This is a genomic window from Vibrio sp. 10N.239.312.D08 (genome assembly GCF_041466145.1).
Classification (GTDB): domain Bacteria; phylum Pseudomonadota; class Gammaproteobacteria; order Enterobacterales; family Vibrionaceae; genus Vibrio; species Vibrio crassostreae_C.
In genome coordinates this window covers 1-180,128 of record NZ_JBFSSD010000004.1, presented here as the reverse complement: position 1 = coordinate 180,128, position 180,128 = coordinate 1, and the positions used below count along the sequence as shown (strand labels likewise).

The window sequence follows — 180,128 nt, the reverse complement described above, 5'->3', positions numbered from 1 at the left end:
ACTGAGCCCGTAGAGGACTTTCACCTCCTAGATCAACGCCATGCTCGGCGCACCATAAAAAAGCCCACTCCGAGGAGTGGGCTTTGAGCATTTATATCCGCATATCAGCGATACACTTTAGGCGATTAAGCTTGAGAAGCTTTAACCTGAGCGTGTAGCTCTTGAACTGAAGTTACTGACGTTTTCGCGTCTGCAGTGTGCGCCATACAAGTCGCGAATGCAGCATTTAGCGTAGTCGTGTAGTTAACTTTCTCAGCAAGTGCACCACGACGAAGAACTTTAGAATCTTCAATCGCTTGACGGCCAGCTGCAGTGTTCACGATGTACGTATACTCGTTGTTCTTGATACGGTCAAGAATGTGAGGACGACCTTCGTGTACCTTGTTTACTAGACGTGGGTTGATGCCCGCTTCGCCAAGGATAACCGCAGTACCGTGAGTTGCGTCTAGCTGGTAACCAAGCTTAGATAGTTTAGATGCTAGGTCAACAACACGCTCTTTGTCGCCTTCGCGAACAGAAAGAAGTGCACGACCGCCTTCTGGGTAGATGTTACCACAACCCAATTCAGCTTTAGAGTATGCTTCTGCGAACGTCGCACCAACACCCATAACTTCACCAGTAGAGCGCATTTCTGGGCCTAACAGTGGGTCAACACCAGGGAACTTGTTGAATGGAAGTACAACTTCTTTCACTGAGTAGTAAGGTGGGATGATTTCTTTCGTAAAGCCTTGAGACTCTAGAGATTGACCCGCCATTACACGAGCGGCAATCTTAGCGATTGGCGCACCAGTTGCTTTAGATACGAATGGAACCGTACGTGCTGCACGAGGGTTAACCTCGATTAGGTACACTTCATTGTTCTTAACAGCAAACTGCGTGTTCATCAGACCACGAACACCCAACTCGAACGCTAGCTTTTCAACTTGCTCGCGCATTACGTCTTGGATTTCTTGGCTTAGCGTGTATGCAGGAAGAGAACATGCTGAGTCACCAGAGTGAACACCCGCTTGCTCGATGTGCTCCATAATACCGCCGATTACAACGCGCTCACCGTCACAAATCGCATCTACGTCTACTTCAACAGCGTCATCTAGGAAGCTATCAAGTAGTACTGGAGATTCGTTTGATACGCTAACTGCTTCGTTGAAGTAGCGACGTAGGTCTTGCTCGTCGTATACGATTTCCATCGCACGACCACCAAGTACGTAAGAAGGACGTACAACAAGTGGGAAGCCGATTTCACGAGATTTCTCTACCGCTTGCTCCATTGTTGTTACTGTCGCGTTTTCTGGTTGAAGTAGGCCTAGACGGTCTACAGCAACTTGGAAACGCTCACGGTCTTCTGCACGGTCGATTGCGTCTGGGCTAGTACCGATGATTGGTACGCCAGCAGCTTCAAGAGCACGAGCCAGTTTAAGTGGTGTTTGACCACCGTACTGAACGATAACGCCTTTTGGTTTCTCAACGCGAGCGATTGCTAGTACGTCTTCCAGAGTTACTGGTTCGAAGTACAGACGGTCAGACGTATCGTAGTCTGTAGAAACAGTCTCAGGGTTACAGTTAACCATGATAGTTTCGTAGCCATCTTCGCGCAGCGCTAGTGATGCGTGTACACAACAGTAGTCAAATTCAATACCTTGGCCGATACGGTTTGGACCGCCGCCTAGAATCATGATTTTTTCTTTGTCTGTTGGGTTTGCTTCACACTCGTCATCGTAAGATGAGTACATGTAAGCCGTATCTGAAGAGAACTCAGCCGCACACGTATCTACACGCTTGTATACCGGGTGGATATCGTATTGGTCACGTAGACGACGGATTTCGCTTTCCGCTACACCTAGAATCTTAGATAGGCGCGCATCAGCAAAACCTTTACGCTTAAGCTTGTTTAGCTCGTCTTTATTTAGACCAGCAAAGCCTTTCGCTTTAAGTTCTTGCTCTAGCTTAACGATGTCTTCGATTTGAACTAGGAACCAACGGTCGATTTGCGTTAGGTTGAATACACCATCTACCGACATACCAGCACGGAATGCGTCAGCGATGTACCAAATACGCTCTGCGCCAGCTTCTTTAAGTTCGTGACGGATAGTCGTTAGAGCATCTGGTGCGTCTAGGTCTACCATTTCGTCAAAACCAGTCGCGCCAACTTCTAGGCCGCGAAGTGCTTTTTGTAGAGATTCTTGTTGGTTACGGCCGATAGCCATAACTTCACCAACCGACTTCATTTGCGTCGTTAGGCGGTCGTTAGCACCTGCAAACTTCTCGAAGTTAAAACGAGGAATCTTAGTTACTACGTAGTCGATTGTTGGTTCGAATGATGCTGGAGTTGCGCCGCCAGTGATGTCATTCATTAGCTCGTCTAGCGTGAAACCAACAGCCAGTTTCGCTGCAATCTTAGCGATTGGGAAACCTGTTGCTTTAGAAGCTAGTGCAGAAGAGCGAGATACACGTGGGTTCATCTCGATGATAACCATACGGCCATCTTTCGGGTTGATACCAAACTGTACGTTTGAACCACCTGTTTCAACACCAATCTCACGCAGTACTGCTAGAGATGCGTTACGCATTAGTTGGTATTCTTTATCTGTCAGCGTTTGAGCTGGAGCCACAGTGATTGAGTCACCTGTGTGAATACCCATTGGGTCGAAGTTTTCAATCGCACATACGATAATGCAGTTGTCGTTTTTGTCACGAACCACTTCCATCTCGTACTCTTTCCAACCGATAAGTGATTCATCGATAAGAAGTTCATTAGTTGGAGATAGATCCAAACCACGACGACAGATTTCTTCAAATTCTTCTTTGTTGTAAGCGATACCGCCACCAGTACCACCCATCGTGAACGATGGACGAATGATACAAGGGAAGCCAACCATGTCTAAAACTTTGTAAGCTTCTTCCATCGTTTTCGCTGTATCAGCAGTTGGACACTCAAGGCCAATTGCTTTCATTGCTTTATCGAAGCGTGAACGGTCTTCTGCTTTATCGATAGCGTCAGCCGTTGCACCAATCATTTCAACACCGAACTCTTCAAGAACGCCGTGCTTTTCTAGGTCTAGAGCACAGTTCAATGCAGTTTGGCCACCCATAGTAGGTAGAACTGCATCAGGCTTCTCTTTAGCGATGATGTTACGCACAACTTCCCATTGGATAGGCTCGATGTAAGTTGCATCTGCCATGTCTGGGTCAGTCATGATTGTCGCTGGGTTCGAGTTCACAAGAATAACTCGGTAACCTTCTTCGCGAAGCGCTTTACAAGCTTGAGCACCAGAGTAATCGAACTCACATGCTTGGCCGATAACGATCGGGCCAGCACCTAGAATAAGAATACTTTTAATGTCAGTACGTTTTGGCATTGTCTACTACTCCGAATTACGCTGTGTGCTGTTTGATTAGTTCAATAAAGTGGTCGAATAACGGCGCTGCGTCTTCTGGACCTGGGCTCGCTTCAGGGTGACCTTGGAAGCTGAATGCTGGTTTGTCTGTACGGTGAATACCTTGTAGAGAACCATCAAATAGTGATTTGTGCGTTGCACGTAGTGTCTCTGGAAGGGTTTCTTCGTCAGCAGCAAAGCCGTGGTTTTGCGAAGTAATCATCACAACATCACGATCTAAATCTTTAACCGGGTGGTTTGCGCCGTGGTGACCAAACTTCATCTTCACTGTCTTAGCGCCTGACGCAAGAGCAAGAATCTGGTGACCTAGACAGATACCGAAGATTGGTAAGCCTTTTTCTAGGAACACTTTTGTCGCTTCAATTGCGTAAGTACATGGTTCTGGGTCACCAGGGCCATTTGAAAGGAAAACACCGTCTGGGTTCAGAGCAAGTACTTCTTCAGCTGAAGTCTCAGCAGGAACAACCGTTAGGCGGCAGCCGCGGTCAACAAGCATTCGTAGGATGTTTCGTTTTGCACCGAAGTCATAAGCAACAACGTGGTATGGCAATTCTGAGTCTGCTTTCGCTTCAGGAAGTCCACCCGTAAGCGTCCACGAACCTTGTTTCCATTGATACGCTTCTTTTGTTGTAACTTCTTTCGCAAGGTCCATACCTTTCAGGCCAGGGAATTCTTTTGCTTTAGCTAGAGCCAAAGCTTCGTCTAGGTTTCCGTCGTTTACTGAAGAGCCAGCTACAATACAACCGTTCTGTGCGCCTTTTTCACGAAGAATACGCGTCAACTTACGAGTATCAATATCAGCGATACCAACAACGTTTTGCGACTTAAGGTAATCAGAAAGGGATTGTTCATTACGGAAGTTAGAAGCGATTAGAGGGAGATCGCGAATCACAAGGCCTTGAGCGTGGATTGAAGAAGATTCTTCGTCTTCGGAATTGGTTCCGGTATTGCCAATGTGAGGGTAAGTAAGGGTAACGATTTGTTGAGAATAGGAAGGATCAGTGAGGATTTCTTGGTACCCCGTCATCGAGGTATTAAAAACGACTTCACCAACTGCAGAACCTACAGCGCCAATGGCTTCACCGTGAAATACTGTCCCATCTTCTAGGACGAGTAGTGCTGACTTCTTCAAGACAACCTCCAGAAATAAAAATGCATTAAAATTGATTTAATTTGCAAATCTACCTTCCTGCAACACCAAAAACTGCGTGTTTATGGAAATTAGACAAATTGGCGGTATTTTAGTGATCTGCGTGATACGTGTCAACATTTAACTCAAAAGAAATTAAACATTTGTAAGGACTAATTCAATTTACCCCCTCAAAGCTCCAAAAGTTCAACTTTCATGCGCATTTAGCTCGAATATTACGATTTTCTAATTTTCACTCCTCATTTTAGCCAACCATAGAGTGATAAAAATATCAGCAACAAAACGCAATCGATAAATACCAAGAGAAAACATGACAATTTAAAGATCTAAAACAAAAAACACACCAAAGACCACATAAACAGCATAGAAATGGAGTCAAAAAGGCGATAAGAAGAAAGTAGAAGGAAGATCGGAGAAGTGAGATTACTAAGGAAAAGGCACCAAATAAAGAAAGCGCCGGCAATTGCCAGCGCATAAATATCTATTTATAGGTCATTCAAACCAAGCACATCCGTCATGGTATAAAAGCCTGCTGGTTTATCATTTAACCAAACCGCGGCCTTGATTGCGCCATTAGCAAAGGTCATTCGATCAGTGGCTTTATGGGTAATTTCCACTCGTTCACCGATATCAGCAAACATAGCGGTGTGTTCACCAATAATGTCACCGGCACGAATCGTCGCGAAACCAATCTCATCTTTAGTGCGCTCGCCAGTAATACCCTCGCGTGACCAGACAGCTACATCGTTCAGCTCGTTGCCCATAGCACCCGCAATAGCTTCGCCCATACCAATCGCAGTACCTGACGGTGCATCGACTTTATGACGGTGATGAGCCTCAACGATCTCGACATCACAGTAATCGCCCATCACTTTAGCGGCCTTCTCTAGCAGCTTAAAGACCAGGTTCACACCAACGCTGTAGTTAGGTGCCATTACGATAGCCATCTCTTTTGAAGCAGCATCAATCACCTGCTTCTCTTCTTCAGAGAAGCCCGTTGTACCGATGATCAGTTTTTTACCGTGACGTTTACAAAGTTCAATATTCGCTAATGTGCTAACAGGGGCAGTAAAATCGACAATCACATCAAACTCTTCGATGGCTTTAGACAAATCATCGACTAAAGCAACATCAAAACGACCTTCACCGCATAACTCGCCGACATCTACGCCGACCAAAGATGACTCTGGACGCTCTGAACCAGCTCCAACACTTGCTTCTGAATTATGATGAGCGGCTTTCACCAAGTTGCGGCCCATGCGGCCCGCTGCTCCTGCAATTGCAATTCTTACCACTGCGAATATCTCCATTGTTTTGGTTACCGTTGCCACTTATCTCTTGCAGCAACGTTCAATCGATTAATCTCTTTAAACTAACAACAATCTCAAACTCAGGCTAGCAATTACGAAAACTCTTTTATTACTCGCTCTAAAATTGGCACATTTGCCTCTGGGAAGGCGTATTGATTCAATGATTCTAGGCTTACCCATTCACCTTGCTGACCTTCTTTACCATAAGGCTGCTCTTCAAAATCAGTCACGAGAATGAAATCGAACTTAAGTGACTTATCCGTGTAATCAAATTCAAGATGCTCAAACAGAGACTGCTCGGTCACCTTGATACCGACCTCTTCATCAAGCTCGCGAGTCATCGCTTGCTCAATAGTTTCGCCCTCTTCAACCTTGCCACCTGGAAATTCCCAGAAGCCACCTTTGTGCTTGTCATCTGGACGCTTAGTGATAAAGACCTGTGACTTATCTTGATTGAAGATAATACCCGCTACGATATGGATTCTTTTCATTGATGGTGTTCCTTAATAAAACGCTGAACTCACATAGTCCCTAAATACGTCATCCTCAAGAAAGAGGAACGACTGAGTTGGGGATCTAAAACTACGCGAGCCTAACTAAACAAGATCCCCTACTACGCTCACTCCTCGCTATAGGGAATGACAACTTCCTTGCGTAACAAAGTAAGCCATGAAATTTACATACAAAAAGAGCCGCCTAAGCGACTCTTTATATTCTATTTGTCAGTTTTATGAAGCTAAGTTGTAGTGTATGAGAGCAAGGCGGTGGCACGGAGCTTACGACTGTAAGTGAGTACCACCAACGCAGCTATCATGCGCTACAGCAACGATTCATTAAACTTACGCGATTTTACCGTGACACTGCTTGTACTTCTTACCGCTACCACATGGGCATGGCTCGTTACGGCCAACTTTACGCTCGTCACGCACTACCGTTTGTGGAGATGCCGCTTCAGCTTCATCGTCAGCTAGCTGGTTTTCAGCTGTTGCATGTTGCGCTTGTGCACGACGCGCCGCTTCTTCAGCTTGAGCTTGACGTTGAGCTTCCATCTTTTCAACTTCTTCTTGTTGCTGAACGCGCACTTTAGAAAGGATGGTAACAACGTCTGTTTTCAGTACATCTAGTAGGCCTTCAAACAGTTCAAACGACTCGCGCTTGTACTCTTGTTTCGGGTTCTTCTGAGCATAACCACGTAAGTGGATACCTTGACGAAGGTGATCCATCGCAGCCAAGTGCTCTTTCCAAAGGCCGTCTAGCGTTTGTAGCATCACAGATTTCTCGAAGTTACGCAGTACTTGAGCACCAACCACTTCTTCTTTCTGTTTGTACGAATCAACCGCCATAGCAAGAATACGCTCACGCAATGCTTCTTCATAAAGCTTGTCGTCTTCGTCTAACCAACCTTGAATATCAAAGTCTAGATCGAAGTCATTCTTCAGACGATCTTGCAGACCCGCGATATCCCACATATCTTCAAGAGACTGAGGTGCGATGTATTCATCAATCACTGATGCCAATACATCTTCACGGTTGTGTTCGATCATCTCGCTGATATCGTCAGAGCTCATCAGTTCATCACGAAGCTCATAAACCACTTTACGTTGGTCATTGGCTACATCATCGTACTCAAGAAGCTGCTTACGAATATCGAAGTTACGACCTTCAACTTTACGTTGTGCTTTTTCAATTGAGCGAGAAAGCATCTTAGATTCGATCGCTTCGCCTTCGTCCATACCACTTTGGATAAGACCAGCCATACGATCCGATGTGAAGATACGTAGCAGAGAATCTTCCATTGATAGGTAGAAACGAGAAGAACCCGCATCACCTTGACGACCAGAACGACCACGTAGCTGGTTGTCGATACGGCGAGATTCATGACGCTCAGTACCAATGATGTGCAGACCACCTGACTCAAGCACTTTATCGTGGATTACTCTCCAGTCAGCTTTGATCTTCTCGATCTGCTCTTTGGTTGGATTCTCTAGCTTCTCAACTTGTGCCTGCCAGCTACCACCTAATACGATATCGGTACCACGACCAGCCATGTTAGTTGCGATAGTTACCGCACTCGGCATACCAGCTTGTGCAACGATCTCTGCTTCCATTTCGTGGAATTTAGCATTTAGAACGCTGTGCTTAATTTTTGCTTTTTTCAGTGCGTTAGACAGTAGTTCAGACTTCTCGATAGAAACCGTACCAACCAATGATGGCTGACCAGCAGCTACACGGTCTTTGATGTCTTCAATGATCGCATTGAACTTGTCTTCTTCGGTACGATAAACCACATCTGGCATATCGTTACGAACCATAGGCTTGTTGGTTGGGATAACCACTGTTTCTAGGCCGTAGATAGACTGAAATTCGAAAGCTTCTGTATCGGCTGTACCTGTCATACCTGACAGTTTTTCGTATAGACGGAAGAAGTTCTGGAATGTAATCGATGCTAGCGTCTGGTTTTCATTCTGAATCTTCACACCTTCTTTAGCTTCAACAGCTTGGTGTAAACCTTCAGACCAACGACGACCTGGCATAGTACGACCAGTATGTTCATCAACGATAACCACTTCGCCTTCTTCAGTAACGATGTAGTCGACGTCTTTCTCAAACAGTACGTGTGCACGCAGCGCTGCATTAACATGGTGCAATAGGCTGATATTAGTTGGAGAGTAAAGCGTGTCACCCTCTTCCATCAGGCCGTTTTTGACCATTAGCTCTTCTACAAATTCTTGACCGTTTTCAGTCAGGTGAACCTGTTTCGATTTCTCGTCCATGGTGTAGTGACCTTCACCACGGTACTCTTCAGAATCTTCTTTATCTTGGCGCTCAAGGTTAGGGATCAACGTGTTAATACGCGTGTAAAGATCTGAACTATCTTCAGCTGGGCCAGAGATAATAAGTGGAGTACGAGCTTCATCGATTAAGATTGAGTCAACCTCATCGACAACAGCAAAGAAGCGCTCACGTTGAACACGATCTTCAGCACGGAAAGCCATGTTGTCACGTAGGTAATCGAAGCCAAACTCGTTGTTTGTTCCGTATAGGATATCCGCTTGGTACGCTTCTTTCTTCTCTGGTGGAGCCATGTTTGGCACGTTTACGCCAACAGTCATACCAAGGAATTCAAATAATGGGCGGTTTGTTTCCGCATCACGCTTCGCTAGGTAGTCGTTCACCGTTACTACGTGAACACCTTTGCTAGGTAGGGCGTTAAGATAAGCTGGTAGGGTTGCTGTAAGAGTCTTACCTTCACCAGTACGCATTTCTGCAATTTGGCCAGCATTTAGAACCATGCCACCAATCATTTGCACGTCAAAGTGACGCATGCCGTAAACACGCTTAGACGCTTCACGTACCGTAGCAAATGCTTCAGGTAGAAGTTGGTCTAGCGATTCACCTTTATCTAAGCGCTCACGAAATTCAACCGTTTTTGCTTTTAGTTCTTCGTCTGAAAGTGCTTCAAACGTTGGTTCGAAGTTATTAATTTCTTTTACAATTTTTCTAAGGCGGCGCAGTGTTCTGTCATTGCGACTGCCAATTACCTTTGTCAGCAGCTTAGTAATCATGTGCTTGGAATCTCTTCGTTCTCAGATCGTCCGCGATCTATTTTAAATGCCGTCAGTGTCTCTACTAGCTATGAACTAGTCTTCAGTTACTAACCAAGGATACTGAGATAAATCTAGTATCTTTGATATTGTACTTGAGAGTAGAGTTTTCAAGGCTTGAGTTAAAATTAATGCCCTTTAGTGTAAGTAATTTTCACACCAACAACCATTTATAACCCCATTTGTTTGATGTGCTTGGAACTTTTCTTTCTAATTGCTGATGGATTAGCCAGACTGCAGCTCATTGGGAGACAACTTTCGGATGTTGACGACACTGTATCTGGAAAATAGATACAAAAAAACCAGGTCAATGACCTGGTTTTCGAAATCTTATATTGCTGTAAACAACAATTACGCTAGAACCATTCCTGGCTCAGCAAATGCAACAGGAGAGCCTACTTCTTCTTCGAATGTTGCCCACTCCCAAGCTTCTGCGTCAGCAAGTACTGCACGTAGTAGTTGGTTGTTTAGGCCGTGACCTGATTTGTATGCACGGAACTCACCAATAATAGCGTGTCCACACATGTACAAGTCACCAATCGCGTCTAGTACTTTATGAGTTACGAACTCATTGTCAAAACGTAGACCTTCTTCATTAAGAATTCGGTATTCGTCCAGTACGATAGCATTATCAAAGCTACCGCCAAGTACTAGGTTTTGAGATTGTAGATACTCAATGTCGCGCATGAAGCCGAAAGTACGAGCGCGAGAAATTTCTTTCACAAAACCTTGTGAAGAGAAATCAAACAACAAACGTTGCTCATCAGATTCAATAGCTGGGTGGTTAAAATCGATCTCAAAGTCCATACGGAAGCCGTTAAATGGAACAAATTCTGCCCACTTATCGCCATCTTCAAAACGGATAGGCTTTTTGATACGAATAAAACGCTTCGCTGCATTCAGTGTTTCTACACCCGCTTGCTGTAGCAAGTATACGAATGGGCTTGCGCTACCATCCATAATTGGGATCTCAGGTGCATCTACTTCAACAATAATGTTGTCGATGCCCATACCCGCTAAAGCTGCGTTAAGGTGTTCCACTGTAGAGATACGTACGCCTTCGTCATTAACAAGAGCTGTACATAGCATAGTGTCACGAACTGACGCTGGATCAGCTGGGAAATCTACAGGTGGATTTACATCTGTACGACGATAAACAATACCTGTATTTGCAGCTGCCGGGCGAAGAGTAAGTGTGACTTTACGACCAGAGTGGAGACCCACACCAGTTGTTTTCACAATTTCTTTCAGAGTACGTTGTCTGATCATCTGCTTGCCTCGTTATCAGTGCTACAAATCACGGTCAGTATTTACCGACCGCGAATTTTACCATTAATTCGACAATAGTCAAATTTTGGGTATTTGTTAATCAGCCTGACGTCGTAAGAATGCTGGAATATCTAAGTATCCACTCTCTTTCTCAGCCTTAGGTGCTGCACTTTGGCTAGCGCCTGTACCTGAAGAAACAGGTGACGTTGTTGGCTGCGGCTTAACTTGAGGTTTAACCTCAGTTTTTTCTTGCAATGGTTGTGCCACTTTCTCTTCCACTTTTGGTGCAGTTTGAGCCGCTACCTGTGGTTGAGGAGTTGGTGCAACCTTAGCTTTACCACCAGCAACTAATGTAATGTCTGGTTTTTTCTCTGTGCCGATACCTGTTGCTACAACAGTTACACGGATTTCATCCGTCATATCAGGGTCTAGAGAAGTACCAATCACAACTGTTGCGTTATCAGATGCGAATGCCTTAACTGTATTACCTACTGTTTCGAATTCATCTAGACGCATATCTAGGCCAGCTGTGATGTTCACAAGAACGCCACGTGCGCCAGCTAGGTCGATGTCTTCTAGTAGTGGGCTAGAAATTGCCGTTTCAGCAGCTTCTTCAGCACGGTCTTCACCTTTTGCGATACCGCTACCCATCATTGCATGACCCATCTCAGACATTACGGTGCGAACATCCGCGAAATCGACGTTAATCATACCAGGGCGAGTAATTAGCTCAGCGATACCTTGTACAGCGTTTTTAAGTACATCATTGGCACTTGCGAAAGCTTCTAGCAGAGTTACGCCGCGGCCAAGTACTTTAAGTAGCTTCTCATTTGGAATCGTAATTAAAGAATCCACATGTTTAGAAAGCTCTTCAATACCTTGCTCAGCAAACGCTAAACGTTTTTTGCCTTCAAAGCTAAATGGCTTAGTTACAACAGCAACCGTTAGCACACCCAACTCTTTCGCAACTTCAGCAATAACTGGAGCAGCACCTGTACCAGTACCACCGCCCATACCAGCTGCGATAAATACCATATCGGCGCCAGTTAGAACTTCTTTAATTCTTTCTCGATCTTCGAGAGCTGCATCACGGCCTACTTGTGGGTTTGCACCAGCGCCCAAACCTTTAGTGATATCACCACCAATTTGGATCACGCTGCTCACGCTTGTTTTACGAAGTGCTTGTGCATCAGTGTTAACACTGATGAATTCTACGCCTTCGATTGATTCACGTACCATGTGCTCAACAGCGTTACCGCCACCGCCACCAACTCCAACGACTTTAATTACTGCATCGTCAGACATTTCCATCATCGGTTCAAACATGTGTTATCTCCGTTTTTTCCTGCAACTCAGGTTAAAACTCTTTTTGTATCCAATTACGCAATTTGCCAAATAAACCAGACATAGAAGGTGCTGAACGCTTAGGTTCGCTGTAATCACCTTCATCACTGATCTGACAATCTCTTGCGTAATGAAGTAAACCAACCGCCGTAGAATGATACGGCTCTTTAACATAGTCAGTTAAGCCACTAACTTCTAACGGCTTACCAACTCGAACTTGATTGCGGAAAACACGTTCCGCACACTCTACCAATCCGTCAATTTGTGCCGCTCCACCAGTGAGAACGACGCCAGCTGCAAGGTGGTGTTTAATACCTTCATCTCGTAGCTGTAATTGAACCGTATCAATAGTTTGGTTAACGAGACCCATAAGTTCAGTGTAACGTGGTTCAATCACTTCCGACAAAGTTTGTCGTTGCAAACTTCTCGATGGGCGACCACCAACACTTGGGACGTTAACAGAGTCATCCTTGCTTACGAGTTCACTCAGAGCGCAACCATGGTTTACTTTTATCTCTTCAGCATCGCTCACTGGCGTGCCGAAAGCGAAGGCAATATCACTGGTTACTGCATTTCCTGCGTAGGAAAAGACTTCTGTGTGTCGAAGTGCGCCGCCAGTCCAAATGGAAATATCCATTGTACCCGCACCGATATCGACAACACATACTCCAAGCTCTCTCTCGTCTTCAGTAATTACCGCATTGCTTGAGGCAAGTCCTGAAAACACGATTTGTTCTACTGTGAGACCACATCGTTCAACAGCTTTAATAATGTTTCTCGCCATGTCGCTATGGCAAGAAATTAGGTGAACACTGACTTCCATTCGAACACCAGATAAGCCAAGTGGGTTCTTAATCCCTTCTTGATAATCAATGGTAAATTCTTGTGGGATCACGTGCAGAATTCTCTGCTCATCACCTATTTTAATTGATTTCGCGGTATGGATCGCTCGATCCATATCGTCTTGAGACACCTCTTCATCAGAGATAGTGCCCATGCCTTTTTCAATTCGGCTTGCGATATGTTTACCCGATAGCGAGATAAATACATTGCTGATTTGGCATTCCGCCATCAACTCTGCTTGATCAATAGCTCGCTGAACCGACTTAACTACCGACTCTAGGTCGTTTACACCACCTTTATCCATACCTCTGGATGGGCTTTGCCCAGAACCAATGATATTGATTTGACCATCAGGCAATATTTCACCAACCAGAGCTGATATGGTCGCAGTGCCTATATCAAGACCAACGATTATGTTGTCATCTGCGGTCTTAGTCATCTGTGCTCTCTTCTAACTCTTGCTCTGGAAACCAGCCTACAGCGGCTCCCGTATCATACCTGAGGTCGATGTAGCTCACTTGATTCGCTTTACTACCAAGTTCGTTGTAAAGCGAAATGAAGCGTTCAACACGCTCATCTAAAGAATCTTTACCTAGTTCTAAACGGATACCGTTATCTAGGATTATTTGCCAAGCGCGACGCTCATTGAGAACGAGAGAGGTAACGGTTAACCCTAGACTGTTAATCAAAGGGGTTATCTGTCGCCACTTTTCTATCACTTCTTGGCTGGTGCCGTCTGGGCCGTAAAGCTTAACTCTATCGCCCTTCAACAGGCCGATATCACCATTAAACACCTGACCATCGTCATTCAGCAGCATGTTACCGTTCCAGATTGCTGCCGCATGGTACTCAGTCAAAAATACTTTTATTGTGTCTGGCCACTGCTTACGAATGGAGACCACTGAAACCCAAGGTAACGCTTCTAAACTGTCTTGCAACACACCGATGTCTTGCGACATGAAGGTTCCAATGTGCTCTAGCTCGCTAAAGGCATGTTGAACATCACCAGCGGTTACGTAAGTTAAGTCGCCTTGAAGTACTATTTTGGAGAGAGGCAATCGCTGATCGTCCCACATCCAAGTTAGTGTGGTATAGAAAAGAAACCCAATGAATAGCAATACCATGACAAAAAAAGACCCGCCTAAGGCGTGTTTCTTGAGCGACGGTAAACTGAATAGGTGGCGGTTTTCGCTAAAAGTACTTTCTACCAAAGCCCGCATTCCCTGTCGTTGGTTCGCAATTCTATTCCCTATCTTCGTAATAGAGGTAAAAGCACTTACTTTAACCTATGAATTATACTGAGCAAAATCAAACTATCAAACGTTGATAATAAGATTTTTGGTCAATTTTAGGTCAATCGCAAGAAGTGAGCGATTGACCACAGTCTGTAGACAGTATTCTGTTACGCGTTCTGCATTTTATTAATGTCTAACTGTAACGATTCCAACTGCTTCGCTACTCGACCAACATCGCCTGCACCCTGCGTTAAAACAAGGTCACCGCCTTGAATTACGTTGGCTAAAGCCGATGGCAGTGCGTTGATATCGGCAACAAAGATTGGGTCTATCTTACCACGCCCACGAATAGTTCGACTTAATGAACGTCCGTCAGCCCCTGCAATAGGTTTCTCACCTGCAGAATAAACATCTAACAGAATTAGGACATCAACCTGCTCAAGAACGTTCGCGAAATCATCATACAGATCGCGAGTACGGCTATAACGGTGCGGTTGGAAGATCATAACAAGACGTTTATCAGTCCAGCCACTACGAGCAGCTTGAATCGTCACATCAACTTCGGTTGGGTGATGACCGTAATCATCGACCAGCATTGCAACGCCTTTACCTGTTTCATACTCACCTAGGTGATCGAAACGGCGACCCGTGCCTTCCGTTCCCGCCATCGCTTTGAGAATCGCTTCATCGCTGATGTCATCTTCTGTTGCAACAGCAATCGCCGCGGATGCATTCAATGCATTGTGACGACCTGGAATGTTTAACGTGATATCAAGGTTAGCTTTACCTTCACGTACCACTGTGAATTTGCCTTGCTGGCCTTCTTGTACGTAGTTCTCAATACGAATATCCGCATCTTCAGAGAAACCGTAAGTAATCACCTGGCGACTTACCTGAGGAATAAGCTCACGCACTACTGGATCATCAACACACATCACAGCCTGACCGTAGAATGGTAGGTTGTGTAAAAAATCAATAAACGTCTGCTTTAGCGTTTCAAAATCGCCGCCGTAGGTATCCATATGATCCGCTTCAATGTTAGTTACGATACTAACCATAGGTTGCAGATGTAAAAATGAAGCATCACTCTCATCGGCTTCAGCGATAAGAATACGGCTTGAACCTAAACGTGCGTTAGTGCCAGCACTTTTAACCAAACCACCGTTTACGAAGGTTGGATCTAGGCCGGCTTCCGAGTAAATCTGTGTCACTAGCGCAGTCGTGGTTGTTTTACCGTGCGTACCTGCCACAGCAATACCGTGACGAAAACGCATCAGCTCAGCCAGCATTTCTGCACGACGAACGATCGGTGTGCGCGCTTCACGAGCTGCAATAATTTCTGGGTTTTCTTCGTTGATAGCGGTTGATACCACCACCACACTTGCGTCGGCAACGTTACTCGCTTGGTGACCGATATAAACGGTCGCACCCTTGCTAACTAAACGATCAGTCACTGGGTTTTGAGCAATATCAGAACCCGTGATCTGGTAGCCTTCATTTAGCAAGACTTCAGCAATCCCGCTCATTCCGGCACCACCAATACCAATGAAGTGGATAGATTTAACACGGCGCATCTCTGGCACCATTGCACGGATTTGCGCTAAGTCTTGGGTATGTTCAATCGTCATCAATTCAATCTCATTATTTTGCTAAAGCTTTAATCGCTTCAGCGACGGTCACATCAGCATCAAGCTTGGCGGCTTGACGAGCTTTTGTTGCCATCATTTTTAATTCATTTCTATCAAGCTGCGTGATAGTGTTCGCTAGCTTATCAGCCGTTAGTTGAGGCTGTTCAATCATTAACGCTGCGCCACATTCAACTAAATGGTCGGCATTCAACGCTTGTTGTCTGTCTTTGTGCATAAACGGAACGAAGATAGAACCGACACCTGCCGCAGACACTTCTGATACGGTTAATGCACCTGAGCGACACACTAATAGATCTGCCCACTCATAAGCTTGCGCCACATCATCAATAAATTCAGTCACTTGAACATTACCAACAGAATGTGATTTGTATTGCTCAATAACTTGTTGTTGATTGTTCTTACCCGCTTGGTGCATCACAGTGAAGCCTTCACCAAGCTGCGCCATCGTTACTGGCAAGGTATCGTTTAGGATTTTTGCGCCCTGACTGCCGCCCATAACCAAGATGCGGATGTCACCATCACGCTCAGCCATGCGTTGCTCGGGTTCAGCTAAGGCAACCACATCTTCGCGTACTGGGTTACCCACCACTTCTGCGGTAGGGAAAGCACCAGGGAAAGCTTGGAAAACCTTTTTAGCAATCTTAGACAGCCATTGGTTGGTTAAACCTGCCACTGCATTTTGTTCATGGAGAACCACTGGAATGCCAGACAACCATGCCGCGATACCACCCGGGCCACTCACGTAGCCACCCATACCAAGTACCACATCAGGCTGCCATGCTTTGATGTGTTGCCTTGCTTGAAGTATGGCATTAATAATCTGGAACGGCGCTTTAATTAACTTGCTAATGCCTTGACCACGCAGGCCTTTCACTTTGATGAAGTCGATTTCAATGCCATGCTTTGGCACTAAATCCGCTTCCATTCTGTCTGCTGTGCCTAACCAGCGAATTTCCCAACCTTGTTGCTGAAGCTTTTTCGCTACTGCTAACCCTGGGAAAACGTGACCGCCAGTACCACCAGCCATCACTAAAAGTTTTTTGTTTTGTTTCATCACGTTAGATTCTTATTCTACTAATTCGTTTTGACTATCAGCTTGTTCTTTTTGTTGCATTCGGCATTCGTGGTCAATGCGCAGCAGCATTGATACCGCCACAGACATAACAATTAAACTCGAACCACCATAACTGATTAGCGGTAGGGTTAGACCTTTGGTCGGAACGATGCCAGATGCAGCACCTACGTTAACAAGCGTCTGAAACGCAAACCAAATACCAATACCAAAAGCCAGATAGCCGCTGAACACTTGATCGTGTTCAAAGGCTTTTTTACCTATCAGAATGGCTTTTAACACCAAGCTGAAGATCAACATTAATACTAAGGTAACACCGACAAAGCCAAGCTCTTCAGCCAACACAGCAAATACAAAATCGGTATGCGCTTCTGGTAAGTATTCGAGTTTTTGAATCGAGTTACCAAGCCCTTGCCCCATCCAATCACCACGGCCAAACGCCATCAATGACTGAGTTAACTGGTAACCACTGCCGAACGGGTCGTTCCAAGGTTCCCAGAATGAGGTAACACGTCGAACACGATAAGGTTCTATAACAATCAAACCGACGACCGCGGCAATACCTGCCACCATCAAGGCGATAAACTGTGAAAGCTTGGCACCAGCAATGAATAGCATGCCGAACAGGGTCACTAGCATTACGACCACAGTACCTAAATCGGGCTGGCCTAGCAGCAGCACGGCAAAAGCGCCGAATACCATGATCGGTTTACCAAAACCACCGAAGAAGGTTTTTCTCACTTCATCTTGCTTCCGAACCAAGTAGCCCGCCATAAAGATAAACAGCGATAACTTGGCGACTTCAGCGGGTTGTAAGTTAAATAGCCCCAATGGGATCCAACGCGATGCGCCGTTAACCGACTTACCGACGGCTAATACCACAATCAGCAAGAAGAAGGACAAGCCCAGTAGATACATACTGTATTGAAACCAGCGTTGCATCGGGATTTGCAATATGACGCTAGAGACACCTAACGCCAATACAAGGAAGATGGCATGACGGAACATAAAGTGAAACGGCTGATCGGTTAAACGAGCACTGATGGGGAACGAAGCAGACGTCACCATCACCAAACCTGTCAGCATTAGCCCAAGAGCAATCCACACCAATTGACGATCGTAAAGCGCCTCGGGAGTAGCACGGTTTAGCCACTGCCAGATGGATTGATTAATCTCTTTGACTCTTTGCACTGAATGTTAGTCCTTCAACACGTTAAGCATACTCATGAGCAAGCTCAGTGAACGCATCACCTCTTGCCATGAAATTATTAAATTGATCGAAGCTTGCGCACGCCGGAGACAGCATCACCATATCTCCAGCCACCAGCTGTGGCGAGATAGATTCGATTATCTGCTGCATGGTATCGAACTTTTGTGCCGATGGGTGCAGAGGCATGAATTGATCTGCATCTTCACCGAAACAACACAGCTGAACACGCTCAAGTTGCGCCAATACTGGTTCAAGCTCACTAAAGTCAGCACCTTTACCAACGCCGCCAACCAAAAGATATAACGTACCTTGATACTCCAACCCAGACAGGGCTGCCAATGTGCTGGCTACATTCGTTGCTTTGGAGTCATTAACCCATTTGATTTCGCGCTTGTCAGCCACGACTTGGCAACGATGCGTCAAACCGTTATAGGCCTTCAAAGCATCAAGACTTTTGCTGTAGTCGATACCAACTTGCTTCAATAGTGCAAGTGAGACTAACGCATTCGCCACATTGTGACGTCCAACCAATGTTAAATCTTGGGTAGCAAGGACAGGTTTACCGTGATCGACCAACCACTCAGTACTATCAATCGTTGATACACCAAACTCTTGGTTATCTAGGCCAAAAGTCAACAATGGCATTGTCTGGTCAGGGTAAGTCTCTTTGTCTTCACGATTAACAGTCGCACACTGCGCGTTATTAAAGATTCTTAACTTGGCCTCACGGTAATCAGCCATGCCTTGATAGCGATCCATATGATCTTCAGACAGATTTAAGAATGCCGCAGCGGCAAGTTTTAAATTCGATGTAGTTTCTAACTGAAAACTTGAAAGTTCAAGGACATATAACTCCGCATCAAGTTCTAGAAGGTCTAGGGCAGGAATGCCAATATTGCCGCCAACGCCAACATTAAGCCCAGCAGCCTTAGCAAGCACACCAGTCAGATCAGTCACGGTACTCTTACCGTTTGAACCAGTAATCGCCACAACAGGCTTATCTACAGCCCAACCAAACAGCTCGATGTCGCCAACGACAGGCGTACCCGCTTGAAGCACATCTTGAATTTCAGGTGTCGCTAAAGCAATGCCTGGGTTAGCAACCACCAGATCAGCCTCAGCTAGCCATTGGCTATTCCAGCTTCCAGAATGCAGCTCAACCGACTCAGGCAAAGATTCCTTTCCTGGTGGTAGCTCTCGCGTATCAATTACCTTTACGCAAGTATGGGGCTGATATTTTACGAGATGTTTAACGACAGAGAGCCCGGTAATACCGAGCCCCACAACCACTACATTTTGAATATTTTGCCAACGTTCCATTTAAACAAGATGCTCTTAATAGTTTTAAAGAGCCCCTATTCAGAGGCTCATACAGGATTAACGAACTTTCAGTGTCGCTAGGCCAACCAGTACTAATACCATTGAGATTATCCAAAAACGCACGATAACACGCGGCTCTGGCCAACCTTTAAGTTCATAGTGGTGGTGAATCGGTGCCATGCGGAAAATACGCTGACCACGCAATTTGTAAGAGCCCACCTGCAGAATCACTGACAGAGTCTCCATTACAAACACACCACCCATGATCACTAGTACCAACTCTTGACGAACGAGTACCGCAATCACACCTAACGCACCACCCAATGCTAGAGAGCCAACATCGCCCATGAATACTTGTGCTGGGTAAGTGTTAAACCATAGGAAGCCAAGGCCTGCACCAACGATAGCAGTACATACCACCACCAGTTCAGAGGTGTATGGGATGTATGGAATGTGTAGGTATGCTGCAAAGTTAACGTTACCTGTCGCCCAAGCGATAACAGCAAAACCCGCAGCAACCATAACCGTTGGCATAATCGCCAAGCCATCTAGGCCATCAGTTAGGTTTACCGCGTTACTGGTACCCACAATAACAAAGTAAGTTAGAACAATGTACAGTAAACCAAGTTGTGGCATCACATCTTTAAAGAAAGGCACCACTAATTGTGTCGCAGCAGTGTCTTGCCCATGAGCATACAGAGCAAACGCCACAACCAATGCAATAGCCGATTGCCAGAAGTACTTCCAACGCGCAATCAAGCCATCAGTGTTCTTACGAACGACTTTACGATAATCATCAACAAAACCAACTGCACCGTAACCGCCTAGCACGACAAGTACGGCCCAAACGTAAGGGTTTGATAAGTCAGCCCAAAGTAAGACCGTAATGATGATCGCAGCAAGGATCATCACACCACCCATGGTTGGTGTACCACGCTTACTGAAGTGAGATTCTGGGCCGTCATTACGAACAACTTGGCCAATTTGCAGCATTTGCAGACGCTCAATTAAACGAGGTCCCATCCACAGCGACAGACATAAAGCCGTCAAAATGCTCGCGATTGCACGAAACGATAAGTATTCGAACAAACGGAAAAAAGAAAAGTGTGGCTGTAGTAGCTCTGCAAGCCAAATTATCATGAAAAGTTCTCCTTTAAAGCAGCGGCTATTTTACTCATTCCTGCACTATTGGCGCCTTTTACCAACAAGGTATGTGGCGCGTTTTCTGGCAAGCTCAAGTGCTGCTCTATGTGCGCGATCATCGCTTCATGCGTTGCAAAGTGAGTGCCGTTACACACTTCACTAATCACCTTGGTATCATCACCGTAAGTGAGTACATGCTCAAAAGCGAATGGGGCAGCATATTCACCGACTTGACGGTGAAGTGCAAGGCTTTCATCGCCTAACTCAGCCATATTGCCTAAAATCAACCAACGCTGACCTTTGAAGCTCGACAACAATTTAGCTGCAGCCTTCATTGCCGGTACACTGGCGTTGTAACTGTCATCTATCAGCTTGATATTCTGACTTAATTGTTGAACCTCAACTCGGCCTTTAACTGAGATAAGATTCGCTAAACCGCTTTTAATTTCTGCAAGCGTGGCACCGAATTGAATGCTCAGTGCTGCTGCGGCTAATGCGTTGGCTACATTGTGCTGACCAATAATGCCAAGTTCGACATCGATAGCGCCTTGCGGGGTCTGCATATCAAAGCAAGCTTCACCCTGCTCGTTGATGCGAATATTCGTCGAAAAGTAATCCGCCGTGTCATCACTTTCAGAAAAGGTCAGTACGTTTTTGTCTGCAAGCACATCTTTCCAGAAGTCACCACCATTGCTCTCTAGGTTAACAATAGCAGTATCACCAGCAGCAAGCCCCTGAAAAATTTCGCCTTTCGCTTGTTTAACACCATCAATTGAGCCAAAGCCCTCTAGATGCGCGGCAGCAACGTTATTCACTAAGGCCACCTGTGGTTTCACAAGCTGCGTGGTATAGGCAATTTCACCAATGTGGTTCGCGCCCAGTTCTATCACGGCATAGTCGTCATTGGGTTCACTGCGCAGCAAGGTTAGTGGTACTCCAATATCATTATTGAAGTTACCCGCTGTAAACAGCACTTTGCCACGTTGTTGTAGAATACTCGCGACCATCTCTTTGACGGTCGTTTTGCCACAGCTTCCTGTTATCGCCATGGTTGGCACGTTACATTGTTTGTGGATCCAAGCACTTAGCTGACCTAAAGCAAGTTTAGTGTCTTCAACAACAACTTGAGTAATATTTAGGTCAAGTTTTCGTTGAACTAATAACGCACTCGCATTGGCCTCAACAGCCTGACCACAAAAATCATGCGCATCAAAACGTTCACCTACGAGAGCAACAAACAGTGCACCTTCTTCAACGGTGCGAGTATCGGTAGAAACCGCATTGATCAAACTATTGCTCGATTTGCCAGCCTCTATCAGCTGACCACTGACCACGGAGCAGATCTGCTCGAGTGATACATCAATCATTATGAAATACCTAAAAGTTGTAGTGCTGACTCTCGATCCGAATAGTGGATCGTTTTGTCTTTTAATACTTGGTAATCCTCATGGCCTTTACCAGCCAGAAGAATAATGTCGTTATTACCCGCCTGCTCTAGAGCAAACTTAACCGCCTGAAAGCGATCGTGTTCAACAAAGGCGACTTCAGGCTCACTTAAACCTGCCAGCATGTCTTTAACAATCAATGCCGGGTCTTCACTGCGAGGGTTGTCATCTGAAATAATAATGTTATCGGCGAACTGCTCTGCGGTAACCGCCATCATAGGGCGCTTGCCTGTATCTCGATCACCACCGCAGCCAAAGATTGCCCATAGCTTTCCAGAGCAATGTACACGTAGTGCTGCCAATGCTTTCTCTAATGCGTCAGGTGTATGCGCGTAGTCGACAACCACTTTCGCTTTGTTTGGTACTTGGAACAATTCCATGCGACCAATAACAGGTTGCAATTGAGGTGCTGTGTCGATCAAGGTTTGCTTGTCGATGCCTAGTACAAGTAGGGTCGCGAAAGCAACCAATACATTTGATGCGTTGAACTGGCCAATTAAAGGAACAGACAGTTGTCCCTGCCCCCAGCTACCATCAAAAGCGAGTTTGATACCCGTCTCTGCATAAGCAACATCCGATGCCCATACTGACTGCTGGTAGCCCGATAACGGAAGCAATGACACAGCTACTGCATTGGACAGATCAGCCATCCAAGCTTTACCGACTTCATCATCAACATTAATCACAGCGTGCTTACACTTATGCTGAGTAAACAAGCTCTTCTTAGCCAGAGCGTACTCTTGCATCGTGCCGTGGTAATCCAAGTGGTCACGGCTCAAGTTAGTAAATACACCAGCCTCAAAATCCAATGCCTTAACTCGGCCTTGAACCAAACCATGAGACGAGATTTCCATCGCGGTATAAACAGCGTTTTCTTCAGCCAACTCACTCAGCGTACGTTGTATTTCAATCGCACTACCGGTCGTATTCGCCGCCGTTTTAAGGTTGTCTAGAAAACCGTTACCCGTGGTGCCCATTACCGCAGAGCGTTGGCCGACTAAATCTAGCCACTGAGCAATCAATTGGGTGATAGTGGTTTTGCCATTGGTGCCGGTAACACCAATCAGCTTAGTCGCCTGAGACGAGTAAACACGACCGGCCAACTCAGATAACACCAAGTTAAGGTCTTTAATGTAAACAACCGGAACAGCATCCAACCACTCAATCAGACCATGGGCCTTTTCAGCATCAGCTTGTGCGATAACGGCATTGGCTCCCTGTGAGACCGCTTTGTCAATGAAACGACGGCCATCAACAGCATGCCCAACTACAGCAACAAAAATATCGCCGTCTTTGATGGCACGACTATCCAACTCCAACTGTTCAACGGCAATCGCATCCAGCTCAGGTGAACTAAAGTCACTCCAAGGAGAAAGTAAAGATGACAGCGTGAGGCTATTACTCATATTGAATCCTGATTGGCTCTATTCTTGAAACTTGTTTTCATCAGCAGGGACATTCAGAATTTGCAGTGCGCCCTTCATGATTTCAGAAAAAACAGGGGCTGCGACCGAGCCACCATAGTAGAGGTCACCTTGAGGTTCATTGATCATCACAACCAAAGAGACTCTTGGGTCACTCACTGGAGCAACACCTGCGGTATAGGCGAAGTACTCGTCTCCATAACCACCGGAAATCGCTTTTCTAGATGTACCTGTTTTTGCTGCTACTCGGTAACCCGGCACGGCAGCTCTTGTCGCTGTACCGCCCTTTTGGGTTACGCCTTCTAGCATGTTCAAAACCAACTCAGCATTTTCGCGCTTGATGATCTGTTTTGAGAAATCTTGGTCGTTGCTTTTAACGATATGGATAGGTTCGTAAACACCGTGATTCGCTAACGTCGCATAGGCATGAGCCAATTGCAGCGGAGTAATCGCTAGACCATAACCAAAGGATAAGGTAGCGATTTCAAACTTAGACCAGCGTCGACGGTTCGGGAAAATACCCGCGGTCTCACCGACTAGATTCAGCCCAGACATCTCGCCAAGACCAACAGAACTGTACATGCCCAGTAGCGCTTCAAGTGGCATATCCAGTGCTAACTTCGCCACACCGATGTTACTCGACTTCTTAAGGATTAACGCCAAGTCTGCCTTACCAACTTTGGAAGTATCACGTACACGGCTACCACCGATTTGCATGATGCCGTTACCCGTATCAATTACAGTATCAGCATCCGCGGTACCATTTTCGAGAGCGGCAAGAACAACAAACGGCTTAACCGTCGAACCTGGCTCAAAAGCATCGGTGATCACGCGGTTACGCATCTTAAAGCTTTGTAAATCAGCACGATTGTTTGGGTTGTAAGACGGTGCGTTAACCATGGCCAAAACCGCACCCGTTTTTACGTCTAATAAGATGGCAGATCCAGACGTCGCCTTGTGATCGGCTACCGCCTGTTTAATCGCTCGGTAGGCGATCGCTTGTAATCGTTGATCGATCGTTAGCTCGAGTGGTTTACCTTCTTCACGCTCTTCTAGTGCAATGTTTTCAACTACTCGCCCGTAACGGTCTTTACGGATTGTACGTTTACCTGCTTCACCCGTGAGCCACTTATCGTAGCTGCGCTCGACACCTTCTAGGCCGTGTCCATCAATTCCGGTCACACCAATAAGATGCGCGCTGACTTCACCGGCTGGGTAATAACGACGTGATTCTGCTTTAAGACCAATACCCACCAGCTTTAAGTCGCGGATGTATTTCGCCATTGCTGGGCTAACTTGTCTTTGCAGGTAAATAAATCGACGGGATTTGTTGCTAGAGATCTTGTTGATCATCGATTGTCGATCTAAGCCAAGTACATCAGCTAGCGCATACCAACGATCAATTTGGGCCATGCCATTTTTATCGAAGATGGTTTTCGGGTCAGCCCATACCGCCTCAACAGGCACACTGACGGCAAGTGGTTCGCCATTGCGGTCTGAAATAATACCGCGGGCAGAAGGAATAGCCTTAACACGTACAGAACGAAGGTCGCCCTGACGAATTAAGTTATCTGGTTCAATGACTTGGATGTAAGCCACACGACCTACTAGTACAGAAAAGGCAACCAACACAAAAGCAATAACGACGTTGAAACGCCATTTAATCAGAATTGGATCCGAGTCCTTTTCGCTCTTCACTCGCTCTTTCGTTGGTTTCTTAACGGCTTTCGCGGGGGCTTTTTCCTTTTTTCCGGTCATTTCAGTGTGATCACAACTTCTTTGTCGGAGTCTGGACGTTTCATGTCTAGCTCTCGTTTTGCCGATGCTTGAACGCGGCTATGTTCAGCCAGAGCCGTCTCTTCAAGCATTAAATTTCGCCATTCATTATCAAGCTGTTCACGCTCACTCAATGCCATGTCTTTTTGCGTGATTGCCTGACGTGACATGTGTGTCGTGAGAACGACCCCCATCGCGCTCGCGAAGATACAGATAAGCAGCACCAATGGGACTTTACCCACGGAGATCAAATCAAAAAATATTATCTTGGCTAAGTTCGGCTTGGAGGTCTTCATTGACTATAGCTTTTCTGCGATTCGTAATACTGAGCTACGTGAACGAGTGTTCTCATCCACTTCGCCTTTCGATGGTTTGATCGCTTTACCGACAGGCTTAAGATCAGCACTGCCTAGTGCTTTGATCTGCTCTTCCGTTAAAGGAAGGCCGTGAGGTACTTGCGGGCCTTGGCTCTCTTTACGAATAAAACGCTTCACCATACGGTCTTCAAGTGAGTGGAAGCTAATAACAGACAGGCGACCTTCTGGAGCAAGAATGCTTGCTGCGCCTTTTAGTGCCGTGTCGATCTCTTCCAGTTCACTGTTAATGTAGATACGGAATGCTTGGAAAGCACGCGTTGCTGGGTGCTTTTTCTCTTTGAAGCTTTTTGGTGCTACATCAGAGATAAGCTTAGCTAACTGACCAGTGCGAGTTAGCGGCTCATTCTCTTCGTTTTCTTGATAAGCAATGATGCCTTTCGCGATACGACGAGCGTGCTTGTCTTCACCGAACTCACGAATCACCCAAGTGATATCATCAAGATCCGCTTCTAGTAACCACTGAGATACAGGGATGCCCGAAGTTGGGTCCATACGCATATCCAACGGGCCATCTTTCATGAAACTAAAGCCGCGTTCAGCGTCATCAAGTTGCGGAGAAGAAACACCTAAATCCAGCAGAACGCCGTCTACTTTACCCACTAAGTCATAACGCTCTGCATATTCAGCCATACCTGAGAACGGGCCGTGAATAATCGTAAAACGAGGGTCATCAATCTTTTGCGCTTCTGCAATCGCTTGTGGATCGCGGTCAATACTAAAGAGTCGTCCATTCTCGCCCAGTTTAGACAGGATTGTACGGCTGTGACCACCACGGCCAAAAGTACCATCGATGTAGGTACCGTCAGGTTTGATCGCAAGTCCGTCAATAGATTCGTTAAGCAATACTGAAATATGTTTGAATGCTTCTGTCATAGTCTTCTCAGTGAGTGGATTGAGCCATTAGTTCGGCAATAATTTGTTCTATTAACGTTTTAGTGTACTGATTTCACGCCGTATCTCCACCATATTGTGTATAGGCTTTGGGAATTTTTGACCCAAGCTCATATCAGGGTGAAGGATTCTAAGGAAATCTAAATAATTTACGTCAATATAAAGCAAAAAACCCATCACTACCGTTAAGTAATGATGGGTTCTTTATATAGGTGGAGTCGACACATACGCCGGGTTCTGTTCCGCTTGCGCGGCGGTAACCATTCGTCTAGGCCTGCAATCGCTCACAGGCTCAAGCAATCTACCCGCCCCCATACGCGAGCAACGCAATGTGAGGGCCTATTTGATCTTGCTCCGGGTGGAGTTTACCTTGCTACGAACTGTTGCCAGTCGCACGGTGCGCTCTTACCGCACCCTTTCAGCCTTACCTGTGCCCCTTCCGAAGAAATGAGGCCATCGGCGGTCTTCTCTCTGCTGCACTTGTCGTGGGCTCGCGCCCCCCAGACGTTATCTGGCACCCTGCTCTATGGAGCCCGGACGTTCCTCCCCTCTACCAGTCTCCCGAAGGACTTCAACGTCAGTTTCCCGAAGGACCTCAACGTCAGTCTCCCGAAGGACATCAGCAAAGCAGCGATTACCCGTTCAACTCCGAGGGCGGATTGTATAGAGATTAGGGTGCAGTGTCTAGCGAGATCACAAATATGGTGCAAACCTCTAAGCAACTGCGTGAATTTTACACAATTCAGACAAAAAAAGAGGAATAACGGCAATACCATCACTCCTCACAAGCTTTTCAATACAGGTTAGCTACTCTATAAAGAGGTTTCTAGTGGTCTAGATGCTCTAGGCCCCATTTGTATAACGCGTTCTTTTTCAGATTGTAGATTTCTGCCGTCATCGCCGCCGCTTTTTTAAGAGGCAGCTCTTTGGTTAGAATGCCTAGTGTGCGAGTCGCTTCGTCTGGCAGTTCTGTGCTCGCTTCTTCACGATGACCATGAATCAGTAACACCATCTCACCGCGCTTACGGTTCGAATCTTCTTCAATCCACTCAATCAACTCACCCAGTGGCAATCCTTGAATTGTTTCGAATGTCTTAGTCAGCTCACGTGCCAAGACAACTTCACGGTCTGGGCCTAAGATCTCAAGCATATCTTGTAGAGAATCTGAGATTCGATGTGGTGATTCGTAGAAGATACACGTGCGCTCTGCTTTCGCGATCTCTAGGAACTTATCTTTACGACCTTTGCTCTTTGGCGGCAAAAAGCCTTCAAAGCTGAAACGATCAGACGGTAAACCAGACGCACTCAATGCCGTAATCACTGCACAAGCACCAGGAAGTGGCACAACTCTCACACCCGCTTGACGACATTGTGAGACAAGATGGTAACCTGGGTCACTGATTAAAGGTGTACCCGCATCAGAGACTAATGCGATAGACTGACCTTCTAATAACCTTTCGACTAGAACTTGCGCTTTAGTTTGTTCATTATGATCATGTAAAGCGAACGTTCTGGTTGATATATTGAAGTGAGCAAGCAGCTTACCCGTGTGGCGTGTGTCTTCGGCTGCAATAACATCGACACTTGATAAAATTTCAATTGCTCTTTGAGTGATATCTCCCAAATTTCCGATTGGGGTTGGCACAATGTAGAGAGTTGGGCTCTCTGTGAGCAAGGTTTTGTTATCTGTCATTTGTTTACCATCACTTCAACGATTAATATAGATACAAATTTATACGGAATTTAAAGAACTCATGGCAACGATGAACCATAAGAGACTCAGTGTACCACGCTTACTAACTCCAATTGCATTAGCAATTACATTGGCGGCTTGTTCTTCAGGTCCTCAAGCACCAACGAGCGTTGATATTACACTAGATCCAGCGCAATCAACTGAAAGTTACATGATGCAGGCGGATAGTAGCAAAGGAAGTCTACAAAACGACTGGTTAATCATGGCACTTAAGGCTTCTGTGCAAGCTGGAAAAACCGATCAAGCAACTCTGTTGATCAAACGCTTAGCAAAACAAGAGCTGAGCGAAACGCAACAAGCGGAATGGCAATTAGCTCGCGCTCAACTGTTGGTGAATAACTCGCAGCCTGAACAAGCTTATAGCCAACTGAACTTCCAGCCTTGGTGGAAACTTCCGAACGAGCAGTGGAAAGATTATCACGAGCTACGCGCGAACATTTCTGAAATGCAAAGCGAGTATTTTGAAGCAAGCCGTGAGTTAGTTCTTTATTCAGAGTATCTAGACGCTGATGACGAGCTCCAACAACAAGCTGCTGACCGTATTTGGCAAAACCTAAATAGCTACTCTCAATATGAGATTCTAGAGCTTAAAACGTCGCCTACAGAAGACGTTCTAGCAGGTTGGTTACAGCTGGCGATTTATATGAAGACGCTGAACTCGAACCTTCCAAACCTACAGGAAACCCTGTTTGATTGGCTAGCAGAGAACCCTCAGCACCTAGCAGCGACATACACACCTCAAGCGATCACTGACATCTTAGCGCTAGAGATCAGCAAGCCAACCAGCACTGCACTATTACTGCCTCTAACCGGTAAGTACAGCAAGCAGGCACAACTTGTGCGTGACGGTTTCATCTTTGCGATGATGAATGACAAAGAGCGCGAAGAAGATGCAACGCTGACGGTAATGGATACCAACGTGCAAAGTGCCGCTGAGATTAAAGCGACACTGGAAGAGAACAATGTTGATTTCATCGTTGGCCCGCTGATCAAGAGTAACATCACTAAACTTCAGCAAGCACAGAAAAACCACGAAAACTCGATTCCAGCATTAGCTCTGAACATTCCAACACAACTAGAACCTGATACTAACATTTGTTATCTCGCTCTATCGCCAGAGCAAGAAGTCGCTCAGGCAGCGAAGCACCTATTTGCTCAAGGCTACAAGTACCCGCTTATCCTTGCGCCAAGAGGACGTTTAGGTGAGCGAGTTGAGCAAGCGTTTAAAGAAGAGTGGAAAAAATACAGCAGCAACGATGTTGCTATCAGCTTGTTCTCTGACAAACGCCAACTGCAACGTAATGTGAATCAGGTATTCGGCTTGCAAGAGAGCCAACAGCGTATCGCTCAAATGGACGGATTACTGAACCTAGACCTAGAAACCGAGCCACGCAGCCGTCGTGATATCGATTCTGTCTACATTGTGGCTAAGAACTCAGAGCTAACACTAATCAAACCCTTCATTGAAGTTGCAATTAACCCAGATGCGAGCCAACCCGCTCTGTTCTCAAACTCACGCAGCAACAGCGGTGATAAGCAGTATGAAGACCTAACCGGTGTGTTCTACAGCGATATCCCACTATTAGTTGAGAATAAAAACGAGCTTAATAAAGAGCTCAACGACCTATGGCCTGCGCACTCAAACGGCCAAAAACGTCTGCAAGCACTAGGAATGGATGCATACTATCTAATGGATGCACTGCCACAGATGAAAGCCGTGCAAGGTTACAGCATTCCAGGTGAAACGGGTGTGCTAACCATCGATAACAACTGTGTGGTTCAACGTGAAATCAGCTGGGCAGAGCATGGGGCTTTTTAGCCGAAAGTTCCTATCCAAACCAACCATCACCCACAAACAAGTGGGTGATAAATACGAGGCCGTGGCAAAATCTTATCTGATTAACCACGGTTTATCGTTAATAGAAGAAAACTTCATAGCAAAATGTGGCGAGATTGATCTTATAATGCGCCATAACAATACGGTTGTGTTTGCTGAGGTAAAATACCGCAAGCAAACCCGCTACGGACATGCCGCTGAAATGGTGACTGCCAAGAAGTCACAGAAACTGCTCAAAACAGCCAATGTTTGGCTTATGCAGCAAGGCTTGTCGGTGCACTCTACAGATTTCAGGTTTGATATTGTTGCCATTGAAGGGCCGAATGACACTATCGACTGGATTCAAAACGCGATTACCCAAGGATAAACATGCTAGACAGCATTAAAGAAAGTTTCACAGAAAGTATTCAAATCCAAATTGCGGCTGCAGAAGCTCTGCCTGACGCAATCACGCATGCCGCTCAAGCAATGGTTGCGACCTTGCTTAACGGAAACAAAATTCTTTGTTGTGGTAATGGTGGTTCGGCGTCGAATGCTCAGCAATTTGTATCGTGCCTACTCAACCGATTTGAAACAGAGCGCCCTAGCCTTCCAGCGATGGCACTCACAGCAGATAACACCACGCTAACGGCTGTGGCTAACGACTACCACTATGAAGAGATCTTCTCTAAGCAGGTACGTGCGTTTGGTCAAACTGGCGATATCCTGTTGGCTATCTCGACTAGTGGTAACAGCAAGAACATCATCAAGGCAATGGAAGCGGCGGTAACTCGCGACATGACAATTATCGCCTTTACCGGTAAAGATGGTGGTGAGATGGCAGGTTTGCTTGGTGAACACGATGTAGAGATTCGTATCCCTTCACACCGTACAGCGCGCATTCATGAAGTACACATGGTGACACTACACTGCCTATGTGACCTAATCGATCAAGTACTCTTCCCTGCTCACGAAGAGTGATATACGGAGCATCACAATGAAATCATTAACCTCTATGAGGCTGTTTAAGCTGATTAGTGTTTCGCTACTTACACTGTCTCTGTCTGGTTGTGCTGGCATTTTCATTGCTGGTGCTGCAACCACTGCAAACCTAGTCACGGATACGCGAACAACCAAAGAGATTTGGAACGACAACAACATCGAATTTGAAGTCGCAGCGATTACCAATAAACAACCATTCCGTGGCAACGTACGTGTCACCGCAAGCTCGTACCGAGGTTCGGTGGTATTGATGGGACAAGCAACCACAGATTCAGAACGTCGCGCTTTTGAAAACCAAGCCAAAGAAGTGGCTGGCGTTGAGAGCATCCACAATCAGGTTCGAGTGAAAGAACCTTTGTCTGTAAGTGCTATTAGTAAAGACAGCTGGATTACCACTAAAGTGAAATCAGCTCTGCTTGCGAATGCTGAGCTTAACGGCATCAAAGTAAAAGTGATTACTGAGGATTCAGAAGTATTCCTGCTTGGACTCGTGACTCGAGAGCATGCCGATATCGCAACAGAAGTTGCTCGTAACATCTCTGGCGTAAAACAGGTCATTCGAGCGTTTGAATATGGTGAAGAAGAGACGGCTGTTAACTAGCCTTAAGCCAGTCAATTGAATGCTATATAGCAGAAAAGAAAAAGCAGCGACGAGTCGCTGCTTTTTTATTTGGTTCATTATTTAACTAACGTTATTTGATAACACGAAGGCTTGGGCGACCTTTAGCTGGACGAGGTGGCTCAGGCTCAGGGCCTGAATCTTCCGCATCAACGTCAACTTCTGCCGTTGCAACACTTAATGAAGGACCTTGTTCCGGAGCTTCAAATGGTCCCTCTTCAATCCCTTCTTCAAACGCTTCCATGTAAGCCTCTTCAGGTTCAAACATGGTACCAGCACCATTTTCACGAGCATAAATCGCTTGTACTGCGTAAAGCGGAACGATCACAGAGTGTGGACGACCACTAAAGCGAGCACTAAACGTCACAGCTTCGTTACCCAGTTCAAGTTGTCCAACCGCACGAGGCGCGATGTTCAGAATGATCTGACCATCTTGAACAAACTCTTCTGGAACTCGCACACCCGGTAATGTTGCTTCAACAACAAGGTGCGGAGTTAGTTCGTTATCAACCAGCCATTCATAAAATGCACGAAGCATGTATGGTCGGCGTGGAGTCATATTAGAAATATCCATAAACGCTTAGCGAACGAGTCGCATCTCACGCTCAGCTTCAGTTAGAGAAGCTAGGAATGAATCACGTTCGAATACGCGGTTCATGTAAATCTTAAGCTCTTTAGAACCAGGACCAATTAGTTCGATACCAAGCTCAGGTAAACGCCATAATAGCGGAGCTAGGTAACAATCAATTAGGCTAAACTCTTCGCTCATGAAGTATTCATACTCAGCGAAGATAGGAGCAAGAGTCAGTAGGTCGTTGCGCAGTTTAACGCGAGCTGCTTCAGATTCTTCAGCGTTGCCTTTAACGATCTTCTCTGCAACTGAATACCAGTTACGCTCAATGCGGTACATCATTAGACGGCTGTTACCACGAGCAACCGGGTATACAGGCATCAACGGTGGATGAGGGAAACGCTCATCTAGGTATTCCATGATGATCTTCGAGTCATATAGAGCAAGCTCACGATCAACAAGAGTAGGTACTGATTTGTACGGGTTCAGTTCAACAAGCTCTGCTGGTAGATTTTTTTCATCAACCAACTCAACTTCAACACTTACGCCTTTTTCAGCAAGAACGATGCGCACCTGATGGCTATACATATCAGAAGCACTTGAGAAAAGAGTCATTACAGAACGTTTATTGGCAGCTACAGCCATGGAGCCCTCCAGTACACTTTAAATAAAAACAATGGAGGCCTAAAGCCTCCATTGAACATTAACATAATTTGGGAATTAGCACGGTATTATAGCACAATTAGTGCACATCACGCCAATACTCTTTCTTCAGCAAAATCACGATGATAGTGAAGATTACTAAGAAGGCCATTACCCACCAACCCATAGCGTGACGCTCAAGTTGAACTGGGTCGCCCGAGTAAACCAAAAAGTTAACAAGGTCACGAACTGCTTCGTCGTATTCACCAGCACTTAATTCGCCAGAGCCGTCAGTCTCAGTGCCAACAACAACCGTCACTTCCTCGCCATCTACCATATGAGTATCGTAGATTGGTGTTGGGATACCTTGCAGTTCTTCAAGAACGTGCGGCATACCAACGCTTGGGAAAACAATGTTGTTCACGCCAAATGGACGAGACGGATCTTCATAGAAAGTACGAAGGTAAGTGTACAGCCAGTCTGCGCCACGAACACGAGCAACCAATGTTAGGTCTGGTGGCGGAGCACCAAACCAACTTGCCGCTTGATCAGAAGGCATAGCATTAACCATCAAGTCACCGATTTTCGCTTCAGGGTCGAAAATCAGATTTTCCTTCATAAGATCAACGGGGATCTCTAAATCATTCGCAACACGTTCATAGCGCTGGTACTGCGTTGAGTGACAAGCGAAACAGTAGTTCATGAACATCTTAGCGCCATTTTGCAATGAAGCTTTGTCTGTTAAATCATTGTTCGCTTTGTCTAATGGTACGTTTGCACCCGCTGCCATCACCAGTGACGGCAACATAGCAAATAAAATTACAATCCACTTTTTCATTTGAATGTCACCCTTTCTGGTAATGGTTTCGTCGCTTCATTTTTACTGTAGAACCACAGTAGAACGAAGAACATGAAGTAACCTAAGCTAAAGATTTGAGCCAGTAGCGTGTATGTTGGCGTTGCTGGAAGCGCACCAAGTACACCAAGCGCAATAAAGCTTATTGTGAATTGGATGATGTTAATCAAATGCAGTTTGCTACGGTAACGGTAAGAACGCACTTTACAACGGTCGAACCATGGTAGTAGGAATAGCACAACAATAGATGCGCCCATTGCTACAACACCTAGCAACTTATCAGGAACAGCACGCAGAATTGCGTAAAACGGCGTGAAGTACCATACCGGAGCGATGTGCTCTGGTGTTTTCAGTGGGTTAGCAGCTTCAAAGTTTGGCGGCTCAAGGAAGAATCCACCCATCTCTGGGTTAAAGAACAGCACATAACAGAAGAAGAATAGGAAACCGGCCACACCAACCATATCTTTCACGGTCCCGTATGGGTGGAAAGGAATAGAGTCAATGATGTCGTATTTCTTAGTGTAATCCTTGTGGAATGGGAACTGCGTTTTGTAGTCGTCGCCCATTGTGCCTTTAGGAAGTTTCGTCTCAATACCGTCTGGGTTGTTCGAACCCACTTCGTGCAGTGCTAGTACGTGAAGTACGATAAGCAGCAGAAGTACAATTGGTAGAGCGATAACGTGCAGTGCGAAGAAACGGTTCAGCGTTGCACCAGAGATGATGTAGTCACCACGGATCCAAAGCGTTAGGTCATCACCGATAACAGGGATCGCACCAAACAGAGAAATGATTACCTGAGCACCCCAGTAAGACATTTGACCCCATGGTAGTAGGTAACCCATGAAAGCCTCAGCCATAAGCACTAAGAAGATCAACATACCGAAGATCCAAAGTAGCTCACGAGGCTTTTGGTAAGAACCATAGATTAGGCCACGGAACATGTGCAGGTAGATAACAACGAAGAATGCCGAAGCACCTGTTGAGTGCATGTAACGTAGTAGCCAACCGTATTCCACATCACGCATGATGTATTCAACAGAAGCAAATGCACCCTCACCTGACGGTACGTAGTTCATTGTTAGCCAAATACCCGTAAGGATTTGGTTAACCAATACCAACATTGCCAAAGAACCGAAAAGGTACCAAAAGTTAAAGTTCTTAGGCATTGGGTATTCAGATAAATGCTTTTTATACGCATTCATCGCGGGTAGACGTTTCTCTACCCAATCAAGCAATCCTTGCATTACGCGTCTCCCTCGTCCACACCGATCATGATCTTAGTGTCACTCAAATACATATGCTTTGGTACAACAAGATTCAATGGAGCTGGTACGCCTTGGAATACTCGACCTGCCATATCAAACTTTGAACCATGACAAGGACAGAAGAAACCAGACTTAACACCCTGAACTTGTTCTGCAAAAGAATCCGGCAGGTAAGTTGGAGAACAACCTAAGTGCGTACAGAAACCAACAGCAACGAAGAATTCCGGCTTAATTGAACGGAACTCGTTCTGTGCGTATTCTGGTTGTTGTTCAGCTTCAGATTGAGGGTCACGAAGTTGACCACCGATCGATTTTAGGTTTTCTAGTACCGACTCAGCACGGCGTACAACCCATACAGGTTTACCTTGCCACTCGACACGAACCATTTGTCCCGGTTCTAACTTACTGACTTCCACTTCCACCGGCGCGCCCGCAGCTTTCGCCTTGGCACTCGGATTCCATGATTTAATAAAAGGCACGGCTACAGCAGCTGCTCCTAAACCACCAACAACGGCTGTTGTTGCGGTTAAGAAACGCCTGCGACCGTTATTTAAAGGCGCGTTGCTCATCCAAACATTCTCCCATTTGCTCCTTGTGGATTGAAATAATTCCGATTAAAGAGCATGGCTAACAAAATATGTATTTAGTTCTATTTATTGACGGCAAATGATAAATAAAACCCTACTTTTTGACAAGATAAAGCTACCTTTTTGTAACAATCATGAGGCAAAGCGCACATTGGGTTACAAAAGCTTTCAAAATATAAGAATTTGGAAATAAAACGAGGAAGGGAAAGCGTTTAGAGGGGGTATAAAAACAAAAAGCCCGGCATATAGCCGAGCTTTGAACCACAATTCCAGTCGTAAAACTGGGGGCGTGTACTTTTTCGTAAAGAAAAATTAACGCTTAGAGAATTGAGGTTTACGACGTGCTTTACGTAGACCAACTTTCTTACGTTCAACGCAACGAGCGTCACGAGTAACGTAGCCAGCTGCACGTAGAGCAGGACGTAGAGTTTCATCGTACTCCATAAGAGCGCGAGTGATACCGTGGCGGATTGCGCCAGCTTGACCAGAAATACCACCACCAGAAACAGTGATGTAAAGGTCAAGTTTCTCAGTTAGTTCAACTAGCTCAAGAGGTTGCTTAACAACCATACGAGAAGTTGGACGACCGAAGTAAACATCAAGGCTACGCTTGTTGATTACGATCTCACCAGAGCCTGGTTTGATGAAAACACGAGCTGCTGAGCTTTTGCGACGACCAGTGCCGTAGTATTGATTCTCTGCCATTTTCATAATCCCCTTAGATGTCTAGTACTTGTGGCTGTTGAGCAACATGGTTGTGCTCAGTACCAGCGTACACTTTAAGCTTACGGTACATCGCGCGGCCTAGAGGACCACGTGGAAGCATACCTTTAACTGCTAGTTCTAGAACCATTTCTGGTTTCTTAGCAATTAGCTTTTCAAAAGTGATAGTTTTAAGACCACCTGGGAACTCTGAGTGACGGTAGTAAACCTTACCCTTAGCTTTGTTACCAGTTACAGCAACTTTCTCAGCGTTAACAACGATGATGTAATCACCAGTGTCTACGTGAGGAGTGTATTCTGCTTTGTGCTTGCCGCGTAGGCGAGAAGCGATTTCACTTGCTAGACGGCCAAGAGTTTTGCCTTCAGCGTCTACAACATACCAGTCGCGTTTTACAGTTTCTGGTTTAGCAACGAAAGTTTTCATGCTAATAATTACCTATTTAAAAAATTTACACTTAAGGAATACTCGCGTATTCCCACTGTCTAAGAGTTACCATTCATCACCCCTTCGAGTGTTGGAAAACTCTTGGCATAACGTGATTTTACTCATCGCTAGAGGCCCGCAGTAACGGTAGGTCGCAGGATTATAGAGAAGAGCGAAGAAAAAATCACCTCTTTTTGAACAAAATCACGATTTTTTTAATTCTATTTCTTATTCGAGATAATCAAAGCTAACTTAAGTGTTCTTTTGCCAAATATTCATGGCTCTGCATTTCAATTAAACGCGACTGACAACGTTTAAATTCAAACTCTAGCTGACCATGGGTGTATAGCTTTTCTAGCTCCACTTCCGCTGAAATAATCAGCTTCACATTGCGCTCGTAGAACTCATCAACTAATGCAATGAAGCGCCTCGCAGCGTCATCTGAAGTCGCGCCCATTTGCAATACATCCGCCAATAGAACTGTGTGATAAACCCGAGACAACTCAATATAGTCGTTCTGGCTACGAGCCGACTGACAAAGCTGAGCAAAGGTACCATGCAGTACGCCATCACTCGCTTCGACTACATCTAATTGACGGTGGTTAACCTCTATCTGCTTAAGCTTCTCTTTATCTTCACCAACGAGCTGAGCGTAATACTTTTCGAGATTAATATTCGCTTGGCTATCTAGCGGGTAATGGTAAATCTCAGCCTGTTCTAAGGTACGTAGACGATAGTCAATACCACTATCGACATTAAGGATATGACAGTTGTCTTGAATGAGCTTGATGGCAGGTAAGAAACGCGCTCGCTGTAACCCGTTGCGATACAGATCCGCAGGTGGAATATTAGAGGTCGCAACCAAGATAGCGTTTCGAGCGAATAACTCTTGGAACAAGGTTCCTAGGATCATCGCATCGGTGATGTCTGAAACAAAGAATTCGTCGAAACAGATAATGTCCGCTTCTTCCTTCAACTTGTCTGCGACTAAAGGCAATGGATCACTCACATTACCTAGCGCCTTTAGCTCATCATGAACTCGATATATAAAGCGGTGAAAGTGAACACGCATTTTTTTAGTGGTCGGTAAGGCATCATAGAACGTATCCATTAGGTACGTTTTCCCTCGCCCTACGCCACCCCAAAAATAGAGACCTTTCGGTGGTTGTGGCAGTTCTGGCTTTTTGCCTAGTAATTTCTGGAAGCGAGTCAGTTGAGGAATGGGCGTATTCATGTAATCTTGAAATTGATGAAAGAGTTCATCTAAAGATTTTACGGCTTGCTCTTGTGCTGGATCTCTTTGAAATCCATGTTCTTTTATATCTTGTTCGTATTTTTTAATGGGATTCATGACGACATTTCCACAATGAAAGCAATATCAGACAACAACTAAAAATGAGCCCAAACAGTACGAGGAATAACGTGATGTGGTGAATAATGCAGCATCAAACTGCTAACTAGCGCACACGCATTTCTCTTTATACTGCGGCTTTCTCATAGTACCATGGAGCCGTATCACGTGTAACTAAGTAGTAACAAACATGTTAAAAAACAATAATAAGGAGCTGTTATGCCTTGGATGTATGCCGTTGCCGGTTTACTAGTCGGAGTTATTTTAGGGGTCGCTATTTCTCGTCTCATGACACCTGAATACAAAAAACAAAAGAACGTACAGAAAGAATTGGATAGCGCAAAGTTTGCCCTTGAGCAGCAGCGACAAGAGCTGGCTGATCACTTTGCGAAATCAGCAGAAATGTTGGACACATTAGGTAAAGACTACACAAAACTGTACCAACACATGGAAAAAACAAGCTCAGAGCTGATTCCTAACCTGCCAGAGCAAGATAACCCGTTTGTGAAAACAGCCGCTGCCCATTCGGACAAGCCACAAGAGAAGCCTTCAGTAAAAGAGGCGACACTTGAGGAACAACCGAAAGATTACGCTAATGGCGCAACCGGTTTATTTACAGAGCAGAAGAAAGAAATCATGAATGCTCCCGATGTTGTTACAGCAAAAGCATCGTAAACATTTAACACTTCTGTGAACTTTACAAAGGTTTTTGAGTCATAACTTTCACTCAGGTCATTTGAAACTTATCATACTTATTAAACGTATAAGAGGGTTAAGACCTTAACTAGAGAGGAGTTTATGATGAAAAAACCTTTGCTTGCTTTATCAGTGCTAACTTTAAGCTTAAGTTCAATCATCACCCCCATTAAAGCAACAGCCGCACTGCCATTAAGTGTGGGTAATGAACAATTACCGAGCCTTGCTCCTATGCTTGAACAAGTGACCCCCGCTGTGGTTAGTATTGCCGTAGAAGGCAAACAGGTACAACGTCAGCAAATCCCTGAACAATTTCAATTCTTTTTTGGTCCAGAACAAACACGAGAGCGTCCCTTCCGCGGATTAGGCTCTGGTGTCATCATTGACGCCGAGAAAGGTCATATCGTGACCAATTACCATGTCATTAATGGTGCGGACGATATCAAAGTAAAACTGCATGATGGTCGAGAGTACGATGCTGAGCTAATCGGCGGCGACCAGATGTCTGATATCGCACTGCTAAAATTAGAAGAAGCCAAAAACCTGACCCAGATAAAAGTCGCAGACTCAGACAAATTAAGAGTTGGTGATTTTAGTGTCGCGATCGGTAACCCATTCGGACTTGGGCAAACCGTGACATCCGGTATTGTTTCTGCACTCGGCCGTAGCGGCCTGAATCTAGAAAACTTTGAAAACTTCATTCAAACCGATGCAGCAATCAACAGCGGCAACTCTGGTGGTGCGCTAGTGAACCTTAACGGTGAGCTAATTGGTATCAACACCGCCATTCTTGGCCCTAACGGAGGTAATGTCGGTATCGGCTTTGCAATCCCTTCTAATATGATGACAAACCTGACAGAACAAATTCTCGACTTCGGTGAAGTAAAACGCGGCATGCTTGGCGTTCAAGGCGGAGAAGTGACCTCTGAATTGGCAGAAGCACTCGGTTATGAATCAAGCAAGGGCGCCTTTGTTAGCCAAATCGTCCCTGACAGCGCAGCCGATAAAGCAGGACTGAAAGCGGGCGATATTATTGTCTCTATTAATGGCAAACGCATTGATACCTTCAGCGAGTTAAGAGCTAAGGTCGCAACACTCGGCGCTGGTAAGCAGATTGAACTGGGTGTAGTTCGTGACGGTAAGAGCAAAACCTTTGATGTGACGCTTGGTGAATCCACCAATAATAAAACACAAGCTGAGAAGCTCCATGAAGGACTAGCTGGTGCTGAGTTAACCAACACAACAGAGAGTGACTCTGCAACGGGCGTCAAGGTATCGAATGTTGCTCAAGGTTCACCAGCCGAAGCCTATCAACTCCTGAAAGATGACATCATCATCGGAGTAAACCGCCAGCCCGTTAAGAACCTTGCTGAGTTTAGAGAGATTCTTGAAAAACAACCTGGTGTACTGGCGCTTAATATCCAGCGAGGCGACCGAACTATCTATCTTGTGATTCGATAGTCTTACGTCAGCGCAATTACAGGGAGGCTCAGTAAGTTTGCTTTAAACTTACTCAGTCTCCCTTTTCTTTAGATCAATCAAAATGCTATGCTTCACTTGTAATCAAATCAGTCATCCATTGATGGAGGCTTCACACCTTACTTGTTGAAGAGGGAAACATGCTGTCCTTTCTATTTCGTTCTATTTCCCTTGGACTCGTTTCAGCGGCGCTTATTCTTCTCGCCTTCCCGAGCTTAAGACCAGCGATTGTCGCTGACGTCACTAGCCCTAAAGTCGATAATATTGGCTCTCTTCAGATTTCATTTAACCAAGCAGTTCGCCGCGCGGCGCCTGCAGTGGTTAACATTTATAGCCGTAAATACGCTGAAAGCGATCGAAACAAACTGCTCACACAAGGTTTGGGCTCTGGGGTGATTGTTAGCGAGAAAGGCTACATCATTACCAACTTCCATGTGGTGGCTCAAGCAGACCAAATAGTTGTGGCACTTCAAGATGGCCGAGTAGCAGCTGCGCAACTTGTCGGTTCAGACAAACGCACCGATATCGCGATACTTAGAGTCAGCGGTGATAATCTACCGGTGATCCCACTCAATCCTAATTACAAAGCCAATGTCGGTGATGTTGTACTGGCTATCGGTAACCCATACAACCTAGGTCAAACAACAACCTTTGGTATCATCTCTGCAACCGGCCGTTCTTCGATCAGTGCCGATGGCCATCAAGCCTTTATCCAGACCGATGCGGCAATCAATGAAGGTAACTCAGGTGGCGCACTGGTGAACTCACAAGGTGAGCTAGTCGGTATCAATACCGCCTCTTTCCAGCAAGCTACCGACATGGAAACCTATGGGATCTCATTCGCTATCCCCTATCCGCTTGCTAATAAAATCATGGAAAAGATCATCGCCGATGGTCGTGTGATTCGTGGCTATATTGGTATCGATGGACAAGACATCAACTCAGTCACCTCACGCATGTTGGGTACTAAGAATATCGGCGGGATCGTTGTGTTGGGGGTAGACCCTAATGGTCCGGCTGCCGATGCGGGGTTTGAAGCTCAAGACATTATTGTCAGTATCAACGATAACCAAGTAAATGGTCGCCAGAGTGTAATGGACATCGTTACCGACCTGCGACCTGGTACAGTTATCGATGTGGGTATATTGCGCCAAGGTGAAAGCAAAACCTTAAAGGTGACCATCGCCGAAGATACTCGCCTGTAGAGCAAACTCTGTAAGCAATGATTCAAGCTGCTAATACACAAGTACAAAAAACCCAGCTCATAGGCTGGGTTTTCTTTTATCTAAAGATTGTTTCAAGTATCTCTACGATTCACTTTGCTCTTCGATATCGATGCGAGTCACTCGCTGTAGTCCTCTAGGCAGTAGACCACCACGACGACCACGTTCACCACGGAAGTTTTCAAGATCCGCAGGTTTCAAACCAAGCTTACGTTTACCGGCGTAGATAGTCAGCGTCGCATTCTCTGGGATAGCCATAAGATGTGAGACAAACTCTTCACGCTCTTTTGCTTTCGCAGAAGGGATGTTGATGATCTTGTTGCCTTTACCTTTGCTCAGCTGAGGGAGATCTTTAATCGGGAACAACAACATACGACCTTGGTTAGTAATCGCCAGAATCTGATTACTGTCCAAGTCAGCAATAGGGCTTGGCATCATCACTTCAGAAGCTTGTGGCAAGTTAACCAAGGCTTTACCGCTCTTGTTCTTGGACAGCAGATCGCTACCCTTACAAACAAAACCATAACCTGCATCAGAACCGACTAACCATAATTGTTCATTCTCTCCCATCACCACTTGGCGAATAGAAGTACCTGGGCTGACGTTCAAGCGGCCTGTAATTGGCTCACCTTGGCTTCGCGCCGACGGTAATGAATGTGACTCAAGGGAGTAGCTTCGACCATCACTGCCGAGGAACACCGCTTGCTGGTTACTCTTACCCTTAGCACTCGCTAAGAATTTATCACCCGATTTGTAGTTCAAACCTTCAGCGTCAACTTCATGCCCCTTGGCATGACGAATCCAACCTTTCTCAGACAACACAACCGTGATTGGTTCGCTTGGTACTAAGTCGCGCTCTGTTAGCGCTTTCGCTTCAGCGCGCTCAATCAGAGGTGAACGACGATCATCGCCATATTTATCCGCATCTGCTTGGATTTCTTTCTTGATCAGCGTATTCAAGCGACGCTCTGAACCGAGTAGCTTTTCAAGCTTTTCACGTTCAGCTTCAAGCTCTTCTTGTTCCGCTCGGATTTTAAACTCTTCTAACTTAGCTAAGTTACGAAGTTTAATATCAAGAATCGCATTGGCTTGAATTTCAGAAATGTTGAAACGGCTCATTAGGACAGGACATGGTTCGTCTTCTGTACGAATGATCTCAATCACTTCATCGATATTAAGATAAGCAGCAAGCAAACCTTCTAAGATGTGCAAGCGTGCCAGTACTTTATCTAAACGGTACTGCAAACGACGGCGAACCGTTGTGCGACGGAACTCGATCCACTCTTTCAGGATTTGAACTAAGCCTTTAACTTGAGGACGATTATCTAAACCAATCATGTTCAAGTTAACGCGGAAGTTTTTCTCTAGATCCGTCGACGCGAACAGGTGACTCATCAATTGGTCACAGTCGATACGATTCGAACGAGGAACGACAACGATACGCGTTGGGTTCTCGTGATCCGATTCATCTCGCAAGTCGTCAACCATTGGCAGCTTCTTAGCGCGCATCTGATTAGCGATTTGCTCAAGTAACTTCGCACCTGACACTTGATGAGGTAAAGCCGTGATAACAATATCAGAGCCTTCCTTGTGCCAAACCGCGCGCATCTTGATGCTGCCACGTCCAGTACGGTAGATCTTTTCGATGTCCGATTTCGGGGAGATAATCTCAGCTTCAGTCGGGTAATCTGGACCTTGAATGAAACCCATCACGTCTGAAAGCTCAGACTTAGGCGTATCAATTAGGTGAATGGCTGCATTAGCGACTTCACGCACGTTGTGTGGTGGAATATCGGTCGCCATACCTACCGCGATACCTGTAATACCGTTAAGTAGGATGTGAGGTAGGCGAGCAGGCAACATTTGAGGCTCTTTCATCGTGCCATCAAAGTTTGGTTGCCAGTCAACAGTGCCTTGACCTAGTTCACCTAGAAGAACCTCAGCAAACTTAGATAATTTGGCTTCGGTATAACGCATCGCAGCGAACGATTTCGGATCATCAGGAGCACCCCAGTTACCTTGACCATCTACCAATGGGTAGCGGTAAGAGAAAGGCTGCGCCATCAATACCATCGCTTCGTAACAAGCAGAGTCACCATGTGGGTGATACTTACCTAATACGTCACCAACGGTACGTGCTGATTTTTTGTATTTCGATGCAGCCGATAAGCCTAGCTCAGACATCGCGTAGATAATACGACGCTGTACTGGCTTCAAGCCATCACCGATATACGGCAATGCACGATCCATGATCACGTACATTGAGTAATTTAAGTAGGCATCTTCGGTGAACTTGCGCATTGGCAGCTGTTCAACGCCATCATATGTAATTTCGTTAGACATCCATTATACCTCGGCCATATCACCGTTAGTCTGTAGCCATGTACGGCGATCATCTGCACGTTTCTTACCAAGCAGCATGTCCATCATCTCGTTGGTTGCTTCGCTGTCATCAATCGTTAACTGCACAAGGCGACGAGTGTTTGGATCCATGGTGGTTTCACGCAACTGAAGTGGGTTCATTTCACCCAGACCTTTGAATCGTTGCACGTTGATCTTGGCTTTCTTCTGCGATAGTCGCTCAAGCACACCGTCTTTCTCTGCGTCATCAAGTGCGTAGAACACTTCTTTACCGCAATCGATACGATACAGAGGAGGCATTGCCACATAGATATGACCCGCTTCAACTAATGCATGGAAATGGCGAGTAAACAAAGCACACAGCAGTGTCGCGATATGAAGACCATCCGAGTCCGCATCGGCAAGGATACAGATCTTACCGTAACGCAGGCCGGATAAATCATCGTTGTCCGGGTCGATGCCTAGAGCCACCGAGATGTCGTGCACTTCTTGCGAAGCCAATACTTGGTCTGCTGACACTTCCCATGTATTTAGGATCTTACCGCGAAGTGGCATAACTGCTTGGAACTCACGATCACGTGCTTGTTTAGCAGAACCACCCGCCGAGTCCCCTTCCACGAAGAAGATTTCGGTACGGCTTAAGTCTTGAACTGAACAGTCAGTTAGCTTACCCGGCAGTGCTGGGCCTGAAGCGATTTTCTTACGCACAACCTTTTTGCTTGCGCGCATACGGCGGTGGGCATTCGCAATACAAGCTTCTGCTAGCTGTTCTGCCAGTTGTGGCTTTTCGTTCAACCACAGGCTAAACGCATCTTTTACCACACCAGACACAAACGCAGCAGTTTGACGTGAAGACAAGCGCTCTTTTGTTTGACCAGCAAACTGCGGATCTTGCATCTTCACCGACAGTACGTACGAACAGCGATCGAAGATATCGTCGCCCGTTAGCTTAACGCCACGCGGCAGCAAATTACGGAATTCACAGAACTCACGCATTGCATCAAGAAGACCTTGGCGAAGACCGTTTACGTGTGTACCACCTTGTTTAGTCGGTACTAAGTTCACGTAACTTTCGGTGATCATGTCGCCGCCTTCTGGCTGCCAGATGATCGCCCAGTTTGCCATTTCTGTTTCAGCAACGAATTCGCCAACATACGGTTCTTCAGGCAGCAAGGTGTAACCTTTCACGCCTTCGGCAAGGTAGTCTTTTAGACCATCTTCATAGAACCATTTATGCTCTTCACCACCGACTTTGTCGATAAAGGTAATTTCTAAACCTGGGCAAAGCACTGCTTTTGCACGTAGGTTGTTAATCAGACGAAGTGTCGAGAATTTAGGGCTATCGAAGTACTTAGGATCAGGCCAGAAATGTACTGATGTACCACTGTTACGATGACCACAAGTGCCCGTCACAGTAAGCTCTGTTACTGCATGACCGCCTTCAAGTGCGATCTCGTGAACCTGACCTTCTCGGCGTACGGTCACTTCAACACGTTTTGACAGCGCGTTTACAACCGAGATACCTACACCGTGCAGACCACCAGAGAACTTATAGTTGTTATTCGAGAATTTACCGCCAGAGTGGAGCTTAGTTAAAATCAGCTCAACACCTGAGATCCCTTTTTCAGGGTGGATATCGACAGGCATACCACGCCCGTCATCGGTAACTTCTAACGATTGGTCTGCATGAAGTACCACTTTGATCTTCTTAGCGTGTCCCGCTAGTGCTTCATCGACCGAGTTATCAATGACTTCTTGGGCAAGGTGGTTAGGTCTTTCTGTCTCGGTATACATTCCCGGGCGGTGTCGCACAGGGTCGAGACCTTCAAGTACCTCGAGGTCTTTTGCATTATATTGTTCAGTCATAATACGGAGTTTACTCAAAAAGTTTGCGTCAGTTCGCTGGCTCCAGTTTCACTAAAGCAGAATCATTACTATGAACCGTCATAGTAGAGCGAACGAGCGAAGTATTGGGGAATATAGTCTGGAAGCTGAGTAATGATGTCAAGCTAGTTCAAAAACTAAGACATCAAACTATGATATTTCACCATTGATAGATGAAATAACAGGCAAACAAGAGAAAATCACTTGGTTGGTGGAACAGATTAAAGATTTAGAAAGGTGATGATTTGTTGTGGGTAGCGTTCAAAATCAACAAAGCTATGATCCCCGCCCTCTTCTACTGTCTGTGTTGCACCTTGGTACTTCTCTACCGCTTGTCGGTAATCCAGAACTTCGTCTTCCGTTTGCTGAAGTAACCAGAAGTCGCTCGGCTTAGCGATAGCCGAAACCTCTAACGCCTTCAGTTCATCAATATGTTTTGTTTCCAGTACATATCGTTCATCTGTGTATGGGTTTACTTGTTCACCTAAATAGTCAGCAAGAAGCTCATACGGCTTCACTGCTGGGTTTACAACCACCGCTTTAAAACCATAGTGGCTATTCAGCCATGTTGAAAGATAGCCACCCAGCGAGCTACCGACCAACGCTATTTGATATTGCTCTTTGTATTGCTCCACCAGCTGCTGTAAATGAAGTGCCGCTTGTTGAGGGAAACTCGGCAGTTGAGGGGTTACGACTTTAATATCAGCGCGATGCTCCGCACAGTAATCTGCCATCACATTCGCTTTATGAGAACGTGATGAGCTGTTAAATCCGTGAATATAGAGAAGCAGCGATGGCTTATTAGCTTGTTGATTAGAGCCTGGCATCAATAACCGCCTTCATTAGTAACCAACAGCCTTAAAATCAGGCAAGAACTGCCCATGAGGCAGACGACGAACTTGCGTGCTAACGGTACCGTCTTGATGTAATTCAATCTCTCTCCAGCCCGGAGACAAAGTATCAACCGCGAAGTCATCTGAGTTAGGTTTGAATTGCACACAAGTCGACGGTGTTGCCATGACTTGTACACCATGATGATCTCGATTCATGTCTTGATGAACGTGACCACACAGTACGGCTTTAACATTGGTGTGCTGTTGAACCACATCCCAAAATTGATCGGCGTCTTTTAGGTTATGTTGATCTAACCATGCGCTGCCAACCAACAATGGATGGTGGTGCAATAGAACCAAGGTATTACGTTCAGGGAACTCCGTCAGCTTCTGTTCTAATAGGTCAAGCTGTTGATCGCTGAGGCGACCATGAGGCACACCAACCACCTGCGAGTCTAGCATCACCATCTGCCAGTTATCGCCTAGCAAGACATGCTCAACACACTGTATTTGTGGTGATGGTAAAACACTGCCCATATTAGGCTTAAAGTCATGGTTCCCTGGCAGCCAATAGCATGGCTTTTCCAAAGGCTGAATCCCTGACTCAAATTTCTGGTACGACTCAGCACTGTGATCTTGAGATATATCACCGGTTGCTAAAATCGCTTGATAGTCAAAGCCCTGACTAACAATGCCATCGACTACAGCACGAAAGCTATCTTGAGTGTTGATGCTTAATAAGCTGCCATTGCTCGGCGCAAATAAATGCGTGTCCGTTAGCTGCACAAGCTTAATAGTGCTCTCATCAAATTTTGAAGTGTGTGATAATTCCAAAATAACAAATCCAGATACGTTACTGTTTAGACTTTAAAAGTGTTGATAAATAGGCTCAATTAAAAGGCAATTGGGGTTCGGCTGATACCCGTTTTTAAACAAAACGTTAACCATTCCCCAAGAAATTTATTCAATTGAAATTTCTCGTCCTTTTGCAGAAGCTTAGTGTTGGGGTAGTCATATTTCGCTTTGACTCGCGAAAAATCCCCGCTAGCGCACACTTCTGCAACTCGAGCGTCGTGATATAGCCTGACAGACATTTTTGGCAAAGGAAACACTGGCATCGCATCACTCTGACATATATCTATTAATGTGGTGTATTTTGTGACCTCATTCACTGTCAATTGATACACCATATTAACGGCTTGGTAACAGCGAACGTCACCAACCTCATGCCCAACCGGTAACAAAGCGTTCAGTTTGGCATAGTTAGTCTCGTAAACTCGCATCAATTCAGCAAGATCAACATGATACGGTTTTTTGACCGCGATATTTGGCATGACGTTAATCTATCCACTCTGACTGTAATTCTTGGTAGTTCAATTGTAGCCACTGTAGCGCAATGATCGTGGCTCCATTTTCAAATACACCATCTTTTACCAACTGATAAGCAGCTTCGCGACTCATCACTTGTACACGAATGTCTTCACCTTCGTAGTCCAATCCGTGTACCCCTTTGGCTGTCGTTGCATCAACACAGCCAACAAAGACGTCGAGCTTTTCAGAGCAACCACCAGATGAAGGATAATACGAAGTAATAGGCAATACAGATCCGACTTCGACTCCGGCTTCTTCCATTGCTTCACGACGAGCGACGTCTTGTGGCGATTCGTCCGTATCAATGATCCCAGCAACAATTTCGTATTGCCATGGGTTCTCATGCTCTAGGGCTCCGACACGGATCTGTTCGACGATCACCACTTCATCACGCACAGGATCATAAGGTAGCAAAGCGGCAGCATGTCCACGCTCAAACATCTCACGCTCTATTGGTTGGCTCCAGCCGCCCTCAAATAGTCTATGTTTAAATGTGTACTTGACCATTTTGAAAAAACCACGAAACAGCGTCTCTTTTGAGACTATTTCCACATCTTGCGGAGTAAACTCATGTCGTTGATTGTCATACTGTTGCATTTGGTACCTCACTAAGTGATCTTTATAGTTTACTCATTGTCCGAGTTAACTACCAAGGATAAGGTTCAACTTTTTATATAAAATTTATAATTAAAGTTAAGCTTTAAAAAATAAATATTGCACAAGTGGACAGTTAACTGTAAAAAAGTGCAAAGTTTCGAGTAAATTACCACCAAACTGGGTTAAACTCTTCTAAAGAAAATTCCATAAAAGGCAGGAATAGGAAAATGAAAAAACTGCTTCCACTATTTATCAGTGCAGCAATTGGCAGCCTGAGTTCGTCAGCTTTTGCTGATACGCTAGCTGAAGTTTACGACCAAGCAAAACAGAACGATCCACAACTTCTTCGTTCAGCAGCGCAGCGCGATGCCGCTTTTGAAGCAGTAACGTCAAGTCGTAGCTCTTTGTTACCGCAAATCAACCTAACAGCAAACTACGACATTAATCGTGGTGATCGAGATACATCAGGTGTTGGTAATTCAAGCATTGATAACAACACTTGGGGAGCTGCTATCGGCTTCAGCCAAGAGCTTTACCAGCGTTCTTCATGGATCACACTAGATACGGCAGAGAAAACCGCTCGTCAATCTGATTCAGCTTACGCGGCAGAACAACAAGCCTTGATCCTTCGTGTTGCGACAGCATACTTCGAAGTGCTTCGCGCTCAAGATAACCTAGAATTTGTTCGTGCAGAGAAAGCAGCGGTTGCTCGTCAACTAGAACAAACTAAGCAACGTTTTGAAGTAGGTCTTTCAGCAATCACCGATGTACATGATGCGCAAGCTCAGTACGATGGTGTTTTGGCTGATGAAGTTCTTGCAGAGAACGACCTAACGAATAGCTACGAAGGTCTTCGTGAGATTACAGGTCAGGAACACTCTAACCTAAGCATCCTAGATACTGATCGTTTCTCAGCAAGCAAATCTTCTGAGTCTGCAGTTGCACTTGTTGAACAAGCAGAACAAAAGAACCTTAGCTTATTGGCTGCACGTATCTCTCAAGACGTAGCAAAAGACAACATCTCTCTAGCAAGCTCTGGTCACCTACCAAGCTTAACCCTAGATGGTAGCTACGCTGTTTCAGATCAATCAAACAGCACCCAAGATTACGACCAAGACAACCTAAACATTGGTTTGAACTTAGTTGTACCTCTATACACGGGTGGTAACACAACTTCATTGACTAAACAGGCTGAATACAACTACGTTGCAGCAAGTGAAGATCTAGAAGCAACTTACCGTAGCGTTGTAAAAGACGTACGTGCATTCAACAACAACATCAGCGCTTCGATCGGTGCTCTACGCGCTTACGAACAGTCTGTAGTTTCTGCTCAGTCTGCTCTAGAAGCAACAGAAGCTGGTTTTGATGTAGGTACTCGTACTATCGTTGACGTACTAGATTCGACTCGTCGTCTATATGATGCGAACAAAAACCTTTCAGATGCTCGTTACAACTACATCCTAAGTGTACTTCAGCTTCGTCAAGCGGTTGGTACGCTAAGCGAACAAGACATTGTTGATGTAAACGCAGGTCTAAAAGTAGCAAGTAAGTAATTATTAATTACTTAAGTTACCCCTACAAAAATGCCGCTCATTGAGCGGCATTTTTATTATCTATTGAAAGCTAATTCTCAACCTAGCTCAAAGTTAAGCCTTGAGACTAGAAAACGGGAAGGCTAAGAGTTAGCCTCGACCACCTTTAATCGCTTTAATGATTTCAGTCGTAGAGCAACCATCTTCAAAGTTAAGTACTTTAACTTCACCACCAGCAGCAATCACTTCCGCACCACCAGCGATATCTTCAGGTTTGTAATCACCACCTTTCACAAGAATACTTGGCAATACCTCAGAGATTAAACGTTGAGGTGTATCTTCAGAGAATGGGACAACCCAATCAACTGCACCTAAGCCAGCCAATACCGCCATACGACGATCAGTTGGGTTCACAGGGCGACCTGGACCTTTCAAGCGTTTCACTGATTCGTCAGTATTCACCGCAACGATCAAACGATCACCCAGCTCAGCCGCGTGATTCATGTAAGAAACATGACCAGCATGCAAAATATCAAAGCAGCCATTGGTCATCACCACCTTCTCGCCTTTCGCACGAGCACGCTTCACCGCTTCAACCAGTGCCGCTTCAGAGATAACACCGTAGTCTGTGTCTTGACTACCGTGAATCGCTTCCGCTAGCTCAATCGTAGATAGAGTAGATGTACCAAGCTTACCCACTACCACACCTGCAGCAGCGTTCGCCAGTGCACACGCCTCGTCCAGTGGCTTGCCAGCAGCAACAGAAGCCGCCAGTACCGAGATAACCGTATCGCCTGCACCCGTCACGTCATACACTTCTTTCGCTTGAGTCGGCAAGTGGAATGGCTCCAAACCTTTGCGAAGCAAAGTCATACCATGTTCGCTGCGCGTTACCAACAAAGCCTCGAAATCAAACTCTTCGATTAACGCGAGTCCTTTTTCGATCATTTCTTCTTCAGATTTTACTTTGCCCGCAACCAGCTCGAACTCAGCCATATTTGGCGTAAGCAAAGTCGCACCACGGTAACGTTCAAAGTCTGCGCCTTTCGGGTCAATGAATACAGGAACCTTTGCCGCACGTGCTTTTTGAATGAAGCTCTGCACATGCTCCAAGGCACCTTTTGCGTAATCAGATAGGATGACCGAACGTACATTAGGAAGCGCTTGCTCCATGCGAGACAAAACAAGCTCGGGATCCGTGTTCTCAAATTTGTCTTCAAAATCAAGGCGGATTAGCTGTTGTCCTCGGCTCATCACTCGCAGTTTAGTAATGGTTGGGTAGTCTTCCAACTCAACGAAATCACATTTAACCTTTAGTGCGCCTAAGGTATTTTTTAACACCTCAGCAGGCTCATCTTTACCGGTCAAACCAACGATATGAGCATGGCCACCAAGAGAAGCAATATTCATTGCTACGTTGGCTGCACCACCAGGACGCTCTTCGTTATTTTCTACTTTTACAACGGGTACAGGCGCTTCTGGTGAAATACGGCCAGTTGGGCCATACCAGTAACGGTCAAGCATTACGTCACCGACAACAAGAACGCCTGATTGGCTGTAGTCAGGTAGAATTGGTTTCATTATGGATCTCCAAAAATCGAATCTGGCTAGAGTCTAGCACACTGATTACAGAGGCTAAACTATAGATAAATGAGTAAAAGCCTATCAAGATAGGTACATCCGTCATTACTGTATGACTGGGTTATGCTTCCATCCACTGCTTCCATGCTTGAACAACATGTTCTCTTTCCATTTCAAACTTTTCAATCGCCACATCCGCATCAAGATTAAGTAGATTACGGTGGTGGATTTCATCTCTTAATGTTGTATAAGCATGGGTTAATGCCATGCCTTGCTGCTCGTCCATAATCCCTTGTGACAACAAGCTTTCGAAGATTCGTACATTGTCACACCAACGAGTAAGCTTTGGCTTCTCATTACTGTATCTAAGCACTAAATATTGCGCTAAGAATTCAATATCGGTAATACCACCCGCATCTTGTTTAAGCATGAATCTATCGACTTTTTTACCGCCTAAATGGCCGCGCATTTTTTCACGCATATCCACAACGGACTTTTTGAGTGTTGCTTCATCACGCGCCAAGCACAAAACCTCATGACGCGTTTTGTTAAATGCCAAAGCCAATAACTCATCGCCATAAATCATACGAGCGCGAGTCAAGGCTTGGTGCTCCCATGTCCACGCGTCATTGTGCTGATACTCGTCAAAGGCATCGGTTGGACTCACTAACAGGCCAGATGCACCTGAGGGGCGTAGACGAGTATCGACTTCGTACAGAATGCCAGAAGCGGTTCTGGTCGAGAAAATATGAATAATACGTTGCGCCAATCTTAAGTAAAATTGACGTCCATCGATCTCTTTCTTACCATCAGTATAGATGTGTACCGGGCAGTCGTGCATGAACACGATATCGAGATCGGAGTTATAGCCAAGCTCCCAACCGCCGACTTTGCCATAACCAACGACAGCAAAACCGCGACCTTCGCGATCTTTGACATGGGTCGGTTCACCAAACTTGGCCGATACTTGTAACCAAGCCTGATTGACCCCAGCTTCAACTATCGCTTCGGCTAAGTAGGTTAAATGATCACTGACCTTCATGACAGGTAGAGCACCCGCTATATCCGCGGCTGCAATTCTCAAAATACAGGTCTGCTTAAACTGACGCAGGCCTTCCATCTGTTGCTCCATATCATCTTCAGGGATACGGGCTAGGTAATCACGCAGCTCGGTCTTGTAAGACTCAAGTGGCACCGGATTGTAGAGTTGTTGAGGGTCGATAAGCTCATCTAACAGAATTGGGTAACGACCTAGCTGCTCTGAGATCATCGGGCTTGCTGTACATAAGCGAACTAACTGAGTCAACGCAGCAGGATGTTCATCGAGCAACTCAAGGTAAGTGGTACGCGTAACGATTTTATGCAGCAGATGCAGTACTCGCGACAAACCAAACTCGGCATCCTTAGCGGTGTACAGCGCTTGAAACACTTTCGGCATCAGTCGATTGAGGACTTCCCGCCCACGAGGGCCAAGAGTCTTTTTAGCCAAATCGACTTTAAACTGAATGATCGTTTTCGCCGCATCAGGCGGGCTCGCGACCGCAATGTCGTGTTCCAACACGTGCTCAATTACATCGGGTTTATGGGCCATATCCCACAACTCGCTAAAGTGGCTCGCGATCGGATTAGCGTCATCTTCATCAACGCCAATTAGGTCTTCGAACACGGTATGTACATTCGCCATATGGGCGCGAGTTGCCACAATCAAGCTATCCCAATCGGAAAATTGCATGGCAACCGCAAGCTGCAGTTGTTCGAATTCACCGTCAGGTAAGGTTTGAGTTTGCTTATCAGCCATGGCTTGTAACAGGTTCTCAAGGCGACGCAAAAACAGATAAGCTTCACGTAGGTGCCCCACCTCTTCAGACTCTAGCAGATGAAGGGATTCAATCGCACTTAAGGTTTCGAGTAACCCTCGACCGCGTAAGCTAGGCTCGCGTCCACCACGAATCAATTGGAAGACTTGTGCGATAAACTCAACTTCACGAATACCACCAGAGCCAAGCTTGATGTTGTTCGAGAGACCACGACGACGCACTTCGCTGCTGATCATAGACTTCATTCGGCGCAGAGATTGAATCGCACTAAAATCAATATAACGGCGGAACACAAACGGGCGTAGCATTTGGCGAAGCTCTTGATACTCAGGGTACATCTCACTGCCCATCACACGCGCTTTGACCATAGCGTAGCGTTCCCAATCGCGACCTTGTTCTTGATAGTAATCTTCTAGCGCAGCGTAACTCATGACCAGTGGACCACTCTCACCGAATGGACGCAGGCGCATGTCTACTCGATAACAGAATCCATCGAAGGTTTGCTGATCAAGCGCCTTAATAATACGTTGCCCGAGACGTGTAAAGAACTGCGCATTGGCAATGCTGCGTCTTGCACCTTGGGTTTCACCATTCTCTGGGTAGGTGAAGATCAGATCGATATCGGAAGAGAAGTTAAGCTCACCGCCCCCTAGCTTGCCCATACCAATGATCAACATCGGCTGTGCTTCGCCTTGTTCATTACAAGGTGTGCCCCACTCTTTACAACAAATATCGTACTGCCATTGGTAGGTTTCGAAGATCATCGCCTCAGCCAACATCGATAGATGATTTAGGCTCTGCTCTAGCTCCCACGAACCCATGAAATCACGCCAAGCAATGTAGGTCATTTCTCGATTGCGGAATTGACGCAGCACGCGCTGACCGCTCATTTCATCGGTGCAACCAGAAAGTAATTCAGCCAAGCGTTCTCGGTATCCTTCAGCACGTTCTTCGTATGCCAACATATCAGGTAAGTCACCGCATAAAACCGTATCACGCTGTAGGCAATCTCCAACAAAACAGCTTAAACCGAGTACACGTTTAAGATCTTCAGTCAGTGGCTCAGACCAAGTATTGATGGCTTCACTTTGATGCTCTAATAATTGCTCAAAAGCAGACTGGGAGTGAGTGATGAGTTGAGAAGGCAATGGCATGTTTCTTCCTTGTATAAGCTGCGCGCCGAACAATCGGTTTATCGATTCAGTTCTTCAATAACGAGTTTTCATAACTAAAGGTAAGTTATACCAAAGTTACGCCAATAAAAAACGCCCACATTAGCAATGTGGGCGTTTTATCGATTAACTTATCTGGTAGACCTTACAACCGAGAAACCGTCTCTGGAAATAAGCCTTTACCGATGAAGATTCGGTGCTGAGGACTAAACCTTAAATTGCTTAATCTTACCGTCGAGTTCTTGTGCGTTGCTTTCCATAAGCTGAGAGGTCTCTAGCAGTTCACCAACCACCACTACTGAAGCTTCAACAAGCTCGCGTACATTAGTCAGGTTGACGCTCATCTCTTCAGCAACACTGCTCTGTTGACCTGCAGCGGTCGCGATCTGGAAGTTCATATCATTGATTTGATTGACTTGGCTTACGATGCCGTCAAGCTCACTTCCCGCGTTAGTCACCAGATCAACACCTTCAGCCGCTTCTACAACACTTTTCTCCATCAGCTCTACCGCAGAGTTAGCGCTGCTTTGTAGATGACTGATCATGTCTTGAATCTCTACCGTTGCTTGCTGGGTGCGCTGTGCAAGGTTGCGAACCTCGTCGGCAACAACCGCAAAACCACGACCCGCTTCACCGGCACGTGCCGCTTCAATCGCAGCGTTCAATGCTAATAGGTTTGTCTGTTCTGAAATGCCTTGGATAGTACCAACCACACTGCCAATTGAGTCAACGCGTTCTTCTACTTGGTTTACCGCTGCTGCAGATGCTGCGATATCTGAAGATAGCTCACTCATCTTAGACACTGATCCTTGAACGAACTTCTGACCAGTAAGAGCTTGGCCTGATGCCTGTTCAGTCAATGACGAAGCGCTTTGTGCATGCTCAGCGACAGTTTGCACCGTCGACGTCATCTCACTCATTGCTGTTGCCAGTTGATCGATCTCGTTGAACTCTTCTTGAGCTGACTCTTTGGTTTCAGACATGCTGATGGTCATCACTTCCGTCAGAGCAAACAGCTCATCAGAAGAGGCCACCTGAGTTTTGATCATATCGTTCAGTTGAACGCGAGTTTTTTCGAGTTCACGTGCCACATCGCCGTATTCATCTTTACAGTCCATTTGAATCGGCACTGATAAGTTCTTGTCGGCCATGGTTTTAATGGCGTCATTAAGGTATTGAGTCTGACGCAGCATAACGCGCGCCGCTGCTAATAGAAGAACCACAAACACAATGATCATCAAGGCTGTTTGCCAAGCCACTTGAACTAGGTAAGTCTCGTAATGCTGTTGTGCGACTTGCGCATTGTTCGTTACAGCAAGCAATGAATCGTAAAACGTACTTGCGTCCCATAGCTGCTTCGAAATGATCAAGATAGTGCTGAATATCATCAACATGACCATTTTTGGAACGAGACGAACGTCAGAGATTACCCTTTCCCACGGCTTGAATGACAGTTTAGTCATTGTCAGTTCTCCATTAATTCTTATATATTGATGGCTTCTATATCCGCGAGGTGGCTATGTCAGTCAAAGTTCGCGATTTATTTTGAGCCTCGTATGAATGTTGAATAATACCAAAGACGCCACCAAGCCGATGAGCTTATTGTCACTGATTCTCTCTTTCTTAGCGTTATTTGTGATCTCAGGCTTATTGTTCGTACCGATCGATAAAGAATCGAAACAAGTCCTTATCGGCCTCGATTTTATAATCTGTAGTGTTTTTCTTTTTCAGCTCACAATTGATCTATTTAGATCACAAAACAAAAAAGAATTTCTAAAAGTACACTGGATCGATTTCTTAGCAAGTATCCCAATGATCGAGCCTCTTCGTTTCGCCCGTATTTTTCAAATTCTGCGAGTCATCTTAGTTCTGCGTTCAAGTAAACGTATTTTCAGAGAGTTATTTCGTAATAGGAAAGAGACCACTTTCGCTTCCATCATTCTGCTTTTGGTTATCTTACTGACTATCGGTGCTGGCACGATCCTGCTATTGGAACACAAAGATCCGAACGCCAACATCACTACAGGTCATGATGCTTTATGGTGGGCGTTTGTGACCATCAGTACTGTGGGTTATGGCGACCATTACCCAGTGACAACTTCCGGTCAGTTAGTGGCTTCAATGGTGATCATCTGTGGTGTCGGTGTGTTTGGTATGATTTCAGGCTTGATTACTTCTTTGATCACCTCCCCAACTCATCATGAGAATCAACGAGCGGAAAACAAAGAGAAACACCTTGAGAAGATCATCGAGCAGCAACAGAAAATCTTAGAGCGACTCGAAAAACTTGAGCAACAAACAAAAAAATAGGGCCGGAGCCCTATTTTCAAATTCATACTTCTATTGATACAGGTATCGAGTTTAGTCTTGCCAGTATGGCTCAACCTCAACACTGATTTGGCGTGTCTGTTCCATCGCATGCAGAATGGACACTTCTTGACGAGCTAACCAACGCTCTAGCTGAAGCTTCTCATCGCCTTCCAGCTTCTCAGTCAAAGGCTCTAATGTTTTAAGTGCCAGCAAGTCATCAATGCCTTGCACCATATCGGCCCATGGCAAGCGGAAGCTGTTTCGTTCATCGTCATCATACAAACTCGCGAAACCAACGCCAGAATACAGATTACGCATCAAACGGTATTGCTGATCAATATACGCTTGGCTAGTCATCACTCGCTCTGGCGGGAAAGCTTCCATCAAATCGGCCCATGTGCGATCGAGTTGCTGCACGGAAAACCATTCGATACCACGAGCCATTTGCTCACGTGCTTTTTCATCTAAGAAAGGTTGCCAGCCACGAGACAAGATCCAACGGCTCAGATCTAATAATAACCCAGTGTATCGAGCAGAACTCAGCAAGGTAAGCAGATCTTCACGATCTGGCAGTTGCTCTTGCATCTCTTTAAGCTCAGCGACTAAGAACTTACGCGCATCGAGTTTACGTAGTACATGGCCTTTATCTTCCAGCAAGTCTTCGAAGTGATCATAGCTTTTCAGCCAGTCGAGCTCTTGCTCAAGCCACTTCAACTCTTGACGTAAAATCGCACTTGCTCGTCTAGGGACAATGCCGCCATAGATAGTGAAAGTTTGGCGAATAAAACTCAGCGAGTGACTGATCTCATGCAAAGCTTCAATCGATTGACGCTCTGTGAAAATCTGCTCGTGATAATGCCAATGAGCGAGAGCATGCTCTAAAGATTGAATAAAACACGATTCAACGGTATCACTTTTGTCAGTATCAACTAAGGTCAAAGGAGTAACTTCATCTCCTTGATAACCTTGAGCAAGACGGTAACCCTTAGCTGCTTTACTTAGGTTACCCAAACGCATGCCACCTTGTTCGCAGAATTGGCGAGACAATGTAAATAGCGCATCCGTTTGACCGGATTTAAGTTCCAATTCGACTTCGCAAATCGGTTCTTGCAGGTCGCCTGATTCAACAAAGCCTTGATCGAATGCGACCTCGACTTGGCTACCATCAGGCATACCAATCAACCACTGCTCACGCGTGAAGTTGGTAGAGAACAGAGGAGTCAGCTCAGCTTGCAACGTTTCGATGTCTTTACCTGTTGGCCAGATATCCTCTGGGTGCAGGGCTAGCTTAGGTTCGTTGCTGTCGTGTTCTGCATTGTATTCAGGCCTTTGATGCAGGCCAGCAACCACACGACCAGCAGTCTTTACGGTTTGTACAAATACGTCATCAAAGCGTCGAATGCGTAAGCCTGTATCGTGCTTACGTAGCCAGTTGTCAGCGGTGTCAAAGTAGATGTTACCTAGCTCACGACAACTGTGCTGAAGTACTTTAGTTTCAGCAATTTTATTGCGTAAAGTCTCTGAAAATTCAGGAGAAACAAAAAACTTCAGTTCTATCTCGGTTTCCATAGTTATACCTTTCTGTGAAGATAGGGACAGGATATTGCCAATTTGAAAAGTCGGCAAGTCAGAAATATCGCCCTTATGATGATCTAAAACAGTTTTAATGAGAGATTGATTAGGTTAACATGCGCGACTTTGTAGCCATCGCTTAACATTTCACCATGAATATGGTGTATGTTGTTTTAAGGTTATTATTTATTAGGTTGGATGACCATGCCAGTAAATACAATTATGGGGTTATTTGCAAAGTCCCCAATTAAACCTTTGCAGCGTCACGTAGTATGCGTGAACGAATGTTGTTCTCACCTAGTTAATTTCTTTGAAGTTTCTTCAAAAGGTGACTGGGAAAAAGCATCAGAAATTCGAGCTCAAATTTCTCACCTTGAGAAAGAAGCTGACGTACTAAAACGTGAAATTCGCCTTAAACTTCCTCGTGGTTTGTTTATGCCAGTTGATCGCACCGATATGTTGGAGCTATTAACGCAACAAGACAAACTCGCAAACCTAGCGAAAGACATTGCTGGCCGTGTATATGGTCGTCAACTTGTCATTCCTGCTCCTATGCAAGAAAACTTCATCGCTTACGTTAAACGTTGTCTAGATGCAGCGAACCAAGCACAAAACGTAATCAATGAATTAGACGAATTACTTGAGACTGGCTTTAAAGGCCGTGAAGTAACACTCGTTGCCGAAATGATTCATCAATTAGATGTAATTGAAGATGACACGGATGCGATGCAGATCGAACTACGCCAACAACTAATGGCAATTGAAGGCGATCTGAATCCAGTTGATATCATGTTCTTATACAAAATTCTTGAATGGGTTGGTGGTATTGCAGATCAAGCACAGCGTGTAGGCGCTCGTCTTGAAGTAATGCTTTCTCGATCTTAAATCATACGTTAACCATATAACAAAGAGCATTTTTTGAACAAACCACTTATGCGCTGAGTATTCCTCTCGCTGAGCGGTTTTTTGCGTCTAAATTTGTTCCGCTTGTTATCAAACAACTAGGTATTACGATGGATATCCTTGCTAACTACGGCACTGTCCTGATTATTGTTGCAGCAGCTTTCGGTTTCTTGATGGCTATTGGTATTGGTGCAAATGACGTTGCGAACGCAATGGGCACCTCAGTAGGCTCTAAAGCTTTAACCGTTAAACAAGCGATCATTATCGCAATGATCTTTGAATTCGCAGGTGCTTACCTTGCGGGCGGCGAAGTAACAGACACGATCCGTAAAGGTGTTATCGAAACGTCTCTATTCGCTCATCAACCAGATGTACTTGTGTACGGCATGATGTCAGCACTTCTTGCTGCTGGTACATGGCTACTTCTCGCTTCTTACATGGGCTGGCCGGTTTCTACGACTCACTCAATCATCGGTGCAATCATCGGTTTTGCGTGTATTTCTGTAGGGACTGAAGCTGTAGACTGGAACAGTGTTCAAGGTATTGTGGGTAGTTGGATTATCACACCCGTTATTTCCGGCTTCTTCGCTTACGTCATATTTGTAAGTGCTCAACGACTGATTTTTGATACAGAGAACCCGCTATTTAACGCGAAACGCTTTGTACCGGTATACATGTTCATTACAACAATGGTAATTGCACTTGTAACCATCAAGAAAGGCCTTAAGCACGTTGGTCTTCACCTAAGCAACACTGAAGCATGGGTTTGGGCTGCTGGCGTTTCTGCGCTTGTAATGATCGGCGGTTACCTATACATCCAGAAGAAATTCGCTAACCGCGAAGAAGACCACGGCTTTGCAGGTGTTGAAGGCATCTTCTCTGTACTCATGGTTATCACAGCTTGTGCGATGGCATTTGCACACGGTTCAAACGACGTTGCGAACGCGATTGGTCCACTGTCTGCTGTTGTATCAACCGTTGAGCACATGGGTGAAATCACAGGTAAGAGTACTATCGCATGGTGGATTCTTCCTCTAGGTGGATTCGGTATCGTTGTTGGTCTTGCAACAATGGGTCATAAAGTAATGGCAACCGTTGGTACTGGTATTACAGAACTAACACCAAGCCGTGGCTTTGCTGCACAACTTGCAACTGCATGTACGGTTGTACTAGCTTCAGGTACTGGCCTTCCAATCTCTACTACACAAACACTCGTTGGTGCTGTTTTAGGTGTTGGTTTTGCTCGTGGTATCGCAGCACTAAACTTAGGCGTTGTACGTAATATCGTGGCTTCTTGGATTGTGACACTACCTGCAGGTGCTCTACTTGCTGTTGTGTTCTTCTACGGAATTCAAGCTGCGTTTACTATGTAATCGCGACTGCGTTAGTGAATACTAGCGTCAGAACAGTGTGAGCTTCAGTAACGATATGTAAATGCCATGTCATTATTGACTCAAACGCACAGAAAGGGAGGCTTTGCCTCCCTTCTTTGTTGCACCGCATAAAGAAACTAAATATTATTTGCTGATTGAGGCTGACTCATACGCCTACCCAATTTGAATCGTTAAGGGATTTACTGTGAAAAAACTGATTAGCTTAGTTTTGTTCGCAATGCTTGCGGCTCCAGCTGCCTTTGCACAAGACCGTTATATTGCTGACAAACTATTTACTTATATGCATTCTGGCCCAAACAACACATTCCGTATCATCGGTAGTGTTGATGCTGGTGAAAAGATTACATTCCTACAAACTAACAAGAGTACGGGTTACACCCAAATTCAAGACAACCGTGGCCGTAAAGGTTGGGTTGAAAGCAAGTTTGTAAGCACTCAAGAAAGCATGGCACTGCGTATGCCTAAGCTAGAGAAAGAGCTGACGGAAGTTAAAGGCAAGCTAGCGAATGCTCGTCAGAGTGCTGACAGCGAAAAAGCTGGCCTAGCAAGCTCTCTAGATTCTCGTAACAAGCAGATTGCTGAACTAGAACAGAACTACAGTGAAATTAGCCAACAGCTAACGAGTTCTCAAACAGAGAACCGTGAACTGCGCGCTAAGCTAGACACTCAAAAAGACGACCTACTATTGAAGTACTTCATGTACGGTGGTGGTGTTGCGGGTATTGGTCTACTTCTAGGCCTTGTTCTGCCACACATCATGCCTCGTCGCAGAAAATCACCAAACGGTTGGGCGTAGACTTAACGCTTGTATCAGGTACAGTAAATTCAGTATCGAATATCAAAAAGGAGCACCGAGGTGCTCCTTTTTATTTGTCTGTTATCTAAATACGTATAGAAATCGCTAACCTTTCCACTCGTACAGAGCCGGGATTTCTATCTTCTGTTGATTGAACTCTATGATCACTGATTGTGGCTTAATCTCCAGCAATTGAATGTCTTGTCCAATCCAATCTCCTTGCGCCACTTCTTGACCGTTCACTTTTACCCAACGCTTGGTTTCGCTGCTCGAGTACATATGGGTTTGTAGGTCTAACTTAGGAAGGACGCCTGATAAGCTATTGGTGTGCGTTTCCAACTCAATGACCTGAGAACCCCTTTGCCCTGAGGGTCTAGAATCCATCGGCTCAGGAGCGCTTTGTTGCTCCCCCATAATGGATTCAAGCTTCAATGCCAAATCAGGTGGCAACTCACTGAGGTCTAGCCCTTGCAGCAGATCACTGTCCGATTGTAAGTCACTATTTGATTGCTGATCAGTGCTTGATTGCAGAGCAGTCGTTTCATCACTCGCGCCTGGCTGAACGGATGACGATTCAGAACTGGCTGTCATTTGAGTGTTGTTATCAGCATTAGCGAAGATCACTGCTGAGCCACCAGCGGTGTTTGCACGATTAGCGCCAGAATCAATCTGTGCATACATCTCTTGGCGTGGCAATGCTTTCAACGGTTGGCTCGCCGGTGCAGGGCGAACGGTGAACAAGGCATCTTCTTCCTCAGACACGGCATCCATGCTTGCTATATCAGCATCCGCAATTTCAGGCTCAATGTCTGATTCAGTTTTAAATTCTGGCAGAGCGACATTGGCAGCTTGGTTCACGGCTTCTTGTTGTTGGATATACGATTGATAAGCCAAGACGCCACCCACCAACAAAGAAGGAACCAAGATTAAGAGTAGCCCCATAGCTAACGATGAACCTCGCTTGTTGCTCATCCCTTTTGCAGAATTAGGAACATGATGATTCTGGTAGCCTTTGAAGCTTGGTTTGCTAAGAGAGTGCTGATTAATAGAAGATGGCTTGTGAGACGGCTGTTTAAGTTCGTGCATAATACGTGACATTAGCTTTCGCCCCCTTCTAGTGACATCAGCTTAGGCGAATCGAGTTGAGCTAATCTCTGCAATCTTGCTAAGGTGCGCTTACCTGCAATGCCATCAACAGACATACCTTGCCACGTTTGAAATGCTTCGATTTTCATTTTTAACTCATAATCAAATACATCATTACCGGAAACAACCTCTCCTAATACTTCAGAAAGCAGTAGATCAAGCAAAGCAACCGCTTCACCTTGATAGCCCTCTTTAAGGGTCTCTCGCAGCGGCTGCTTCCAAATAGCGACGTAATCGCCTTGCCAGATTTGCTCTAAGGATTGCTTCGGCATCACCAACAGCTTTTCATTAACCAGCAACTCGACAGAATCCTTAGACACGCCATACAGCACAGCAAACACTGGTTTTTGGTCTATGTCGAGATTAAGTACCACAGGAACACCAAGTTCTAACAAGGTATCCAAACTGGCCTGCTGCTGCTCACACACAAAAACACTTTGTGGCTCACTTAAGCACAATCCATCACGCAGTGAAGATTGATATCCCCACATCGTATACAAGTCTTTGATAGCGAGAGAACGATTGGTCCCCTGCATCAAATGTTGTTGAATGTGTTGTGGCAATTCAAACTTGGCAGGTTTTGGCTCAGCAACCAACTTAGGAACATCTGATACCAAAGAACGCTGAGTACGTGCTAACACTTCCGTCTTTGCTTCATTTGATGCATCCGTAGGCAACCAAGCATTGATATAGCTTGGAGCGAAGTTAAAGGTCGCTATTGCAAGACCAACGCTTAACGTCGCAATCCCTGCGTATTGGAATAACTTAGGCGCGACACGAGAAGTTAGAGCTTTCTCGACGTGATACACATCGGCCTGAAAGGACATAACCTGCTGACACGCTCGGTTAACCGTTTCATTGCTCGGTAGCTGCTCACCGTCATGAAAAGCCAACTGCAGTGCTTTATCACACACCAAGTTAATGAGCCTTGGAATACCATGCGTATATTGAGCAATCAGCTTGATAGAACGGTTCGAAAACAACATCTGCTCGCCACCCGCCGTCTCCAAACGAAACGCGATGTACTTGCCCGTTTCTTCGGTATTAAGAGGCAGTAAGTGATAACGACCAGTAATGCGCTGTGCTAGCTGACGTAGCTGCGTGGTTTGTAAGTGCTGTTGTAATTCCGGCTGGCCGACCAACAGTACTTTTAACAGCTTACGATTGTCGGTTTCCAAGTTTGTTAGAAGGCGTAACTGCTCCAACACATCGGCAGCGAGGTGTTGGGCTTCATCGATCACCAATAGGGTTTGAATGCCTTCGGCATGGCTATCAAGTAGAAAATAATGAATAGCCTGACTGAGCTGTTTCAACGATGCTTGTTCTGGGTACTCGACCTCAAACTCATCGCAGATAGCTTCTAGTAAATCCGTATTTGAAAACGTAGGGTTAAGTATAAGGCCAGCCTGAGTATGACTATCCAATGAAGACAACATCGCCTTAGCGACCGTTGTTTTCCCTGTACCAACCTCACCAGTAAGCATCGCAAAGCCCCCACCCTCGCCTAAACCGGCTTGTAGGTTCTGCATCGCTTCTTGATGGCGCTGACTCAAAAACAAGTAGCGAGAATTTGGTACAATCGAAAATGGCATCTCAACGAAGCCAAAATATTCCTTATACATGTGCTGCCCTATAATTACGATTAATGGAAAGTACCATTGCTTGCAGTAAAGTCCAGCAGTGATAAAACATTTCGAGGTGATAAGTTGCAAATTTACGATAGCCTACCAAAAGACAACGGGCTACAACGCTATCTAGTCGGTGGAGCAGTGCGCGATAAGCTGCTCAATATTGATAGTTATGATAGAGATTGGGTCGTGGTAGGGAGTACCCCTCAAGAGATGGAAAACCTTGGCTTTACTGCTGTGGGAAAAGATTTCCCGGTATTCTTGCACCCAAAAACCAAAGAAGAGCACGCACTGGCTCGCACTGAGAGAAAATCAGGCTCTGGTTACACAGGCTTCGAATGTTACTTCGCGCCAGACGTGAGTTTGGAAGAAGACCTGATGCGTCGAGATCTGACCATCAACGCTATAGCTCAAGATGATAAAGGCCAACTTCACGATCCTTATCATGGCCAGAAAGATCTCTCGGATCGTATCTTAAGACACGTTTCAGACGCTTTTGTTGAAGACCCTCTTCGTGTACTGCGTGTGGCTCGCTTCGCCGCCAAGCTTCACCATCTTAACTTCACGGTTGCACCTGAAACCATGGATATGATGAGTGAGATCGTCCAATCTGGTGAGCTGGCACACCTTACTGCAGAGCGAGTTTGGCAAGAGTGGCATAAGTCTCTTAGTACACCGCACCCTGAAGTGTTCCTCTCTGTATTGAAAGAGTGTGGTGCATTGGCAGTCGTATTACCTGAGATTGACGCTCTATTTGGCGTCCCTCAACCTGAAAAATGGCACCCTGAAATCGACACGGGTATTCACACTCTGATGGTTGCTCAGCAAGCCGCACTATTAAGCCCATCGCTACCGGTACGCTTTGCAGCTCAAGTGCATGACTTAGGTAAAGGCGTCACACCACAAGCTGAATGGCCAAGCCATAAAATGCACTGCCACACAGGTGTTAAGATAATCAAGAAACTGTGTGAGCGAGTGAGAGTGCCCAATGAGTTCAGAGACCTTGCGTTGTTAGTGTGCGAGCAACATTCTAATATCCACCGCGCAGGCGAGCTCAAACCAACCACCTTTCTCAAGGTTCTCAACAAGTTCGATGTTTGGCGTAAGCCAGATAGGCTCGACGATATACTACTTTGCTGCCAGGCCGACCACGCAGGCCGAAAAGGATTAGAAGATCAGCCTTATCCTCAAAAAGCGCGCTTTGAAGTCGCCTACCAAGCGGCGCTTCAAGTCGAAGTAAAAGCGATCATTACCGATGGTTTTAAAGGCAAAGATATTCGAGAAGAACAAGAGAAACGCAGAGCCATCGCAATTGAAAACGCCCTATCAGAACTCGCTAGCAGTTAATCGTCGCCGCTCTACCTAGAACGTATAAAAAGCCCGCAGTTAAGCGGGCCTTTTGTTTCAATTCTTACAGCGAGACCGTTGCCTCTGTCTGTTACTGCATCATTAAGAAAGCAAACAGACCACAACCTAGAATCAGGCGGTAGATAACGAACGGTGTCATGCCCATACGAGAGATAAGCTTCAAGAAGAAGTGGATACAGATGTAAGCACTGATGAAAGACACCGCAACGCCCGTTAGCAAAGTGCCAACATGGATTGGATCACCGCTTGTCACCAACTTAAGACCTAAATAACCACCAGCCAGAGTGATGATTGGGATAGACATCAAGAAAGAGAATCGAGCCGCCGCTTCACGTGTGAAACCAAGGTAAAGCGCCGCGGTAATGGTTGCGCCAGAACGAGACGTGCCCGGAATGATCGCCATTGCTTGAGCAAGACCAATAAACAGCGCCTTTTTCCAACCCGCTTGGTATTCGTCATCGCGCAGGCTTGAGTTCTTGTCCACCCACCATAGCAATAGACCAAAGATAATCGTTGTCGTCGCGATCACCCACGCACTGCGTAAGTAAAGCTCAACAATATCTTTCATCAACAAGCCAAAGATACACGCAGGAATCGTCGCGAGAATGATCATCCACGCTAACTTCGCTTCTTTACTACGATCACCTTTAAACACTGAACCAAAGAATGCGCTCAACAGAGAGACCACTTCTTTACGGAAATAGATAACAACAGCTGCCAAAGTACCAACGTGGACAGCGACATCAAAAGCCAAACCTTGATCTTCCCAGCCTAAAACAGCTGAAGGAAGGATTAGGTGTGCAGAACTGGAAATAGGTAAAAACTCTGTAAAGCCTTGCACCAACGCCAATATAAACGCTTCAAAATAACTCATTACTTACCTTAAAAATTATAGTTTTATATCTACGACAGAGAGCGAGTCTAATTGCTGCATCTTCTGCCATATTTCACTGACGGTTCTTCCGTCTTGCGGGATCACTCGCGCAGGACAAAGATCATAAAGCGGCTGTGTTACAAAAGGATATTTGTAGATATCACTGCGTGGTAATTCTGGTTCACACTCAGAAACCTCCTCTCCAAACAGCACAATATCAAGATCGAGTTTTCGATCTTGTAGTTTGTGCGCATCTTGAGAGCGACCCCATTTAAACTCAATTTTACGCAGCTGCTGTGAAAATTCAGTCAATGAGAGTGACGTGTCGAGCTCTATCACAAAGTTATAAAACGGATGGCTATTAAAACCCACGGGCTCACAGTGATAGATTTTAGAGCATTTAAGGTTAGTCCCTAACGATTGAAGCTCTGTCCATGCCACCCTTGCATGCTTGTCGCGGTCTATGTTCGTGCCAACACCAACATAGGCTACTGTCATGCTTGACCTCGTTCGATGATCACACCAACGGCTTTTGCTTGTGGCACTGCGCCAGGTTTAGCCAATCGGATTTTAATCCACGGCACAGAGAACTGAGTCATAATAAGCTCTGCGACTTCTTCAGCAACACGTTCTACGAGTAGAAAACGGCCATTTGCAATGTGCTCAAGTACTGCAGTGCTCACTTTCGAATAATCCAAAGCATCAACCACATCATCACTCTTGCCTGCTGGGCGGTTGTCATGAGCCATTTCAATATCAAGCACAAGTTTTTGTTTAATCTCTTGTTCCCAATCGTAAACACCGATCGTTGTAATTACTTCTAGCTGTTCAATGAAAACTTTATCCAGTGCCATGACTTGTCCTTTTAGAGGTCGGATACCCATATGGGGGAAAAAAACGTATTATTTGCGTAATTCGAGATATGATATCAATTACTCTTGGATTGAGCATTATTTTCCCATCGTTAGGCGTATAACCGTTAAAGGACAGACATGACCCCATTGGCACTTATCATGATCATTGCTGCCTACTTACTAGGTTCAATCTCTAGTGCGGTCTTGATATGCCGAGTTTTGAGGCTCCCAGATCCTCGAACAGTAGGTTCTAACAACCCAGGAGCAACCAATGTCCTGCGTGTTGGCGGTAAAGGCGCAGCAGCTGCCGTCCTTTTGTGTGACATGCTGAAAGGCACTATCCCTGTCTGGCTTGGCTACTACCTCAAGATCGACCCAATCATTCTTGGGGTTGTGGCAATTGCGGCGTGTCTTGGCCATATGTATCCGATCTTCTTCCACTTCAAAGGTGGTAAAGGCGTGGCAACCGCACTTGGCGCTATCGCCCCAATAGGATTCGATCTAACCGGAATGATCATGGCGACTTGGTTAGTGGTCGCGTTTTTGTTTCGTTACTCTTCTTTAGCGGCACTGGTTACTGTGCTACTTGCCCCTTTCTACGCTTGGTTAGTCAAACCTCAATACACATTGCCAGTAGCCATGCTGTGCTGTTTGATCGTGTTACGTCACCACCAGAATATCCGCCGCCTACTCGATGGCAGCGAACCAAAACTCGGACAAAAAAAATCGGCTTAAACTGTCACGTCTAAGCCGAACCATAATATTCAGTATTTAAAGCTTATAGCAGATGTTTATCTAAAAACGTCTTCAGCATTGTGTTCACAAACTCTGGTTGCTCTAACGAGCTAATATGACCTGCGCCAGGAATCACCACTAATTCACTGCCCGTAATGCAATCGTGCATTAGGTATGACTCAAGTACCGGACGTGGTTTATCTTCTTGTCCTACAGCAATCAAAACAGGCAGAGCAAAGTTCTCTACCGATTCAATCATATCGCGACGTCCAAACACCATTCGACCAATTCGTGCCACTTCTTCAGCGTTGTCGCCCTCAAGAGCTGATAACTGCTGAGTAAAACCTTCAACTAAAGCTGGCGTGTTGGTTTGCGTATCATTAGCGAAGAACAGTGGAACAACCGCTTCAACAATTGGCTGAGGAACCGTCTTGGTTTGAGTGATGGTATCTAACATGCTGAAGTACTTTGCGTGAGCAACTTCTGGTTCTAAACCCACAAAAGTATCCATTAGAACCAAAGACTTAATACGTGCAGGTGCAAGTTCCGCTAACTCAGTCCCCCACATACCGCCAACCGATAAGCCAACCACTGAGAATTCTTCGATCTCTAAATGATCAAGCAGAGCCAAAACGTGCTGAGCGTAATCTTTCAAGTTACGCATCGAAGCGGGTGCAGCTTGAGACTCACCGTGAGACCAAAGCTCTGGAACAATACAGCGATACTGAGTTTTTAATGCTTCGATCTGCGGCTTCCACATTGCACTATCCCAAAGGTAGCTGTGGCCGAGTACAACAACAGGGCCTTGACCTTCATCTAGGTACGCCATCGATTGATTGTCTACTGTGAACTTGTTCATTTTCTTCCCTAATCTCTATCAGCAATTATTTATCGACATACGGTCGGTAAGCTAGGATATAAAAACGGCCGCACAAGGCGACCGTTTATCGAAACACTATAGTCAATTACGCAATTGGCTCTAGCTGGTCAATAGGCCAACGCGGTGTGGCATGAACAGACAAATCAGCCGTTTCGCCATTCTTCAGGCGCTGCATGCCCGCATAAGCGATCATCGCACCATTATCTGTACAGAACTCAGTGCGTGGGTAGTACACCTCACCACCGACTTTCTTAGCAAGCGCCTCAAGCTCAACGCGCAGTTGTTTGTTGGCACTTACACCGCCGGCAATCACTATACGTTTCATGCCCGTTTCAACCAAGGCTCGCTTACACTTGATTACTAAGGTTGCACAAACAGCTTCTTGGAATGCATAAGCGATATCAGCGCGAGTTTGGTCATCATTATCGTTATCGCGAATGGTATTCGCTGCGAACGTCTTCAAACCAGAAAAGCTCATATCTAGACCCGGACGATCGGTCATTGGACGCGGGAACTTAAAACGACCCGGAGTGCCTTTTTCCGCCAAACGAGATAACAGTGGACCACCAGGGTAATCTAAGCCCATCAGTTTCGCGGTTTTATCAAACGCTTCACCCGCTGCATCATCAATCGATTCACCAAGGATTCGGTATTCACCAATACCTTTCACTTCTACCATCATGGTATGGCCGCCAGAAACCAGCAGAGCCACAAATGGGAATGGTGGTGGGTTATCTTCTAGCATTGGCGCAAGAAGGTGACCTTCCATATGGTGAACAGGCACTGCAGGCACTCCCCACGCATAAGCAATACTGCGACCAATCGTTGCACCAACCAGCAGTGCACCCACTAAACCAGGGCCAGCCGTGTAAGCCACACCATCAATGTCTTTCGACGTTAGGTTCGCTTCAGCTAATGCCGCTTTAATAAGAGGAATTGTTTTTTTCACGTGGTCACGTGAAGCTAGCTCAGGTACCACACCACCGTAATCGGCGTGCAGCTTTACTTGGCTATATAATTGATGAGAAAGCAGCCCTTGCTCATCATCATAAATCGCGATTCCTGTTTCATCACAAGAGGTTTCAATACCAATAATGCGCATAATTTTCTCGGCACGCTTTCGTCTAAAATGGGAAATTAGCGCAATATTACCCTGCCTAAGCTCTTCAAACAAATATTGTACAGACTATAATCGACAAAGTGCTTTACAAAGCCACTGTGATCGGATTAAAATTCCGCACCATTTTTGATCAAGCTGGTTAATGGCCAAACGCGAATAGAGAGTTAGCTCGATGGGTAACTTCTCTGATTTGGTACTGAGTAGCCAGCGATAATGAATAACCCCTGAGGTGAAAGGCATATGCCAATAGTTAAAGTACGTGAAAACGAACCGTTCGACGTTGCACTACGTCGTTTCAAGCGCTCTTGTGAAAAAGCAGGTATCCTTTCTGAAGTTCGCCGTCGCGAGCACTACGAAAAGCCAACTACAGTTCGCAAACGCGCTAAAGCAGCAGCTCAAAAGCGTCACGCTAAGAAGCTAGCTCGCGAAAACGCACGTCGCGTTCGCCTGTACTAATAACTTAATCCATAAGGACTGAGTTATGGCTCTTATTGAACAACTCAAAGAAGAGCAAAAATTAGCGATGAAAGCCAAGGACAAACCGCGCCTTGGCACTATCCGCTTAGCTCTTTCAGCAATTAAGCAACGTGAAGTTGACGAACGGATCACTCTGAACGACGACGACATTCTTGCTGTATTAGTTAAAATGGTTAAGCAACGTCGCGATTCTGTTGCTCAATATGAATCAGCAAATCGTCAAGATCTTGCTGACGTGGAAAAAGCAGAAATTACGGTACTTGAAGGCTTTATGCCTCAACCGCTAAGTGATGAAGAAGTTATTGCACTACTTGATAGCGCAATCGCCGAAGCTCAACCTGCGGGCATGCAAGACATGGGTAAAGTAATGGCTATCTTGAAACCACAAATTCAAGGGCGTGCAGATATGGGTAAAGTTAGTGGTTTAGTTCGTTCTAAACTCGCTTAATCCCAAATCAAATTGCAACAAGCCGTGCAATCCTTCGGAACGCACGGCTTGTTTGTATCTGTAACCTATTCAAACTATTATTATCCACACTCTCAGTTAGTGCATTTTTCTAAGGTTTTATGGCAGGACACATCCCGCGTAGTTTCATTGATGATCTCCTAGCGCGTCTCGACATTGTCGACATTGTGGACGCACGCGTGAAACTTAAGAAAAAAGGCAAAAACTATGGTGCTTGTTGCCCATTCCACAACGAAAAGACCCCTTCTTTTAGCGTAAGCCAAGAAAAACAGTTTTATCACTGCTTTGGTTGTGGCGTACACGGTAATGCTATCGACTTCATTATGGAGTTCGAACGCCTCGATTTTGTTGAAGCTATTGAAGAGCTAGCCTCTTTCTTAGGCCTCGACGTTCCTAGAGAACAGCGCAGCGGCGAGATATCAACAGCACCAAGAGCCAACAGCGAACAAAAACGTAACCTCTACGATTTGATGGGCGGCATCAGTAATTTTTACCGCTCTCAACTGAAAATATCAGCCAACAAACCTGCGATTGATTACCTAAAGAATCGTGGCCTTTCGGGCGAGATCGTCCAGAAGTTTGGCATTGGTTATGTGGCCGATGAGTGGGACTTAGTTCGTAAGAACTTTGGCCAACAGAAAGAAGCCCAAGACATGCTCGTAACTGGCGGCATGTTAATTGAGAACGATAAAGGTAAACGATACGACCGATTCCGTGGACGCGTAATGTTCCCAATTCGTGATCGTCGTGGCCGTGTGATTGGTTTTGGTGGTCGTGTATTAGAAGACGGCACACCAAAATACCTCAACTCACCAGAAACGCCTATCTTCCATAAAGGTAAAGAGCTTTACGGCCTTTATGAAGTGCTGCAAGCCTACCGTGAACCGCCGCAAATACTTGTGGTTGAAGGTTACATGGATGTCGTGGCACTCGCGCAATATGGTGTCGATTACTCAGTAGCATCACTGGGCACCTCGACAACCGGCGACCATGTTCAAATGTTGTTCCGTCAAACCAGCACTGTGGTTTGTTGTTACGATGGTGACCGAGCAGGTAAAGAGGCCGCATGGCGCGCACTAGAAAACGCACTTGAGTACCTGAAAACCGGTAACACGCTTAAGTTTCTGTTCTTGCCCGACGGTGAAGACCCAGACAGCTATATTAGAGAGCATGGCAAAGCCGCTTTTGAACAACTGGTCCACAATGCGACGCCGCTTTCGACCTATTTGTTCGATAACCTGATTGAAATACACAAGTTAAACTTGGGAACAACCGAAGGAAAATCGGCACTGCGTGCACACGCCAGCGCCTTGATTAACAAAATCCCTGACAGTTACTTCCAAGAATTACTCGAAAAACTGCTCGATGAGCGAACTGGATTTGATAATCAATTGCGACGTGCGCGTGTTCATACACAGAACCCGACACCTCAACCGCATAAAGAGCTGAAACGCACTCCAATGCGTGAAGTTATCGCTTTGCTTATCCAAAATCCGAGCTATGCTGATATGGTACCGGATTTATCAAGTGTCAAAGGCTTACAGCTGCCTGGACTAAGTTTATTCGTCGAAGTACTTGATAAATGCCACGAGCATCCCCATATCAACACAGGCCAATTATTAGAGCATTGGCGACACAATAAACATGAGGCTCTTCTGTCTCGTCTCGCGAGCTGGGAAATCCCCCTCGACGAAGACAATCAAGAAGACATATTTTTAGACTCATTGGACAACATACTTGCCCAGTGCGTTGAAAAACAAATTGAAAACCTGCAGGCCAAAGCAAGAAGCGTCGGTTTATCAGCCGAAGAAAAAAGGGAGCTACTAGCTTTAATGCTAGATCTAAAAGCGTAACCCTGTTTGATTAGTCAGCATTTAATAAATTTGTTAACATAATTGGTTTGCATTTGAGAATGCAACGTCCTTCACCAGACCTGAAGTTGGATATCATCTATGGATCAAAATCCGCAGTCACAGCTTAAATTACTTGTTATTAAAGGCAAGGAACAAGGCTATCTGACCTACGCCGAAGTAAACGACCACCTACCTGCAGAAATCGTGGATTCTGAACAGGTAGAAGACATCATTCAAATGATCAACGACATGGGTATCAAGGTAGTTGAAACTGCACCTGATGCTGATGATCTAGCACTTAATGATGACGATGCCAATATAGATGAAGATGCAGCCGAAGCTGCAGCTGCTGCGCTTTCAAGCGTAGAAAGCGAGATTGGCCGTACTACTGACCCAGTTCGTATGTACATGCGTGAAATGGGTACGGTTGAACTACTGACTCGTGAAGGCGAAATCGACATTGCGAAACGTATTGAAGATGGTATCAATACAGTTCAACTATCGGTTGCTGAGTACCCAGGCACTATTCCATACATCTTGGAACAGTTTGACCGCGTACAAGCAGAAGAGATTCGCTTAACAGACCTAATCAATGGCTTTGTTGACCCTGACGACGATGGCACAGCTGCGCCAACGGCGACTCACATCGGTTCAGAACTTGCTGAAACTGATCTGGAAGACGAAGACAAAGAAGACGCTGAAGACGACGAGGAAGAGGAAGAAGAAGATACAGGTATCGATCCTGAGCTTGCTCTTGAGAAGTTCACAGCGCTTCGTACTAGCTACCAGAACCGTCAGCTAGCGATCAACGAGTACGGCCATGAAAGCCCGAAAGCAACGCTTGCAACGACAATGATGCAAGACGTATTCAAAGAGTTCCGTCTAACACCAAAACAGTTTGATTACCTAGTAAACGAACTGCGTAACTCTATGGATCGCGTACGTACTCAAGAACGCCTAATCATGCGTCAAACGGTTGAGTACGGCAAAATGCCGAAGAAATCTTTCATTGCTCTATTTACTGGTAACGAATCTAGCGAAGCATGGTTGGATGAAGTTCTTGCTTCAGACAAGCCATACGCAGAAAAGATCAAACGTAACGAGCACGACATCCGTCGCTCTATCCAAAAACTGGATATGATCGAACGTGAAACGTCTCTTACTGTTCAAAGCATCAAAGATATCAGCCGTCGTATGTCTATCGGTGAAGCGAAAGCTCGTCGTGCGAAGAAAGAGATGGTTGAAGCGAACTTACGTCTAGTAATCTCGATTGCTAAGAAGTACACAAACCGTGGTCTACAATTCCTGGATCTAATCCAAGAAGGTAACATCGGTCTGATGAAAGCGGTAGATAAGTTTGAATACCGTCGTGGTTATAAGTTCTCTACTTACGCTACTTGGTGGATCCGTCAAGCAATCACTCGTTCGATTGCCGACCAAGCTCGTACTATCCGTATTCCGGTTCACATGATCGAAACGATCAACAAACTAAACCGTATCTCTCGTCAAATGCTACAAGAGATGGGTCGTGAACCACTTCCGGAAGAGCTAGCTGAACGCATGCAAATGCCTGAAGACAAGATCCGTAAAGTACTGAAAATCGCTAAAGAGCCAATCTCAATGGAGACACCAATCGGTGACGACGAAGATTCGCACCTAGGTGATTTCATCGAAGATACAACGCTAGAACTACCTCTAGACTCTGCAACGGCAACCAGCCTACGCGGTGCAACTAAAGACGTTCTTGCAGGCCTAACACCTCGTGAAGCTAAAGTACTGCGTATGCGTTTCGGTATCGACATGAACACTGACCACACTCTTGAAGAGGTTGGTAAACAGTTCGACGTAACTCGTGAACGTATCCGTCAGATCGAAGCAAAAGCACTGCGTAAACTTCGTCACCCAAGCCGCTCAGAAACTCTGCGTAGCTTCCTAGACGAGTAATCACACACTTTAGTGCGGTTAGCTTTTAAGCATAAATAAGAAAAGGTGAGCGTTGGCTCACCTTTTTTTTATCCGTGTGATTTAAGTGGCTAAGATGTAAGCGGAATTGCCCCTTATAGTGTCTAGACACCACTGAATGCTTCCCCTATAATCTATGCCCTACGGCCCCTTAGCTCAGTGGTTAGAGCGCACGACTCATAATCGTTCGGTCCCCAGTTCAAATCTGGGAGGGGCCACCAAATTAGAAAAGCCAGAACAGTTCACGCTGCTCTGGCTTTTTGCTTTTCTGATTCAGTACCAATCACACCCTGCACTTCCGAACCAAAAACGAATCGTCCCGCACACAATTCCAATTGCCTCTCTGTGACTAAACATACTTTTCTTTTATAAAAAAATCGGCAATATGAGTGTACACAAATCATTCAATAGTTCAGGGAAGAAACATGAAAGACGAAACACTCTCGATTCACTTCGGCTACGAAACTGATCCAACAACCAAATCGGTTGCCACACCTATTTACCAAACCGTCGCTTACGAATTCGATGACGCACAACATGGCGCCGACCTGTTTAACCTTGCGGTGCCAGGTAATATCTACACACGGATAATGAATCCAACCAATGATGTGTTAGAAAAACGCATGGCAGCCTTAGAAGGGGGGATTGCAGGCTTAGTGGTAAGTGCGGGCAGTGCTGCGATCAACTACGCGATTCAGACGTTGGCGCAAATCGGTGACAACATTGTCTCAACGCCTCAGCTTTACGGTGGTACTTACACCCTATTTGCTCACATGTTGCCAAACCAAGGAATTGAAGTTCGTTTTGCTAAAGACGACAAACCAGAAAGCTTAGCGGCACTGATCGATGAAAAAACCAAGGCGGTTTACTGTGAAAGTATTGGTAACCCTGCTGGTAATATCATCGACTTAGAACGTGTTGCAGAACTTGCCCACGCACAAGGAGTGCCTGTGATTGTTGATAACACAGTCGCGACGCCTGTGCTGTGTAAACCTATCGATTTTGGTGCTGACATCGTGGTGCACTCACTAACCAAATACGTGGGTGGTCACGGTACAACGTTAGGTGGCGTGATTGTCGATTCAGGAAAATTCCCATGGGCAGAGCACAAAGAGCGCTTCCCTGTTTTTAATCAGCCAGAGCCTTCTTATCATGGCGTGGTTTATACCGAGGCATTTGGTGAGGCTGCGTTTATTGGTCGAGCTAGAACGGTTCCCCTACGTAATACAGGTGCAGCACTGTCGCCAATGAATGCTTTCATGTTGATGCAAGGCTTGGAGACATTGTCGTTACGTATGGAGCGACACACAGAGAATGCCTTGAAAGTGGCAGAATACCTCAGCCAACACGAAAAAGTCAGTTGGGTAAGCTACGCTGGTCTGCCTAGCTCAGAATTCTACCCGCTTGCTGAAAAATACATGCAGGGTAAGCCATCGGCTATTCTATCTTTTGGTTTAAAAGACGGTTATGAAGCCGGTGTTCGCTTCTATGATGCACTGCAAATCTTCAAGCGCTTAGTTAACATTGGCGATGCGAAATCTCTCGCTTGTCACCCAGCTTCGACGACACACCGTCAACTAAGCGAAGCTGAACAGAAACAAGCCGGTGTATCACCGGAGATGATTCGCCTATCAGTAGGTATCGAGCACATTGACGATATCTTGGCTGACCTAGAGCAAGCACTGAGCGCTTAATGACGCTACAGCTAGCTCTAACACTGATCGTTAACTAACAGACATAAAAAAGCCCATCACAGGATGGGCTTCTTATTATCTATATCTTAGGTAAGCTGTCGATTACTCAACTGTTACCGCTTTCGCTAGGTTACGAGGTTGGTCAACGTCGGTACCTTTTATTAGTGCGACATGGTAAGACAGCAGCTGCATCGGTACTGTGTAGTAGATAGGCGCTGTTACTTCACTTACGTGAGGCATCTTGATGATCTTCATGTTCTCATCGCTTTCAAAGCCCGCATCTTCATCAGCGAATACGTAAAGTAGACCGCCACGAGCACGCACTTCTTCAACGTTCGATTTCAGCTTCTCTAGCAAGTCGTTGCTTGGTGCAATAACGACTACAGGCATATCTGCATCGATAAGAGCCAAAGGACCGTGCTTAAGCTCACCAGCTGCGTATGCTTCTGCGTGGATGTAAGAGATCTCTTTCAGTTTAAGAGACGCTTCCATCGCGATTGGGTAGAACTCACCACGACCCAAGAACAGTGTGTGATGCTTATCAGCAAAATCAGGTGCCAGTGCTTCAATTTCTTTATCGAACGCTAATGCTTTCTCGATATCAGCAGGCAGTTGGTGAAGTGCTTGAACGATTTCCGCTTCTTTTTCTTCATTGATACGACCTTGTAGACGACCAATTGACGTTACCATCATCAGCATCGCTGCTAGTTGAGTTGTGAAAGCTTTAGTAGAAGCAACACCGATCTCTGTTCCTGCGCGAGTCATGAAGGCAAAATCAGATTCACGAACCAGTGAAGAACCCGCAACGTTACAGATAGTCATTGCAGACATATAACCCTTCTCTTTTGCAAGACGAAGTGCAGCAAGCGTATCCGCCGTTTCACCAGATTGAGACAGAGTCACCAATAGGCTGTTCGGACGAACAACGAAATCACGGTAACGGAATTCAGAAGCAATCTCTACGTCACAGCTTACGCCAGCTAGAGATTCAAACCAGTAACGCGCTGCCATGCCTGAGTTGTAAGACGTACCACATGCGATGATCTGCACGTGTTCAACCTTGCTTAGGATCTCTTCAGCTTTAACGCCGATCGCGTTAGTGATAACCGAAGTGTCAGAGATACGGCCTTCCATTGTATTGATCAGCGCTGTTGGCTGCTCGAAGATCTCTTTCTGCATGAAGTGGCGGTATTGACCTTTGTCACCTGCGTCGTGTTCAGCGTTTGACTCAACGATTTCACGCTCAACACGCTCACCCGCTACATCAAATACCGTAACATCACGACGAGTTACCTCAGCAACATCACCTTCTTCTAGGTACATGAAGCGACGAGTTACGCTCAGTAGCGCCAGTTGATCAGAAGCAAGGAAGTTCTCGCCGACACCAAAACCGATAACGATCGGGCTACCAGAACGAGCTACAACGATACGGCTAGGATCTTTACGATCAACCGCAACCGTGCCGTACGCACCGTCTAATTGTTTTGCTGTTTTCTGTAGCGCTTCAACCAAAGAAGCTGAAGTGCGAAGTTCCCACTCAACTAAGTGAGCAATAACTTCTGTATCCGTTTGTGAAGTAAATACGTAACCACGCTCTTGCAGCATAGCGCGCAGTGCTTCGTGGTTTTCGATAATGCCATTGTGTACAACGGCAATATCACCAGACATGTGTGGGTGTGCGTTCGCTTCAGACGGCTCACCGTGTGTCGCCCAACGTGTATGAGCGATACCTGTACCACCAATCACTTGTTGCTCTTCTACTGCGTCAGCTAGCTCTTGTACTTTACCTAGGCGGCGTACACGAGTTAGGTTAGATTCAGTATCGACTACAGCGACACCAGCTGAATCGTAGCCACGGTATTCTAGACGACGAAGGCCTTCTACTAAAATTTCAGCTACATCACGCTGTGCTACTGCACCAACAATTCCACACATAGTTTCACTCCATCAATTTTGTTTTATTCCTATTGGCAGCAAGCAAAGGCCAAATCTTCATTAAGATCAATTATAGGAAGGTAAATGCATAATACTTAAATTTGTTTTTACGCTGGATCGGTCAGGATCACTCGAACATCATGTGATTCGATACTTGCTTTGGATTCTTCGCCTAAGTCTGTATCGGTAATTAAGATGTCAATGTGTTCCCATGCCAGCTCTAAGTTCGGGATCTTTCGTCCCACCTTTTCCGACTCAACCATCACGATCACTTCTCGTGACACTTCAGCCATTACTTTGCTCAGGCCAACCAGTTCGTTAAACGTGGTTGTGCCTCTATCGAGGTCGATACCATCAGCCCCAATAAATAGTTGGTCAAAATCGTAAGCACGAAGTACCGACTCTGCAACTTTGCCTTGGAAAGAGTCCGAATGGGTATCCCAAGTGCCGCCAGTCATTAATAACGTCGGCTCGCTTTCAAGCTCATTAAGCGCATTAGCAACGTGCAATGAGTTGGTCATAACAACCAAGCCACGCTTAGCATTAAGCTGCTGAATTAGAGCACCGGTCGTACTGCCACTATCGATCACGATGCGGTTATGGTCGCGAATTAAATCTGCAGCGGCTTTTGCCAATGAAATCTTTCGAGTCGAAACTTGTTGACCCAGCTCTTCGTTGACAACCTCTTTCGGTAACGAAATCGCACCACCATAACGGCGTAAAAGCTGACCGTTTTTCTCTAAAGACGCCAAGTCCTTTCTAATAGTGACTTCTGAGGTTTCGAACTTAGCGGATAATTCATCAACACTAACCTCCCCTTTTTCATTCACTAGGTTAGAAATTGCATGTCTTCTGAGCTGGGTGTTTCGTTTCGACATTTAAAAAAGGCCATTAAGTTTCGATGTGAAACATATTATAGTTACAACGAAACTATTTAGTCCATTTATTTTGATCCAAAAAATTAATAAATAGCGATAAAACCTTGTCCTAAGACAATTGTTAAACAGTGATATTGAACTCATTAGGTGGTAGAATCCGCACCCGAAAAGAAAAAAAATTACAAAACTGACTGTTATTTTTTTGCAACTTACCCCCTATATAGTGGGGTAAGTCACAGAAAACCGATATTGAATCAAAATCTTTTAGTCATAAAATGACTAAAATTGATGAAAGACTTACAACTCTGAAGGACATATTGGAAGTCCCGCGCTTTTACACAACAGGCACAAAATGTTGATGTAGCGGACCAATCTTCAGAACTTAAATAAATTTCAAATTGTAACAATACTTACCGGAGAGTACCTTCCATGAAAAAGACCAAAATCGTATGTACGATTGGCCCTAAAACTGAATCTGTAGAGAAGCTAACTGAACTAGTAGATGCTGGCATGAACGTTATGCGTCTTAACTTCTCTCACGGTGATTTCGCAGAGCACGGCACTCGTATCGCGAACTTCCGTAAAGTAATGGAAAACAAAGGTGAGCAACTTGCTATCCTTCTAGATACTAAAGGTCCAGAAATCCGTACTATCAAACTTGAAGATGGTAACGACGTAGATCTAGTAGCTGGTCAAGAGTTCACTTTCACAACTGACGCAACAGTTGTTGGTAACAAAGACGTAGTAGCAGTAACTTACCTAGGTTTCGCTAAAGACCTAACAGCAGGTAACACTATCCTTGTTGATGACGGCCTAATCGAAATGGAAGTTATCGCAACAACAGAAACTGAAGTTAAGTGTAAAGTTCTTAACAACGGTGCTCTAGGCGAAAACAAAGGTGTTAACCTTCCTGGCGTTTCTGTTCAACTTCCTGCTCTTTCTGAGAAAGACAAAGCTGACCTTAAGTTTGGTTGTGAGCAAGGCGTAGATTTCGTTGCTGCTTCTTTCATCCGTAAAGAAGAAGACGTTAAAGAAATCCGTGAGCTTCTAAACGCTAACGGCGGCGAGAACATCCACATCATTTCTAAGATTGAAAACCAAGAAGGTGTAGATAACTTCGATTCAATCCTTGAAGCTTCTGACGGCATCATGGTTGCTCGTGGTGACCTAGGTGTTGAAATCCCAGCTGAAGAAGTAATCTTCGCTCAGAAGATGATGATCGAGAAGTGTAACCGTGCACGTAAGATGGTTATCACTGCAACTCAAATGCTTGACTCTATGATCAGCAACCCACGTCCAACTCGTGCTGAAGCGGGTGACGTTGCGAACGCAATCATGGATGGTACTGATGCAGTAATGCTTTCTGGTGAAACTGCTAAAGGTAAGTACCCAGTTGAAGCTGTTACTATCATGGCTCAAATCGCGAACCGTACTGATTCAGCTCTTAAAGCTGAGCTAGGTTCTCGTCTAGACAGCCCACGTCTACGCATCACTGAAGCAGTATGTAAAGGCGCTGTAGACACAGCAGAGAAGCTAGCTGCTCCTCTAATCGTTGTTGCAACTGAAGGCGGTAAGTCTGCACGTTCAGTACGTAAGTACTTCCCAACAGCAAACATCCTTGCTCTAACAACTAACGAAAAGACAGCTGCACAGCTAGTTCTTACTAAAGGTGTTAAACCAGTTCTTGTTGACTCTATCGAGAACACAGACACGTTCTACATCAACGGTAAAGAAATCGCTCTACAATCTGGCCTAGGTAACAAAGGCGATATCGTAGTAATGGTTTCTGGCGCTCTAGTGGCTTCTGGTACTACAAACACGGCATCTGTTCACGTTCTATAAGAATGAACCGATTCGCATAAAAATATAAAAGAGGGCTTCGGCCCTCTTTTTTTATGAAACAAATCTTGCCTAACTTTTCAGTACGCTATATTATCAAACAAGATAGAACTACGTACTGTTAATATCCAATGGCTCTTTCCAAGAGATGGATTAGCAGACTAGAAATCAAATATACATGAGGTTTGTAATGTCTAGTCCTACTCTCACTGACAAAGTATCAAAGATGATTCGCCAAGATATTCTCAACGGTGAATTAACCCCAGGTCAAAAGCTCGTTGTTGCTGATCTAAAAAATAGATACAACGTTGGTGCATCTCCAATTCGTGAAGCCCTAGTGCAATTGTCTTGGAGTAAATACGTAAAGCTAGAGCCACAAAAAGGCTGCTGGGTATCTCCTGTATCAAAGAAAGAACTGAATGACCTATACGAAAGCCTTCGTGTTGTATCATCGGTTCTGCTTAAAAAAGCGATTGCAGCAGGTGATGAGAGCTGGGAACTGGATGTACTAACGTCTTACCATAAACTATCGCGAGTACAGTACGTATCTGAAGAGTTTGACTGTGTAGAATGGGAAGAGCGCCACCAGCAATTCCATGTCGCACTGCTTGAAGGTGCAGATTCAGAGAACATGTTTAAGTTCTTTGATGACCTAATTAACCAAGTGAAACGTTACCGCTTCCTCGCTATGTCTGCAGAAAGCGCATCTGATGATCTGTTCAATATTGATGAGCACGAAATGATCATGAAACTAGTACTCTCTAAGAATGTAGAACAAGCAACAGAACTGCTTGATCAACACTTACTAGGTTCAATGAAACGAATTGAAGAAGTTATCGAAGCGGCATGATGCCAAGATAGATTCTAACCAAATAAAAACGGAGCCCAGCGGCTCCGTTTTTTTGTTTCCAGTACCACGACTGAACTACCACCCAAAAAACTCTTTGTGATGAGTATTGAGCAGCACAACCATAGGTAAAAAATACAATGCACTAAGTTGAAAGCCAAGAATGGCTAATGTGCCTATGGTTAACCTAACTAAAAAATCGACAAACATACCACGCCTCTTTTAACCAGACTGTATGATCCCCAAACTCTTGCTCCAGCTAACCTAATTCTACTGCTGCCTTTCAAGTTATTGATAAGGCTAGCTAACCAGCTGAATTAAGTTAACGGTGTCATCCTTTTACATCTGGTAAACACTCTATTTATTACATCGTTTAACACGATGTAATCTGAAGCAAAGTAGTTTACTTACTGTTCATTTTAGCTCAAATTTCCACCAACATTAGACTTTAGTCTAACTGTATAGATTTTGTGACACAGGTCGCTCAAAAGTGAGATTCCTAATAAAAAGAGGGAAAGGAGTCGGGGCGCGACTTGAAGAGGTGAAGCAAATAGAAGACAGGACTAGATAGAAGCGAACCTAAGCGACATCATCGTAGCTAGGACACATAGAGACCGTATTACGACCAGACGATTTAGATTCGTAAAGCGCAACATCGGCACACTTGTATGAGCGAGTACTGTTACTTGTTAAATCAGTAAAGCCAACACTCACCGTTACCTTAGTTCCGGCTGCCAGTTCAATCTCTATTCGCAAGCGATCCAATACGCGCTTTGCTTCTGGCAGTGAGGTGTGTGGCATCAAGAGTGCAAACTCTTCCCCTCCGACACGTGCAACAAAATCCGTCCCACGAAGACTGTCTTGCAGAAGCTTAGCAACACCAGCAATCACACGGTCACCTTCGTCGTGGCCAAGTTCATCATTGATTCGCTTGAAGTTATCGATGTCGACTAAGGCTAAGCAAGTGGTCGCTTCGTTCGGGTAACGCTCAACCAAGCGAGAATAGTAGGCCAACTGCTCTTCGAACTTTCGTCTGTTCCAGAGGTTACTCAAAGAGTCACGTTCACTTAAGATCCTCAAACGCACCTCAAGCTCCTTCCTTACGGAAATATCAACCAACGAAGTGATGTAGTAACTGACTTTGCCTGAATTGTTTTTGACCGCATGCACTCGCATGATCGCAGTAAAAGGAATACGCAGCTTGTTCTTACACTGAACCTCCCCTTCCCATACTTCTTCTTGCTCTAAATGACTCCAAATAGCCGAGCTTGAGAGCACTTGGTCGGCATTCTCAAGCAGCAACTGCAATGCATTTTGACCGATCACCTGTTTTTTGCAGTACCCAGTCATGTTCTCAAATTCGTTGTTGATCATCATTGTGCGGTGCTGCTTGTCAGAGATCATCACTGCCGACATACCATTCAATGCGGCGCGTGCCAATTTACTCTCTAGGCTTCGGCGTCGGCAGTGCGTCACCAGGTAAGCAAACGGGAAAGCGAATATCAGCACCGTAATCAGAACAATGATCTCTTCATGGGCCAAATCATCTAGATCACGCTCAGCCCGATCCATCAGTTGCTTTTGATTAAGTTGAATCAGTAAATGGACCTTTTGACTGTTCGCGAGCATAACCGTGTTAAAGGCAAACAAATTACCATCTTCAAAAACGTATCCCACCTGATCATTGGAGATCGCATCCCACGTCTTCGGCGCGATATTTTTCAGGTTATAGCCTTTTCTTTCAGGAATAGAGTCTCCGAACAACTTACCGCTGTTGTTACTCGCGATGTAATAACCCGCTTCATTAAGAACTTCTGCTCTAAGATCGTTATCTGGTGAAAAGCTCAGACGCGACGATAAGCCCCATACATCAAGATTGATGACGAGGTAGCCTACTCTTTCGTCAGGGGTTTCTACTGGGGTAAAGACACGGATTACCGGCGAATAAGGGAAGGTGACTTCACCATGCTCAGTTTCAAGCTCAATACCCCAACCGCCAATCTGTTCGGCTTCTAGTTTTTGAGCGTATTGGAAGTAGTTAGAATCCGACCTATCTTGCAGCTGTTGAGGAAACGTCACTCTACCGGTATCAGAGGAATAGTTAACACGCACCAATTCTTTGCCAGTGACATCTAACAGATGGATTTGTGTATACCACTTCTGGTTCACGAGAACAGATTGCCAGACCTCTTCAAGTAGATGTTTGGTTTGGTCTGAGGGAGAGGAAGCAAAGTTAACCAAGCTCTGGCTATGACTGAGTAGCTCCATGACCGAGACTAACTGAGTCTTGAGAAGATCATAATCTCGCTTGGCATACACTAACTGATGAACGGCTTGCTTAGCTGAGTAGTCAAAGCTCTGCTGTTTTACTTCTTTGTAGCGCTGCAAATAATACAGACATACTGCAGAAGACAATATGATAGAGATAATCAGCAATGTAATTATTGATTTTTTATTTCGCATTGCTAACTCAGATGAATGGAAGTGCAGCGCGGGATTATAGCACTCTAAAAAATTAACAAAATAAAAGCCGCTTAAAAAAGCGGCTTTAAAGTTATTTTTTAAAGACTTATCGTCTAGGCTTTCAACGCACGTTCGCCTCGTGCGATGCCAACAACACCACTTCGAGCTACTTCAAGCACTTCCGTCACTTCAGACAGCGCCTGAATGAAGGCATCCAGTTTCTCGCTAGTACCCGCCATTTGAACCGTATATTGAGAAGCCGTAACATCAACGATCTGACCACGGAAGATATCCGCTGTGCGCTTCACTTCCGCACGAGCAAAGCCGCTCGCACGTACTTTTACCATCAACAGCTCACGTTCAATGTGTTCAAGTTCAGACACTTCTTGTACTTTAAGTACGTCGATTAGCTTATGCAGTTGTTTCTGAATCTGCTCAAGCTGCATTTCGCTCGAGTTAGTAGTGACGTTCAAACGAGACAGCGTAGGATCATCGGTTGGAGATACGTTCAAAGACTCGATGTTGTAGCCACGCTGAGAAAACAAGCCAACCACACGAGAAAGCGCACCAGGTTGGTTTTCCATTAGTAGTGAAATAATGTGTCTCATATTATGTTCTCTCCGTTTTGCTTAGCCACATGTTATCCATACCCTCGCCTTTGATCTGCATTGGGTATACGTGCTCGGTGTCATCCACACTAATATCGACAAATACCAAACGGTCTTTCATCGCCAGTGCTTTTTCCAAACCTGATTCCAATTCATCCGGAGATGAAATGCGCATACCAACGTGGCCATAAGCCTCAGCGATAGCAGCAAAATCAGGAACAGAGTCCATATATGAGTTAGAGTAACGGCCTTGATAAACAATGTCTTGCCACTGTTTTACCATGCCTAGGAAACGGTTGTTAAGGTTAATAATCTTAACCGGGATATTGTATTGCAGCGCAGTCGACAGCTCTTGGATATTCATTTGAATGCTGCCGTCACCGGTTACCACAACCACCTCTTCATCTGGTTTAGCAAACTTAACGCCCATACCTGCAGGTAGACCAAAACCCATCGTGCCTAGACCACCGGAGTTAATCCAACGGCGTGGCTTGTTAAACGGGTAATACAAAGCAGCAAACATTTGGTGTTGGCCTACATCAGAAGCAACATAAGCATCGCCATTGGTTACTTTATGCAGTGTTTCAATAACTTGTTGTGGCTTAATTCTCTCAGATGATTTCTCATAAGCTAAACAGTCGCGTTCTTGCCACTGTTTAATTTCACTCCACCAGCTTTCCATCGCTTGCGCATCGTTACTTCCACCTTGTTCAACAAGCAGGTTGACCATGCTCTCTAGAACTTTCTCCGCTGAGCCTACAATCGGTAGGTCCACTTTCACGTTCTTAGAGATAGAAGATGGATCGATATCAATGTGCATGATCTTCGCATCAGGGCAGTACTTATCCAGGTTATTGGTCGTTCGATCATCGAAACGCACGCCAATACCAAAGATCAAATCTGCGTTGTGCATTGCCATGTTGGCTTCATACAAACCGTGCATGCCCAACATACCCAAAGAGTTTCTATGGGTGCCCGGAAAAGCGCCAAGCCCCATTAGGGTGCTAACCACGGGTAAATTCAATGCCTCTGCTAATGTTAACAGTGGCTTATCAGCCTCAGAAATAACCGCACCACCACCGACATAAAGTACTGGCTTCTTCGCTTCAAGGAGTGCTTTTAATGCTTTCTTGATTTGACCTTTATGACCCGTAACCGTTGGGTTATACGAACGCATCTTCAGCGTTTCTGGGTATTCATAAGGAAGCTTGATTTGTGGGTTTAAAATGTCTTTAGGCAGATCAATAACCACAGGACCAGGACGTCCTGTCGTTGAAATATAGAATGCTTTTTTAACGACTTCAGGGATATCTTCCGCTTTCTTCACGAGGAAGCTGTGCTTAACGATCGGACGGGATACGCCCACGATGTCACACTCTTGAAAGGCGTCGTTACCAATAAGGTTATTTGGTACGTTACCAGAAATAACAATCATTGGGATTGAGTCCATGTAGGCTGTTGCGATACCAGTAACGGTATTGGTTGCGCCTGGACCAGAACATACCAGTACTACACCAGGTTTACCGGTAGAACGAGTATAGCCATCGGCCATATGGGTCGCGGCTTGTTCGTGTCTTACTAATACGTGTTTAATTTCAGCAGTTTTAGCATGCAGTGCATCATAGATATCAAGTACAGAACCACCTGGGTAACCAAAGATTTGTTCTACACCCTCTTCAATTAGAGACTGCACCACCATCTCAGCGCCGGATAACATTTCAGCGCCGGATGACATGGCTGTTTCAGGTTTTGTTGTCATATTGCTCTCCTCACCAGTTTCCAATCATATTTGGTGAACATGTTGGGCTGGTTTTTCATAGTCTAGGGCTTATTCGTAGCCTAATTCGAAATACTTCCACTTTTTCGGCTATGGCTGTCTGTCGTGATAACAACAAACAGTAATACGAAACAACTTTAACGCTTTATTATCATCTGGTCTAACACCTGTTATTCGGCAACTGTGCCAAAAAACCAACTATTAGCTCAAAGCATTAAATAAAACCCAACTCAGCCCCCCACGCCAGGTTTAAACACTAGTTAGCGAACAAAAAAAAGCACTTAATATTTTAATAGATCGCTATTTATCGATAAACCGCGAGCTTGCTGGTGTGCGCTTTCGCACATTGTGCTGTGTCATTAGATACAAAAAATCCCCCTAAAAATGCAATCACATTCGTAGGGGGATTTTTAAACAACTGAAAATTTATCTAAGCAGAAAACTACTTATCTTTAGGCTTTTCGTTGTACATTTCTTCGATTTCGTCTTGATACTTATCGTTGATAACTTTACGACGCAATTTTTGAGTTGGTGTCAGTTCACCATCATCCATAGAAAATGCTTTTGGTAGCAGTTTGAATTTCTTCACTTGCTCAAACTTAGCCAGTTCTTGCTGTAGGTCATTCACACGCTTTTCTAGCATCTCGACGATTTGGTGGTGCTTAACAAGTTCAACGCGATCGTGATACTTGATATTAAGCTCTTTGGCGTACTCTTCTAGCGAGTCATAACAAGGAACAATCAGCGCAGAAACGAATTTGCGTGTGTCAGCGATAACAGCAATCTGTTCGATAAAGTGATCTTTACCAATCGCACCTTCAACCACTTGCGGGGCAATATACTTACCACCAGAAGTTTTCATCAGCTCTTTGATACGATCAGTAATGAACAGGTTACCATTTTCATCAAAATGACCCGCATCACCGGTTTTCAAGAAACCGTGCTCATCGAATGTCTTAGCTGTCTCTTCTGGCATCTTGTAGTAGCCACGCATCACCATTGGACCGCGAACAAGAATCTCGTCCTTAGCACCAATTTTTACTTCTGCGCCCGGCATCGACATACCAATCGAATCAGGGTTAAAACAGCGATCATCCCAACAAGATACTGTTGCCGTGGTTTCTGTCATGCCGTAGCCAAGTTTTACGTTAATGCCGATAGCATGGAAGAAACGACCAATCGTCTCATCAAGCTTCGCGCCACCACATGGCATGAAGTTGATGTTACCGCCGAGTAGAGCGCGCAGTTTAGATAGCACAAGCTTATCAGCTAGCGCATGGCTCTTCTTCAGCATCAACGATGGAGTACGACCTTCTTGGTGACAAACAGAGAGTTTCGCTCCCATGTTCACCGCCCAAGTAAATAGAACCTTGCGGATAAACGGCGCTTTCGAAACCTTCTCGTGAATCGCAGAGAAAATCTTCTCGTAGAAACGTGGAACCGCACACATTACGGTTGGCTTCACGTCGCTCAGCGCGTCACGCACCTGCATGGTATCTTGCAAGTAACAGTTGGTTGCGCCTTTATAGAGAACGTAGAACGTCCACGCACGCTCAAATACGTGAGATAGAGGTAAGAAACACAATGAGACATCGTCTTTGCTTAAACTTAGACGCTCGTCATGGCCTTCTAATTGATAGCCAATATTGGTGTAATCAAGCATTACGCCTTTCGGCTGGCCAGTAGTACCAGAGGTATAGATAAGAGTCAGTAAGTCGTCCATGCTTGCATCTGCAAGACGAGCATCAAGTTCAGCTTGCTGAGCTTCAACACCGCGCGCCATGAAATCAGCCCAAGATACCGCAAAGCTATGGCCTTGAAGATCGATATCATCAGACATCGCGACAACCACTTCTAGCTGTTCACACTCTTCGAATAGGCTCACCGCCGCGTCAAATTGAACTTGCTCACCAACGAATAAGATCTTCACATCCGCATTTTGGATGATGTAAGACGACTGTGCTGCTGTGTTGGTTGGATAAATCGGCACAGTCACAAGACGAGCTTGTAAAGATGCAAAATCTGCCACGGTCCATTGAGGCATATTATTTGAATAGATACCGATCTTATCTTGAACTCTCAGTCCCTGAGCCAATAGTGCTAATGAAAGCGTATCGATTTGTTGTCCAAACTGTTCCCAGCTAATGCCTTGCCATACATTGTCTACTTTGTGCTTCAAAGCTGTACGGTTGCCGCCTTGGGCAATTTGGTCACGAAGTCTTTTTACGATATGAAAATCTAAATTGGCCATCTCTTTACCTTTAGGCTTACACCTGTAAGCTTTTTTGAGCGCACAAGTGTACCTCTGATCATGGAAAAGGCAACTGATGAAGCTCAAAGTTATAAGTAATAGTACGTCTCACGCTAAGTTTTCTACCTACTAAAATAGCGCGCATAAAAAAGCCCTAAGCCAGTCTCCTAGCTTAGGGCTTATAAATCATAGGGATTAGTGTCTAGTTAAGTGCCACTACTTCGCCACAGATCATCATTAACTGATCTCGTAACCAAATGTGTCCTTTATCCTTTTCACTTGATTCGTGCCAGCTTAGGAAGCCAGAAATCGCCGCATTATCGAATGGGAAATCTAGAATCTGAAGCTGCTCTTTGTTTGCTGCATGTTCTACCATCCAACGAGGAGCAATTGTTACTAGTTCAGATTGGCCTACAACGTAAAGAACGTTGCTCAAGCTCGTACCTTCGTAGAAAGGCGTGCAATCTAGGTCACGGTAAGCTTGCTCAGAGAAGCTACGTTGACCATGGATGCGAGACAGTTTTGCGTGCTTTTCGTTAAGCAGCTCTGCCGCAGAAACTTCACCGTTGATACGTGGGTGAGAAGCAGAAGCAACCACAACTAATTCGTCTTGGAAGATTTCAGTGCTTGAGAAGCCTTGCTCATCAAAACGAGCGTAATCAATAACGAAGTCGATTTCTTGGTAGCGCATACGCTCAGAAAGTTGACGATCGAATTCAGCATCCATGTGCAGTTTCACGCTAGGTGCTTGCTCGTTGATTGTCGACATAATCTTAGGAGCAAAACGCATATCACAAGGGCTGCAAATCGCTAGTTTGAACAGGCGAGAAGACGACTCTGGAGAGAACACAGAACTTGGTAGTTCGTTGCGTACTAACTGTAGCGCTTGGCGGATTGGACCAAACAACTGACGAGCACGTTGAGTCGGTTGAATACCACGACCTTGACGCATGAATAGTTCGTCGTTAAACATCACTTTTAGACGAGCAACAGCGTTACTTACAGCAGGCTGAGACATACCCAGATTGTGAGCTGCACGTGTAATGTTTTGCTCTTGCATAACTGCATCAAATACAGTCAAAAGATTTAAGTCGACTCCACGAAGTGTGCTTTCCATTCTGTAGCTTGCAATAGCACTCATTGCGTCTTTCTTATCTAACATTCAAGTTGCCTCTTGTCGGTTCGACAGCGTTAAATTGGTAATGGTATGAGAATAGATAACCACTAATTCTTATATTTATCAGACCGATGTTTTTCGGATTGACATTACTATTAACCAATGCATCTCGAGCTACCAACAAGATTGATAAAGAATAATTTTATTTTACCTTAATGATTAAACAACATCTAAAAATCAATTATTTATAGAGTTATAAAAAAACATAAAATGCGTCACTTATGAGTTTAATTTCGACTTATTTAGCTGTTCTATCGTTTGGTTACATTTGTTACAATTTATTGAGCTCGTGAATTGTTCAACCGGCCAATTCAGAAATAGCACTTATGAGTTAGGTGAGCGATGCATAACTTGGAAAGTCGACCTTGTCCCAAAGTTGCTTTCTTAAATCATCTTGATTAGACCAATTCCCTGCTAATACCCACTCAACGAGTGCACTTGCCACGTCTGGATAGGTGACCACTTCGGCCTGTTTTTCACTGAGCCAAGCGCGCAAGATAGCCGCATCTAAAAACGTCATGGTTTGAGCTAACCCAAGGGCCTCTAGCGTCGCCACATTGCTCTGTTGTTCGAACTGTCCTTCGAGTGGTTTGAGAAGCAATTTCTTCCCCAAAGTTAGGGCTTCAGATGGCAATTCAAAGCCGCCATTTGCGACCACACCAGAGCACTGATTGAGGTCGAATTGAAAGCCCGCATGACTCAGTGGTTTGAACTCAATATTTTCAACTCGGCTATGCTCAATCACATCCGGGTGGTAACAGACAAAGTTTTGCGAAATGAACTTCATCAGCAGCTCTGAGATCGACTCAAGATCCTCAAATGGCAAATAGACCAACGTAAAGTCTTGTGCTGTTTTGGTTTGTTGCTCACCAACCAGCGTGTGAACGATAGGCGGCAAAATCGGCTGTTCAAAGTGATACCAGTGCAAGCCAATAGAGTGCTCGGTTGGGGCGAAATGTTGAATCACTGAATGTTCAATCCAGTTGCCCCCTTCTTTGGGTACATCATAACGAAACGCATTCTGGTGGCTTATCCCAATGCATGGCACACCTTGTCTCTTAGCCGCCCATGCAGTGACAGGCTCAAAATCATTAATCACTAAGTCATAAGGCGTAAGATCGATCTGGTTAATCTCACGGAGAAATCGCCAGATGTTGTTCTTCATGAATGTTTTGCCGTATTTAACCTGCCCCTGCTCGCTGTAAAAAGTTAAGCCGCTGCGGGTCTGATAGTTGCCAAACGCTTCCATCGAAAAGTATTTGCTCTCATCTCGCCCAGAGAACAGAAAATCGACATCAATATTTTTCTGACGAAAAGCGACGGCCATTGCTCTCGCTCGAGCGATGTGCCCATTTCCTGTGCCTTGTACGCCATATAAAATTTTCATGCATGTTCCTTTAAGTTTGCCACTTAAACTCGGCAGTGGTTGCCAACAAAATAATTACAGGATGAAGCTGATAGCAAGGCTAGTACAAGCGATGCCCAAAGCTGCGCCAATCAGTACGTCCGTTAAAAAGTGCACACCGAGCAGGATTCGAGAGCCTGCAATCGCAGTTGCCCACACCAAGCTAAAGAGGTACAAGCTCGGATAGAAATGCCCGATTAGGGTCGCCATAACAAAAGCAGCAGCGGAATGCCCTGAAGGCAGACTGTATTTATCGGATGGCACAATATGAGAGTGAAGTAGTGAAGAGAATTCAGCTGGTCGACGGCGCTTGAGGGTATTTTTAGCAAACCAGTAAATAGGCAGTTCGATTACGAAGGCGGTTAAGCCCACCAAAAGAAAGTCTCGACCGGTGTTGCTATCGACCAGCAGTGCAATCAAGGCAATCAAAACATAAAGGTGTCCATCTCCAGTATGAGACACCGCCTTACTGAGTGTCGCCTGTTGTCCGCTATAACGGCTCTTTAAACAGAAAACAGAAAATGCCACATCCCAGCGGACAATAGGTTCGATAGTACGCATACAATCTCCTTAACAATCCTTATTCAGTTAAGGCTCAAGTTATGCTCCTGAAATGACAGTTAAGTGACGTTTTGAATGAACTAAAATGAATTTTGAGGCGAATTGACCGCTTTCGCTAAGCAAACTGATGAGGCCTAGAAACTGTCGATAAAAATAAAGCGACCCAAGGCCGCTTTATTCTTCTATGTTTTTACTTCTTTATATAAGCAAGCAAACGCTACTTCTATCGTGTTAATGGTTATAGCGTTCGCTAATGATAATAGTGCTCGCTAATGATAATAGCGCTAAAGGCTATAGCACTAAAAGTTATAGCGCTAATGGCTCGTGCTTTTTCACCAAACCGAAATCCGCCAATATCGCGTAGGCCGCTGGGATCATAAACAGCACCAATAAGGTTGAAGCAAATATGCCAAACACAATCGAAATAACCAATGGCTGGATAACCTGAGCCTGCAAGCTGGTTTCCGTCAACAGCGGTAGCAAACCAGCTGCGGTCGTCATTGAGGTCAAAAATACCGCTCGGAAACGCTCGCGACTGGCTTTCACCACCGAGTCATGCACGCTATCTCCCTCATCGACATGGTGACGAATGTACTGCACCAACAAGATGGAATCATTAACCACAATCCCGGCAAGCGACACGAAGCCCATCATGCTTGGCATACTCAAAGAGTGCCCAAGTATCCAGTGCCCAACCACCACCCCAATAAAGGCGAGTGGAATGGCTAGCATTACGACCACAGGCTCTAAGTAGCTTCGGAATTGATAGCTAAGAATCGCAAACACGCCGAATAAGCCGAGCAAGAAGCCTTTGCCCATCGAGGCTCCAGTCTTAGCCGCATCTTTGGCTTCCCCTTCGAAATCAAAGCGTAGACCCGGGTACTTCTGAATAAGTTTGGCGGCTTCATCTTTTTGGAACTGAGCCAAGATCGCGGATGAACTCGCTTTCTTGTTATCAATATCACCAAAGATACTGATGGTTCTCAGCCCATCAATACGCTGAATTCGCACGTAATTACGTTGGAAATCTAACGTCGCCAACGTTGCTAGCGGGATCTGACTGCCATCTGCGGTGATGATCGGGAAGTTGGCCAGCTGCTGTATGTCGCCCGCTTGCTCTTTATCAAGACGCACTTCAATCGAGATATTCTCAACACCGATTTGAATCTCATCCGCTGTCTGACCAAAGAAAGCCGCACGCAATTGGGAAGCAATCATCTGCCCATTCACATTGTAGGTTTCGGCTCCAGGGCGCAGCTTAACCAAAATCTCTTCTTTACCCATGCGCATATCATCAAGCACGCCGTGCACCCCATCGAACTGATTAAGGTACTCCTGAATATCCAAAGAAGCGGATTTCAATGCGCTCAGGTCATCGTGTTTGGCGCGGATTTCAATAGCACGACCGCCCGGCCCCATAGTCGGTTGCTTGAACACCAATGAAATAGGATCCGCTAAATCGCCAATATCCTCTCGCCACGCATCAATGAAATCATCGATAACCGTATTACGACTCTCTGCTCCGCGTAAATCTAAGCGCACTGTGGCTAAGTGCGGGCCGGATTCATTGGCATCGGCGTTAGCATTGAATTGGCTAGTTATGTGCTCGACCAGTGTATTGCCTTCTTCGACCTCTTCGCTCCACTGCGCATTTAAACGCTCGGCTGATGCAACAATTTTGTCGACCACTATCTCGGTTTGAGACAGTGACGCCCCCGGCGGAAGAATGATACGCGCCTCGGCAATATCGCCATCCAACTCAGGGAACGGTTGGAATTTGACAACACCACCAGCAATCAAGGCGACCGAAAGTAACAACAGCGTAATCACTCCGCCCATAAAGGCATAACGGAAGGTCACGACTTTCTCAACCATGTTCATCAAAGTGGTATTACGAAAGTTCTCGAATTTCTCAAGTAACACAACCTTAAAACGCAGCGCTGGCTTGTCATTCTTTTCTTTATGTAATGAATGAGATAGGTGATTAGGTAGAATCAAGAAGGCTTCAATCAAGCTCAACGACAGCACCAAAATCAAGACTTGAGGAACGGCCTTAAGCACCGCGCCCATCTCACCATCAAGAAACAGTAAACTACCGAAAATACACACCGTGGTTAGGAAAGAAGACAACACTCCGGGAAGCACCTTCTTAACACCGTTGTACACCGCATCGTCAACGTTTTGCCCCCGATCTAAATGGGAGGCTATCGATTCGGCGATCACGATGGCGTCATCCATCATAATACCGATTGCCATCAACAACCCGACCAGCGACATAATGTTAATCGACAAACCAAGGTTGGCCATTAAGAACAAGCCACCAAGGAAGGCAACTGGCAACCCTGCCGCCACCCAAAATGAATAACGTAAGCTGAAGAACAGCCACATGGTGGCGAACACCAGCACAATACCTTGCCAGCCATTGCTCACCATCATGGTTAGACGATCCCAAAGCACAGATGAGAGATCGTTGGTCATTTGTAGTGTCACGCCATCAGGAGCAATCGCGCTTTGATCTTCAACGAATCGTGTTACGTTCTCTTTGATTCGCAGCGCATCGTCTTCTTTGTTCTTACTGATCTTAAGCAGCGCTGAAGGCTTGCCATCAAATAGCACCTTTTGCTCATCAAGCTCAAAGCGGTCGGTTATTTTGGCTATGTCTCTCAAACGAATCACCGAGCCATTAGGCGCAGATCCAACCACGATGCTTTCCAGCTCAACAGGCGTAACTCGTCTCTCGTCGAAACGAATCAGAAAGTTTTTGTCTGGTGTTTCAACGTTACCACTCGGCAGTTTTACATTCTGTCGACCAATTTGATCCGCGATATCACCGACACTCAAACCCAACTGACGAATAGCTTGGGTATCCAGTTCCACTCGATATTGATGATCCGAGAAGCCGCTAACCTCGACCAAAGAGACATCGTAATCAAGCTTCATGGTGCGCTTAAGATCTTCCGCGTAGGCCTTAAGTTCTGGCCACGACGTTTCGGCTGTTATAGCGATATCGACAACCGGTTCATTCCAATCTAGCTCTTGAACAACAGGCGATTCAATCTCAGTTGGGAAATCATTGATCGAGTTGATCTGGGTTTGCACATCCACCAGCATTCGGCCGATGTCCGCTTTTTCATTTAACTTTAGAATTAAACGAGCGCTGCCTTCGATGGCTTCACACTGAGTTTCTTCAATGTTGGCTAAGCCGTCTACTGCATCTTCCATTCGCACACACAAGCTCTCTTCCACTTCTTGTGGAGAGGCGCCGGGATAAACAATCGCAGCCATAATGTAAGGCGGATCGTAAGCGGGGAAGGTTTCACGTTTGATGGTTGATAGTGAGCTTATACCCAAGATCAACAACCCAAGCATCAACAAGTTTGCTGCTGTTGGGTGCCGAGAGAAAAACTTGATCATGACGCACTCTCCTGAGTATCTGATTCAAGCTCAGCCTCTTCAGAGTTGGACTCTCTCAGTAACATGCCTTCTATTGCTGGCAGGACATCATTGAGAACCAGTTTATCTCCAGTTTGTAGCTCTCCACTCACAACCACTTGATTGTCTCTGCGATAAAGCACTTCAACATTGACCACTTGCAAACGCTGGTTGTCATCCATCAGGTAAACCTTATCACCATGCAGTGCTCGCTCTGGAACCACCCAACTTAGATTGGCGACACCCTCAATCTCAGCTTTGACAAACATACCGTTAACCAAAGGCGTCGCGCTGTCTGGTTGCAATTGTGAGTAATCTTGAGCGATCTCGAGAATAATCCCCGCCGTCGCTTGGTTTTCATCAACTGTTTCGCTGATTCTTGCCACCTTCGCTGGCCAACTGAGGTTCAGGTTGCCGCTGTTAAGTTGAATGCTTGCTTTGATTGGCGCTTCATAAGGATTAGGGATTCCTGCAGCATCGCGAGGAAATTGGTTAAAGCTGGAGGCTAAAGTTTGCATATCGTGAATAGAAAGTTGCGCCTCTACTTCCATGACATTAATCCCGTGAGCAATAAACATCTCCTGCTGAAGGTTAACTACTTGATTTTGTTCGATATCAACCTGAGCAATTCGCATCGCTCTTGGCAAAGTGATCGTGGTCTTATCGAGAGAGCGCTGCGCCTCTTTTACCTTAGACACGTTGACCTTAATCACCGCTTCCGCAACACGCTTTTCATCTGGCATCAACGCGATTTGGTTCGCGATATCTAATACCAACTTCTGCTGAGACAATGCGCTTTGTTGTTGCAGGTCGACATCCGATTGAGAGGTGAGCCCTTTCTTACGCAGATCCTGTTTACGTTGTAGCTCTTTATTGCTGATCACCAAACGATTCTTTTCGATCTTAAGAGTCTGATTAAGGTTGTCTTCTTCTTGATTCAATTTCGCTAATGAGGTTTGGCTTGATTTTAGATCCGCCTCTGCTTGTATCAGTTTCAATTCGTAATCCAATGGATCAACCTTGAGCACGACCGTTCCTGCAGGGATCACCTGGCCTTTTTCAAGATCTGGATGTCGATACACGATCTGTCCTGTCACCTCAGCAATCGCTTTCCATTCAACTTTAGGCACTACTTTGCCAAAGCCGACCGCTAACGGCGCTATCAGTTGTTGTTCTAGGCTCACAGTATCAACTAAGCGAGCCCTATCACCCGCAGGTTTGGTTGGAAGATCCGGCTTCAAGTTAATCGCGGCGACAAGGCCAATAACACCAACCGCAAGTGCTGGAAAGAAGAGTAGTTTTTTATTTATTTTCATTATCTTTGGTCCTGCACGGAAGAAGGGCTCGGTGCGTTAATAAAGCCTTCAGTCATCAATTGAATGTTGTGTTCGATTAAACGATTAAGAAATTCTTCATTAATCTCAATCCCATGAATTGCCAATAAAGGCGGCGGAGCGATGAAAGGAAACACCATCAAGCTTACATACGAAATACGGCACAATTTTGGATCCATGTTCTGTTTTAAGATGCCTTGTTCAACCAACTTTTCAAAAATGACATCTTGGGCTGGCTTTGCAACATCGAGGAAAACCTTTTCGAGCAACTCTCTTTGCACTTCAGAGGGAGGCATATTCATCACTTGGGCTATCAAGCGAGGAAACTTCGGCACTTTGACCATCTCTTTGTAGTAAGTCCGCATTAAATCAAGAAAGTTCTCATGACTGCTTTCATCAACGAGTCTCTGCATTTGTAATTGCATAGGGCGTAATGTTTCACGCAGCATCGCCTCAAACAATCCGGCTTTACTGCCAAAGTAATAGCGAATCATCGCAATATTCACACCCGCTCGCTCAGCAACTAAGCGAGTCGATACCTTGTCGTACGGTTGAACCACGAACAGATCTCGAGCGTGCTCAATGAGTAACTGCCGTACATCTAGATTCTGTTGAGGTCGCCCTGCTTTACGCGCTGCCATCACTGAGACCTATCCCTATAATTAATCACACGATTAATTATAGGGATAAATCGACATGGTTGTAGAAGATTAATTACTCACTATTTAATCAAATGATTAATTAATTTAGCCACCCTTTTAATTTTATTGGTGAATCGTTCCATCAAAAAGATTTACTACAAAGTTTTAACCTACACATCAGCCAAACGATAAACTAACCGCCCAGTACAAAACACTCAATCAGCTGATAACACCAGCAAACAACACGCAAGCAGCACAAACCAAAAAAAAACACCGCCAAAGCACGCTGATATTGGATTTTCTTGTTTGACGCTCAGAATAAATTGCGGTAAATATGGTGTTAACAGTTTATTTACGGATATTTGTGTAATGATTTTTTCTTCTTCTCGACTGCTGAAACTTCTCCTTATCGTGAACCAATCGCGCGGGTAAGTTGTGGGTCAAGAACTACACAAATATTAAAACCCGCGCTGAGCGGGTTTTTTTGTAACTGGCACTTTTAAAAGAACATCATTCTCAATAATAATTTGGATAGCAATCGATACAATATCGATATAAGGAAGCACCCATGAACGATCAAGTGATAATTTTTGATACGACTTTACGTGACGGCGAGCAAGCGTTGGCAGCAAGCCTTACGGTAAAAGAGAAATTACAGATCGCTTATGCACTTGAACGACTGGGGGTAGATGTTATTGAAGCGGGTTTCCCTGTGTCATCGCCAGGCGATTTCGAATCAGTACAAACCATCGCAAAAAATATTAAAGATAGCCGTATCTGTGCGCTTTCTCGTGCAGTTGCAAAAGATATCGATGCCGCTGCAGAAGCGCTAAAAGTGGCTGAGCAGTTCCGTATTCATACCTTCATTTCTACATCGACGGTTCACGTGCAAGATAAATTACGCCGCAGCTACGACGATGTTGTCGAGATGGCAGTGAAAGCGGTAAAGCATGCGCGCAACTACACTGACGATGTTGAGTTCTCTTGTGAAGATGCCGGTCGTACACCTATCGACAACCTATGTCGTATGGTTGAAGCCGCGATTAACGCGGGCGCAAAAACCATCAACATTCCAGACACCGTAGGCTACACAGTACCGAATGAGTTTGGTGGCATTATCCAAACGCTATTTGATCGCGTACCCAACATCGACCAAGCGATCATCTCTGTTCACTGTCACGATGACTTAGGCATGTCGGTTGCTAACTCAATTGCTGCCGTTCAAGCAGGTGCTCGACAAATTGAAGGCACAATCAATGGTATTGGTGAGCGTGCGGGTAACTGTTCTTTAGAAGAAATCGCAATGATCATCAAAACTCGTCAAGAGCTATTAGGTGTTCATACCGGTTTGGACCACAAAGAGATTCACCGTACCAGTAAATTGGTTAGCCAGCTTTGCCATATGCCAATTCAAGACAACAAAGCTATCGTCGGTGCAAACGCGTTCAGCCACTCTTCAGGTATTCACCAAGATGGCATGCTAAAGAACAAGAACACTTACGAGATCATGACTCCTGAGTCTATTGGCTTGAAAAACAAGGCATTGAACCTAACAAGTCGCAGTGGTCGTGCAGCCGTTAAGAGCCACATGGACGCAATGGGCTACAAAGACAATGAGTACAACCTAGATTCATTGTACGAAGACTTTTTGAAACTGGCTGACCGTAAAGGCCAAGTATTCGATTACGACCTAGAAGCACTAATGCACTTCGCAAATCTACGTGACGAAGATGACTTCTATAAACTTAACTACCTAAGCGTACAATCTGGTAGTGTTATGTCTACCACCAGCATCAAGCTGCAATGTGGTGATGAAGAGAAATGCGAAGCGGCTGTCGGTAACGGCCCGGTTGATGCTTTATACCAATGTATCTACCGCTTAACGGGTTACGAAATTGCATTGGATAAATTCGACCTTACCGCGAAAGGTGAAGGCGAAGATGGCTTAGGCCAAGCTGATATTATTGCGAACTACAAAGGCCGCAAGTACCACGGTACAGGCGTTTCAACGGATATCGTTGAGGCCTCTGGTCAGGCGCTACTGCACGTTATTAATAGCATTCAACGCGCAGACACCATTGCTGAAATGAAACAGCAAAGAATCGCAACAGTTTAAACACCCAATAACAGAGCCCTAGAGCCGATGTTATTGGCTTTAGGGACAAAATTTAAAACGAGCTAAATAGCTCAGTAACAAAGAATTAAAGGATTAACATGACTGATAAATCATACAAAATTGCCGTACTACCTGGTGATGGCATTGGCCCAGAAGTAATGCAACAAGCGCATAAAGTGCTAGACGCGATCGAAAAGAAGCACGCGATTAGCTTTTCTCGCGAAGAGTATGATGTTGGTGGTATTGCAATTGATAACCACGGCTGTCCACTTCCAGAAGCAACAGTCACTGGCTGTGAAGAATCTGACGCAGTACTTTTTGGTTCTGTTGGCGGTCCTAAATGGGAACACCTTCCACCGAACGACCAACCAGAGCGTGGTGCCCTACTTCCTCTACGTAAACACTTCCAACTGTTCTGTAACCTACGTCCAGCTCAAATCCATAAAGGTCTAGAGTCTTTCTCTCCTTTACGTGCTGACATCTCAGGTAACGGTTTCGACATCGTGGTAGTCCGTGAGCTAACAGGCGGTATCTACTTCGGCCAACCTAAAGGCCGTGAAGGCGAAGGCGCAACTGAAAAAGCTTTTGATACAGAGGTTTACCACCGCTACGAAATCGAACGTATTGCAAAGATTGCGTTTGAATCGGCACGCCTACGTAACAAAAACGTTTACTCAATCGATAAAGCGAACGTTCTACAGAGCTCTATCCTATGGCGTGAAGTCGTTGAAGAGATCGCAAAAGATTACCCAGATGTAACGCTAAACCACATGTACATCGACAACGCGACCATGCAGCTAATCAAAGACCCATCTCAGTTTGACGTAATGCTATGTTCAAACATCTTTGGTGACATCATCTCTGATGAATGCGCAATGATCACTGGCTCTATGGGTATGCTTCCTTCTGCAAGTTTAAATGAAAGCAACTTCGGCCTATACGAACCAGCAGGTGGCAGCGCACCAGACATCGCAGGTAAGAACATTGCAAACCCAGTCGCGCAAATCCTTTCTGCAGCCCTAATGCTTCGTTACAGCCTAGGCGAAGAAGCGGCAGCACAAGACATCGAAGCAGCGGTTTCTAAAGCACTTTCTGCAGGCGAGCTAACGGCAGACCTTGCTGGCAAAAACCAAGCGCTGACTACCTCTGAAATGGGTGACAAGATCGCTGAGTACATCTTAGCTTCATAAGCTAAAGGCTCCGATTAGAAGCAAGTACATAAGAATAATATCAAGCCAAGTCAGCGTAAACCGCATGACTTGGCTCGAAACAAACACTGGGACTGATGCTCCCAAGGAAGAAAAGCTATGTCGACAAACCAGCACGCAAAAACCTTATACGAAAAAGTTTATGACGCTCACGTTGCGGTTGCAGCGAAGGGCGAAACACCAATTCTTTATATCGATCGTCACTTAGTTCACGAAGTAACGTCACCTCAAGCATTTGATGGCTTGCGTGAGAAAGGCCGCAAAGTTCGCCAAGTTGGCAAGACTTTCGCGACCATGGATCACAACGTATCGACACAAACTAAAGACATCAACGCTTCTGGTGAGATGGCTCGTATCCAAATGGAAACGCTATCGAAGAACTGTGAAGAGTTTGGTGTCACGCTTTACGACCTAAACCACAAATACCAAGGTATTGTGCACGTAATGGGCCCTGAGCTAGGTATTACTCTGCCGGGCATGACCATCGTATGTGGTGACTCGCACACGGCTACACACGGTGCATTTGGTTCACTAGCATTCGGTATCGGCACTTCAGAAGTGGAGCACGTTCTAGCTACGCAAACGCTAAAACAAGCTCGCGCTAAAACCATGAAGATCGAAGTAAAAGGCAAGGTTACTCCTGGCATCACTGCAAAAGACATCGTGCTAGCGATCATCGGTAAAACAACGGCTGCTGGCGGTACTGGCTACGTAGTTGAATTCTGTGGTGAGGCAATTACCGACCTTACGATGGAAGGTCGTATGACAGTATGTAACATGGCAATCGAGCTTGGCGCTAAAGCAGGCTTAATCGCTCCAGATGCAACGACATACGAGTACATCAAAGGTCGTAAGTTCTCTCCAGAAGGCGAAGACCTAGAAGCAGCAATCGAATACTGGGATACGTTAAAAACCGATGCTGATGCAGAATTCGATGCAGTTGTTACATTAGAAGCGGCAGACATCAAACCACAAGTCACTTGGGGTACCAACCCAGGTCAGGTTATCTCAGTAGACACACCAATCCCTGCACCAGAGAGCTTCGCAGACCCTGTTGAAAAAGCATCAGCTGAAAAAGCATTGGCATACATGGGCCTAGAAGCGGGTAAATCTCTATCAGATTACAACGTAGATAAAGTGTTTGTTGGCTCTTGTACTAACTCTCGCATCGAAGACATGCGTGCAGCAGCAGCGGTAGCGAAAGGTCGCCAAGTGGCTAAACATGTACAAGCGCTTATCGTTCCGGGCTCTGAGCAAGTAAAAGCGCAAGCTGAAGCTGAAGGTTTGGATGTTATCTTCAAAGAAGCAGGTTTTGAGTGGCGCCTACCAGGTTGTTCTATGTGTCTTGCAATGAACAACGACCGCCTTGGTCCACAAGAGCGCTGCGCTTCTACATCAAACCGTAACTTTGAAGGTCGCCAAGGCCGTGATGGTCGTACGCACCTAGTTAGCCCTGCAATGGCAGCCGCAGCCGCTATCGCAGGTCACTTCGTCGATATTCGTGAACTTTAATTAGAGGATTTAACATGTCAGGTTTTCAACAACACACCGGATTAGTCGTTCCTCTAGATACGGCCAACATTGATACTGATGCGATCATTCCAAAGCAGTTCCTACAGAAAGTGAACCGCATTGGTTTTGGTAAGCACTTATTCCATGACTGGCGCTTCCTAGACGATGCAGGCCAACAGCCAAACCCTGAGTTTGTAATGAACGAAGCTCGCTACCAAGGCGCTTCAATTCTTTTAGCTCGTGAAAACTTTGGTTGTGGTTCATCTCGTGAACACGCACCGTGGGCGCTTGCCGATTACGGTATTCAAGTGATGATCGCGCCAAGCTTTGCCGACATTTTCTACGGCAACTCGATCAACAACCAAATGGTGCCAGTTCGATTGACTGAGCAAGAAGTGGATGAGCTATTCCAATTCGTTGAAGCGAATGAAGGTGCAGAAATTACGGTTGATCTAGAAGCAATGAAAGTCAGCGCTAACGGCAAAGAGTACTCGTTTGAAATTGATGAGTTCCGTCGCCACTGCTTACTGAATGGCTTAGACAACATCGGCCTTACACTTCAACACGCCGATAAGATCTCAGAGTTTGAAGCTAAGATTCCTAGCTTCCTAAAATAATCAGACGTTTCTGAATGAATCCAAAGGTTGGCCTAGTGCCAACCTTTTTTATTTAGCTAAGCTTTTAACTTAACTTCATATGTTTATTTAAATGAAGAGCAATGAAAGAAAATGGTAAGCCTTAAGGTCTTAGTAGTCAGTCATCAGGAGAATGCCATGAAACAACTACTTTTTATTGTCAGCCTACTTTTCTCAACCTTAGCTTGGTCTGCGCCTAAATCCGATCTTTGGCCATACTGGAACCAAAGCAATGAAACCAACCTAGAACAAGTATCTCATCAAGATTGGCAACAATTCCTCGATAGCTACTTGGTTAAACAGGGGCAAAATACGTTAGTTCGCTACAAAGCAGTGAACACCGCAGATAAGAAAAAGCTCAAGCAATATATCAAGCAACTCGAACAGGTTAATCCGCTCGACTATTCAAAAGCGGAGCAGTATGCCTATTGGGTTAACCTATACAACGCCGTGACTGTCGATTTGATTCTTGATGCCTACCCGATCAAATCCATCACTAAACTTGGCGGACTATTTAGTTTCGGTCCGTGGGGAGATGATGTGGTAGTCGTTAACGGGAAATCACTGACACTCAATGACATTGAACATCGAATCCTAAGACCGATTTGGCAAGATCCTCGTACGCATTATGCAGTGAACTGTGCCAGCCTAGGTTGCCCTAACTTACAACCTGACGCTTTTACCTCTGACAATACTGAAGCCTTGCTAGAGCAAGCTGCAACTGAGTTTGTAAGCAGTGACAAAGGCGTGATGGTTACAAATAATAAGCTTCAACTATCATCGATTTACGAATGGTTTGCTGTGGATTTTGGTACGAAGAAACAGCTTATTCAACACTTAGACCAATATCGAACTGAAGCAGTAACCAATACTCAAAACATCAGTTATGAATACGATTGGTCGCTCAACCAAGCAAACTAGCTCTAACGCTAACGTTAACGTTCACCACTAAAACAAAAAAATAGGCTAGAAGTTCTCTAGCCTATTTTTTATCTATTGGACTACATATCTACAATTAAAAGCTTGAGCCCGGTTGCTGCAAGAATTCAATTTCTTCGGGAGTCGAAGCTCGCCCTAACACCTCATTACGGTGCGGATAGCGACCAAATCGCTCAATGATAACCTTGTGCTTAAACTCAAAATCCAGATTATGCTCTAATCCCGTTTGAGAAAAGAGTTCCACGGCTTGTTCATGGACTAACAAAGACTCACTGTGCATATAAGGCATATACAGGAAGCTTTTTTGTTGCTCGTTAAGCTGGTGGTCAAAACCACCCGATACCGCTTCTTGGGCTAGAGCCAACGCCATCGGATCAGCAGAAAATGCTGTCGGACTGTTTCTACCTATATTTCGAGAAAACTGATCAAGCACAATAATCTCTGCCAATCGCCCTTGTGCGTTTTGTCGCCATTCAAATAGCTCGCCTTGAATGGCTGCTTTATGCAATTCAGAAAATCGAGACTCTATCAAAGTGTCAATCTCGGCGCCGCCAGTAAACCAATCTTTAGGCGTCAACTCATCGAACCAAAACTCTAGAACATCCTGATACGTTACCGTCATATAATTCCCTTTAATAAAAAACCGAGTAACTTTGTTATTACTCGGTTTAGTGTTCAATTACTTAAAACCTTTTACTTTCTTTATCAGGTCATAAGCATTCTGAATTTCTTGCGATTTCTCTTTCGCAACATTCATCATCTCAGGCGGTAAGCCCTTCGCCATCAGTTTATCTGGGTGATGTTCATTCATCAGCTTGCGGTAGGCTTTCTTCACCTCTTTACCGTCAGCACTTTCACTCACACCAAGAACCTTATATGCGTCGCCAAGTTGGTTCTGTTGCGAAGCCTGTTGCCAACCTGATGATTGCCCATGACCCTGATGGCCACCAAAGCTTCCACCTTGCTGTTGGAAACGGAACGCAGCTTCTTGCATCTGCAAGCGGCGTTCTAGTTGTGCTGCCGAAAACCCAAGCCCTTGCGCTATTTTATGCAGAACTTGACGTTCACTCGGGTGCAAACTTCCATCCGCAAATGCGGCAGATACCTGAAGCTCTAGAAAGAACTGCAGAAGATCAAAACGACCACCCGATGAGATTTTAACTCGATCAAGTACGTCGTTCAGAGGGAAGTCGCTCTCTTTGCCGTCACGGAATGCATCTTGCGCTGCTTTACGCTGTTCGCCATGTAGGTTCATACGCTCCATCATGGTAGAAGCGAGTTGAATCTCTTCTGGCGTTACCTGCCCTTTCGCTTTAGCAACGTGCCCCATAACCGCAAAAGCGGATTTAAAAAACTCGTTCTGTCTTTCTGCTTGGCTTGGACCTCGACCAAAACCAGAGCTATTGAAGCCTGATTGGTTCAATCCGCGAGCTTTATCGAATTGGTGTCCTAAAAACAGACCAAAAACTAAACCGAGTGGCCCTCCAAATAAAAAGCCAAAAAACGCGCCCAAAATTTTGCCAAATATTTGCATTATGTGTTCTCTATCTATGAATTTTATCTGAGTAATGCTGTCTGATGATGCTGAATGCTATTATTTCCTTTATCATAAGGAAAATGCTTTATTAATTGGATTGATACTAGATCAACCCTTCATCTAGTGACACAGGATAGTTCAACTTCATGCAATCTTTTTCCCGCACCTTGTTAGCCGCGTCTATAAGTACGGCGTTATACGTGTCGACAACTCAAGCTGAAACAATCACCGATAGTAGTGTGCAGGAAATGCCCTCTATAGATCAATGCTTGATCGAGCCCGCTGCAGAAAACGAGACACAGCTACCCGCTCACGTTGAGTCAGATCGCCTAGAAGCTATCAATGGTGACAAAGCAATATATTCAGGTGACGTAGTCGTTACGCAAGGGAACAAGACCATCCTTGCCGATAACGTAACCCTGCACCAACAAGAAAATATCGTTGTAGCTGAAGGCAACGTAAACTTTAGTGATGGTCAAATCAAATCTATCTCAGACAGAGCGACCAATAATCTGACTACAGATGAAATGACGCTTGAGAACACCGATTACGAATTCCTTTGCGAGCCCGGTCGCGGAGATGCTGTTTATATAGCAAAAACAGGTAAAGCGGTTTATGAGATTGAAGATGGCTCCATTACCTCTTGCCCTATCGGCGATAATGCTTGGCGTCTAAGAGCATCGAGCATCAGTGTCGACCAAGACGAAGAACAAGCCACTTTTTATAATCCACGTTTTGAAATCCAAAGTGTTCCCGTCTTTTACTTACCTTACTTAACAGTACCGGTGGGTGATACACGTAAAACCGGTTTCTTGTACCCAACAGTTTCGTATGGTTCAAGCGATGGTTTTGAAGCTGAAATTCCTGTTTATTGGAACTTAGCACCAGACTACGATTTGGAAACTACCTTCAAGTACATGCAAGAGCGTGGCACTCAACTCAACAGTAAATTCAGATATTTAAGCGATTTTGGTTCCGGTAGTATCGAGTCTGAATATTTACCAGACGATCAAAAGTACACTGATCTAGGCGATCGTTGGGGTTTCCAACTAGAACATTCAGGAATATTCCAACAATCTTGGTTATTCGAAATTGATTACTCTAAAGTCAGTGATATTGACTACTTTTCGGACATGAGCTCAAATATCGGTAACCGTGAAGATGGACAACTGCTTCAAGAAGGGCAAGCAACATACCGTTCTCAAAATTGGGATGCGTCTGTACTTGTTCGAGACTTCCAAGTTCTTACCACCAGCAATAACTTGCCTTATCGTCTAATGCCACAACTCGAGTATAACTACTATGCTCCAGAGGTAATGGATTACCTAGATTTTGACTTAATCAGTCATATATCAATGTTCGATACCGACGCATCAGGCAAACCATCAGCCACTCGTGTTCACGTTGAACCTGGTATTACAATCCCAGTAGGTAACACTTGGGGCACTTGGACAACCGAAGCACGATTACTTGGTACATACTACCAACAGGATCTTGATGGCGTTGATACAACAAGTGACGAGTACAAAGATTTAGAAGAATCGGTAAGTCGAGTTATCCCTGAATTTAGAAGCCACGCTGGTATTGTTCTGGAGCGAGATACCACGATTGTAGGTAACTATACTCAAACCTTGGAGCCTCAAGTCCAGTACCTGTATGTTCCTGAAGAGGATCAAAGCGATATTGGTCTTTATGATACTACGCTGTTACAAACCGATTACTACGGCCTATTTAGAAGCCGTAAATACAGTGGTGTAGACCGCATTGCGTCAGCAAATCAAATTAGCTATGGCGCATCATCTCGCTTTTTTGATGATGAGTACCGAGAGCGCTTAAACATATCTTTTGGTCAAATTTTCTATTTTGATAAAGATACAAAACAGACTTTAGACAACGACGACTCTAATAAGAAAACTAATTATTCGTCTTGGGCTATTGAAATGGATTTCAACTACGATGATTACCTTTTCTACCATGGCGGTGTGCAATACGACATTGATTCATCTTCGATGCAACTTGCTAACAGTACCATTGAGTACCGTTTTGCCGGCGGCTATATACAAACCAACTACCGCTATGTAACAGAAGAGTACATAAATGAAACTGTAGATTTTGACGTATCATCCATAACTAGAGATGGTATCTCACAAGCAGGCTTACTTGGTGCTTACCAGATTTCGCGGAAGTGGAATGCCAGTGCTCAATATTTCTATGATTTAACCACACAAGAAAATCTAGAATGGTTGGCTCGCTTGAACTATAAATCGGATTGTTGGTATATCGGATTTACGTATAGTAACCAGCTGACAAATAACATTAGTGATCCAAATGTCACGCCTGAATATGAAAATAACTTTGGTGTGAATTTCGGCATTATCGGCTTTGGTACTAACTTAGGCTCTGATTCAGGCGCTGTTGGGGATAGCAGTTCTGATAACTCATTGAGCTACGGTCGCCCATTCTTCTTAAACAACTAATTTTCTTTACTGATAAGAAATCAGTAAATTTAAAGGATTACACATGACATTGTGGAAACGCACATTAATTGCTATTGCAGCGACTTGTACTTTATCAACAAGCTTTGCAGCACCGGTTGAGCTAGACAGCGTAAAAGTTATCGTTAACGAAGGCGTTATCTTACAAAGCGACATCGATGCTTCGATGAAGACACTGCGTGCCAACGCAAAAAAAAGCGGTCAAACACTGCCATCGCAAGATGTGCTCAATGAGCAAGTACTAGAAAAACTGATCATCGATACTATTCAAACTCAAGAAGCAGAACGTATCGGTGTTCGTATTGATGATGCTCGACTTGATCAAGCAATTGAAGGTATCGCTAAAGACAACAACCAAACGGTAGAACAACTTACCGCATCGGTTGCTAAAGAAGGCCTTAGCTACAATGCATTTCGAGAGCAAGTAAGAAAAGAAATTGCGGCAAGTGAGGCTCGCAATGCTCTAGTTCGCCGTCGTATTAACATCCTTCCTGCAGAGGTCGATAACCTAGCGGATATCTTAGCGCAAGAGACTAACGCAACCGTTCAATACAAGATTGGACACATTCAACTTCGCTTCAATGATGACCAAACCAAAGAAGAGCTAGAAGCCCAAGCTAAAGAACTTGTCGAAGAACTGAACTCAGGCAAAGATTTCAGCACCATGGCATATACTTACTCTAAGGGTCCTAAAGCGCTGCAAGGTGGTGATTGGGGTTGGATGCGTAAAGAAGAGATGCCAACCATTTTTGCGGACCAGATCAAAATGCAAAATAAAGGCAGCATCATCGGTCCTTTCCGTAGCGGTGTAGGTTTCCACATTCTAAAAATTGAAGATGTGAAAGGCTTAGAAACCGTAGCAGTAACGGAAGTGAATGCTCGTCATATCTTGATTAAGCCAACCGTAATCTTGAGTGACGATGGCGCGAAAGAACAACTTGAAAAGATCACGCGCCGCGTAAACGCAGGCGAAGCGAGCTTTGGCGACCTTGCACAGCAATACAGCCAAGATCCAGGTTCTGCAGTACAAGATGGTGAGCTAGGCTACCAAACACCAGATTTGTATGTACCAGAATTCAAACACCAAGTAGAAACGCTACCAGAAGGCAAAATCAGTGCGCCATTCAAAACCGTACACGGTTGGCACATTGTTGAAGTACTAGACCGTCGCGAAGTCGACCGTACCGATTCAGCTTTGAAAAACAAAGCTTACCAAATTCTATTTAACCGTAAATTCAACGAAGAAGCTGGTGCTTGGCTACAAGAAGTAAGAGCAAGTGCCTTTGTTGAGATGGTTGAGGACGACCAAGATGACAACAACTAAACGTATTGTCATAACCGCAGGTGAACCAGCAGGGATAGGCCCAGATTTAACTTTGGCTCTATCTCAAGAAAGTTGGCCTCATCAACTCGTGGTTTGTGCTGATAAAACACTGCTATCCGAGCGAGCTAAAATTCTTGGTATCGAAGTCGATCTTCTGGACTACGATGCAAATGCAGCTAAGCAACCGCAACGCGCTGGCACACTGGTAGTGAAACACGTTCCACTTGCTGAAACGGCAGTTGCAGGTCAACTCAATGAGGCTAATGGTCATTACGTATTAAATACTTTAGAAACCGCAGCAATTGGCTGTATGAATGATGAATTTGATGCTATTGTCACCGGCCCCGTTCACAAGGGTGTAATTAACCGAGCTGGCGTTGCTTTTAGCGGCCATACCGAGTTCTTTGCAGAGAAGTCCAATACACCACTGGTGGTGATGATGTTGGCAACTGAAGGGCTGCGTGTTGCGCTAGTAACAACGCACATCCCACTAGCTTATGTATCTCAAGCTGTGACCGAAGACAGATTAGAGCAAATTATTGCTATTCTAAATAAAGACTTGGTTGAAAAATTTGCTATTGAGAAACCAACTATCTATGTGTGTGGCTTGAATCCACATGCTGGTGAAGATGGTTGTTTAGGGCGTGAAGAGATTGAAACTATCACCCCGACGCTAGAAAAAATTCGCCAAAAAGATGGCATCAATTTAGTTGGCCCATTGCCAGCAGACACCATCTTTAATGAAAAATATTTGCAAGATGCAGATGCTGTTTTAGGTATGTATCACGACCAAGTACTCCCGGTATTGAAATACAAAGGGTTTGGTCGCTCAGTGAACATCACGCTTGGCTTACCGTTTATTCGCACATCAGTCGACCACGGTACCGCCTTAGACTTGGCAGGGAAAGGCCAAGCCGATACAGGGAGCTTTAGAACAGCGCTCACGCACGCCATTGAATTAGTAGAGAAAAAGCAATGAGAAATGATGTCCACTTAGGGCACAAAGCGCGTAAACGTTTTGGTCAAAACTTCCTTAACGATCCATACATTATTGATGGCATCGTATCGAGTATTAACCCACTACCAGGTCAAAACTTGGTAGAGATCGGTCCTGGTCTAGGCGCAATTACTGAGCCTGTGGGTAAGCTTGTCGATAAATTTACTGTTATCGAATTGGATAGAGACCTTGCAGAACGTCTTCGTAACCATCCAGATCTTGCGGACAAGCTAACGATCCGTGAAGGCGATGCGATGAAGTTCGATTTCCAAGAACTGGTTAAGCCAAACAATAAGCTACGCATCTTTGGTAACTTGCCATATAACATCTCTACACCATTGATGTTCCACCTTTTTGAATTCCATAAAGACGTGCAAGACATGCACTTTATGCTTCAAAAAGAAGTGGTTAACCGTCTAGCTGCTGGCCCTGGCAGTAAAGCTTACGGTCGTCTTACTGTAATGGCTCAATACTACTGTAAAGTAACGCCTGTGTTAGAAGTTCCACCAACGGCCTTCGTTCCGCCACCGAAAGTAGACTCAGCAGTCGTGCGCCTACAGCCATACGAAGTGCTGCCTTATCCGGCAAAAGATCTGAAATGGCTAGATCGCGTCTGTCGTGAAGGCTTTAACCAACGTCGTAAAACAGTTCGTAACTGCTACAAGAGCTTAATCGATAAGGAAGTGCTTGAAGAGCTAGGTATCAACCCAAGCATGCGTCCTGAGAACTTAACGCTCGAGCAGTTTGTCGACATGGCAAACTGGTTGTACGACAGTCATAACGCTGACAAATAAATAAAAAAGGCTCCTACACTTCGGTTAGGAGCCTTTTTTATGTAATACTTTAATTACATTAAGTATATCAACAACAAAAGGTGCGAATATGGATATATCTACGCCTTGTATCAAATGCCAGGTTCACTCTAAGTACATAGAAGAACAATCTGAGCCAACGAAGAATCGTTATGTCTTCGCCTACATTATTACCATCAAAAATCTAAGTAAAACAACGGTGCAACTTATGTCTCGCCGCTGGTTAATTACCGACTCTAACGGCAAGCAGCTCACCATTGAGGGTGATGGTGTAGTTGGCCAACAACCCGTGATTGAAGCCAACGACGAGTACACCTACACAAGTGGTACGGTCATCGAAACCCCTGTTGGCGTTATGCAAGGTCACTATGTGATGACCGATAACAAGGGCATTGATTTTATTACCGAAGTTGACCCATTCAGACTCGCAATCCCTAATATTCTTAATTAGCCGTACATCCGTATCTATAGGAAATTATTGTGTCGAATTATATTGTCGGAGACATCCAAGGGTGCTTCGACGAACTTCAATTACTGCTTGAAAAAATTAACTTTGATAAACACCAAGATACTTTATGGGTCGCTGGAGACTTAGTTGCTCGAGGCCCTAAATCATTGGAGACGTTACGCTTTATTCGTAACCTTGGTGACGCAGCTAAGGTTGTATTAGGCAACCACGACTTACATCTTCTGGCGGTGTCCTTAGGACTATTTCCAGCGAAACCAAAAGATAAGACTCAAGCGATTCTTGATGCTGAAGATCGTGAACTGCTAATCGAATGGTTAAGACAACAGCCTTTGCTTCAAGAACACCCAGAGTTCGTGATGTGCCATGCGGGTATCTCACCGCAGTGGAATCTAGAAAGAGCACGTGTTGAAAATCGAGAGATCGTATCCTTGTTAAAGTCCGATAAATGGCAATGGCTAATCGAAAACATGTACAGCAACGCGCCTGATTTATGGCATCAGGATTTACATGATATTGAGCGCTATCGCTATGCGATCAATAGCCTGACAAGAATGCGTTTCTGTTTTGAAGATGGCCGTCTCGACATGGCATGTAAGCTACCACCGAATGAGATTACCGATGAACCATTAGTGCCATGGTTTGACCTTCCGCAACGCATAAAGCTCGATAAAACCGTTGTTTTTGGACACTGGGCTGCGCTTGAAGGCTATAACGGAAAAGACGTAATTGGACTTGATACTGGATGCGTCTGGGGAGGTGAATTGACAATTCTTCGCTGGGAAGATAAACAGTTTTTCACTCAGAAAGCGCTATAAAGATACGAGAAACTTGCGCTACCTTGGTAGGGTAACGCAAGCATTTTTCAGAGACTAGCTATTGATAACCACAGTTAACGCTCGAGAATCACAAACTCCATGTTGTGTTTGTTTTTCTCGTCAGCTTGATAGCTCTCGTTAAAGCTCTGCTTCCAACCTTCACCCCAGTCAGGAAATTGTGTATCTCCATCGACGGCGAAATCGATGTAAGTCAGATACAACTTGTCCGCTTTAGGTAAGCAGCTCTCATAAATAGAGCCGCCACCAATGATCATCACCTCTTCAACATCACTGAGTAGCTCTAGAGCCTGTTCAATAGAAGTTACCGTCGTTACACCTTCAATCTTTAAACTCTCATCACGGCTGATTACGACATTCAACCGACCCGGCAAAGGGCGTCCAATAGAATCGTAGGTCTTACGTCCCATCACGACTGGTTTACCCATAGTCGAGCGTTTAAACCATGCAAAATCCGCAGGTAAATGCCAAGGCATCTGATTGTCTTTACCAATTATACGGTTGTTTGCCATTGCCGCTATCATGCTGATGATCATAAATCGAAAGTCCTGTCCCTAAAAAGAAAATTAACGCTAAACGATAGGTCTACGGCGATAGAATAACAGCCCTGGCACAGCTAAGCCAACCGCCAACCCTGCGATAATGAACATCGATTTTAAAAAGTTCTCCATCAACATTGCCAACAACTCAGGCGTGTAGCCTGCCCTGTTAATCTCCACCATCGCAATCATCGCCTTGAAGGCGAACACACCTGGCACCATAGGAATTAGAGCTGCAACCGTAAACACCTTCGGATGTGCTAACAGTTTATGTGACCAATGAACCCCTATCATACCAACCACGGTTGCGGCGAAGAACGTCGCCCATTCGATTGGAATACCAAAGTGCATCATCAGATACCGGCTACCATGACCGATAGAACCACCGAGTGCACAATAAATTAAAGCACGTTGCGGAACGTTAAACACCAATGCAAACCCAACCGCAGGAATAGCGGCGAAAAACATATCGTTGAGCAGACCTAAAAACAGTTCGAAAATACTCATTAGCTTGCCCACCCCCAAACATCTGATAGACTCATCGCCGCGACAATGCCCAAGCTCGTCGCCAGAGTTAATAAGCTGGCCATGGTAAAGCGCGCTAACCCCATATTAATATGGCCTTTAAGCATATCAGCGACGGAGTTAATCAGAGGAAAACCAGGTACTAACATTAATACAGATGAAGCCATCACGATCGTGGGTTGGCCGCCAATATTGTAAAGTACGGCTTGAGCTGAAATGGTCGTGGTAACGAATGCTGTGATAGCAAAGTTTAATAGCGGATTGAAATGGCGGTGCCCAATCTCTTGCCTGACGATCATACCGCAAGCTGAAGCAATAAAAGTCATCATGAAGACTTGCCAGTCTCCGCCCGCAAGGTGGCTAAAAGAGGCGCACGACAACCCTATCATCACAACCACTAACCAACGGTTGTAGCGCTCGGGGCTGATGTTTTGAATCTTTTTATACGCCAAATCATAATCGAGAATTCCCTTCTCCATCATGATGCAAATGCGTTGAATGTCGGTGATAACCTGCATGTTAATGCCACGATCAGCACAACTTCGAGTAGTGGTAATACAGTGATCATCCATTACGGTAGTTACAACAAGCGCATTGGCTGACAGTGCGACTTCAACCTCATTCACCCCACAAGCAATACCGATGCGACGCATGATATCGCCGACCAGTGTGCTCTCAGCCCCGTGCGCCAATAACATTTGTCCTGATTGAGCGACGAGTCTTGAGATCGCTCTTTGCTTTGATGCCATGATTTCCTTCCCATAGGCGTTAATTATCTAAAGATAAATTTTGCATAAAAAACAGTAAGACGTCATGATTTAGATACAAAAAAACCGCAATTTTCATTGCGGTTTAATAAAACTATCAGTGTACTTGTAAGAAGCGACCGATGCGTTATGAGAAACTAAGAGGATTAGTCACGAACATAGATAACATGGCCGTCATCCTCTTCGTCATCCCAATCGTCCCAATCGTCGTCATCTTCAGTAACGACATTCTTACCGCTCATCGCATCTTTATGGTAGTCATCCCACATAAAGTCTACTTTTTCTTCTTCTTCAACTTCTACAACTTCACGAGGTAGGTTTTCCATAAACTCACCTAGTTTGAAGCAAAGATCTTTGGTGCCGATTTTATTCACGGCAGAGATCTTGAAGTACTCGCCTTCCCAGCCCAAAGCATCGATGATTTCTTGAATCTTTTCGTCTGCTTCGTCTTCTGGCATTAGGTCAACTTTATTGAACACTAACCAGCGAGGTTTTTGTGAAACTTTTTCACTGTATTGCTCAAGCTCATCGATGATCGTTAGTGCATTCTGAATAGGATCAGATTGATCGATCGGCATAATGTCGATCATATGCAGAAGAACACGACAACGCTCAAGGTGCTTAAGGAATCGGATACCAAGGCCAGCGCCATCAGCTGCGCCTTCGATTAGTCCTGGGATATCGGCAACAACGAAGCTCTTTTCAGGGACAACACTTACCACACCCAAGCTTGGGATCAAAGTAGTGAACGGGTAATCAGCCACTTTTGGTTTCGCAGCAGATACTGAACGAATAAAAGTAGATTTACCTGCGTTTGGTAGGCCAAGCATACCAACGTCAGCTAATAGAAGAAGCTCTAAACGCAGTTCACGAACTTCGCCTTTAGTACCCATTGTCTTTTGACGAGGAGCGCGGTTAACAGACGATTTAAAACGTGTGTTACCAAGACCGTGCCAACCACCTTTACCAACCATTACTTTCTTGCCGTGTTCAGCAACTTCAGCAACGATTTCGTTGGTGTGGATATCAACTGCACGCGTACCAACTGGCACTTTCAGCGTAATGTCTTTACCACGTTTACCAGTACAGTTACCGCCGCGACCATTCTCGCCACGCTCTGCATTGTAAAAACGTTGGAAACGGTAATCGATCAGTGTGTTTAAGTTCTCATCCGCTTGGATGTAAACATCACCGCCGTCACCACCGTCGCCGCCATCAGGACCACCTTTAGCGACGAATTTTTCGCGCCAAAAGCTAACTGTACCATTACCGCCATCACCGGCTTCTATTTTTACTACCGCTTCATCAACGAATTTCATTTTTTAACTCCGCACTTACGTTGCGTTACCACTCATCAAGGAGTGATATAAATTCTAGCAGATCCGTGTTTAGATCGATCACCTAAGATCTAGGCCGACCTGCAACCAAGGAACAAATAAGGAGAGGTTCTTTGCTTCTTATTTCTTAAAAACAAACGGCTTCTTAAAAACTAATCTGTTTATCAAAAAATAAAACGGCTTCTCAAAACCAAAACAAGAGCGTCTGCTTTTTTATTCTTGCTATAAATAAAAAACCCTGCCGAATCGGCAGGGCTTTTGAATTCAGCTTGAAAGCTAATAAAATAATCTAGTTAAAGATTAAATTACTCAGCTTCGATGCTTACAAACTTACGGTTTTTAGGACCTTTAACAGCAAATTTCACTTTACCTTCAGTAAGAGCGAAAAGAGTGTGGTCTTTACCGATGCCAACGTTTGTGCCAGCGTGGAACTTAGTACCACGTTGACGAACGATGATGTTACCTGCAAGAACAGATTCACCACCAAAACGCTTAACACCAAGACGTTTGCTTTCTGAATCGCGGCCGTTATTAGTAGAACCGCCAGCTTTTTTATGTGCCATTGTTAAACTCTCCTAATACTTAAGCGTTAATGCCAGTGATTTTCACTTCAGTGAACCACTGACGGTGACCAGCTTGCTTACGCGAGTGCTTACGACGACGGAACTTAACGATTTTTACTTTATCGCCACGACCGTGTTGTACTACTTCTGCAGTAACCTTGCCACCTTCAACAAGAGGTGCACCAACAGCGATTTCTTCGCCGTTAGCAACAAGAAGAACTTTATCAAATTCAACAGTTGCACCAGTTTCAACGTCTAATTTCTCTAAACGAAGTGTTTGACCTTCGCTTACTCGGTGTTGTTTGCCACCAGATTGGAAAACAGCGTACATATTTTACTCCGCTTTTTCCGCACAGCCTATGGTTGTTAATTGTACAACTCGGGTGTGCGCTAAACTAATCAATAGGGCGCAGATTCTACGGGAATCATGGCGCTATGACAAGCCATATTTTTAAAAAATTGGCGAAAACCTGTTCGCCAAAGAAAAGTGTGGCAATCATGCCCTTTAGCGATGTATTAATCAACGTTTTTTAGTGTATTATTCAACAATTGAATACAACGTATAAGCCTTACAGGGTCTAACTTCAGCCGGATGAACAATGGATTTTAAAGCTATCCAAACGCTTACTGCCAATGATATGGCAAAAGTGAATGAAACAATTCAAGCCCAACTTAATTCTGACGTAAGTTTAATCAACCAGCTTGGTTTTTATATCGTTAGCGGTGGTGGAAAGCGCCTACGCCCTTTGCTTGCTCTTTTATCTGCCCGCGCACTTGGTTACCAAGGTGAAGCTCATATCACCTCTGCAGCCTTTATCGAGTTTATTCACACCGCAACCCTGCTTCATGACGACGTTGTCGACGAATCGGACATGAGACGTGGTAAAGCGACGGCCAATGCCGCTTTTGGTAATGCCGCTAGCGTTTTGGTGGGTGACTTTATCTACACACGCTCATTCCAAATGATGACAACGCTAGGATCCTTAAAGATCCTTGAGTTAATGAGTGAAGCGGTAAACGTGATTGCCGAGGGTGAAGTTCAACAATTAATGAACTGCAATAACCCAGACACCACAGAAGAAAGCTACATGCAGGTGATCTACTCTAAGACTGCTCGTTTGTTCGAAGCTGCGACCCAAATCGGCGCGATTCTTACTGAGTCATCACCAGAGATCGAAACAGCAATGCAGAACTATGGTAAATACCTAGGCACCGCATTCCAACTGATTGACGATGTGATGGATTACACTGCAGATGGTAAAGAGATGGGTAAAAACGTTGGTGACGATCTTGCCGAAGGCAAACCAACGCTTCCTCTACTTTACGCAATGCATAATGGCTCTCCTGAACAAGCAAGCATGATTCGTGAAGCGATTGAGAAAGCGAACGGCATGGAACGTCTTGACGACATTATGGCTGTAATGAAAGAGACAGGCTCTTTAGAGTACACAACAAATAAAGCCTACGAAGAGGCCGATAAAGCCATCGCTGAGCTTTCTGTACTTCCTGACTCTGAATATAAGCAAGCGCTAGCCACGCTCGCACACTTAGCTGTTAAACGCAGTAAGTAAGCAGGTTAATAGACAACTCGCTTCTAGCTTCTATATAAATAACAAAAAGAGCCTCAGGGCTCTTTTTTTTGGTTTTCAACAAATATTTGTAGGTGAGCCAAATTCAATATCGACTGGCTTCTAATGATAACGGCAGTTGTGCTTCAATCTCTTCAAGCTCTTCCATTGGCACCGCGTACTGCTCTTGCCCGTTGTAAGTCTCTACTAGCGCGTACTGCTCTTGCTCATCAATTACCAATACTTTTCCTAAGTGCCCCAAATATTCGACATTCATACCCTTCTGAACAGTAGCCATAACATTTACCTTCACATTAATTGTAAAGCTAAATACGAGTAGCTTGAACTTCAGGATCAAAAAAGCCGATCATAATGACCGGCCCTTATTAATTAGCTTAAGTCTGAGTTAAATAGCGTTTCGCTTATTTAGCGAATTCAACACCAATCTCGATGTCACCATTTAGCGTTTCAAGCATGCTATCTAAAGCGTTACGTTCGAAGTCACTTAGCTCACCGTAGCTAAGGATCGCTTCAGCGCCCTCTTTGCCTAGTTTAACTGGCTGTGCGAAGAATGGAGCGTGCTCGCCTTCACCTTCAACGTATGCACATTCAATCACGTTTTCTTCACCTTGAAGTGCTTTAACTAGTGCAAGACCGAAACGACAAGCCGCTTGACCCATAGACAGTGTCGCACTGCCGCCGCCAGCTTTAGCTTCTACTACTTCAGTACCTGCATTTTGGATGCGAGTCGTTAGCGCTGCAATTTCTTCATCAGTGAACTCTACGCCTTCAACTTGAGAAAGTAGAGGAAGAATCGTTACGCCTGAGTGACCACCGATAACAGGAACACGGATGTCGCCTGGATCTTTGTCTTTTAGTTCAGCAACGAACGTTTCAGAACGAATCACATCAAGAGTCGTAATACCGAATAGACGACGCTTGTCGTAAACGCCCGCTTTCTTCAGTACTTCAGCCGCGATTGGCACTGTTGTGTTTACTGGGTTAGTAATGATACCAACACAAGCAGTCGGACAAGTAACTGCGATTTTCTCTGCAAGAGACTTAACAATGCCAGCGTTCACATTGAAAAGATCCGCACGATCCATACCAGGCTTACGAGCAACACCCGCTGAAATAAGTACAACATCCGCACCTTCTAGTGCTGGTGTTGGATCTTCACCCGCGTAACCTTTGATCGAAACAGGCGTTGGGATATGGCTAAGATCGGCAGCAACACCCGGTGTTACCGGAGCGATGTCGTAAAGTGCAAGATCTGAACCAGCAGGTAGGCGGTTCTTAAGTAGTAGGGCTAGGGCTTGACCGATGCCACCAGCGGCACCAATAACAGCTACTTTCATTGTTATTCTCCTTGAGAGCTTTCTCTTATAGATTCTTTGTAGGGTAATTCTTGAGCTAAATCTAAGTTAAAAAACTATATTAATCACAAAGTGATTACAATCAATTAACGCTAGCTTTGCGACTTCGCGCAAGTCAATAAAACCGTGCTACACAGCAAGTTCGCATTATGGCGATAATCGACTGAAATAACAAAATAAGTCGTCGCAAATAACACATTATTCTATTAAATATTTACAGTGATATGACTAACAAATTACAGGGATGTTTTGGCTAAAATTGAATATGTATGCGAGAATATGCAAACATCTTTGTTAATGAATAAGAATGACATATGCGCAATACAGAAAAGCAAGACAACTTAGTTCGTGCATTTAAAGCCTTACTAAAAGAAGAACGTTTTGGCTCACAAGGCGAAATTGTTGATGCTCTAAAACACGAAGGTTTTGAAAGCATCAACCAGTCTAAAGTCTCGCGTATGTTAACCAAGTTTGGTGCCGTTCGAACTCGTAACGCAAAAATGGAGATGGTTTACTGTCTTCCTGCTGAGCTAGGTGTTCCGACCGTTTCTAGCTCTTTACGAGAATTAGTACTAGATATTGACCACAACAATGCATTGGTGGTGATACACACAGGTCCTGGTGCGGCGCAGCTAATTGCTCGTTTATTAGACTCACTAGGTAAGTCGGAAGGTATACTGGGCGTAGTCGCAGGTGATGACACTATCTTCATTACTCCAACGTTATCGGTTACCACTAAGCAACTGTTTGATTCAGTGTGCGAACTGTTTGAATACGCTGGATAATTGATCTCTGTTTCAAAACTATCAGCCTTATTAATGGATCACGAGCATCTATTCGCTTCGTGATCCAAATCACATCCTCGAATATCCATACCCCCCTTCCAAAATCACACTAAACTATTGATTTTAAAAAACTCAGTAGTAAATCAAACACGAGATCCAGACATCATTTGTTAGATTTTTCAGCTATATCTTTTAACATTCGAGTAATTTTCTGCCAATTTTTGATATTATTCAGCCACTTTTTCATCACATGGATTGAAAAAGGTGCCGTTTCCAAATAGGAAACTCCTGAAGCAACTACACTTGTTTCAGGGTTAATAATGAATAAAGGAAGGGAAATTCATGGCATTTACCAAACTTATTAAAGTTGGTGCTATTGCAGCTGCTGTAATGGGCGCTGGCGCTGTTAACGCTCAAGAGTTCATCACGATTGGTACTGGTTCAGTTACGGGTGTTTACTACCCAACTGGTGGTGCGATTTGTAAGCTAGTGAACAAGGGCCGCAAAGACCACAACATTCGTTGTTCTGTAGAGTCTACTGGTGGTTCAATCTACAACGTTAACACCATCCGTGCTGGTGAACTAGATTTCGGTGTTGTTCAATCGGACTGGCAATACCACGGCTACAACGGTACAAGTAAGTTCAAAGATCAGGGCGAATACAAGAAACTTCGCGCGATGTTCTCTCTACATACAGAACCGTTCAACATCATCGCTCGTACTGATGCTGGCATCAACAATGTGTCTGACCTAGCAGGTAAGCGTGTAAACATTGGTAACCCAGGTTCTGGTGACCGTGCAACGATGGGTGTTGTAATGGACGCTATGGGCTGGACTAACGACAGCTTCAAGCTTGCTTCTGAACTTAAAGGTTCTGAGCGTTCACAAGCACTTTGTGATAACAAGATTGATGCATTCATCTACATGGTTGGTCACCCGAACGGATCAATCAAAGAAGCAACAACGTCTTGTGATGCAAAACTGGTTTCAGCAACAGGTCCACAGATCGACAAGATCGTAGCTGAAAACCCATACTACGCTTACAGCACAGTTCCTGCTGGTATGTACCGTGGTACTGACGCTGACGTAAACAGCTTCGGTGTTGCAGCTACTATGGTAACAACTTCAGACGTTTCTGAAGAAGTTGCATACAACGTTGCTAAGGCAGTATTTGAAAACTTTGACACTTTCAAACGCCTACACCCAGCATTTGCTAACCTGAAAAAAGAAGACATGGTTAAAGCGGGTATCTCTATCCCTCTTCACCCAGGCGCAGCAAAATACTACAAAGAAGTGGGCCTTCTAAAGTAACTCTACTTTAAGCCTACTACACCAATAAGGAGGCTAGCCCTCCTTATTGGCTTTTCACGTTTTATAAAAATAATTTAAGTGAAAAGAACAGCCCTTTAAGTTTCTCCAATTTGGAGGACTTACCTTCGTATCAAGCCTAAGACAAAGACGAACAAAAAACGCATTTCCCTATCCATTCACTACACTAGATAGGAAATAAATAACGTTTGGTTGTTCGTAAGAAAAGGCAGACCATCAATAATAAGGATAAAGTACATGACGCAGACAACATCACCGTCTCCAGATGTGCAAGAAATGGTGGCACAATCAGATACTGGTGCGCGTAGCCCTCGCGGTATCCAAGGCCGTATTTTATGGTTTGTGCCTCTATGTTGGTCACTGTTCCAACTTTGGTATGCATCTCCGCTGCCGTTCATTTTTAACTTCGGAATTTTAAACGATACCGAAGCTCGAGCAATTCACCTTACCTTTGCTATTTTCCTAGCCTTTACTGCTTACCCAGCTATGAAGAACTCGCCGCGGGACCATATCCCGGCAGTCGACTGGGTATTAGCGCTTGTAGGTAGTTTTTCAGCTTCTTATATCTATATTTTCTACACTGAACTTGCCGGTCGTTCTGGTGCTCCCACAACATTTGATATTGTTGCAGCGGTGTTCGGTATGGTTCTACTGCTTGAAGCAACACGACGCGCTTTAGGTCCACCTCTTATGGTTGTGGCGGCAGTATTCCTACTTTACACCTTTGGTGGCCCTCACATGCCAGACGTTATTGCCCACAAAGGTGCGAGCCTGAACAAGGCAATGTCGCATCTGTGGCTAACAACTGAAGGTGTATTCGGTGTGGCACTTGGCGTATCAACGTCATTCGTATTCTTGTTTGTACTGTTTGGTGCAATGCTAGAACGTGCTGGCGCCGGTGCTTACTTTATTAAAGTTGCATTCTCACTGCTTGGTCACATGAAAGGCGGCCCAGCGAAAGCAGCCGTTGTCGCATCAGGTCTGTCTGGTTTGGTATCAGGTTCATCTATCGCGAACGTGGTAACCACGGGTACCTTTACTATCCCGCTAATGAAGCGTGTTGGTTTCCCGGGCACAAAAGCCGGTGCGGTAGAAGTCGCGGCTTCAACCAATGGTCAATTAACACCACCTATCATGGGTGCAGCAGCCTTCTTGATGGTTGAGTATGTGGGCATTTCGTATGTAGAAGTAATCAAAGCCGCGCTACTGCCCGCTCTGATCTCTTACATCGCTCTGATTTACATTGTTCATCTAGAAGCATGTAAAGCAGGTATGACTGGCCTACCTCGTCGCCACACACCAACTATCGTACAAAGCTTACTGTCTTTCACGGGTACCATTTTAGGTCTGTGTGTTATCAGTGCCGCAGTTTACTACGGTGTGGGTTGGACGAAAAATGTCTTTGGCGATGCTGCAACACCAATCGTAACGGTGGCTCTATTAGTCGCTTATGTCGCTCTGGTTCGTGTATCAGCAAAATACGCATCTGAAGGCGGCATGGAAATCGATGCGGATCTCAAAGAAGTTCCGGATCCAGGTCCAACAATTAAGTCTGGCCTGCACTTCCTATTGCCTATCGTGGTGCTTGTTTGGTGTTTAACAGTTGAACGTTTCTCTCCAGGTCTGTCGGCATTCTGGGCGACCGTGTTCATGATCTTCATTCTGATCACTCAGCGTCCGTTAATGACTCTGATGAACAAATCAGACGATCTTGCAGAGCAAACTAAAGCTGGCTTCGTTGATCTCGCAGAGAGCTTGGTTTCAGGCGCGCGTAACATGATCGGTATCGGTGTGGCGACAGCGGCTGCAGGTACGGTTGTAGGCGTGGTGACTCTAACGGGTATCGGTCTAGTAATGACGGACTTCGTTGAGTTTATCTCAGGCGGTAGCATCATTCTTATGTTGCTATTCACTGCAGTAATCAGCTTGATCTTAGGTATGGGCTTGCCAACAACGGCGAACTACATCGTTGTATCAACGCTGATGGCTCCGGTAATCGTGACCCTAGGCGCTGCGCACGGCTTGATCATTCCATTGATTGCGGTTCACTTATTCGTGTTCTACTTCGGTATTCTTGCAGATGACACACCTCCGGTAGGTCTGGCAGCCTTTGCGGCCGCCGCGATTGCGAAATCCGACCCAATTCGTACAGGTATTCAAGGTTTTACCTATGATATCCGTACCGCAATTCTACCTTTCATGTTCATCTTCAATACTCAACTACTACTGATGGGCATTGATTCTTGGTGGCACTTAGCACTAACGATTTTCTCATCTGTGACTGCGGTACTTATCTTCGCAGCTGCAACACAAGGTTGGTGGTTCACCAAGAACAAGTGGTGGGAAACGGTGCTGCTTATTGCATTAACCTTCACTTTCTTCCGCCCTGGCTTCTGGTGGGACATGATTTACCCAGAGAAAGTTCTTTCACCTGGAGTTGAGATTGCTCAAATCACGGAAAAGCTGGATGTGGGACAATCACTTGAACTTAGAGTGGGTGGCGAAAACTTAGAAGGTGACTATTCTGAACAGACAGTTCGCCTGCCGTTTGAAGATTCTGCGACCTCAAGTGAAGATCGTATTGCCTCTATGGGTCTAATGCTGACTGAATCAGAAGGCAAGATGATTGTTGATATGGTTGAGTTCGGTAGCCCAGCAGAAGCGGCTGGTATTGATTTCGATTGGGAAATCAAATCCGTTATCCAAGATGCAGATCGACCAATGAAAGAGTGGGTATTCTTACCAGCTCTGATCATTTTGATTGGTTTAGCGATGAACCAAAGAAGACGTGCTCGTAAGGATGAGATTAGCGCGTAATGGATAAGGCTGAGTAGTGCTTAGCGCTATTTGGCTTTATTACATGGAAAGGATAATTACAGTGCTAAGTGAAAGCTTAGCGCTGATTAAAAAGAGACGAATACATGTATAGACAAATCCTTGTTCCCGTTGATCTTAACGACAAAGGCTTTTCTGATAAAGCAGTCGAGCTAGCGGTATGGCACGCGAAACACAGCAATGCTGAAGTCCACATTCTGAACGTCCTACCAGGCATTCACATGTCGATGGTTGCGTCTTACTTCCCGAAAGATGCAGCGAACCAAATGAAGCTTGATGTGAAAAATCAGCTCAAAGAGTTTGCTGACAAGCACATTGACGATGAAGTGGTGTATAAAGTTCACGTTGCCGAAGGCAAGACTTACACAACGATTCTAGATTACGCAGAAAAACTGGGCGCTGACCTTATCGTGATGCCTAGCCATAAGCGTTCGAAAATCGACAAAGTTGTGCTTGGTTCTGTTGCAAGCAAAGTGGTACAGAACTCACCAATCAATGTATTGGTAGTTAAGCCGCAAGGCTAAATCACTTAATCGACACAACGATCTAAAAAGGTTGGCCTAAAAGCCAACCTTTTTTGTTTTGCGTTCGCACCATTTAATTCTTTAATCAACTCACTAAGTTCTGCGGATTACCCTCAACAAACCCATCAATATTATCGATTAAGATATCAGACAGTTTTTGAATCGAGCTGTCGCTGCCCCACGCCACATGTGGAGTGAGTAATAAGTTCGGTAAGTGGCTATTAGCCAATAGTGGATTTGAGTTGTCGGCTGGCTCTTGTGTAAACACATCCATACCTGCGCCTGCAATCTCATGTTTTTTCAAAGCCTCAACTAGGGCTTGTTCATCTACTAGACCTCCGCGCCCGGCATTAATTAATACCGCGCTCGATTTCATCATTGTGAGCTCTCGCTCTGAAATCAGATTTTGGGTCGCATCAGTCAATGGGCAATGTAGACTGATCGCATCCGCTTGCTTCAATACCGTATCAAAAGGTAGATACCCTTCTCGACAAGACTCTGCTCCTTTTCGCTCGGCAAACATCACCTTCATACCAATCGCTTTGGCTAACATTGCGGTGGCTTGACCTAAGCTGCCACTCCCCATCAACCCCAGTGTGCTGCCAGCCACATCTTGAATCGGATGAGTAAAGAAGCAGAACTGCTTGTCCTTTTGCCACTCGCCCGCCTCAATGTCTTTATGATAACCAACAAGGTTTCGTTTAAGTGCAAACAGCATTGCGATGACATGTTCAGGAACCGATTGAATCGCATAGCCTTGCACGTTTGTCACTGCAATGTTTTTAGATTTGCAGTATTCCACATCGACATTATTGACACCGGTCGCTGAAACCGCGATCAACTTGAGTTTTTTCGCACCAGCGAGATTCGACTCATTGAGCACTACCTTGTTAGTGATCACCACATCAGCTTCTTCAACTCGCTCTGATACTTGCTCAGGAGCTGTGAAATCATACTCTACCCATTCATGCTCAAAGCTCAGAGGCTTTAAATGAATTTGAGATGGGATAGTCGCTCTATCGAGAAACACAACATTCAGCGTTGGCATTCTTCTTCCTTGGTTAGATCTATGAATCAGTCCATTCTAAGCTTTTAGCTTACTGTAGTCTGGAAGCTCAAGCGCAATTTCAAAGTGCTGTTCGATTTGTGGGGATGCTTGAGGATAAAAGTCACAGGGAACAAAGGCTTTAAACAATTGATTATTCGCTGGATGATAAAAGCTCAGCTCACACGCATGCAAAGCCAACCTATCACTGTATTCAAATGCTTCTGATGTTGCGTAAAACTCGTCGCCTACAATTGGATTCCCTAGCGCCATGCAGTGCACGCGTAACTGATGGGAACGACCCGTAATAGGAAGTAACTTCAACAGTGTGGTTTGAGGCTCTTGTTGTTCGACGATATAACGAGTCTGAGAGGGTTTTCCATCCTCGAAACACACTTTCTGCTTCGGCCGGTTTGGCCAATCGCAAATAAGAGGGAGGTCAATCAAACCTTCAGCTTCTTCTACTGAACCCCATACTCGGGCGTAATAGAGTTTGTGTGTCAGTCGATATTGAAATTGCTTCTTCAAATGACGCTCAGCTTGTTTGTGTTTAGCGAGCAGCATCAAGCCCGATGTCGACATGTCTAATCGATGCACGACTTGAATCTCTGGAAATTCGACAACCAAGCGACTCCACATACTGTCGTAATGCTCAGGTAACCTACCCGGAACAGAAAGCAGGCCTGCAGGCTTGTTCACCACAAGAATATCGTCATCTTGATAAACAATATCAATCCACGGTTCACGTGGTGGTGTGTACTGTTCTAACGCCATTGAAGCCTCTTAATTGCTAGTGAAAAAATAATTCACGGTTGATTCGTTTATAAATAAATACAATTTTCAATATTTTCGTACATAAAAGTTGACGGCTTTACAAAACATGGTATTGATAGGGTAACGGAAAATAAGAAGTCAGCATCAAAGGAAAAATGATGGAAAGTACGGTTAAAACAACCACCGAAAAAACACAAACCTCTGCTCCCCTATCAAGTTTAATCAAGTCTCTTGGCCCAGGCATTATGATGGCCGCAGCAGCTGTAGGTGGCTCACATTTAGTTGCCTCGACCAAAGCTGGTGCGATTTATGGCTGGCAGCTCGCCGCACTTATTATCCTGGTAAACATATTTAAATACCCATTCTTTAGAGCCGGTATCCAATATACTCTTGGCACAGGACAAAGCTTGGTTGAAGGTTACTCTAACCTTGGCAGACCTTACCTTGTAATCTTTTCGATATTGAGCGCAATTTCCGCCGTGGTAAATACTGCAGCACTACTGTTATTTAGTGCAAGCCTACTCAGTTACTTTATTCCTTTCGAATTGGCCACCAGCACATTGTGCATGATCGTTTTAGCGACCTGCTTGATCATTCTGTTTGCTGGCCATTATCGCGCGCTTGATACGCTGTCCAAAGCGATCATGGCGATCCTGACCATCACAACCTTAGCTGCAGTCGCCATTGCTATCGGCTCTCCAGTTGAACCGGATGCTGCTTTTGTTCCACCGTCGCCTTGGTCATTGGCTGCTATTGGCTTTATCGTGGTGACTATGGGTTGGATGCCTGCGCCTATCGAGATATCCAGCATCACCTCTATGTGGCTAAAGAGCCAAAAAGAGAAACAAGAAGTCACGGCTCAATCAGCGCTATTCGATTTCAATGTTGGCTACATTGGTACTGCACTACTTGCACTAGTGTTCGTTGCGTTAGGCGCTCTGGTACTTCACGGCTCGGGGGTTGAACTGTCTCGCTCTGGTGTTGGCTTTACTCACCAGTTAGTCGGTATTTATGCTTCTACGATTGGTGAATGGTCTCGTCCACTGATCGCCATCGTCGCTTTCTTCTGTATCTTTGGCAGCACCATTACCGTTATCGATGGCTACTCACGCGTACTTGCTGAATCACAGCGACTATTATTTAAAAAAGAGTCGAGCCCACGCATGCTGCAAGGCTGGATCATCATTGTCTCTATCGCGGCCTTGGCGATTGTGATGTTCTTTAGTGCTGCGCTGATGCCAATGTTGGATTTTGCGATGGTACTTGCGTTTGCAACGACACCGTTCTTCGCTCTGCTTAACTTCATTTTGGTAAACAAAGCCAAGCTTCCTGAAGCTCTAGCGATTGGCACCAAACTAAAATGGTTGTCTGTAGCGGGTCTGGTTTACCTATTTGGTTTCCTAGCGGTATTTGTTTGGTGGAAGTGGTTGATGTAATTCCTCAGTCAATACACCTTTCAACAACCAATACATCTTTCAAACGCTAGATAACAATAAGGCCTTCGTAATGAAGGCCTTATTTCGTTGAAGCATTTCGCTACTTCAAACTAGTTGTGAGAAACCACAATCAAGCGTAATGAATCTAGCTGAACCTGAGCTTTGCTGATGTAACCTGTCAGTTCATTGATTTGAGCTTCGATAACCTCAAGCTCTTCATCACGAATATTCGGGTTCACCGCTTTAAGCGCTTGTAGACGCTCTAATTCACCGTTCAGGTTAGTCTGCATATCTCGTTGAGCTTGTTCACGCACTTCTTCCACTTTAGGAAGTACGTGCGTCTCACCCGCTTCGATTAGCTTGTGAATTTCACCTTGTACCGAGTTAACTAGCTTGCTCGCTAGGTGACGGTTTACAGGGCTTAATTGACGGTTAAAGCTGTCGAACTCAACCTGAGCTGATAAGTCATTACCACGGCCATCCATCATCAAACGAATTGGCGTCTTAGGCAAGAACTGGCTGATACCGCTGCGTTTCGGCGCTTGCGCATCCACAAGGTAAACCAGCTCAAGCAGGATAGTACCCACTGGCAGCGCTTTGTTTTTCAGTAGTGATACCGCTGATGCACCCACATCTTCACTCAGTAGCAGATCAATACCGCCTTGAATCATTGGGTGCTCCCAGCTGATGAAGTTCATGTCTTCACGAGAAAGGGCTGTATCACGATCAAACGTGATGGTTGCGCCTTCGTATGGTAAGCCTGGGTAGCTTGGCACCATCATGTGCTCAGACGGCGTTACAACCAGAGCATTCTCACCCTTGTCGTCTTGGTTCAAGCCAATCGTATCGAACAGGCTTAGTGCAAACGTTACTAGGTTAGTGTCGCCGTCAGTCGAGGCAATCTTCTCTGCAATTTCATGCGCTTTGTCGCCGCCGTTTGAGTGCATTTCTAATAGGCGATCACGGCCTTTTTCTAGATCTGATTTCAGGCTTTGATTTAGCTTGGCAGACTCTTCAATCACTTCATCAAGTTGCTCAGTGTTACCAGAAGCCAGCATCTCGATAAGAACATCTGAGTACTTATCGTAAACCGTGCGACCCGTTGGACAAGTTTCCGCAAATGCATTCAGACCTTCATCGAACCAACGCGCAAGGATCGCCTGTGATGTGCCTTTTAGGTAAGGAACATGAATGTCGATATCACGCAGCTGACCGATACGGTCCAAACGGCCAATACGTTGCTCAAGCAAGTCTGGGTTGAATGGAAGATCGAACATCACAAGTTGGTTAGCGAACTGGAAGTTACGACCTTCAGAGCCGATTTCACTACAGATAAGAACCTGAGCGCCGCCCTCTTCTTGAGCAAAGTAAGCCGCAGCTTTATCACGTTCAAGGATCGACATGCCTTCGTGGAATACGGTTGCACGCACACCTTCACGCTCACGCAGTGCTTGCTCTAATTGAAGCGCCGTACTTGCACGTGATGCGATCACTAGGATTTTCTCGCTGCGCTTGTCTTGGATCTTTTCAATCAACCAGTTAACGCGTGAGTCGAACTGCCACCAGCTTGAATCTTCACCTTCAAACTCTTGGAAGATCTCTTCTGGATACAGCATCTTCATTGCACGAGCTTCGGGAGCCATTTTGCCACCGATCATGCCAGATACACGCATTGAGGTTGTGTACTGCGTTGGAATCTCCATCGGCAGTAGGTTTACATTACGCTTAGGGAAGCCTTTGATTGCAGCACGTGTGTTTCTGAAAAGAACACGGCCAGTACCATGGCGATCCATAAGGTTATCAATCAATTCTTGGCGAGCTAACGCTTGCTCTTCTTCGCTGCTATCACCTTCGATAACGCGGAATAGAGGCTCAACATCTTGCTCAGAAAGCAGTTCCGTAATCTGGTTCTTCGCGCTGTTTTCAAGCTTCACTCCAGAGAACAGAGCCGTTACTGCATCAGCAACCGGTGCGTATTGGTCTTCTTCTTCAACGAATGCTTCGTAATCGTAGAAGCGATCAGGATCAAGCAGACGCAGACGTGCAAAGTGGCTCTCACGACCAAGCTGTTCAGGCGTTGCTGTTAGTAGTAGCACACCAGACGTATTTTCCGCTAAGCCTTCAACCACTTGGTATTCACGGCTTGGTTTGTCTTGGCTCCACTCAAGGTGGTGCGCTTCATCGACAACCAACAAGTCCCACTCGCCTTCAAGTGCTTGCTCGTAGCGCTTACGGCTCTTACGTAGGAAGTCCAAAGAACACAGAACGTACTGCTGGGTATCAAACGGGTTGTCTGATTCAGCAAACGCTTCAATACAACGCTCTTCATCGAAGATAGAAAAATGCAGGTTGAAACGGCGCATCATCTCTACTAACCATTGGTGTTGTAGAGTTTCAGGAACCACAATCAGAATGCGTTCAGCACGGCCAGACAGCACCTGTTGGTGGATGATCATGCCCGCTTCGATGGTTTTACCTAGGCCCACTTCATCAGCCAGTAAAACGCGCGGAGCGTGACGACGACCCACTTCATGAGCGATGTATAGCTGATGAGGGATCAAGCCAGCACGCATACCACACAAGCCACGCATCGGGCTCTTGTGTTGTTGGTACTGGTTGCTTAGCGCACGGTAACGCAACACAAAGTTATCCATACGGTCGATTTGACCTGCGTATAGCTTATCTTGTGGCTTGTTAAAGCGGATCTGGTTGCTTAAGAAGATTTCACGCAGAGTGACTTCTGTTTCTTGGGTATCTTCGCGAGTACCTAAGTAGGTTAGCAGCCCTTTGTCTTCGATAACTTCTTCGACAGACAGAGACCAACCTTCTTGGCATTCGATGACATCGCCTACATTAAACGTTACTCGGGTTACGGGAGCATCAGTACGTGCATAAACACGGTTTTCTTCTGACGCTGCAAACATTAGTGTCACTGTGCGAGCATCCATTGCTACAACGGTACCTAAACCTAAATCGCTCTCCGTATCGCTTATCCAGCGTTGCCCCAAAGCAAATGTCATGAATCGACTACCTCAATCTTATAGTTGGAATTTGGTCTTCTTAACTGCAGTTTTAAACAAGAACATTATCGCTCCTGAACTAAAAATATAGCCAAAAATGTCTAGTTTGCAGCCACTTTTTAAGTGCGCTCTCAATAATAAATATCTCGAGAAAATGGTGCAGAAAAAGGTCGCTAATCTTACTCGATGCTGTGATTTAGGTCACGCCTAAAGGAGATGATTTCATGCTTTTTTTCTGTTTTCGCCAGTGCAATCAAACTGTCAAAAATTCATGGTTAATCTATAGGTAGCAGATTGCTGCTCTCAAACGAATACACCATATTCACTCGTAACGATATGGTGCTGTTCCTCTAGATGAAGTTTAGGTGAGTAGTTGACTATCACCAGAATCAGATACTAATCTTTATATGAGCTTTATCTACGTTCAATGAATGCAAGGCAAGCCGCACGTCGGCAAGGAGATGCTATGGGCGAGACCAACCGGAAGCTATTTGTTTTAGACACCAATATCCTACTTCACGAACCCTTCGCTATATTTTCTTTCCAAGAGCACGATGTCGTTATCCCCATGACAGTGCTAGAAGAACTCGACAGAATCAAAGACAGTAAAAGAGACGTTGCTCGAGATGCGAGAATTGCGATTCGAACGCTCGAAGACCTGTTCAGGGAAGCCACACCAGACCAAATATCGGAAGGCATCCCTTTTTCTAAAGACATAAATGCATCTGGCAGTATTTCAATACTCGCTGACTACGAACTTCAAGAAAGCATCAAAGCCTTTGCCGATGACAAGGCGGGCGATAACCGAATCCTCAACGCTGTCCTCTATCTTCAAAATAAACGCGCACCACGCGAAGTGGTTCTCATCACCAAAGACATCAATATGCGTTTACGAGCAAAAGGCGCCGGTGTACGTTTTGTTGAAGACTATCAAACTGACCAACTGATTGATGATATCCAATACCTCACCAAAGGCTTCCAACAACTGGAAGGCTCATTTTGGGATGGTATCGATAATGTCGAGAGCAGAAGTTTAGGCGGCAAGACGCTGCACACCTTAGCAAGAGCGCCGTTCGAGCCAACCTTCCTCAACCAATATGTGATTGACGAAGAAAGTGACTTTGCCGCTCGAGTCGAGGAGATTGAGCCGGAAAGCATTACCCTGAGAGACCTCAGCCGCGAAAGATTGATGAATCGCAGAGCATGGGACATCACACCAAAGAACGTCTATCAAGGCATGGCGATTGATGCGCTGCTCGACCCTGATATTGATCTTGTGATTCTCACTGGCGCCGCAGGTAGTGGTAAGACACTGCTTGCTATGGCTGCTGCACTTGAACAAACCATTGAACGTAAGCAATTCGATAAGATCATCGTAACCCGCAACACCCCTGATATTGGTGAATCGATAGGTTTCCTTCCGGGTACAGAGGAAGAGAAAATGTTGCCTTGGTTAGCCGCAGTGACCGATACACTGGAAGCGCTGCACAAGAACGACCACTGTACAGAAGGCTCGATGAAGTACATCTGTGACAAAGCCAATATCCAGTTCAAATCAATCAACTTCATGCGTGGCCGCTCGATTCAAAATGCCTTTGTGCTTTTGGATGAGTGTCAGAACCTCACCGCTTCACAGATAAAAACCATCATCACCCGTTGTGGTGAAGGTACTAAGATCGTCTGCTCAGGTAACTTAGCGCAGATAGATTCTTCTTACCTAACCCCTGTGACTTCAGGCTTAACCTACATGGTTGAGCGTTTTAAAAACTTCGAAGGCAGTGCCAACATCCACCTCAATGGTGTGGTGCGTAGCCGACTAGCTGAGTTTGCGGAAGAGAACATGTAGTGACTCTATACGCTCACTGAATCAGTAATCTAAAAACAAAAAGCGCCTCACATTGGAGGCGCTTTTCAATTTAATATTTTGAAGTAAGTCGGCAGAGGTTAGTCTGAATTACTCAGTACCACCAACGGTTAGCGAGTCTAGTTTCAATGTTGGTTGACCAACACCCACTGGCACACTTTGACCAGCCTTACCACACACACCCACACCACGGTCGATGCTTAGGTCGTTACCCACCATAGACACCTGCTGCATCGCTTCGATACCAGAACCGATTAGCGTCGCGCCTTTCACTGGGTGAGTGATCTTACCGTTTTCAATCATGTACGCTTCAGACGCTGAGAATACGAACTTACCTGATGTGATATCGACCTGACCGCCACCGAAGTTCGGTGCGTAGATACCTTTCTCAACCGTCGCGATGATCTCTTCCGGTGTGTGTTCGCCCGGTAGCATGTATGTATTCGTCATACGTGGCATTGGAAGATGCGCGTATGACTCACGACGACCATTACCTGTCGGTGCTACACCCATTAGACGAGCGTTCAGCTTATCTTGCATGTAACCTTTTAGGATGCCGTTTTCGATTAACGTATTGTACTGACCGTTAACACCTTCATCATCGACGTTCAATGAACCGCGTAGATCCGTTAATGTACCGTCATCGACAATCGTACATAGGCTTGAAGTTACTTGCTCACCAACTTTGCCAGAGAATACTGACGACTCTTTACGGTTGAAGTCGCCTTCTAAACCGTGGCCTACCGCTTCATGCAGCAGAACGCCCGGCCAACCAGAACCAAGAACCACAGGCATGGCACCAGCAGGCGCTGCAACCGCTTCAAGGTTAACTAATGCTTGGCGAATCGCTTCATCCGCAAATTGGTAAGCAACTTGAGTGCCTTTGTCATCACTTAAGAAGAAGTCGTAACCAAAACGGCCACCACCACCAGCGCTACCACGCTCACGACGATCACCCTTCTGTGCAAGTACGCTAATAGACAAGCGAACCAGCGGACGAATATCACCAGCGTAAGTGCCATCAGTCGCAGCAACCAGCATCTGCTCATGCACACCACTTAAACTCACCGATACTTCAGTCACCATCGGCTCTTTAGTGCGAATGTAAGCATCTAATGATTTTAGTAATTCTGTTTTCTGCTGTTTTTCCCAACTCGCAAGCGGGTTAACTGCATCATAGTAAGCTTGATTAGAGTTGCGTTTGAACGCTTGAACCTTGCCGTTTTGACCTTGTTTAGCAATACCACGAGCCGCAATTGCGCTCTGCTTAAGACCATCCAATTGGATTTGGTCAGAGTAAGCAAAACCAGTCTTTTCACCAGATACTGCACGAACGCCAACACCGCAATCGATATTGAAAGAGCCGTCTTTAATAATGCTGTCTTCTAGCACTAAAGATTCGTGCCAGCTTGACTGAAAGTAGATATCAGCATAATCAATTTGGCGGGTAGCAATACTCGCCAATGTATCTGCGATATTTTGCTCCGTAAGCCCTGTCGGGTTCAGTAGCGCTTCTTCAATTTGATTAATGCTCATAGATGGCTCTTGTTTGTAATTAAAATTGATTGGTAAATCGAGAGTGTTGCGCGATGGGCATATTTTGCCTAATGGACTCGCAACTGGATGTGTCTATCTCAACCACCATACTTTTAGGATCTTGGTCTAACTGTGCGACCACTCGTCCCCATGGATCAACCACCATTGAGTGTCCCCATGTTTCTCTTTGGCAAGGGTGTTTTCCGCCTTGACCTACCGCGACAATCCACGACTGTGTTTCAACCGCGCGGCATCTTAATAGTACTTCCCAGTGCGCTTGACCCGTTACCGCTGTAAAAGCCGCAGGCACCACAATGATTTGTGCCCCTTGCTTACGTAACTCTGAATACAAGTGTGGAAAGCGCACATCATAACAAATACTCAAACCTAAGCGACCAAAAGGCGTTTCCGCTGTCACAACTTAGTTGCCCGGAGTGAAAATATCCGACTCTCGATAGCACTTATGGGCGTCAGCGACATCCACATCAAACATGTGTAGCTTGTCGTAATGAGCAACGAGGCAACCAAAATCATCAATCACCAAGGTGGTGGTCGTCACTCCGTTAGTTGTGCTTATCGGCATACTGCCAATGACGATCCAAATTCTGTGAAGCTTTGCTAGCTCAGAGATTTTCTTTTGCAGTGGGCCATCATTAAAAGGCTCAGCACACTGGTGATAGTCGGCTTGACTGCCAAAAACTAACGCGTTTTCAGGGCAAACAACCCACTTAGCCCCCAACTCTTTGCACTTTGCAACTTCTTGAGCAAGGTACTCAAAGTTCAATTCAGGGCTGGGGCCAGATGTCATTTGAATCAACCCAACACAATCCATGTGTATCGCTCCTCCATTCATTATGATTCAGAAATCAGCATTTCACCGTATATTCGCTGACTCGGGCATAAGGTCTTTTCGGCTAATTTAAGGCCTATTCGGCTAATTTTCTCAGCTTCTCTGGCAGCTGAAACTCGCCAGAGCTACGAGAAAGTTCGCTCACCGTTGGTGAATCCAATGGTCCTTTCACCGAATAATTTACTTGGGTAAAGACTTCCACAACTGGCGAGATAACCGTGGTCACCGCCAATACGTACAGCGCCGTTTGAGGGGTTACCGCAAAGGCCGTTAATACGGGAATACCCGAGGTAATATCTGGGGTAAAGTTCACCTCAGCATCAACCTGACGCGTGTTGAGGTTAGCGATACCTTTGATTTTCATCTCACCTGCGACCGCATCCATGTTCAGATCATTGGTCAGGAAGATACCATTTTGAATCTCGCCCGTTCCGGTGATGCTGTTGAAGGCCATACCTTTATCAAACACATCTGAGAAATCGAGCTGCATCTTACGGATGATCGAATCTAGGCTAAACAGGCCAAGTAATCGAGCTGCGCCGCTCACATCCGAGATAATGCCTTTACCAAACTTGGTTTTAACGTTGCCATCAAGGGTATCCATTTTGATTCCCCAAGGCGAACCATCCCAATTTAGTTGACCTTCCAACGCGAATGGCGCTTTTTGAATCCCGGAAGTAATACCAAAGCGCTCCATGAGCTCGCTGTTGTTTTCACCTTCAACATCAACGGTTAACGATGAATGACTCTTGTCACCTTGCAGTTCCCACCAGCCACTCACATCCGCTTTGTTACCGCCGCTTCGCACCTGGATTTTGTTCCACTCGATACGATCTTCGTTCCTCGTCATTTCAACATCGACCTTACCCACCTTGTAGCCTTGCAGCCAAAAGTCGTTCAGCGTCAGGGTCAGGTTTGGCATCGCATCGTGGATCTCTCTATCCAATTTGGATATCAATGGCGCAGCTTGTTCTTTACGTTGCAGCAGTTGCTGATCTTGGTTGTTCTTATCACTCCACTCAGGAACAAACAGATGCAGACGATCCAGTGAAACTGTCAAATCATAAGGAGGCAGGTAGTTAATATCCCCTTCTAGCTCTTGGCTAGACACTTCCATTTGCCACGCCTGTTTGTTCTTACTAGCACTAAAATCGACGTCATTCCAAGAGATACCACCCAAGATCAGCTCTTTACTCTCAAAGGTAATACGGCTTGGCGCAGGTATGGTTGGCGTGTTCATTTGACTAAGTACAGCCGTTGAAGGCTTTACCGGTTCCATTACAACCGATAACCAATCATCGGCATTGAATTTGTCTGTACGAATCAGGGCGTGATGGCCCACCACCGGGCTAATTTTGTAGCCACCGCGACCAAGCACTAAGTTGGTCGCCGTTAACTCAGGCACGTCGCCTGTGATATCAATCTCAGCTTGGTACTTGGTGTTTGGCAATTGCAGGCGCGCGGTAATCGTCTCTTGGTTACCCGATGCCTGTAGCCTTGCAGAGCCACTTTCTAGTGATTTTTTCGCCAATGGATATGGGTAATCACTCGCCAAGTATTTTAGGTCTGACTGTAAGTCTAGTTGGTAGGTAAAGCCGATATCATTCAGCTGGATATCAATCTGGCTTTGCCATTGCGCATGACCTGATAAGCGGCTTAACCATTGCTCCCCGATGTAAGGTTCTAGAGGCTTGACGTCCCAATCACCTAACACATCAATATCAACTGCATAGCCAGGACCATCATTAAGGCCCTTAAAATCAAGCGAGATACCTTGGTTAAGAAGATCCGCAGCGAGGCCATTTGCCGTCACTACGTCATTATCAAATTCAATTCGACCCGTGGTGTTCTCGAGCACCATTGGCGGCGCTTCAATCTCAACATGGTTGCCACTTAAGTCGGCGTAACCCCATGCTCTTGCTTCTTTTTCAGAATCAAACGGAATATTCAGCTGGAACTCAGAAGAGACATCACCACTCACTTGAAGTGCGGTTAAGGCTGCGCCTACCGAGCCCACCAGTGGCGAAGACGTCATGTAATCGCGTACTGCGTTGCCAGACGCCGTCGCTTTAGCTTCAATTTCAATATGGCCGCCTTCCCCTAAATAAGGAATGCGTCCTGTGATTCGATCTGCCGTCACATCCATCAGTTGAGCTGAGCGAGAATCCAGATGCATCGCATCATTTTCAAACAACAGATCAAGCTGAAGATCAGTAATCAGTGGCCACGCGGTATCAAAGCTGAATTTCGCATCTTCTAAGCCAACCCAAACCTGGAAAATACCATCGTGGTTAGTGTATGGGTATTGAGACAAATCACCATGCCACAACAGTTTTACGGTATCCGCTTTACCGGCTTGAATCGCAGTTGAAAGGTAGTCTGTTAGATCTTGCCCAAGAGCCAGTGTAGGTAAGTAGCGCCATGTTTCACCGACATTGTAAGCGTCCGCTTCGCCGTAGAAGGATAAAAACGGGCTCGCATCTTTTGGGAAGTCTAAGCGGAATGCGCCTAGTACTTGTAAATCGGGGGTGGCAGCTGTGATTTTGTCTGACCACAGCTTCCAGCCGTTTTCATCTTGCTGCCAAACAATATCAACCTGACCTTGTTTGATATTCAAAGGCGCTTGGAATACGTCACCATAAGGGAACACATCGTCAATAACATGCAGGCTAGCTTTCGCTTCCGAGGCCGAACCAAACACACTACCAGACACTTGGCTAAAGCCTGGGACTAGTTCCCACTGCTCGATAGCAAGATCAGAAAAACTGGCTGAATAACGTAAACTGTCAATTCCCGAACCCATGGAAACACGAATATCAGAAACAGAGCCGCCCGGCGCCAATACGTTAATCATTTTGGTTGATTGTTCAGAGTCAGGCAGCAGCTTAATCAACGGAGTAATAGTCGCAATATCCAGCTCAGAAATGTTAAGTTGCCATGGACCTTGATTCCACTTGAACGCTACGTCGAGTTCCGGCCAAGGTGTGTCATCCGTTCTAAGGTTTAGTGAGTGACCATTTACTTGCCAACCATCATCAGTCGGCGACAACTTAAAGACACCGGACTCAAGCATGAGGTCATGCTCGCCATCTTCGTTCCACGCCAGTTCTGAGGGTAAAACCTCAACATAAGCGCTCACTGGCTTGCTATTTCGCAGCGTAAGCCAGCTATTCAAGCTCACAGTACCCGTTTCAATGCCGGATTCCGCCTGCATATAATGCGTAAGCCATGGCTTAACAGAAATGCTGTCGGCACTGACATAAAACTCACCAGTCACATCAGTCAGTGACCCACCATCAATAAAGTTAGCACTCACTGACAGAGAGTTTAGATTGGCACCTTTGATACTCACCACACCTTCAGCAAGGTGATGTTTGTCTGAGTTTTGCCATTTTAAGGTTTCTATATCGAGCTGACGTTCTTCACCCGAAACAGAGTGATAAAGAATAGAAGAATCTTTTGCAGTTACATCGACGAGTGTTTTTAGCAGTAAATTATCGAGCTCTTGCATCGCTCGCTGGGAAGAGCCAGAATCTTTAGGCTCATCTTTGCCATTTTGCCCAGCAAACAGCTCAATTGAGCGGATATCAAGATACATTTGATTCATGACCAACTCGGCCACAACCGGGCGCATCTGTACGACCGATTGAATCAAGTCAAACTCGACTTCAACACGCTCGACAGAAAAGCTCACATCTTCCGCATTGGGAAGGCTGGCTTTAACGCCTTGCAGAGCAATAGAGGGGTGAGTGTTACGCCAAAAACCGCCCACATCTTGAATCGAAAAATCAAAACCGGAGTGTTGGTTTACCCAAAGCTCAATTTCAGATTGATACTTGTTTAAATTGGGCAAGGCTACACGCAGTGTAGTAACGGCAATGGCTAGCGTTACTAAGAGAGTAACCACTAACCATAAACATGCACGTAGAATCAGAGTAACGCTTGAGCTCACAAAATTTCCATTACATCATAACAACATCAAACTGCTCTTGTATGTACAGAGGCTCAGCCTGGATTTTAACTTGCTTACCAATAAAGACTTCAAGCTCCGCAAGCGCATGAGATTCATCGCCCTCTAACGCCTCAGCTACGGCAGCTGCCGCATAGACCACAAATTTATCGGCGTCGTACGCACGATTCACTCGCGTGATCTCTCGAAGAATTTCATAACAAACGGTTTCAACTGTCTTCACACTGCCGCGGCCTTCACAAGCAGGACAGCTCGAACATAGGATATGCTCAATACTTTCACGAGTACGTTTACGAGTCATCTCAACCAACCCAAGCTGCGTGAAGCCATTAATATTGGTTTTCACACGGTCTTTGTCGAGCGCAGCCTCTAAAGAAGTTAGTACTCGCTTACGATGTTCCTCAGACAACATATCAATAAAGTCGATAATGATGATGCCACCTAAGTTACGTAGACGCAGCTGACGAGCAATCGCTTGAGTCGCTTCTACATTGGTGTTGAAAATCGTCTCTTCTAGATTACGGCGACCAACAAACGCGCCAGTGTTGATATCAACCGTGGTCATCGCTTCAGTTTGGTCAATAATCAAATATCCACCAGACTTTAATTCGACTTTACGATCCAATGAACGCTGAATTTCGTTCTCGGTATCGTACATATCAAAGATAGGTTTATCACCTTCATACAGCTCAAGCTTGTCTGTCAGCTCTGGCACGTATTCAGAGGTAAACTCTTTTAGGTTTTCATACTCTAGACGAGAATCGACCTGAATCTTACTCAGCTCAGTACCGACAAAATCACGCAAGATACGTTGGCTTAGGCAAAGTTCACCATACAAGCGAGTGCGCGCTTTGTGTTTACCACGACGCTCAAGAACCTTTAGCCAAAGTCGCTTCAAGAAAGCGGCATCTTGTGCAAGTTCATTCGAGTCAGCGCCTTCAGCCGCAGTACGGATGATGAAGCCACCGTGTTCGTCACAGTAACGAGACACGACTTTTTTAAGACGGTTACGCTCAGACTCGCTGTCGATTCGTTGGGAAACGCCGACATGACTTGCGCCCGGCATAAACACCAGATAACGAGACGGTAGAGTGATATCCGTGGTTAGGCGGGCACCTTTAGTTCCAAGAGGATCTTTGACCACTTGCACCACAATGTCTTGCCCTTGACGAACAAGCTCTGAAATGTCACGAACTTGAAACTGCTTCTTTTCATTTTCAGCAACACATTCAGTGTGTGGAACAATATCAGAGGCGTGTAAAAAAGCTGCTTTTTCAAGGCCTATATCCACAAAAGCCGCCTGCATTCCCGGAAGAACACGGCTTACACGTCCTTTATAGATATTTCCTACGATACCGCGTCGAGCATCTCGTTCGACATGGATCTCTTGAAGAGCCCCCCCTTCAATCATGGCCACACGAGTTTCACTCGGGGTCACGTTCAGCAACAATTCAGCACTCATGGTGCACCTCAGATTAGTAATTATAAGAATTCTTGCAGTAGCTGGTCCGTTTCAAATAAAGGTAAGCCGACAACGGCGTAATAACTACCTTCAATTCGGGTAACAAAGCGTCCGCCCAAACCTTGGATCCCATAGCTACCGGCTTTATCGCATGGCTCCCCTGTTTGCCAGTATTGTTCTATTTCTTTTTCACTGAGGGGTTTAAACCATACGTCGGTAATAATGATTTCTGTTCTTTGTTTTTCTTCTGAAACCACAGAAACCGCCGTCATCACTTGGTGACGTTCATTCGCTAACTGAGTAAGCATGCGCTTAGAGTCAGCAAAATCGGTGGGTTTCTCAAGCACTTGCCCTTGACTAACAACGACGGTATCAGAACCAAGAACGACTATATCAGAGCCATTATCTACAGTATCAGAACTAGGAACGACATGCTGCCTTTCAGAAGGGTTATCTTTTAATAAAGACAACGCAGCTAAAGCTTTATCTAAAGATAGTCGCTTAACATATTCTTCGGCGGTTTCTTGAGCGTGTTTACACTCTTCAACATCGGTTACGAGGACAGAAAACTCATAACCGAGTTGAGATAGCAATTCTTTGCGGCGTGGAGAGCCGGATGCCAAAACTAAATGTTTCTTTTCCATCGTCACGCTACCTCACATGCCAATGGCGACGCACGCGTCTCATTAATAAAAACATCCAAGGCCAAAGTATACAGTTTATCAATGCGCTCCATAACGATAACGGATTGAAAACAACATCTTGGATCAAATATTCACCAAAGAAGATCAACACCTCAAACAAGACCGTTAACGCGGCAATGATCATCGCTTGCTGCCATAACGCCATGTTACGAATGACGAGGAAGTTCATCGCAATAATGTACATCACTATTGCCATCATCATGCCTCGAATACCCAGAGTAGAGCCGATCAAAAGGTCCCACAATAAGCCTAAAATCAAAGCACTACCCACGTTAACACGATGCGGTAGAGCCAAAACCCAGTAACACGTAACCAGCAGTAACCAAGATGGTCTAAATAAATCTAAGCTACCAGGCCAAGGGATCGTCTGCAGAATCAGTGCTATTAAAAATGAGCAGAAAATTACTACCTTGCTTCTCAAAACGCTATTGGCCATCTTCGCCCTCTAACAATGCTTGTTCTATGCTCGATTGATCCGCTTGCATCTGTTTGTTTTCATCAGGCCATACAAGCAGCAGGTATCTGAGCTTATCGAACTCAACCACAGGCTCTGCTTTAATCACAGCGAACTCACGTTTCGGGTCGTAATCAACGGCCGTAACATAGGCGACTGGATAACCTTCTGGATATACCCCACCAAGACCTGATGTCACCAACAGATCTTCTTCTTGTATATCGGTACTGGTTGGAATGTGCTCTAGCTGGATCTCATCAATCATGCCATTGCCCGAAGCAATCACACGGATGTCATTACGAATAACCTGAACAGGAATCGCATTGTTTGCATCAGTGAGTAGTAATACACGACTATTATGAGCAGCAACGAAAGTGACTTGGCCGACAATGCCTTTTTCGTTGATCACCGGCTGACCTTCATACACCCCATCAATCTGACCTTTGTCGATCACGACTTGATGGCGATATGGTGAAGTGTCTACCGCCATAACTTCTGTGACGACTTTCTTCTCATCACGGATAAACGGCGAGCCTAACAGCTTACGAAGGCGCTTGTTTTCTTCTTGATATTGCTCAAGCAGAATCAGCTCGCTCTTCAGACGCAAGACTTCTCGTTTAATATTATGGTTAGATTCAATTAACCCTTTGCGAGTGCTAAAACGGTCGTAAACACCATCGAACATAGTGCGAGGCAAGTTGGCTGCATATTGAATAGGCGCAACCATGCTGTTTAATAGATAGCGAACATTTGAGAAAGCATCTAAACGACTATCAGCCAGCATAAGGCTGGCTGATAAAATTACAGCAAAAAACAGGCGCAATTGTAGAGAGGGACCTCTACCAAAAATTGGCTTCATTCTATATTTGGTCCTAGAGCTACATTTGATCCTATAGACAAGGTCCTAGGCTCTTTACATAAAACTAGATAAGAAAAGAGCCTAACACTAGATATTATTCTTCGCTGAACAGATCGCCGCCGTGCATGTCGATCATCTCTAGAGCTTTACCGCCACCTAGAGCAACACACGTTAATGGCTCTTCTGCAACAACAACAGGGATACCTGTTTCTTCTGTTAACAGGCGATCAAGGTCTTTAAGCAGTGCACCACCACCTGTTAGTACCATACCGTTTTCTGAGATATCAGAAGCCAGCTCTGGTGGACACTGTTCAAGTGCAACCATGACTGCAGATACGATGCCAGATAGAGGTTCTTGAAGTGCTTCAAGGATTTCGTTTGAGTTTAGGCTAAAGCTACGAGGCACACCTTCAGCAAGGTTACGACCACGTACTTCGATCTCATTGACTTCATCGCCAGGGTAAGCTGAACCGATTTCGTGTTTGATCTTCTCTGCTGTCGCTTCACCGATCAAGCTGCCGTAGTTACGACGAACGTAGTTGATGATCGCTTCATCAAAACGGTCACCACCAATGCGAACAGAAGACGAGTAAACCACACCGTTCAGTGAGATAACCGCAACTTCAGTAGTACCACCACCGATATCAACAACCATTGAACCTGTTGGCTCAGAGACACGTAGGCCAGCACCAATCGCAGCAGCCATAGGCTCATCGATTAGGTAAACCTCACGAGCACCAGCACCTAACGCTGATTCACGGATAGCACGACGCTCAACCTGTGTTGAACCACAAGGTACACAAACCAAAACACGAGGACTTGGTTTAAGCACACTGTTGTCATGCACTTGTTTGATGAAGTGCTGAAGCATTTTTTCCGTTACGTAAAAGTCGGCAATTACACCGTCTTTCATTGGACGGATCGCTGAGATGTTACCAGGCGTACGACCAAGCATTTGCTTAGCAGCGTGGCCAACAGCAGCGACACTCTTTGCAGAACCCGCACGATCTTGGCGAATAGCGACAACTGAAGGCTCATCAAGAACAATGCCTTGGCCTTTTACATAAATAAGGGTATTGGCTGTACCTAAATCAATCGATAGGTCGTTTGAAAACATGCCACGAAGTTTTTTAAACATATTCTTCGCTCATCCTGCAAGAATTAGAAGACAAAAATTGCACTAAATGTACCAATGCCTTGCTGTTACGGCAAGGCATTGAAGTGCAAACATGGACTGAAACCCGCAATTTCTTACAGATTCCTAACTTAAGGGGCAAAAATTATATTATTACTGACCTGTTAAGCCACTTTCACCTCGGTAGATCACACGATCGTTACCACGGTAGATACCAAATGTGACGACGGTGGAGGGATCTTCATCACCTAACTGTCTCCAGTTGTAGCGCAGCCATGGTTGCTCTTGATCGCTACCTGAGCAGGTAATAGGGTTTTCACCAGTTCTAGTGTTTGGCTCTGAGTCATCCATTCTTAACCACAGACGAACTTGCTCACGTGGCGCGTCTGTTCCTGCTGGCGTATTTTGATTTGCTGTGACCTCTTCTTCTCCATCATCCACATTTCCACTACCGTTAAGTGAAACTAAAGTGGTTGCCGCCCCTTCACTGTGCCAAATAACTTGTTTACAAGTATTAGCCCCATTGAAGGTACTGCGGTCATCATCCTCGTTAACAATAAACTCGCTGCCATCCCAGAACTCAGCGCGCAATGGAATAGTTAGAGTAGTATCAGAATTGCCACCAATATCATCTAGCACCATTCGACCATAACGAGCTGGAGGCTGGACCGGAAACTCGACAGAATCAGTCAAAATATCAGAGTCAGTAAATGAAACAGGATCAACTCCTGCAACAGTCAAGCCAAAGTGGGTAATAGTGGAGTTAGCATCTGAAGTATTAAACGGTGCATCTCTGCGGCTAACGTCATCTGAATCCGTAACTCGCTGAAGAACAGCGGCACTATCGTTCAACAACCAATGCTTACGATCAGCAGACCAAGTGCCTGCTCCAGTATCCAATAAAAAGCCATTATCGACACTGGCATCATCCAAAATACCAAAACTAGCTTGCAGATCTGAGCTGAAGAACCTGTAGTTATTGAGCGCATTATCCGTATCGCTCTCACCTGATGCCATTGGATACACTTGGTGAACTGTAGAATCATAAGGTTGACTTAGGTATGCAATATCATTTTGGTTAGCGACATTCCATTCTGGGGAGCCTTGTATGAAGTATTTAGGGTAAAAACGGCCGATAGTTTTAGACCCAGTGACACCTGAATCACCATTTGGAGGGGCAATGGTGCTATAAAAGTTACCCGTTTCAATTGCAACCAATTCAAAACTTCCTACCTCTGAGTAGGTTAACCCATCAAGTTGGTACCCACCATTTGACTGATCACTAATTGAAATACTCGGAGATATCGTGTCGGGCATCAAATAGCCAAGTACACCCTCACTTGGTGTGTCTAAATAATGGGAAACACTGATCGAAGCTTGAGACACAAAATAATTCGAAGGAACACCTACATTATTTGAACATACGGAATTTACATTAGCTCCGGTAATCATGGGTTTCACGTCCACATCAAAGCTCTCCCCCGCTGCAACAAAGCCACTACTACTGGATTCTGTACTCGTTCCACTTGAATCGCTATCAGTACATACAGCAAACTCATAAGGTTTAGATTTGACAACAAAGCTACCAACCAACCCCGAACTTGCGGAATCAGGCTGTTCATAAATAGGACACCCTTCAATTTCAGAACAATCAAAGCTAGGATCATTGATAACTACATTAACTTGCCCAACATTGCTCCAATTTACTTCAGTTGTAGCACCACCATTATCAAAATTTAGATCTGTAACTGAGAAGTCATCAAGTGATCCATCTTCAGGGGTAGGCATTTCAAGAAAGTAATCTTTAGAAGCATCAAATGATAAGTTTTTAGTATAGCCATTTACTGGGCTAACAACGCCTTGATCACAAGCTTGAGCCGTCACCTCTACCACTAACTCTTGAGAGTCTTGAGCTGCATTCATATGTATTTGGCTTGGGCTTGTATCAAACTTATAGGGCACATAAAAAACTTGTGTCGATGTTGCGGGCTCTGAATCGTAGACTCCCCCAACACTGAAACTACCAACCGTATCAGAGTCTAAATACAAGGTTCGAATGCCACCATCAAACGTATAATCCGGAGTTTCACACGCATTGTTAGCTTCACCCGTACACCATCGCGTTCCCGTTGGGGTTACCGTCGCTTCAAACTGCTCATTAGAGTCGACCAATTCGCCATTCTCTTCTAGGCGAAACTCAACCGGAATTCGCTCACAGGTTAGGCTGTATAATTGTTGAGGTTCTACAATCAATAATCCTTGCTGTACTGGGGGTTCACAAGAATAATCAGGTTTGATTATCGTTACACCATTATCAAGCACGGCGACTCTCGCTGTCACGGCACCATGAATAGCTGTCTGATTTAAATCTACAGTATCTGCGAGAATAAATCCTTTGAAAGTAGAGTTCCCAACGTCAAATATGACCTCACCTTTAGGAGCGTATATAATGGGATAAGCGAAGTCAGATTGTATATCAACTGCCAAGTTAAACTTCATACGTGTTATCACATTTATTTGAGAGTTGCCCTCAAAGGCATATACCAAATCTCCTGCATCATGCTCATAATTATCAAAGGTCACCGTGGAATTATCAGGAAAAACCAGTTCTACACCCGCCCCTCCACTAACTTTAACATCTGAGATATAACTGTCTTCATCTAAGACGACTCGAACTAGATTATAATCATTCCCCTGCTTGTTGATAACGAGCTTAGACAAGTTACTCTCAATGAAAACATCTATTGTTTCACCGTTAATTTGGTAAGAACATATCTCTGAGTCCGCTCCGCAGCTCTGCAAAATATCCGAAGCCTTGCCCGTAATGGTTAAACTTTCTGATGGATTTTTTTCTGCAATAGAGGTTACGTAACTGCCTTTAATCTTTCTTAATTCAAGTTGGCTATCATTATTACCAACATCACATTGATGTTCATCACACACTGGAAAATTATAAATATGATAAAACTCACTCGCATCATCAAAACCCAATAATAAAAAGTCATCTTTTGTTGTCCATTTATCATTAAAGAGCTCATAGCCTTCAGAGACCTTTTTTAAAGATTGATTAATATAGTTATTAGACCAGCCGCTAAATTTTGTTTGCTGGCTGGTAACCGTCAATGAGCTATTCACACCAGTCCAACTCTGAATGGGCTCGGGAAACAAGTTACACACGTTGGCAACAGGAACCACCTCAGGTAACTCAAACGCAAAGTAACCCACTTCTTCCGGAATATGCGTGCGGTCTCTAAAGTCCTCATCTACAACAAAGCTAACTTGGTTCGTGTTAATGTTACATCGACGTAGCCAGCCTCCGTGTCCACCAGCCCTCTCTTGTTTATTAGCTATGATCCCGTCAATATTCGTTAGAGAGGTGGTAGCATACTTATCCTCACAACCATCCAACATTGGGTCATTACCGCTTTGACTTGGCGTATCATACCCTCTTGCAAATTGAACCTTAAAACCATCAACATCAAGGTTAGTATTGGTGGCTAACGTCGCTAAAAACGCGATCTTCTCATCGTCATAATCATCGTTACTGCGGTGAGAAGCACTTAGCTCCAAAAACAAATCAATGTATGACGTTTCATCGGTTCGCCTAACCTTGCCAGAGGTCATCCATTTATCATTGTTATTTCGAGTTTGAATTTGATGCAATACCACCGGATTAGAAGAAAAGCCAGCTCCGCCAAAATCGCTATAAAGGACTCTATCATTACTATTTGAGCCTGATTTAGCACTGGCTGCATCGGTGTTCAAATAACCCGCTATGACTTCATGGCCATTAAAATCGGCCACACCGGGCTCAATCGCAAGGTAACTGACTTCTGTTATCGGTTGGCTATCTAAATCTGAACCACCGCCATTCTTTGGCGCCTTAATCTGCTTGATGGTCGCTTCGGTTTTGCTTACCTCGGTAACCATTAACGTTGCAGGAGCATCCGCGTCAGGGGCACTTGAATCAATGGTTGGCATCACAAACACCAGTGGCGTGTTGGTATAAGACTGAGTCAGTGGGATCTTACATTCTCCACCAGAGCACTGAACGATACCAAATTCATACTGAGCATCGTTTGAATAAACCGGCGGTGGCTCGATATCCGAGCTGTCACATTCTAGTTCAGTACTGTCCCCACTATTAATATCGACGCTTTGCGGGTGAATACCTTTAAAGTCTGCGGGGTAATTGCCTAAAAAAGTAAAACCCTGCCCATCGTCAACGTAGTAGTCTGCGGTTCCGGCATCATTTCCCGCTCCCGGCTGATAAATCAGTTGAACACTATAGTCTCCCCCACCAACCATGTAACGAGGATCGCGAATAAAGGGCGTATCTCCCACCGTAGGCTCATTAATATCATTGGTCCAGATGGTGTATTCCGGGCGGTTATTTCCGGGCTCTTGCTCTGCAAACACAGATTCAACAAGCTGGGCGGAATTGATATTAAATGATATTTTAAATTCACCGCTCGGATCTACGTTACAAGTCGACGCTGTCGCGATCAAAGGGAATAGGCAGAAACAGGCAACTAAAATATATCTACATGCTTTCATCGTATTGACTCCTTCACCCACACTTCTTGATTACGTTGCACTTGGCTCACACCAGAACCGCAAATTACCGAAGACTCTAGAACATAGAAAACAAAGCCATCAAGCTCTCCTCGATTGGAACACTGCACTCGCTCAAGAGAGCAATTCACCGAAGCCGTATCAACAATAGAGCTTGCTACCGTAAAAATCCCACCTCCGGGTTGGAGATCATTGCTGCTACAAACACTAGCAACAGCAGAAGAAGCCTGAGGATCAGGATCCGGATAAAACTGAGTCATAACATATTCATTAACAGAGTGACTGAGCAACCAAGCTTGTGTGCCAAGTACAACTCGAGTGTTTGAATCATTATCAGACCAACTCGTTCGACTCAAACTTGTCGCTAAGAAACCAAGCACCACGATAACAAAGATGACAATGACTAACGCACTACCTTTTTGGGTTGATTTACGGGACATTAATCACCTGTATATCTAGTTCAAACACTGTGGACTCATTATTTTCTGCAAACTCGAGAATCAACTCAACAACACCGTTACTCTGAACATCCGCAGGTTGATAACTCAGAGTGCTATTCTCACTCATAACTCGATCGCTTATTGTGACACCATTACGAGTTAGTAAATTACTATTCGCAAGGCAATACTCCACAAGGTTATTTGAGTCAAAAATGTAGTGCCTTTTACCTACAGATTCACTGACAAGAGTGTTAGCTCCATTTGGAATAGAAAAGTATGCAGTAGATACGCTCGGAGGAACCACACTATCAAGAGGGTATACATTATTTAGGTTGTTGATATCCGTATGTGGTCTAGTCGGATTTATAACCAATGACATAGATTGTAATGAACTACTTGTCGCTCCAGTATCACTAACTAGAAAGTTAATGTCTGCCCCCGAGGTAGCGTAAAAACCCGAATCAACAATTGGATAAAATGATACGCAACCGCTACTTACAGAAGCAGGAAACAGATTAGGTACAGCATGCCTCACTTCACGCGAAAGCTTTTCCAGTACAAACCTAGCTTCGGTTTGTAGCCGAAAGCGCTCTACAGAGCCAAAATAGCTTCTCATACCGAGTTCAGTAAAATTCGCGACACCAAGCAAAACGATACTTGAGATGACAATAGCTAAAATCATCTCTATAAGCGTAAACCCTTTCCCTTTCATTAATACTCCCCTTTATAAGCAACTAAAGTGATAGGAGGATTATTGCTTGCGGTAATTGTTAAGGTAAATTTCTGCATCGAAGCAGTTGGGGTATCGTTGGCAACAACCAAATCCACATCAAAATTAGTATAAGTGCTGCCGAGTTCAATTGGAGTACCTGAGCTCACCGTTCCGTAATCTCGAGCTAACAGATCGGTCATAATACTTTGACCTAATGCCGAAGCTCGGTTGGAATAATTTACTTGCCCTGAAAGCGCAGATTGTGGTGCAAGAAAAGTAGAAAATGCGAGCATTGCAAAACCAAGTAGTACAATAACAATGATCGACTCGATAAGAGTAAAGCCACTATTTACGTACTTCATGGGCATACCTGATTACTTGGATAAACAAAACCTTGAGAGTTAACACAAACCCAAGCTCTGTCTGAACTATTATTGGATAAAATCGTAATTTGAACACCAGATGAGGCGGTATTTTCAGGATTACCTAAAAGGCTGAATTCGATTGGCGAAGAGTAATTAGAGGAAGGTACAGACGCGAAACTATAATCATCACTAACGATAACATCACTTCTTGTTTCAGATGTGTTATCACAAGCAGATTGCGAACCGATACAATTGTTCGCAGCTACTAAACGTAAGCTTTCAGCACCTGACACAGACATATCCATATTGGATTGCATTCGATTGAGCTGAATTTGTCGGATGACAGAAGATGTCTGTTCTTGAAGAGCATACAATTCGTAGACTTGGCGACCTCCAAACCGGCTAATAGCTGTCGCTGAAATAATAGCAAGTAAAAGAATCACTACGATCAATTCAACAAGAGTGAAACCTTTGTTTGGCTTTATGTCCATATACATCCTAAGTAGCTCAATCGCAGCTCTACATTACAAGATAGAATAAAAACAATGAATATATCTATTGTGAATATTAGAGATTTATTAGTTTATTCCTAAAATAAAAAAGGCCGGCAAATGCCGACCTCTAGCTTACCGTAGCAAGCTATTTAGTTACCATTACAACCAGCACCAAGAGTCACTGATGTAGATGCAGCTGTATCAGCAGTTGTTCCTGTTGCTTGAGTATAAGTAACGATACACTCATCTTCACCAACATCTGCTCCAGAAAAGCTGAATGAGATAGTACCTGAACCACCACTAGTAACGTCTTCCCAGTCATCATTTAGGCCAACAACAGCAGCTCCAATACCTGTAGATGTTGCAGTTGGGTAACCGAAGGCAATATCAATGCCTTCGACGTTTTGTCCTGAAGAAATAGCTTCTAATCCCTCAACAGCAGCTTTACCGTAAGTAATACCAGCAGCACCATCAATTGCACCTTTTAGACCTTGGAGTGAAGACTCACGAGCATCATCTTGCAGGTTTAGGAAGCGTGGTGCCGCAGTTACAGCAAGAATACCTAGAATAACAATTACAACCACTAGTTCGATTAGGGTGAAACCGCCTTGTCTTTTCATAGTTTAGCTCTCTCTATGTTTAATTTTACGCAGACTTACTGCAAAGTTACGGTCACACGACCAGTTTTAATTTCGTAAACAAATTCATGTTCTGTACTACCTTCTAATTGAACGTAAGTACAGGTTGCATCACCTGAATTCGCTTGCGCTGAATATTTGTAATTTGAGTCATTAGCGACATCTGAAACCGCACCTACTTTAGGTGGATTTTGCAGCAAGTTTTCCATCAACTCAGAACATGTTTCATCTGAAATATCTTGTGGAGCAGTGCTCGAATTATTGTTCAGAGTCCACGGATAGCCATCACGAAAGTCGGTCTCGACGTTGTTACTGTTTTTTGATCTTGTTAACCAAAAATCAACACCATCATAGTTTACAGTATTGTATGTTTCAACACCTATCTTCTCTGACGGCCTTGCTTCCGCTTCCCATTGTGCTCTTGCTGACAAAACAGCCGTTGCAAAGCCACCAGCGACACCTTCAATACTGGATTTCTTGGCTTCATCCGTCACATCAAGAAAACGAGGCAACGCAGCGACCGCCAATAAACCAACAACTACGATCACTATCACTAATTCGACAAGGGAGAAACCCTTTTGATCCTTAAGCATTTTCTACCTACTCATCTAATTATTAACGCGCATTATACATTCGCGCACGTATAAAACCATACTAAAACTGTCAATATTTTCACAAAGCCAAAATATTGGCTTTTACACTAAACCTTTCTCTTTCAAGCAATATATCTACCTGATATTTATCAGTATAATGATAACTACAGTGAAAGTGTCTGTTGTCACTTTTATCTTCAACTCTTGGAGAGCTTAGCCCTAAAATGCTCCCTTGAGGATATAATTGATCCAGCCAATAATTACAGTCTCGCTCCGTACCTTGGATAGGCATTACCCACCCAGTTCTGCTGTAGATCTTTGGGGGTTCCGAGCCTTCTTCTTGCCCAGCACCCGATAACAAATACTGCTGTTTGAACAAATTGGCTTGCTCTAAAATCCGCTTGCTCGCGACGATAAATGCCGTGTTAGTCGCTTCTTCTTCTACCGTTTTGAATGCCGAAAGCACACCGACAATAAGAAAAAGAATAACCACTGTCCAAATAACAAAACGTGAGCGTTGTAGGTTATTTAGCATTCACTAGCCTTTGATCGCATCCAACATTCCCCACATCGGCAAGAAGATACCTAGCGCCAAAATCAGCACCATGCCTGCAACGATGGTTAACAAAATGGGTTCAATTCTGGCGGTTAAGGTTTTCAGATCGTAATCGACTTCGCGGTCATAAAAATCAGCCACTTCAAGTAATAGCTCATCAATACGACCCGTCTCTTCACCGACGGAGATCATTTGTATCACGAGCGGTGTGAAAATTTCGCTGTTAATCGCGGTCGACGAAACCGTACTACCGGCTTCAATGGCCGATTTCATGGCTTGAACTCGCAACTCTAGAAAACGGTTATCTAAAGCTTCCGCCGAAAGCGCTAGCGACTGGTTCAGTGGAACACCCGCTTTAAGCATCAAAGCAAAAGTACGCGAGAAGCGTGACAACAGTGCTCGATTCACTACCCCGCCAATGACCGGCATTTTTAAGCGTAATCGATCCCACTTTTCCAAGCCTTTGTCTGTCTTCACCCAAGCTTTAAAAGCGAAGATAAGACCAAAGATCACTCCAAGCATTAAGCCCCAGTAATTCACAAAGAACTCAGACATACCAATCAAGATACGAGTAGGCAGCGGCAAGTCGACACCAAAGCGCGCAAACATGCTTGAGAACTGTGGAATAACCTTGATGTTAAGAATGAACATTGCAATCAAGATAAAACTGATCACGAATGTTGGGTAACGCATCGCAGTCTTAATTCGTTTGCGAGTCTCAACTTCTTGTTCGTAATATCCAGCTAATTGCAGTAAAGCCTGATCTAGACGGCCTGTGTTTTCACCAACGCCAATCATCGAGACAAACAACGGACTGAATACCTTTGGGTGCATCTGCATTGACGCCGCTAAGCCGCGACCATTGGTTAGCTCAGCAACCACCTCTTCCAAGGCGGCTTTCAGCTGCTTATTTTCGCAGTTTTGAGTGAGGCCTTTCATCGATCTTAATAGTGGTACACCCGCTTTGGTTAGGCTGTATAACTGTCGACAAAACAGAACCAACACCTCTAACGGTACACTCGGAAAGAACAGACTCGATACATCCATATCTAAGACTGAACCACCACTTTTGCCCAGTTTGATAGAGGTTGGAATGATCCCTTTACTCATCAAGCTTTCAGCAGCAAGATCTTCGTTATTCGCGTCTAATTGCCCACTTACTTGACTACCATCAGAGCTGCGACCTACATAACGATACGTTGGCATATCATTCTACCCCTACAGATAAATTGGGTCAGTGGCACCGGACGCATCACCTTCGCCAAGATGCATTATCTCATCAAGACTCACGACACCTTGCAGAGCCAATTCCATCGCAGAAGCCAATAACGGTTTATAGTTTTCAGACTGTCTCGCCTTTTGAGCAAAACCTACCGCATCATTAGCTCTCAGCGCATCCATCATGTTTTGCTCTAGCTCCAACATTTCAAATACACCAATTCGCCCGCGGTAACCGGTTAAGTTACAGTTCTGGCAACCACGGCCTTTCATAAACGGCACACCTACTTGGTTAGGGAAACGGACGCTCAGCCATTGCTTGCGAGGTTCATCTAACTCATCCTCAACCTTACAATCTGTACACACTTTACGAACTAATCGCTGTGCGACTACTGCTCGAACAGCGCTCGCGACCAAGTAACCCGGAGCACCCATATCCATCATACGCAACGCGCTGTCTACCGCATCATTGGTATGTAACGTACTTAATACTAAGTGGCCGGTCAGTGCAGCTCTCAAGCCTATCTCAACGGTTTCGTGGTCACGCATCTCACCGATAAGAATAATATCGGGATCCTGACGTAGAAAGGTTCTCAAGATAGTAGAGAAATCGAGATTGATCTTAGAGTTTACCTGAACTTGATTCACACGAGGTAGGCGGTATTCCACCGGGTCTTCCGCAGTAATGATCTTTTTACCCGGTTCGTTTAATTCACTTAACGCGCCGTATAAGGTTGTTGTTTTACCTGAGCCGGTTGGTCCGGTAACCAAAATCATGCCATGTGGACGGCGCAATTGTTGACGCAGACGAACCAACAGATCACTCGGTATGCCCGACTCTTCTAGTTTACGTAGGCCTGCTGACTGGTTAAGAAGACGCATAACCACTGATTCACCGTGCTGTACTGGCATGGTCGACATACGAATATCAACCGACTGACCTTTAGATCGGATATTAAAGCGACCATCTTGAGGAAGACGTTTCTCTGAAATATCGAGGTTTGCCATCAGCTTCAAGCGCAGTACAAGTGCAGAAGCGATATTCACTTCATTCAGCAATGTTTCATGCAGTACGCCATCAATACGCTGACGAAGACGCAATACGTTTGAATCTGGCTCGATATGAATATCCGAAGCACCAACCTGAATAGCATCTTCAAATAGCGAGTTGATCAGCTTAACGACGGTAACTTCATCACTATCTTCTTCAGCGATATCGAAATCAAAGGCATCATTAACTTGGTGTTCAGCGTGAAGCTGTTCTGCAAACGAGGCGATCTCTTTGGTTCTTCGATAATAGCGATCGAAGCCATCAACCAATTGCCTTTCTTGAGCAACAACGAATTCCAGCGCGTAATCGCCGAGCTGACCAAGCAAAGACTCTTGGGCAAACAGATCGGCTGGGTCACTCATAGCAACACGTAAAGTGTCACCTTGGCGCCCAATCACTAAGGCACGAAGGCGACGAGCATGTACTTCTGGCAAAAGCTGTACCGCTTCAACATCGACAACGGCTCGGCTTAAATCAATAAGAGGAATCGCTAACTGCTGCGACAAAAAGCTCAGCATTTGCTGTTCTGACAAGAAGCCAAGCTCAATTAGCGCATCACCGAGCTTACGCCCAGTACTTTTCTGAGCGGCCAGTGCTTGTTCAACTTGAGCCTCGGTGATAATGCCTTCTTCGACAAGCAAATCACCAAGTCTTTTTCTTAATCTAATTTGCATCGCCGCTCTCCTCTAAAGCATTGAGTATTTTTAACCGGTCACGCACAAAGCTTTGTGATTGAGATGAGATACCGACTCTGGTTAACGCACCTTGGTATGACGCTTTAGCAGCCGTGAAGTCGAGTTGGCGTTCTTGCTGAATCGCTAAGCCCAACCACCAGCGAGCGTTATCTGAATCGACCTCAACCAACTTTTGATAACTCTCGAGTGCGATTTCTTCTTGCTGTGATTTTTGGCTCAACGCCGCACGCATTGCTAGATACTCTTGAGTTGGATGCGGAGGCATGTGTACTAAAGGGCTCAGCGCCGCTTCTGATTGATTCGCTTTAACCAGCAGTTTAGATAACCCTAATCGCAATTTTTCACTGTTGATGTTGAGCTTAATTCCAGACTGATAAAGCTCATAGGCTTTGCGAGTATCGCCTTTACCAAAATAGAGAATCGCAAGTTTCTGACGGACATCTTCATTTCGTGGCGTGTAGCGTAGAGCTTCAGTGTAGCCCTTCAACGCACCAGTAAGATCGTTCGCATCAAGCGCTTTCTGAGCTCGACCTTGTGCATTCACAGATAGCTGTTCCGGAGTTAACTCAACCTGTTCGATCAACATTCCGCTATTTTCTGAATCACCAGAGGCTACAGGCTCATTAGAGATAGACGCAGGATCTTTTTTGGCCACACTAGCAACGTAAACTGGTTGGGGGATGTCAGTCCTAATCGTTTTAGGCGTGCTTAGAGGTTTAGCCGGTGTTTGTTGTTTTGTCGCTTTTGGGGCAGACATAACAACTGATTCGGAAACACTAGGCTTAGATTGAGCGCTTTTTGCCATCGCAGTGTTTTCTGTTGAAAGGATCGCAGAGTCTAGTGTCACCAATTTCTTAGTTGGCGATGAGATAGGTTGAGCAACTTCCTGAATGCCATTTGAATCATCAACGACAGAGACTTGAACCTGTAAATCTCGAGTTGAGATTGACTGCTCAACAATAGACTGATCAATCACAGGGCCTTGCGATATCGCCCAGCCGCCCATCGCTAAACTCAAAGTAAAACCCGCAACAACCCAAACTAGGGGGGAACGCGTTTTTACTTTAGGTACGACTGCCGCTTCAATCGAAGTCGCTGATTTTTTCTTTGCCAATTCAGACAAGGCGTTGTTAATGACGCTCATAATTAATTCCAACCCCACAGTATTGGCGTTTTAAATTTAGGCTTACACACATCGTACGTTTCATGCATAGCTGAAAAAAGATGTTGGTTGTCGATACTTTTCTTATCTTCACTGAACGAAAGCAATAGAGCCTTATGGCAAAGTTGGTTTATCAATCTAGGGATACCTAACGACGAACGACAGATCGCCTTTTTTTGATTCAAGCTGAATAACTCAGGGCTACCACCAGATTTAGCGATTCGATTATCAATATAAGCCACCGTTTCATCGAGATTCAGCGGTCTCAGTGTCGAACTAAATGTGATTCTTTGGCGAAACTGCCTTAGGTGGTACGCCTCTAATCGAGCATCCAATTCTGGCTGACCTAATAAGACAATCTGCAGCAGTTTTTTATCTTCCGTTTCAAGGTTACCAAACAACCTTAATGTTTCGAGCGCTTCATCCGATAGAGCCTGAGCTTCATCAAGAATAGCCACCACTCTTAAACCAGAATTGTGCAATTCAATGAGCTTATGCTGAATGTTATCAACCAAGGTTGCTTCATTATCGACAGCTAAACCAAGCTCTGTTGCAACCGCCTGGCGCAAGTCTGCCCCTGATAACACAGGGTTTGGTAAATAGATCAGAGCTGTACAGTCATGTAGGTGATTGACCAACATCCGGCAAACCATGGTTTTTCCAGTGCCTACCTCTCCGGTCACCTTAATCACGCCCTCGCCCATTTCCAACGCCGAGATTACCGTCTGAATCGCTTCGAAATGAGGCGCTAAACCATAGAAGAAATCGGTATTCGGCGTTAAGGTAAATGGCAGTTGTTCAAAACCAAAGTGAGCTTGATACATACGACGACCTAGCTTAGTGAGACACTGCCACTCTATATTGAGAAAGTAAGCAATTACTCTTCATCAGGGAACCACTGCTGAAGAAGATCACGTGAACGCTCCAACTCATTTTGCCAAGTATTCACACCCACGATCGTTGGCTTAAGCAAGATCACGAGTTCAGTTTTTTGCGTTAACTGATTGGTGTTACGGAACAAATGACCTAAGGCTGGAATATCACCGAGGAATGGAACTTTAGAGGTCACATCACTGGTATTTGATTTCATTAACCCACCAATAACCACAACATCTCCATCTTTGGCGCGAATCACTGAATCAGACTCACGAATAGAGCTTTTCGCCAAAGGAAGTTGCACCAAGCCCGTCGTGGAACCTAGGTTGAGCTCTTTCACTTCTTCCTCTACCTCAATAACGGCTGGGTGTACATGTAAGAACACGCTACCTTTATCGTCTATCTGAGGGGTAACATCTAAAGAGATACCCGAAAAGAACGGAGTTAATTCAACTTCAGGTGCGACATTCGCGTCATCACCACTACCGACCGAACTTGATAAATCTGTTACGTAGTATTCGTCGGTACCCACTTTGATAACCGCTTTCTGGTTATTTGCCGCCGTGACTCGCGGGCTCGATAGAACATTAAGGTCACCTTGAGTGTCCATAAAGCTCAAAACTGCTTCAAAGCTGCCATCTGAAATCGTTACGTTAGTTTGTCCGCCTAACAAAGAGCTGATTGCATCTAACGGCGGTAAAGTACTTGCCGGACGATCAATTACAACGCCACCGCTGCCAATCGACTTAGACAAATTCGACCAGCTAATTCCCTGTTGGTAGCCGTCACTCAAGGTCACTTCCATGATTTTGGCTTCCAAGATAACTTGGCGCTGCAAACGCTTCTGAGAAATACCTAAGAACTCTCGAACCTCACGAATTTCGTCAGGGTAAGCACGCACTGTAATCACACTCGCTTGCGGGGTCACGACAACGCTTTGCCCATCACCCGAGCCAATTAAGTGAGCAACCGCCGCTTCAAGCTGTGGCCAGAAATCACTTTCAGAGGTCGTTTCAATCTCTGTTCCGCCATTCGATGTCGAATTCGATGAGTTAGAAGAGTTGGATGAATTTGACGAGTTTGAGTTCGAGCTTGAAGAGCTCGATGAATTCGAATCTGAGTTAGAGATCGTGCCGGTGGTGATCGTCGTTAGTGAGCGACCAGAACGCTTAACTTGTAAGTAATCGACAGGGATCGTTACGGTGCGAAGACCGGCAGGATAAACTTGAATCACTTTGCCACGCTTTTCAATATCGTAGCCATACATATCTTGAGCAACAGCCAGTACCTCATCTAACGTCACGTCCGTTAGATTAAGCGTAAGGTTTCCAGACACACTTGGGTGAATAGCCGCACTATATTCCGTACCTTTCACTAAGCTGGCAAAAAAAGTTCTCGCTTCAACGCCTTTTGCCTGAATACGAAAACGCTTAACCGTTTCCATCCCCGGAGACATCGAGTCAGAATTAAGCTGAGGCATAAGGTCATCTTGAACCGACGAAGGCAGCTCATGAAGCGCTCTGCTATTGGCTTCATTAATTGATTCGTTTAAAGACTCTTTAATCTCAACAGGATCTCTATGCCCCATCGAACAGCCGACTAAAGATGACACTAGGATTGCTACTACAAGTTTACGCATGTCTTCACTCTAACCTTAATTATTCTTAACATCTAAAGAGAACATCTCTAATTTCCACTGCTTAGAGCTTCTCTGCAGAGTGACGTATTCTGGATCTATGTTCTTAACTCGGTACCCTCTGATCGTTTCCCCTTGTCCGAGAATCTGACCATTCATAATCGCATAGCAAGGCGTATCTCCCTTACACACGATGCTTTCTAAAGAAGGCAAGCGATAACGAGTTGGTGCTTTCTTAGCAGGCGCCGTTTTCTGTTGAGGTGAAAGCCAGCCTAATGGCGCCGTGGGATCTTGCTCAGCCCACACAAAAGAGCTACTAAATAGCAAGGACAACAAAAGAGTTCTAACCACCGATAAACTCCTGTCTAGTACCTAATGTGTAAACCTCGAACACCAGTCGAGCTTTAGGATATTCTTCTACTGAGTATTCAAATGTGCGCCAGTAGTAACTCACAGGTAGAGACTCAAGTGCTTGAAGGTAAGCTGAGATATCAAAGTAACTGCCGGTTAGCTCCATTCTTACAGGGTGAAGAAAGTAGCCTGAATATTCGCTGGTCTCTTTATTGTTCGAAATCGCTTCTGGTTTTAATGACTCTAGCGATTCAAGCTTTAGTCCATTACCGGCGTTAAGAACGCTCTCCAGTAACTGCGACATTTGAGAAGGTGTGATTAATCCATCAACAATCTGAGAAAGCTGAAGAGAGAGATCTTGGCTCTCCACCAGCAGCTTTTTGTACTCTCGATTAATTTCTTTGTCTGGGTCTTTGTTTAACTGAGCTTGCAGAACAAGTAACTCACCTTGCTGCCTTTGATTCGATTGAGTCAGGCTGCTCGCCTTGGCATTTTTAGCTTGTAGATCGAGATACGCAGGCTCAACCAATAAGGTGAACAACAACATCGATAGGCCAACAAAACCACACACAAAAAGTAGCCATTTTTCTCTTTGACTTAATGCAAGAAACTTATCGCTCAGCTGGTTCCACTGCTGCATTATTTACTCTCCCGACGAGTACTTAGCTCAAACGTCACCACATCCTGATCATTACGGCCAATTTTTAGTTTTTCAAAAGTGCGTCCGACTAAATTAAGCTCACTTTTAAACTGACCAATCCAGTTCGGAACGACATTTGCGTTACGAGCCAAGCCACTAAGATCTAAAGTATCGTGGGTCATGTAGATGTGCGAAAGAGAAATGTCATTTCGGCCTAATTTAGCTAAGGAATTCATGACGCCAGAATACCCGACTTGTTGGGATTCGTCGTATTGTCCAACAGCCTTCAAAGCCTCTTTTTTAGCCTCAGTCTCACGTTTGAGACGCGCAACCGCCGCGACTTTCTCTGGAGACGGTTTATGCTGAGTTAACTTACTATTCAATTGGTTAACTTGCTTGTTAAGTTGATTCGAGTCTTGTTGCAGGGCTGTTAGCTCTTTATCTAGATTAGAAACTTGATACTGCATTGCGAAGTAACCACCAAGCATCAAAACACAAACTACTCCCCAGCTCGCAACAACATTGGTCAGCGTAAAATATTCTTTTTTAGGCTTAAGGTGTTCAGGGTAAAGATTGACCTTAAACGTCTCTTTTTCAGCTGCAAGTTTAAGCAACAAACTCTCTGAATTATCACGCTCACCTTCAACCAACAGTGAAACTGTCGAGCTCAATGTACTGTTTAAGGCACTTTGTAACTCTGCTTCATCTTCTTCGTCACAACAGATTTTAAGCTGGTGAAGCTGGGTGCCTTTAATTTGAGAAGAAAGGTAATCAATCGAGCGTTGAAGCTCTAAAGCGAGGCCATCTAACTGCAGAGCACTTGACGCAACACCCGTTAAAGGTGGCACAACACTGCGGATGGTTCTTTGAAAACAAACGGTATTTTCGACAAACGCACCCAATTTAAAGTGTGAATTGACGCTACGTTGTAAAAGAATGAAATTAGACAGTTCGCCTGCACTGTAACCCCAGATTTCATCTTCAGGAGCAACACCTATTAATTCAACCTGAGCCGAATTAGTGATATTCAAAAGCTTGTCCAACAGCTTTTTAGGCAGGACATATACTTGCAGCTTGTTCGACGTTGGTAACGCGACCGCACTCGCAGTAATTTCCGTGACTCTTTCTGAAACAAGATCTTTGAGTAAAAAAGGCAGTGCTACCGACCATTCACTCTCTGGAATGTCCGGTTTATCAATTTGGTAGGTTTGGTAGTAGTTAGCACAGACAATCAGTTGGACGCTATTACTGGTAAACGCCTCACTGCTAAGCGATTTTTTTAGCGCACTCTCCCAGTCCCCATTAACCACGGGAATGCTGGCTACTTGAGGATCTTGTTCTGTCGATGAAATATAAATGGCGTCATTGCCCAGCAAGACAACTTGCGAGCTACCTTTATTATTCGTTGGCTTTATTTTGTCTAAAATCGCTTTAAAATTCATTCTTAACTACTACTCTTACGCCATCGATTTCTTCGTCCAACTTTGACAACAGATTCCGCTTTCGCGGCTTTTTCTGCTTGATTAGGCAAAGGGATAATTTGTTGTTCTTCGTCGAAATATCTCCCTTGATAGCCGTTAATGCCTAACTCTATCAAGGTATTCTTTTCTTGTTTTGTCTCGACTCCAACGGCAATAACTTGAGTTGGAGAATCACCACACGCCCCAATTAAGCTTCGAACAAACAGTTGGTTCTCATGCCTTTGGTCGATTTTCTTTATTAGGCTTCGATGAAGCTTAATATAATTAACCTTCAAATCCTTTATATAGTGAGTGCTAACAATGGTTCGCCCAGCTTGGCCAACCACAACTTTACACCCTAAACCTCGCAACATCTTTGCCACCGGTCTCATATAATCAAGATGAGCAATCAAGTGCCCTTCTGGAAACTCAAACGCAAGCTGAGAGCGGTGTTGAGCAGAGAGCTGTAACAACTCACTCCTAAACCACTTAAAGTGCTGTTTATTAGCAAACGGGGTAACATTCAGATTCACTGAATAGTTGATAGGTTGAGTTGATTCTTTCAACGATTTCAACACAACCTTTAGAACCGATTGGTCCATTTGAGCTTGATAACCCACTTGCTCTACCGCAGGCATAAATCGAGACGATTTCAATAAACCTTTGTCAGGATCCTGAATTCTAGTAAATATTTCTCTATGCAATTCATTAACTTGACCAGGTTCCGGCATAAGATAACACCGCTGAGCAAAGATTACTAAATTTTCAGGAAGCAGCGCTTTATCAAGTAATGTTCTCCAACGAACACTGCCTCTATCAAGCTCATTCTTATTCTCTTTCGGGTAACGGCTCCAGTTATTAATACGCTCTAACTGAGCACTCTTTAGTGCCGTTTCCGTTTCATCCATGATCTGGCTATGACGCTCACCTTCGGTATACATGGTCACACCAATATGACACCAGTTATCCGACTCTAAAGGCTCTGGCGGAGTTAGCTTATCTAACTGCCTTAAACACTGAGCAGCCAAGGTCGCAATATCTTTTGCGCCCTGATGAGGGATAAATACAGCAAAGTCCGCTTCGTAATAGCGAGAAAAAATGACATCGGGATAGCGTTGAACGATATTCGACAGTACTTCACCGACTTCAATAATAAAGCCGTCTGTAGTTTGCTTATCGTTAGCATCACTAACTTGCTCCCATTCGTCGATACGTATCAGTAACACACCGCCTCGAGCACCACTTTCATGCAGTGCCGATTCCAGCTTATTATCGAATAAAACTCGGTTTGCCGTTCCCGTGAGTTTATCTAGGAAAGTATGGGTACGAATAAAGGTATCAAAGCGACTTCGTTCTTGACGAGCATCTTGCAGCTCTTCGATCAAGACATCCAAGGCTTCACTTGCCGTGTATGGCCATTCAAGTTCATCTCCCTTTGCATGAGCCTCAACTTGCCCTGCGAGGATCATTCTTCCTCGCTCTTCCAAGATCTCAGAACCCATCAACTGTTCCTTCAACCAACGAACACCACGAGCCAGACAGAAAAGGATCAATGCAACCGCCAAAGTAATTGACCACATTGCTTCCATTGAGTAGCTATAACCAATATAAGGAGGAAGTGCTTTAAATTCGATTCGGTAGCCTTGATTACGCTCTAAAATGAAGCTTTTCTCATAAAGACGATTGGGATCAATTTGTGGGGAGGTATCTTTGAAACGATAAACGATGCCGGTCTTGTTCGAGAGTTTCATCTCAACAATATTGCTCGCCTGCAACATCTTAGGCATCCAACGCTGCATTGAATACGCGGCGTCAGGGTCTTCCATCTCTTTATCTACAACGTCGACAATGCCAACCAAATAATGGTCTAAATATTCCTGTCCAATACGCTTAAAGGAAAGTGTGCCACCAATAAAAAGAATGAACATCGCACTGATCACTATCACGGTGACAAATGCGACCAATCGAGTGCTCAATTTTAGTGTCGGGGTATATCTCATGAATAACGAAATCCTTTTCAACTCACATTATACCGTATTGCTACTTATACTATAAATTGACGTTGTAAATAAAGCGTTAAGAATTGTAGGTAACAAAAAGCCGCGATGAACGCGGCTTTTTCCAATTTAATACTGTCTTTATAATATATTAAAAACAGGGATTAAAATGGGATGTCATCATCAAAATCCATTGGCGGCTCATTATATTGAGGTTGAGCCTGCTGAGGAGCTTGTTGAGGTGCTTTTGGCTGCTGTTGAGCGGGAGCACTGTATTGTTGTTGCTGTTGTTGTGGCTGCTGTGGCTGACCCCAACCACCTTGCTGTTGGTTGTTACCCATGCCACCTTGAGCAGGAGCACCACCTTGAGCACGGCCGCCAAGCATTTGCATTACACCATTGAAGCCTTGAACAACCACTTCAGTTGTGTAGCGATCTTGACCGCTTTGATCTTGCCATTTACGTGTTTGAAGTTGACCTTCAATGTAAACTTGAGAACCTTTACGTAGGTACTCACCAGCAACTTCCGCAAGCTTGCCAAACAGAGCAACACGGTGCCATTCTGTTTTTTCACGCTGCTCGCCAGTTGCTTTATCACGCCATGACTCTGACGTTGCAATGGTAATGTTCGCTACTGCGCCGCCATTTGGCATGTAACGAATTTCAGGGTCATTACCTAGGTTACCCACTAATATAACTTTGTTAACTCCACGGCTAGCCATGATTTGCTCCGTCTAAATTCATAGTCTCAGAAAATTTTAGCGCACAAGAATAGCATGCTTTTCTGCAGTGATAAATCGCATTCCTATTCTCTCCTCACTACAAAGAATAAAAACGTAACAAATCATGATATTCAGAGCGATGTTGCTTTTTTCTCCACTTACAAACCACTCATTTACTTTGATAATTGATATTCAACGCAAGTCACTATCAAGGCGCTAGAGAAGCTAAAGCCTGCATGACAACGTGGAATCTAATCCCACTCAAACAGGACGTTTCAATGAGAAAATCAAGATACGCTCGCACTTTACACTTTCTGTGCATCGACCCAAACGATACCTATCTACATGTAAAAGAGATAGAAAAGCATTTATCTATTGTTCTCTACAAAATGACACCCGACGAATTAATGCTAGTTGATAGAAAGCGGAGTAACCGGATCTTGCTCGTCGATTACAGAGAGGTACCACAACTACTGATTATTTGTCCTAACCTGACTGTTATGTGGAAAAATCACGAAATCATTTTATTCAATGTCCCCCAGCAACTTCCAACCTCAGAGCTTCTTACCTATGGGGTACTAAAAGGACTCTTTTACAACACTGAACAAAAGGACAAGATTGCTCGTGGTCTTCAAGAAGTCATTGATGGCGATAACTGGCTGCCAAGGAAGGTAACCAATCAACTGTTGTTTTATTATCGCAATATGGTCAATACCAACACCACACCAACCAATGTTGATTTAACCATTCGTGAGATCCAGGTGATTCGCTGTCTTCAATCCGGGTCTTCAAACACACAAATCGCCGATGACTTGTTTATTAGTGAGTTCACGGTTAAATCTCACCTCTATCAAATATTCCGTAAGCTTGCGGTAAAAAATAGAGTTCAAGCGATAGCATGGGCAAACCAGAACCTGCTTGCATAATCGACCCACCTCTTAGTCTGACGATAATTTTGAGGGAAGCTCTAGTAAACCATGGCTATTGTTGCTGAATTTTCGACATAACTTATGCTAGAGTTGCCCTCAGAAATATCAACCACTCAGGTTGAATCAATAATTATTATAGATAAAGGGTCTTATCATGATCAAAAAGTGCCTTTTCCCGGCAGCTGGCTACGGTACACGTTTTTTACCTGCAACCAAGTCAATGCCTAAAGAAATGATGCCTGTAGTAAACAAACCTCTGATTGAATACGGTGTAGAGGAAGCTATCGAAGCTGGTATGGATGGAATGTGCATCGTTACTGGACGTGGTAAGCACTCGATCATGGATCACTTTGATAAAAACTACGAGCTTGAGCACCAGATTAGCGGCACCAATAAAGAAGACCTATTGGTTAATATCCGTGAAACGATTGAAGCGGCAAACTTCACCTACATTCGTCAACGTGAGATGAAAGGCCTTGGCCATGCTATTTTAACGGGTCGCGAACTTGTAGGCGATGAACCGTTCGCAGTAGTACTTGCTGATGACCTTTGTGTGAACGAGCAACAAGGCGTGCTAGCTCAGATGGTTGCGCTATACAAACAGTTCCGCTGTTCTATTGTTGCTGTACAAGAAGTTCCAGAAGAAGAGACTCACAAGTACGGTGTTATCTCTGGCGAAATGATCAAAGATGACCTTTTCCGAGTTGATGACATGGTAGAGAAGCCAGAGCAAGGTTCAGCACCAAGCAACCTAGCGATCATTGGTCGTTATATTCTGACTCCAGATATCTTTGAATTAATCGAGCAGACAGAACCAGGTAAAGGCGGCGAAATCCAGATCACTGATGCATTGCTAAAACAGGCAAAAGCAGGCTGTGTATTGGCTTACAAATTTAAAGGCCAACGTTTTGACTGTGGTAGTGTTGAAGGCTATATCGAAGCAACAAACTACTGCTTCGAAAACCTATACAAGAAAGACCAGCAGCAAATCGAGCTAGGTAAACACTCGACCAAGAAAGAAGCATAACGACTGGTTAATCACTAACGTTACTGATTTTAGAAAGGGCGACTCTTTGAGTCGCCCTTTTTGTTTACTGTTTTTTTATCCAGTAAAACTTTGCACAAATCTCACTCTATGTAATACTTTAGCCACTTAAAATTACATGGTCTATTGAGATGGATAAAATAGAAATTAGAGGCGCTCGTACGCATAACCTCAAAGACGTCAACCTAACCATTCCACGTGACAAACTGACTGTCATCACTGGATTATCGGGTTCAGGAAAGTCGTCACTTGCGTTTGACACACTCTACGCAGAAGGTCAGCGTCGTTATGTTGAATCTCTGTCTGCTTACGCTCGTCAATTTCTATCTCTTATGGAAAAGCCTGATGTCGACCATATTGAAGGTCTGTCTCCAGCTATCTCAATAGAACAAAAATCGACTTCACATAACCCTCGCTCAACCGTCGGTACCATTACCGAAGTCTATGATTACCTCAGATTATTGTATGCGCGAGTAGGCGAACCTCGCTGTCCAGACCACAACATCCCTCTAGCAGCACAAACCATCAGTCAAATGGTCGATAAGGTCTTAGAACTGCCTGAAGGCTCAAAGATGATGTTGATGGCACCGATTGTCAAAGAGCGCAAAGGTGAGCATGTTAAAACACTGGAAAACTTAGCTGCGCAAGGCTTTATCCGAGCCCGAATTGATGGTGAAACCTGTGATCTATCCGATCCACCAGCACTTGAACTTCATAAGAAGCACACCATTGAAGTTGTGGTAGACAGATTCAAGGTTCGTCCTGATCTTCAACAGCGTTTAGCCGAGTCATTCGAGACCACATTAGAGCTCTCTGGCGGTATCGCTGTCGTCGGCTGGATGGACGAAACGGATCAAGAAGAGATCGTATTCTCTGCTAACTTCGCTTGTCCTAAATGTGGTTACAGCATGCAAGAGCTTGAGCCTCGCCTGTTCTCATTTAATAACCCGGCAGGAGCATGTGGTACGTGTGATGGTCTTGGTGTTCAACAGTATTTTGATCCAAGCCGAGTGATTTTAGATGAGAACCTAAGCATTGCTGAAGGTGCGATAAAAGGTTGGGATCAAAAGAACTACTACTATTTCCAAATGCTAACGTCGCTGTCAGAACATTATGGTTTTGATCTGTATGCGCCATTTAATTCTCTACCGAAAAAGACTCAAGAGATCATTCTAAAAGGATCAGGTCGTACTGAAGTGGAATTCAAGTACATCAATGACCGAGGTGATATTCGGGTTAAGCGTCATCCATTTGAGGGCATTTTAAATACCTTGGAGCGCCGTTACCGTGATACTGAATCGAGCGCAGTGCGTGAAGATCTTGCTAAATACATCTCAACCAAATCGTGCTCTAGCTGTGATGGCACTCGCCTGAGACTAGAAGCTCGCAATGTTTTCATTGGTGATACAACACTTCCGGAAATCGTTGAACTTAGCATTGCTGACGCACTACAATTTTTCCAAGAATTGAAGCTAGACGGTCAACGTGGGCAGATCGCAGATAAAGTGATGAAAGAGATCAATGATCGTCTGCATTTCTTAGTCAACGTTGGTTTGAACTACCTTAACCTATCACGCAGTGCTGAAACGCTGTCTGGTGGTGAGGCGCAACGTATTCGTTTGGCGAGCCAAATCGGTGCCGGTTTAGTTGGCGTTATGTATGTACTTGATGAGCCATCAATTGGTCTCCACCAGCGCGATAATGAACGTCTATTGCAAACCTTAATTCACCTGAGAGACTTAGGTAATACGGTACTTGTTGTGGAACATGACGAAGATGCAATTCGTTGTGCTGACCATGTTATCGATATCGGTCCAGGAGCAGGGGTGCACGGTGGTCACGTGGTGGCAGAAGGTACCATGCAAGACATCATCGAAAACCCGAACTCTTTGACAGGCCAATACCTGAGCGGTGCTAAAGAAATTGCAGTGCCTGAAAAGAGAACGCCTATCGACAAGAAAAAGGTCGTCGAGATCGTTGGCGCAACGGGGAACAACCTAAAGAATGTGACCGCGACAATTCCTGTTGGCTTGTTCAGTTGTATTACGGGCGTATCAGGTTCGGGTAAATCAACGCTTATCAACGATACCTTCTTTAAAGTCGCCCACACTCAATTAAACGGTGCCACGACTGCAGTTCCAGCAAAGCACAAAAAGATTAAAGGGTTAGAACATTTTGATAAGGTAATCGACATAGATCAAAGCCCTATCGGTCGTACACCAAGATCAAACCCTGCGACCTACACAGGGATTTTCACCCCTATTCGTGAACTATTCGCGGGCACTCAGGAATCACGTTCTCGTGGTTACAAGCCAGGTCGATTCAGCTTTAACGTTCGTGGTGGTCGTTGTGAGGCTTGTCAGGGAGACGGCGTAATCAAGGTAGAGATGCACTTCTTACCCGATGTGTATGTGCCTTGTGATGTGTGTAAAGGTAAGCGCTATAACCGTGAGACTCTAGAGGTCCGCTACAAAGGTAAAACCATTGACGAAGTTCTAGAGATGACTGTGGAAGATGCTCGTGAATACTTCAACCCGGTACCTGTTATCGCTCGTAAACTGCAAACTTTAATGGACGTTGGCCTCTCTTACATTCGCTTAGGGCAAGCAGCTACAACCTTATCTGGTGGTGAAGCTCAGCGTGTTAAATTAGCGCGTGAACTGTCTAAACGAGACACGGGAAAAACCTTATACATTCTCGATGAGCCAACAACAGGCCTTCATTTCCACGATATCCAGCAGCTACTGACGGTATTACATAGACTGCGTGATCACGGTAATACAGTTGTCGTGATTGAGCACAACCTAGATGTCGTTAAAACAGCAGACTGGATCCTAGATCTTGGCCCAGAAGGTGGGCAAGGTGGTGGTGAGATTGTTGCAGAGGGTACACCTGAAGATGTGGCGTTAGTCGAAGGTTCACACACTGCTCGCTTCCTTAAGCCTATGTTAAATTTGAAGTCGGTGTAAAATAGCGCCCTGCGGGCAGACAGAAAAATGTTAAAGTAACAGAGCTTGTTTCAGAAGGAACAAGCTCTGTTTTTATAAGGTTAGGGATTTATGGCAACAATACACACTAGCGGTACTCAGCTAGAAAATCAGGTCACTCAGCTACCACTCAACAAAGCATTTCTGGCTTCTTTAGCTGTTGTATTCTTGTTAGCTATGCATTTTTTCATGCCGAATCCTGGTGGTTCGGGCCTTGCTCTATCCTTTAACCCTACCACTTGGCTAGCGCTAAGCTTCACGCTAGCAATTGGCTTTTACCAACTCGCGACCAATCGAGTACTCAAGTATTCCAAATTAACAATTGGCTTATTGATTAGCTGCATCATACTCACGCTACCCATTTTATACAGCAATGCTGCACCTCAAGGAGCGTCAGGACGCTTGCTTGGATTGTGGGCGGGCTTTGCCTTATTTGTGGTGCTGCAGCAATTTAAGTTCAGCAATAAACACAAGCAACGTATGTTGTGGTTCATTGTACTTGCTGTTGTTATACAAGCACTATTTGGCTATGTGCAATATTTCTTATTAGAACCAGGCAACCTATTTGGCTACAACACTGCTGCAAACCGACCATATGGGATATTTCAACAACCGAATGTAATGGCAAGCTTTCTTGCTACTGGTTTTATGCTGTCCGCTTACCTTTTAGCAAGGCAGCCGGCTAAATATAACCATAAGATCAGCGAATCATTCCTACTGTATTTAACTCCAACCTTAACCGTGCCCTTGCTGATCATCATTGCATCACGTACCGGATGGTTGGCCGCTGTCATTGGGTTTATCTGCATTCTGCCCTATCTATACAAGTTCTCGACCAAGAAACGCTTCTACGGATGGTGCGCATCAGTGCTCGTCGGTGTCGTCGTCGCTTTTTCGGTGATCAGCCTAAGTGCGACTGATAGCCTCGCTAGCAAGAAAGCGAACCTAGAAAGCCCGCGCGCTTATACGTTCCCGCAAGCTTTAGATATGATGATCGAAAAGCCATTTACAGGTTATGGTTACGGGAAATTTGAGTCTGAATACACGCTATATACAGCTCGCCAACATCAACTCAACTCGAACTATCATCCAGGTCTTCCTTCAATGGATCACCCGCACAATGAGTTCCTGTTTTGGGGAGTTGAAGGGGGGATTGTACCAATCATCGGAATCTTGATTGCTGCAATATTGGTGATATCACGCATAACAAGTTCAGCAAAGGGAACACGTCTAGCCCTGCTCGCGTTATTTATCCCAATCCTTTTGCACTCTCAACTTGAGTATCCTTTTTACCACTCGGCGATTCACTGGATAACATTCATTATATTGATTTACTGGGTAGATCAGCGCTCTTCCCGACATTATCAACAGTCGTTCAGTATCATCAGCAAGACCCTATTTAGAGCGTTGAGCTTAGTGCTCCCTATTTTGGTCAGTTTTTATATGTTGAGCGCCCTGCACACCAACTATGTACTGACTAAGTTTGAACTGTCTAAGCCGAAAAATCCGGACATTCTTAAGCAGGTAACGAACCCAGTGGTGTGGAAAGATCGCTACGATTGGGATATATACAGCACTTACCTTAATATCGGCCTCTACAAAGCCGACCCGAGCCTTATACAGCCTTACATCGATTGGTCACTGGAGATCATAAAGAGTAAACCAAGACCGGCTTTCTACAGCAATCTGATTCTGGCGTATCAAGGCCTAGGAGAAGAAAGTAAAGCAGAGCAAATTCGTAGCGAAGCGAACTTTTTATTCCCTAACAGAGACTTTTCAAAGGTTCAGTATAAGAAAGTGTCACAAGCAGAAGATAACGTTTCGTCTGCAGAATAATGTTAAGAATTCGCAACGCAAGCTTCACTTAGTAGGCAGTAGGCAGTAGGCAGTAGGCAGTAGGAGCTTGGGGTAGATACAAAAAAGCGCACGATCTCTCGTGCGCTTTTCTTTTTAATTTCAGTTCATGCAGCTACTTCAAAACATCTTTTAGCGCTTTTAGGCACAACGCGACATTCTCTTTACGAGCACCGTAACCCATTAGGCCGATACGCCATGCCTTACCAGCCAAAGAGCCAAGCCCAGCACCGATTTCAAGATTATATTCTTCTAAAAGCTGCGTTCTGATCTTAGCCTCATCAATTCCTTCTGGGAAATAAAGTGCATTAAGCTGCGGCAGGCGGCTCTCTTCATCAACCACAAACTTTAACCCTAGAGCTTCTACGCCTTCTTTAAGCTCTTGGTGCATCGCATGATGACGAGACCACGCATTATCTAAGCCTTCATTTTTCAACAAAACCAGCGACTCATGCAGAGCATAAAGGCTGTTCACGGGTGCGGTATGGTGGTAGCTACGCTTACCTTCTCCACTCCAGTAACCTAATACTAAACTTTGATCCAAAAACCAGCTTTGCACTGGTGCTTTACGGGCTTTCATTTTATCAACCGCACGCTGAGAGAAAGTCACTGGAGATAGCCCTGGCACACAAGACAGACACTTTTGGCTGCCAGAATAAACCGCATCAAGCTGCCACTCATCAACCAGCAATGGCACACCACCTAATGATGTCACTGCATCAACAATCGTTAACGCATCAAACTGACGAGCGACAGCAGAGATAGCTTGAGCATCAGATAACGCTCCAGTTGATGTCTCTGCATGCACAAATGCAACAGCAACGGCATCGGGGTTTTCTGCCAATGCTTGTTCTACCTTTTCAACTGAAACGGGCTTGCCCCATTCGTCATCAACAAGGATGGCTTCGCCACCACAACGCACCACGTTTTCTCGCATACGCTCACCGAAGACACCGTTACGACAAACAATCACCTTTTCACCAGGCTCAATCAAGTTAACAAAACAGGTCTCCATACCTGCACTGCCCGGTGCAGAAACGGCAATCGTAAATTCGTTTTCAGTCTGAAAAGCGTATTTAAGAAGTTGTTTAAGCTCATCCATCATCGCAATAAACAGCGGATCTAGGTGACCTATGGTTGGACGGCTCAAAGCCTGTAGCACTTGAGGTGAGATATCAGAAGGACCAGGCCCCATTAACGTTCGGTGTGGTGGATAAAAGCTATCGATAGCAGTAGTGAGTGTGAAATTAGACATGTACATCCCTTACGTTAATGTTGTGAACAATCCACCCTAAAGCAAATTGATTACCTCAGCAATTAGCCATAAGTATTGAGGTCAAACCACTGTCACATAATTGTTAAAATTATTTTTCAATTATCTCAAGTTACGGATTGACATTGTTACCACAAAAACGTTCAATGAAACGGCTATCTAGCAGAAGAGGAGCACTGCCCAGGCAGATGTTTTGTGGAACCGCATTTCCAATACAAAACATTTATGGGGAGCAGTGCCGAGATAATAAAAGGATGCAGGACCTTTATTATCGGTTGAGCGGGCTGAATCCCGTCAACTGTCGCCATTTCTATATGGTGAAGAGCTTCTGAGGTTACTATTCTAATAATTCCTCTCTTTTTGCTCTAAAACTCTCTTCGAAAAACATCGGACGTTGGATTACCCAACCGTAATTTTATTTTAGGAAGTCGTGGGAGATATATCGTGAGTGCATCTAATGTAGCTGGTTCTTTTAATGTCGCTAAGTTTGGTGGAACAAGTGTTGCCAACTTTGAAGCAATGAGCCGTTGTGCTGCCATTATTGAAAACAACTCAAACACGAAACTGGTCGTGAGTAGTGCATGCTCTGGTGTCACTAACTTGCTGGTTGAACTAGCACATGGTGTTCAAGACAAAGCTCGTCGTCAGGAACTAATGGCGCAATTAGCGGACATTCACAACGCAATTCTTGACCAACTCGCAGATCCAATCAGCATCGAAAAAGAAGTCCACAGCATTCTTGATGACATTGCGAGCGCTGCAGAGGCCGCATCATTCCAAACAAGTACTAAACTGACGGATCACCTTGTCGCATGTGGCGAGTTGATGTCGACACACATCTTGGCTCAGATCATCTCTGAACGAGGCACTCCTGCTGTTCGCTTTGATATCAGAGATGTGATGCGTACTAATGATGATTTTGGTAAAGCCGAACCTCAACTAGAAGATATTGCCGCTCTAGCGCAAGAGAAACTGATTCCACTTTGCCAACAACAAGTTGTCGTTACCCAAGGTTTTATCGGCGCTGATAGCGAAGGTAACACCACGACTTTAGGCCGCGGTGGCAGTGATTACTCAGCAGCATTGATTGCCGAATCTGTACAGGCGATTGGTTTAGAAATCTGGACGGATGTTCCGGGTATCTACACCACAGACCCTCGTATTGCACCTAAAGCTTCTCCTATCCCAGAGATCAGCTTCAGTGAAGCATCGGAAATGGCAAACTTTGGTGCGAAGATCTTGCACCCATCAACTCTAGTACCTGCACTACGCCACCAAATACCGGTATTTGTCGGCTCTTCTAAAGCGCCAGAGCTCGGTGGAACTTGGATTCGTCAAGAAGTTGAGAGCTCTCCTCTATTTAGAGCGCTTGCCCTACGCTGCAACCAAACCATGGTTACGCTACGTAGCGCTAATATGTTCCATGCCTATGGCTTTTTGGCAAAGGTATTCGAGATCCTTGCTAAACATAAGATCTCGGTCGATCTTATCACCACTTCAGAGATCAGTGTTTCACTAACACTCGATCAAACCGATACCTCTGGTGGTGCTCCTGAGTTACCTGAAGCCGCTCGCCTTGAGCTTGAAGAGTTGTGTTCCGTGGATATTGAGCACGACCTATGCCTTGTTGCACTGATTGGTAACAACATGAGTGAAAGCAAAGGCTATGCGAAGCAGGTATTCGGCACTCTTGAAGATTTCAACCTACGCATGATTTGCTACGGAGCAAGCCCACACAACCTGTGTTTCTTGCTAGATGAATCTGTTTCTAAGTTGGCGATTCAAAAACTGCACCAAGAATTGTTTGAGTAAAAATGCGTTTATCACCAACAGATAAATAACTAAATCTCAGATACAAAAAGGGTTGCGATTAAGCAACCCTTTCTCTTTTTACTTTACGAATCAAATCTCTTCATAGGTTCAAACTAGTTAATGTTTGGACCTAACCACTTCTCGGCTTCTAACATGTCCCAACCTTTGCGGTCAGCATAGCTATCCACTTGATCCTGTTGAATCTGTGCAATAGCAAAGTATCTAGCATCAGGGTGTGAGAAATACATACCAGACACTGAGGCACCAGGCCACATCGCGTAGCTTGTCGTTAATGACATATCGATTGCCTTTTCAACGTCCATCAGCTCCCACAACGTACCTTTCTCTGTATGCTCTGGGCAAGCAGGGTAACCTGGAGCTGGACGAATACCTTGGTATTTCTCTCGAATCAAATCGTCGTTAGACAAATTCTCATCTGGCGAGTAACCCCAAATATCCTTTCTCACTTCTTTATGCAGATATTCCGCGAACGCCTCAGCCAATCGGTCAGCAACCGCCTGAATCATAATCGCGTTGTAGTCATCGCCTTTCGCTTTGTATTCATCAGCCAGCTCTCGCTCACCAATACCACCCGTAACCGCAAAGCCACCAATCCAATCCGCTTTACCGCTTTCTTTTGGCGCAATGTAATCAGACAAACAGTAGTTAAAGCCTTTTGGTTTCTCTGTTTGTTGACGAAGATTGTGTAGAACTTTTAGAACTTCGGTACGAGATTCATCGGTATACACCTCAATATCATCACCAACACTGTTCGCTGGGAACATGGCACACATACCACGCGCTTCAAGCAGCTTCTCTTTCTCTACGCGATCCAGTAAATCATTAGCATCTTTGAATAAACGTTTTGCCTCTTCACCCACTTCTTCATGATCAAGGATTGCAGGGTATTTACCAACCAATGACCATGTCATAAAGAATGGAGTCCAATCGATGTACTGACGCAAAGTTGCCACATCAAAATCATTGAAGATGTGAACTCCCGGCTTAGCGGGTGCCGGTGGCGTATACGCATCCCAATCGATAGCAACTTTATTGGCACGAGCTCTTTCAAGCGTGACAGGCTTGGTACGAGGCTTCTTACGATTGTGCTGATCTCGAACGCGATCGTAATCGATATCCAGCTTCTCAACGAAAGCGGGTTTCAATTCATCAGAAAGTAGTGAGGTACAAACACCCACTGCACGCGAGGCATTATTTACGTATACAACAGGTTCTGAATAATTCTGCTCAATCTTAACTGCTGTGTGAGCTTTAGATGTGGTTGCACCGCCAATCAGAAGAGGCAGCTTGAAACCCTGTCTCTCCATTTCTTTAGCAACATGTACCATTTCATCAAGAGACGGTGTAATCAGCCCAGACAGGCCAATAATGTCGACATTCTCTTCTTTCGCTACCTTGAGAATCTTCTCGCAAGAAACCATCACACCTAAGTCGATAATTTCGTAGTTATTACACTGTAAAACCACACCAACGATATTTTTACCGATATCGTGAACGTCACCTTTAACGGTCGCTAACAAAATCTTACCGTTAGTTGCGCCCACTTCTTTGGATGCATTAATGAATGGTTCTAAATGGGCAACCGCCTGTTTCATCACACGCGCAGACTTTACAACCTGTGGTAAGAACATCTTACCTTCACCAAACAGGTCACCAACAACGTTCATTCCGTCCATTAGAGGACCTTCAATCACTTCAATAGGACGAGAGGCATTAACACGAGCTTCTTCGGTATCTTCAACAATAAAGTCGGTGATACCTTTTACCAAAGAGTGCTCCAAACGCTTCTCTACAGGCCAAGTTCGCCACTCTAATGCAGATTTATCTTCAACCTTACCAACAGCACGCTCTAGGTATTCGGTCGCCATATCCAGCAATCTTTCAGTCGAATCATCACGACGGTTTAGTACCACATCTTCAACAGCATCACGCAGATCTTCTGGAACATTATCGTAAATTTCCAACTGACCAGCGTTTACAATGCCCATATCCATACCGTTTTTAAAACAGTGATATAGGAATACCGCGTGAATAGCCTCACGGACGTAGTTATTACCACGGAATGAGAATGAAACATTCGACACACCGCCAGAGATCATCGCATGCGGGAGATCGCGTTTGATGTCTCCTACTGCTTCAATGAAATCAACCGCATAGTTATTATGCTCATCGATACCAGTAGCCACTGCGAAAATATTCGGGTCAAAAATAATATCTTCTGGTGGGAAACCGACTTCATCAACAAGAATGTTGTAGGCATTGGTACAGATTTCGACTTTACGCTCTCGAGTATCAGCCTGCCCGACTTCATCAAACGCCATCACGATGACAGCAGCACCATAACGACGAACTAATTTGGCTTGCTCAACAAACTTCTCTTTGCCTTCTTTTAGAGAGATTGAGTTAACGATGCCTTTGCCTTGAATACACTTTAGGCCAGCTTCGATAACTTCCCACTTAGAAGAATCGACCATAACAGGTACTTTCGAGATTTCAGGTTCTGAAGCACATAGATTCAGGAATTTAACCATACACGCCTCGGCGTCTAGCATCCCTTCATCCATGTTGATATCGATAATTTGAGCACCATTCTCGACTTGCTCTCGAGCTACACTCAAGGCTTCGTCGTAGAGCTCTTCTTTGATAAGGCGCTTAAAGCGTGCAGAGCCGGTAACATTGGTCCGCTCACCTACATTCACGAACAAAGATTCTTTAGCTATCGTCAGTGGCTCTAGTCCCGAAAGACGACAAGAAACTGGTAAGTCTGGCAATTGACGCGGCGTTACACCTTCAACGGCCTCAGCCATTTCACGGATATGCTCTGGAGTAGTACCACAACACCCGCCAATTAGGTTCAAGAAGCCACTTTCAGCCCACTCTTTAACATGTTCAGCCATATCCTCAGGAGAAAGGTCATACTCGCCAAATGCATTAGGCAAACCCGCATTAGGGTGAGCAGAAACATTGCACTCTGAGATACGAGACATCTCACCGACATACTCACGCAGTTCATCAGGGCCCAATGCACAGTTCAATCCAAATGAGATTGGTTTTACATGACGAAGGGCGTTGTAGAATGCTTCTGTCGTCTGTCCTGAAAGGGTACGACCTGATGCATCAGTGATGGTACCGGAAATCATCACTGGCAGACTGATACCTACTTCTTCGAAAACAGATTCAACCGCAAAAGCACACGCTTTCGCGTTTAACGTATCAAAGATAGTTTCAATAAGAATTAAATCTGAACCGCCCTTAATGAGCGCGCGAGTCGATTCAGAATAAGCTTCAACCAGTTCGTCAAAGCTAACATTACGGTAACCTGGATCGTTTACATCAGGGGATATAGAACAAGTTCGGTTGGTAGGGCCTAATACACCCGCGACGAAGCGAGGTTTATCTGGGGTCTTTGCAGTCCATTCATCAGCTGCTTCACGAGCAAGCTTGGCAGCAGCAAAGTTAATCTCTTCACTAAGGCTTTCCATATCATAGTCGGCCATAGCGATGGTTGTAGCGTTAAAGGTATTGGTTTCGAGGATGTCAGCCCCAGCTTCCAAGTATTCTGAATGGATATCTTTGATAAGCTTAGGCTGTGTAAGAACTAAAAGGTCATTGTTGCCCTTTAAGTCACTGTGCCAATCAGCAAAGCGTTCACCACGATAGTCTTGCTCTTCCAATTTATAATCCTGAATCATGGTGCCCATGCCACCATCAATCAGTAAAATTCGTTGCTTCAACAGAGCGTCAATCTTTTGCCTTACATTACTTCCCACGGTACAACCTCATTCCTTTAATTATCCCTCCATCCTATCACACATTAAAAAGGAGTCTAGACGTCTAAAAAAGGAAATTGATTACTGAGTCATGACAAAAAATGTTTGCTATTTGAGCATGAGACAACGAAAATTCATATTCATACTTTGTTACATGTTGGAATCCCAATGTCGGTCTATTACACCTTATGCTTCTTGTCCGCTGCAGCCATGCTTATTGCTTTCGTGAATACAAAAATTGGTAAAATGCAGACAACCATCGCCATCACAGCTGGCTCAATGATGTTATCTCTATTGATTATCATTGCGGGACAAAATAATTGGTTCCAATTGGCAGACATTGCCTCAGAGACCGTTGCCAGTATCAATTTTGAAGATTTCCTTCTAAAAGGGATATTAGGATTCTTACTATTTGCAGGCGGTTTGGGAATCAAATTACCAAACCTAAAAGACCAGAAATGGGAAATAACAGTACTCGCGTTAGGTGCTACGCTGTTTTCAACATTCTTTATCGGTTTTGTGCTGTACGGGTTTTGCCAGTTCATCGGTATTCAATTTGATCTGATTTACTGCCTACTCTTTGGCTCGCTAATCTCTCCAACCGATCCCATCGCCGTGCTAGCAATAGTAAAGAAACTCGACGCTCCCAGAAGAATCTCTACTCAAATCGAGGGAGAATCTCTATTCAACGATGGTTTTGGCTTAGTTATCTTCGTAACCCTATTTACTATCGCATTCGGCACAGAAGCGCCAACCGTCGGTAGTGTGACCATGCTATTCGTTCAAGAGGCAATTGGCGGCATCGTCTACGGTTTTGTTTTAGGTCTTGTATTCCATTACCTAATCAGCAACACCGACGACCACTCGATGGAGTTGCTATTAACCATCGGCATTCCAACTGCTGGTTATGCGTTTGCTGAAGTTCTACATGTATCAGGACCATTAGCGATGGTGGTCTCAGGTATCATGATTGGTAACTGGACTCGCTTTATCGGATTCTCAAAAGAGAGTGAAGATCACTTAGATCATTTCTGGGAATTGATAGATGAATTCTTAAACGGCGTATTATTCCTACTAATTGGTATGTCGATGCTGTTATTCAAATTCCACCAAGAAGATTGGATCTTAATGGCTTTCGCAGTCCCTCTAGTATTGAGTGCACGTTACTTGAGTGTTTTCTTGTCTTACATCGGATTTAAACGCTTTAGAACTTACAACCCGTGGTCGATTAAGATTCTAACTTGGGGTGGTTTACGCGGTGGCTTAGCACTAGCCATGGCACTTTCAATCCCTTCAGGTATCTGGGTAATTGAAGACAAAGCAATCGATGTTAAAGAGATAATCCTTGTCATGACATACGCCGTTGTTGTGTTCTCTATTCTAGTTCAAGGCTCAACAATCACTCCTATGATAGAGAAAGCAAAACAAGCAGAGAAAGAGCTAGATTAACACCTAGATAGATCAACCAAAGCCGCCTACTTTAGGTGGCCTTTTTTATACCCAATGAAAGTCAAACTCACCAATTCCCATACTGGAGCTATCGCTGAAAGATATGCGTGGAACATAGAGCTCATATCGATATTTGATACCGCTAATATTTGAGTAATCGAAAGTCTTAATGTGGGTGGACAGAACTCTTTAAGGAGCTTAAGTCATACAGAGAATTACTTCTTCTGACCACTCGCTAGTCTACCCAATAACCCACTCTCAAGTTATATAAGCTTCAATCGAAAGGCTTCACCTTTCACCTGGAAACAAAAATAACGGGACTCAACGTCTCGCTAGAATAGCGTTAGTTATTAACAGGACTACGGAGCTAGATGAGTGGTGAACAGAAAGCTTTAGCTTTGAACTAAGTCATTAAATACAGCAAGGCTGCACTAAATCAGTGTTCGATAGAGATAGCTAAAGGAACACATGGTACTTCAAGTGATACTTGTAAAAATGACAGGAATAAAAAGCGCTAGCATTTCTGCCGAGACGTGCAGACTAGAGTCTTAAATATGGCAAGGCTGGAATGAGTAGGCACTCCGGAGATTCGAGCACGCAGGTGAGCTAGGAGCGCCTAGTTATCCCAACATTACTTCGTAGAAGCAGCAGATACAAAAAAGCCCCAGTATTTCTGCTGAGGCTTAGTATATGGAAAGGTTGGAGGTTTAGACTCCCAACACGCGCTGTTTTGGTAAGTAGGAGAATCCGCGGCTTTGCTAATGACGTATATTATACCAATCCGGAAAATTAACTGATCAGGTCAATCCAATCTCTTGTACACATTTTTGTGACGCGATCTTTGCACTCAAGAAATCCATTCCAAGCGCTACAGACCTTC

General features: G+C 45.0%; 142 protein-coding genes, 1 tRNA gene, 1 other RNA gene, 1 pseudogene and 1 riboswitch. Of the genes and pseudogenes, 46 read left to right on the top strand and 99 right to left on the bottom strand.

Features of this window, described 5'->3' with window-relative positions; genetic code table 11:
- Positions 1-125: 125 nt before the first annotated feature.
- From carB to rsmI, 21 genes are all read right to left on the bottom strand, one after another.
- Positions 126-3,356 (bottom strand): carbamoyl-phosphate synthase large subunit, encoded by a 3,231-nt coding sequence (gene carB / locus AB6D58_RS04065; RefSeq protein WP_017059294.1) that lies wholly within the window; start codon positions 3,354-3,356, stop codon positions 126-128.
- Between the two features lie 16 nt (positions 3,357-3,372).
- Complete coding sequence (gene carA, locus AB6D58_RS04060) at positions 3,373-4,527, bottom strand: glutamine-hydrolyzing carbamoyl-phosphate synthase small subunit (protein ID WP_010434758.1); 1,155 nt, start codon at positions 4,525-4,527, stop codon at positions 3,373-3,375.
- 503 nt (positions 4,528-5,030) lie between these two features.
- Complete coding sequence (gene dapB, locus AB6D58_RS04055; protein WP_020628676.1) at positions 5,031-5,855, bottom strand: 4-hydroxy-tetrahydrodipicolinate reductase; 825 nt, start codon at positions 5,853-5,855, stop codon at positions 5,031-5,033.
- A gap of 92 nt (positions 5,856-5,947) precedes the next feature.
- Positions 5,948-6,346, bottom strand: a complete 399-nt coding sequence (mutT, locus tag AB6D58_RS04050; RefSeq protein ID WP_017062897.1) for an 8-oxo-dGTP diphosphatase MutT — start codon at positions 6,344-6,346, stop codon at positions 5,948-5,950.
- A gap of 348 nt (positions 6,347-6,694) precedes the next feature.
- Positions 6,695-9,421: a preprotein translocase subunit SecA gene (gene secA / locus AB6D58_RS04045; protein ID WP_017059292.1), complete on the bottom strand. Its 2,727-nt coding sequence runs from the start codon at positions 9,419-9,421 to the stop codon at positions 6,695-6,697.
- Between the two features lie 390 nt (positions 9,422-9,811).
- Positions 9,812-10,729 (bottom strand): UDP-3-O-acyl-N-acetylglucosamine deacetylase, encoded by a 918-nt coding sequence (gene lpxC / locus AB6D58_RS04040; RefSeq protein ID WP_010434751.1) that lies wholly within the window; start codon positions 10,727-10,729, stop codon positions 9,812-9,814.
- A gap of 96 nt (positions 10,730-10,825) precedes the next feature.
- The gene (gene ftsZ, locus AB6D58_RS04035) at positions 10,826-12,055 is read right to left on the bottom strand and encodes a cell division protein FtsZ (RefSeq protein WP_017059291.1); all 1,230 of its coding nucleotides are present in this window, start codon (positions 12,053-12,055) and stop codon (positions 10,826-10,828) included.
- A gap of 31 nt (positions 12,056-12,086) precedes the next feature.
- Entirely contained in the window at positions 12,087-13,355 is a 1,269-nt protein-coding gene (gene ftsA, locus AB6D58_RS04030) for a cell division protein FtsA (RefSeq protein ID WP_010434747.1), read from the bottom strand.
- Positions 13,348-14,040 (bottom strand): cell division protein FtsQ/DivIB, encoded by a 693-nt coding sequence (locus AB6D58_RS04025; protein WP_017059290.1) that lies wholly within the window; start codon positions 14,038-14,040, stop codon positions 13,348-13,350. The genes ftsA and AB6D58_RS04025 overlap by 8 nt, the downstream gene beginning before the upstream one ends.
- Positions 14,041-14,318: 278 nt before the next feature.
- Positions 14,319-15,779, bottom strand: a complete 1,461-nt coding sequence (gene murC / locus AB6D58_RS04020; protein WP_017059288.1) for a UDP-N-acetylmuramate--L-alanine ligase — start codon at positions 15,777-15,779, stop codon at positions 14,319-14,321.
- Positions 15,780-15,792: 13 nt separating this feature from the next.
- Positions 15,793-16,854: an undecaprenyldiphospho-muramoylpentapeptide beta-N-acetylglucosaminyltransferase gene (gene murG / locus AB6D58_RS04015; RefSeq protein WP_017059287.1), complete on the bottom strand. Its 1,062-nt coding sequence runs from the start codon at positions 16,852-16,854 to the stop codon at positions 15,793-15,795.
- Positions 16,855-16,866: 12 nt separating this feature from the next.
- Positions 16,867-18,063, bottom strand: a complete 1,197-nt coding sequence (gene ftsW, locus AB6D58_RS04010) for a cell division protein FtsW (protein WP_065584711.1) — start codon at positions 18,061-18,063, stop codon at positions 16,867-16,869.
- Between the two features lie 22 nt (positions 18,064-18,085).
- Positions 18,086-19,402 carry a UDP-N-acetylmuramoyl-L-alanine--D-glutamate ligase gene (gene murD / locus AB6D58_RS04005; protein ID WP_372098068.1) on the bottom strand — a complete coding sequence of 439 codons (1,317 nt, stop codon included), beginning with the start codon at positions 19,400-19,402 and terminating at the stop codon, positions 18,086-18,088.
- A 57-nt stretch (positions 19,403-19,459) separates the two neighbouring features.
- Positions 19,460-20,542: a phospho-N-acetylmuramoyl-pentapeptide-transferase gene (mraY, locus tag AB6D58_RS04000; RefSeq protein ID WP_017059284.1), complete on the bottom strand. Its 1,083-nt coding sequence runs from the start codon at positions 20,540-20,542 to the stop codon at positions 19,460-19,462.
- Positions 20,539-21,912 (bottom strand): UDP-N-acetylmuramoyl-tripeptide--D-alanyl-D-alanine ligase, encoded by a 1,374-nt coding sequence (gene murF / locus AB6D58_RS03995; protein ID WP_372083351.1) that lies wholly within the window; start codon positions 21,910-21,912, stop codon positions 20,539-20,541. The genes mraY and murF overlap by 4 nt, the downstream gene beginning before the upstream one ends.
- Positions 21,912-23,396, bottom strand: coding sequence for a UDP-N-acetylmuramoyl-L-alanyl-D-glutamate--2,6-diaminopimelate ligase (murE, locus tag AB6D58_RS03990; protein ID WP_102332770.1), 1,485 nt, complete (start codon positions 23,394-23,396; stop codon positions 21,912-21,914). Before murE ends, murF begins: the two co-directional genes overlap by 1 nt.
- Positions 23,397-23,414: 18 nt before the next feature.
- Positions 23,415-25,172, bottom strand: coding sequence for a penicillin-binding transpeptidase domain-containing protein (locus tag AB6D58_RS03985; protein ID WP_372090016.1), 1,758 nt, complete (start codon positions 25,170-25,172; stop codon positions 23,415-23,417).
- Positions 25,169-25,486 (bottom strand): cell division protein FtsL, encoded by a 318-nt coding sequence (gene ftsL, locus AB6D58_RS03980; protein ID WP_017062901.1) that lies wholly within the window; start codon positions 25,484-25,486, stop codon positions 25,169-25,171. The genes AB6D58_RS03985 and ftsL overlap by 4 nt, the downstream gene beginning before the upstream one ends.
- 3 nt (positions 25,487-25,489) lie before the next feature.
- On the bottom strand, positions 25,490-26,440 hold the full coding sequence (gene rsmH, locus AB6D58_RS03975; protein ID WP_008223680.1) for a 16S rRNA (cytosine(1402)-N(4))-methyltransferase RsmH: 951 nt from the start codon (positions 26,438-26,440) through the stop codon (positions 25,490-25,492).
- A 228-nt stretch (positions 26,441-26,668) separates the two neighbouring features.
- An RNA gene (gene rnpB / locus AB6D58_RS03970) (RNase P RNA component class A) lies at positions 26,669-27,108 on the bottom strand.
- 176 nt (positions 27,109-27,284) lie between these two features.
- The gene (gene rsmI, locus AB6D58_RS03965; protein ID WP_171732329.1) at positions 27,285-28,151 is read right to left on the bottom strand and encodes a 16S rRNA (cytidine(1402)-2'-O)-methyltransferase; all 867 of its coding nucleotides are present in this window, start codon (positions 28,149-28,151) and stop codon (positions 27,285-27,287) included.
- Between the two features lie 61 nt (positions 28,152-28,212).
- Here rsmI and AB6D58_RS03960 point away from each other — a divergent pair, with 61 nt between their 5' ends.
- From AB6D58_RS03960 to AB6D58_RS03945, 4 genes are read left to right on the top strand one after another with little or no spacing between them, the layout of a single operon-like run.
- Positions 28,213-30,030, top strand: coding sequence for a penicillin-binding protein activator (locus AB6D58_RS03960; protein WP_372090014.1), 1,818 nt, complete (start codon positions 28,213-28,215; stop codon positions 30,028-30,030).
- Positions 30,017-30,415 (top strand): YraN family protein, encoded by a 399-nt coding sequence (locus AB6D58_RS03955; RefSeq protein WP_017059277.1) that lies wholly within the window; start codon positions 30,017-30,019, stop codon positions 30,413-30,415. Before AB6D58_RS03960 ends, AB6D58_RS03955 begins: the two co-directional genes overlap by 14 nt.
- 2 nt (positions 30,416-30,417) lie before the next feature.
- Positions 30,418-31,008 carry a phosphoheptose isomerase gene (locus tag AB6D58_RS03950; RefSeq protein ID WP_004729817.1) on the top strand — a complete coding sequence of 197 codons (591 nt, stop codon included), beginning with the start codon at positions 30,418-30,420 and terminating at the stop codon, positions 31,006-31,008.
- A 16-nt stretch (positions 31,009-31,024) separates the two neighbouring features.
- Positions 31,025-31,630, top strand: a complete 606-nt coding sequence (locus tag AB6D58_RS03945) for a BON domain-containing protein (RefSeq protein WP_017059276.1) — start codon at positions 31,025-31,027, stop codon at positions 31,628-31,630.
- 91 nt (positions 31,631-31,721) lie between these two features.
- Here the strand turns inward: AB6D58_RS03945 and sspB are convergent, their stop codons facing one another.
- From sspB to zapE, 8 genes are all read right to left on the bottom strand, one after another.
- Positions 31,722-32,222 carry a ClpXP protease specificity-enhancing factor gene (gene sspB / locus AB6D58_RS03940; protein ID WP_372098069.1) on the bottom strand — a complete coding sequence of 167 codons (501 nt, stop codon included), beginning with the start codon at positions 32,220-32,222 and terminating at the stop codon, positions 31,722-31,724.
- Positions 32,223-32,228: 6 nt separating this feature from the next.
- Entirely contained in the window at positions 32,229-32,864 is a 636-nt protein-coding gene (gene sspA / locus AB6D58_RS03935; RefSeq protein ID WP_009848943.1) for a stringent starvation protein SspA, read from the bottom strand.
- A 97-nt stretch (positions 32,865-32,961) separates the two neighbouring features.
- Positions 32,962-33,699 carry a cytochrome c1 gene (locus AB6D58_RS03930; RefSeq protein WP_017061436.1) on the bottom strand — a complete coding sequence of 246 codons (738 nt, stop codon included), beginning with the start codon at positions 33,697-33,699 and terminating at the stop codon, positions 32,962-32,964.
- Positions 33,696-34,961, bottom strand: a complete 1,266-nt coding sequence (locus AB6D58_RS03925; RefSeq protein WP_017061435.1) for a cytochrome bc complex cytochrome b subunit — start codon at positions 34,959-34,961, stop codon at positions 33,696-33,698. Before AB6D58_RS03925 ends, AB6D58_RS03930 begins: the two co-directional genes overlap by 4 nt.
- The gene (petA, locus tag AB6D58_RS03920) at positions 34,961-35,551 is read right to left on the bottom strand and encodes a ubiquinol-cytochrome c reductase iron-sulfur subunit (RefSeq protein ID WP_017061434.1); all 591 of its coding nucleotides are present in this window, start codon (positions 35,549-35,551) and stop codon (positions 34,961-34,963) included. The genes AB6D58_RS03925 and petA overlap by 1 nt, the downstream gene beginning before the upstream one ends.
- Before the next feature lie 330 nt (positions 35,552-35,881).
- On the bottom strand, positions 35,882-36,274 hold the full coding sequence (rpsI, locus tag AB6D58_RS03915) for a 30S ribosomal protein S9 (protein ID WP_004740758.1): 393 nt from the start codon (positions 36,272-36,274) through the stop codon (positions 35,882-35,884).
- Between the two features lie 13 nt (positions 36,275-36,287).
- The gene (gene rplM, locus AB6D58_RS03910) at positions 36,288-36,716 is read right to left on the bottom strand and encodes a 50S ribosomal protein L13 (protein ID WP_010434689.1); all 429 of its coding nucleotides are present in this window, start codon (positions 36,714-36,716) and stop codon (positions 36,288-36,290) included.
- 247 nt (positions 36,717-36,963) lie between these two features.
- Complete coding sequence (gene zapE / locus AB6D58_RS03905) at positions 36,964-38,067, bottom strand: cell division protein ZapE (RefSeq protein ID WP_372098071.1); 1,104 nt, start codon at positions 38,065-38,067, stop codon at positions 36,964-36,966.
- Between the two features lie 219 nt (positions 38,068-38,286).
- Here zapE and zapG point away from each other — a divergent pair, with 219 nt between their 5' ends.
- The 3 genes from zapG (at position 38,287) to degS (ending at position 41,447) form a co-directional block, all read left to right on the top strand.
- Complete coding sequence (gene zapG / locus AB6D58_RS03900) at positions 38,287-38,742, top strand: Z-ring associated protein ZapG (protein WP_017061432.1); 456 nt, start codon at positions 38,287-38,289, stop codon at positions 38,740-38,742.
- A gap of 126 nt (positions 38,743-38,868) precedes the next feature.
- Positions 38,869-40,224 carry a Do family serine endopeptidase gene (locus AB6D58_RS03895; RefSeq protein WP_017061431.1) on the top strand — a complete coding sequence of 452 codons (1,356 nt, stop codon included), beginning with the start codon at positions 38,869-38,871 and terminating at the stop codon, positions 40,222-40,224.
- A gap of 158 nt (positions 40,225-40,382) precedes the next feature.
- Positions 40,383-41,447, top strand: coding sequence for an outer membrane-stress sensor serine endopeptidase DegS (gene degS, locus AB6D58_RS03890; protein WP_372156514.1), 1,065 nt, complete (start codon positions 40,383-40,385; stop codon positions 41,445-41,447).
- A 102-nt stretch (positions 41,448-41,549) separates the two neighbouring features.
- Here degS and parC read toward each other — a convergent pair whose 3' ends face one another.
- The 6 genes from parC to nudF all read right to left on the bottom strand — a co-directional run bounded on the left by parC (position 41,550) and on the right by nudF (position 48,511).
- Positions 41,550-43,808: a DNA topoisomerase IV subunit A gene (gene parC, locus AB6D58_RS03885; RefSeq protein ID WP_017067236.1), complete on the bottom strand. Its 2,259-nt coding sequence runs from the start codon at positions 43,806-43,808 to the stop codon at positions 41,550-41,552.
- Between the two features lie 3 nt (positions 43,809-43,811).
- Complete coding sequence (gene parE / locus AB6D58_RS03880) at positions 43,812-45,692, bottom strand: DNA topoisomerase IV subunit B (RefSeq protein ID WP_017061428.1); 1,881 nt, start codon at positions 45,690-45,692, stop codon at positions 43,812-43,814.
- 239 nt (positions 45,693-45,931) lie between these two features.
- Positions 45,932-46,537, bottom strand: coding sequence for an esterase YqiA (gene yqiA, locus AB6D58_RS03875; protein WP_017061427.1), 606 nt, complete (start codon positions 46,535-46,537; stop codon positions 45,932-45,934).
- Positions 46,538-46,552: 15 nt separating this feature from the next.
- On the bottom strand, positions 46,553-47,377 hold the full coding sequence (gene cpdA, locus AB6D58_RS03870) for a 3',5'-cyclic-AMP phosphodiesterase (RefSeq protein WP_372098072.1): 825 nt from the start codon (positions 47,375-47,377) through the stop codon (positions 46,553-46,555).
- 59 nt (positions 47,378-47,436) lie between these two features.
- Entirely contained in the window at positions 47,437-47,877 is a 441-nt protein-coding gene (locus tag AB6D58_RS03865; RefSeq protein ID WP_008222561.1) for a DUF1249 family protein, read from the bottom strand.
- Positions 47,878-47,881: 4 nt separating this feature from the next.
- The gene (gene nudF, locus AB6D58_RS03860) at positions 47,882-48,511 is read right to left on the bottom strand and encodes an ADP-ribose diphosphatase (RefSeq protein ID WP_017061425.1); all 630 of its coding nucleotides are present in this window, start codon (positions 48,509-48,511) and stop codon (positions 47,882-47,884) included.
- A gap of 227 nt (positions 48,512-48,738) precedes the next feature.
- Between nudF and tolC the strand changes: the two genes are divergently transcribed.
- Positions 48,739-50,064, top strand: coding sequence for an outer membrane channel protein TolC (gene tolC / locus AB6D58_RS03855; protein ID WP_017061424.1), 1,326 nt, complete (start codon positions 48,739-48,741; stop codon positions 50,062-50,064).
- 129 nt (positions 50,065-50,193) lie between these two features.
- On the opposite strand, the gene hldE is transcribed toward tolC, so the two are convergent.
- From hldE to AB6D58_RS03840, 3 genes are all read right to left on the bottom strand, one after another.
- Positions 50,194-51,624 (bottom strand): bifunctional D-glycero-beta-D-manno-heptose-7-phosphate kinase/D-glycero-beta-D-manno-heptose 1-phosphate adenylyltransferase HldE, encoded by a 1,431-nt coding sequence (gene hldE, locus AB6D58_RS03850; RefSeq protein ID WP_050649505.1) that lies wholly within the window; start codon positions 51,622-51,624, stop codon positions 50,194-50,196.
- Positions 51,625-51,745: 121 nt separating this feature from the next.
- Positions 51,746-54,595: a bifunctional [glutamate--ammonia ligase]-adenylyl-L-tyrosine phosphorylase/[glutamate--ammonia-ligase] adenylyltransferase gene (glnE, locus tag AB6D58_RS03845; protein WP_372098073.1), complete on the bottom strand. Its 2,850-nt coding sequence runs from the start codon at positions 54,593-54,595 to the stop codon at positions 51,746-51,748.
- 224 nt (positions 54,596-54,819) lie between these two features.
- Positions 54,820-56,076: a methyl-accepting chemotaxis protein gene (locus AB6D58_RS03840; protein ID WP_017061421.1), complete on the bottom strand. Its 1,257-nt coding sequence runs from the start codon at positions 56,074-56,076 to the stop codon at positions 54,820-54,822.
- 97 nt (positions 56,077-56,173) lie between these two features.
- Between AB6D58_RS03840 and AB6D58_RS03835 the strand changes: the two genes are divergently transcribed.
- Positions 56,174-56,923, top strand: coding sequence for a potassium channel family protein (locus AB6D58_RS03835; protein WP_102321461.1), 750 nt, complete (start codon positions 56,174-56,176; stop codon positions 56,921-56,923).
- Between the two features lie 51 nt (positions 56,924-56,974).
- Here AB6D58_RS03835 and AB6D58_RS03830 read toward each other — a convergent pair whose 3' ends face one another.
- The gene (locus tag AB6D58_RS03830; RefSeq protein WP_102321462.1) at positions 56,975-58,492 is read right to left on the bottom strand and encodes an inorganic triphosphatase; all 1,518 of its coding nucleotides are present in this window, start codon (positions 58,490-58,492) and stop codon (positions 56,975-56,977) included.
- 207 nt (positions 58,493-58,699) lie between these two features.
- On the opposite strand from AB6D58_RS03830, the gene AB6D58_RS03825 reads away from it, so the two are divergent.
- The 3 genes from AB6D58_RS03825 to AB6D58_RS03815 all read left to right on the top strand — a co-directional run bounded on the left by AB6D58_RS03825 (position 58,700) and on the right by AB6D58_RS03815 (position 61,588).
- The gene (locus AB6D58_RS03825) at positions 58,700-59,380 is read left to right on the top strand and encodes a TIGR00153 family protein (protein WP_010434644.1); all 681 of its coding nucleotides are present in this window, start codon (positions 58,700-58,702) and stop codon (positions 59,378-59,380) included.
- 128 nt (positions 59,381-59,508) lie between these two features.
- Positions 59,509-60,771: an inorganic phosphate transporter gene (locus tag AB6D58_RS03820; RefSeq protein ID WP_017061418.1), complete on the top strand. Its 1,263-nt coding sequence runs from the start codon at positions 59,509-59,511 to the stop codon at positions 60,769-60,771.
- 205 nt (positions 60,772-60,976) lie between these two features.
- Positions 60,977-61,588, top strand: coding sequence for a TIGR04211 family SH3 domain-containing protein (locus AB6D58_RS03815; RefSeq protein WP_017062917.1), 612 nt, complete (start codon positions 60,977-60,979; stop codon positions 61,586-61,588).
- Between the two features lie 105 nt (positions 61,589-61,693).
- Here the strand turns inward: AB6D58_RS03815 and AB6D58_RS03810 are convergent, their stop codons facing one another.
- The gene (locus AB6D58_RS03810; protein WP_017061416.1) at positions 61,694-62,686 is read right to left on the bottom strand and encodes a general secretion pathway protein GspB; all 993 of its coding nucleotides are present in this window, start codon (positions 62,684-62,686) and stop codon (positions 61,694-61,696) included.
- Complete coding sequence (locus AB6D58_RS03805) at positions 62,686-64,356, bottom strand: AAA family ATPase (RefSeq protein WP_372098074.1); 1,671 nt, start codon at positions 64,354-64,356, stop codon at positions 62,686-62,688. The genes AB6D58_RS03810 and AB6D58_RS03805 overlap by 1 nt, the downstream gene beginning before the upstream one ends.
- A 36-nt stretch (positions 64,357-64,392) precedes the next feature.
- On the opposite strand from AB6D58_RS03805, the gene AB6D58_RS03800 reads away from it, so the two are divergent.
- Positions 64,393-65,709, top strand: coding sequence for a multifunctional CCA addition/repair protein (locus AB6D58_RS03800; RefSeq protein ID WP_017062920.1), 1,317 nt, complete (start codon positions 64,393-64,395; stop codon positions 65,707-65,709).
- A 91-nt stretch (positions 65,710-65,800) separates the two neighbouring features.
- Here the strand turns inward: AB6D58_RS03800 and AB6D58_RS03795 are convergent, their stop codons facing one another.
- The 3 genes from AB6D58_RS03795 to folB are packed head-to-tail and all read right to left on the bottom strand — an operon-like array spanning position 65,801 to position 67,458.
- Complete coding sequence (locus tag AB6D58_RS03795) at positions 65,801-66,604, bottom strand: undecaprenyl-diphosphate phosphatase (RefSeq protein ID WP_010434624.1); 804 nt, start codon at positions 66,602-66,604, stop codon at positions 65,801-65,803.
- 15 nt (positions 66,605-66,619) lie between these two features.
- Positions 66,620-67,102 carry a 2-amino-4-hydroxy-6-hydroxymethyldihydropteridine diphosphokinase gene (folK, locus tag AB6D58_RS03790; RefSeq protein ID WP_017062921.1) on the bottom strand — a complete coding sequence of 161 codons (483 nt, stop codon included), beginning with the start codon at positions 67,100-67,102 and terminating at the stop codon, positions 66,620-66,622.
- Positions 67,099-67,458, bottom strand: coding sequence for a dihydroneopterin aldolase (folB, locus tag AB6D58_RS03785; protein ID WP_017061412.1), 360 nt, complete (start codon positions 67,456-67,458; stop codon positions 67,099-67,101). Before folB ends, folK begins: the two co-directional genes overlap by 4 nt.
- A gap of 138 nt (positions 67,459-67,596) precedes the next feature.
- Between folB and plsY the strand changes: the two genes are divergently transcribed.
- The gene (gene plsY, locus AB6D58_RS03780) at positions 67,597-68,193 is read left to right on the top strand and encodes a glycerol-3-phosphate 1-O-acyltransferase PlsY (protein WP_009847793.1); all 597 of its coding nucleotides are present in this window, start codon (positions 67,597-67,599) and stop codon (positions 68,191-68,193) included.
- Between the two features lie 43 nt (positions 68,194-68,236).
- On the opposite strand, the gene AB6D58_RS03775 is transcribed toward plsY, so the two are convergent.
- The gene (locus tag AB6D58_RS03775; protein ID WP_372098075.1) at positions 68,237-69,052 is read right to left on the bottom strand and encodes an alpha/beta fold hydrolase; all 816 of its coding nucleotides are present in this window, start codon (positions 69,050-69,052) and stop codon (positions 68,237-68,239) included.
- Between the two features lie 106 nt (positions 69,053-69,158).
- Complete coding sequence (gene tsaD, locus AB6D58_RS03770) at positions 69,159-70,175, bottom strand: tRNA (adenosine(37)-N6)-threonylcarbamoyltransferase complex transferase subunit TsaD (protein WP_017061410.1); 1,017 nt, start codon at positions 70,173-70,175, stop codon at positions 69,159-69,161.
- Positions 70,176-70,433: 258 nt separating this feature from the next.
- Here tsaD and rpsU point away from each other — a divergent pair, with 258 nt between their 5' ends.
- The 6 genes from rpsU to AB6D58_RS03740 all read left to right on the top strand — a co-directional run bounded on the left by rpsU (position 70,434) and on the right by AB6D58_RS03740 (position 76,645).
- Complete coding sequence (gene rpsU / locus AB6D58_RS03765) at positions 70,434-70,649, top strand: 30S ribosomal protein S21 (RefSeq protein ID WP_004396009.1); 216 nt, start codon at positions 70,434-70,436, stop codon at positions 70,647-70,649.
- A 25-nt stretch (positions 70,650-70,674) separates the two neighbouring features.
- On the top strand, positions 70,675-71,118 hold the full coding sequence (locus tag AB6D58_RS03760; RefSeq protein ID WP_017061409.1) for a GatB/YqeY domain-containing protein: 444 nt from the start codon (positions 70,675-70,677) through the stop codon (positions 71,116-71,118).
- 119 nt (positions 71,119-71,237) lie between these two features.
- On the top strand, positions 71,238-72,989 hold the full coding sequence (gene dnaG, locus AB6D58_RS03755) for a DNA primase (RefSeq protein WP_372098076.1): 1,752 nt from the start codon (positions 71,238-71,240) through the stop codon (positions 72,987-72,989).
- A gap of 99 nt (positions 72,990-73,088) precedes the next feature.
- On the top strand, positions 73,089-74,933 hold the full coding sequence (gene rpoD / locus AB6D58_RS03750) for an RNA polymerase sigma factor RpoD (RefSeq protein WP_017061407.1): 1,845 nt from the start codon (positions 73,089-73,091) through the stop codon (positions 74,931-74,933).
- A 163-nt stretch (positions 74,934-75,096) separates the two neighbouring features.
- Positions 75,097-75,172 (top strand) — tRNA-Ile (locus AB6D58_RS03745).
- Positions 75,173-75,376: 204 nt separating this feature from the next.
- A complete protein-coding gene (locus tag AB6D58_RS03740; protein ID WP_048657999.1) occupies positions 75,377-76,645 on the top strand; it encodes an O-acetylhomoserine aminocarboxypropyltransferase/cysteine synthase family protein in 1,269 nt (422 codons plus the stop codon).
- 102 nt (positions 76,646-76,747) lie between these two features.
- Here the strand turns inward: AB6D58_RS03740 and glmS are convergent, their stop codons facing one another.
- Positions 76,748-78,580, bottom strand: coding sequence for a glutamine--fructose-6-phosphate transaminase (isomerizing) (gene glmS / locus AB6D58_RS03735; RefSeq protein WP_017061405.1), 1,833 nt, complete (start codon positions 78,578-78,580; stop codon positions 76,748-76,750).
- Positions 78,581-78,687: 107 nt separating this feature from the next.
- A complete protein-coding gene (locus AB6D58_RS03730; RefSeq protein WP_017061404.1) occupies positions 78,688-79,458 on the bottom strand; it encodes a DeoR/GlpR family DNA-binding transcription regulator in 771 nt (256 codons plus the stop codon).
- 429 nt (positions 79,459-79,887) lie between these two features.
- On the opposite strand from AB6D58_RS03730, the gene pykF reads away from it, so the two are divergent.
- Both pykF and AB6D58_RS03720 read left to right on the top strand, forming a co-directional pair.
- The gene (gene pykF, locus AB6D58_RS03725) at positions 79,888-81,300 is read left to right on the top strand and encodes a pyruvate kinase PykF (protein ID WP_136982222.1); all 1,413 of its coding nucleotides are present in this window, start codon (positions 79,888-79,890) and stop codon (positions 81,298-81,300) included.
- A gap of 175 nt (positions 81,301-81,475) precedes the next feature.
- The gene (locus tag AB6D58_RS03720) at positions 81,476-82,147 is read left to right on the top strand and encodes a GntR family transcriptional regulator (protein ID WP_136982221.1); all 672 of its coding nucleotides are present in this window, start codon (positions 81,476-81,478) and stop codon (positions 82,145-82,147) included.
- 576 nt (positions 82,148-82,723) lie between these two features.
- On the opposite strand, the gene AB6D58_RS03715 is transcribed toward AB6D58_RS03720, so the two are convergent.
- The 10 genes from AB6D58_RS03715 to AB6D58_RS03670 form a co-directional block, all read right to left on the bottom strand.
- Positions 82,724-84,607 (bottom strand): diguanylate cyclase, encoded by a 1,884-nt coding sequence (locus AB6D58_RS03715; RefSeq protein ID WP_372098538.1) that lies wholly within the window; start codon positions 84,605-84,607, stop codon positions 82,724-82,726.
- Positions 84,608-84,720: 113 nt separating this feature from the next.
- Complete coding sequence (ilvN, locus tag AB6D58_RS03710; protein ID WP_008219984.1) at positions 84,721-85,215, bottom strand: acetolactate synthase small subunit; 495 nt, start codon at positions 85,213-85,215, stop codon at positions 84,721-84,723.
- Between the two features lies 1 nt (position 85,216).
- Entirely contained in the window at positions 85,217-86,974 is a 1,758-nt protein-coding gene (locus tag AB6D58_RS03705; RefSeq protein ID WP_372156513.1) for an acetolactate synthase 3 large subunit, read from the bottom strand.
- Between the two features lie 460 nt (positions 86,975-87,434).
- Positions 87,435-89,243, bottom strand: coding sequence for a long-chain fatty acid--CoA ligase (locus AB6D58_RS03700; protein WP_136979308.1), 1,809 nt, complete (start codon positions 89,241-89,243; stop codon positions 87,435-87,437).
- A 202-nt stretch (positions 89,244-89,445) separates the two neighbouring features.
- Positions 89,446-90,405, bottom strand: coding sequence for a transcriptional regulator LeuO (gene leuO / locus AB6D58_RS03695; RefSeq protein WP_017061397.1), 960 nt, complete (start codon positions 90,403-90,405; stop codon positions 89,446-89,448).
- 346 nt (positions 90,406-90,751) lie between these two features.
- Positions 90,752-91,807: an MJ1255/VC2487 family glycosyltransferase gene (locus AB6D58_RS03690; protein WP_372098537.1), complete on the bottom strand. Its 1,056-nt coding sequence runs from the start codon at positions 91,805-91,807 to the stop codon at positions 90,752-90,754.
- Positions 91,808-91,861: 54 nt separating this feature from the next.
- Entirely contained in the window at positions 91,862-92,386 is a 525-nt protein-coding gene (locus tag AB6D58_RS03685) for a phosphatase PAP2 family protein (protein WP_136979306.1), read from the bottom strand.
- A gap of 306 nt (positions 92,387-92,692) precedes the next feature.
- Positions 92,693-95,800, bottom strand: a complete 3,108-nt coding sequence (locus AB6D58_RS03680; protein ID WP_372156512.1) for an efflux RND transporter permease subunit — start codon at positions 95,798-95,800, stop codon at positions 92,693-92,695.
- A complete protein-coding gene (locus AB6D58_RS03675; RefSeq protein WP_050053092.1) occupies positions 95,797-97,134 on the bottom strand; it encodes an efflux RND transporter periplasmic adaptor subunit in 1,338 nt (445 codons plus the stop codon). The genes AB6D58_RS03680 and AB6D58_RS03675 overlap by 4 nt, the downstream gene beginning before the upstream one ends.
- Entirely contained in the window at positions 97,134-97,793 is a 660-nt protein-coding gene (locus tag AB6D58_RS03670) for a TetR/AcrR family transcriptional regulator (protein WP_017062933.1), read from the bottom strand. Before AB6D58_RS03670 ends, AB6D58_RS03675 begins: the two co-directional genes overlap by 1 nt.
- Before the next feature lie 568 nt (positions 97,794-98,361).
- Here AB6D58_RS03670 and leuA point away from each other — a divergent pair.
- From leuA to AB6D58_RS03645, 5 genes are all read left to right on the top strand, one after another.
- Complete coding sequence (gene leuA / locus AB6D58_RS03665) at positions 98,362-99,909, top strand: 2-isopropylmalate synthase (RefSeq protein ID WP_048614879.1); 1,548 nt, start codon at positions 98,362-98,364, stop codon at positions 99,907-99,909.
- A gap of 98 nt (positions 99,910-100,007) precedes the next feature.
- Entirely contained in the window at positions 100,008-101,099 is a 1,092-nt protein-coding gene (gene leuB, locus AB6D58_RS03660; protein ID WP_017061390.1) for a 3-isopropylmalate dehydrogenase, read from the top strand.
- 117 nt (positions 101,100-101,216) lie between these two features.
- Complete coding sequence (gene leuC / locus AB6D58_RS03655; RefSeq protein ID WP_372073167.1) at positions 101,217-102,629, top strand: 3-isopropylmalate dehydratase large subunit; 1,413 nt, start codon at positions 101,217-101,219, stop codon at positions 102,627-102,629.
- 14 nt (positions 102,630-102,643) lie between these two features.
- Positions 102,644-103,246 (top strand): 3-isopropylmalate dehydratase small subunit, encoded by a 603-nt coding sequence (gene leuD / locus AB6D58_RS03650; RefSeq protein WP_017061388.1) that lies wholly within the window; start codon positions 102,644-102,646, stop codon positions 103,244-103,246.
- Positions 103,247-103,402: 156 nt separating this feature from the next.
- Positions 103,403-104,185, top strand: coding sequence for a DUF547 domain-containing protein (locus tag AB6D58_RS03645; RefSeq protein ID WP_372098533.1), 783 nt, complete (start codon positions 103,403-103,405; stop codon positions 104,183-104,185).
- 94 nt (positions 104,186-104,279) lie between these two features.
- Here AB6D58_RS03645 and AB6D58_RS03640 read toward each other — a convergent pair whose 3' ends face one another.
- Together AB6D58_RS03640 and djlA are read right to left on the bottom strand one after the other, a co-directional pair.
- Positions 104,280-104,825: a DUF924 family protein gene (locus AB6D58_RS03640; RefSeq protein ID WP_372098532.1), complete on the bottom strand. Its 546-nt coding sequence runs from the start codon at positions 104,823-104,825 to the stop codon at positions 104,280-104,282.
- Positions 104,826-104,882: 57 nt separating this feature from the next.
- On the bottom strand, positions 104,883-105,737 hold the full coding sequence (gene djlA, locus AB6D58_RS03635; RefSeq protein WP_372098531.1) for a co-chaperone DjlA: 855 nt from the start codon (positions 105,735-105,737) through the stop codon (positions 104,883-104,885).
- A 149-nt stretch (positions 105,738-105,886) separates the two neighbouring features.
- Here djlA and lptD point away from each other — a divergent pair, with 149 nt between their 5' ends.
- From lptD to AB6D58_RS03605, 6 genes are all read left to right on the top strand, one after another.
- The gene (lptD, locus tag AB6D58_RS03630) at positions 105,887-108,217 is read left to right on the top strand and encodes an LPS assembly protein LptD (protein WP_372098530.1); all 2,331 of its coding nucleotides are present in this window, start codon (positions 105,887-105,889) and stop codon (positions 108,215-108,217) included.
- A 43-nt stretch (positions 108,218-108,260) separates the two neighbouring features.
- Complete coding sequence (gene surA, locus AB6D58_RS03625) at positions 108,261-109,559, top strand: peptidylprolyl isomerase SurA (RefSeq protein ID WP_372156511.1); 1,299 nt, start codon at positions 108,261-108,263, stop codon at positions 109,557-109,559.
- A complete protein-coding gene (gene pdxA, locus AB6D58_RS03620; protein WP_017062941.1) occupies positions 109,546-110,538 on the top strand; it encodes a 4-hydroxythreonine-4-phosphate dehydrogenase PdxA in 993 nt (330 codons plus the stop codon). The genes surA and pdxA overlap by 14 nt, the downstream gene beginning before the upstream one ends.
- Complete coding sequence (gene rsmA, locus AB6D58_RS03615; RefSeq protein WP_017062942.1) at positions 110,535-111,350, top strand: 16S rRNA (adenine(1518)-N(6)/adenine(1519)-N(6))-dimethyltransferase RsmA; 816 nt, start codon at positions 110,535-110,537, stop codon at positions 111,348-111,350. The genes pdxA and rsmA overlap by 4 nt, the downstream gene beginning before the upstream one ends.
- 88 nt (positions 111,351-111,438) lie before the next feature.
- On the top strand, positions 111,439-111,819 hold the full coding sequence (apaG, locus tag AB6D58_RS03610) for a Co2+/Mg2+ efflux protein ApaG (protein ID WP_004735899.1): 381 nt from the start codon (positions 111,439-111,441) through the stop codon (positions 111,817-111,819).
- Between the two features lie 29 nt (positions 111,820-111,848).
- Positions 111,849-112,652 (top strand): symmetrical bis(5'-nucleosyl)-tetraphosphatase, encoded by an 804-nt coding sequence (locus tag AB6D58_RS03605; protein WP_372156510.1) that lies wholly within the window; start codon positions 111,849-111,851, stop codon positions 112,650-112,652.
- A gap of 74 nt (positions 112,653-112,726) precedes the next feature.
- On the opposite strand, the gene folA is transcribed toward AB6D58_RS03605, so the two are convergent.
- From folA to rplU, 6 genes are all read right to left on the bottom strand, one after another.
- A complete protein-coding gene (gene folA, locus AB6D58_RS03600; RefSeq protein ID WP_017062944.1) occupies positions 112,727-113,206 on the bottom strand; it encodes a type 3 dihydrofolate reductase in 480 nt (159 codons plus the stop codon).
- A gap of 36 nt (positions 113,207-113,242) precedes the next feature.
- Positions 113,243-113,716 carry a threonine/serine exporter family protein gene (locus tag AB6D58_RS03595; RefSeq protein ID WP_017062945.1) on the bottom strand — a complete coding sequence of 158 codons (474 nt, stop codon included), beginning with the start codon at positions 113,714-113,716 and terminating at the stop codon, positions 113,243-113,245.
- Positions 113,716-114,483, bottom strand: coding sequence for a threonine/serine exporter ThrE family protein (locus tag AB6D58_RS03590; RefSeq protein WP_017061378.1), 768 nt, complete (start codon positions 114,481-114,483; stop codon positions 113,716-113,718). The genes AB6D58_RS03595 and AB6D58_RS03590 overlap by 1 nt, the downstream gene beginning before the upstream one ends.
- A gap of 164 nt (positions 114,484-114,647) precedes the next feature.
- The gene (gene cgtA / locus AB6D58_RS03585; RefSeq protein WP_017061377.1) at positions 114,648-115,820 is read right to left on the bottom strand and encodes an Obg family GTPase CgtA; all 1,173 of its coding nucleotides are present in this window, start codon (positions 115,818-115,820) and stop codon (positions 114,648-114,650) included.
- 323 nt (positions 115,821-116,143) lie between these two features.
- On the bottom strand, positions 116,144-116,401 hold the full coding sequence (gene rpmA / locus AB6D58_RS03580; protein WP_004735905.1) for a 50S ribosomal protein L27: 258 nt from the start codon (positions 116,399-116,401) through the stop codon (positions 116,144-116,146).
- A gap of 19 nt (positions 116,402-116,420) precedes the next feature.
- Positions 116,421-116,732 (bottom strand): 50S ribosomal protein L21, encoded by a 312-nt coding sequence (rplU, locus tag AB6D58_RS03575; protein WP_004740823.1) that lies wholly within the window; start codon positions 116,730-116,732, stop codon positions 116,421-116,423.
- Positions 116,733-117,000: 268 nt separating this feature from the next.
- Between rplU and ispB the strand changes: the two genes are divergently transcribed.
- Positions 117,001-117,972 carry an octaprenyl diphosphate synthase gene (gene ispB / locus AB6D58_RS03570; protein ID WP_372082789.1) on the top strand — a complete coding sequence of 324 codons (972 nt, stop codon included), beginning with the start codon at positions 117,001-117,003 and terminating at the stop codon, positions 117,970-117,972.
- A 103-nt stretch (positions 117,973-118,075) separates the two neighbouring features.
- Here ispB and AB6D58_RS03565 read toward each other — a convergent pair whose 3' ends face one another.
- Both AB6D58_RS03565 and mdh read right to left on the bottom strand, forming a co-directional pair.
- Positions 118,076-118,267 (bottom strand): hypothetical protein, encoded by a 192-nt coding sequence (locus AB6D58_RS03565; RefSeq protein ID WP_017068805.1) that lies wholly within the window; start codon positions 118,265-118,267, stop codon positions 118,076-118,078.
- A 124-nt stretch (positions 118,268-118,391) separates the two neighbouring features.
- Positions 118,392-119,327 (bottom strand): malate dehydrogenase, encoded by a 936-nt coding sequence (gene mdh / locus AB6D58_RS03560; protein ID WP_009847834.1) that lies wholly within the window; start codon positions 119,325-119,327, stop codon positions 118,392-118,394.
- Between the two features lie 332 nt (positions 119,328-119,659).
- Here mdh and argR point away from each other — a divergent pair, with 332 nt between their 5' ends.
- The 4 genes from argR (at position 119,660) to AB6D58_RS03540 (ending at position 124,818) form a co-directional block, all read left to right on the top strand.
- Positions 119,660-120,130: a transcriptional regulator ArgR gene (gene argR / locus AB6D58_RS03555; protein ID WP_004740827.1), complete on the top strand. Its 471-nt coding sequence runs from the start codon at positions 119,660-119,662 to the stop codon at positions 120,128-120,130.
- Positions 120,131-120,472: 342 nt separating this feature from the next.
- Complete coding sequence (locus AB6D58_RS03550; RefSeq protein ID WP_017061374.1) at positions 120,473-121,441, top strand: TAXI family TRAP transporter solute-binding subunit; 969 nt, start codon at positions 120,473-120,475, stop codon at positions 121,439-121,441.
- 255 nt (positions 121,442-121,696) lie between these two features.
- A complete protein-coding gene (locus AB6D58_RS03545) occupies positions 121,697-124,276 on the top strand; it encodes a TRAP transporter permease (protein ID WP_372156509.1) in 2,580 nt (859 codons plus the stop codon).
- Positions 124,277-124,380: 104 nt separating this feature from the next.
- Positions 124,381-124,818, top strand: a complete 438-nt coding sequence (locus AB6D58_RS03540) for a universal stress protein (protein ID WP_048609641.1) — start codon at positions 124,381-124,383, stop codon at positions 124,816-124,818.
- 85 nt (positions 124,819-124,903) lie between these two features.
- Here AB6D58_RS03540 and AB6D58_RS03535 read toward each other — a convergent pair whose 3' ends face one another.
- Both AB6D58_RS03535 and rluA read right to left on the bottom strand, forming a co-directional pair.
- Positions 124,904-125,866 (bottom strand): D-2-hydroxyacid dehydrogenase, encoded by a 963-nt coding sequence (locus tag AB6D58_RS03535; RefSeq protein ID WP_229647483.1) that lies wholly within the window; start codon positions 125,864-125,866, stop codon positions 124,904-124,906.
- Positions 125,867-125,902: 36 nt separating this feature from the next.
- A complete protein-coding gene (gene rluA, locus AB6D58_RS03530; protein WP_372156508.1) occupies positions 125,903-126,637 on the bottom strand; it encodes a bifunctional tRNA pseudouridine(32) synthase/23S rRNA pseudouridine(746) synthase RluA in 735 nt (244 codons plus the stop codon).
- Positions 126,638-126,795: 158 nt separating this feature from the next.
- Between rluA and AB6D58_RS03525 the strand changes: the two genes are divergently transcribed.
- Complete coding sequence (locus AB6D58_RS03525; protein ID WP_102530529.1) at positions 126,796-128,073, top strand: NRAMP family divalent metal transporter; 1,278 nt, start codon at positions 126,796-126,798, stop codon at positions 128,071-128,073.
- 110 nt (positions 128,074-128,183) lie between these two features.
- Here AB6D58_RS03525 and rapA read toward each other — a convergent pair whose 3' ends face one another.
- On the bottom strand, positions 128,184-131,093 hold the full coding sequence (gene rapA, locus AB6D58_RS03520) for an RNA polymerase-associated protein RapA (protein WP_372156507.1): 2,910 nt from the start codon (positions 131,091-131,093) through the stop codon (positions 128,184-128,186).
- 466 nt (positions 131,094-131,559) lie between these two features.
- Here rapA and AB6D58_RS03515 point away from each other — a divergent pair, with 466 nt between their 5' ends.
- A complete protein-coding gene (locus tag AB6D58_RS03515) occupies positions 131,560-132,939 on the top strand; it encodes a PhoH family protein (RefSeq protein WP_017062953.1) in 1,380 nt (459 codons plus the stop codon).
- A 108-nt stretch (positions 132,940-133,047) separates the two neighbouring features.
- On the opposite strand, the gene tldD is transcribed toward AB6D58_RS03515, so the two are convergent.
- From tldD to AB6D58_RS03385, 26 genes and pseudogenes are all read right to left on the bottom strand, one after another.
- Positions 133,048-134,493 (bottom strand): metalloprotease TldD, encoded by a 1,446-nt coding sequence (gene tldD / locus AB6D58_RS03510; RefSeq protein ID WP_017061366.1) that lies wholly within the window; start codon positions 134,491-134,493, stop codon positions 133,048-133,050.
- Positions 134,490-135,325 (bottom strand): annotated as a pseudogene (locus tag AB6D58_RS03505) (carbon-nitrogen hydrolase family protein). The gene tldD and the pseudogene AB6D58_RS03505 overlap by 4 nt, the downstream one beginning before the upstream one ends.
- A 94-nt stretch (positions 135,326-135,419) precedes the next feature.
- A complete protein-coding gene (locus AB6D58_RS03500; RefSeq protein ID WP_372156506.1) occupies positions 135,420-139,295 on the bottom strand; it encodes a YhdP family protein in 3,876 nt (1,291 codons plus the stop codon).
- Between the two features lie 10 nt (positions 139,296-139,305).
- Complete coding sequence (rng, locus tag AB6D58_RS03495) at positions 139,306-140,775, bottom strand: ribonuclease G (protein ID WP_017061363.1); 1,470 nt, start codon at positions 140,773-140,775, stop codon at positions 139,306-139,308.
- A gap of 20 nt (positions 140,776-140,795) precedes the next feature.
- A complete protein-coding gene (locus AB6D58_RS03490) occupies positions 140,796-141,419 on the bottom strand; it encodes a nucleoside triphosphate pyrophosphatase (protein WP_017062955.1) in 624 nt (207 codons plus the stop codon).
- 7 nt (positions 141,420-141,426) lie between these two features.
- A complete protein-coding gene (gene mreD, locus AB6D58_RS03485) occupies positions 141,427-141,915 on the bottom strand; it encodes a rod shape-determining protein MreD (RefSeq protein WP_017061361.1) in 489 nt (162 codons plus the stop codon).
- Positions 141,905-142,792 (bottom strand): rod shape-determining protein MreC, encoded by an 888-nt coding sequence (gene mreC, locus AB6D58_RS03480; RefSeq protein ID WP_004735927.1) that lies wholly within the window; start codon positions 142,790-142,792, stop codon positions 141,905-141,907. Before mreC ends, mreD begins: the two co-directional genes overlap by 11 nt.
- Before the next feature lie 94 nt (positions 142,793-142,886).
- Positions 142,887-143,930, bottom strand: a complete 1,044-nt coding sequence (locus tag AB6D58_RS03475; RefSeq protein ID WP_017068734.1) for a rod shape-determining protein — start codon at positions 143,928-143,930, stop codon at positions 142,887-142,889.
- A 150-nt stretch (positions 143,931-144,080) separates the two neighbouring features.
- On the bottom strand, positions 144,081-148,484 hold the full coding sequence (locus AB6D58_RS03470) for a DUF6701 domain-containing protein (RefSeq protein WP_372156504.1): 4,404 nt from the start codon (positions 148,482-148,484) through the stop codon (positions 144,081-144,083).
- The gene (locus tag AB6D58_RS03465; RefSeq protein ID WP_371706453.1) at positions 148,481-148,942 is read right to left on the bottom strand and encodes an MSHA biogenesis protein MshP; all 462 of its coding nucleotides are present in this window, start codon (positions 148,940-148,942) and stop codon (positions 148,481-148,483) included. The genes AB6D58_RS03470 and AB6D58_RS03465 overlap by 4 nt, the downstream gene beginning before the upstream one ends.
- Positions 148,932-149,654: a PilW family protein gene (locus AB6D58_RS03460; RefSeq protein ID WP_372156502.1), complete on the bottom strand. Its 723-nt coding sequence runs from the start codon at positions 149,652-149,654 to the stop codon at positions 148,932-148,934. The genes AB6D58_RS03465 and AB6D58_RS03460 overlap by 11 nt, the downstream gene beginning before the upstream one ends.
- Positions 149,654-150,016 (bottom strand): prepilin-type N-terminal cleavage/methylation domain-containing protein, encoded by a 363-nt coding sequence (locus AB6D58_RS03455; protein ID WP_102332742.1) that lies wholly within the window; start codon positions 150,014-150,016, stop codon positions 149,654-149,656. Before AB6D58_RS03455 ends, AB6D58_RS03460 begins: the two co-directional genes overlap by 1 nt.
- Complete coding sequence (locus AB6D58_RS03450) at positions 150,013-150,510, bottom strand: Tfp pilus assembly protein FimT/FimU (protein WP_371706451.1); 498 nt, start codon at positions 150,508-150,510, stop codon at positions 150,013-150,015. The genes AB6D58_RS03455 and AB6D58_RS03450 overlap by 4 nt, the downstream gene beginning before the upstream one ends.
- Before the next feature lie 152 nt (positions 150,511-150,662).
- Positions 150,663-151,133 (bottom strand): prepilin-type N-terminal cleavage/methylation domain-containing protein, encoded by a 471-nt coding sequence (locus AB6D58_RS03445; protein WP_102332740.1) that lies wholly within the window; start codon positions 151,131-151,133, stop codon positions 150,663-150,665.
- 35 nt (positions 151,134-151,168) lie between these two features.
- On the bottom strand, positions 151,169-151,744 hold the full coding sequence (locus AB6D58_RS03440) for a prepilin-type N-terminal cleavage/methylation domain-containing protein (protein ID WP_372156501.1): 576 nt from the start codon (positions 151,742-151,744) through the stop codon (positions 151,169-151,171).
- A gap of 79 nt (positions 151,745-151,823) precedes the next feature.
- A complete protein-coding gene (locus AB6D58_RS03435; RefSeq protein WP_017068728.1) occupies positions 151,824-152,279 on the bottom strand; it encodes a hypothetical protein in 456 nt (151 codons plus the stop codon).
- A 3-nt stretch (positions 152,280-152,282) separates the two neighbouring features.
- Positions 152,283-153,506 carry a type II secretion system F family protein gene (locus AB6D58_RS03430; RefSeq protein WP_017061351.1) on the bottom strand — a complete coding sequence of 408 codons (1,224 nt, stop codon included), beginning with the start codon at positions 153,504-153,506 and terminating at the stop codon, positions 152,283-152,285.
- A gap of 12 nt (positions 153,507-153,518) precedes the next feature.
- Entirely contained in the window at positions 153,519-155,243 is a 1,725-nt protein-coding gene (locus tag AB6D58_RS03425; protein ID WP_372156500.1) for a GspE/PulE family protein, read from the bottom strand.
- Positions 155,233-156,408, bottom strand: coding sequence for a lipopolysaccharide assembly protein LapB (locus tag AB6D58_RS03420; RefSeq protein WP_017068727.1), 1,176 nt, complete (start codon positions 156,406-156,408; stop codon positions 155,233-155,235). The genes AB6D58_RS03425 and AB6D58_RS03420 overlap by 11 nt, the downstream gene beginning before the upstream one ends.
- Positions 156,409-156,410: 2 nt before the next feature.
- On the bottom strand, positions 156,411-157,250 hold the full coding sequence (locus tag AB6D58_RS03415) for an ExeA family protein (RefSeq protein WP_017061348.1): 840 nt from the start codon (positions 157,248-157,250) through the stop codon (positions 156,411-156,413).
- Between the two features lie 53 nt (positions 157,251-157,303).
- Positions 157,304-158,941: a pilus (MSHA type) biogenesis protein MshL gene (mshL, locus tag AB6D58_RS03410; protein WP_102321221.1), complete on the bottom strand. Its 1,638-nt coding sequence runs from the start codon at positions 158,939-158,941 to the stop codon at positions 157,304-157,306.
- Between the two features lie 15 nt (positions 158,942-158,956).
- On the bottom strand, positions 158,957-159,289 hold the full coding sequence (locus AB6D58_RS03405) for a hypothetical protein (RefSeq protein WP_017061346.1): 333 nt from the start codon (positions 159,287-159,289) through the stop codon (positions 158,957-158,959).
- On the bottom strand, positions 159,282-159,929 hold the full coding sequence (pilO, locus tag AB6D58_RS03400) for a type 4a pilus biogenesis protein PilO (protein ID WP_017061345.1): 648 nt from the start codon (positions 159,927-159,929) through the stop codon (positions 159,282-159,284). The genes AB6D58_RS03405 and pilO overlap by 8 nt, the downstream gene beginning before the upstream one ends.
- Positions 159,929-161,371, bottom strand: coding sequence for an MSHA biogenesis protein MshI (locus AB6D58_RS03395; RefSeq protein ID WP_017065934.1), 1,443 nt, complete (start codon positions 161,369-161,371; stop codon positions 159,929-159,931). Before AB6D58_RS03395 ends, pilO begins: the two co-directional genes overlap by 1 nt.
- A 2-nt stretch (positions 161,372-161,373) precedes the next feature.
- Entirely contained in the window at positions 161,374-163,389 is a 2,016-nt protein-coding gene (gene csrD, locus AB6D58_RS03390; RefSeq protein WP_372098519.1) for an RNase E specificity factor CsrD, read from the bottom strand.
- A gap of 161 nt (positions 163,390-163,550) precedes the next feature.
- Entirely contained in the window at positions 163,551-164,108 is a 558-nt protein-coding gene (locus AB6D58_RS03385; RefSeq protein ID WP_017061342.1) for a single-stranded DNA-binding protein, read from the bottom strand.
- Positions 164,109-164,386: 278 nt separating this feature from the next.
- Between AB6D58_RS03385 and AB6D58_RS03380 the strand changes: the two genes are divergently transcribed.
- From AB6D58_RS03380 to AB6D58_RS03365, 4 genes are all read left to right on the top strand, one after another.
- Positions 164,387-165,034: a LuxR C-terminal-related transcriptional regulator gene (locus AB6D58_RS03380; RefSeq protein WP_029235092.1), complete on the top strand. Its 648-nt coding sequence runs from the start codon at positions 164,387-164,389 to the stop codon at positions 165,032-165,034.
- A gap of 157 nt (positions 165,035-165,191) precedes the next feature.
- Entirely contained in the window at positions 165,192-166,064 is an 873-nt protein-coding gene (galU, locus tag AB6D58_RS03375; RefSeq protein ID WP_102398232.1) for a UTP--glucose-1-phosphate uridylyltransferase GalU, read from the top strand.
- A gap of 149 nt (positions 166,065-166,213) precedes the next feature.
- Entirely contained in the window at positions 166,214-169,051 is a 2,838-nt protein-coding gene (gene uvrA, locus AB6D58_RS03370) for an excinuclease ABC subunit UvrA (RefSeq protein ID WP_017062972.1), read from the top strand.
- Positions 169,052-169,141: 90 nt separating this feature from the next.
- Positions 169,142-170,905 carry a PglL family O-oligosaccharyltransferase gene (locus AB6D58_RS03365; RefSeq protein ID WP_372156499.1) on the top strand — a complete coding sequence of 588 codons (1,764 nt, stop codon included), beginning with the start codon at positions 169,142-169,144 and terminating at the stop codon, positions 170,903-170,905.
- Between the two features lie 133 nt (positions 170,906-171,038).
- On the opposite strand, the gene AB6D58_RS03360 is transcribed toward AB6D58_RS03365, so the two are convergent.
- Positions 171,039-172,178 (bottom strand): alanine--glyoxylate aminotransferase family protein, encoded by a 1,140-nt coding sequence (locus AB6D58_RS03360; RefSeq protein WP_102332733.1) that lies wholly within the window; start codon positions 172,176-172,178, stop codon positions 171,039-171,041.
- Between the two features lie 176 nt (positions 172,179-172,354).
- A riboswitch (Lysine riboswitch) is annotated at positions 172,355-172,532 on the top strand.
- 108 nt (positions 172,533-172,640) lie between these two features.
- Here AB6D58_RS03360 and lysC point away from each other — a divergent pair.
- Complete coding sequence (gene lysC / locus AB6D58_RS03355) at positions 172,641-174,008, top strand: lysine-sensitive aspartokinase 3 (protein ID WP_136979354.1); 1,368 nt, start codon at positions 172,641-172,643, stop codon at positions 174,006-174,008.
- A 113-nt stretch (positions 174,009-174,121) separates the two neighbouring features.
- Here lysC and metH read toward each other — a convergent pair whose 3' ends face one another.
- The gene (gene metH / locus AB6D58_RS03350; RefSeq protein ID WP_372152622.1) at positions 174,122-177,799 is read right to left on the bottom strand and encodes a methionine synthase; all 3,678 of its coding nucleotides are present in this window, start codon (positions 177,797-177,799) and stop codon (positions 174,122-174,124) included.
- A 168-nt stretch (positions 177,800-177,967) separates the two neighbouring features.
- On the opposite strand from metH, the gene AB6D58_RS03345 reads away from it, so the two are divergent.
- Entirely contained in the window at positions 177,968-179,248 is a 1,281-nt protein-coding gene (locus AB6D58_RS03345) for a sodium:proton antiporter (RefSeq protein WP_017061334.1), read from the top strand.
- The last annotated feature ends 880 nt before the right edge of the window (positions 179,249-180,128 follow it).

What these genes read in the sequence shown, in the direction of transcription:
- carB (WP_017059294.1), bottom strand. Translation starts at nt 3,356, where the DNA reads ATGCCAAAACGTACTGACATTAAAAGTATTCTTATTCTAGGTGCTGGC.
- dapB (WP_020628676.1), bottom strand. Translation starts at nt 5,855, where the DNA reads ATGGAGATATTCGCAGTGGTAAGAATTGCAATTGCAGGAGCAGCGGGC.
- mutT (WP_017062897.1), bottom strand. Translation starts at nt 6,346, where the DNA reads ATGAAAAGAATCCATATCGTAGCGGGTATTATCTTCAATCAAGATAAG.
- secA (WP_017059292.1), bottom strand. Translation starts at nt 9,421, where the DNA reads ATGATTACTAAGCTGCTGACAAAGGTAATTGGCAGTCGCAATGACAGA.
- lpxC (WP_010434751.1), bottom strand. Translation starts at nt 10,729, where the DNA reads ATGATCAGACAACGTACTCTGAAAGAAATTGTGAAAACAACTGGTGTG.
- ftsZ (WP_017059291.1), bottom strand. Translation starts at nt 12,055, where the DNA reads ATGTTTGAACCGATGATGGAAATGTCTGACGATGCAGTAATTAAAGTC.
- ftsA (WP_010434747.1), bottom strand. Translation starts at nt 13,355, where the DNA reads ATGACTAAGACCGCAGATGACAACATAATCGTTGGTCTTGATATAGGC.
- AB6D58_RS04025 (WP_017059290.1), bottom strand. Translation starts at nt 14,040, where the DNA reads ATGGTATTGCTATTCATTGGGTTTCTTTTCTATACCACACTAACTTGG.
- murC (WP_017059288.1), bottom strand. Translation starts at nt 15,779, where the DNA reads ATGACGATTGAACATACCCAAGACTTAGCGCAAATCCGTGCAATGGTG.
- murG (WP_017059287.1), bottom strand. Translation starts at nt 16,854, where the DNA reads ATGAAACAAAACAAAAAACTTTTAGTGATGGCTGGTGGTACTGGCGGT.
- murD (WP_372098068.1), bottom strand. Translation starts at nt 19,402, where the DNA reads ATGGAACGTTGGCAAAATATTCAAAATGTAGTGGTTGTGGGGCTCGGT.
- mraY (WP_017059284.1), bottom strand. Translation starts at nt 20,542, where the DNA reads ATGATAATTTGGCTTGCAGAGCTACTACAGCCACACTTTTCTTTTTTC.
- murF (WP_372083351.1), bottom strand. Translation starts at nt 21,912, where the DNA reads ATGATTGATGTATCACTCGAGCAGATCTGCTCCGTGGTCAGTGGTCAG.
- murE (WP_102332770.1), bottom strand. Translation starts at nt 23,396, where the DNA reads ATGAGTAATAGCCTCACGCTGTCATCTTTACTTTCTCCTTGGAGTGAC.
- AB6D58_RS03985 (WP_372090016.1), bottom strand. Translation starts at nt 25,172, where the DNA reads ATGACCGGAAAAAAGGAAAAAGCCCCCGCGAAAGCCGTTAAGAAACCA.
- ftsL (WP_017062901.1), bottom strand. Translation starts at nt 25,486, where the DNA reads ATGAAGACCTCCAAGCCGAACTTAGCCAAGATAATATTTTTTGATTTG.
- rsmH (WP_008223680.1), bottom strand. Translation starts at nt 26,440, where the DNA reads ATGACAGAAGCATTCAAACATATTTCAGTATTGCTTAACGAATCTATT.
- rsmI (WP_171732329.1), bottom strand. Translation starts at nt 28,151, where the DNA reads ATGACAGATAACAAAACCTTGCTCACAGAGAGCCCAACTCTCTACATT.
- AB6D58_RS03960 (WP_372090014.1), top strand. Translation starts at nt 28,213, where the DNA reads ATGGCAACGATGAACCATAAGAGACTCAGTGTACCACGCTTACTAACT.
- AB6D58_RS03955 (WP_017059277.1), top strand. Translation starts at nt 30,017, where the DNA reads ATGGGGCTTTTTAGCCGAAAGTTCCTATCCAAACCAACCATCACCCAC.
- AB6D58_RS03950 (WP_004729817.1), top strand. Translation starts at nt 30,418, where the DNA reads ATGCTAGACAGCATTAAAGAAAGTTTCACAGAAAGTATTCAAATCCAA.
- AB6D58_RS03945 (WP_017059276.1), top strand. Translation starts at nt 31,025, where the DNA reads ATGAAATCATTAACCTCTATGAGGCTGTTTAAGCTGATTAGTGTTTCG.
- sspB (WP_372098069.1), bottom strand. Translation starts at nt 32,222, where the DNA reads ATGGATATTTCTAATATGACTCCACGCCGACCATACATGCTTCGTGCA.
- sspA (WP_009848943.1), bottom strand. Translation starts at nt 32,864, where the DNA reads ATGGCTGTAGCTGCCAATAAACGTTCTGTAATGACTCTTTTCTCAAGT.
- AB6D58_RS03930 (WP_017061436.1), bottom strand. Translation starts at nt 33,699, where the DNA reads ATGAAAAAGTGGATTGTAATTTTATTTGCTATGTTGCCGTCACTGGTG.
- AB6D58_RS03925 (WP_017061435.1), bottom strand. Translation starts at nt 34,961, where the DNA reads ATGCAAGGATTGCTTGATTGGGTAGAGAAACGTCTACCCGCGATGAAT.
- petA (WP_017061434.1), bottom strand. Translation starts at nt 35,551, where the DNA reads ATGAGCAACGCGCCTTTAAATAACGGTCGCAGGCGTTTCTTAACCGCA.
- rpsI (WP_004740758.1), bottom strand. Translation starts at nt 36,274, where the DNA reads ATGGCAGAGAATCAATACTACGGCACTGGTCGTCGCAAAAGCTCAGCA.
- rplM (WP_010434689.1), bottom strand. Translation starts at nt 36,716, where the DNA reads ATGAAAACTTTCGTTGCTAAACCAGAAACTGTAAAACGCGACTGGTAT.
- zapE (WP_372098071.1), bottom strand. Translation starts at nt 38,067, where the DNA reads ATGAATCCCATTAAAAAATACGAACAAGATATAAAAGAACATGGATTT.
- zapG (WP_017061432.1), top strand. Translation starts at nt 38,287, where the DNA reads ATGCCTTGGATGTATGCCGTTGCCGGTTTACTAGTCGGAGTTATTTTA.
- AB6D58_RS03895 (WP_017061431.1), top strand. Translation starts at nt 38,869, where the DNA reads ATGAAAAAACCTTTGCTTGCTTTATCAGTGCTAACTTTAAGCTTAAGT.
- degS (WP_372156514.1), top strand. Translation starts at nt 40,383, where the DNA reads ATGCTGTCCTTTCTATTTCGTTCTATTTCCCTTGGACTCGTTTCAGCG.
- parC (WP_017067236.1), bottom strand. Translation starts at nt 43,808, where the DNA reads ATGTCTAACGAAATTACATATGATGGCGTTGAACAGCTGCCAATGCGC.
- parE (WP_017061428.1), bottom strand. Translation starts at nt 45,692, where the DNA reads ATGACTGAACAATATAATGCAAAAGACCTCGAGGTACTTGAAGGTCTC.
- yqiA (WP_017061427.1), bottom strand. Translation starts at nt 46,537, where the DNA reads ATGCCAGGCTCTAATCAACAAGCTAATAAGCCATCGCTGCTTCTCTAT.
- AB6D58_RS03865 (WP_008222561.1), bottom strand. Translation starts at nt 47,877, where the DNA reads ATGCCAAATATCGCGGTCAAAAAACCGTATCATGTTGATCTTGCTGAA.
- nudF (WP_017061425.1), bottom strand. Translation starts at nt 48,511, where the DNA reads ATGCAACAGTATGACAATCAACGACATGAGTTTACTCCGCAAGATGTG.
- tolC (WP_017061424.1), top strand. Translation starts at nt 48,739, where the DNA reads ATGAAAAAACTGCTTCCACTATTTATCAGTGCAGCAATTGGCAGCCTG.
- hldE (WP_050649505.1), bottom strand. Translation starts at nt 51,624, where the DNA reads ATGAAACCAATTCTACCTGACTACAGCCAATCAGGCGTTCTTGTTGTC.
- glnE (WP_372098073.1), bottom strand. Translation starts at nt 54,595, where the DNA reads ATGCCATTGCCTTCTCAACTCATCACTCACTCCCAGTCTGCTTTTGAG.
- AB6D58_RS03840 (WP_017061421.1), bottom strand. Translation starts at nt 56,076, where the DNA reads ATGACTAAACTGTCATTCAAGCCGTGGGAAAGGGTAATCTCTGACGTT.
- AB6D58_RS03835 (WP_102321461.1), top strand. Translation starts at nt 56,174, where the DNA reads ATGTTGAATAATACCAAAGACGCCACCAAGCCGATGAGCTTATTGTCA.
- AB6D58_RS03830 (WP_102321462.1), bottom strand. Translation starts at nt 58,492, where the DNA reads ATGGAAACCGAGATAGAACTGAAGTTTTTTGTTTCTCCTGAATTTTCA.
- AB6D58_RS03825 (WP_010434644.1), top strand. Translation starts at nt 58,700, where the DNA reads ATGCCAGTAAATACAATTATGGGGTTATTTGCAAAGTCCCCAATTAAA.
- AB6D58_RS03820 (WP_017061418.1), top strand. Translation starts at nt 59,509, where the DNA reads ATGGATATCCTTGCTAACTACGGCACTGTCCTGATTATTGTTGCAGCA.
- AB6D58_RS03810 (WP_017061416.1), bottom strand. Translation starts at nt 62,686, where the DNA reads ATGTCACGTATTATGCACGAACTTAAACAGCCGTCTCACAAGCCATCT.
- AB6D58_RS03805 (WP_372098074.1), bottom strand. Translation starts at nt 64,356, where the DNA reads ATGTATAAGGAATATTTTGGCTTCGTTGAGATGCCATTTTCGATTGTA.
- AB6D58_RS03795 (WP_010434624.1), bottom strand. Translation starts at nt 66,604, where the DNA reads ATGAGTTATTTTGAAGCGTTTATATTGGCGTTGGTGCAAGGCTTTACA.
- folK (WP_017062921.1), bottom strand. Translation starts at nt 67,102, where the DNA reads ATGACAGTAGCCTATGTTGGTGTTGGCACGAACATAGACCGCGACAAG.
- folB (WP_017061412.1), bottom strand. Translation starts at nt 67,458, where the DNA reads ATGGCACTGGATAAAGTTTTCATTGAACAGCTAGAAGTAATTACAACG.
- plsY (WP_009847793.1), top strand. Translation starts at nt 67,597, where the DNA reads ATGACCCCATTGGCACTTATCATGATCATTGCTGCCTACTTACTAGGT.
- AB6D58_RS03775 (WP_372098075.1), bottom strand. Translation starts at nt 69,052, where the DNA reads ATGAACAAGTTCACAGTAGACAATCAATCGATGGCGTACCTAGATGAA.
- tsaD (WP_017061410.1), bottom strand. Translation starts at nt 70,175, where the DNA reads ATGCGCATTATTGGTATTGAAACCTCTTGTGATGAAACAGGAATCGCG.
- rpsU (WP_004396009.1), top strand. Translation starts at nt 70,434, where the DNA reads ATGCCAATAGTTAAAGTACGTGAAAACGAACCGTTCGACGTTGCACTA.
- AB6D58_RS03760 (WP_017061409.1), top strand. Translation starts at nt 70,675, where the DNA reads ATGGCTCTTATTGAACAACTCAAAGAAGAGCAAAAATTAGCGATGAAA.
- dnaG (WP_372098076.1), top strand. Translation starts at nt 71,238, where the DNA reads ATGGCAGGACACATCCCGCGTAGTTTCATTGATGATCTCCTAGCGCGT.
- rpoD (WP_017061407.1), top strand. Translation starts at nt 73,089, where the DNA reads ATGGATCAAAATCCGCAGTCACAGCTTAAATTACTTGTTATTAAAGGC.
- AB6D58_RS03740 (WP_048657999.1), top strand. Translation starts at nt 75,377, where the DNA reads ATGAAAGACGAAACACTCTCGATTCACTTCGGCTACGAAACTGATCCA.
- glmS (WP_017061405.1), bottom strand. Translation starts at nt 78,580, where the DNA reads ATGTGTGGAATTGTTGGTGCAGTAGCACAGCGTGATGTAGCTGAAATT.
- AB6D58_RS03730 (WP_017061404.1), bottom strand. Translation starts at nt 79,458, where the DNA reads ATGTCGAAACGAAACACCCAGCTCAGAAGACATGCAATTTCTAACCTA.
- pykF (WP_136982222.1), top strand. Translation starts at nt 79,888, where the DNA reads ATGAAAAAGACCAAAATCGTATGTACGATTGGCCCTAAAACTGAATCT.
- AB6D58_RS03720 (WP_136982221.1), top strand. Translation starts at nt 81,476, where the DNA reads ATGAGGTTTGTAATGTCTAGTCCTACTCTCACTGACAAAGTATCAAAG.
- AB6D58_RS03715 (WP_372098538.1), bottom strand. Translation starts at nt 84,607, where the DNA reads ATGCGAAATAAAAAATCAATAATTACATTGCTGATTATCTCTATCATA.
- ilvN (WP_008219984.1), bottom strand. Translation starts at nt 85,215, where the DNA reads ATGAGACACATTATTTCACTACTAATGGAAAACCAACCTGGTGCGCTT.
- AB6D58_RS03705 (WP_372156513.1), bottom strand. Translation starts at nt 86,974, where the DNA reads ATGACAACAAAACCTGAAACAGCCATGTCATCCGGCGCTGAAATGTTA.
- AB6D58_RS03700 (WP_136979308.1), bottom strand. Translation starts at nt 89,243, where the DNA reads ATGGCCAATTTAGATTTTCATATCGTAAAAAGACTTCGTGACCAAATT.
- leuO (WP_017061397.1), bottom strand. Translation starts at nt 90,405, where the DNA reads ATGTTAGATAAGAAAGACGCAATGAGTGCTATTGCAAGCTACAGAATG.
- AB6D58_RS03690 (WP_372098537.1), bottom strand. Translation starts at nt 91,807, where the DNA reads ATGAAAATTTTATATGGCGTACAAGGCACAGGAAATGGGCACATCGCT.
- AB6D58_RS03685 (WP_136979306.1), bottom strand. Translation starts at nt 92,386, where the DNA reads ATGCGTACTATCGAACCTATTGTCCGCTGGGATGTGGCATTTTCTGTT.
- AB6D58_RS03680 (WP_372156512.1), bottom strand. Translation starts at nt 95,800, where the DNA reads ATGATCAAGTTTTTCTCTCGGCACCCAACAGCAGCAAACTTGTTGATG.
- AB6D58_RS03675 (WP_050053092.1), bottom strand. Translation starts at nt 97,134, where the DNA reads ATGAAAATAAATAAAAAACTACTCTTCTTTCCAGCACTTGCGGTTGGT.
- AB6D58_RS03670 (WP_017062933.1), bottom strand. Translation starts at nt 97,793, where the DNA reads ATGGCAGCGCGTAAAGCAGGGCGACCTCAACAGAATCTAGATGTACGG.
- leuA (WP_048614879.1), top strand. Translation starts at nt 98,362, where the DNA reads ATGAACGATCAAGTGATAATTTTTGATACGACTTTACGTGACGGCGAG.
- leuB (WP_017061390.1), top strand. Translation starts at nt 100,008, where the DNA reads ATGACTGATAAATCATACAAAATTGCCGTACTACCTGGTGATGGCATT.
- leuC (WP_372073167.1), top strand. Translation starts at nt 101,217, where the DNA reads ATGTCGACAAACCAGCACGCAAAAACCTTATACGAAAAAGTTTATGAC.
- leuD (WP_017061388.1), top strand. Translation starts at nt 102,644, where the DNA reads ATGTCAGGTTTTCAACAACACACCGGATTAGTCGTTCCTCTAGATACG.
- AB6D58_RS03645 (WP_372098533.1), top strand. Translation starts at nt 103,403, where the DNA reads ATGAAACAACTACTTTTTATTGTCAGCCTACTTTTCTCAACCTTAGCT.
- AB6D58_RS03640 (WP_372098532.1), bottom strand. Translation starts at nt 104,825, where the DNA reads ATGACGGTAACGTATCAGGATGTTCTAGAGTTTTGGTTCGATGAGTTG.
- djlA (WP_372098531.1), bottom strand. Translation starts at nt 105,737, where the DNA reads ATGCAAATATTTGGCAAAATTTTGGGCGCGTTTTTTGGCTTTTTATTT.
- lptD (WP_372098530.1), top strand. Translation starts at nt 105,887, where the DNA reads ATGCAATCTTTTTCCCGCACCTTGTTAGCCGCGTCTATAAGTACGGCG.
- surA (WP_372156511.1), top strand. Translation starts at nt 108,261, where the DNA reads ATGACATTGTGGAAACGCACATTAATTGCTATTGCAGCGACTTGTACT.
- pdxA (WP_017062941.1), top strand. Translation starts at nt 109,546, where the DNA reads ATGACAACAACTAAACGTATTGTCATAACCGCAGGTGAACCAGCAGGG.
- rsmA (WP_017062942.1), top strand. Translation starts at nt 110,535, where the DNA reads ATGAGAAATGATGTCCACTTAGGGCACAAAGCGCGTAAACGTTTTGGT.
- apaG (WP_004735899.1), top strand. Translation starts at nt 111,439, where the DNA reads ATGGATATATCTACGCCTTGTATCAAATGCCAGGTTCACTCTAAGTAC.
- folA (WP_017062944.1), bottom strand. Translation starts at nt 113,206, where the DNA reads ATGATCATCAGCATGATAGCGGCAATGGCAAACAACCGTATAATTGGT.
- AB6D58_RS03595 (WP_017062945.1), bottom strand. Translation starts at nt 113,716, where the DNA reads ATGAGTATTTTCGAACTGTTTTTAGGTCTGCTCAACGATATGTTTTTC.
- AB6D58_RS03590 (WP_017061378.1), bottom strand. Translation starts at nt 114,483, where the DNA reads ATGGCATCAAAGCAAAGAGCGATCTCAAGACTCGTCGCTCAATCAGGA.
- cgtA (WP_017061377.1), bottom strand. Translation starts at nt 115,820, where the DNA reads ATGAAATTCGTTGATGAAGCGGTAGTAAAAATAGAAGCCGGTGATGGC.
- rpmA (WP_004735905.1), bottom strand. Translation starts at nt 116,401, where the DNA reads ATGGCACATAAAAAAGCTGGCGGTTCTACTAATAACGGCCGCGATTCA.
- rplU (WP_004740823.1), bottom strand. Translation starts at nt 116,732, where the DNA reads ATGTACGCTGTTTTCCAATCTGGTGGCAAACAACACCGAGTAAGCGAA.
- ispB (WP_372082789.1), top strand. Translation starts at nt 117,001, where the DNA reads ATGGATTTTAAAGCTATCCAAACGCTTACTGCCAATGATATGGCAAAA.
- AB6D58_RS03565 (WP_017068805.1), bottom strand. Translation starts at nt 118,267, where the DNA reads ATGGCTACTGTTCAGAAGGGTATGAATGTCGAATATTTGGGGCACTTA.
- mdh (WP_009847834.1), bottom strand. Translation starts at nt 119,327, where the DNA reads ATGAAAGTAGCTGTTATTGGTGCCGCTGGTGGCATCGGTCAAGCCCTA.
- argR (WP_004740827.1), top strand. Translation starts at nt 119,660, where the DNA reads ATGCGCAATACAGAAAAGCAAGACAACTTAGTTCGTGCATTTAAAGCC.
- AB6D58_RS03550 (WP_017061374.1), top strand. Translation starts at nt 120,473, where the DNA reads ATGGCATTTACCAAACTTATTAAAGTTGGTGCTATTGCAGCTGCTGTA.
- AB6D58_RS03545 (WP_372156509.1), top strand. Translation starts at nt 121,697, where the DNA reads ATGACGCAGACAACATCACCGTCTCCAGATGTGCAAGAAATGGTGGCA.
- AB6D58_RS03540 (WP_048609641.1), top strand. Translation starts at nt 124,381, where the DNA reads ATGTATAGACAAATCCTTGTTCCCGTTGATCTTAACGACAAAGGCTTT.
- AB6D58_RS03535 (WP_229647483.1), bottom strand. Translation starts at nt 125,866, where the DNA reads ATGCCAACGCTGAATGTTGTGTTTCTCGATAGAGCGACTATCCCATCT.
- rluA (WP_372156508.1), bottom strand. Translation starts at nt 126,637, where the DNA reads ATGGCGTTAGAACAGTACACACCACCACGTGAACCGTGGATTGATATT.
- AB6D58_RS03525 (WP_102530529.1), top strand. Translation starts at nt 126,796, where the DNA reads ATGGAAAGTACGGTTAAAACAACCACCGAAAAAACACAAACCTCTGCT.
- rapA (WP_372156507.1), bottom strand. Translation starts at nt 131,093, where the DNA reads ATGACATTTGCTTTGGGGCAACGCTGGATAAGCGATACGGAGAGCGAT.
- AB6D58_RS03515 (WP_017062953.1), top strand. Translation starts at nt 131,560, where the DNA reads ATGGGCGAGACCAACCGGAAGCTATTTGTTTTAGACACCAATATCCTA.
- tldD (WP_017061366.1), bottom strand. Translation starts at nt 134,493, where the DNA reads ATGAGCATTAATCAAATTGAAGAAGCGCTACTGAACCCGACAGGGCTT.
- rng (WP_017061363.1), bottom strand. Translation starts at nt 140,775, where the DNA reads ATGAGTGCTGAATTGTTGCTGAACGTGACCCCGAGTGAAACTCGTGTG.
- AB6D58_RS03490 (WP_017062955.1), bottom strand. Translation starts at nt 141,419, where the DNA reads ATGGAAAAGAAACATTTAGTTTTGGCATCCGGCTCTCCACGCCGCAAA.
- mreD (WP_017061361.1), bottom strand. Translation starts at nt 141,915, where the DNA reads ATGGCCAATAGCGTTTTGAGAAGCAAGGTAGTAATTTTCTGCTCATTT.
- mreC (WP_004735927.1), bottom strand. Translation starts at nt 142,792, where the DNA reads ATGAAGCCAATTTTTGGTAGAGGTCCCTCTCTACAATTGCGCCTGTTT.
- AB6D58_RS03475 (WP_017068734.1), bottom strand. Translation starts at nt 143,930, where the DNA reads ATGTTTAAAAAACTTCGTGGCATGTTTTCAAACGACCTATCGATTGAT.
- AB6D58_RS03470 (WP_372156504.1), bottom strand. Translation starts at nt 148,484, where the DNA reads ATGAAAGCATGTAGATATATTTTAGTTGCCTGTTTCTGCCTATTCCCT.
- AB6D58_RS03465 (WP_371706453.1), bottom strand. Translation starts at nt 148,942, where the DNA reads ATGTCCCGTAAATCAACCCAAAAAGGTAGTGCGTTAGTCATTGTCATC.
- AB6D58_RS03460 (WP_372156502.1), bottom strand. Translation starts at nt 149,654, where the DNA reads ATGAAAGGGAAAGGGTTTACGCTTATAGAGATGATTTTAGCTATTGTC.
- AB6D58_RS03455 (WP_102332742.1), bottom strand. Translation starts at nt 150,016, where the DNA reads ATGAAGTACGTAAATAGTGGCTTTACTCTTATCGAGTCGATCATTGTT.
- AB6D58_RS03450 (WP_371706451.1), bottom strand. Translation starts at nt 150,510, where the DNA reads ATGGACATAAAGCCAAACAAAGGTTTCACTCTTGTTGAATTGATCGTA.
- AB6D58_RS03445 (WP_102332740.1), bottom strand. Translation starts at nt 151,133, where the DNA reads ATGAAAAGACAAGGCGGTTTCACCCTAATCGAACTAGTGGTTGTAATT.
- AB6D58_RS03440 (WP_372156501.1), bottom strand. Translation starts at nt 151,744, where the DNA reads ATGCTTAAGGATCAAAAGGGTTTCTCCCTTGTCGAATTAGTGATAGTG.
- AB6D58_RS03435 (WP_017068728.1), bottom strand. Translation starts at nt 152,279, where the DNA reads ATGCTAAATAACCTACAACGCTCACGTTTTGTTATTTGGACAGTGGTT.
- AB6D58_RS03430 (WP_017061351.1), bottom strand. Translation starts at nt 153,506, where the DNA reads ATGCCAACGTATCGTTATGTAGGTCGCAGCTCTGATGGTAGTCAAGTA.
- AB6D58_RS03425 (WP_372156500.1), bottom strand. Translation starts at nt 155,243, where the DNA reads ATGCAAATTAGATTAAGAAAAAGACTTGGTGATTTGCTTGTCGAAGAA.
- AB6D58_RS03420 (WP_017068727.1), bottom strand. Translation starts at nt 156,408, where the DNA reads ATGAGCGTCATTAACAACGCCTTGTCTGAATTGGCAAAGAAAAAATCA.
- AB6D58_RS03415 (WP_017061348.1), bottom strand. Translation starts at nt 157,250, where the DNA reads ATGTATCAAGCTCACTTTGGTTTTGAACAACTGCCATTTACCTTAACG.
- mshL (WP_102321221.1), bottom strand. Translation starts at nt 158,941, where the DNA reads ATGCGTAAACTTGTAGTAGCAATCCTAGTGTCATCTTTAGTCGGCTGT.
- pilO (WP_017061345.1), bottom strand. Translation starts at nt 159,929, where the DNA reads ATGCAGCAGTGGAACCAGCTGAGCGATAAGTTTCTTGCATTAAGTCAA.
- AB6D58_RS03395 (WP_017065934.1), bottom strand. Translation starts at nt 161,371, where the DNA reads ATGAATTTTAAAGCGATTTTAGACAAAATAAAGCCAACGAATAATAAA.
- csrD (WP_372098519.1), bottom strand. Translation starts at nt 163,389, where the DNA reads ATGAGATATACCCCGACACTAAAATTGAGCACTCGATTGGTCGCATTT.
- AB6D58_RS03385 (WP_017061342.1), bottom strand. Translation starts at nt 164,108, where the DNA reads ATGGCTAGCCGTGGAGTTAACAAAGTTATATTAGTGGGTAACCTAGGT.
- AB6D58_RS03380 (WP_029235092.1), top strand. Translation starts at nt 164,387, where the DNA reads ATGAGAAAATCAAGATACGCTCGCACTTTACACTTTCTGTGCATCGAC.
- galU (WP_102398232.1), top strand. Translation starts at nt 165,192, where the DNA reads ATGATCAAAAAGTGCCTTTTCCCGGCAGCTGGCTACGGTACACGTTTT.
- uvrA (WP_017062972.1), top strand. Translation starts at nt 166,214, where the DNA reads ATGGATAAAATAGAAATTAGAGGCGCTCGTACGCATAACCTCAAAGAC.
- AB6D58_RS03365 (WP_372156499.1), top strand. Translation starts at nt 169,142, where the DNA reads ATGGCAACAATACACACTAGCGGTACTCAGCTAGAAAATCAGGTCACT.
- AB6D58_RS03360 (WP_102332733.1), bottom strand. Translation starts at nt 172,178, where the DNA reads ATGTCTAATTTCACACTCACTACTGCTATCGATAGCTTTTATCCACCA.
- AB6D58_RS03345 (WP_017061334.1), top strand. Translation starts at nt 177,968, where the DNA reads ATGTCGGTCTATTACACCTTATGCTTCTTGTCCGCTGCAGCCATGCTT.